This window comes from Streptomyces sp. NPDC014907, assembly GCF_055562975.1.
This window is the reverse complement of record NZ_JBVHEG010000003.1, coordinates 38,264-266,834: the sequence shown is the minus strand read 5'-3', so window position 1 is coordinate 266,834 and position 228,571 is coordinate 38,264. Positions and strand designations below refer to the sequence as shown.

Genomic DNA, 228,571 nt, shown 5'->3' with positions numbered 1-228,571 from the left:
GCCACCCGGAGGAACCCGGGCTCACGGAAAAACCTACTGCACGAGTCCGGACAGCTCGTTCTCCCGCTCGGCGACCTGCGCGAGCAGCTGCTCCGCGATCTCTTCCAGGAGCCGGTCCGGGTCGTCCGGCGCCATCCGCAGCATCGCGCCGATCGCGCTCTCCTCCAGCTCGCGCGCCACCGCCGACAGCATGTCCTTGCGTTCCGCCAGCCACTCCAGGCGGGCGTAGAGCTCCTCGCTCTCGCTGAGCCGCTCCTCGGCCGGCACCGGGCCGGCCTCCCACTCGGCGGACAGTTCCCGCAGCAGCGCCTCGTCCCCCCGGGCGTAGGCGGCGTTCACCCGGGTGATGAACTCCTCGCGCCGCTTCCGCTCGTCCTCCTCGCGGGCCAGGTCCGGATGGGCCTTGCGAGCCAGCTCGCGGTAGAGCCTGCGGGCCTCCTCGCCGGGCCGGACCCGCTTCGGCGGCTGCACCGGCCGGCCGGTGAGCATCGCCGCCGCCTCGGGGGAGAGGCCGTCGGTGTCGGCCCAGTCGTGGAACAGTTCCTCCACCCCGGGCATCGGCAGGACCGCCGCCCGGGCCTCCCTCGCCCGCCGCAGGTCCTCCGCGTCACCGGTGCGGGCCGCCCGGGCCTCGGCGATCAGCGCCTCCAGCTCGTCGAGGCGCGCGTACATCGGGCCGAGCTTCTGGTGGTGCAGCCGGGAGAAGTTCTCCACCTCGACCCGGAAGGTCTCGACGGCGATCTCGAACTCGATCAGCGCCTGCTCGGCCACCCGCACGGCACGTTCGAGACGCGCCTCGGGCCGCTCGTCGGCCCCGGCCTCGGGGGCGGTGCCGGTGCCGGATCCGGTGCCGACGCCCTCGTCCGCCCCGGCCTGCGGGCCTCCCCCGGCGTCCGCGTCCGTGTTCGCGTTCGTGTCCGGCTGCGCCTCCGGCTGTGTGTCGGCCGCGCCGCCGACCGCGTTCTCGACGCTCTCCTGGCCCTGGTCCACGTCGCTGTCCTCGTTCCGGGTCGTCACCCTCCCAGCGTAAGGGGCCGCCGTCCCCCTCCCGGCCGGACGTCAGACGCCGGGTTCGGCCGCCACCCGGCCGGAACGGACGGCGGAGAGCAGGTCGGCGTGGTCGGCGGTGACACGGTCCGCGTACAGGACGGCGAAGGAGGCGACGGCCTCGTCCAGCTCCTCGTTCTTTCCGCAGTAACCGGATATCAGGCGCGGGTCGGCACTGTGGGCGTGGGCACGGGCGAGCAGGGCCCCGGTCATCCTGCCGTAGTCGTCGAGCTGGCCGGCGGTGAGCGCGGCGGGGTCGACGCTGCCCTTGCGGTTGCGGAACTGGCGCACCTGGAACGGGCGCCCGTCGACCGTGGTCCAGCCGAGCAGGTGATCGCTGACGACCTGCATCCGCTTCTGCCCGAGCACCACGCGCCTTCCCTCGTGGCTCGCGTCCTTCACCGTGAAGCCGGCCGCCGGCAGATGGGGCAGCAGGGCCGAGGGGCGGGCCTCCTTGACCTGGAGCACCAGCGGCTCGCCCCGGTGGTCGAGGAGCAGGACCACGTAGGAGCGGGTGCCGACGCTACCGGTTCCGACCACCCGGAAGGCCACGTCGTGGACGGCGTACCGGGCGAGGAGCGGCAGCCGGTCCTCGGACACGGTCTCCAGGTACGGGCCGAGGGACGCGGCGACCCGGGCCGCTTCGGCGTCCGGGACCCGGCGCAGTACCGGGGGAGCGTCGACGAACCTGCGGCCGCCTCCCTCGGAGTCCGGCACGGCCTCGGTCGACCGGGCGGCGAACCGGGCACTGGTGTTGTTGCGCGCCTTGGCGGAGACCCGCTCCAGAATACCGGCGAGGTCGCGGGCGTCGGCGTGGGAGACGAGTTCCTCGTCGGCGATCGCGTTCCAGGCGTCGTGGGCGGGGAGCCGGGCGAGCAGGCGCATGGTGCGCCGGTAGGCGCCGACGGTGTCGAGGGCCGCGGCCCGGCAGACGTCCTCGCTCGCTCCGATCTCCCGGCCGGCGAGGACGAAGGAGGTGGCGAGCCGCTTGAGGTCCCACTCCCAGGGTCCGACGACGGTCTCGTCGAAGTCGTTGAGGTCCATGACGAGCCCGCCGCGGGCGTCCCCGTAGAGGCCGAAGTTGGCCGCGTGCGCGTCACCGCATATCTGGGCCGCGATCCCGGTGACGGGGGTGCCGACGAGGTCCCGCGCCATCAGCCCGGCGGAACCGCGCAGGAAGGCGAAGGGGCTCGCGGCCATCCTGCCCACCCGTATCGGCGTCAGTTCGGGGACCCGGCCGAGGTTCGACTCCTCGACGGCGCGCACGGCGTCCGGCCGGCCGGTCGGAAGGCCCTGCCGGTCGTGCGAGGAACGGGGGACGCGCTCGCGCAGTTTCCTGCCCAGCTCCCTGGGAGAGGTCCCGGCTCCCGCGACCGGCCGGCGGGCGAACCCCGGCACGTACGGGACGCGCCCCTCGTTGGGCATGCCGTCCGGCGACCCGCCCGCCCTCTCGTCCGGTGCTCCGTCCGTACCCCGTTGTTCCGGCACGACGGCCCTGATCACGTCCATGGGACGCCCTCCCCCGATGCGATGTCCACCATCGTTCGGCCCGACGGTACCTCCGTGGCCGGGTCGGCCGCCTCCCCTGTGGACAAGCCCCTGTGGACAAGTCCTCAGACCGCGACGGCCTCCTCCATCTCCTCCTCGGCCGCCTCATTCGAACCGGCCCCGTTCCCGGTCTTTCCGCGTTCGCCGGCCGCCGTGGCGGCCGGCGTCCCGGCGGCCGTCCTCCCCCGGCGGGACTCCGTGAGACCGGCGAGGACGACGAGGGCGACGCCGACGAGGAGCCAGAGGGCGAGGACGAGGACGTTCCCGCCGAGGGCGTGGCCGTCGAAGTACACGTGGGCGCGCACGCCCTCGATGAAGCCGGCGCCGTTCCAGAAGGCGTGCAGCGCACCGAAGAAGCCGGGCTGGAGCTCGGGGCGGTAGATGCCGCCGGAGCTCGTGAAGTTGAGCATGACGAAGAGCACCATCACGCCGAGCGTGGTCCAGCGGCGCAGGAAGGTGTGCAGGCCGACGCCGACCATCAGGATGCCCGCCGCGTACAGCCAGGACATCGCCCACACCCCGCCGAGTCCCCGGTCGACCAGGTGGAAGACCGGCCCGGCGAAGAGGGTGCCGATCAGGCTGACGACGAGGGACATCCCGGCGGCGAGGAGGGCCCTGATCCGCATGGGCAGGGCGGCTCCGGCGCCGCCGATGACGGCGACCGAGGCGTACGCGCCGATGCTGAGGGCGACGAGGAGGAAGAAGACTCCCTGGCCGGTGGGGTCGCCGGAGGCGGTGGGGGCGACGTCGGTGACCTTCAGCGGGGCGTCCTGCGCGGCGGCGACCTTGGTGAACACCTTCTCGACCGCCATGGCGCTGGTGTCGGAGGAGCCGGAGGCGACGAGGAGCTCGGGCTTCTCGCCGGGGAGGTAGGCACCGAAGCTGTGCTGCTCGCGCAGCGCGGTGACGGCGCTCTCCCGGTCGGCGACGGTACGGACGTCGAGGGCGCCCGCGCCCTTGTCCTGGAGCGACTGGGCGAGGACCTGGGTCGCGGGACCGGAGCCGACGACATCGACGCGCAGGTCGTGGGGCGCGGGGGCGTGGAAGGCGCCGAGGTAGGCGAGTCCCATGCCGACACACATCAGCAGGGGGGTGAGCAGATGCCCGAGGACATGCTTCAACGCACCCTTCGTGTTCGGTCCTGAGGACACCGAGACCTCCATGGTTGGCTTTTACAACTAAAGAACCGTTGTACTATACAACTGAAAGGCCGTGGTGGGCGACCAGCGTCCGCACGACGACGAGGGAGCCACCATGACCGGCGGCACGCGACCACCCCGCGAAGCGTCCCTGGACGTCATCCAGCGCGAACTGACGGCCTTCGCCCGCCGGGCCCGCGCGGCCGCGGCTCAGGTCCATCCCGAGCTCCCGCTCGTCTCCTACACCCTCCTCGCCCACATCGAGGAGCGGCGGGGCTGCCGCGCCACCGATCTCGCGGCCCACTACCTGCTGGACAAGTCGACGGTCAGCCGTCAGGTCGCCGGCCTGGAGAAACTGGGCTTCGTCGAGCGACGCCCGGCCCCCGACGACCACCGCGTACAGGTCCTGCACGCCACGGAGGCGGGCACGAGGGTCCTCGCCTCGGCCCGGACGAACCGCCGCGCCGCCTACCAGGAGCGGCTCAAGGACTGGTCGGCCGAGGACCTGGCTCTCTTCGCCACGTACCTGCTCCGCTACAACGGCACTGGTCCCGGCGAGACCGCCGGTCACAGCGATACCGGTCACGAGGGGACCGCCGGCGGCGGCACCGGTCACGAGGGGACCGCCGGTCGCGGTGAGGACTCTCGTGACGGCACCGGCCCCGACGACACCGGCGCGAGCCGCCCCCCGGGCCGCCCCTCGCGCTGACGGGCCCCGCTTCGGACCGGAGCCCCCGACGCCCCCGCCTCCCGGCCCCTACAGACCCGCGTCCCGGGCCAGGAGGGCCGCCTGGACCCGGTTCTCGCAGTCCAGCTTGGCCAGGATGCGGCTCACGTACGTCTTCACCGTGGCCTCGCTCATGTGCAACCGCTTCCCCGCGTCCGCGTTGGAGAGCCCTTCCCCGAGCAGCGCGAGGACGTCCCGTTCCTTCTCGCTCAACGCCGCCACCCGCCCCCGCGCCTCCTCGGCGCGGGCCGCCTCCCGGCCCGTGGCGAGCCGCTCGACCACGTGACGGGTCGCCGCCGGGGACAGATAGGCGTCCCCCGCCGCGGCCGCCCGCACCGCTCCGATCAGTTCCGCGGGCGCCGTGTCCTTGAGGAGGAAGCCGGCGCCTCCGTGTTCGAGCGCCCGCAGCACGTTCTCCCGCTCGCCGAAGGTGGTCAGGACGACGACCCGGGCCGAGGGCGCCGCCCTCCGCAGCTCCGGGAGCGCCGAGAGGCCGTCGAGAACCGGCATCTGGATGTCGAGCAGCACCACGTCGGCGGCGTGCGCCCGCGCCGCCTCGACCGCCGCCCGTCCGTCGGCCGCCTCCCCGACGACCTCGATCTCCGGGTCGGAGGTGAGGATCATCCGGATTCCGGCCCTGATCAACGGCTCGTCGTCGGCGATCACGACTCTGATGCGCTGCCCTGCCACAGCCACTCCCCCACGACTCCGGTACGAGCAGTCGGCACTATCTCTGCTCGACCGTGTACGACTTCTTCTCGATCAGCTTGCCGTCCTTGAAGCAGAACCGGAAAACGGGTTCCTCCTCGAAGTTCTCCCCCAGTTCCGAGGACATCAGCACCAGGCAGTCGGCCCCCTGCGGCCGCGCGGGCCCCGAATTCGCCAGGCCCGCCGTGGCTATCGTCTCGCCCGACGGCAGCCGGTCCCGGACCTCCCGTTCGTCCGCTCCGACCCGCACCGCCTCGTACTCGGCGGGATCGATCATCCCGTCCTTCAGCGAACCCATCAGGAAGTAGAGGGCGAAGCCGCCCGCCACCACGAGCAGGACGAACGCCGCGAACGCGATCCCGCAACCGAGCGCGACCGCCCCGCCCCTGCTCCTGTTCCCGCGCACCGCCATCGCCAGCTCCCGCTCCGTGAACGTCCAGTCGGCCGGTCCGACCGCGACCGGACGACCATCGCCCGCCAGCGGCTTCGTGGTCTGCTGCCGGAAGTCGTCGGCCGCGTCGACCAAAGGCGCGGCCTCCGCGACCGGCGCCGCCCCGTACGGCAGCATCCCGGCCACCCGGAACCCGCCGCCGTCGGCCGGGCCCGCGTGGCACATGCCGCCCACCAGGCGGGCCCGCTCGACGAGCCCGGTCAGTCCCTGCCCGCCGCTCACCACGTCCTCCGCCGGTCCGTCCGCCGGTTCCCCGTTGACGACCTCCACCACGAAGGTGTCCGGCTCGTACCGCAGCTCGACGCCGATCGGGGCCCCCGGCGCGTACTTGTAGGCGTTGGTCAGGGCCTCCTGGACGATCCGGTACGCGGCGTGGTCGGCCGCCGGCGCGAGCGGCCGTTCCTCCCCGGCCCGTCGCAGCCCGACCTCGGTCCCCGCCGCCCGGGCCGCCGCCACGAGCCCTTCGATGCCGGCGATGCCCCGGGCCGCCCGCCCCGTCCCGTCCCCCGCCCGCACGGGCGCGGAAGGCCCGTCCGCCGTCCCGGCGCCGTCGCGGAGTATCCCGACGACCTCCCGCAGCTCGTGCATCGCGGTCACCGACGCGTTCCGCAGGACGCCGACCACTTCGCGCTGGCGGTCGCCCAGCTCCCGGTCCACTTCCAGGGCACCCGTGTGCACGGCGATCAGCGCCAGCTGGTGGCCGAGGCTGTCGTGCATGTCCTGGGCGATCCGCTGCCGCTCCCGCAGCCGTGCCTGCCAGGCCACCATGGCCCGCTCGCGCAGCAGTTGGGCGTTGCGCTCCTGGAGGGCGTGCAGCAGGGTCCGCCGCTGGGTCCAGTAACGGTGGGCGAGTCCGGGGGCCAGGGTGGTCGCCAGGTAGTAGAGCGTCCCCATGAAGGCGACCGTGAGGAGCCGCTGTTGGTCCCAGGTCTCCAGGAGCGTCCCCCCGACGTCGAGGACGTAGGCGGCGATGAACGCCGCCAGTGCCCGGCCGGCTCCCGCGACGTACCGCCCGGCCGACCAGCCGACCACGAGCAGCAGCGGCCCGAACCCGGGGACGAAGGGGGCGAGGGCCGCCGTCAGGACGAGCACGCTCACGGGCAGCCGGCGCCGCAGCAACGACAGGACGGCGGCACCGACGGCGACCCCGGCGAGCCACCACCCCTCGCCGCCCAGCAGTTCCTCGGTCCCCGCCCCCAGCAGCCCCACGACCACGGCGAGCGCCACCTCGCCGGTGGTCCTGCGCCCCGACCACTGCCCGGGCACGGCGAACCAGGCCCACCCCGCGGCGAGTAGGGCACCGATCCCGTACGCGCTCCGGCTCTCCGACTTCGGCATAGCGTCCACGCTCGCACCCTAGGGACGGGCCCCGCCCCCGGCCTTCCCCCTTTCGTCTCGCCCGCCCACGACGAAGGTCGCGCCCCACGGCTCCGCACCCCACGCCCCGAGGGCACGGGACACCAGGACACAGGGACACCGGGACACCGGGGAATCACCGACACCCGCTCGCCGAAGCGCCGCCGGAGAAGGCCCTGTTGCCTGTGGAGTACCTCACACCAGGGCTGGGCAAGGGCAGGCAGGAGCCGCACAAGGCCCGGAAAACCAAGAAGGTCGGCACCGTCTTGACGGTACCGACCTTCTCCTGGTTACTACTGGAGCGATGCTCCTGGTGCGCGAGGGGGGAGTTGAACCCCCACGCCCTTTCGGGCACTGGAACCTGAATCCAGCGCGTCTGCCTATTCCGCCACCCGCGCATTGGGTGTGCTCCGGGCTCTCTCACTTGCGGTGCGAGCGCCTGGCGACATCAGAAGATTAGCACGTCGCGAGCCTTGGATTCACATCCGTTGTTTCGGCACCGCTCGCGGAGTCCAGGGTCAGGGAGTGACAGAAGGACGGTCGGGGGTAGGGCCCAGCGGAGGGGTGGGGAAGAAGCGGAGGGGCGGGACCGGGGGAAGGCCGGGAGCGAGCGGAGAGGGAGAGGGGAAGAAGGACGGAGAAGGGCAGGGGAGGGAGCGGGAGGAACGGGGACGGACCGCCCGGACCCCGGACCGAACCCCCGCTTCCTCGGCCGGGTGCGGGACACTGTCCACAGGCCGCCCTTACGATCCCGGGGGGCAACCTGTGAGGGGTGACACTCGTCCACAGGGCAGAGAAGGGGAACCAGCCGATTTCCCGACGCGTGGATACGATCAGTGAGCAGTACCAGGACGACAAGGACGGAGGAGGTGCCCCATGGGAGTCCTGAAGCGTTTCGAGCAACGTCTCGAAGGTCTGGTCAACGGCACCTTCGCCAAGGTCTTCAAGTCCGAGGTCCAGCCCGTCGAGATCGCCGGCGCGCTCCAGCGCGAGTGCGACAACAACGCGACGATCTGGAACCGCGAGCGGACCGTCGTCCCCAACGACTTCATCGTGGAGCTGAGCACGCCCGACTACGAGCGTCTCAGCCCCTACTCGGGACAGCTCGGCGACGAGCTCGCCGGTCTGGTCAGGGAGTACGCGAAGCAGCAGCGGTACACCTTCATGGGACCGATCAAGGTCCACCTGGAGAAGGCCGAGGACCTCGACACCGGCCTGTACCGCGTCCGCAGCCGCACGCTGGCGTCGAGCACGTCGCAGCCCCAGCCGCCCGCCGGGCAGCACCAGCAGGGCCGCGACGGCTACGGGTACCCCCCGACCGGCGCCCCGCCCATGCCCGCCTCGCCGCCTCCCGGCGCCGCCGGACACCGGCCGCCGCCCGGAGGCCGCCCCGGTGTCTCCGCTCCCGGCCCCGGCACCCACGCCGGCGCGGGTGCGCAGACGCGCCACTGGATCGAGATCAACGGCACGCGCCACCAGATCTCCCGCCCGACCCTGGTCCTCGGCCGCAGCACCGACGCGGACGTGAGGATCGACGATCCCGGCGTGTCCCGCCGGCACTGCGAGATCCGGACCGGAACGCCCTCGACGATCCAGGATCTCGGGTCCACCAACGGCATCGTGGTGGACGGGCAGCACACCACCCGCGCTACGCTCCGCGACGGCTCGCGGATCGTCGTGGGCAGTACCACCATCGTTTACCGGCAAGCCGAAGGGTGAAGCGGGGGCAATGTCAGAGCTGACCCTTACGGTCATGCGGTTGGGTTTCCTGGCCGTTCTGTGGCTGTTCGTCATCGTGGCCGTGCAGGTCATCCGCAGTGACCTCTTCGGCACGCGGGTGACCCAGCGCGGTTCGCGACGCCAGGAAACACGGCCCCAGCAGGCCACGCGCCAGAACGCCGCGCCTCCGCAGCAGCGCGGCCAGCAGCCCGCCCAGGGCGGCCGCCAGCGCCGCGGCGCCCCGACCAAGCTGGTGGTCTCCGAGGGCACCCTCACCGGTACGACCGTGGCCCTCCAGGGACAGACGATCACGCTGGGCCGGGCGCACGATTCGACGATCGTCCTGGACGACGACTACGCCTCCAGCCGTCACGCCCGGATCTATCCCGACCGGGACGGCCAGTGGATCGTCGAGGACCTCGGGTCCACCAACGGGACGTACCTCGACCGGACCCGCCTCACCACCGCCACGCCGGTTCCGCTGGGCGCGCCGATCCGCATCGGCAAGACCGTCATCGAGCTGCGGAAGTAGTGCTACATCATGAATAGGCGCGAGCGGAGCGAGCGGGCCGGGACGGTCCCCGGCGTGGGACGTGCCGCGCTCCCGACCGGAGCGACCGAAGCGACCGGAGGGTGGGCAGTGTGGGTCGAGACCGGCTGTACCCCGATGCAGCGTCGACAGGGCAGGTGCGCATGACACTGTCCCTGCGATTCGCCGCGGGCTCGCACAAGGGCATGATCCGCGAGGGCAACGAGGACTCCGGTTACGCCGGTCCCCGGCTGCTCGCCATCGCCGACGGCATGGGCGGCCAGGCCGCCGGCGAGGTCGCCTCCTCGGAGGTGATCTCGACCCTCGTCACCCTCGACGACGACGTCCCCGGCTCCGACATCCTCACCTCGCTCGGCACGGCGGTGCAGCGCGCCAACGACCAGCTCAGGATGATGGTCGAGGAGGACCCCCAGCTGGAGGGCATGGGCACCACGCTCACCGCCCTGCTGTGGACCGGACGGCGGCTCGGTCTCGTGCACGTCGGCGACTCGCGCGCCTATCTGCTCCGGGACGGCCTGCTGACCCAGATCACCCAGGACCACACCTGGGTCCAGCGGCTCGTGGACGAGGGCCGGATCACCGAGGAAGAGGCCACCACCCACCCGCAGCGTTCGCTCCTCATGCGCGCGCTCGGCAGCGGCGACCACGTCGAACCCGATCTCTCCATCCGCGAGGTCCGGGCCGGCGACCGCTACCTGATCTGCTCCGACGGCCTCTCCGGCGTGGTCTCGCACCAGACGCTCGAAGACACCCTCGCCAGCTACCAGGGGCCGCAGGAGACCGTGCAGGAGCTGATCCAGCTCGCGCTGCGCGGCGGCGGCCCCGACAACATCACGGTGATCGTCGCCGACGTCCTCGACGTCGACGGCGGCGACACCCTCGCCGGTCACCTCCACGACACCCCCGTGATCGTGGGCGCGGTCGCCGAGAACCAGACCCAGCTGAACGACGGCGGGGCCATGCAGACCCCGGCCGGCCGTGCCTCCGGGCTCGGCCGTCCCGCGCCGCACCAGCAGCCCCCGGCCGGCGGCTTCGGCCCGCCCGGCAGCGGTGACGGCGACGGCTACGGCGGCATGCCCCCGCAGGGCTCCTTCGAGTCGTACACGGACGACGACTTCGTCAAGCCGCGCAAGGGCCGCAAGTGGCTCAAGCGCTCCTTCTTCCTGGTCCTGGTCCTCGGCATCGCCGGCGGCGGGCTCTACGGCGGCTGGCGCTGGACGCAGACGCAGTACTTCGTCGGTTCCAAGGACCAGCACGTGGCGCTGTACCAGGGGATCAGCCAGGACCTGGCGTGGGTCTCGCTGTCGAAGCTCGAGAAGGACCACCCCGAGATCGAACTCAAGTACCTCCCCGCCTACCAGCGGAAGCAGGTCGAGGACACGATCGCGGGCGGCAGCCTCGGCAAGGCCAGGACCAAGATCGCCGAACTTTCCGTGCAGGCCTCGGCGTGCAAGAAGACCGAGCAGCGCCGGGCCGCCGCCGAGAAGGCGGCCGACCAGGCGAGCAAGCCGCCGGTCCCGAAGCCCGGTGCCACCGCCACCCCCGACCCCAAGCCCACCACAGCCGCTCCCTCCCCCGGTCCCACCCTCACCGGGGAGGAGCAGAAGCTGGCCTCGAACTGCGGCAAGCAGTAAGCACCCGTAGGGGGCCTTTCACCACCATGAGCGTTGTCACCAACACGACCACCATCGGCGCCATCGAGGCGCCGAGCCGCCGCAACACCGAGCTGGCGCTGCTCGCGTTCGCCGTCGCCATCCCGGTGTTCGCGTACCTCAACGTGGGTCTGGCCATCGACGGCAAGGTCCCGGCCGGCATGCTCGGGTACGGACTCGGCCTCGCCCTCCTCGCGGGCGTCGCGCACCTGGTGGTGCGGAAGTGGGCCCCCTACGCCGACCCGCTGCTGCTGCCCCTCGCCACCCTGCTCAACGGCATGGGCCTGGTGCTGATCTGGCGGCTCGACCAGTCGCCGCGGCTGATTGCCACCTCGATGCGGCTGTACAAGAGCTTCAGCCCGGACGCCCCGAGCCAGATGATGTACTCGGCGATCGGCATCGCCATGTTCGTGGGCGTACTGCTGCTGCTCAAGGACCACCGGGTCCTCCAGCGCTACACGTACATCTCCATGGCAGTCTCCCTCGTCCTGCTGCTGCTGCCGCTCGTGCCGGGCCTCGGCACGGACAGCTTCGGCGCCAAGATCTGGATCAGGGTCGGCGGCTTCTCGATCCAGCCCGGCGAGTTCGCCAAGCTGGTCCTGGCGGTGTTCTTCTCCGGCTACCTGATGGTGAAGCGGGATGCGCTGGCCCTGGCCAGCCGCCGCTTCATGGGGCTCTACCTGCCGCGCGGCCGCGACCTCGGCCCGATCCTGACGATCTGGGCGGTCAGCCTCCTCATCCTGGTCTTCGAGAACGACCTCGGCACCTCGCTGCTCTTCTTCGGCATGTTCGTGATCATGCTGTACGTGGCGACCGAGCGGACGAGCTGGATCGTCATGGGTCTGCTGATGGCGGCCGGCGGAGCGGTCGCCGTGAGCTCCTTCGCCAGCCACGTCCAGTCCCGCGTGGCAGCCTGGCTCGACCCCTTCGAGTGCCTGGAGACGGCGCCCGCGGGATCCAACATGGCGTACGCCTGCGACCAGATGACCCAGGTGCTGATGTCCTTCGGCTCCGGTGGCATCCTCGGCACCGGTCTCGGCCAGGGCAACTCGGACCTCATCAGCTTCGCGGCCAACTCCGACTTCATCTTCGCGACCGTCGGCGAGGAACTCGGCCTCACGGGCGTGATGGTCTTCCTGCTCCTCTACGGGCTGATCGTCGAGCGCGGCATCCGCACCTCCCTCGCCGCCCGCGACCCCTTCGGCAAGCTGCTCGCGATGGGCCTCTCCGGCGCCTTCGCCCTCCAGATCTTCGTCGTCGCCGGCGGTGTCCTGGGACTCATTCCGCTCACCGGCATGACCATGCCGTTCCTCGCGTACGGCGGTTCCTCCGTGATCGCCAACTGGGCCCTGATCGGCATCCTGATCCGGATCAGCGACACCGCGCGCCGTCCCGCGCCCGCGCCCGCCCCGTCCCCCGACGCCGAGATGACCCAGGTGGTCCGCCCGTGAACAAGCCGCTGCGACGGGTCGCGATCTTCTGCGGCCTGCTCATCCTCGCCCTGCTCGTGCGGGACAACTGGGTGCAGTTCGTCCGTGCCGACGAGCTGACCTCGCACCCCAAGAACACCCGCGTCCGGATCGAGCGGTACGCCAACGAGCGCGGCAACATCATCGTCGACGGCAAGCCGGTCACCGGCTCCGTCGACTCCAAGGACGAGTACTACAAGTTCAAGCGGACCTACGTCGACGGCCCCATGTGGGCCCCGGTCACCGGTTACGCCTCGCAGGCCTACGACGCCAGCCAGATCGAGAAGCTCGAGGACGGCATCCTCACCGGCAACGACGACCGGCTGTTCTTCGACCGCACCCTCTCCATGTTCACCGGCGAGAAGAAGAAGGGCGGCGACGTCGTCACCACCCTGAACGGCGCCGCGCAGAAGGCCGCCTTCGAGGGCCTCGGCAACAAGACCGGCGCGGTCGTCGCCATCGAGCCGAAGACCGGCAAGATCCTCGCGATGGCGTCCACGCCCTCCTACGACCCCTCCTCCTTCGCGGGCTACTCCCGCAAGGACGAGAAGGCGTGGGTGGCGCTGAAGGAAGACAAGAACAAGCCCATGCAGAACCGGGCGCTGCGCGAGATCTACCCGCCCGGCTCCGTCTTCAAGGTCGTCACCGCTGCCGCCGCCCTCGAGAACGGCAAGGTCAGCGACATCAACGCGCCGACCGACACCCCCGAGCCGTACATCCTCCCGAACACGAAGACGCCCATGATCAACCATGCGACGGGCTGTGCCAACGCCAGCCTCAAGCATGCTCTCGACATCTCCTGCAACTCGGTCTTCGCGAAGCTCGGCGACGACGTCGGCCGCGACAAGATGGTCGAGATGGCCGAGAAGTTCGGTTTCAACGCCGAGCAGTACACCCCGGTCCGCGCCGTCGCCTCGGTCTACGACAAGAAGGCCGACCGCAGCAGCAACGCGCTCTCCTCCATCGGCCAGTTCAACACCGCGACCACCCCGCTCCAGATGGCGATGGTCACGGCGGCGATCGCCAACGACGGCAAGCTGATGAAGCCGTACATGATCGACGAGCTGCGCGCCCCCAACGTCGACGTGATCAAGAAGACCGAGCCGGAGGAGCTGAGCCGGCCGGTCTCGCAGGAGACCGCGCAGAAGCTCCAGCAGATGATGGAGAGCGTCGTCACCAACGGCACCGGCGGCAACGCCGACGTGAAGATGAACGGCGTGAAGGTCGGCGGCAAGACGGGTACGGCCCAGCACGGTGAGAAGAACGCCAAGCGCCCCTACGCCTGGTTCATCTCGTACGCGAAGACCGCCGAGGGCTCCCCGGTGGCGGTGGCCGTCATCGTCGAGGACTCCCAGGGCACCGACCGCGAGGACATCAGCGGTGGCGGTCTGGCCGCCCCGATCGCGAAGGACGTCATGAAGGCGGTCCTGAAGACCCGGAGCTGATCACCGGACCGGGTACGTGCCACGTACCGGTCGGGTATCGGCTTCCGGCCCCGGGCTGAACGCCTGCCCGGGGCCGGTAGCGTATGCGCGGACAGCACACACCGCCGGACCACCCATGGGTGCGGTCGGGACAGACGGAGAGGGCTGGATTAGCTATGGAAGAGCCGCGTCGCCTCGGCGGCCGGTACGAGCTGGGCTCGGTGCTCGGCCGTGGTGGCATGGCCGAGGTGTACCTCGCCCAGGACACCCGGCTCGGCCGCACCGTCGCCGTGAAGACGCTGCGGGCCGACCTGGCCCGCGACCCGTCCTTCCAGGCCCGGTTCCGCCGTGAGGCACAGTCCGCCGCCTCGCTGAACCACCCGGCGATCGTCGCGGTCTACGACACCGGCGAGGACTACGTCGACGGGGTCTCCATCCCGTACATCGTGATGGAGTACGTCGACGGGTCGACCCTGCGCGAGCTGCTGCACTCCGGGCGCAAGCTGCTGCCCGAGCGCACCCTCGAGATGACGGTCGGCATCCTCCAGGCGCTGGAGTACTCGCACCGCGCCGGCATCGTGCACCGCGACATCAAGCCGGCGAACGTCATGCTGACGCGCACCGGCCAGGTCAAGGTCATGGACTTCGGCATCGCGCGCGCCATGGGCGACGCGGGCATGACCATGACGCAGACCGCCGCGGTGATCGGAACGGCCCAGTACCTCTCCCCGGAGCAGGCCAAGGGCGAGCAGGTCGACGCCCGCTCCGACCTGTACTCCACGGGCTGCCTCCTCTACGAACTGCTCACCGTCCGGCCGCCGTTCATCGGTGACTCCCCGGTCGCGGTCGCGTACCAGCACGTGCGCGAGGAACCGCAGCCGCCGAGCAACTTCGACTCCGAGATCACGCCCGAGATGGACGCCATCGTCCTCAAGGCGCTGGTCAAGGACCCCGACTACCGCTACCAGTCCGCCGACGAGATGCGCGCGGACATCGAGGCCTGCCTCGACGGGCAGCCGGTCGCCGCCGTCGCCGCCATGGGCATGGCGGGCACGCCCGCGTACGGCGGGGGCTACGGCTACCCGCCCGAGGAGCAGCCGACCACCGCCCTGCGCCAGGCCGACCCGGCCGGCCAGACCTCCATGCTGCCGCCGGTCAACCCGAACGACGGCGGCTACGGCTACGACGACCGCCCGGACCGGCGTCGCGGCGGCCAGAAGAAGTCGAACACCTCGACGATCCTGCTGGTCGTCGCGGGCATCCTGGTGCTCATCGGCGCGATCTTCATCGGTGTGTCGCTCACCGACAAGAAGGAGGGCCCGCAGCAGGTCACGGTCCCGCAGCTGGTCGGCCAGACGATGGAGAAGGCCGAGAAGCTCGCGGTCAACGCGAAGGTGAAGGTCCAGCAGGCCGGCACCGAGCGGTGCGACCAGCCGAAGGACACCATCTGCCGCCAGACCCCGGTCGCGGACGACGTCGCACAGATGGAGGCCGGCGGCACGGTCCAGGTGTTCGTCTCCGAGGGCGCCCCGCTCCAGGAGGTCCCGGACGTCCAGGAGCAGTCCCAGGCGCGTGCCGAGGAGAGCCTGAAGAACAAGGGCTTCAAGGTCAAGGTCGAGCAGGAGGAGTCGGACGAGGAGCCGGGCACGGTCCTGCGCCAGAACCCCCAGGGCAACACCAAGGCCGAGAAGAACTCCGAAGTGACCATCGTCGTCGCGAAGAAGAAGCTGAGCACGGTCCCCCGGGTCGTCGGCAACCCGCGCGCGCAGGCCGAGGAGCAGTTGAAGCAGCTCGGCTTCACCGTGGTCACCGAGGAGGTCGACTCCGACAGGCCCAAGGACGAGGTCCTGGAGCAGACCCCGCAGGGCGACACCTCCGTCGCCCAGGGCTCCGAGGTGCGGCTGAAGGTCTCCAAGGGCCCGCAGCAGGTCCAGGTCCAGATCCCCGTCGACATCGGCGGCAAGAAGTTCAAGGACGTCAAGCAGCAGCTCGAGGGAATGGGCCTGTCCGTCTCCCAGCAGGGTTCGGACAAGGAGGACGCCCTCGTGGTCAACTCCAACCCGGCGGCGGGCTCGATGGTCAACACCGGTACCGCCGTCACCCTCTTCACCCTGGGCGGCGGGAACCCCGGTGGTGACAAGCCCGGCGACGGCGGCGACGACGGCCGTGGCAACGGCGGCGGCTGGTTCGGCTGACCGGCCGCGCCCGCACACGGGAGAGCCCCGGCATCCAGGACGGATGCCGGGGCTCTCCCGTGTGCGGGCGCGGGTCTCAGCGCAGTTCCGCCGGGGGCGTGCGGTCGTGGTCGACCCTTTCCGTGCGCTCCAGTTCGCCCCAGACGATGTAGCGGTGGTCCGAGGTGTACATGGGCGTGCAGGTGGTCAGCGTGATGTAGCGGCCCGGGCGGTTCTTGCCGGACTCCTTCGGCACGGGCCGGAGCACGTCCACGTTGTACTTCGTGGTCTCGGGAAGGATCTTGTAGACCTTGTAGACGTACCAGGTGTCCTTGGACTCGAAGACGATCGCGTCCCCGGTCTTCAACTTGTGGATGTTGTGGAACTTGGCGCCGTGCCCGTCCCGGTGCGCGGCCAGCGTGAAGTTGCCCTGCTTCTCCTGCGGGAGGGCGGCCGCGAACGGGTCGGTGTAGTAGCCGGCGACGCCGTTGTTGAGGACGGCCGGGGTCGTGCCGCGCTTCACCAGGACCTCGTCCCCGCCCATCGCCGGGACGTGCAGGAAGCCGATGCCGTCCCGGGTGTCGAGCGCACCGGGCGCGTCGGCCCAGTGTTCGCGGACCTGGGCGCCGTCCTGGTCGGCGACGCGGTCGGCGAGGACGTTGGTCCACCACAGCGAGTAGACGACGAAGAGGCCGAGCACCAGGCCCGCCGTGATGAGGAGTTCGCCGAAGAGGCTGATGAGCCCGGCGATCCGGTTGCGCGCGCGTGCCACTAGGTCGTCCTGTCGTCCCGTCCGGAGGTGTGGGGGCTCAGCCTACGAGCGCTTCCGGCTTCCCCTTGCTGCGCGGACGCTCCTCGACGAGCCGGCCCCACACGATCATGCGGTACGTGCTGGTGAATTCGGGCGTGCACGTGGTCAGCGTGATGTAACGGCCGGGCCCGGTGAAGCCGGAACCCTTCGGGACGGGTTCGATCACGGACACGTTAGAGGGCGGGGTCTGCGGCAGGATGTTCGCCATCTCGTAGGTGTAGTACGTGTTCCGGGTCTCGACGACGATCGGGTCGCCGGGCTTCAGGCGGTTGACGTACCGGAAGGGCTCGCCGTGCGTGTTGCGGTGGCCGGCGACGGCGAAGTTGCCCTGCTTGTCGGAGGGCATGGCCGTCTTGAGGCTGCCCTCGGAATAGTGGCCGACCATCCCCTTGTCGAGGACCTTCGCCTTGTCGATGCCCTCGGCGATGGGGACGACGACGTCCAGCTTGGGGATGTACATGATGGCGAAGCCCTCGCCGGGCTCGAAGGCCTCCGGCTTGTTCTCGTCCTTCGGACCCTTGGACCAGGTGTCCTCGATGCGTTCCTTGACCTGGTCGGTCTCCTGGCCGGCGAGGACGTTCGTCCACCACAGCTGGTAGGTGACGAAGAGCAGCATGACGACGCCGAGGGTGATGAAGAGCTCTCCGACGGCCCGGCTGGCGATGACGCCGACGCCGTCCTTGGCCTCGCGGGCGGCCCGGCGCGCCTCGGTACGGGTGAGGGGAGCGGACGGCCGCGCGGGGGTGGGCGACCCGGCGGACGGCGCGCCCCGGCGGCCCCTGGGCCGGCCGCCCCTGGCGGCGCGGCGGCGCTCGGCCCGGCCGGGCCCGGGGGCCTGTTCGGCGGCCGGCCCGGGGTCCGGTTCCGAGGGGTCCTCGACGGCCTCCAGGACCATCGTCCCGGCCGGATCGCCCTCCGGGGACTCCTCGGCGTCGCGGACCCCGTAGGGAGGCGCGTAGGGGGCTTCCCGGGGGATCGCCTCATGGGTACCGGGCTGCTCGTACGCGTACGGCTCGGCGGGCGCGTGGGAACCGGCCCGGGCGTACGGGCCGGCCGGCGCGTACGAATCGCCCTGCGGGGAGGGAGCACCCTGCGTGTAGGGGACGCCCTGCGCGTAGGGGTCGGCCTGCGCGTAGGGGTCGGCCTGCGCGTAGGGGCCGGCCGGTACAGAGGGGTCGGCGGGCGCGGGCGCGTGGGGGCCGGGTCGCCCGTACGGGTCCGCGGGCGCGTACGCGTTCGCCGAGGCGTACGGGTCGGCCGGAGCGTACGGGTCGGCGGCCCGGTGCGGCCCGGGAGCCGCGTACGGGTCGGCCGGGGCGTACGGGTCGGCCTGAGCCGGTGCGTACGGGTCGGCCGGCGCGTACCCGTCCTCGGGTATCGGCCGCCGCTCCGGCTCGTGCGCTTCCCCGGGCCACGGCGTCCCCGCCGTCATGCGACGGCCTTGCCCACCACCGGCGCGAGCCCCGCCGCCCGGCCGACCGCCTCCTTGTCGCCGCACTGCTCCAGCCAGTTGGCGAGCATGAGGTGACCGTGCTCCGTGAGGACGGACTCGGGGTGGAACTGCACGCCTTCGACGGGGAGTTCGCGATGCCGGAGGCCCATGACGATGCCGTCCCCGGTCCGGGCGGTGACCTCCAGCTCGGCGGGCAGGGCGGTGGGCTCGGCGGCCAGCGAGTGGTAACGGGTCGCGGTGAACGGCGAGGGCAGGCCGGCGAAGACGCCCCGTCCCTCGTGCGTGACGGGCGAGGTCTTGCCGTGCAGCAGCTCGGGCGCGCGGCCGACGACTCCGCCGTACGCCACGGCCATCGACTGCATGCCGAGGCAGACGCCGAAGACGGGCACGCCGGTGTCGGCGCAGTGCCGGACCATGTCGACGCAGATCCCGGCCTGCTCGGGCGCACCGGGTCCGGGCGAGAGGAGGACGCCGTCGAAACCGTCCTGGGCGTGGCTCAGCCCGACCTCGTCGTTGCGGAGGACCTCGCACTCGGCACCGAGCTGGTAGAGGTACTGGACGAGGTTGAAGACGAAGCTGTCGTAGTTGTCGACGACGAGAATGCGCGCGTTCACTGGCCGTCCACCGTCACGTCGTTGAACGGAAGCAGCGGCTCCGCCCAGGGGAACACGTACTGGAAGAGAACGTAGACGATCACGAGGACCAGCATGATCGAGATCAGCGCCCGCACCCACGTGTTGCCCGGCAGATGCCGCCAGATCCAGCCGTACATGACGTCGACCGTCCCTTCCGTTCGTTACGGGGACCAGAGTACGGGGCGGCGGGGGCACGGGGGGCCGCTGTCCGAAGCCTGTGGACGGCCTCCGGCCGGACCGCCGGTCAGTCCACCGGCTTCGCGTGCTGGAGGTCCACGGTGCCCTCGTACCCGGGAAGGGTCACCGACCCGTGCTCGTCCACCTTCCAGCCGAGCCCGTACGCCTTGACGTACAGCCGGTAGTTCTGGACGGCCGGGGAGCCGGCCAGCGCCCTGCCCAGCTTCTTCCGGTCACCCACGGCGGTGATCCGGTACGGCGGCGAGTAGACGCGGCCCTGGAGGATCAGCGTGTTGCCGACGCAGCGCACGGCGCTGGTGGAGATGAGCCGCTGGTCCATGACCCGGATGCCCTCGGCGCCGCCCTGCCAGAGGGCGTTCACGACGGCCTGGAGGTCCTGCTGGTGGATGACGAGGTCGTTGGCCTGCGGTTCCGGATAGCCGGGGGCCGCGTGGGCGTTCGGCGGGGCGTCGTCCAGGGTGACGGTGAGGCCGGAGCCGGAGACCTGACGGGTGCCCGCGGCCGTTTCGAGCGCTTCGAGCTTCTCGTCCTCCGCGCGCGTGGAGCCGTCGTCGCGGGCGGCGAGGGAGTCGACCCGGGAGCGCAGGGCGGCCGTGGTCTCGTCCAGGCCCGCGTTCTTGTGGCTGCGCTCCTCGATGAGGTCGGAGAGCTTGAGCAGGGAGGTGTCCGTGCGGAGGTTGGTGCCCTTGGCGGTGTTGAAGCTGGTGACGAAGATCAGCCCGGCGAGGGCGAAAACGGCAAGGGTGAGCAGCCGGACGGGGCGCCACCTCGCGGTGCGGCCCGGCCCTTCGGGAGAGTCGGCGGAATTGCTCAACGTACCCTGATCCCCTTCGGTGCCGCGGAACCACTACGCTAACGGACGCCCGGGGGACGCAGCCGTCCTCCTTCGTCACATCCCGGCGCCAGCCACAGTTCCCTGCGCGGTCACGCAGCGCATCGACAGGAGAGTCCCTCGTGCCGAAGTCACGTATCCGCAAGAAGGCCGACTTCACGCCTCCGCCCGCCAAGCAGGCCACCAACATCAAGCTGACCAATCGCAGCTGGGTGGCGCCGGTGATGCTGGCGCTGTTCGCCATCGGGCTGGTGTGGATCGTGATCTTCTACGTCACCGACGGTTCCATGCCGATCGAGTCGCTCAGGAACTGGAACATCGTGGTCGGCTTCGGCTTCATCGCCGCCGGTTTCGGCGTCTCCACGCAGTGGAAGTAGCGGCGGCCCAGCACCCTCACGGGTCGCGCGTCAACCTCTCCCCCGAGTTTATCCACAGCGTTGTGCACAGCACTGGATAACTTAAGAAGATCTGTGGATAACTCGCGTAACTTTGACGCCGGTATGACTGCGCGCCTCCTCCACAGAACCGTACGCACCCCTCGCCTCCCTGGGAAAACCCCAGGTCGAAGGCGGGGGGTGCGTGCGTTCTCCACGGAACGGGAACATCCCGGCACACACTGTGGATAACTCTGGGGAAAGCTCTCCCGGAAGCTCGTCCACAGCCCGATGCGCTCAGGTGAGCGCGGCCGAACGGGCCAGCACGATCCCCAGGTCGACCAGGAACAGCAGTCCACAGGCTGTGCACTGCACGAGGGTCCTGCGGGACCGGGGCGCGTGCACCAGCGCGTACGTCACCAGGGCGCCGCCGACCAGGCCGCCGATGTGCGCCTCCCAGGAGATCCCCGGCCGGGTGAAGGTCAGCAGCAGGGACAGCGCCACGAAGAGGATCACCGGCCGCATGTCGTGCCGCCGGCGACGGGCGAGGACGACCCAGGCGCCGATCAGGCCGAAGACGATCCCGGAGGCACCGAGCGAGAACTGGTTCTGCGGCGAGAGCAGGTAGGCGAGCGCCGAACCGGAGAGCCCGGAGAGCAGGACCAGCGCCGCGTACCGGAGCCGGCCCAGTTCGGGCTCGACGATTCCGCCGATCACCCACAGGCCCAGCATGTTGAAGAGGAAGTGCGGGATCTCCTGGTGGAGGAAGGCAGAGGTCAGCAGCCGGTACCACTCGCCGTCCGCGACCCCGGCCAGTTCGCCGGTCGGGAGGTACGCGTACCCGATGAGCGCGAGGTCGTCCACGAGCCGGTCGCCCACCGCCTGGACGGCGAGGAAGAGCGCCAGGTTGACCGCGATGACGATCTTGGTGACGAGGCGTCCGTCCTCCGCCGTCCGGCCGCCCGCGAGCGTCCGCGGCCGGTTGGCGTCCGGGGCGTGCCCCGTCCCCGAACCGCCGCGCACGCAGTCGGGGCACTGGAAGCCGACCGAGGCGGAGACCATGCAGCGCGGGCAGACCGGCGTGTCGCAACGGGCGCAGCGGATGCCGGTCTCGGTCTCCGGGTGACGGGGGCAGCGCGGCAGGCCCGACTGCGGTTCCATGGGCGGTTCCGTCCCTTCCGCCTCAGCGCTTCTCGATCACCACGGACTCGACGACCACGTCCTGGAGCGGGCGGTCGGTGTGCGGGTCGGTCGCGGTCGCGGCGATCGTGTCCACGACCTTCCGGCTCTCCTTGTCCACGACCTCGCCGAAGATGGTGTGCTTGCGGTTGAGCCAGGTCGCGGGGGCGACGGTGACGAAGAACTGCGATCCGTTGGTCCCCGGGCCGGCGTTGGCCATGGCCAGCAGGTAGGGGCGGTCGAAGAAGAGTTCCGGGTGGAGCTCGTCGGCGAAGGCGTACCCGGGGTCGCCGGTGCCGTCCCCCAGCGGGTCGCCGCCCTGGATCATGAAGTCCTTGATGACCCGGTGGAAAACCGTTCCGTCGTAGAGCCGGTCCCTGGAGACCGCGCCGGTCGCGGGATGCGTCCACTCGCGCTCGCCCGTCGCGAGCTCGACGAAGTTCCGGACCGTCTTCGGCGCGTGGAACGGCATCAGCCGCACCTCGATGGCGCCCAGGTTCGTCTTGAGGATCGCGTACAGCTGCTCGGCCACGGTCGTCTTCCGTCCACGTCGGGTCGCGTCATGTCATGACTGTCTCTGGCGCGTCCGATCCTCGCATGCCCCGGATGCCCGCCCCGCATGCCGGAGCCCGATCCCAGGGGCATGATTCCGAAGAGGATGGAAAGGCGAAAACCTGACATCGCCACCGAGGAGGAGGAATCCCGTGACCCGCATGGACAGCGTGCGCGCCGCCACAGGTTCGGCGAAGGAGAGCGTCCTGCACGCCGCCGACGCGGTGGCGCCCTACGCCGAGACGGCCAGGGACCACGCCACGCACTACGCGCACGAGGCGCGGGAACTGCTCGCGCCCAAGCTCTCGAAGGCCGCCAGGCAGGCCAGGTCGCAGTACGCCTCCCACGTCGCGCCGCGGGTACCGCCGCGGGTCGACGCGGCCGCACAGCGTGCGGCGGTCAAGACCCGCCAGGTCGCCCGTCAGGCGGCCGACTACGCCGTCCCGCGCGTCGAGAGCGCGGTCGCCGCGACCGGTCCCGTGCTCGAGGAGGCCGGGGCGCGTTCCACCGCCGCCTGGGCCGCGCTGCGCGGTCAGGTGACGCCGGAGGAGATCCAGAAGCTCGTCAAGAAGCACCGGCGCCGGGCCGGGGCGGGGCGTTTCGCCAAGGGGCTCGTCATCACCGGCCTGCTGGCCGGCGGCGTGTTCGCGGCCTGGAAGTGGTGGGACAAGCAGTCCAACCCGGACTGGCTGATCGAGCCGCCCGCGCCCACCGAGGTGGAGGAGAGCGGCGTGCTGACGTCCGTCGACGGCAGCGTGTCCGTCCTCGACCCCGAGGTGGAGGCCAAGGAGACCGAGGCCGCGGCCGCCGAGGCCGCGGCAGCCGAAGTCGCGGAGGCGGAGGCCGACGAGCGCGACAAGGGCCGCTGACGGAACGGAGTTTCCGTCGAGGGGTCGTGCGGGAGTCCTGCCGGAAGTCCGGTCGGGGCTCCTGCGGCGTTTCCAGGAAGGGTTCCGCGGGATTCCCTCCGGAAGCTCCACCGGCCTTTTCGCCGGGAGCACCGCCGGAAGCGCCGGGCCGCCGGGGACACCGGACCGCCGCGGACACCGGGGATTCTCGTCGGGGAGTTCGTCGGGGAGGCGTCAGGGGAGGTCGTCCGGGAGTTCGTGGAGGTCGTCGGGAAGTGCGTGGGGGAGTTCCACCGGGGAGCCGGTCGGGAGGGTCCGCCGGGTCTTTCCACGGTTTTCTCCACGGGGGACGCCGGCCGGCGCGTTCGCCGGCGGTACCTGGTTCCGTGCGGGGACACGGGGACGACGCGTCCCGGTCGTCCGTCCCCTACGCCCCCGCCGCGAGCGCCAGTTCCGTCAGCGCGGCCGGCTCGCTCTCGGCGTCGGCGGGCACCGAGGAACGCTGCCGGGCGGCGGGAGAGGAACCGTGGGCCTCGGCGGCGATGCGCTGCTTGATGGTGGGCGGCAGGGAGCGGTCACTCGCGAGCGACCGGCCGTACCGCTGTGTCCGCTGGGCCGGTACGGAGGCGTGGGCACGCTCTGCCGCGACCGCGGAGGAGGCCGCGGGGGCGGGGGCGGCGGGCTCCTCGGGCTGCTGGACGACCGGCTGCCCGGCCGCGGCGGCGGTGCCCGCCAGGCCGGCGGAGGCGAGCAGGGCGAAGAGGACGGAGATGAAGGCGGTCCAGAACTGCTTGACCTTGGCGGTGGCCATGATTCCTCGCTTTCGTGACGTTCCCGGATGGTTCATCCCGGGTTGCGTGCTTTCCATACCTTCCTCATGATGTGGCCGCACCTCGCGCCGTCACGGACCGACGCCCCCGCCGCGCAGTTCTTCCGATGAACACCATCCATATGGAGCAGAAGAACAGGCGATCTCCCCGGACGGCGTGTACGGCGGCGGTGCGGGCCGGTCCAGCCCCGGGGCGCCCCGCCCCGCCGGAACGCGGAACAGCCCTCCCGCGCCGCGTTTCCGCGGTGCGAGAGGGCTGTTCGGGAAGTGGAGCCTAGGGGAGTCGAACCCCTGACATCTGCCATGCAAAGACAGCGCTCTACCAACTGAGCTAAGGCCCCGGAACGAGAACAGCGTACCGGGTCTCCCCCCATGTCCGGCAAAAGGATTGGGACTCCCGGTCCACGACCACTCTCCGTAAGATGTCGCCGAGGTTCGCAGTGGTGAACCGCAGGGATGGGGAGAAGTGATGGACGCAGCGCAGCAGGAAGCCACGGCCAGAGCCAGAGAGCTTCAGCGCAGTTGGTACGGGGAGCCGCTGGGGGCGCTCTTCCGCCGGCTGATCGACGACCTCGGCCTCAACCAGGCCAGGCTCGCGGCCGTGCTCGGCCTCTCCGCACCCATGCTGTCCCAGCTGATGAGCGGCCAGCGGGCCAAGATCGGCAACCCGGCCGTCGTCCAGCGCGTCCAGGCCCTCCAGGAGCTCGCCGTACAGGTCGCCGACGGCAGCGTCAGCGCCGCCGAGGCCTCCGACCGGATGGACCAGATCAAGAAGTCGCAGGGCGGCTCCGTCCTCACCGCCTCGGGCCAGGCCGCCACCGGCCCCGGCGCCCCGACCGTGCGCCGGGTCGTCCGCGAGATCCAGTCCCTGCTGCGCTCCGTCGCGGCCGCCGGCGACATCATCGACGCCGCCGACTCCCTCGCCCCGGCCCACCCCGAACTGGCAGAGTTCCTCCGTGTGTACGGTGCCGGGCGCACCGCGGACGCGGTCGCCCACTACGAGTCGCACCAGAACTGACGCGGTCCCGGCGGTCGGCCGGCATCCGGAGAGACGACGCGACGGGGAGCGGGCGCAGCACGATGGGTGAGGTCTTCGCCGGACGGTACGAACTGGTCGACCCGATCGGGCGCGGCGGGGCGGGCGCGGTATGGCGGGCCTGGGACCACCGGCGCCGCCGTTACGTGGCGGCCAAGGTGCTCCTGCAGAGCGACGCCCACACGCTGCTCCGCTTCGTCCGCGAGCAGGCGCTCCGGATAGACCACCCGCACGTCCTGGCCCCGGCCAGCTGGGCCGCCGACGACGACAAGGTCCTCTTCACCATGGACCTGGTGGCCGGCGGCTCGCTGGCCCACGTCCTCGGGGACTACGGCCCGCTGCCGCCCCGTTTCGTCTGCGTCCTGCTCGACCAGCTGCTCTCGGGCCTCGCCGCGGTCCACGCCGAGGGGGTCGTCCACCGGGACATCAAGCCGGCCAACATCCTCCTCGACGTCACCGGCACCGGGCGGCCGCACCTGCGCCTGTCCGACTTCGGCATCTCCATGCGCAAGGGCGAACCCCGGCTCACGGAGACCGACTACGTCGTGGGGACGCCGGGCTACTTCGCTCCCGAACAGCTCCTCGGCGCCGAACCCGACTTCCCCGCCGACCTGTTCGCCGTCGGCCTGGTGGCGCTCTACCTCCTCCAGGGCCGCAAGCCGGACTTCCGGGCCCTGGTCGAGGACTTCCTCGCCCAAGGCACCCCGAGCGCCCCCGAGCGCGTCCCGGAGCCCCTGTGGCAGGTGCTCGCGGGACTGCTCCGTCCCGATCCGCAGGCCCGTTTCCGTACGGCCACGGGGGTGCGCAAGGCGCTGAACGCCGCCGTCGAGCTGCTCCCCGACCCCGATCCCGCCGAGGAGCCGGTCGAGATCTTCGACCAGATCGGCCCCCTCCCGCCCGGCTTCGGCCCCGCCGGACCCGAGAACCCCGCGCGTCCCGGCCCCGCCCAACCCGGCGGAGACGCGGATTCCGCCCGTTCCGCGACTTCCGGGTCCTCCCTGCGCCCCGGGGCGCCCTCGGTCCCCGCCGAAAGCCCCCCCGGTCCCGCGAACTCCACGAGCCCGGCGAATCCACCGAGTTCGGCCCGTCCCACGGGCCCCGGGGCCCCCACCGCTCCCGTTCCGGCCCCCGCTCCCGTCCCGGCTCCGGCTGCCCCGCCGGCCCCCGGTCCCTCCGAGACGGGAAGCTTCCACCTGCCCCCACCGGCCGCCCCGGCCGCGCACGCGACTCCCGCCCCGGCCGCGCATCCCGCTCCGGCTCCCGCCCCGGTCCCGGCCTTCGGCCCGGCCCCCCTCGTCCCCCCCTCGCCGTACGAGCGGACCCCACCGCACGAGGGGGCCTCTCCGTACGAGCGGACCCCCACGCACCCGTACGCCGCGCCTCCCTCCGCCGCAGGCCCGGCCCGGACTCCCGTCCCGCCCCCGCACTTCGGGCCGCCCGTGCCCGTCCCCGGGCACCGGCCGGGACCGCCCCCGAAGGTGGCGGTCCCGGTGATCCTGCTCGCGCTGGTCTGTCTCGCGGTCGGCTTCTGGGCCCTGACCCAGGTGTGAGGGCCGGGCTCCGCGCGGGCCCCTACGCGGCCCGTCTCCGGGCCACCGCCGTCCACACCCCCAGGCCGGCCAGCAGGACCGTCCCGGTACCGATCCCCGCCGCGGCGACCAGGCGCATGGAGTCGCCGCGCGCGGCCTCCTCGGCCACCCGCGCCCCGCTGGCACCGGTCTCCGCGGCCGTCCTGTCCCCCGCGGTCACGGCGAACGGCCCCGGCTCCCCGTCGTACCCGGGGCCGGGCTTCGCCGCGTTCAGCACGTTCACCCGCAGCGTCAGCGGAACCGGTTCGCCGCCGTACTCCTCGGCGACCTCGGGGCTGAGCGTGGCCGCCAGGTAGTACCAGCCGGCGAACCGCATCCCGTTGGTGGCGTCGCTGGACGAACTCCGGTTCTCGTGCGCCACCGGCCGCTGCGGACCGAGCGGCAGCGTCGCGGGCTTCCCGCTGTAGCCGACGGTTTTCTCGGCCACGTGACCGAACGCCGGGTTCACCAGGGAGAGCGTCAGCGCGCCGGAGACGTACCCGCCGTCCTTGACGCTGCTGCCCAGCTCGGCGGTGGTGAAGAGCTGCTGCCCCCAGTCGAGGGGCACCCGGTAGAAGAGGGTCTCGCCGGGCCGGATGTCGGACCGCCATTCGCCCTGCGTCAGCGAGACGGCGCCGTGGAACCCGGAGCCGCCCTGCCGGGGGCGCGGGCCGCCCGTGGGGGGCGCGGGCGTGCCCGAGGGCCAGGTCTCGGGGAGCCGGGTCGGCCCGGCCTCCTTCAGCGGGGGTTCGGTCAGGTACCGCAGCTCCAGCTCCCAGCCGCCCTGCGCGGAGGAACCCGACGGGTCGCGCTCGACCAGCACGTAGAAGGTGCCCGCCCGCCGGCAGGCGGAGTTGCCGCCCGGGCCGGTGACGCGGTGGGCGTACCCGACGAGGGGCCGGGCGTAGTCGTTCGGCCCGAACCCCGCCCGCTGGGAGTCGCAGTCGGTGCCGGAGCCGTCCCGGACGACCACCTTGAATCCGTCGCCGTACTCCACGGCGCTGCCGGGCACGGGCACGGCGACCACGGAGACGTACGCGTTCTGCCGGTCGTCGAGGTCGAGCCGGTAGTAGACCTTGCCGTCCTTCGCGAGGGTGTCGCGGTAGGTCCGCCCGGCCGTCAGCGGCACCGCGTCCGAGCTGGTCGCGGCTCCCCGCACCCGCTGGGCGGCGGGATCGAAGGCGTACGCGGGGGGCGCGTTCCCCCCGTCCGCACGGGCCTGGGCGGGCAGCGCCGCCGTCCCCACCGCCGCGACGGCCGCGATCAGGGCCCCCGCCCGCCGGCCGATGCCGACCCGCTTCCTCACGCGCTCCTCCACTTCGCTGAAGCAATCAAATTATTCGCTCAGGCGAACACGGGGGACGCGGGACCCGCCCCGGACCGTCCCCCGGACAGAGCGAAGCCCCGGCCCGCTCGCGCGCGGCCGGGGCTTCACCCACAGACGGAATTCTCTTCTCAGACACCCGAACCTGCGGGCACGGAGTCGGTCGCCTCCGTCCACAGATCCTGCTCGGCGCGATCCGCCTGGATCTGGCGGTACACGAGGAGCCCGCCGATGGCGGCCAGTGCGACCAGGAGAAGCTTCTTCACCGCGCGACCTCGTCTTTCGTTGACGTAGGAGACTTCTGACGCCCACTCTACACATCGACCGATACCGATCGGTGACCTGTGCGAGGTTCAAACCCACGACGTGACGGGACCGCCCCGGAAAACGAAATCGGCCCGGACGGGAAACCGTCCGGGCCGATCGAAAACGTGGGGCTAACAGGATTTGAACCTGTGGCCTCATCCTTATCAGGGATGCGCTCTAACCAACTGAGCTATAGCCCCGCCGCGCTCTGCGGTGTATGTCCCGCGCGCTGACTCCTGAAGATTAGCGCACGTGGGGGCCAGTCCCAAAATCGGTTCCCCGGGCCGGCCCCGCACGTCCTACTCGTCCTCGGCGAGCGTCAGCTCCACACCGCCCACGAAGCCGGCCGACAGGTTGTAGATGAACGCGCCCAGGGTCGCCAGGGCGGTCATCAGGACCACGTCGATCACGGCGATCACCGAGGTGAACATCAGCACCCGCGGCAGCGACAGGAAGGACTGCAGGTCGAAGCCGTTGGACTCGTTCGAGCCCGTGGCCTCGCTGATCGTCCCGCCGATCGTCGAGAAGACGCCCATGGCGTCCATGACCATCCACAGCACCGCGGCGGCCACGACCGTGCAGATGCCCAGCGCGATGGAGAGCAGGAAGCTCACCTTCATCACCGACCACGGGTCGGCCTTCGCCACCCGCAGCCGCGCCTTGCGCGTCCGGGGCGTCGTGCGCGCCCCCGTGCGCGGCCGGCGCACGGCCCCGTCCCCCTTGCCGCCCGGAGCCGGAGCACCGTACGCCTGCGGCGGATGGTAGGGCCCGCCCGCCGGCTGCTGCGCTCCCGCGCGCTCGCCGGGCAGCGGCCCGTTGTAGGTCTCGTACGGGGGCTGCTGCCCCCGGTTGTCCGTCACCGCAACCCCCTGGGAGTCCGTGGCGGAGCCACGGGCGCCGTCCGCTCCAGCACCTGCAGAAGCTCCGGCGGCCGCCGATCCGGCGCCCGTGGCTCCACTCACGTCTTACTCCTCGTGCTCCCCGGCCGGAGGCTCCGTGCCCCCGGCTGTCCCGACCTCGACCACTCCGGTCTCGGACACCTCGACCATGCCCTCGGCCCCGTCGGCGTCGTCGACCTCGTCGTCCTCGCCGCCGGCCTCGGCGTTCCGCGCGATGCCGACGACGGCATCGCGCTTGCCCAGGTTGATCAGCTGAACGCCCATGGTGTCACGGCCGGTCTCCCTGACTTCATTGACTCGCGTACGAATCACACCACCGGACAGCGTGATGGCGAGGATCTCGTCCGTCTCCTCCACCACCAGCGCGCCCACGAGCGAACCACGGTCCTCCACGATCTTGGCGGCCTTGATGCCGAGGCCGCCGCGGCCCTGGACGCGGTACTCGTCGACGGGGGTGCGCTTGGCGTACCCGCCGTCGGTCGCGGTGAAGACGAACGTACCGGGCCGGACGACATTCATCGAGAGCAGCTCGTCGTCCGCGCGGAAACTCATCCCCTTGACACCCGAAGTGGCGCGTCCCATCGGACGCAGCGCGTCGTCCGTGGCGGTGAAGCGGATCGACTGCGCCTTCTTGCTGATGAGCAGCAGGTCGTCCTCGGCGGAGACCAGCTCGGCGCCGATCAGCTCGTCGTCGTCGCCGTTCTCCCGCTCGCGCAGGTTGATCGCGATGACGCCGCCCGAGCGGGGCGAGTCGTAGTCCTTCAGCGCGGTCTTCTTCACCAGGCCGGCCTTGGTTGCGAGCACCAGGTACGGGGCGGCCTCGTAGTCGCGGATCGCCAGGATCTGGGCGATCTGCTCGTCCGGCTGGAAGGCCAGGAGGTTGGCCACGTGCTGGCCGCGGGCGTCCCGGCCGGCGTCCGGCAGCTCGTACGCCTTGGCCCGGTAGACCCGGCCCTTGTTGGTGAAGAACAGCAGCCAGTGGTGGGTGGTGGAGACGAAGAAGTGGTCGACGATGTCGTCCTGCTTCAGCTTCGTGCCCCGGACGCCCTTGCCGCCGCGCTTCTGCGAGCGGTAGTCCTCGGTCTTCGTCCGCTTCACGTAGCCGCCGCGCGTGATGGTGACGACGATGTCCTCCTCGGCGATCAGGTCCTCGATGGACATGTCGCCGTCGAAGGGCACCAGCTTGGAGCGGCGGTCGTCGCCGAACCGCTCGACCAGTGCGGCCAGCTCCTCGCTGACGATCGCCCGCTGGCGCTCCGGGGAGGCCAGGATGGCGTTGTACTCGTTGATCCTCGCCTGGAGCTCGTCGTGCTCGGCGACGATCTTCTGGCGCTCCAGGGCGGCGAGCCGGCGGAGCTGCATCTCCAGGATCGCGTTGGCCTGGATCTCGTCGATGCTCAGCAGGCCCATCAGGCCGCCGCGGGCGGCCTCGACCGTCTCGCTGCGCCGGATCAGCGCGATGACCTCGTCGATCGAGTCGAGCGCCTTGAGCAGACCGCGCAGGATGTGGGCGCGCTCCTCGGCCTTGCGCAGCCGGAAGCGGGTCCGGCGGACGATGACCTCGATCTGGTGCGTCACCCAGTGGCGGATGAACGCGTCGAGCGAGAGGGTGCGCGGCACGCCGTCGACGAGCGCCAGCATGTTCGCGCCGAAGTTCGTCTGGAGGTCGGTGTGCTTGTACAGGTTGTTGAGGACGACCTTGGCGACGGCGTCGCGCTTGAGCACGATGACCAGGCGCTGGCCGGTCCGGGACGAGGTCTCGTCGCGGACGTCGGCGATGCCGCCGATCTTGCCGTCCTTCACCAGGTCGGCGATCTTCTGCGCGAGGTTGTCCGGGTTGGTCTGGTACGGCAGTTCCGTGACCACCAGGCACTGGCGGTTCTGGATCTCCTCGACCTCGACCACCGCGCGCATCGTGATGGAGCCGCGGCCGGTGCGGTACGCCTCCTCGATGCCCTTGCGGCCGACGACGAGCGCGCCGGACGGGAAGTCGGGGCCCTTGATGCGCTCGATCAGCGCGTCGAGCAGCTCCTCGTGGGACGCGTCGGGGTGCTCCAGGGCCCACTGGGCGCCGGCCGCGACCTCGCGCAGGTTGTGCGGCGGGATGTTCGTCGCCATGCCGACGGCGATGCCGGCGGAGCCGTTGACGAGCAGGTTCGGGAACCGGGCCGGCAGGACCGTCGGCTCCTGGTTGCGGCCGTCGTAGTTGTCCGTGAAGTCGACGGTCTCCTCGTCGATGTCGCGGAGCATCTCCATCGACAGCGGCGCCAGCTTGCACTCGGTGTAGCGCATGGCGGCGGCCGGGTCGTTGCCCGGGGAGCCGAAGTTGCCGTTGGAGTCGACCAGCGGCATCCGCATCGACCAGGGCTGGGCGAGGCGGACGAGCGCGTCGTAGATCGAGGAGTCGCCGTGCGGGTGGTACGTGCCCATGACGTCGCCGACGACGCGGGCGCACTTGTAGAAGCCCTTCTCGGGCCGGTAGCCGCCGTCGTACATCGCGTACAGCACGCGCCGGTGGACGGGCTTGAGGCCGTCCCGCACGTCGGGCAGCGCGCGGGACACGATGACGGACATCGCGTAGTCGAGGTACGAGCGCTGCATCTCGGTCTCGAGCCCGACGGGCTCGATCCTCAGCGCGCGCTCCTCCTCGGTGAGGGCGGAGGCGGCGCGGGAGATGTCGTCGCCGTCGGGGGCAGGAGTGTTCTGGTCGGCCATGGCCGGTCGTCAGTCCTTTCGTACGGTCAGCGGGGACCGACTCAGATGTCGAGGAAGCGGACGTCCTTGGCGTTGCGCTGGATGAAGGAGCGCCGGGCTTCGACGTCCTCACCCATCAGCACCGAGAAGAGGTCGTCCGCCTGGGCGGCGTCGTCCAGCGTGACCTTGCCGAGCACACGGTGGTCCACGTCCATGGTGGTGACGCGCAGCTCCTCGGCGTTCATCTCGCCCAGGCCCTTGAAGCGCTGGATCGAGTCCTCGCGGATCCGCTTGCCGTTCTGCTTGCCCAGTTCGACCAGGGCGTCGCGCTCCCGGTCCGAGTAGGCGTACTCGAAGTCGTCCCGGCCCCACTTGATCTTGTAGAGCGGCGGACGGGAGAGGTAGACGTGTCCGGCCTCGACGAGCGGGCGCATGAAGCGGAAGAGGAACGTCAGCAGCAGGGTGTTGATGTGCTGGCCGTCGACGTCGGCGTCCGCCATCAGGATGATCTTGTGATAGCGGAGCTTCTCGATGTCGAAGTCCTCGTGGACGCCGGTGCCGAAGGCGGAGATCAGCGCCTGGACCTCGGTGTTCTGGAGGATCTTGTCGATCCGGGCCTTCTCGACGTTCAGGATCTTGCCGCGGATCGGCAGGATGGCCTGGTACATCGGGTTGCGGCCGGACTTGGCCGAGCCGCCGGCGGAGTCGCCCTCGACGATGAAGATCTCGCACTTGGTGGGATCGTTCGACTGGCAGTCGCTCAGCTTGCCGGGCAGCGACGCCGACTCCAGCAGGCCCTTGCGGCGGGTCAGGTCGCGCGCCTTGCGGGCGGCGACGCGGGCCGTGGCCGCCTGGATCGACTTGCGGACGATGTCCGCGGCCTCGACCGGGTTGCGGTCGAACCAGTCGGTCAGGTGCTCGTGGACGACCTTCTGCACGAAGGTCTTCGCCTCGGTGTTGCCGAGCTTGGTCTTCGTCTGGCCCTCGAACTGGGGCTCGCCGAGCTTGACCGAGATGATCGCCGTCAGACCCTCGCGGATGTCCTCGCCCGAGAGGTTGTCGTCCTTCTCGCGCAGCAGCTTCTTGTCGCGCGCGTAGCGGTTCACCAGGCCGGTGAGCGCGGCGCGGAAGCCCTCCTCGTGCGTACCGCCCTCGTGGGTGTGGATCGTGTTCGCGAAGGAGTACACCCCCTCGGTGTACTGCGAGTTCCACTGCATCGCGATCTCGACCGAGAGCAGCCGGTCCTTGTCCTCGGCCTCGATGTCGATGACCGTGGGGTGGATCAGCTCGCCCTTGCGCGAGTTGAGGTACTTGACGAAGTCGACGATGCCGCCCTCGTAGTGGTACCGCACCGTACGGGCCTCGGGGCCGGCCGCCTCCGCGTCCGGGTCGTCGGCGCCGACCGTGGCCTTCGCGGACTCGCGCTCGTCCGTCAGCGTCAGGGTGAGGCCCTTGTTGAGGAAGGCCATCTCCTGGAAGCGGCGCGCGAGCGTCTCGAAGGAGTAGTCGGTGGTCTCGAAGATGTCCGGGTCGGCCCAGAACGTCACCGAGGTGCCGTGCTCGTCGGTCGCCTCGTGCTTGGCGAGCGGCTCGACCGGGGCGCCCATCTTGTATTCCTGCGTCCAGCGGTGGCCGTCGGTCTTCACCTCGACGGCGACCTTCGTGGACAGGGCGTTCACGACGGAGACGCCGACGCCGTGCAGACCGCCGGAGACCGCGTAGCCGCCGCCGCCGAACTTGCCGCCCGCGTGCAGGACGGTCAGCACGACCTCGACGGCCGGCTTGCCCTCGGACGGGACGATGCCCACGGGGATGCCGCGGCCGTTGTCGACGACGCGCACGCCGCCGTCGGCGAGGATCGTCACGTCGATGGTGTCCGCGTGCCCGGCCAGGGCTTCGTCGACCGAGTTGTCGACGACCTCCTGCACCATGTGGTGCAGACCGCGCTCACCGGTCGAGCCGATGTACATGCCAGGGCGCTTGCGCACGGCATCCAGGCCCTCGAGAACCTGGATGTTGCTGGCGGTGTACTGGTTGTTCTCGTTGGGATTGCCGGAATCGGCCACGAAGCGCCCTTTCTGGCACAGCACAGGCCGTTCTCCGGGCATACGGGAGCGGCTGCGTCGTTCGACATGTTCCGCAGGGTGGCGGAATTGTCTTCCAGTCTACCGGTAGCTCTGACACTCATGGGGGTTTGCCGGTACCTGAGTACGCATGTGCCGCCCTGGACGGGAGCGAGACGACTCCCCATATCCGGGGAGGGGCTTCAGAGCCCCCTGATGGCCACCCAGCGCTTCGCCCCGTAGCGCGTTGTGGGCATCCGGTCCGGTCCGGTCGCGGGGACCCGGCCCCGTCCTGTCACGGGGTCGCGTTCCGCGTCCGTCGCGGAGGTCCGGACAGGCCTGTGACGGGGGTGTCCGGACCGGGGGTGGGGCGGGAGCGGGGGCAGTCCGGGGGAGGAGAGACCGGTGGTCCGGCGGTGAGAGGGCGGCCCGGCAGGGCGGGCCGGACCGGACCGGACCGGACCAAGGTGGATCGAGGTGGATCGAGGTGGATCGACGGTTCGGGATCAGACGGGGTCGGGCGTCGGTTCAGGGCCGGACGGAGTCGGGCCGACGGTCCGGGCCGGGCCGGCCGTCAGCCGTAGGTGTCTCCGGGGCCCACCGAGCCCGGTGCCCGCAGCGGTCCGTACCCCCGCCTCGGCGCTCCCGGCCCCAGGACCTTGATCACCCGTACCGTTCCGTGCCCCAGGTCCTCGTTGAGCCGCGCCACCAGCCGCGGCGCCAGGAGCCGCAGCTGTGTGGCCCACGCGGTCGAGTCGCACTGCACGGTCAGCACCCGTGCGTCCGGCTCGTCGTCGAACTTCAGCGGCACACAGTGCTTCGCCAGGTCCTCGCCGACGATCTGCGGCCAGCGGCCCATGACCCCGCCGACCGCCGCCGGGGTCTCCCAGCCCCGCTCGGTGATCAGCCGGTTGATCGCGGCACCGAGTGCCATCGGGTCGCGTCCGTCGGCGCGCGCGCCGGAACGCAGCCCGCCGCCGCGCCGGGCCTGCTTCTTCTGCTGGGCGGCCGCGCCCCGCGCCTTCGCCTGCTCCTTGGCGGCGCGCAGCGCGACCCGGGCGAGGTCGACGCCCGAGGGTTCGGGGGCCGCGGGACTGTCCACAGGCTGGGGACGGTTTTCCTCACTCATCCGCGTTCCCCGGTCGTACGCGCTCCACCGTTCCTCCGGCCACCGCGTACCGCGCCCCCGCCAGGACGCCCGGCACGTCGTCGTCGACGGCGGCCGTCACCAGGACCTGCTCGCCGTGCGCCACCAGCTCCGCCAGCCGTTCGCGCCGGCGCACGTCCAGTTCGGCGAAGACGTCGTCGAGGACGAGGACCGGCTCGTTGCCCTCGGCCCGCAGCAGGTCGTACGAGGCGAGCCGCAGCGCGAGGGCGTACGACCAGGACTCGCCGTGGCTCGCGTACCCCTTCGCGGGCAGGTCGCCGAGCTTGAGCAGCAGCTCGTCCCGGTGCGGGCCGACGAGTGTGACGCCCCGTTCGATCTCCTGCTTGCGGACCTCGGCGAGGGCGGCGAGCACCTGCTCGTACAGCTCCTCGCGCGTGCTGCCGGAGCCGGGGGCGGAGGACCGGTACTCCAGCAGGACCGGGCCGCCCCCGGGCGCGAGCCGGTCGTACGCCTTGTCCGCGAGCGGCTGGAGGGCCCCGATGAGGTCGAGGCGCTGGGCGAGCAGTTCGGCACCCGCCCGGGCCAGGTGCTGGTCCCAGACGTCCAGGGTCGACAGGTCCATGGCCCGGCCGCCGTGCCGCCGGGCCATGGCGGTCGACTTCAGGAGGGTGTTGCGCTGCTTCAGCACGCGCTCGTAGTCGGCGCGCACGCCCGCCATGCGCGGCGAGCGCGCGGTGATCAGCTCGTCGAGGAAGCGGCGGCGTTCGCCGGGATCGCCCTTCACCAGGGCGAGGTCCTCGGGCGCGAACAGCACGGTCCGTACGATCCCCAGCACGTCACGCGGCCTGACCTGCGAGGACCTGTTGATGCGGGCACGGTTGGCCCGGCCCGGGTTGAGCTCCAGCTCGATCAGCTGGGAACGCTCGCCCTGGGTGACGGCGGCCCGGACGACCGCGCGCTCCGCCCCCATCCGCACGAGCGGGGCGTCGGAGGCGACGCGGTGGCTGCCGAGGGTCGCGAGGTAGCCGACGGCCTCGACCAGGTTGGTCTTGCCCTGGCCGTTGGCCCCCACGAAAGCGGTGACGCCCGGGTCGAGCGGGACCTCGACCCGGGCGTAGGAACGGAAGTCGGCCAGCGACAGATGCGTGACGTGCATGGTTGGGCGCCGACCTTCCCCGGCTGCTGTGCACCGCCGGATGCACAGCCTGTGGATTACTTCTTCGTCTCGACCGCGTGGCCGCCGAACTGGTTGCGCAGCGCGGCGATCATCTTCATCTGCGGGGAGTCGTCCTGCCGCGAGGCGAACCGCGCGAACAGCGACGCGGTGATCGCCGGCAGCGGCACGGCGTTGTCGATGGCGGCCTCGACGGTCCACCGGCCCTCGCCGGAGTCCTGCGCGTAGCCGCGCAGCTTGTCCAGGTGCTCGTCCTCGTCCAGCGCGTTCACCGCGAGGTCGAGCAGCCAGGAACGGATGACCGTGCCCTCCTGCCAGGAGCGGAAGACCTCGCGCACGTCGGTGACGGAGTCGACCTTCTCCAGGAGCTCCCAGCCCTCGGCGTAGGCCTGCATCATGGCGTACTCGATGCCGTTGTGGACCATCTTCGCGAAGTGGCCGGCACCGACCTTGCCCGCGTGGACCGAGCCGAAGTCGCCCTCGGGCTTGAGCGCGTCGAAGACCGGCTGGACCTTCGCCACGTTCTCGGCGTCGCCGCCGTACATCAGCGCGTAGCCGTTCTCCAGACCCCACACGCCACCCGAGACGCCGCAGTCGACGAAGCCGATGCCCTTGGCGGCCAGCTCCTCGGCGTGCTTCTCGTCGTCCGTCCAGCGCGAGTTGCCGCCGTCGACGACGACGTCGCCGGGGGAGAGCAGTTCGGCCAGCTCGTCGATGGTGGACTGGGTCGCGGCACCGGCCGGGACCATGACCCACACGACGCGGGGACTCTTGAGCTTGTTCACCAGCTCTTCGAGGCTGTGGACATCGGCGAGGTCCGGGTTGCGGTCGTATCCGATGACGGTGTGGCCTGCGCGGCGGATGCGCTCGCGCATGTTGCCGCCCATCTTGCCGAGACCGACGAGACCGAGCTCCATCAGAGATTCCTTAAGCGTCGTGTGCGGTTCGTACCCGCGTCCGAGCCTACGCCCGGACGCGGGTGCACACCTGTGGGGTCGGCCGCTCAGGCGAAGCCCCCGGAGGGGCCCCGGCCACCGCGCCCTCCCGGGAGGCCGTTCCGGCTCCCCCGGGCCCACGGCGTCAGCCGCTGAGGCGCACCGGCATGATCAGGTACTTGTAGGCCTCGTCCGCCTCGGCGTCCACGGCCGGCCTGCCGCTGAGCAGCGCCGGCTTGGTGGAGGTCGTGAAGGAGAGCTGGGCGACCGGGGAGTCGATCGCGCTCAGGCCGTCGAGGAGGAAGGTCGGGTTGAAGGCGATCGAGATGTCGTCGCCCTCCAGCTGCGCGTCCACCCTCTCCACAGCCTGTGCGTCGTCGCTGGAGCCCGCCTCCAGGATGAGCACGCCCTGCTCGAAGCTCAGCCGGACCGGCGTGTTGCGCTCGGCCACCAGGGCGACGCGCTTGACGGCCTCGACGAAGGGCGCGGTCTCGATCACCGCGATCGAGTTGAACTCGGTGGGGAAGAGCGTCCGGTACTTCGGCAGGTCGCCCTCGAGCAGCCGGGTGGTGGTGCGGCGGCCCGCGCCCTCGAAACCGATGAGGCCCTCGCCCTTGCCGGAGCCGGAGAGCGCCAGGGTGACCGTGTCGCCGCTGGTGAGCGCCTTGGCGGTGTCCAGGAGGGTCTTCGCGGGCACCAGGGCGACCGCGGAGGCGTCCGGGGACTCCGGCTTCCACAGGAACTCGCGGACCGCGAAGCGGTAGCGGTCGGTGGAGGCCAGGGTGACCGTGTCGCCCTCGATCTCGATGCGCACACCGGTGAGGACGGGGAGCGTGTCGTCACGGCCGGCGGCGATGGCCACCTGCGCGGCGGCGGAGGCGAAGACCTCGCCGGGGACGGTGCCCGTCGCGGTGGGCATCTCCGGCAGTGCCGGGTACTCCTCCACAGGCAGGGTGTGGAGCGTGAAGCGGGAGGAGCCGCAGACCACGGTCGCCCGCACACCGTCTGTGGAGATCTCCACGGGACGGTTGGGGAGGGCGCGGCAGATGTCGGCGAGCAGGCGTCCGGAGACGAGGACGGTGCCGTCCTCCTCCACCTCGGCCTCGACGGAGACCCGCGCGGAGACCTCGTAGTCGAAGCTCGAGAAGCTCAGGGCGCCGTCCTCGGCCTTCAGCAGAAGGCCCGCGAGTACGGGCGCCGGCGGACGGGCCGGGAGGCTGCGGGCCACCCAGGCCACCGCCTCCGCGAGTACATCGCGCTCCACCCGGATCTTCACCGGAACCGCCTCCTGCTGTTGCTGGCTCTTCGTCGACTGCGGCACCCAGTCTGACGTACGCCGCCGACAGTCGGTGCTGCTCGGGGTCAAGTCGGGTCGAGGGGCGGTCGGGGCTCCGGCGCCGAGTTGTGCACAGGCCCCACTTCGAAGCGGATTCCGGGCTAACTCTAGGTGGGAGTAGTAGTAGGGCCTGTGGAAACCGTGGATAACCCCGTCCACGCAGGTCAGACCCAGTTTTTTGTCCACCGCGCCTGTGGGTGGCACCGGTGGACAACTCGGGGTTTCTGTGGACGCCCGAAAGTTCTGCACACCCCATGCACAGGCCGCGGGGAGTTCTCCCCAGCACCGTCCCCAGCTTTACCCAGGTTGCCCACAGCCCAATCGTCTTCCTTGGTGTGACGGCTTTCACTCTTCGAGGTGAGGACGGGTGTTTCGTTGCCGAACAGTGGACAGGGCTGTGGAGAAGCTGTGGGCAACAGTCCCCTCCTTGTGGGCGGCCAGTGGACAACCTTGAAGGCTCCCTGTGGACGAAAGTTTCATCCACAGGCTGTGGAGAACTTTTTCCAACAATTCCCCAGGGGTCTGAGCTGGCGCGATGCCCTGCGGGCGTCCAGGCCTGTGGACAGATTCCGGATAACTCGGCAGTCCCCACCCTGTGGACGGGTGATCATCCCGCACTCTGTGGAGAACCCGCCAGCGGAACGGCGTAATCGAACAGGCCTGTCCGGTCCACATCCTGTGCACACCCCGTGCGCCGGCCCCCGCAGCCCCGCCGGGGCCCTGTTCCGCCCTCTCGTCGGTCCGGGAACCGGCCTCGGAACCGGCCTTGGCGCCCGCTTCGTGGCAGGTCTCGGGACCGGCTTCGGGTCGGCTTCGAGCCGACTTCGGGACCCCCGGAAACGGTCCGGCGCTGATCCGGGCCGGCTCTCAGAACCGGCCCCGGCCCCGGAAACGCCGAAGGGGCGCTCCGGGAGGTGTCCCGGAGCGCCCCACGCGGCCTTGGCGGCCCGCGTCAGCCGTTCTTGATGCGGTTGGTCAGCTCGGTGACCTGGTTGTAGATGGAGCGCCGCTCCGCCATCAGGGCACGGATCTTCCGGTCCGCGTGCATCACCGTCGTGTGGTCGCGGCCGCCGAACTGCGCGCCGATCTTGGGCAGTGACAGGTCCGTCAGCTCCCTGCACAGGTACATGGCGATCTGCCGGGCCGTCACCAGCACGCGGCTGCGCGAGGAACCGCAGAGGTCCTCCACCGTCAGGCCGAAGTAGTCGGCGGTGGCGGCCATGATCGCGGGAGCGGTGATCTCGGGGGCGCTGTCCTCCCCGCCCGGGATCAGGTCCTTGAGGACGATCTCGGTGAGCCCCAGGTCCACCGGCTGCCGGTTGAGGCTCGCGAAGGCCGTGACCCGGATCAGCGCGCCCTCCAGCTCACGGATGTTCCGCGAGATCCGGGAGGCGATGAACTCCAGTACCTCCGGCGGGGCGTTGAGCTGCTCCTGCACCGCCTTCTTGCGGAGGATCGCGATGCGCGTCTCCAGTTCGGGCGGCTGCACGTCGGTGGTGAGTCCCCACTCGAAGCGGTTGCGGAGCCGGTCCTCCAGGGTCACCAGCTGCTTGGGCGGCCGGTCCGAGGAGAGCACGATCTGCTTGTTCGCGTTGTGCAGGGTGTTGAAGGTGTGGAAGAACTCCTCCTGCGTCGACTCCTTGCTCGCCAGGAACTGGATGTCGTCGACGAGCAGGATGTCCACGTCCCGGTAGCGCTTGCGGAAGGTGTCGCCCTTGCCGTCGCGGATCGAGTTGATGAACTCGTTGGTGAACTCCTCGGAGCTCACGTACCGCACGCGCGTGCCCGGGTAGAGGCTCCGCGCGTAGTGCCCGATCGCGTGCAGCAGATGGGTCTTGCCGAGGCCCGACTCCCCGTAGATGAAGAGGGGGTTGTACGCCTTCGCGGGCGCCTCGGCCACCGCGACGGCGGCCGCGTGCGCGAACCGGTTCGAGGAACCGATGACGAAGGTGTCGAAGAGGTACTTGGGGTTCAGGCGCGCGTGTTGCTCGCCCGGGGCGCCCGAGCCCTGTCCGGAGGACGAGGAGCCGTGCCCGCCGCCCGGGACGCCCGTGGAGCCGGGGACCGGGCCGCCGCCCGGCCGGGGGCCGGGGCGGGCGCCGTGGCCCTGCGGTTCGGGCAGCTCGGCGCGCTCGGGCCGCTGCTGCTCGTAGCCGCGCGAGGGCTCGTCGTAACGGGTCTGCCGGGGCTGCTCGGGACCGGTGTACGGGGCGCGCTCCTGGTAGCCGCCGAGCCGCGGCTGCTGCCAGGAGAGGTCCTCCTGGGCGCGCGGCCAGGCCCCGGGATCGGGCCGCTGCGGGGAGGAGTAGTCCGGGTAGGCCGGGCGCGCGGCCGGCAGCCCGTCGTCGGGCATCGGCCGGTGTCCGTAGCCCTCGTACTTCTCGTACGTCTCGGAGCGGTCGCGCTCGTCGTAGCGGGACCGCTGCGACTGCTGTGCGGGGGGTGCCGGCGGCGCCTGCTCCCCGACCGAGTCGTCGACGGTGATCGCGATCCGGATCGGCCGGCCGCACTCGTGGCTCAGGGTCTCGCTGATCAGCGGGGCGAGCCGGCCCTCCAGGACGCGCTTGCCCCACTCGTTGGGCACGGCGAGCAGAGCCGTGTCGGCGACCAGGGCGAGCGGCTGGCAGCGCTCGATCCACTGCTTGTCCTTGGGCTCGATGCCCTGCTGGCCCTCGGCGAGGAGCTGTTCCAGGACCCGCGGCCACACTGCGGCAAGATCGGCAGGTACGTCAGCCACGCGGCACGCTTTCTCGCAGGTCCCACGATGGTGTGGTTTTCGGGGACGGTGGATCGAAGTCCGGAGGACCGGTCCGTCGGGACAGGTGAGGACAGAACGGAAAAGATTGTGGAGTCCGCCCACGGTAGTCGGGTCGACTGACACGGTTCAAGTTGTTGTCCACAGCCTGTGCACAATGGGGGAAGGCAACAGGCCGGTTTGACCGGATGGCGTAGCCACGCGTACCGTAACCAAGTCGAGTTGTCGATGGCTGCTGCCGCCTGCCTCCGATGGGCAAAGATCACGTTCCGTGGTCGCGAAGCGGTGCACTCGGGCGTATTGCGAGCTTCTCGTGGGCGCACGGTGACAGCCAGGCGATGTCCCGCCACCACCCGAATCATTTCTGGAGCCCCCGAGTGAGCAAGCGCACCTTCCAGCCGAACAACCGTCGTCGTGCGAAGACCCACGGTTTCCGCCTGCGCATGCGTACCCGTGCCGGCCGCGCCATCCTGGCGAACCGCCGTGGCAAGGGTCGCGCGAGCCTGTCCGCCTGATCCACTTAAACAGGTCATGACGTGCTGCCTACCGAGAATCGGCTGAGGCGGCGCGAGGACTTCGCCACCGCGGTACGTCGAGGACGCCGGGCCGGTCGCCCACTCCTCGTCGTCCACCTACGCAGCGGTGCAACGGACCCGCACGCGCCTGGGGAGAGCGCTCCCCCGACGCGTGCGGGTTTCGTCGTGAGCAAGGCCGTGGGCGGCGCGGTCGTCCGCAACCGGGTGAAGCGTCGTCTGCGCCATCTCGTCCGCGACCGTCTCCCCGGGCTTCCCCCCGGTAGCCTGGTGGTCGTACGGGCGTTGCCCGGAGCCGGCGACGCCGATCACGCACAGCTGGCCCGAGACCTGGACGCCGCTCTTCAGCGGCTCCTGGGAGGGGGCACGCGATGAAGTACCCGCTGCTGGCCCTCATCAAGCTGTACCAGTGGACGATCAGCCCCCTCCTGGGGCCCGTCTGCCGGTACTACCCGTCGTGTTCCCGCTACGGATTCACGGCCATCGACCGGCATGGCGCGATCAAGGGCACAGCCCTGACCGCCTGGCGCATCCTGCGGTGCAACCCGTGGTCGCCCGGCGGCGTGGACCATGTTCCCCCGCGCAAGCGCCCCCGCTGGCACGAAATGCTGAGGAACGCGCTGCGCGGCGACAAGGGCGGGTCCACCGCCGAGACGAGCCCGGCCGCAGAGACCTCGCCCAATGCTCAAGGAGCCTGATTAGTGGACACGATTGCCAGTCTGTTCAGCTTCATCACCTGGCCCGTTTCCTGGGTCATCGTCCAGTTCCACAAGATGTACGGGGCGATCTTCGGCCCCGACACGGGCTGGGCCTGGGGTCTCTCCATCGTGTCCCTGGTGGTGCTGATCCGCATCTGCCTGATCCCGCTCTTCGTGAAGCAGATCAAGTCGACGCGGAACATGCAGGCGCTCCAGCCGAAGATGAAGGCGATCCAGGAGCGCTACAAGAGCGACAAGCAGCGTCAGTCCGAAGAGATGATGAAGCTGTACAAGGAGACGGGCACCAACCCGCTCTCCTCGTGCCTTCCCATCCTGGCGCAGTCGCCGTTCTTCTTCGCCCTGTACCACGTGCTCTCCGCGATCGCGTCGGGCAAGGAGATCGGCAAGATCGACGGCCCGCTCCTGGAGAGCGCCCGCCAGGCCCACATCTTCGGTGCTCCGCTGGCCGCCAAGTTCACGGACAGCGCCGAGAAGGTCTCCGCGCTGCAGGCCTCGCTGACCGATGTGCGCGTCGTCACCGCCGTGATGATCATCCTGATGTCGGCCTCGCAGTTCTTCACCCAGCGCCAGCTGATGATGAAGAACGTCGACCTGTCGGTGAAGACCCCGTACATGCAGCAGCAGAAGATGCTCATGTACATCTTCCCGGTGATCTTCGCCGTCATGGGCATCAACTTCCCCGTCGGTGTCCTCGTCTACTGGCTGACCACCAACGTGTGGACCATGGGCCAGCAGATGTACGTGATCAACCAGAACCCGACCCCGGGCAGCAAGGCCCAGGACGCCTACCTCCAGCGCCTCCTGAAGAGCGTCGTCCACCACGGTGAGGTCCGGGGCCGTCGCCGGAAGAACATCGTCAAGGTCATCGTCGCCAAGGGCGGAGACCGGAACGAGAACGAGCGCCGCTTCTTCGCGGGCCTCTCCAAGGCCGGCTTCGCCGCCCAGCCCGACGGCACGGTGGTCAAGAGCGACACGATCGCGGCCGAGGCGGAGGGCGCGGCCGTCGCCAGGCGCCAGCAGCCCAAGCGCCAGACCAAGGCCCAGCGTCAGGCCGCGGCCCAGCAGGCCGTGGCGAAGGACGCGGAGGAAGCCTCCGAGCCGGCCGACGCGAAGCCGTCCACCTCGCTGGAGAAGAAGCCCGAGAACCCGGCCGGGACCGGCACCGCGGGCGGCGCGAAGAGTGAGGACCAGGCCGACAAGCCCGCGCGTCCGAGCCGCGCCAACTCCGGCGGCTCCCGCCAGCAGGGCAAGAGCGGCCAGCGCAAGGGCCAGCAGCGGCCCAAGCACCCGTCCTCCAAGAAGTAAGCCACCCGACGCAAGAAGGAGCCCGTCCGTGACGGAAGGCACCACCTCCGCCGCCGCCAAGGGTGGCGACACCCTGTCCCACCTGGAGCAGGAGGGCGAGATCGCGGCCGACTACCTCGAAGGCCTGCTCGACATCGCCGACCTCGACGGCGACATCGACATGGACGTCGAGGCGGACCGGGCCGCGGTCTCGATCATCAGCGACTCCAGCAGCCGCGACCTCCAGAAGCTCGTGGGCCGTGACGGCGAGGTCCTGGAGGCGCTCCAGGAGCTGACCCGCCTGGCGGTGCACCGGGAGACCGGTGACCGCAGCCGCCTGATGCTCGACATCGCCGGTTTCCGGGCCAAGAAGCGTTCCGAGCTCGCCGAGCTGGGTGCCAAGGCCGCCGCCGACGTGAAGTCCAGCGGCCTGCCGGTCAAGCTCGACCCGATGACGCCGTTCGAACGCAAGGTCGTGCACGACGCGATCGCCGCCGCCGGTCTGCGCAGCGAGTCCGAGGGCGAGGAGCCGCAGCGCTTCGTCGTCGTGCTCCCGGCCTGACCCCTCACGTAGTCTCGGCCCCGTCTGTTCGCAGGCGGGGCCGATCTTTGTCAGCCTGAACACTCAGCCACCACAGTGCGCTCGCACCCACGGGTGCGGTACGGAAGGACGGTTCCCGTGACGGAGGCAGCGGAGCTCCCCGAGGCGCCGGAGCAGGCGCGGACAGTCTTCGGCGAGTACTTCCCGGAGGCCGTGCGGTACGCGGAGCTCCTCGCGGACGCGGGTGTGAAGCGCGGTCTGATCGGACCGCGCGAGGTCCCGCGGCTCTGGGAACGCCACCTGCTGAACTGCGCCGTTCTCTCGGAGGTCGTCCCCGAGGGCGTCACCGTCTGCGACGTCGGCTCCGGCGCCGGACTCCCCGGCATTCCGCTGGCGTTGGTCCGGCCGGACCTGAAGATCACGCTCCTGGAACCGCTCCTGCGCCGTACGAACTTCCTCCAGGAGGTCGTCGAACTGCTCGGGCTCGACCACGTGACCGTGGTCCGGGGACGCGCGGAGGAGATGCTCGGGAAGATCACCCCGGTGCATGTGGTGACCGCTCGCGCGGTGGCGCCGCTGGACCGGCTGGCCGGCTGGGGCGTCCCCCTGCTGCGTCCCTACGGAGAGATGCTGGCGCTCAAGGGCGACACCGCGCAGGAGGAGCTCGACGGAGCGCGCGCCGCGCTCTCCCGGCTCGGTGTGGTGGCGACCTCGGTGCTGCAGGTGGGCGAGGGAATCGTCGACCCCCTGTCCACGGTCGTGCGGGTCGAGGTGGGGGAAAGCCCCGGCGGCGTGCGGTTCGCGGCCAAGCGGGCCAAGGCCGCCCGCACGAGCAAGACCCGCCGCCGCCGCTGAGGCGTCCCCTACGTACCATTTCGGAGTGTCGTCCGGCCCTGGTCGGACGGCAGGGGCATGGTGTTTCACGTGAAACATCGCTCACTGCTGCAGGGGATCATCAACCGCGGCCGCGCGGTCACCGCACCCCGGGAACGCCGATCCCGTGTGAACCCGCCCGCGAGGGTGGCGGAGATGTCCACAGAGGTGGATTCATCCACAGAACCACCTACCTCGCTGGTTCGTGACCCCGAAAGCATGGCAGGCTCTCTTCATCGCGAGCCCGAAGCCGAGGAGAGTGAATCCTTGCGGTCCGACGCCCACATCGCGGGACCGATGACCGACCCGGTCCCCGGTCCCCGCACCGAATCGGCGGGGGAAGACGTTTCACGTGAAACGCCGCCCCCGATGGACGACACATCCACGGGACGCGCTGCCCACCTGGCGGCGGAGGCACTGGGCCGTGCCGGCGAGGGGCTTCCCCGCCCGGCCCGGACTCGCGTGATGGTGGTCGCCAACCAGAAGGGCGGCGTGGGCAAGACGACCACGACGGTCAACCTCGCCGCGTCCCTGGCCCTCCACGGCGCCCGCGTCCTGGTCATCGACCTGGACCCCCAGGGAAACGCCTCCACGGCGCTCGGCATCGACCACCACGCCGATGTCCCCTCGATCTACGACGTCCTCGTGGACAGCAGGCCGCTCTCCGAAGTGGTGCAGCCCGTGGTGGACGTCGAAGGGCTCTTCTGCGCCCCCGCCACCATCGATCTGGCCGGCGCGGAGATCGAACTGGTGTCGCTGGTGGCACGCGAAAGCCGCCTCCAACGGGCGATCCAGGCCTATGAACAGCCACTGGACTACATCCTCATCGACTGCCCGCCGTCGCTCGGACTGCTGTCGGTCAACGCCCTGGTGGCGGGGGCCGAGGTCCTGATCCCGATCCAGTGCGAGTACTACGCCCTCGAAGGCCTGGGCCAGCTCCTGAAGAACGTCGAGCTGGTCCGGGGGCACCTCAACCCCGCCCTCCATGTCTCGACGATCCTGCTCACCATGTACGACGGCCGCACGAGGCTCGCCTCACAGGTCGCCGAAGAGGTGCGCACCCACTTCGGCGAAGAGGTGCTGCGGACCAGCATTCCCCGGTCCGTCCGCATCTCGGAGGCGCCGAGCTACGGGCAGACGGTGATCACTTACGATCCGGGTTCCAGTGGTGCCCTGTCGTACATCGAAGCGGCTCGTGAGATCGCCCTCCGGGGCGTCGCCGTGAACTACGACGCCCAGCACGCACGTGTGGGGTACCAGAACCATCAGCGCAGCATGTCGGAGGGAATTCAGTGAGTGAGCGACGTAGGGGATTGGGGCCGCGGGGGCTCGGTTCGCTGATCCCGCAGAGCGCTCCGTCTCCCGAGTCGGCGGTGGCGTGGGCCGGGGCGGTGAAGACGGCCGAGCCGAAGCCCCCCGCCGGGGCGTACTTCACCGAGGTCCCGATCGACGCCATCGTGCCGAACCGGCACCAGCCGCGTCAGGTTTTCGACGAGGACGCCCTCGCGGAGCTGGTCGCCTCCATCAAGGAGGTCGGTCTGCTCCAGCCCGTGGTCGTGCGCAGGATCGACGACGACCGCTATGAGCTCGTCATGGGCGAGCGCCGTCTGCGGGCCTCCACGACGGCGGGCCTCGAGCGGATTCCGGCGATCGTCCGGGAGACCGACGACGAGAAGATGCTCCTGGACGCCCTCCTGGAGAACCTCCACCGGGCTCAGCTGAACGCGATCGAAGAGGCACACGCCTATGAGCAGCTGCTCAAGGACTTCGGCTGCACCCACGACCAGCTCGCGGACCGCATCGGCCGCTCCCGTCCGCAGATCTCCAACACGCTGCGTCTGCTCCGCCTCTCTCCCCCCGTGCAGAGCCGCGTGGCTTCCGGGGTGCTCTCCGCCGGCCACGCGCGCGCCCTCCTCGGTGTGGAGGACCAGGAGGCCCAGGACAAGCTGGCCGCCCGGATCGTCGCCGAAGGCCTTTCGGTGCGCACGGTCGAGGAGATCGTGAGCCTCATGGATTCCGGGGAGCCCGCCGAGGCGGTCAAGCCGAAGAAGCCGCGTGCCGGAAGCCGGGTCTCGCCCGCCCTCACGGACCTGGCCACCCGGCTTTCCGACCGCTTCGAGACCCGGGTGAAGGTCGACCTGGGGCAGAAGAAGGGGAAGATCGTCGTCGAGTTCGCCTCGATGGACGACCTCGAGCGCATCCTCACCACCCTGGCTCCCGGCGAGGGACGGGTCCTGGAACAGAAGAGCGCCGAGCAGAGCGCGGCGGGCTGACGCCCGCACCTCACCGGTACCGCCGCGGGGCGGGCCGTGTTCCGGTCTCCCGGAGCGCGACCCGCCCTTTGCCCGTATGCGGTGTCTTCCCGATCGCCCGGTCGATACGATTCCAGGAGGAGTATCCGTGCGCGAAGGCGAGGGAAGCGAGGATCGGCCGTGGGGCGACGGCTCGTACCGCTCACGCTGGACAACCTTCCGGACCTCCCCCAGCGGTGTCGCTCCTGTGTCTTCTGGGAGCTCGATCCGGTCAGCGGTGAGGCCGCGGTGGAGTCGGGCCGTCCGGAGGTGGAGAAAGAGTCCTGGATCTCGGCCGTGCTCCTGGAGTGGGGCTCCTGCGGCCGTGTGGTCTATGTGGACGAGGTGCCGGTCGGTTACGTCCTTTACGCCCCGCCGGCCTATGTGCCCCGATCGACCGCCTTCCCGACGAGCCCCGTCGCGGCGGACGCCGTCCAGCTGATGACGGCATGGATCATGCCGGGTTATCAGGGGCAGGGGCTGGGCCGAGTGATGGTGCAGACGGTGGCGAAGGACGTGATGAGACGGGGCTTCAAGGCGATCGAGGCGTTCGGGGACGCCCGCTGGAAGGAACCGGCCTGCGTGCTGCCGGCCGACCACCTGCTGGCCGTGGGCTTCAAGACCGTCAGACCGCACCACGCCTTCCCCCGCCTGAGGCTGGACCTCAGGACGACGCTCTCCTGGAAGGAGGACGTCGAGATGGCCCTGGACCGACTGCTCGGCGCCGTACAGAAGGAGCCCGCCCTGCGGCCCCTCTGATCACCCTCATGAACACGAGAGCGGCCCGCCCCGTCGGGGGCGGGCCGCTTCCGTTTCACGTGAGACATTCATGCGAACGTTTCACGTGAAACAGTGAAGGCATCAGGCCTTGGTGGGCTCGACGAAGCCTTCCAGGTCGCGCAGGATGGCCGCCTTCGGCTTGGCGCCGACGATGGTCTTCACGACCTCGCCGCCCTGGTAGACGTTCAGCGTCGGAATGGACATGACGCCGTACTTCGCGGCCGTGGCCGGGTTCTGGTCGATGTTGAGCTTCACGATCTCGATCTCACCGTGCTCGGCGGCGATGGCCTCCAGCGACGGAGCGATCTGGCGGCACGGGCCGCACCACTCGGCCCAGAAGTCCACCAGGACGGGCTTGTCGCTCTTGAGGACGTCCTCTTCGAAGGAAGCGTCGGTCACAGTCTTGAGGGCCACAGCGGCCTCCTTGATCTCGCGGGGGTGTGGATGGGGAGCGGGCAGGGGTCAGACCACGGGGGTCTCGGCCAGCTTCTCGGGCTCGGCGACCTTCTCGGTGTCGGCCAGGGCGGCCAGGAACCGCTCGGCGTCGAGGGCGGCGGAGCAACCGGTACCGGCGGCCGTGATGGCCTGGCGGTAGGTGTGGTCGACGACATCGCCGGCACCGAAGACGCCCGGGAGGTTCGTACGCGTCGACGGAGCGGCCACCTTCAGGTAGCCCTCGTCGTCCAGGTCGAGCTGGCCCTTGAAGAGCTCGGTCCGGGGGTCGTGGCCCACGGCGATGAAGAGGCCGGTGACGGGAAGCTCCCGGGTCACGCCGGTCTTCGTGTCGCGCAGGGTCAGGCCGCTGAGCTTCTGATCGCCGTGGATCGTGGCGACCTCGCTGTCCCACGCGAACGAGATCTTCGGGTCGGCGAAGGCGCGCTCCTGCATGGCCTTTGAGGCGCGCAGGGTGTCCCGGCGGTGGACGATCGTGACGGACTTGGCGAAGCGCGAGAGGAAGGTGGCCTCCTCGATCGCGGTGTCGCCGCCGCCCACGACGGCGATGTCCTGGTCCTTGAAGAAGAATCCGTCGCAGGTGGCGCACCAGGAGACACCGCGGCCGGAGAGCGTGTCCTCGTTGGGGAGGCCGAGCTTGCGGTGCTGGGAACCGGTGGTGACGATCACGGCCTTGGCGCGGTGCACGGTGCCGGCGGTGTCGGTGACGGTCTTGATCTCACCGGTGAGGTCCACGGCGACGACGTCGTCGGGAACCAGCTCGGCGCCGAAGCGCTCCGCCTGCGCCCGCATGTTGTCCATCAGGTCCGGGCCCATGATGCCGTCACGGAAGCCGGGGAAGTTCTCGACCTCGGTCGTGTTCATCAGGGCGCCACCAGCGGTGACCGCGCCCTCGAAGACCAGGGGCTTCAGCGACGCGCGGGCCGTGTAGAGCGCGGCGGTGTATCCCGCGGGCCCCGAGCCGATGATGATCACATTACGGACGTCGCTCACGGGTTTCTTCCTCGTCTCTGCGGACTTGCCACTGCCAGGGGGACGGTTGTCTCGGTCGCTCACCCCACCCAACGGATACTAAGGGGCGTGCATTCCCGGGAGCGCCGCGCGGCACGTGGACGGGGAGGAAAGCGGGTCAGGAGCGGGGGTACGTCCGGCTGAGGAGGACTTCGGCGGGGGCCCCGCCCGCCGGCCGGTCGGCACAGGAGGCGTCGACCACATAGGCCCGGACCCGTGTGGAGTCGGCGAAGTCCGGGAGGACGAGCAGGTACGCGGGCGTTCCCCGGTACTCCCCCTTCTCCTGACCCAGTACCGCGTCGGTGCGGCCGGTGCCGGCCAGGACACAGTCCGGGACGCCTCCGTCCCTGCTCCGGCGGGGGGTCACCGTCCCGGCGTCCGAGGCCATCGATTCGGGCGCGACGCCCTGAGGGGTCCTCGTGGCCCTCTTCCCGGCGAGGAGGTCATGGACCCGGTCCCCGACCGGTGATCCGGAGAAGGAACCCGGAGCGGCCTCGGCGGACGCCCCGGACTTCTTCGCACCGGTCGCGACCCCTCCGGTCGTCGTGGGGTCCGCCTGGCTCAAGTACAGGCCCGTTCCGAGGACCACGGCTCCGAAGGCGGCACCGACCGCGGTGAGCAGGGCGACCCGGCGTCGGCGGGGCGAGCCGGCGCGGCCCGGTCCGGTGGCGGCCCGGGGGCGCCCGGCGGGACGGTCCGCGCCCGGAGCGGGCGCTCCCTTCTCGGAAGGGCGCGATGTTTCACGTGAAACGGGCGTGCTCTTCTCGTCGCCCGGCGAGGTGGCGTCGAGGAGGGCTTCGGCGGCGAGGGCGGCATCGATCCGGCCGGCGATCTCGGCGGGCATCCGGGGCGGTCCGGGCAGAGTGCCGAGCAGACCCCGGATCTCCTCCAGGGAAGCCTTCACGTCCCCGCAGAGGGAACAGTCCCCCACATGCCGGCGCACGGCCGCCGACCGGCTCGGCGAGAGAAGCCCCTCGGTCAGGTCGGAGATCTCCGAGACGTCCGGGTGCTGTGTGGTGTCAGCCTTGTCGGCCGCGGAAGTCACGTGCGCCCACCTCCGCCCTTCACAGCAGCTGGATCGGTCGATCCGGTGTCCGTCGGACCCGGCGCCGGTGGGACGGATGTCCCCGGCGTCCGGTTCCTTCCCCCTTCGGCGGCCCGGCTACTCGCGGTGTCCGCGCGCAGATGAGTGACCATCGGCAGCAGACGCGCCCGGCCGCGCGCACACCGGCTCTTCACGGTCCCGGAGGGAACGCCGAGGATAAGGGCCGCCTCCGCGACCGGGTATCCCTGCATGTCGACGAGGACGAGGGCGGCCCGCTGGTCGGCGGGGATCGAGGCGAGCGCGGCAAGGACCTCGCGGTGGAGGTCCAAGCGCTCCACGGGCGCCTCCGCGGACTCGTGGGGGTCGAGGAGCTGCTCGAAGCGATCGTCGTCGTCGACGGGCGAGGTCCTGCGGGAGGCGGACTTGCGCGCCCGGTCGAGGCAGGCGTTCACCGTGATGCGGTGGAGCCAGGTCGTGACGGCCGACTGTCCGCGGAAGGTGTGGGCGGCCCGGAACGCCGAGAGGAGGGCGTCCTGAACGGCGTCAGCGGCCTCCTCGCGGTCTCCCAGGGTCCGCAGGGCCACGGCCCACAGGCGGTCGCGGTGTCTCCGTACGAGCTCACCGAAGGCATCGGGGTGCCCGGCGACGTGTCGGGCCAGGAGCTCCCGGTCGTCGGTGGCCTCGTCTGTCGGTTCGTCCAACGGTGAGCCCCCTCCCTGTGCGGTCGTCAGCCCAGGATCTTGATTTCCCTCAGCTTGCCGCGGAAACCGCCGTCGTTGGCGGGCAGCTCGGTGAGCCAGATCAGAACGTAGCGGGTGGTGACGGGCGCGGTGGGCTTCAGCGTCACGTTGTCGCCGGACCCGGACGCCCGGCGGGTGAACCGGTCGGGCAGGGAAGGCGCCGAAGTGGCGTCGGCAGGAGCGGTCCGCAGTTCCACCGCGGTGCTCCCCAGGAACGAGAGGTCGACCGAGCTGACCTTCCTGGCCTTGCCCAGGTCCAGGACGAGCCCCACGCCGCTCTTCAGCTTGCCGAAATCGGCGCTGTAATAGCTGTCGGTGTGCCAGAAGGTGCTGGGGTCGCCGTCGTAGGCGTTCGGTATGGCCTGGGGTTTCTCCGCGCCGTTGCCCAGCGGGTCGAAGTCGTGTGCGGAGGAGATGGAGACCGGCTCGGGCGGGGCCGGCTTCTCGTCGGACATGACCGTCGGTGCCGGGGCCGGGTTCTCCGGGGTCTCCTTCGGGCCCAGGAGCCGGTCGGCGATCTGCCAGCTGCCCAGCCCCAGAGCGGCGATCAGCAGGGCCGAGACGGTCCACTTCAGCGCCCTGCCGGTGCGGCTCTGCAAGGGAGGGGGCGGGACGGCGACGGGCTGGGTGGCCGCCGGAGGCTGCTGGCGGCCGTACGTTCCCTGCTGGTACGTCGTGCGCTGGTATTCGGGCGGGGCGGTGAACTCGGGCTCCGGCGGCTTCACGCGGGGCATCGCGGCCACGGCCCTGGCCAGCTCGTCCGGGGTGGTGCAGGGCGGCTCCTGGCGCGAGGCGGTGGCCCCGTCGTTGACGAGGGCGCGCATGGCGATCTCGGAGAGGCCCCGGTGGACACCCGCGCGGACCTGGTCGGGCGGGAGCAGGCCGACGCCCTTGGGGAGCCCGGAGAGGCCGTAGGCGTCGTTCTCGTACGGCCAGCGCTGGGTGAGCGCCGCGTACAGCAGGGCGCCGATGGCCTCGGTGTCGCTGCGCTGGGGGCGCTCGGCCGTGATGCCGCGCAGAGCGGCGTTCACGGCCAGGCCCCGGATCCGGTACTGGCCGGTGGAGCTGCGCAGCACCGCGCTCGGGGTGAGCCGGAGGTGGGAGAGGCCTTCGCGGTGGGCGGCGGCCATGGCCTGGGACACCTGGCTGACGAGCTGGTAGGCGTCGTGGGCGTCCAGGGGGCCCAGCGCGAGCAGGGCGGTCAGTTCGACGGAGTCGGGCAGCCATTCGTGCACGACGTACACGAGGTCGTTCTCCTCGACGGCGTCGAGGACCTGTACGAACCGGGGGTCGCCGAGGAGGGCCGAGGAGCGGGCCGCGGCCAGGACCGAGCGCGCGCGGGGGTGGTCGGCGGGCAGCAGGTGGACCCCGACGGCACGCCGCAGCTTCTCGTCGACGGCGCGCCAGCTGCTGAAACCGTCCAGCCGGGTGACGCACTCCTCCAGCCGGTAGCGCCTGGCCAGCTTGTGGCCGCTGTGCAACTCCGGAACCACGAGGGAAGGCTGTTCGCCGCTCTGTCGTTCGCCCGCCTCGTTCTCCGTGGCCTCGGCGGTCTTCTCCGCCGTCTTCTGCTTTTCCGCCACCCCGTCGGCCGCGGCCTTGCCCGCCTTCGCGGTCAGCGGGTCGTCACCGCTGTTGTCGGCCACGTCGACGGCAGCCGTGCTACGTTCCGCCACCGTCGTTCCTGCCTCCCCAATCGTTGCGCCACATCCCACAGCCAAGCCAATTGTGCCCACAGTCGGACGCCATGCACGACACGCGGCCCCCGCCGATGGTTGTGCGGAGTCCCGGGGATCAGCGTCCCAGGCGGCCCCGGACCATGCCCACCAGGGTGTTCAGTTCCGCGATCCGCATGCGCCTGGCCGCGACGAAGAAGACTCCGAGGAGGGCGGCCCCGCCGAAGACCAGGGCGACGAGCGAGCCGAGCGCGCTCTCGCCCAGGAGCTTCAGCAGCCCGAAACCGACCACGCCGGCGACGATCGCGGCGGGCACGGAGGCCATGCAGAGCCGGGCGTAGGTCCGCATCACGTGGGTGCCGTCCAGGTCGCCGCCCAGCCGGTTGCGGAGGCGGCGCCACGCGATGCCGACACCGACGGCGTAGGCGAGCCCGTAGGAGGCGGCCATGCCCACCACGGCCCACTGGGCGGGCAGGACGACGTAGCAGACCGCCGAGGCGGCGGCGTTGACGGCGGCGACGATGACCGTGTTGTAGAAGGGCGTCCGGGTGTCCTCGTAGGCGTAGAAGCCGCGGAGCACGACGTACTGGACGGAGTACGGGATCAGGCCGAGACCGAAGGCCATCAGGATGAAGCCCATGCCCTGGGCGGCCTCGACGCCGCTGGAGGCGTACAGCAGGGTGCACATCGGGACGCCGAGCGCGAGGAAGGCGAAGGAGACCGGGACGATCGCGACGGCCGAGTTGCGCAGGCCCTGCGAGATGTCGTCCCGGACGGCGCCCGGGTCGCCGTCGTGGGCGGCGCGGGAGATCCGCGGCAGCAGCGCGGCCATGACGGAGACCGTGATGATGGCCTGCGGCATGCCCCAGATCAGCTGGGCGTTGGAGTAGGCGAGGAAGCCGGCGCCGTTCTTCCCGGACTCCTCGCCGGCGGCGGTGGCGAGCTGCGTGACGACCAGGACGCCCGCCTGGTTGGCGAGGACGAAGAGCACCGTCCACTTGGCGAGCTTGACCGTCTTGCCGAGCCCGTGGCCCTTCCAGTCGAAGCGGGGACGGAAGCGGAAGCCGGTCTCGCGCAGGTACGGGATCATCGCCAGGGCCTGGACGACGAGGCCGAGCAGGGTGCCGACGCCGAGCAGGCGGATGCCCTCGTCCGGGATGGTCCGCACGCCCATGTGGGATTCTGCGGACGTGCCGTAGACCCAGATGAACAGGCCGAAGGTGACGATCATGACGATGTTGTTGAGGACCGGGGTCCACATCATCGCGCCGAACTTGCCGCGGGCGTTGAGGATCTGGCCCATCACCACGTGCACGCCCATGAAGAAGATCGTGGGCAGGCAGTAGCGGGCGAAGGTCACGGCCACGCTGTTGGCCGCCGCGTCGTCGGCGATGGTGTTCGACATCAGCCGGACCAGCAGGGGCGCGGCGAAGACCGCCAGGGCGACGATCAGGCCGAGCGCCACCATGACCAGGGTGAGCAGGCGGTTGGCGTAGGCCTCGCCGCCGTCCTCGTCGTTCTTCATCGAGCGGACGAGCTGGGGGACGAAGACCGAGTTGAGGCCGCCGCCGACGGTGAGGATGTAGATCATCGTCGGCAGGGTGTAGGCGATGGTGAAGGTGTCGCCGAGCAGGGCCGCGCCGAGCGCGCCGGTGATCACCAGGCTGCGGACGAAGCCGGTCAGCCGGGAGACCAGGGTGCCGGCCGCCATCACCGCGCTGGACTTGAGGAGCCCGGAGGCCCGGCCGGTCTTCTTGGGCGCGGGCAGGGGCTCCGGCTCCGGGGCGGGCGGGGGCACCTGGCCGGACAGCTGCTGGTCCCGGTAGAGGTGCGCGAAGGCGTCCGGTGCGGGTGCCTCCTCGCTCGCCCGGGTCACCAGGTCGTCGACGCCGGTGAACTGGACCGTGCGCGCGTCGTCGCCGTACGGCAGGTGGCGCGAGGGGCCGTCGGGTTCCGGCGCCGGCGTCTGTGCCCACACCCGGGGGTCGGGGGCGTACGGGGACGCGGACGGCTGCTGGTAGAGCGCCTGCGGGTCCTGGTAGGTCCCGGGCGGCGGTGGCGGGTGCGCGGCCCGGTCGTAGAGCGCCTCGGCCACCGGGTCCTGGGCGGAGAGGTCCTGGGCCCGGTACGGGTCGTGCGCGAAGGCGTCCTGGACGTAGGGGTCCTGGGCGTAGGGATTCTGCGCGTAGGGGCCCTGCTCCGGCGGGTACTGCGCGGAGGGGTCCTGCGGAGCGGGAGCGCCCTGCTGCGCGGGCGGCACCGGCGGGTGGCCGGAACCGGAAGGCGCCGCGGGCGTCCCATCGGACGGCACGGTGCCGCCCGCGCCCTGGCCGCGGTCACCGTCGTACGGCGCGTTCATGGTTACCCCACCTCATCGTCCCCGGCCGACCGGCCACGACATCGCTCAACGGTCCACTTTCTCACCCGTGGCCGACGGGTCGCCGCTTTCGGGCCCGGTGTCCGGTGTCGGGTCACTCGCCTGCTCGGCTCCGTCCGCTCCGGAATCCTCCGGTGCGGCGCTCGTCCCGGTGGTGGATTCCGCGTCCGGTCCGGCGTCCGGTTCCGTGTCCGGTCCACTCTCCCCGGCCTCGCCGGCGGAGCCGGTTTTTCCCGTTTCCTCGGCCTTCCCGGCCTCTTCGGCCTCGGCGTTCCGGGCGGCCACGCGCTTGCGCTGGCTGTACATCCGTACACCGGCGAGGACGAGGAGGAGGACGCCGCCGGCGATCACGAGCATCACGGTCGGTGTGATCTCGGAGACCTTCACGGTGAACCTCATGGGCTCCCCGTACGGGGTGCCGTCCTCGGTGTAGAGCTGGGCCGTCATCGGCACCTGGCCGTTGACGCTGGCCGTGGCGGTGAACTTCACCGACTGGCTGTGCCCGGCGCCGATCTTCACGGGGAGCCCGGCGACCCTCTCGCCGTCGAGCTTCAGCCGGCTCTTGTTGCTGGAGGAGAGGCGCAGCACGAGGTGGTCCACGCCCTGCAGCAGCTTGTTCTGGACGGTCACCGGGATCGTCGCGCTGCGGCCGGAGAGCGTCAGGTCCGACTTGTCGACCAGCTGGACGCCCTCGCTGAGGCCCTGCAGGTCCTCCAGAACGTCGGTCCGGTAGATCGCGGCCGCCCGGGCCCGACCGCGCCAGGAGATCGACATCTCACGGTTGATCGCGTTGCCGAACGGCGTCACCACCCGGTCCGGCGACGTCAGGATGACCTTGAAGTCGTTCAGCGCGTCCCGGGTGGACTTCATGTCGCGGAAGGCCAGGACGGGCAGCTCCCGGTCGCGCAGCTCCTTCGGGTACCGCGAGCCGGCGGGCACCACGCTGGAGGCGTTCGGGTCCGGCTTGGCCGAGGCCGCCGCGACGAGGTCGGACGGCTGGGTCCAGCGCCGTCCGGAGAGGCCGCGCAGGGCGGTGGCCATGGTCTGCGCCTGGGCGACGGAGGGCATCCGCTGGGGGGCGACGACGATGCTGCGCTGGTTCTCCGGCTGCTCGAGCGTGACCGCGAGGGACTGGGAGAGGAACTTCTGGACCGCGAGCGTGGAGTCCTCCGTGCGGACCATGTCCCCGTCGAAGGCGGTGGACAGGAGCGCGTCGCTCACGACGGCCGTGGTGCTGCCGTCGCCGAGGGGGCGGGCCGCCGTGGGCGTGTAGGGGAGCTCGTCACGGACGCTGTCGCTGCGGGCGATCACCTTGTCGGCGCCGGCCGAGGTCGCGACCGCCACGACGGCGGGGTCGACGGCCCCCTCGACGGGCCAGGAGAAGTCGGTGGAGGGCTGGACGTGCAGGACGGTCTCGACCGTCATCCCGGCGACGGCGGTCGCCGACTGGAGGTGCCCCAGGGAGCCGGGGACGTCCTTGCCGCGGTGGGCGAGGGAGGCGAGGTCGGGGTCGGCGAAGGGGAGGGCGACGACCTTGCGTCCCTGGACCGCCTTCTCCAGCGCGTCCAGCCAGCGTTCGGCGAGGGCCTGGTGGGTCCCGGGGACGTGGAGGGTGCCGTCCTTGACGCGGTAGCCGTTCGCCATGGCGTCGACGGTCGCCAGCAGATCCGGGTCGATCACCCAGGTGACGGGCAGGTCCTTGCCCAGCGAGACCATCTGGTCGAGCCGTCCGCCCGGCTCCAGCTCGGCCGCCAGGGCGTCGTCCTCGAAGACCGGTGTCTGCTGGTCGTCCGTCGCGGTCTCCGCCGAGACGTGGGCCGAGGCGATCAGCGGCCAGAGGTAGGTGAACTGGGTCTTCTTCTCCGCCGCCTCGGGCTGGTACGGCAGGAAGGTCCGCTCGATGCCGAGCACCCGGTCGTAGCGCCGGTCCGGGGTCTGGCCCATGAGGGAGACCCCCAGCTGGTAGACGCCCGCCTCGTGGAGCCCCAGCGCGGCGACCGGGACGGACAGGGAGAAGTCCGTGCCGAGGCCGGCGCCCAGCCGGGGAATCCTGACGGTGGGGGCGTCCTCCAGGGGAGGGGGATCGATCTCGCGCCGGTAGCCGGTGCGCCCCGCCACCTGCTCGATCTCGCTGCGGCTGGTCATCTTCGGTCCGACGCGCAGGTTCACGGTCGCGCCGGTGATGGCCTGCTTGCCGCGGTTGGTCACCGTGCCGGTGATGGTGATGGTGTCCCCCTCGACGGGGGCGACCGGGGACAGGGCGTCGAGCGACACGTCGACGGTCTTCGAGCCGGTGGCGTCGTCGGCGGCGGCCGCCGGGGAGACGGCGGCCGGGGCCTGGAGCAGTACGGCGAGGAGCGGTGCCCCGAGGGCCGCGGTCAGCGTGCGCCGCAGCCATCGGCGGACAGGTGAGGGACCGGTTCCCTGGATGTCTGCCGCCTCGGCCACGCCTTCGCCCGTCCTCGTCGTTGCCCGGGGCGCCGATGGTGCCGGTGGCTCCCGGTTGCTGTGTCCAGGCATGGTAACGAGGCACACCGGGGGCACGTGCCGGGGTCTGCTCCGGGTGGTCCCCCCGCGCCGCCGGTGGCACCGGTTCGCCGGTCCCGCTCCGGGAAACGAGGACGTCGGGGCGGGTCCGGGCACGTACCCTTTTCTGTTGTGCCGAACGCCAACGAAGACACCCCGACTGCACTGAGCCAGGTGCAACGCCGCGCGGTCAGTGAACTGCTGCGCGTGTCCCCCGCCGCCGACGATCTCGCCCGCCGCTTCCAGGAGGCCGGGTTCAGCCTCGCGCTGGTCGGTGGCTCGGTGCGGGACGCGCTGCTGGGCCGGCTCGGCAACGACCTGGACTTCACCACCGACGCCCGCCCCGAGGACGTACTGAAGATCGTCCGTCCCTGGGCCGACGCGGTGTGGGAGGTCGGCATCGCCTTCGGCACGGTCGGCTGCCAGAAGGACGCCCGCGTCGGGGACGCGGTTCAGCGCTTCGAGATCGAGATCACCACGTACCGCTCGGAGGCGTACGACCGGACCTCGCGCAAGCCGGAGGTCTCCTACGGCGACTCGATCGACGAGGACCTGGTCCGGCGCGACTTCACCGTCAACGCCATGGCCGTGGCCCTGCCCGAGAAGGTGTTCGTCGACCCGTACGGCGGCCTGGAGGACCTGGCCGCCCGGGTCCTGCGCACGCCGGGGACACCGGAGGAGTCCTTCTCCGACGATCCGCTGCGCATGATGCGGGCCGCGCGGTTCGCCGCCCAGCTGGACTTCGAGGTCGCTCCCGAGGTCGTCACGGCCATGAGGGAGATGTCCGGCCGGATCGAGATCGTCTCCGCCGAGCGGGTTCGCGAGGAGCTCAACAAGCTGCTGCTCTCGGCACACCCGCGCAAGGGGCTCGGCCTCCTCGTGGACGCCGGCCTCGCCGACCACGTGCTGCCGGAACTGCCGGCCCTGCGGCTGGAGAGCGACGAGCACCACCGGCACAAGGACGTCTACGAGCACTCGCTGACCGTGCTCGACCAGGCCATCGACCTGGAGGAGGACGGCCCCGACCTGGTACTGCGCATCGCGGCCCTGCTCCACGACATCGGGAAGCCCCGGACCCGTCGCTTCGAGAAGGACGGCCGGGTCTCCTTCCACCACCACGAGGTCGTGGGCGCGAAGATGACGAAGAAGCGCATGACCGCGCTCAAGTACTCCAACGAGATGATCAGGGACGTGTCCCGCCTGGTGGAGCTGCACCTGCGCTTCCACGGTTACGGGACCGGCGAGTGGACCGACTCGGCCGTGCGGCGCTACGTCCGGGACGCCGGCCCGCTGCTCTCGCGGCTGCACAAGCTGACCCGCTCGGACTGCACCACCCGTAACAAGCGCAGGGCGACCGCGCTCTCCCGGGCCTACGACGGCCTGGAGGACCGCATCGCGCAGCTCCAGGAACAGGAGGAGCTGGACGCGATCCGCCCCGACCTCGACGGCAACCAGATCCAGGAGATCCTGGGCATCGGCCCCGGCCCGGCCATCGGCCAGGCGTACAAGTTCCTGCTGGAGCTCCGGCTGGAGAACGGGCCCCTGGAGCACGACCGGGCCGTCGCCGCCCTCAAGGAGTGGTGGGAAGCGCGCGACTGAGACCGGCCCGCCCGGTGGGAGTCCGTTTCACGTGAAACGGACTCCCGCCGGGCGCGGTGCGGGGGTGGTGTTTCACGTGAAACACCACCCCCGCGCGCGTTCTCCGCGCAGCATCAGGGCGATCGCCCCGTAGACCAAGGCCACCAGCGCGATCAGGGGAACGGAACGGCCGTCGGGCGGCAGCATCACCGCCGCGACCCCCGCCGCGCCGACGAAGGCGACGTTGAACAGCACGTCGTAGAGCGAGAAGACCCGGCCCCTGTAGGCATCGTCCACGGACGTCTGCACCACCGTGTCCGTGGCGATCTTGGAGCCCTGGGTGATGAGCCCGAGGAGGAAGGCGGCGACGAGGAAGGGCACGGGCGCGAAGGTCAGGCCGAGTGCGGGTTCGAGCACGGCCGCCGCCCCGGTGCACACCGTCATCCAGCCGAAGGGGCCGAACCGCCGGACCGCCCACGGCGAGAGGACCGCGGCGACGAAGAAGCCCGCCCCCGACACGGCGACGGCGAGGCCGAGGAGACCGAGGCCTTCGGACTCCGTGGAACTCCAGGCATGGCGGCAGAGCATGAGCACGGTGACGAACAGGGCGCCGTAGCAGAAGCGCAGGAACCCCATCGCGGTGAGCGCCCGGAGGGTTGGCCGCCGTTCGGCGAGGTGGCGCAGCCCCTCGGTCAGGCCGCGGACCGTCGAGCCCAGGGCCGTGGAGAGGCGGGGGGACACCAGGTCCGGGTCGGGGCCGAGGAGTTCCCGGGACATCCGCAGGGAGGCGAGGGCGGCGCAGAGGTAGAGGGCGGCGCCGAAGGCCACCACGGCCGCGTCGGAACCGTCGGCGAGCAGCCGGACGCCGAGGGCGAGGCCGCCGCCGGCGGTCGCGGCGAGCGTACCGGCCGTGGGGGAGAGGGAGTTGGCCACGACCAGCCGTTCACCGTCGACGACCCGCGGGAGCGCGGCCGAGAGCCCCGCGAGGACGAAGCGGTTGACGGCCGTGACGGAGAGCGCGGAGGCGTAGAAGAGCCAGTCGGGCGCGGCGGTGAGGACGAGCGCCGCGGTCCCGCACGCGAGCAGGGCGCGCAGGAGGTTTCCGTGGAGGAAGACCTGACGGCGCTGCCAGCGGTCGAGGAGCACCCCGGCGAAGGGGCCCACGAGCGAGTACGGAAGCAGCAGCACCGCCATGGCGGTGGCGATGGCGGCGGGAGAGGTCTGTTTCTCGGGGGAGAAGACGACGTACGCGGCCAGGGCCACCTGGTAGACGCCGTCGGCGCACTGGGAGAGGAGGCGGACGGCGAGCAGGCGGCGGAAGCCGGACAGGCGCAGGAGTACGCACAGATCACGTACGACGGACATGGCGACAAGACTCACATACGAGGAGGGCCCCCGGGCAGTGCTCCGGGGACCCTCGATCGTCAGGAGTGCGGCCTGCTCAGCGCTCGACCTCGCCCTTGATGAACTTCTCGACGTTCGCGTACGCCTCGTCGTCGAAGTACTGCACCGGCGGGGACTTCATGAAGTAGCTCGACGCGGAGAGGATGGGGCCACCGATGCCCCGGTCCTTGGCGATCTTCGCGGCGCGCAGGGCGTCGATGATGACACCCGCCGAGTTCGGGGAGTCCCACACCTCGAGCTTGTACTCCAGGTTCAGCGGAACGTCGCCGAAGGCGCGGCCCTCGAGGCGCACGTACGCCCACTTGCGGTCGTCCAGCCAGGCCACGTAGTCGGACGGGCCGATGTGGACGTTCTTCTCGCCCAGCTCGCGGTCGGGGATCTGCGAGGTGACGGCCTGCGTCTTGGAGATCTTCTTGGACTCCAGACGGTCGCGCTCCAGCATGTTCTTGAAGTCCATGTTGCCGCCGACGTTGAGCTGCATGGTGCGCTCGAGACGGACACCGCGGTCCTCGAACAGCTTCGCCATCACACGGTGCGTGATGGTCGCGCCGACCTGCGACTTGATGTCGTCACCGACGATCGGCACGCCCGCCTCGGTGAACTTGTCGGCCCACTCCTTGGTGCCGGCGATGAAGACCGGAAGGGCGTTGACGAAGGCGACCTTGGCGTCGATGGCGCACTGGGCGTAGAACTTCGCCGCTTCCTCGGAACCCACGGGGAGGTAGCAGACGAGGACGTCGACCTGGCGGTCCTTGAGGATCTGGACGACGTCGACGGGCTCCTCGGCGGACTCCTCGATGGTCAGGCGGTAGTACTTGCCGAGACCGTCGAGGGTGTGACCGCGCTGGACCGTGACGCCCTTGTTCGGGACGTCGCAGATCTTGATGGTGTTGTTCTCGCTGGCGCCGATGGCGTCGGAGAGGTCGAGGCCGACCTTCTTCGCGTCGACGTCGAAGGCGGCGACGAACTCGACGTCACCGACGTGGTAGTCGCCGAACTGGACGTGCATCAGGCCGGGCACCTTGGCCGCCGGGTCGGCGTCCTTGTAGTACTCGACGCCCTGGACCAGCGAGGCGGCGCAGTTGCCCACGCCGACGATGGCTACGCGAACCGAACCCATTCCGGTTGCTCCCTGTGTGTTCTGGAAGCCCCGCTGTGCGCGGGGCTTCACTTGGCGGTGTCGTCGGACGGATCCGGCCGGGTACTGCCCCCGTGCCGGGGCAGGCCGCCCGTTTCTGCAGATTCGTTGTCGTGCGGAGCGGCGGCACCGGGGCCGGATCGCCGGTCCCGTCCCGCCCGCTCGCTCTCGATGAGCCCGTTCAGCCAGCGCACTTCGCGCTCCACGGACTCCATGCCGTGGCGCTGAAGCTCAAGCGTGTAGTCGTCGAGGCGCTCACGGGTGCGGGCGAGGGAGGCGCGCATCTTCTCCAGGCGCTCCTCGAGCCGGCTGCGGCGGCCTTCGAGCACCCGCATCCGCACCTCGCGCTCGGTCTGCCCGAAGAAGGCGAAGCGGGCGGCGAAGTGCTCGTCCTCCCAGGAGTCCGGACCGGTGTGGGAGAGGAGCTCCTCGAAGCGCTCCTTACCTTCCGGCGTCAACCGGTAGACGATCTTCGCCCGGCGTCCCGCGAGCGTCGTGGCGAGGGCCTCCTCCGGGGCGCTGCCCGGCTCCTCGATCAACCAGCCGTTTGCGACCAGCGTCTTGAGGCAGGGATACAGCGTTCCGTAGCTGAAGGCCCGGAAGACGCCCAGCGAGGTGTTGAGGCGCTTCCGCAGCTCGTACCCGTGCATGGGGGCCTCGCGCAGCAGGCCGAGGACGGCGAATTCGAGGATGCCGGAGCGTCTGCTCATCCGTCGCCTCCTTCGCTTCCCGTGCCCTTATGCCGTGCTGATGTATCGACTCGATACATCAGCACGATAGAGCGGCCACTCTGCGTCGACAACCCGTGGCGCCGTGACCGGCGTCACATCGGCAATTCGAGCCGATCGACTTGCCCGGTTTGGGGTGAAGTTCATCTGTAGGTGGTTTTTGGCCGTGCGTAGTCTGTGCGGCATGCAGACCACCGGGAACCGAGCGATGCCCTGGGGCGTCAGTTCTCGGGGTGACCGGCTGCGGCACGGTGGGACCCCCGATGGGGCCCCCGCTGTGCGCATTTCGGGGGGACCGGAACTCAACTGCCGCTTCCAGGCGTGCGCGCCTGCCCGAGGAGTAGTCGTTCGATGAGCGAGCATCGTCGCAAAATGCCGCCGCAGCAGCCGCCGACGGGTGGTCGCGCGGCGGCACGGCGCGCTGCCCAGCAGCCGGTGGGCCGCAGGCCGGCCCCGGCCCAGGAATTCGGCACGGGGGCCCCCTCGGCCTCGTACGGACCTCCTTCCTTCCACGGGGAGGAGGAGCGTCCCTACGGCGGGCGCGCGGAGGCGCGCCGTGCCGCCCAGCGCGGCAGCCGGCGCAAGGGAGCGGCCGGCTCCGGCCCCGGCGGGTCCGGGGGCGGCCGGCGCGGGGGCGGCGGCGGGCGCGGCGGCGGTCCGGGGGGCGGCGACGGCGGCCGTCCGCCCGGCAAGAAGCGGTTCATCGACTACCCGCGCCACAACAAGTACGGCTGGCGCCGCTGGCTGCCCTCGTGGAAGCTCGTGACGGGCACCTTCCTGTTCTTCGCGGCGAGCCTGATGGGCGCGGCGGCCTTCGCGTACTCGCAGGTGGAGGTCCCCGACGAGGCCAAGACCTCGAAGTCGCAGAACAACATCTACTACTGGGCCGACAAGAGCCGCATGGTCGCGACGGGCAGCGGTGCCAACCGCCAGATCGTTCCCCTCGCGAAGATCCCCAAGTCCATGCAGGAAGCGGTGGTCTCGGCGGAGAACAAGACCTTCTGGGACGACTCCGGCGTCGACCCGATGGGCATCGGCCGCGCCGTGTGGAACATGGCCAGGGGCGGCGAGACCCAGGGCGGTTCGACGATCACCCAGCAGTACGTGAAGAACAACCTCCTCGACGACCAGTCGCAGACCCTCAGCCGGAAGGTGAAGGAACTCTTCATCGCCATGAAGGTCGGCAACGAGGTCAAGAAGGAGAAGGTCATGGCCGGGTACCTGAACACCGCGTACTACGGGCGCGGTGCCTACGGCATCCAGGCCGCGGCCCGCGCCTACTTCAACAAGGACGCCGCGGATCTCGACCCCAGCCAGTCGGCACTGCTCGCCGCGGTGCTGAAGGGCGCGACGTACTACGACCCGGCGGGCTACCCCGAGATCGACTCCCAGGCCACGCCCGAGAAGAACACCGAACGGGCCACCAAGCGGTGGCGGTGGATCCTCGACGAGATGAGGAACGACGGCCACCTCACGGCCGAGGAACGGGCGAAGTACACCACCTTCCCCAAGCTCCAGAAGCCCGGTCAGAGCGCCAACCTGGGCGGCCAGATCGGTTATCTGGTCAGGACCGCCAAGGCGAACATCAAGACCCAGTTCAACATCAGCGAGCAGGAGCTCGAGCGCGGCGGGTACGAGATCTACACGACCTTCGACAAGAACAAGGTCGCCGCGCTCGAGAAGTCGGTCAAGAAGGTCCTGGACGAGCACATCGACCCCGTGAAGCGGCCCAAGACGGACACCAACGTCCAGTTCGGCGGCGCCTCCGTCGACACGGCCACGGGCAAGATCCTCGCTCTCTACGGCGGTGTCGACGCCACCAAGCACTTCACCAACAACGCCGACGCCACCGGCGCCATGGTCGGATCGACGTTCAAGCCCTTCGTCCTCGCCTCCGCCCTGAAGGACGGCGTGCGGGACAAGGAGCTGGGAGCGGACCAGGACGCGTCCACCCGGAAGATCGTCGACCTGGACAAGAGCCTCTACTCCGGCAAGAACGGGCTGGTGGTCCGGAAGTACAACGGCGAGATCTGGCACAACGAGAAGGGCGAGGAATGGCGTCAGACCAATGACGGCCAGGAGGACTACGGCAACATCTCGCTGCGCAGGGCCATGATCAAGTCCGCCAACTCGCCGTACGTGCAGCTCGGCATGGACGTGGGCATCGACCGGGTCCGCGACGCGGCCAAGCGCGCCGGCCTGCTGGAGAGCTCGCTCGTCAAGGGCGAGGTCCCCTCGTTCTCCCTCGGCATCTCCAGCCCGAGCGCCATCCGCATGGCCGGTGCCTACGCGACCTTCGCCAACCAGGGCAAGCAGAACGACCCCTACTCCGTGCAGAGCGTGGTGAAGAACGGCGTCACCATCGAGCACAAGGCGGAAACCGAGCAGGCCTTCAGCCCGGCCATCGCCGGCAACGTCACCGACGTGCTGCGGGACGTCGTCGAGGACGACGAGGGCACCGGCCGGAAGGCGCGGCTTCCCGGCCGCGCCGTCGCCGGCAAGACCGGTACGACCGACGAGAACCGGTCGGCCTGGTTCGTGGGGTACACCGCGCAGGTGGCGACGGCGATCGACATGTACCGCTACGACGACGACGACACGAAGAAGAACCGCGAGTTCGAGAAGATGTACGGCACGGGCGGACAGGTGACGATCCACGGTTCGTCGTTCCCCTCGCAGATCTGGCGCGACTACATGAGCGAAGCCGTCGCGAAGGACCCGAAGGTGGACTTCCCCAAGCCGGAGAAGCTGGAAGGCGCCGTACCGGTCTTCGGAGGCGGTGCGACGCCGTCGCCCACGGCCACCCCGACGCCGACGGCCACCCCGACGCCCACGGAGACGCCGACCACGAAGGCGCCGACGACGACTCCCCCGGCCACCCCGACGAGGACTCCCCCGACGTCCAGGACGCCGAAGCCGGGCAAGACGACCTGCAGCATCTGGGACCCGGACTGCTACCAGCCGGGCAACCCGGGCGGCAACACCGGAGAGCCCACCGGCACGCCGACCGACACCGGGGAGCCGACGGCGACCGGCACTCCCACGGACGACAGCGGAGGCGGAGGCGGCTGGCCCGGCGGGGGCGGCGGCAAACCCGGCGACGGGGCCTGGTCCCCCTAGGCCGGGGCGTTCTTCCGGGGCCGTCGCGTCCGGCCCGTACCTTCCGTACGGGCCGGACGCGGCGGCCCTCGCCGTTTTCCCGGAAGGCGTACGGCAGGATGTCCCCATGCCGAGCCTCCAGAAGACGAGCGCGCCGGGCCGACCGCGGACGGTCGCGCCCACCCACCGGGACGAGGTGGCCGCCGCGGGCAGCGAACTGATCGGCGGCCCCTACGGCCGCCGGGCGCTGCCCGGCACCGGCCGTCCGGCGCCGGTGCGCGTGGTCGTCCTCGTGGCCATCGGCATGTTCGCCCTGGGCATGGTCCAGAAGCTGCCCTGCTACAACTGGGCCTGGTTCCGGGGCGCGACCTCCCAGTACACCCACGCCTGCTACTCGGACATCCCGCACCTCTTCACCGGGCGCGGCTTCGCGGACGGCCTGGTGCCGTACTTCGACCGGCTGAGCGGCGACATACCGTTCCTGGAGTACCCCGTCCTGACCGGGCTCTTCATGGAGGTCGCGGCCTGGCTGACGCCGGGCGGCGGCGACGTGACGCAGCGGGAGCAGGCGTACTGGCTGGCCAACGCCGGCCTGCTGATGGTCTGCGCGGCCGTCCTCGCGGTCTGCGTGGCGCGGACGCACCGCCACCGCCCCTGGGACGGCCTCCTGGTCGCCCTCTCGCCCGCGGTGGCCCTCAGCGCCACGATCAACTGGGACCTGCTGGCCGTGGCGCTGACCGCCGCCGCCGTCCTGATGTGGTCGCGGAGCCGGCCGGCCGTCTTCGGCGTCCTGCTGGGCCTGGCCACCGCGGCCAAGCTCTACCCGGTCCTGATCCTCTGCCCGCTGCTGCTGCTCTGCTGGCGCGCCGGTAAGTGGCGGGCGTACGGGGCCGCGCTGCTCGGTTTCGCGGGAGCCTGGCTGGTCGTGAACCTGCCGGTGATGCTGCTCGCGCCGGAGGGCTGGAAGCAGTTCTACCTCTTCAGCACGCGCCGGAACGTCGACTTCGGCTCGGTCTGGCTGCTCGTCGGCCGGCGCACGGGCGATCCGATCCCCCCGGACCGGGCCAACCTGTACGCGATGCTGCTGATGGCGGTGGCGGTGGCCGGCCTCGCCCACCTCGCGTTCACGGCCCCCCGCCGACCCCGTCTCGTCCAGCTGGCCTTCCTGGTCGTCGCCGCGTTCGCGCTGACCAACAAGGTCTACTCGCCGCAGTACGTCCTGTGGCTGGTCCCGCTGGCCGTCCTCGCCCGGCCCCGCTGGCGGGACCTGCTGATCTGGCAGGCGTGCGAGGTCATGTACTTCCTCGGCACCTGGATGTACCTGGCGTTCACGGGCAGCGGCAACAAGCAGGGGCTGCCGGAGGACGGCTACCAGTTCGCGATCGTCCTGCACCTGCTCGGCACCCTGTACCTGTGCGCGGTGGTGGTGCGCGACATCCTGGCGCCCGAGAAGGACCCGGTCCGGCGGGACGGCTCGGACGATCCCTCCGGAGGCGTCCTGGACGGTGCGCGGGACGTCTTCGTCGCGGGCGGCGCGGCCCGGGGGACCCGGCACGCCGGCCCGGACCCCGAGGAGGGGACACGGGTGGAGTGGGGCGTTCTCCGGGAGCGGGACTCCCGGGGATGAGCGGTCCCGGCCGGAGCGGCGACGCGTCCGGCCGGCCCGTCCTCAGCGCTCGACGAGGCGGTCGAACTGCGTCGTGGTGTGGCGCAGGTGCGCCACCAGTTCGTCGCCGACCCGGGGCTCCTGGGCGTCGGCGGGCACGAACAGGATCGACACCTGCATGTGCGGCGGCTCGGCGAACCAGCGCTGCTTCCCCGCCCAGACGAACGGCGACAGGTTCCGGTTGACGGTGGCGAGACCGGCGCGGGCGACGCCCTTGGCCCTCGGCATGACGCCGTGCATCGCCTTGGGGGCCTCCAGGCCCACGCCGTGCGAGGTGCCGCCGGCGACGACGACCAGCCAGCCGTCGGACGCGGCCTTCTGCTGGCGGTAGCCGAACCGGTCGCCCTTGGCGACCCGGGTCACGTCGAGGACCGCGCCCCGGTACTCCGTGGCCTCGTGGTCGCCCAGCCAGAGCCGGGTGCCGATCCGGGCGCGGAAGCGGGTCTGCGGGAACTGCTGCTGGAGCCGCGCCTGTTCCTCGGCCCGCAGGTGGCTCACGAACATGGTGTGCAGCGGCAGCCGGGCGTTCCGCAGCCGGTCCATCCAGGAGATGACCTCCTCGACGGCGTCGGTGCCGTCGGGGCGGTCCAGCGGGAGGTGGAGGGCGAAACCCTCCAGTCGCACGTCCTCTATGGCGGCGTGGAGCTGGTGCAGTTCCTCCTCGCGCACGCCGTGCCGCTTCATCGAGCTCATGCACTCGATCACGACCCGGGCGCCCACGAGGGCGTGGACGCCGTCCACCGAGGACACCGAACGCACGACCCGGTCGGGCAGCGGAACCGGTTCCTCACCCCGGCGGAAGGGAGTGAGGACCAGCAGGTCGCCGCTGAACCAGTCCTTGATCTTCGCGGCCTCGTAGGTGGTGCCCACGGCGAGCATGTCGGCACCGAACCGGGCCGCCTCGTCCGCGAGGCGCTCGTGCCCGAAGCCGTAGCCGTTGCCCTTGCAGACCGGGATGATCCCGGGGAACTGGTCGATGACCGACTTCTGGTGCGCCCGCCAGCGCGCGGTGTCGACGTAGAGGGAGAGCGCCATGGCCGGCCCGGAACCTTTCTGACGGCAGCGATGAGTCAAAGGTACGTACGAGAGTACGGAACCGTCCGCGTCACGGCGCGGGCCGTGACGCGGACGGCGGTCAGCGGCGCGACATGTAGATGTCGAGCGCCTTGTGCAGCAGCTTGTTCAGCGGGAAGTCCCACTCGCCGACGTACTCGACGGCCTCGCCGCCCGTGCCCACCTTGAACTGGATGAGCCCGAAGAGGTGGTCGGTCTCGTCCAGGGAGTCCGAGATGCCCCGCAGGTCGTAGACGGTCGCGCCCATCGCGTAGGCGTCGCGCAGCATCCGCCACTGCATCGCGTTCGAGGGCCGGACCTCACGGCCGATGTTGTCGGAGGCGCCGTAGGAGTACCAGACGTGCCCGCCGACGACGAGCATGGTCGCGGCCGACAGGTTCACCCCGTTGTGGCGGGCGAAGTACAGCCGCATGCGGTTGGGGTCCTCGCTGTTGAGGACGGTCCACATGCGCTGGAAGTACGAGAGCGGACGCGGCCGGAAGTGGTCGCGGACGGCCGTGATCTCGTACAGCCGCTGCCACTCGGCCAGGTCCTCGTAACCGCCCTGGACGACCTCGACGCCGGCCTTCTCGGCCTTCTTGATGTTGCGGCGCCACAGCTGGTTGAATCCCTTGAGGACGTCGTCGAGCGAGCGGTTGGCGAGCGGGACCTGGAAGACGTAGCGGGGCTGCACGTCGCCGAAGCCGGCGCCGCCGTCCTCGCCCTGCTGCCAGCCCATCTTGCGCAGCCGGTCCGCGACCTCGAAGGCGCGCGGCTCGATGTGGGTGGCCTCGACGTCCTTGAGGCGCTTGACGTCCGGGTTCTGGATTCCGGCCTTGATGGCGGCCGAGTCCCAGCGGCGGATGACGACCGGCGGACCCATCTTGACCGAGAAGGCGCCCTGCTGCTTGAGGTGCGCCAGCATGGGCTGCAGCCACTCGTCCAGGTTGGGCGCGTACCAGTTGATGACCGGGCCCTCGGGCAGGTAGGCCAGGTAGCGCTTGATCTTCGGGAGCTGGCGGTAGAGCACGAGGCCGGCGCCGACGAGTTCGCCGTTCCTGTCGAACCAGCCGAGGTTCTCCGAACGCCATTCGGTCTTCACATCGGCCCATGCCGGGACCTGGCAGTGGCTCGCGGCGGGCTGGCTCTGGATGTACGCCAGATGCTGCTCACGGCTGATGGTCCTCAGGGTCAGGCTCATGCGGGGCGCTCCTCGGCAGGTGTGTCCCCATCGGTCAGGGGCTCCGGCTCTCGCGCCGAAGCCTACTGTGACCGGGGAGCGCCCCGTATGTCTGTGCGGGCCCGGCCGTGCCGCCGGAGCCCTGGTCCGGCGGACGGGCCACCGCTCCGGACGGCTTCGGCCGGGGGCCTCCCGGGTGGGCCTCCGGGGTTCGGGCGGGGTCCTCCGGACGGGGACGGGCTGGGCCGTCCGGGTCCTCGGGACGGGGTGCGGGAGGCGCGGGTAAGGGGGCCGTGTCCGAGTGCGGGAGGGGATGGTGCGGGGGCCGTGCCGTCCGGCCGGTTCAGTTGATGACGCCGTTGAAGAGGCCGCCGTGGGCCATGCCGAGGAAGAAGCCCACCCCCGCCGCGCCCAGGCCGACGATCAGGAAGAAGCGCTCGCGGGTCGTCACGGAGACGAACTGCCCGTACCCGCCGGTCAGGATGCCGATCAGCCCTGTCCAGGAGCTGAGCAGGTGGAGGCCGTGGAACTGCGCGGTCACGAAGGCCAGGACGCCCAGGACCAGCGTCACGCCGACCAGGGTGTCCTGGAGCGGGTGGGGCCTGCCGTCGGTGGCGAAGAGGGAGTGGCCGGGGTCGCGTCGCATTGCGTGTGCCATGGGGCACCTCCAGGCGTGCTTGCCGGAAGGCGGCGCATCCTAGCGCCGCCGACGTTCATTGTGTCCAGATTGCGGCCTTTCACCAGGGAATTTCAACCGGAAGCGGTTGTACGGGTACGCTGTACGGTCTGCACCGGTGTCTGCCCAGGTCCCTCCGGGATTCCGGCGGTGTTCCCTCCCGACGTGTTCGGCGGGGGGCGCTGTCAGTGGTGGCGGATACCGTTGTTCACGCATCACGACCCTCCTGCCACGGAACGACCGTGGCCGCTGAGTCCAAAGGAGGTGGGTTCCACATGCGTCACTACGAGGTGATGGTCATCCTCGACCCCGATCTCGAGGAGCGCGCTGTCTCCCCGCTGATCGAGAACTTCCTCTCCGTCGTCCGTGAGGGCAACGGAAAGGTCGAGAAGGTCGACACCTGGGGCCGTCGTCGTCTCGCCTACGAGATCAAGAAGAAGCCCGAGGGCATCTACTCGGTCATCGACCTGCAGGCCGAGCCTGCGGTCGTCAAGGAGCTCGACCGACAGCTCAACCTGAACGAGTCGGTCCTCCGGACCAAGGTCCTCCGTCCCGAGACCCACTGAGCTTCTAGCTCAGAGGTCATCGGGTCCGAGTAGCAGCACAGCAGCCAGAAGCAATCCCGCCGAGAGGTTCCCCCATGGCAGGCGAGACCGTCATCACGGTCGTCGGCAATCTTGTCGACGACCCCGAGCTGCGCTTCACCCCGTCCGGTGCGGCGGTCGCGAAGTTCCGTATCGCGTCCACCCCCCGCACCTTCGACCGCCAGACCAACGAGTGGAAGGACGGCGAGAGCCTCTTCCTCACCTGCTCGGTCTGGCGTCAGGCGGCGGAGAACGTCGCCGAGTCGCTTCAGCGAGGCATGCGCGTCGTCGTGCAGGGCCGGCTGAAGCAGCGGTCCTACGAGGACCGTGAGGGCGTCAAGCGCACGGTCTACGAGCTGGACGTCGAGGAAGTCGGCCCCAGCCTCAAGAACGCCACGGCCAAGGTCACCAAGACCACCGGTCGCGGCGGCCAGGGCGGATACGGCGGCGGGCAGCAGGCCGGCGGCGGTGGCGGCTGGGGCGGAAACTCCGGCGGTGGCCAGCAGGGCGGCGGCGGTGCTCCCGCCGACGACCCGTGGGCGACCGGCGCTCCCTCCGGCGGCGGCCAGCAGGCCGCCGGCGGCGGTGGTGGCTGGGGTGGGAACTCCGGCGGCGGCTACTCGGACGAGCCCCCCTTCTAGGGCACGCCCCGGAAGCAGCTCGTACCCAAAACTTCTTGATCACACAGGAGAAACACCATGGCGAAGCCGCCTGTGCGCAAGCCTAAGAAGAAGGTCTGCGCGTTCTGCAAGGACAAGACCGCGTACGTGGACTACAAGGACACGAACATGCTGCGGAAGTTCATTTCCGACCGTGGCAAGATCCGTGCCCGCCGCGTGACCGGCAACTGCACGCAGCACCAGCGTGACGTCGCCACGGCCGTCAAGAACAGCCGTGAGATGGCGCTGCTGCCCTACACGTCCACCGCGCGATAAGGGAAGGGTGACCGAAAAATGAAGATCATCCTCACCCACGAGGTCTCTGGCCTCGGTGCCGCCGGCGATGTCGTCGACGTCAAGGACGGCTACGCTCGCAACTACCTGGTCCCGCGCGGTTTCGCGATCCGCTGGACCAAGGGCGGCGAGAAGGACGTGGCGCAGATCCGCCGCGCCCGCAAGATCCACGAGATCGCGACCATCGAGCAGGCCAACGAGATCAAGGCCCGGCTCGAGGGCACGAAGGTGCGCCTGGCCGTTCGCTCCGGCGACGCCGGCCGTCTCTTCGGCTCCGTGACCCCGGCCGACATCGCCTCGGCGATCAAGACCGCGGGTGGCCCGGACGTCGACAAGCGTCGCGTCGAGCTCGGTTCGCCGATCAAGACCCTGGGCTCGCACCAGGTGTCCGTGCGTCTGCACCCCGAGGTCGCCGCGAAGCTCGGCGTCGAGGTCGTCGCCGCGTAACGCTGCCCCCGGCAGTGCATGTGCAGTGAGGAAGGGCCGCACCCCCCGGGGTGCGGCCCTTCCGGCGTTCCTGCCGTTTCCGTTGCCCCCTGTCGCCCTGTCGCCCTGTTGTCCCCGCGTTGTTTCCGCCGTTTCACGTGAAACGGGCCCCCGCGAAGCTCCGTCGGCTCAGCGGACGGCGCCCGTGACGATCCAGCGGCCCGAGCGGGAGCGGAACCAGAGGGTCAGCATCCGGACCGTCATCATCAGCGCCATCGCCCACCACAGGGCGGTGAGTCCGCCGCCGAGCACCGGCACCAGGAGGGCGGCCGGGGCGAAGACGGCGAGGGTCAGCAGCATGGCCCGGGCCAGGTAGGGGCCGTCCCCCGCGCCCATCAGGACGCCGTCGAGAACGAAGACCACCCCGGCGACCGGCTGGGAGAGCGCGACCACGAGCAGAGCGGGGAGCAGGGTCTCCCGGACCGCGGTGTCGCCGGTGAAGAACGGGACGAACAGGGGCCGGGCGAGGACCAGGAGCGCACCCAGGACCACACCGGAGACCACGCCCCACTGGACCATGCGGCGGCAGACCCGCCGGGCGCCGTCCGGATCGTTCGCGCCCAGGTGACGGCCGATGATGGCCTGGCCCGCGATGGCGATCGCGTCCAGGGCGAAGGCCATCAGGCTCCACAGGGACAGGATGATCTGGTGGGCGGCGACCTCGGTGTCGCCCAGCCGCGCGGCGACGGCCGTGGCGATCATCAGGACCGCGCGGAGCGAGAGGGTGCGGACGAGGAGCGGGACCCCGGCCCGGGCGGACGCCCGGATGCCGGCCGCGTCGGGTCGCAGGGAGGCCCCGTGGCGACGGGCGCCCCGCACGACGACGGTGAGGTACACGGCGGCCATGCCGCACTGGGCGATGACCGTTCCCCAGGCGGAGCCCGCGATGCCGAGTCCGGCGCCGTAGACCAGTCCGAGGTTGAGCGCGCCGTTGGCCGCGAAGCCGCCGATCGCCACGTAGAGCGGCGTACGGGTGTCCTGGAGGCCGCGCAGGACGCCGGTGGCGGCCAGGACCACCAGCATGGCGGGGATGCCGAGGCTGGAGATCCGCAGATAGGTGACGGCGTACGGAGCGGCGGTGTCGGAGGCCCCGAACAGGCCGACGAGCCAGGGAGCGGAGGGAAGGGTCAGCGCGACGACGGCGGCGCCGAGGAGAAGCGCGAGCCAGATGCCGTCCATGCCCTGCCGGATGGCGGCCGGGAGGTCGTCCGCACCCACACGTCTGGCGACGGCCGCCGTGGTCGCGTAGGCGAGGAAGACGAAGACGCTGACGGCGGTGGACAGCAGTGCCGCGGCGATCGCGAGGCCGGCGAGCTGCGGGGTGCCGAGATGGCCGACGATGGCGCTGTCGACCATGAGGAAGAGCGGCTCGGCGACGAGGGCGCCGAAGGCCGGCAGGGCGAGGGAGACGATCTCGCGGTCGTGCCGACGGCGGACGGCCTTGGGGGTCGCGGGAGCCTGACTCATGGGGGTCAATCTAATCTTCCACAGGTAAGCGATGCAAGACGCTAGTGATCCTTACTTGTGGAGAAGGGGAGGCCGGGGGAGTGAGCTGTTTGTTCTGATCTTGGGCGCACGGGGCAACTTTTTCTCCCCCACAGCCCGTGGATGGGGAAAGTGCAGGTCAGGGCGGCAGTGAAGGAACCGCTATGAGTTTGTCCACATGGCTGTCCCCCGTTCCGTGCACAGGAACCGGCGAGTTCTCCACAGCATCTGGTCATTCACCCACAGGGCCTGTGGATAACCAGATTGGCTGGAGCCCTCCACAGGCCTACCGTGGACCGGCGCCCGACGCCCCGGAAGCGGTCGCGAAGCCACTCTCTGACCAAGGCCGTGGCGTGAAAGAGTGGCACGGCGAGGTCCGCGGAGCGGACGGAGGAGGTGGCTTGGTGAGCGTTGTTTCCGAGCCCATGGACGACCCCTGGGCCGACAGCGGACCGAGCGACCGGCTGCCCACCCGTACCCGTGGCGAAGGACGCGGTCGCGGTCGCGGCCGGGACGACCAGCACGAGCGGGGCGGCGACGGCCCGTGGGACGGCGGGCTCTCCGGTTTCGAGCGCGTTCCCCCGCAGGACCTCGACGCCGAGCAGTCCGTCCTCGGCGGCATGCTGCTCTCCAAGGACGCCATCGCGGACGTCGTGGAGATCATCAAGGGCAACGACTTCTACAAGCCCGCGCACGAGACCGTGTACGCCGCGATCCTCGACCTCTACGCCAAGGGCGAGCCGGCCGACCCGATCACGGTGGGCGCCGAACTCACCAAGCGCGGCGAGATCACCCGGGTCGGCGGGGCCTCCTACCTCCACACCCTGGTCCAGTCGGTACCGACCGCGGCCAACGCCTCGTACTACGCCGAGATCGTCCACGAGCGCGCCGTCCTGCGCCGCCTGGTCGAGGCGGGCACCAAGATCACGCAGATGGGGTACGCGGCCGACGGGGACGTCGACGAGATCGTGAACTCGGCCCAGGCCGAGATCTACGCGGTCACCGAGCAGCGCACCACCGAGGACTACCTGCCGCTCGGCGACATCATGGAGGGGGCGCTCGACGAGATCGAGGCGATCGGGTCCCGCAGCGGCGAGATGACCGGTGTGCCGACCGGCTTCACCGACCTCGACTCGCTGACCAACGGACTGCACCCCGGCCAGATGATCATCATCGCGGCCCGTCCCGCCATGGGTAAGTCGACCCTCGCCCTGGACTTCGCCCGCGCGGCCTCCATCAAGCACAACCTGCCCAGCGTCATCTTCTCCCTCGAAATGGGCCGCAACGAGATCGCGATGCGCCTGCTCTCAGCAGAGGCCAGGGTCGCGCTCCACCACATGCGCTCCGGCACGATGACCGACGAGGACTGGACGCGCCTGGCCCGCCGGATGCCGGACGTCTCCCAGGCCCCGCTCTACATCGACGACTCCCCCAACCTGTCGATGATGGAGATCCGGGCGAAGTGCCGGCGGCTCAAGCAGCGCAACGGCCTCAAGCTCGTCATCATCGACTACCTCCAGCTCATGCAGTCGGGCGGCTCGAAGCGCCAGGAGAGTCGCCAGCAGGAGGTCTCCGACATGTCGCGAAACCTCAAGCTCCTCGCCAAGGAGCTGGAACTTCCGGTGATCGCGCTCTCCCAGCTGAACCGTGGCCCCGAACAGCGCACCGACAAGAAGCCGATGGTCTCCGACCTGCGCGAGTCCGGCTCGATCGAGCAGGACGCCGACATGGTGATCCTGCTGCACCGCGAGGACGCCTACGAGAAGGAGTCCCCGCGCGCGGGCGAGGCGGACATCATCGTGGGCAAGCACCGAAACGGCCCGACGGCCACCATCACCGTCGCCTTCCAGGGGCACTACTCCCGTTTCGTGGACATGGCGCAGACCTGACGGCCCGGCTGCTGCGCAGCACGTTCCACGTGTTCGTCGCACCGGAAGCGGCGGGTGGTTTCGCGCGCGAGCGGTCGCCGCAACAGTGCGCGGTACCGGGGAGGAGCCTCCCGAAGGCCTTCCGGGCCCCGCCCCGGACCGGACTCGTCCGCGCCGGTTCTCGGTGCGGACGGCGGCCACGGTCCGGGGCGGGGCCCGGGGCCCGGGCCCCGGGGCCGCAGAGCCGTCCGCGCCCCTCCGTGTGCGGGAAATTCCGGGCTCCCGCCCCAGAGGACGCGCCATTATGGTGGCCCGATGACGACGATCAGGAAGTTCCAGGTCACCTTCGACTGCGCGGAGCCCGAGCGCATGGGCCGTTTCTGGTGCGAGGTGTTGGGATACGTCCCTCCGTCCCCGCCGGAGGGATTCGCCACGTGGGCCGATTACAACGGTTCGCTGCCGGCCGAGGAGCGGGACGCGTGGTTCTCCTGTGCCGACCCCTCGGGTGAGGGCCCGCGGCTGTACTTCCAGCGCGTTCCCGAAGGGAAGGTCGTCAAGAACCGCGTTCACCTCGACGTGCGGGTCGGTACCGGACTCGTGGGTGAAGAGCGCCTCGCCGCGCTCGAGGCCGAATGCGCGCGGTTGGTCGCGCTCGGCGCCGTACGCGGGCAGCTCCTGCTCGCCGACGGGGTCAACGAGTCGTGCCTCTTGATGCAGGACGTCGAGGGCAACGAGTTCTGCCTGGACTGAGGGAGGCGCGCGCCTCCGCGCTCTACGCGGAGGCGGAAGTCCGGCACATCGTGGGGCCGCGGAGGCGGTGCATCGCGTTGGATGGGCTCATGACGACATCTTTCGAAGCCTTGCTGCCCGGTACCGAGCGGGCCCTGTTGCACCGGGTCGCGGTGGCCCAGGCCGAAGGGCGGACGCCCTCGCTCGTGGGGGCGGTCGTCCGTGACGGGGCGATGGTGTGGAGCGGCTCCCGCAGTTGCGTGGACGGCCACGCTCCCGACGCCGACACGCAGTTCAGGATCGGTTCGATCACCAAGGTGTTCACCGCCGTCCTGGTGATGCGGTTGCGGGACGAGGGACTCCTCCGGCTGGACGACCCGCTGGAACGGCACCTCAAGGGGACGCGCGTCGGAGAGGTGACGGTCCGCCAACTGCTCGGTCACGGCGGTGGCCTCGCGGCCGAGACTCCCGGCCCGTGGTGGGAGCGCTCGTCCGCCGAGCTGCGGCCGGAGCTGGCCGACGTTCTCGGGGAACGCCCCTTCCTCCAGGCTCCGGGGCGACGCCACCACTACTCCAACCCCGGTTACACCCTGCTCGGTTCGCTGGTAGAGGAGGTCCGGGGGCGCTCCTGGGAGGAGTCGCTGCGGCGCGAGATCCTGGAGCCGTTGGGTATGGCCCGCACGACGCTGGAGCCCGTGGCCCCTCACGCCGGTGGCTGGGCGGTGCACCCCTGGGCCGATGTGATGCTGCCGGAACCGTCCGAGCACCTCGGTCTGATGGCGCCGGCGGGGCAGCTCTGGTCGACGGCGGCCGATCTCGCGCGCTTCGCCGCGTTCCTCTCGGAGGGGGACGAGCGGGTGCTCGGCGCGGACTCCGTGATGGAGATGCGTGCTCCGGCCTCCGCCCCCGGCGAAGGCGAATGGGAGGGAAGCTATGGACTCGGTCTCCAGCTTCTCCGCGGGGACGGCCGGACCCTAATCGGTCACACCGGCTCCCTCCCCGGCTTCGTCGCCTGCCTGTGGGTGGGCGTGGAGGACGGCCTCGCGGGCATCGTTCTCTCCAATGCCACTTCAGGACCGCTGGTGGGGGCCGTGGCCGCCGATCTCGTACGGATCGTGGCGGAGGCCGAGCCGAGGCTCCCCGAGCCGTGGCGACCCCTTCCCGCGGCCGAGGTCGACGCGGAACTGCTGTCGCTGACCGGGACCTGGTACTGGGGCACGTACGCGTACGGCCTGCGGCTCGGCCCCGGTCGCGGTGTGACCCTCGAACCCCTGAGGGGCGCCGGGAGGCGCGCCCGGTTCCGGGAGCTTCCCGAAGGCGGCTGGGTCGGACTGAACGGCTACTACGAGGGGGAGCGGCTCCAGGTCGTACGGCGGCCTGACGGGAGCGTGAGCCACCTGGACCTCGGCTCCTTCGTCTTCACCCGGGAACCGTACGAACCGGGGGACGCGGTGCCCGGAGGCGTGGACGAGGCGGGTTGGCGCGGCCTCTGAACCGCCCCGGTGTTTCACGTGAAACGGTGCGCCGGACTCGACGTCCGACGCACCGGGCACACCGGGGAACGGGTCAGAGTTCCTTCTTGAAGCCCACGTGGGAGCCCACGAAGCCGAGGCGCTCGTAGAAGCGGTGGGCGTCGGAGCGGGTGGCGTCGGACGTCAGCTGCACGAGCCGGCAGCCTTGGCGGCGGGACTCCTCGACGGCCCACTCGATGAACTGAGTCCCCAGGCCGTTGCCGCGTTCGTCGGCGTGGACGCGAACGGCCTCGATGATCGAACGGGTACTGCCCCGGCGGGAGAGCCCCGGGACGACCGTCAGCTGCAGGGTGCCCACGACCTTGCCGCCGCGGGCGGCCACCATGACGTGCTGGTGGGGATCGTTCGCCAGGCGGTCGAAGGCGGCGAGGTACGGGGTGAGGTCGTCGGGGGACTCGCGCCGCGCGCCCAGGGGGTCGTCGGCGAGCAGGGCGACGATGGCCGGGAGGTCGTCCACGGTGGCCGGACGTATCTCAAGATCACTCATGGAACGCAGCGTACGTTCAGCCGGCTCCCGGCGACGCTCATACGGAAGCGTCCGCGCCTTCCACCACATGGACCAGCGGGGCCAGCTCCGGGTTCTTCGCGGCCTCGTCGAGGGCTTCGCGCAGGGCGCTGTCGTTGGTGGGACGAGCCTCTTCGAGGAGTTTCAGACCCGCCTCGGTCACATCGGTGTAGATGCCGCGCCGGTCGGTGGCACAGAGGTACCGGGTGAGCAGCCCTCGGTCCTCGAGCCGGGTGACGAGCCGGGTGGTGGCGCTCTGGCTGAGCACGACCGCGTCGGCGACCTGCTTCATCTGGAGATGGCCGCCGGGCCCGCTGTGCTGGCGGCTGAGGACGTCGAGGAGCGAGTACTCCCGCACGCTCAGGCCGTGACGGGACTCCAGGGCGCGCTCGATGTGGGACTCGATCCTGCCGTGCAGGAGGGAGAGGGCGCACCAGCGCTGGGAGAGCGCCGTGAGTGCGGGGTCCGTCGCGGTCATGGTCTCTCCTCGGTCTCTCCTCGACGCCGAAGCGGCTTGGACACCCAGGGTAGAGGAAGAGGCGAAATAATGGGCGCCTGCAAGTAAATTTGGTCCCGGGAGGCCTGAGAGGCCCGGGGAACGGAGAACTCCGATGCCGGGCCGGTGGCGGGGGAGCACCCGTCCGTGAGCGCGGAGAAGCTATCCGGCCGCGACCGTCAGAGGAGCGAAGCGGCGGCGCCAGTCTCCCGGCAGATCGGGGAGGGAGCGGACCATCACGGATGTCGTGGCGATCGAGCCGACGCCGTTCTCCTTCAGCCAGCGCAGCAGGTTCGTGTGGCGTGTGTCGACGTCCGTGCGCAGGGGACGGTCGGTGACGGCGGCCAGGGAGGCGATCAGGGCCCCGGCCGTGGCCGTGTCCCGGGCGACCAGCGGCCCGACGACATGGGTGTCCATGTTGGGCCAGGCCGCCGCGAAGCCGGTGATCCCGCCGTCCTGCTCCGCGACCCTGAGGTGGTCCGCGAACGCGGGAAGGCGGGCGATCACATGGGTGCGGTCGAGGCCGAAGACCTCCAGGTCCAGGCGGAGGATCGCCTGCAGGTCCTCCGCCGTCGCCGGACGGACGGGCACGTCCGGGGCCGGTACGGCGAAGGTGAAGCGCCCTCTCACCATCTCCGAACGGGCCGTCTGCGTGAAACCCAGCTGCTCGTAGAGCGGCTGTCCGTTCGCCGTGGCGTACAGGGTGAGCGGCGTGTTACCGGACTGCTCCAGGACGTACCGCATGAGCCGTCGCCCCACCCCTTGGCGCGCGTACCGTTCGGCGACGAGCACCATGCCGATCGCGGCGAGCCCCGGGCCGTACGAGGTGACCACGCAGCAGGCGAGCAGCCCCTCGCCGTCGGGGGCGTCGATGCCGTACCCGGTGCCGGCGGCGAGCAGGAGTCCCCACTTGTGCTCTTCCCGTGGCCAGCCTCTGTCTTCGGCGAGATCGGAGCAGGCGAGCAGGTCCGCAGGGATGAGCGGCCGAATGGGAAGGTGCGAGAGCGCGGAGGGAGGAGTCGGCATGTACGTCAGGCTGTCCGAAGCGACGATCTTCCGTCCACCGCTTTACAGGATCGGACCGTTCCCGGCCCATCCTCACTTCGGTCCGAGGGGCTACGGGTGAGGAGACACGGGCGACGTTTCACGTGAAACCGCACGCATCTCGGTCACGCCCTTCGGTCCGTGCCACCGGTCCGCCCCTTCCACCGCCTCCCCACGGTGCCTCGTCGCATCCGGACGCGTTGCGGACAGCGGGTGGCTGGGAGGGCGGCCGGTACGGCTTCCCGGCCGCACCGGCCCCTGCGGTGTCCGTCAGCCGAGGTCCGGGGCGTGCATCGCGCGAACGCCCTCGATGTTGCCGTCGAGGTAATGACGCAAGGAGAGCGGGACGAGGTGGACGGCGGCGATCCCGACCCGCGTGAAGGGCACCCGGACGATCTCGTACTCGCCGACGGGTTCCTCCATCTCGGGCCCGTGACGCAGCGAGGTGTCCATGGAACCGAGCCGGCACACGAAGAAGTGCTGGACCTTCACCCCGGAGACCCCGCCGTCGACGATGTGCTCGACCGTGTCGACGAAACAGGGCACCACGTCGGTGATCTTGGCTCCCAGCTCTTCGAAGACCTCACGGTGCAGGGCTTCGACGACAGTGGCGTCGGAAGGCTCCACGCCGCCTCCGGGCGTGACCCAGTAGGGGTCCATTCCCGGCTTCGTCCGCTTGATGAGGATGAGGTCGTCTCCGTCGAGCAGGACGGCACGCGCGGTGCGCTTGATCACAGGCCGTTCGGTCATGGGGAGAAAATGGCCTGTTCGGGACTGGATGAAACGCACTGGGCCCCTGTGAAAGGAACGGGCCGCCCTTGGGCGAGCGGTTTCCGCCCCGGGGGACGAGGGCGCTCCGAGCCGCCGGGAGGAGGTCCGAAGCACCCCGCTCCGTGCGGACACCCGCCACCGCGACTCAGCCGGCGGACCCCGCCGCGTCGAGGGCCCGCAGCACGTCGGCGATCAGGTCTTCGGGGTCCTCGGCACCGACCGAGAAACGGATGAAGCCCTCCGCGACCGCGTCCCCGCCCCAGCGCCCGCGCCGTTCCGCCGTGGAACGCACCCCGCCGAAACTGGTGGCGTCGTCCACGAGCCGCAGTTCCTCCAGGAACCTCTCGGCCCGCTTCCGGTTCGCCAGCTCGAAGGAGACCACCGGCCCGAAGCGCCGCATCTGTCGGGAGGCCACCGTGTGCGAGGGGTCGCCGGGCAGTCCCGGGTAGCGCAGACCGGTGACGTCCGGCCGCCCGGCGAGCGTCCGTGCCAGTTCCAGCGCGGTGGAGCACTGCCGGTCGATCCGGAGCTGGAGAGTGGCGAGCGAACGGTGGGCGAGCCAGGCCTCCATGGGCCCGGGAATGGCGCCGACGACCTTGCGCCAGCGCCGCACCTCCGCCGCCCGCCGGGGGTCGCGGCAGCTCACGTGGCCGAGCAGGACGTCGCCGTGCCCGGTCATGCCCTTGGTGTCGCTGGCGACGGAGAAGTCCGCGCCCAGTTCGAGGGGCCGCTGACCGAGCGGGGTGGCGAGGGTGTTGTCGACGGCGACGAGCGCGCCCGCGGCGTGGGCCTCGCGCACCAGACGGCGGATGTCGCAGACGTCGAGCCCCGGATTGGAGGGGGTCTCGATCCAGAGCAGCCGGGCACCTTCGAGCACGGTGAGCTGTTTGTCCCCACCGGTCGATGCGGTGCGAACCTCGATTCCGTACGCCCTCAGCTGCTCATGGAGAAGGGGCAGGGCCTGGTAGCCGTCGGTGGGCACGACCACCGCGTCACCGGATTTCAGCTGGGAGAGCAGGACGGCGGAGATCGCGGCCATGCCGGAAGCGAAGACCAGCGTTTCGACGCCCCCCTCCCCGGGCGCCTCCAGCTCGCCGATCGCCCGTTCCAGATGGGTCCAGGTGGGGTTCTCGTCACGGCCGTAGGTGTACGGGCCGGCTGGTTCGCCCGGCAGGTGGAAGTGCGCGGCGAAGACCGGGCCCGGGAGGGTCGGTTCGTACTTCACGGGGTCGGGGAGTCCGGCGCGCACCGCGCGTGTCCCGTCACCGATGGCGGCGCCCGTGCGGTGCGCGCCGGGACCGCGTTCCTCGTGCGTCATGGCGGTTCAGTCCTTCTCGGGGAGCACGACGTTCAGTGCCCATGAGACGACGGAGATGATCAAGCCGCCCAGGACGGCGGTCCAGAAGCCCTCCACGTGGAAGCTGAGGTCGAACTTGTCGGCCAGCCAGGAGGTGAGGAGCAGCATCAGGGCGTTGACCACGAGGGTGAACAGGCCGAGCGTCAGGATGAAGAGGGGAAGCGTGAACAACTGGACGACAGGCTTCACCAAGAAGTTCACCACGCCGAAGACCAGTGCGACGAGAATGAGCGTCAGGGCTTTCCTGCCGGTGCTCTCACCGGTCAGGGTGATGTCCTGGAGCAGCCAGATGGCGACTCCCAGGGCGCCCGCGTTGGCGAGCGTCTTGACCACGAAATTCATCATGAGCCCGATCGTGGCAGACACGGTCGGGCCGAGGGCAGGGGCGGACGGACGATGAAGGCATTCCGACTGGACGAGCTGGAGGCGGAGCGTGCCGCGAACAAGGGGGCGTACCTCCAGTTCCTGCGGGAGCGGAACATGTCGGTCGGCCTGTACGCGCTCGACGCCGGAGAGCTCGACCCGCAGCAGCCGCACCGCCAGGACGAGGTGTACTTCGTGGTGAGCGGCCGGGCGTCGATCACGGTCGGGACCGAGACGACCCAGGTGGCACGCGGCAGCGTGGTCTACGTGCCGGCCGGGGTGGAGCACAAGTTCCACCACATCAGCGAGGACCTGCGGGTCATGGTGGTCTTCTCGCCCCCGGAGGGCTGAGCCCCCCCCCGGAGACCATGAGGGTTCGGCCCCGAGAACCCGGGGTCCGCGAGGACCGGGCCCCTAGGGGATGGATCAGGGAAGAGCAGGGGCCGCAGGGCCCCCGCGGGCCTCTTCCGCCGCCTAGCCTTGAGGTGTTCGGCGCGGAGTGCGCGGAGCGGATCTGCGGAAGCGAGGCAGGACGATGGCCGTACGGGAGATTCTCGCGGGGACACCCTGGTGGGTGAGGTGGGTGGCCATACCCGCCCTCGCGCTGCTCGTCTTCGGGGGACTGATCACCAGCGTCCTGACCATGGTGATCGGCCTTCTCTTCAAGGTGCTGCTCTTCGTGGCCCTCGTGGCCGGACTCCTCTACGTCGTACGGAAGTTCAGCTCCTCCGAGCGGTCGCGCCAGGACTGGTAGCGACGATCGTCCGCCGGTATGACGGCGCTGGAGAGTGTTAGCCCGGGCGGGGGAACGGGACGGGCTGCACGGGGTGGGGACACAGGGGCTGCCACTACAGTGGAATCTCTCCGCCGCGATGGGGACTACAGGCGTAGGCCTCCTTACTGACCAGCGGTTTCCCAGGCCCGGCGGGCGCGGGGGCGGCCCCCGCGGGCGGGTGCGGTGCATCCGTCGTCACGCCTGGGGGTGACCTTTGGCCACAGCTACGCAGACGACCGCGCCTACTCTGATCGGTTCGGTGCAGAGAGCGCTGAGACTCCTGGAGGCGGTGGCCTCCCACCGGGAGGGCGCCCCGGCCAAACAGCTCGCCCGTGAGACGGGCCTTCCGCTGCCCACCACGTACCACCTGCTCCGCACCCTGACGCACGAGGGCTATCTGCTCCGCGAGAAGGGCGCGTTCTTCCTCGGAGACGCCGCCGTCCGACTGGCCGGCAGCGGAGCTGTGCAGAATCGTCGCATCAAGATCGAGAATTCTCTCGCCCGCTGGCGGGACGAGATCGGGGTCCCGATCTACTTCGCCCTCTACCGCGAGGGGGAGGTGGAGCTCGTCGCCGTCGCCGACACCCCCTCCGCTCCCGCCGTGGAGGAATGGGCCGACTTCCGCGAGACCGCGCACGCCCATGCGATCGGGCAGTGCCTGCTGGGACAACTCGATTCGAAAACTCGTCAAGACCACCTTGACCGGTACCCGGTGGAATCCATCACCCCGTACACGGTGCGTAACCGCCAAGCCCTTATGGAGCGTTTGGGTGGTTTGGGGAGAATGGAGCCCCTGGTGGAGCGTCAGGAATATGCGCTCGGCACGGTCTGTGCCGCGATTCCCATCACCGCGGGCTCCACGGCGGCCGCGATGGCGATTTCCCTGCCTCTTCATCAGGAAGACCGGTTGCTCCCGGCGATCGAGCGACTACGTACAGAGATCGGTGCGCTCTTCAGTTCGGTCGTGTTCTCTATCAGTATCTGAAAAATCACTCCTTGTGATCTGGTAGTGCTTACAGCACGATTGCGTCAAGAGGGCCACGGGGGATCATTCCTGGCCGTTTCGGTCACAGCTTTCAGCAGCTGTGTTTACACAACTGCTCCATCTACTGCGGGGTACATGATGCGAGAGTCGGTTCAGGCCGAGGTCCTGATGAGCTTCCTCGTCTCCGAGGAGCTCTCTTTCAAGATCCCGGTCGAACTGCGGTATGAGGCCCGGGACCCCTACGCGGTGCGCATGACGTTCCACCTCCCTGGGGACGCGCCCGTCACCTGGGCCTTCGGCCGTGAACTGCTGCTCGACGGAATCAACCGGCCGAGCGGCGACGGTGATGTGCACATCGCCCCCACGGAACCCGAGCGGCTCTCGGACGTCACCATCCGGCTCCAGGTCGGCGGCGACCGGGCCCTCTTCCGGGCCAGCGCACCACCGCTCGTCGCCTTTCTCGACCGTACGGACAAGCTGGTTCCGCTCGGTCAGGAACGGACACTGGGTGACTTCGAAGGGAACCTGGAAGCCGCGCTGGGCAGGATTCTGGCCGAGGAGAACGCCGGGCCCGCCTGAGCCGGGCGCCTTCCGTCACCGGGTTCCTCCCGCCACCGGACGACCTGATCCGTACCGACATCCGGCCCCACTGCGTTGCCGTCCCCCCGAGCCGGCGCGCCGTCGCACCCCTGGGCCTTCGTACCGTCGGTCCGCGATCAATGCCGTTCCGTCGCGGTACCGGGCCGTCGTGACGTCAAGCCGCCGTGCCACCGGGGCACGCGGCCCTGCCCCGCCCTGCCGCCGGGCCCTGCCGCCGGGCCCTGTGCCTCACTTGGCGCGACGACGACGCCCGCCCCGTGCCGGAGCGGACTTCCGGCTGCCCGTCCCCGGCGGCCGGGAGCCCTCCGTACGGTCGGCGGAGACCACCAGGGCCGCGAGCGCCGTGGTGACCGGAACGGACGCCACCAGACCGATCGAACCGATCAGCGTCCGGACGATCTCCTCGGCGACCAGCTCGCTGTTGGCCACCGTCCCCATGCTGCTCTGCGCGATGGAGAAGAGGAGCAGCAACGGAAGGGCGGCGCCCGCGTAGGCGAGTACCAGCGTGTTCACCACCGAGGCGATGTGGTCGCGGCCGATCCGGATGCCCGCCCGGTAGAGGCCGCGCGGCCCCATGGTCGGATCGGCCTGGTGGAGCTCCCAGACGGCCGACGTCTGCGTGACCGTCACGTCGTCGAGCACGCCGAGCGATCCGATGATGACCCCGGCCAGCAGGAGGCCGGACATGTCGATCTCCGGGAAGAGCCCGTGGATCAGGCCGGTGTTGTCGTCGGTGTTGCCGCTGAGGGACGCCCAGCCGATGAAGAGGGAGCCGAGCAGGCCGATCACCAGCAGCGAGATCAGGGTGCCGAGCACCGCGACCGAGGTCCGGGCCGAGAGTCCGTGGCACATGTAGAGCGCGATCAGCATGATCGCGCTCGCTCCGACCACCGCCACGATCAGCGGGTTGGACCCCTCCAGGATCGCCGGCAGGATGAAGAACGTCAGGACGAGGAAGCTCACGGCCAGCGCGATCAGGGCCATGAGGCCCCGCAACCGGCCGACCACCACGACCGCGAGGGCGAAGATGCCGGCGAGCAGCGCCATCGGCAGCTTGCGGTTCACGTCCGTCACCGAGTACTGCAGGTCGTGCGGGGCGTCGGGGGCGTACGCCACCACCACGCCCTGACCCTCGTGCAGTTGGCGCGGTGCTCCGGGCTGCACGATCTCGGTGAACCGGCGTCCCTTGTTCGAGCCGGTGGTGACCTCGATCGTCGCCTTCCCGCACTGCCCCTGCTGGCCGTTGACCGCCTCGCGCCCCTCCGGGGTGGAGGTGTCCCCGGTCGGCGGCACCTGGCCGACGTTCACGACCCTGCAGTCGACGGACTCGACGGAGACGACCTTCCCCTGCTCGGTCTGCCGGTCGAAACCGACGCCGGTGCGTTCGTGCGCGGGGGTGCCGCCGGGCCACAGGACCGCGAGCCCGACCACGACGGCGGTGGCGAAGGGGATCAGGACGGCGGCGATGACCTTGCGCAGGTGCCGTGAGACCGGGGCGGCGGGACCGTGACTGTGGGTGTGCCCGTGTCCGGCTCCGTGCCCCGGCCCGTTCCCGGACCCGTGCCCGGGGCCGTGGGAAGGGCCGTGGGAGGGGTCCGGACCGTGGGTGTGGTCGTGCGGCTCGGGAGTCTGCTGGGGGGAAGTCACCGACCGATCATCGCAAGAACGCCGGAGGCCCACTGTTCAGCACGCCCGGGATGACGTTAGCGTGGTGGCACCTTTGCACACGCGGGAGCTCGGAGCACCGGGCTGAGAGGGCGCTGATCACCGTACGCGCGTACCGACGTACGTACGGGAAGAGCTGCGCCGACCGCCGAACCTGTTACCGGGTAATGCCGGCGTAGGGAGATTCGGTCTCATGACCATTCAGGACGCACGCACGCCTGCCTCCGACCAGAACCGGCCCGACGGGCAGCAGCGCACGCCGGGCTGGCACAAGGGGTACGTCCAGGGCTCGCGCCCCGATCTGCGGGTGCCGGTCCGTCAGGTGCACCTCACCAACGGCAAGGACGTCACGCTGTACGACACGTCCGGCCCGTACACCGATCCGTCCGTCGACACCGATGTCCGCCGGGGCCTTCCGCCGCTGCGCGAGAACTGGATCGTCGCGCGCGGCGACACCGAGGAGTACACGGGCCGTCCGGTCCGTCCCGAGGACGACGGCATCAAGCACACCTCGCCGCGCGGCGGTGGCCTCAAGAACCTCGACGCCGTCTTCCCCGGGCGTCCGCGCCTGCCCCGCCGGGGCCGTACGGGCCGGGCGGTGACGCAACTCGCGTACGCCCGCCGTGGCGAGATCACGCCAGAGATGGAGTACGTCGCGATCCGCGAGAACGTCTCCCCCGAGGTCGTGCGGGAGGAGATCGCCGCGGGCCGGGCCGTGCTCCCGGCGAACGTCAACCACCCGGAGATCGAGCCGATGATCATCGGCAAGCGGTTCCTGGTGAAGGTCAACGCCAACATCGGCAACTCCGCCGTCACCTCCTCCATCGAGGAGGAGGTGGAGAAGATGACCTGGGCGACCAAGTGGGGCGCCGACACGGTCATGGACCTGTCCACCGGCCGCAACATCCACACCACCCGCGAGTGGGTGCTGCGCAACTCCCCCGTGCCGATCGGCACCGTGCCGCTCTACCAGGCCCTGGAGAAGGTCGACGGCAGGGCCGAGGAGCTGAGCTGGGAGATCTACAAGGACACGGTGATCGAACAGGCCGAGCAGGGCGTGGACTACATGACCGTGCACGCGGGCGTGCTCCTGCCGTACGTGCCGCTCACCGCGCGCCGCAAGACCGGCATCGTCTCGCGCGGCGGGTCGATCATGGCCGCCTGGTGCCTCGCGCACCACAAGGAGAACTTCCTCTACACGCACTTCGAGGAGCTCTGCGAGATCCTGGCGGCGTACGACGTCACGTACTCGCTCGGCGACGGGCTGCGCCCCGGATCGATCGCGGACGCCAACGACGAGGCGCAGTTCGCGGAGCTGCGCACGCTCGGCGAGCTGAACACCATCGCCAAGCGGCACGAGGTGCAGACGATGATCGAGGGGCCGGGACACGTCCCGATGCACAAGATCAAGGAGAACATCGACCTCCAGCAGGAGATCTGCGAGGAGGCGCCGTTCTACACCCTCGGCCCGCTGACGACGGACGTGGCGCCCGCGTACGACCACATCACCTCCGGCATCGGCGCGGCGATGATCGCCTGGTGGGGCACGGCGATGCTCTGCTACGTGACGCCCAAGGAACACCTGGGCCTGCCCAACCGCGACGACGTCAAGACCGGTGTCATCACCTACAAGATCGCGGCCCACGCGGCGGACCTCGCCAAGGGGCACCCGGGCGCGCAGGAGTGGGACGACGCGCTCTCGGACGCCCGCTTCGAGTTCCGCTGGGAGGACCAGTTCAACCTGGCGCTCGACCCGGACACCGCACGTGAGTTCCACGACGAGACGCTGCCGGCGGAGCCCGCGAAGACCGCGCACTTCTGTTCGATGTGCGGTCCGAAGTTCTGCTCGATGAAGATCTCCCAGGACATCCGCCGTGAGCACGGCGGTACGGAGGCGGAGATCGAGGCCGGCATGGCGGAGAAGTCCAGGGAGTTCGCGGCGGGCGGCGGCCGCGTCTACCTGCCGCTGGCGGACTGACCCGGCCGGGCGGGCCGGCCGGCGGCCTCGGGCGTGCCGGCCGGCCCGTCGTCCCCTCAGGGTTCGGCGGGGCCGGTGGCGGCGAGGGCGTCCCGGAGGAAGGGGACGATGCCGCGTTCGAGCAGGGCGAGGCGCCAGGCCTCGCGGGCGCGGGAGAGTTCGTCGTCCGGTGCGGCGGGCGGGCCGCCCGCGTTCACCGCGACCGGGCTGTTGCGCAGGGCCGTCACGAGGAGCCCGGCGCCGGCGCAGAGCAGGCCGGCGGCGGCGAGGGAGCCGAAGACCAGGCCGGCCGTCAGCAGCGTCGCGCCGAACGCCACGGTGGGGGCGAGGGCCCGCAGAACCGCTCCGACCAGCAGGAAGATGACGGCGGCGGTGCCCGCGAGAACGGGGACCATGACGGTGACGATCGCGACGGCGCCCGCACCGGGCCCGGGGAGGTCGTACGGGGGCGGGACACGGGTCCCGGCGGCCGTGCGGCTCCGCTCGCGGACCTTGACGAAGTGGTCGTACTCGCTCGCGGCGGCGGAGGTGACCAGCGCCGTCGCGCTCAGCGTCATCGCACGCAGTTGCGCGGTCGTGAGCCGGGTGCCGGCCCCGGCGAGTTCCGGACGTGCGTGGGCGGTGCTCAGTGCGTCGTCGAGGACCCGCTCGTACTCGGCACGGTCCTCGGTCAGCAGGTGCGGAGCCACGTTCATGTGCATCCCCCGATGCTCCGTAGGCCCGGTTCAGCCGTGGGAATACGGTGGATCGGGCGGAAACGGAGGAGAGCCTGCTACGGATGGACCCGATGGTATGGCGGGGGTGCCAGGGGCTGACAGGGAGTTTCCGGAAATCGCCCTTCTCGGATGCGCAGGGTGATAGGTCAGTCGTCCAGGGGGAGTTGGACCACCAGGAGTTTTCCGGCCATGGTCACTCCGCCGTCCATCGCGATCGCGAGCCCGTCCGCGTACACGTGCGGTCCGACGACGGCCGGGCGCGCGTTCTCCTCGCCGTCCTCGGCGCCGACCTGGCCGAGGAGGTAGGGGATCGGGCTGTGGCCGTGCACGATCCGGTGACCGCCGTAGGTGGAGAGCAGTTCCTGGACGGCCTGGGGGCCTCCGTCGTCACGGAACGCGAAGCGCTTGGTGAACTTCCGGAAGACGTCCCAGACCTCGTCGGCGTCGTTCCGGTTGAGGATCTCGTGGACGTTCTCGTTGACGTCCTCGATGGTCTCGCCGTATTCGAGGTACGCGGTGGTGTCCGAGTGCACGAGGAGGTGGTCGTCCTCCAGCACCACGGCGTCGAGCCGGGACATCCACTGGAGGTGGACGTCCTGGAGCCGGTCCATGTCCTGCTTCTGGCCGCCGTTGAGCAGCCAGGCGGCCTGGAAGGTGGCGGTGCCCGCTCCGGAGTTGACCGGGGTGTCGCCGAAGCGCTTGGCGCCGAGGAGCAGCAGCTCGTGATTGCCCATGAGGGCCTTGCAGTAGCCGCCGGCGGCGGCGGCCTCGGCGGAAAGCCGCATGACCAGGTCGATGACGCCGATGCCGTCGGGGCCGCGGTCGGTGAAGTCGCCGAGGAACCAGAGACGGGCGTTGCCCGCGGCCCAGCCGCCGTTCTCGTCGACGAGTCCCTGGGCGCGGAGCGCCGCGAGCAGCTCGTCGAGGTAGCCGTGGACGTCACCGACGACGAAGAGGGGGCCGGGCCCCTCCCCGGTCGCGGGCTCACCGGCGGGGACGGGCACCGGGGTGACGTGGACCTGGACGGTGTCGCCCCGGTTGATGACGGGGAGGTCGCGTTCGGTCGGCGTGTATCCCTCGGGGACCTCGCCCTCGGGGAAGGCGTTGCCGGGGTGGCCGGAGTGATCGGGGGGCACGGAGGCGGTGGGGGCGGCCGGGCCGCTCGCGTCGGCGCGCGCGGGCACGGCGCGGTGGCCCAGGTGGAGGGTCGGGTCGGCGGGCAGGGGGGCGGTGGCCCGCGGTGCGGCGGTCCGGGGCGCGACCGGCTGCTGCGCGGGTTCACGTCCCGGGAGCGGCACGGATTCGACGGGGGAGGGCGCGACGGGGGGCGGGTCCCCGGCGGGCTCCTGCCGGATCGCCGTGGCGGGGTGTGCGACGGGCGCGGGGCGCTCGGCGGGTACGGGCGGTGCCGGCGGCGCGCCGTGCGAGGGCTCCGCGTGCGGGCGTTCCACGCGCGCGTGCTCCCCGTACGGCTGCTCGGCCCGTCCGGCCGCCGACGGGGGCTGCGGGGCCGACGGTTCGGCGGCATGGCCCTGTACGGGTACGCGCGCGTACGGCGGTACGCGGAAGTCACGCAGTGTCGCCGTGCGTACCACGGGCTCCTGACCGGCCCCCTGAGTCATCGACCCCTCCACCACCGTCGCGATGCCCTGCACATCGCGGACCGGCCTGGTCGGAGTGGTCCGCGGTGTCGTCCGCCCATCATAGGAATGAGGGTCCTCCTATGGGACGCACCAGGGTGGTGAATCCGGGTCCACTCCGGGTTCACCGGTCGTTTCGTCCGAATTGAGAAGGTGTAATCCCGGGTCGGGGCCGGTGTGGTGTTCGGTTTCGCCGTTCCCGCCCTCGGGCAGGGTCGGGAACGGCGTGTTCGGGGCCGCCGCCCGCGGGAGGGTCAGTCCTTCGCGGGCGAGCGCGGCGGGCTGACCGTCGTGCGGGGCGGACGGCGCTGCGAGGAGGTGCGGACGATGAGTTCGGTGGGTATCACCTGTTCGACCGGGCCGTCGGTCCCGGCCCCTTCGATGGCGTCGATGAGGAGCTGGACGACGGCCGTGCCGATCCGGCGCGGCTGGAGCGAGAGCGTGGTGATGGGCGGTTCGGTGGTCGCGTAACCGGCCGACTCGCTGCAGCAGACCAGCAGGAGGTCGTCCGGGACGCGGAGCCCGTAGCGGCGTGCGGCCGCGAGGAGGTCGGTTCCGTTGGGGTCGAAGAGGCCGTACACGGCGTCGGGCCGGTCCGGGCGGGCGAGCAGCCGGTCGGCCGCGACGGCGCCCGCGCACGGGTCGTGCGCCGGATAGGCCTCGTAGACGGGGTCCTGGCCCACGCGCGCGCACCAGTCGAGGTACGCGGTGGTGGAGAGACGGGTGTACGTGTCGGTGGTGGTGCCGGTGAGGAGGCCGATGCGGCGTGCGCCGGCGGCGGCGAGGTGGTCGAGCAGGTCGAGGACGGCGGCTTCGTGGTCGTTGTCGACCCAGGCGGTGACCGGAAGGGTGCCGGCGGGGCGCCCGTCGGAGACGACGGGGAGGCCCTGGCGGACCAGTTCGGTGACGACCGGGTCGTGGTCGGAGGGGTCGATGACGACGGTGCCGTCGAGGGCGACGTTCGACCAGACGTCGTGGCGGGAGGTGGCGGGGAGGATGACCAGGGCATAGCCCCGGGCGAGCGCGGCCGACGTGGCCGCCCTGGCCATCTCCGCGAAGTACGCGAATTCGGTGAAGGTGAAAGGTTCATCCCCGTACGTGGTCACGGTCAGGCCGATGAGTCCCGACTTCCCGGTACGGAGCGTGCGGGCCGCCGCCGACGGGCGGTAGCCCAGCCGGTCGGCGACCTCGCGGACGTGGCGCCGGGTGGCGTCGGGGAGCCGGCCCTTCCCGTTGAGCGCGTCGGAGACAGTCGTGATGGAGACCCCGGCGGCGGCGGCCACGTCCCGGATGCCCGCCCGGCCCTGCCGGTTTCCCCGGGTCTGTGCCCGGCTCACCTGGTGCTTCCCTGCTGCTGTCATGGCGAGCTGATAGTAGGGCGACGGAGGGCGGTCGGGACGGACGCGCTCATGGACGTTGACAGGCACGTTTCTGCATGATCAAAACGCGCAACTGCCAGAAAAGATAAGGCAATTGGCGGCACGCGCCTGCGTTTCACGGGTGGCGGGCGGCGCGGGCCTGGCGAGGGGGTGGCGTGGGGAGGCGGTCTCAACTCACCTCTACGGGGGACGCGCGCCACGGCGTTCGCCACCGGCGCACGCCACCCGGGCGCGCGCTCCCCCCGTCGGAGGAGCCCCGGGCGCGCCCCCTCGGCGTGTCCTTCCCGTTGTCCACAGCCCATTCGCACCGGGGCCGAATCCTCATAAGGTGAGGAGCATTGGTGGTACGTACGGTCGAGGAGGCCACACTGTGAGCGAGACCAGCGGGACGAGCACCGGCAGCCCCAGGCTGCGCGCCGAGCTGGACGGTATCCCCACCTACAAGCCGGGCAAGCCGGCCGCCCAGGGCGGCCCCGTGGCCTTCAAGCTGTCCTCCAACGAGAACCCCTATCCGCCGCTGCCCGGGGTCCTGGAGAGCGTGGTGGCCGCCGCCGACACCTTCCACCGGTACCCGGACATGGCCTGCACCGGACTGATCGCGGAGCTGGCCGAGCGCTTCGGCGTGCCCGCCTCCCACGTGGCCACGGGCACCGGCTCGGTCGGGATCGCGCAGTCGCTGATCCAGGCCACCTCGGGCCCGGGCGACGAGGTGATCTACGCCTGGCGCTCCTTCGAGGCGTACCCGATCATCACCCAGATCAGCGGGGCCGCCTCGGTGCAGGTGCCGCTGACCGACGGCGAGGTGCACGACCTCGACGCGATGGCGGAGGCGATCACCGACCGGACCCGGCTGATCTTCGTCTGCAATCCGAACAACCCCACGGGCACCGCCGTGCGCCGGGCCGAGCTGGAACGGTTCCTCGACCGGGTGCCCTCCGACGTCCTGGTCGTGCTCGACGAGGCGTACCGGGAGTTCGTGCGCGACACCGAGGTCCCCGACGGCATTGAGCTGTACCGCGACCGTCCCAACGTCGCCGTGCTGCGCACCTTCTCCAAGGCGTACGGCCTGGCCGGGCTGCGGGTCGGCTTCGCGATCGCCCACGAGCCGGTGGCGGCGGCGCTGCGCAAGACGGCGGTGCCGTTCGGCGTGAGCCAGCTGGCGCAGGACGCGGCGGTGGCCTCGCTGCGGGCCGAGGACGAGCTGCTGGGCCGGGTCGGATCGCTGGTGGCCGAGCGCGAACGGGTCCGCGCGGCCCTGGTGGCCCAGGGCTGGACCGTGCCGGACACCCAGGCGAACTTCGTCTGGCTGCGGCTCGGCGAGCGGACGGTCGACTTCGCGGCGGCGTGCGAGCGGCACGGTGTGGTGGTGCGGCCGTTCGCGGGCGAGGGCGTGCGCGTCACCATCGGCGAGGGCGAGGCGAACGACCTCTTCCTCCAGGCGGCCGAGGGCTTCCGCAAGGAACTCTGAGGAACGGTCCCGTCCGGCCGGGCGCCCCGGACGCCCGGCCCGTCGGGTTCCTGATGCCCGGCCCGGGCCCCGGAGGTCCGGATCCGGCCCCCGCGAGCACCCCCGCTCGCGGGGGCCTCTCCATGCCGGCTCCCGTGTGAGGAACGAGACATTCCTGGTGGGGGCCCCGAAGACAAGTACGGATTTCATATGAGCCATAATGCTTGTGAATGTGAACGCGTTCACAAGCGTGTCCTGTTCATGCCGTCATGGTCGGTATGGGAGGGCAAACCGCCGATATGACCACGGCGATGTAAGGAGAGACCGACGTGGACCTCGCTCTTGCGCCAGAGACTCTGGCGCGCTGGCAGTTCGGCATCACCACCGTCTACCACTTCCTCTTCGTCCCCCTGACGATCTCCCTGGCCGCGCTCACCGCCGGGCTCCAGACGGCCTGGGTGCGGACGGAGAACGAGAAGTACCTCAGGGCGACGAAGTTCTGGGGCAAGCTCTTCCTGATCAACATCGCCATGGGCGTGGTCACCGGCATCGTGCAGGAGTTCCAGTTCGGCATGAACTGGTCCGACTACTCGCGCTTCGTCGGTGACATCTTCGGCGCCCCGCTCGCCTTCGAGGCGCTCATCGCCTTCTTCTTCGAGTCGACCTTCATCGGCCTGTGGATCTTCGGCTGGGACAAGCTGCCGAAGAAGATCCACCTCGCCTGCATGTGGATGGTCTCCCTCGGCACGGTCCTCTCCGCGTACTTCATCCTGGCGGCCAACTCCTGGATGCAGCACCCCGTGGGCTACCGCATCAACGAGGAGCGCGGCCGGGCGGAACTCACCGACTTCTGGCACGTGCTCACCCAGAACACGGCCGTCGCCCAGTTCTTCCACACCATCACGGCGGCCTTCCTGGTCGGCGGCGCGTTCATGGTCGGCATATCCGCCTTCCACCTGGCGCGCAAGAAGCACGTCCCGGTGATGCGGACCTCTCTGCGGCTCGGCCTGATCACCCTGATCATCGCCGGCCTCGGCACCGCCGTCAGCGGTGACCTGCTCGGCAAGGTCATGTTCAAGCAGCAGCCGATGAAGATGGCCGCCGCCGAGGCCCTCTGGGACGGGGAGGCACCCGCGCCCTTCTCGGTCTTCGCCTACGGCGACGTCGACAAGGGCCACAACAAGGTCGCCGTCGAGATCCCCGGCCTGCTGTCCTTCCTCGCGAACGACGACTTCAGCTCGTACGTCCCCGGCATCAACGACGTCAACAAGGCCGAGCAGGAGAAGTACGGCCCCGGCGACTACCGGCCCAACATCCCCGTCGCCTACTGGGGCTTCCGCTGGATGATCGGCTTCGGCATGGCCTCCCTGACCCTGGGCATGATCGGCCTCTGGCTGACCCGGAAGAAGTTCATGCTGGCACCGGGACTGAGGACGGGCGAGGACGAGGTGCCGAACCTGGTCCTCTTCAAGGACAAGGCCCTCAGCCCCGGGATCGGCCGGTGGTACTGGATCGTCGCCCTCTGGACGATGCTCTTCCCGCTGATCGCCAACTCCTGGGGATGGATCTTCACCGAGATGGGCCGTCAGCCGTGGGTGGTCTACGGGGTGCTGCGCACCCGTGACGCCGTCTCCCCCGGTGTTTCCCAGGGCGAAGTCCTCACCTCCATGCTCGTCTTCACCCTGCTCTACGCCGTCCTCGCGGTCGTCGAGGTCAGGCTCCTCGTCAAGTACATCAAGGCGGGGCCGCCCGAGCTGACCGACGACGACCTCAACCCGCCCACCAGGATCGGCGGGGACACCCGTGATCCCGACCGGCCCATGGCCTTCTCGTACTGAGGCTCAGGAGATCGAGGCATGGAACTCCACGACGTCTGGTTCGTACTCATCGCCGTCCTCTGGATCGGCTACTTCTTCCTCGAAGGGTTCGACTTCGGGATCGGTGTCCTGACCAGGCTGCTCGCCCGCGACCGGGTCGAGAAGCGGGTCCTCATCAACACCATCGGCCCCGTCTGGGACGGCAACGAGGTGTGGCTGCTCACCGCCGGCGGCGCGACCTTCGCCGCGTTCCCCGAGTGGTACGCGACGCTGTTCTCGGGCTTCTACCTGCCCCTGCTGCTCATCCTGGTCTGCCTGATCGTCCGGGGCGTCGCCTTCGAATACCGGGCGAAGCGCCCCGAGGAGAAGTGGCAGCGCAACTGGGAACAGGCCATCTTCTGGACCTCGCTGCTCCCCGCTTTCCTCTGGGGCGTGGCCTTCGGCAACATCGTCCGGGGCGTGAGGATCGACGCGGACATGGAGTACGTCGGCACCCTCGGAGACCTGCTCAACCCGTACGCCCTCCTCGGCGGTCTGGTCACGCTCACCCTGTTCACCTTCCACGGCGCGGTCTTCGCCTCGCTCAAGACGGTCGGGGACATCCGTGTCCGGGCACGCGCGCTCGCGCTCAAGCTGGGTCCGGTCGCGGCGGTGCTCGCACTCGCCTTCCTGATCTGGACCCAGGCGCACACCGGGAACGGCCGGAGCCTGGCGGCGACGGTGGTCGCGGCGGTGGCGCTCGTCGGCGCGATCGTCGCCATCGGGGCGGGACGCGAGGGCTGGTCGTTCGCGCTCTCGGGCGTCACGATCGCCGCCTCGGTGGCGATGCTCTTCCTCGCGCTCTTCCCGGACGTCATGCCGTCCTCGCTCGACCCGGCGTGGAGCCTCACCGTGACGAACGCCTCGTCGAGTCCGTACACGCTCAGGATCATGACGTGGTGCGCCGCGATCGCGACCCCGCTGGTGCTGCTCTACCAGAGCTGGACCTACTGGGTGTTCCGCAAGCGGATCGGTACGCAGCACATCGCCGACGCCCACTGAGGACCGCTGTGGAAACCAGGCCGACGCTCACCAGAGGGGCATGTTTCACGTGAAACCGATCGATCCGCGTCTGCTCCGGTATGCCAGGGCCACCCGTCTCTTCCTGATCGCGGTGGTCGCGCTGGGCCTCGTCGGAGCGGCGCTGGTCGTCGCCCAGGCGATGCTCATCGCCGAGATCGTGGTGGGGTCCTTCCAGGAGGACCGGACGGTTTCCGCCCTGACCACCCCCCTGCTGCTGCTCGCCGGGGTGGCGGTGGCGCGGGGGGCGGTCTCCTGGCTGACCGAACTCGCCGCCCACCGGGCGAGCGCGGCGGTCAAGTCCGAACTGCGCGGCCGGCTCCTCGGCCGCGCCGTCGCCCTCGGCCCCGGATGGCTCGGCGGCCAGAAGGCCGGCTCGTTGATCACCCTCGCGACGCGGGGCGTGGACGCGCTCGACGACTACTTCGCCCGCTACCTTCCCCAGCTGGGTCTCGCGGTGGTCGTACCGGCGGCGGTCCTGGCCCGGATCGTCACCGAGGACTGGGTGGCGGCGGCGATCATCGTCGTCACGCTGCCGATCATCCCGCTCTTCATGATCCTCATCGGCTGGTACACCCAGTCCCGGACGGACCGGCAGTGGAAGCTGCTCTCGCGGCTCTCCGGCCACTTCCTCGACGTGGTGGCGGGCCTGCCCACCCTCAAGATCTTCGGCAGGGCGAAGGCCCAGGCCGAGTCGATCCGCGTGATCACCTCCGCGTACCGGCAGGCGACGATGCGCACGCTGCGGATCGCCTTCCTCTCCTCCTTCGCCCTCGAACTGCTCGCCACGCTGTCGGTCGCCCTGGTCGCCGTGACCATCGGCATGCGGCTGGTCCACGGAGGCCTCGACCTCCACACCGGTCTCGTCATCCTGATCCTGGCTCCCGAGGCGTACCTCCCGCTGCGGCAGGTGGGGGCGCAGTACCATGCGGCCGCGGAGGGACTCGCGGCCGCGGAGGAGATCTTCGCCGTCCTGGAGCAGCCGGTGCGCGAGGGCGGAACGGCCGCGGTGCCGGACTCCACGCGCCTGGAACTGGACGCCGTGACGGTGCGCCACGCCGGGCGGGCCGAAGCGTCGCTCGACGCGGTGACGCTGACGGTCGAGCCGGGCGAGACGGTGGCCCTGGTCGGACCGAGCGGCGCCGGGAAGTCGACGCTGCTCGACGTGGTCCTCGGATTCACCGCCCCGGAACCGGGCGGCTCCGTGCGGGTCGGCGGCCGGGACCTCGCGGAACTCGACGCGGAGGAGTGGCGGTCGCGGATCGCCTGGGTACCGCAGCACCCGTACCTCTTCGCGGGGACGATCGCCGAGAACGTACGGCTCGCCCGCCCGGACGCCACCGACGAAGCGGTACGGGAAGCGCTGCGCGACGCGGGGGCGGACGGGTTCGTCGCCGGTCTCCCGGACGGGCTCGACACCCCGCTCGGCGAGGACGGCGCCGGACTCTCGGCGGGACAGCGGCAACGGCTCGCGCTCGCCCGCGCCTTCCTGGCCGACAGGCCCCTGCTGCTGCTCGACGAGCCCACGGCCGCACTGGACGGCGAGACGGAGGCGGGCGTGGTCGACGCGGTCCGGCGCCTCGCGGCCGGCCGGACGGTCCTTCTGGTGGTCCACCGCCCGGCGCTCCTCGCGGTGGCGCACCGGGTGGTGAGCCTGGCGGGGCCGGCCACCGGCGTGACAGGCGGACCGGTCACGGCCGGGGAACCGGCCGCCGGTGACGCCGGCCCCGGCGGGGTGCCGACCTCGGCCGACGGCGTCGGTGCGGCCGCCGGGCCCGGCGCGTCCGGTCCGGAAGTCCGGGCGGGGGCGGACGGAACCGCCGACGGCGTCCCGGACGGGCCGGCCGGTGCGACGGCCCCGCGCGGCGTGCTGCGGCGGGTCCGGGACATGGCGGGGGAACTCGGGGGACGCATGGGGCTCGCGCTGGTGCTCGGGAGCCTCGCCCTCGGTTCCGCCGTCGGGCTCATGGCCGTGTCCGGCTGGCTCATCTCCCGGGCCTCCGAACAGCCCCCCGTGCTCTACCTGATGGTGGCGGTCACCGCCACGCGCGCCTTCGGCATCGGCCGGGCCGTCTTCCGGTACACCGAACGGCTCGTCTCGCACGACGCCGTCCTGCAGCTGCTCGCCGACCTCCGGGTCTCCGTCTACCGGAGCCTGGAACGGATCGCTCCCGCCGGTCTGCGGCGCACCCGGCGCGGCGACCTGCTCGCCCGGCTCGTCCAGGACGTCGACGCGCTCCAGGACTACTGGCTGCGGTGGCTGCTCCCGGCGGGCGCCGCGCTCGTCGTGGGCGTCGTGTCCACCGGGTTCACCGCCTGGCTGCTGCCCGAGGCCGGTGCCGTCCTCGCGGTGGGCCTGCTGGTCGCGGGGGTCGCCGTACCCGCGGCCGGCGGGGTCCTCGCCCGCCGGGCCGGACGGCGGCTCGCCCCCGCGCGCGGCGCCCTGGCGTCCGCCGTGGCCGATCTGCTCCGCGGCTGCGCCGAGCTGACGGTGGCCGGTGCCCTGCGGAGCCGTGTCGAACGGACCCGGTCGGCGGACCGGACGCTCACCGGCATCGCCTCCCGGCAGGCAGCGGCCGCCGCGCTCGGCGCCGGGCTCTCCGCCCTGGTCTGCGGCCTCACGGTCGTAGCCGCCGCGATCGCCGGCGTCCAGGCCGTGCGGGACGGCCGGCTCGACGGGGTGTCCCTCGCCGTGGTCGTCCTGACGCCCCTCGCCGCCTTCGAGGCCGTGACCGGGCTGCCGCTCGCCGTCCAGTACCGGCAGCGCGTCAAGCACAGCGCCGAGCGGGTCTTCGACGTGCTCGACGCCCCCGTGCCCGTACACGAGCCGGGGACGCCCGTCGCGCCTCCGGAGGGGCCGTTCCCGCTGGAGCTGGCCGGGGTGTCCGCCCGGTACGCCGGCCAGGACCGTCCGGCGCTCGCCGGTTTCGGGCTCACCCTGGAGGCCGGGCGCCGGGTCGCCGTCGTCGGCGCCTCCGGCTCGGGCAAGACCACGCTCGCCCAGGTGATGCTGCGGTTCCTGGACGCGGAGCAGGGCACGTACCGGATCGGCGGCGTGTCCGCCCGGGAGCTGGACGGGGACGCGGTACGGCGTTTCGTCGGCCTGTGCGCCCAGGACGCGCACCTCTTCGACAGCTCCGTCCGCGAGAACCTGCGGCTGGCCTCGGTCGGCGCCGGTGACGGGGAGCTGCGCGAGGCGCTGCGCCGGGCCCGGCTGCTCGACTGGGTGGAGGGACTGCCGCAGGGGCTGGACACCCTCGTGGGTGAACACGGCGCCCGGCTCTCCGGCGGCCAGCGCCAACGGCTCGCGCTCGCGCGGGCCCTTCTGGCGGACTTCCCGGTCCTCGTCCTGGACGAGCCGGCCGAACACCTCGACCTCGCCACCGCCGACGCGCTCACCGATGACCTGCTCCGGGCCACCGAAGGGCGCACCACGGTCCTCATCACCCACCGGCTGCACGGCCTCGACGCCGTCGACGAGGTCGTCGTCCTGGACGGGGGAAGGACCGTGCAGCGCGGGCCGTACGCCGAGCTGGCGGTGGTGGAGGGCCCGCTGCGCCGGATGCTGGAACGGGAACGGGAGGCCGATCTGCTCGCCACCGCCGCGGCGACCGGGACGGCCGGTGACTGGCACCACGGCGGTGAGCGGGTGCCCGACGCGCCGCAGCCGACTTTTCTCACCAAATAGGGCTTACTAGGCTCAAGCGCATGACCGCCACCGAGTCCGGTGCCCCGGACCCCCCGGAAGCAGCCACCGAGTCCACGGGCCCCCCGGAGGCCGCCGCTCGGGCCGCCCGCAGCCTCCAGGGACTGTCCACGGAGCTCACCGCCCGTGTGCCGCAGCTCCTGGAAGCCATGCGTTCGGTCGGCAGCGGACTCGAACTCCACACCACCCTCGACCGCATCTGCGAGACCGCCGCCGAACTCGCCGACGCCCGGTACGCGGCGATCGGCGTCGTCGACGACGAGGGCGACGGCCTCTCCGACTTCGTCACCTTCGGCGTCGACGAGGAGGTGGCCCGCGGGATCGGGCACCTCCCCGACGGGCACGCGGGACTGCTCGGAGCGCTGATCCGGGACCCGGGGACCATCCGTCTCGCCGACCTCTCGAAGGACCCGCGCGCGGCGGGCTTCCCGCCCGGACACCCGCCGATGCGGAGCTTCCTCGGCGTCCCCATCCGGGTCCAGGGCGAGATCTTCGGCAATCTCTATCTCGCGGAGAAGCGCGACGGGAGCGAGTTCGGCGACTACGACGTGCACATGGTCCGGGTGCTCGCCACCGAGGCCGGCATCGCCATCGGGAACGCCCGCCTGTACGAGGCCGCGCGGCAGCGCGAACGGTGGATCGACGGCTCGGTCGCCGTCACCACCGCCCTCCTCTCCGGCGGTGACGCCGACGACTCCCTCACCGTCGTCGCCGAGCAGGCCCGCCGGCTCGCCGACGCGGATGTCGGCATCGTGCTGCTCCCCGCGGAGGAGGGCGGCCTGGAGATCGTCGCCGTCTCCTCGCCCCGTCCCACGAAGGCGCTGGGCGTGGTGATCCCGCCGGAGAGCGGCGCCGTGCAGCGGCTCCTGGCGGGCGAGGCGGTCTTCCTGACGGACGCCTCGACGGACCCGCGCGTGATCGGCCCGCTGACCTCCGAGTACGGACCGAGCATGATCCTTCCGCTGCAGAGCGGCGGCCGGGTGCTCGGCGCGCTCGCCACTCCCCGGCTGCTGGGCGGCCGGCCGTTCACGGAGATGGAGCGGACGCTCGCCGAGCAGTTCGCCTCGCAGGCGGCGCTCGCCCTGATGATGGCCGAGGCGCAGCGGGACCGGGAACGCCTCGCCGTGTACGAGGACCGCGACCGCATCGCCCGTGACCTGCACGACCTGGTCATCCAGCGGCTCTTCGCCACCGGCATGATGCTGGAGAGCGCCCAGCGCCGGTCGATCGTGCCGGCCGTGCGCGAGGGCGTGGGCAAGGCCGTGGACGAGCTGGACGTCACCATCCAGGAGATCCGTACGGCGATCTTCTCGCTCCAGCAGGGTCCCGCCGAGGCGCCGGCGGGGCTGCGCACCCGCGTCCTGCGGGAGATCAACATGGCGGCCGTGCCGCTCGGCTTCAAACCGGCGCACCGCTTCCTCGGCGCGATCGACTCGACGGTCGGCGAACTCACCGGCAAGAACCTCGTCGCCGCCCTGCGCGAGGCGCTGTCCAACGCCTTCCGGCACGCGGACGCGAACCGGATCGAGGTGGTCGTCGACGCCGGAGCCACCCTGCCCGACGGTTCCGCCGGGGTGCGTCTCTCGGTCGCCGACGACGGCGTCGGCCTCCCGGAGGGCGGACGGCGCAGCGGTCTGCGCAACCTGGCCCGGCGGGCGGAGTCCCTGGGCGGCGCGAGCTGGTGCGGGCCGGGGATCGGTGAGGGCGGCGGCGGTACGACGGTGGTGTGGGAGGCACCGTTGTGAGGAGGACGGCCCGGCTCCCCGGGGCCCCACCCGGGCCGCCACCCCCTACGGCGCGTCCGGAGCCCCGGCCAGGGCTTCGGCGACGAGCCGTTCGATGACGAGGGCCACCCCGTCCTCGTTGTTGCCCGCCGTACGGCCGGTGGCCGCGGTGATCACATCGGGGTGGGCGTTGCCCATCGCGTACGAGCGGCCCGCCCAGCTGAGCATCTCGATGTCGTTCGGCATGTCCCCGAAGGCGACGACCTCCTCGGCCGCGATGCCGCGCTCGGCGCAGCACAGGGCCAGTGTGGAGGCCTTGGAGACCCCGAGGGCGCTGATCTCGACGAGGGCGGTGGGGCTGGAACGGGTGAAGGCGGCCAGGTCGCCCGCCGCCGTCCTGGCCACGGCCAGGAACACGTCGGGGTCGAGGTCCGGGTGCTGGGCGAGCAGCTTGAGCACGGGGGCGGCCGCCCCCGCCTCCTCCTCGAAGAGGAGCTTCTCGGCGGTGGCGACGGTGGCGCCGGGGTCGAGGAAGAAGGGCGGGTAGTGGGGCTCGTAGTGGATGCCGGTGGTGAGCTCGACGGCGAAGGAGGTGCCGGGCGCGGCGGCGCGCAGGGCCTCGACGACGTCGAGGGCGACCGTCCGCTCCAGCGGACGGACCTCCAGGAAGGCGCCTCCCGCGTGGAGGTCGACGACGGCGGCGCCGTTGGCACAGATCGCCATGCCGTGCCCGTGGACGTGGGCGCTGACGACGTCCATCCAGCGGGCCGGGCGGCCGGTGACGAAGAAGACCTCGATCCCGGCGCGCTCGGCCGAGGCGAGGGCGGCCACCGTGCGCTCGGAGACGGTCTTGTCGTCACGGAGCAGCGTGCCGTCGAGATCGGTGGCGATCAGCCGGGGCGCCGGGGCGGAAGAACGCGGGGAACGGGGAGAGGTCACCGCCCCATTCTTCCGTATCGCGCGCACGGGCGTGCGGGGAGTCGCACATATGAGTGGCGAGAGGGTCGGAAAGGGGTGGGGCGGGAAGCCGGGCGGATGTCCCAGCGGGTTCGGCCGGTACCGGGGGGCGAGGTGTGCGGGGCCGTGGGACGAGATGTGCGGGGCCGTGGGACGAGGCGCGCGGAGCCGTGGGTCGAGATGTGCGGGGCCGGGCGGGAGGACCGGTGGGTGGGGTGTTCGTGTGCGGGGCCGGGCGGAAGGGCCGGCGGGTGGGGTGTTCGTGTGCGGGACGCCCGGACGTGGCCGTAAACATCCGTTCGTTTTCCCGGGAACGGGGAAGATTCTCACGGGCTGACGACATCCCTGGGGGCGGACATGGTCGCGGGTCGGCGGAGCGCGGAGTGCGACTTCTGCGGTGCCCCGTGCGGGACGTGGGTCGCGAGCCTGGGGATGGCCCTCTGCACCGAGTGCGAGCGGACCGGGTCGGACCAGCCCGCGCGGGAACCGGTGCTGGTGGGTGACGTCCTGGCCGGCCTGGCCGGCGCCGTGCCGTACGCGACCCCTTCGGGGAACGCCGTACCGGATGCGCGCGGCCCGTCCTCCACGGTCTGCCGCAGGTGCGGAGCACGGGCCGAGTGGCACCGGACGGTGAGCGGACGCTGGATTCCGGTCGAGCCCGGGGAACTGACGGCCCGCGCCATCCCTGTGGAGATGCGCTGGCATGTGGCGGGCGACGGGACCGCCGTCGGCCCGGGGGCCGCGACGCCTTCCGGCACGTGCCGGATCAGCCACTTCGACGTCTGCCCGACGCGGCCGGCCCCGGTCGGCGCGCCCGTCCTGCTCGCCCTGTGGCGCGGCCACGCCCGCAGGGTGGTGTGGCCGGAGGGGTGAGGAAGGGCGACACGGGCGGGACCGTGCCGGACCGGAATCCCGCCGCGTCACGTCCACGCGCGGGGGCCGGGCGTCCGTCCCCCGGAGCCCCGGGCCGGTGCTGCGGCCACGGGCGGGAGCGGGGGACGGTGCCGGGGCCTCCCGCCGCGGCCCGGTGCCTCAGCCCAGCTGGGACGGGGCTTCCGTGGCGATCCGTTCGAAGACGGCCTGGTCGGCGGCGAAGTCGGAGTCCGGGACCGGCCAGTGGAGGACGATCTCGGTGAAGCCCAGTTCGCGGTGGCGGCCGGCGAAGTCGACGAAGGCGTCCACTGATTCCAGCGGGCGGCCCCGGTCCGGGGTGAACCCGGTGAGCAGGATCTTGTCCAGGCCGGAAGCCTCCCGGCCGGACTCGGCGCAGGCCTTGCCGAGCCTTTCGACCTGGCCGCGCAGGGCCGCCACCGACTGCTCCGGAGTCCCCTCCTCGTACAGCTTCGGGTCGCCGGTCGTCACCCACGCCTGCCCGTACCGCGCGGCCAGCCTCATCCCGCGCGGCCCGGTCGCCGCCACCGCGAACGGAAGCCGCGGGCGCTGGACGCAGCCGGGGATGTTGCGGGCCTCGTCCGCCGCGTAGAACGTGCCCCGGTCCGTCACCGCGTCCTCGGTGAGCAGCCGGTCGAGCAGCGCCACGAACTCGGCGAACCGGTCCGCCCGTTCCTTCGGACTCCACGGCTCCTGGCCGAGCGCGGTGGCGTCGAAGCCGTTGCCGCCCGCACCGATGCCGAGGGTGATCCGCCCGCCGGAGACGTCGTCCAGGGTGATCAGGTCCTTGGCGAGCGTCACCGGGTGCCGGAAGTTCGGTGAGGTCACCCCTCGGCACTTGACCAAGCAGGGCGAGAGCGCCACCGAGAACATCGACATCCTGAGCGAGAACGGCTTCCATGCGTACACGCTCACCAATGACTACGACCCGACCACCTATCCCAGGACCATGCGGCACCCGCAGCCGCCCGTTCGATGCACCACGGTTCCCGAGGAGATGACCGACCTGGTGTTCTCGTGCATCGACGCGGACCACCTCGCGTCTGGGCTTGGGCGGACCGACGGCCGCGCGGCACCGTGCCTGATCAGTGAGGACTCGCCTACGTCGAGTCGAGACCAGGAACGCGCTCGACGTAGGCTCACCGGCATGAGCCTGCGCCTGAGCACCGTGATCCTTCCTGTCGACCGCTGGCACGAGGGTGGCCGCGCCAAGTGGCAGCGCGCCGAGGAACTCGGCCTCCACGCCGCGTACACCTATGACCACCTCTCCTGGCGCAGCTTCCGTGACGGCCCGTGGTTCGGCGCGCTGCCCACCCTCACCGCCGCTGCCACGGCTACGGACCGCTTGCGCCTGGGCACCTTGGTTACGTCGCCAAACTTCAGGCACCCAGTGACGCTCGCCAAGGAACTGATCTCGCTCGACGACGTCTCCGGTGGACGCGTCACCCTCGGCATCGGCGCCGGCGGCAACGGTTTCGACGCCACCGCGCTCGGCCAGGAGCCGTGGAGCCCGAAGGAACGGGCGGACCGGTTCGGCGAGTTCGTGGCGCTGCTCGACCGCCTGCTCACCGAGGGCGCGGTCTCACAGAAGGGCGACTTCTACACGGCCGAGGAGGCCCGCAACCTCCCCGGCTGCGTCCAGCGGCCCCGACTGCCGTTCGCCGTGGCGGCGACCGGCCCACGCGGCCTGAAGCTCGCCGCGCGACATGGGCAGGCGTGGGTGACGACGGGTGACCCGAAGCTGTACGAGGAGGGAACCCCGGAGCAGTCGGTCGAGGCACTGCGCGGGCAGATCGAAAGGCTCGGCAAGGCGTGCGCCGAGGCTGACCGAGACGTGGCCGACCTCGGCAAGATCCTGCTCCACGGCTTCACCCCCGACCGGAATAGGCCGCTGGAGTCCGTAGACGCCTTCGTCGACTTCGCCGGCCGCCACCAGGAGCTCGGCTTCACCGAGATCGTGATCCACTGGCCGATTCCCGACTCCGACTTCGCCGCCGATCAGGCCGTCTTCGAGCGAATTGCAACGGATGGGCTGGCTCAACTCGGTTGACCGCGAGCCACGACTAGCTGCAGCAGAGTCATCGGGCGGATGGCGCAATATACGGTCATGCTCGACGGGGTGATTGATGATGTGGGAGACATTTCGACCAAGCCGCCTGCGACGCCCCTTTTCAGCCGCACGTCTTCGTGAGCGTGCTTGTCCACGTAGTGCCAATCCGCCGCCTCGGACACCCCAAGCATCCCAGAGCCCGCCGACTACGCAGGTGACTCGGAGTCATGAGTAGCCCATCCTGCGCCAAGATGCGATGGGAGCCTGTTGGTACACGCACCGGAATCAGGCACCACGCACAACCCACCCCTACGAAACGTCGGGCATGGTCGATCGGGACCAACAAGACCCACCTGACCGCCAGGATTACGAGCAACCAGCTCATGTATGCATAGCGACCCCAGAGGCGCCAGCGAGGATTTCAGCTTCGCCGCGCGAACGGAGCAGATGTCACGATCGGCATGACGCCCTCGCTCGGGTTCCACGCGAAGGATCGCGGTTTCCTGTTTTCGATCCAGGCATTGAAAGCGAGAATATAGGTGGCGATCTGCCCTTTAGCGATATCGCGAGTGGCATGAATCTTTACTCGACCAGCATCACTGGCAGCCTTGGCGGCAATGCTTTCGATCGCCCTCTTTTTCATTGCTTCGCGCAAGTTCAATCGAGGATCATTCCCGGGTAGCATCGCACCCGTAATGAGACCCTCCTCCCAGCTCCCCCATTGCGCATCAGAGAGATCCTTGCGTTCACGCTTAGTGATGTAAGCGCTAGCGGCGGCAGCAGAGGGGGTGATTTGAATCGCCTTCCAGAGGCGAAGGCCGAAGTTCGTGGCCTCCTCAATGCCGGGCATCTCCTTGACCAACGCTAGGTGCTCTTCGTTGGTCATGCTGCTACTGGAGGAAGAGAAACTGTTCGCATCATAGGAGGCAACCAGCTTGATCGTAGCGGCAAGCGTAGCGGTGTTTTTATGGCCGGCGATGCTTAGAGAATTTGCGGCACTTCGATGGTAGTTGATGTCCAAGACCGCGAAGCATTCCGCTGGAACGTCATGGAAAACCGGAAGCCAGATCGGGATATCGCCGGCCGCAATAGCCATGAGGCGGTGCTGCCCATCGATCAAATTATCGTCAGGGTCGAACGCAATTCCCTGATGCGTGAGCTTCCAACGCCCCTCGTCAATCGCTTTTCTCCACTGCTTCACTTTCGCAGTGGAGATGGGGCGATTGTGCTTGACGTTGCGCTTCAACCATTCCCTTGCCAATTGGGGTGTGACAAGGGTAAGTGTCATCTTGATCTCCGCTGGCGGCGTCAAGCCACTGCCCAGTGAGAGCTGTCGACTGGTCATGAGAGGGATAGTACACGGCCAGGCGGGTGATAGACGTCGAGCTGGCACCTAAATGAATAGAAAGCGTTGTCGATTATTTCAATTTTTCGATCAAGTAATCGATTTAATGAGTCGCCGCTGGCGCTGGTCTCATTCACTTGCCTGCCGCAGCACCAATCGAGGTGAGGTCAACGCGATGGCACCCTCTGTGCCGGTTGGCGGTCATGGGCAGTAGTCGATGCACCGCTTCGAACAAGCAAGGAACCTGGTCCGACAGGGGAGGGCGCGGCGCGGACTCGGTGTCAGCGCTCGGGCTTGACGCGCTATGTCGTAACGCCCCGGGAGATTGGGGATGCTTAGCGAGAGGTGCCACAGCATGTCGGCGCGGCAGGCATGACGATACGAATGAGCGGCGCTTACCTCCGAGCCGATCGAGTCCATATCATCCCGTGATGCGCGAACGAGCCTTGACTGACGTGATGAGGGTGCCCAGGCGGATGTCCCGCGTCACCGCCGCGGCGGCCGTGAGGGTGGGAGGATCACGGTGCTCAGACGCATGGCCGCGACGATACGCGAGCTTCTCGCCGCCAGAGAGGTGCCGACGGAGTGGGGACGGGGTGCTTCGGTGCGTCCCCGGGTGCCCCGGTGCGGTGGGAGGGCCGTCACCTTCCGTCCTCGCAGCCCGGGCATCCTCTGTCCTGCTGTTACCCGTCTTCCCGTTCCCCGTCTCTCTGCTCCCCATCTTCCCGTTCCGTTCCGGCGGGCTCCGGGAGACCGAGCAGGCGTCGCATCGACTCCGCGGCGCGCACGGCGGCATCGCCACAGCAGTTGTTGAAGAGGACGTGCACCTCTTGTGCCCGTTCGGCCATGTCGTGGATTCGGGGCACCCACTCGGAGAGTTCCTCGGGCGTGTAGGAGTGACGGAACTTCTCTTCCTTGGTGCCGGTGCCCCACGCGCTGTTCCGGCCGTGGAAGCGCACCAGGGCCAGTTCCGGAGAGGTGACCCGTATGACCGGGGGTACGGACAGGGGAAGCGTCTGCACCATGTCCACGGCCACGGCCGCCGTCTCCAGCTCCGTCAGGAGGGCGGCCGTCGCGTCGGCGTTCCGCCCGCGCCACCAGTCGGGGTGCCGGAACTCCACGGCCATCGGCCATCCCGCGGCGCGCTCACGGCAGCGGCGCAGGAACTCCACCGCCGGCCTCTCCGGCACGAACCGTGCGGGGAACTGGAACAGCAGCGTTCCCAGTCGGCCGGCGTCGCGCAGGGGTTCGAGGGCCGCGCTGTACCGGTTCCACACCTCGTCGAGCAGCCCCGGGTCGGTGTCCGTGTGCTCCCGCCGCTGCCGCGCGAGAGCCGGGCGCAGGTCGGCGGGGAGCGCCTCGGGCCGGGTCGGGTGCCCGGTGAGCAGGGAGAACGCCTTCACGTCGAACCGGAACCCCTCCGGGGTGCGTTCGGCCCACAGGAGACTGTTGCGGGTGCTGGGCAGCCCGTAATAGGTGGAGTCCACCTCCGCCACCGGGAAGCGCGTGGCGTAGTGCCGCAGCCTGCCCTCCGCGTCGCGACGTCCTCTCGGGTACCAGCCGCTGGACACCAGCGCCTTGTCCGTCCACGAGCAGGTTCCGACCCGGATCTCTCCCATGCGGCCAGTCTTCCCCGGAAGCGGTGGGGGATTCGTCCGGCACGCGGTGGCGGATCTGCCCCGGGGGCGGTGACGGGGTCGTCCCGGATACGACGACGGGCGGGGGCCGGTGCCACCGACCCGCTGATGCCGGCTCCCCGGAAGCACCGCGGCCGGACCCCGTCCGGGCCGCCACCGATGTCCTGTCCGGCCCGGCTTCCGCCGCGGTCGGCGCCCGACCGGCCTCTGGCGGCTCCGTCGGTCGTCAGGCGGCTTTTCGGTGAAGGAACTCCGGCGGTACGGCGTCGGTCAGCCAGACGCCGTTGGCGCTGACGCGGAAGACGTACCCGACCCGGTGCATGGCGCCGGCGTCGACGCTCAGCACGACCGGCCGCCCCCGGCGCGCACCGACCCGGGTCGCGGTCTCCCGGTCGGGGGAGAGGTGCACGTGGTGGCGCGCCATGGGGCGCAGCCCCTCCTCCAGGATCGAGGGCAACCGGCCCGCGACCGTACCGTGGTAGAGGTACGCGGGCGGTTTGGCCGCCGGAAGCCCCAGGTCCACCGGGACGGTGTGGCCCTGACTGGCCCGGATGCGGGTGCCCTCGATCGCGAAGCGCTTCTTGTCGTTGGTGGCGACGACGTGCTCGAGTTCGTCGCGGGTGATCGGGAAGCCGTGCTCGGCCGTGGCCCGCAGCAGGGTGCCGATCTCGGTCCAGCCCTGTGCGTCGAGTGCCAGTCCGATGCGTTCCGGCTGGTGCCTCAGGTGCTTGGAGAGGTACTTCGAGACCTTCACCGTGCGCTGTTCGTCCAGGGGACGGCGTCTCCCCGCACGCTGTTCCCCGCTCTTCCGCTCCCCGAGGCGCCGTTCCCCGGGCTGTCGTTCCCCGGGCTGTCGTGAGGTCATGTCCGTCAGGATGCCGAGGACCGGGTCAACTCGGCCAATGATTTCCGGTGAGCAGGTTTGATCCACAGCCGGAGCGAGTTATCCACAGAATGTTCGGCCTCTCTGTGGACAACCGCGCCGCACTTTCGGCGCAATAAGGCAATTTACCCCCCTGTGGATTGTTTTGAGGCAAGTGAGTCCAATGCCCTCTTATGTACTTCTCGTTCCGTGGCGGCCGTGACGAAGGCCGCGACCCCCTCCACCCCTACCAGGCTCTGCACGGCCCGGACCGTCCCGGCGGGCAGGGCCACCGGACGCGGCTCGTCGTCGTTCGAGGGGGACGACGTGTCCCGCGACAGATGGATCTGGAGGTGCCGGGTGGCGAACAGGCGCATCGCCCGTGCCAGTTCGGCGTCGACCGTCTGCTGGGCGAGTGGTCTCAGCCGCCGCACCATCGTCGCGGCCTCGTCCGCGTCGGCGTCCGACGGAGGCCGGTGCTCCAGGTACCGCGCGAAGACGTGCTCGGTCGTGAACTCCAGGAACCGGGCGGCGATGTGCTCCACCTGGCCCCGGAGCTCCTTCAGGTGCCCGGTGATCGCCGGCAGCGGGACACCGGCCGCGTGCAGCTCGGCCGCCACCGCCAGCTCCTGCGGGCTGGGCACGAGGTATTCCTCCGTCTCCCCGCCCGGAATCCGTTCCAGCACGCCCAGCTCCACGGCCTCCCGGACAGCCTCCTCGTCCGGTGCGCCGCCGAAGCGGGCGTCCAGCTCCGCGCGCGATATCCGGGCGGCCTCCTCGTCCGTCCACGGTCCGTGGACCTCGGCGACCAGACCGAGCACCCCGCCGAGTCCCCGGCCGGCGTCCCACGCCTCCAGGAGTTCCTTGATCGAGGCCAGGGTGTAACCCCGGTCGAGGAGGTCGGTGATCTGCCGGAGCCGCGCGAGGTGCGCGTCCCCGTAGACGTTCGACCTGCCCCGCCGTTCGGGCCGGGGCAGCAGGCCTCGGTCCTGATAGGCGCGGATCGTCCGCACCGTGGCCCCGCTGTGATGGGCGAGATCCTCGATCCGGTACTCCGGCTGTGCTGACTGCTCGGACAAACCCGCTCCCACCGACCGCGTCCTTCACCCCACCGTCGCGAGGCCCTTCCTGCGAGGGATCGTACGGCTGGCTCCCCCGGCCCCGACCGCTGCGGCCCCGGCCCCGCTCCCTGCCTGCTCCCGGCCCCACCCGGTGCCGACTTCGCTCCCCGCTTCCCCTTCGCCCCCGTCCCCAGCCCGGCCTGGCTCAGCCCAACCCGGTCCGGCCCTACATAGGCGGCTGCCACCGGGCGAGGGTCCGCAGGACGCCCGGGCTCAGGCGGGACAGGAAACGGATGCCCCGGGCTTCGGGGGACACCGGGACCACGGCCCGGTCGTTCAGGACGGCCTCCAGGATCGCGTCCGCGACCTTCTCCGGCGGGTAGTTCCGCAGGTCGTACAGCCGGGCCGCCTTCCTCTGCCGCCGCTTCTCCTCCGCGCGGTCCGAGACTCCGGCGAACCGCGTGGTCGCCGTGATGTTGGTGTTGACGATGCCGGGGCATATCGCGGAGACCCCGATGCCCTGACCGGCCAGCTCGGCGCGCAGGCACTCGCTGAGCATCAGGACGGCCGCCTTCGACGTGCTGTAGGCGGGCAGGGTCCGGGAGGGCTGGAACGCGGCGACGGAGGAGGTGTTCACGATGTGACCGCCCTGGCCCCGTGCGGTCATCCGCGCACCGAAGAACCGGCATCCGTGGATCACCCCCCACAGGTTGACGTCCAGGACCCGCTTCCACTCCTCGCTCGACGTCTCGAAGAAGGGGCCTGCGAGTCCGATGCCCGCGTTGTTGACCAGGACGTCGACGACTCCGTACTCGTCCGTCACCTTGGCGGCCAGCTTCTCCATCGCCTGCTCGTCGGCGACGTCGACCACCTCGCTCCACGCCTCCGGAGCGCCGATCAGGCGCGCCATCTCCGCCGTACGGACAGCCCCCTCGGCGTCCCGGTCCACGCACACGACCCGGGCGCCGGCCTCCGCGAAGGCGAAGGCGGTGGCCCGTCCGATACCGCTGGCGGCCCCGGTGACCAGGACGAGCCGGCCACCGAACCGCTCCGTGTACTCCGCCCTCACTCCGTTCTTCGCCGCCACCGGAACCGGCTTCGGCGCCCCGGCGGCCGGTTCCTCGTGGGCCCGGACGAAATCGGCGATCCAGGAGGACAGCTGGTCCGGCCGGGTGCGCGGAACCCAGTGCTTGGCGGGCAGGGTGCGCCGGGTCAGCTCCGGGACCCAGGTGCCGAGGTCGTCGTGGAGACGCTCGGAGAGGAAGGCGTCACCGGTCGGAACGATCAGCTGTACGGGCGCGTGCGCGTAGGCGTCGGTGCGCGGCCGGCGCAGCCGTGCGCGGACGTTGTCCCGGTAGAGCCAGGCACCGTGCGCGGCGTCGTCCGGCAGCGAGGACGTCGGGTAGTCGCCGGCCGGGACCTTCTCCACCCGCTCCAGGATTTTCGGCCAGCGTCTGCCGAGCGGTCCGCGCCAGGCCAGCTCCGGCAGCACCGGCGTGTGCAGCATGTACACGTACCAGGATTTGGCGCCCTGGCCGAGGAGCTGTCCGACCCGGCGCGGGGTGGGCCGGGTCAGCCGCTTGTTGATCCAGTGCCCGAAGTGGTCGAGGGAGGGACCCGACATCGAGGTGAAGGAGGCGATCCGGCCCTCGGTGCGGGGCACGGTGACGAACTCCCAGGACTGCACCGACCCCCAGTCGTGGCCGACGAGGTGGACCGGCCGGTCGGGACTGACCGCGTCGGCGACCGCGAGGAAGTCGTCCGTCAGCTTCTCCAGGGTGAAACCGCCGCGCAGCGGGACCGGCGCCGACGACCGGCCGTGCCCCCGGACGTCGTACAGCACCACGTGGAACTCCCCGGCCAGCCGCTCCGCGACCTCCGACCACACCTCCTTGGAGTCCGGGTAGCCGTGCACGAGCAGGACGGTCGGCCGGTCCGGGTCACCGAGTTCGGCGACGCACAGTTCGACCCCACCCGTACGGACCCGGCGCTCCCGCGCCCCGTTGAGCCCCGCCATCAGACCGCTCCCTCGTTCCAGCGCCGCACGTGCGGCAGATCGTCGTCCAGCCAGAACGCGCTCTGTTCCGGGTCCCGGGAGTCGGTGACGACCAGGATCTCCTCGAACTTCGCGCCCGTACCCCGGAACCCGAGGTGCGGCTCGACCGCCCACAGCCCCGGTGCGGGCGGGTGGTCGGAGAACTTGTACGGGGACCAGAGCGGCGACCAGCCGTCCCGGTGCCCGCGTACGGCATCGCTCGCCAGGCCTTTGAGCGCCTGGGTGCCGAAGCCGAAGAGCGTCGGTGTCCAGCGGCGCTCCCGCACCCGGTCGATCTTGTGGGCGATGACGCCGAAGGGGTAGGCGCGGTGCCGGTTCGCGTACCCCTGGCGGATCATGAGCCGGTCCACGTCCTCGTATATCTCGCGCAGCGTGCGGCGCTCGCGGACTTCTTCCAGGATCAGCGTGCGGTGTTCCGCCAGGTCGGCGAGCAGCTTGTCGTGCAGGGGGTTGGGACCCAGGCAGCCGCTGTAGCCGACATCGGCCGTGTAGCCCTTGTGGACCGGCGCCATGTCGAGGACGAAGGGCATCCCGGGCTCCAGCCGCCGGTTCGTCGGGAAGAACTGGAGGGGGACCTTGAAGTCCACGAAGGCGGTGCGGTCCCCGAACCAGGCGAACGGCCGGTGGAACCAGTCCCTGACCCCCCGCTCGTGCAGCCACTCCCGCTGCATCCGTGCGGCCTCGCGCTCGGTCACGCCCGGCTTCAGCCGGGCCGCGACGGCTTCCGCGCATGCGTAGGAGAGCCGCTGTACCTCCTTGAATCCCCGCAGTTCCGCGGAGAGTTCACGTGTTGCCGCCGCTGCCATGCCGCCCGCCGTCCCGTGTGAGCGCCTGACAGCGCCGTGCGTTCCTAACTTGACATCAATGAATGTGACAATGCTCGGCGGCTGCGTCAAGGGGGTGGGCGGCGGCCTGTGGAAAAGTCCGCCGTGAGAGGTGCGGGAGCCCGGCGGAAAAAGACTTTCGTCGTTCCGCCCCTACGGGCTTGTACTCCTCTGGTCGGAGAGAGGTCGAGCCGTTGGTCTGACGACCGGTGTGGCCCACACCACTACCGTCGAAGCGTGACTGTGATCGCGACCGAAAGCCTCAGCAAGCGGTTCCCCCGGGTGACCGCTCTCGACCGGCTCTCCCTGGACATCGGGCCCGGTGTGACCGGACTTGTGGGTGCCAACGGAGCCGGCAAGTCCACGATGATCAAGATCCTGCTCGGACTCTCCCCCGCCACGGAGGGCCGCGCGGAGGTCCTGGGCCTCGACGTCCGGACCTCCGGCGCCCAGATCCGCGAACGCGTGGGATACATGCCCGAGCACGACTGCCTCCCCCCGGACGTCTCGGCCACCGAGTTCGTCGTCCACATGGCGCGCATGTCCGGGCTGCCCGCGACCGCCGCCCGCGAACGGACGGCCGACACCCTGCGCCACGTCGGGCTGTACGAGGAGCGCTACCGCCCCATCGGCGGGTACTCGACCGGCATGAAGCAGCGGGTGAAGCTCGCCCAGGCGCTGGTCCACGACCCGAAGCTGGTCCTCCTCGACGAGCCGACCAACGGCCTCGACCCGGTCGGCCGGGACGAGATGCTCGGACTGATCCGCCGGGTCTGGACCGACTTCGGCATCTCCGTCCTCGTCACCTCCCACCTCCTCGGTGAGCTGGAGCGCACCTGCGACCACGTCGTCGTCATCGACGGCGGGCGGCTCCTCCGCTCCAGCTCCACCAGCGACTTCACCCGGATCACCACGACCCTCGCGGTCGAGGTGACCGACTCCGACACGCATCCGGACGGTACGGCGGCGCTCCGCACGGCACTCGCCGCGGCGGGCGTCACCCTCCACCCGGGCACGGAGGACGGCCTGCCCGGTGCCGGTCACATCCTGCTCCTGGAGGCGGCGGGCGAGGAGACGTACGACCTCGTGCGCGACACCGTCGCCGACCTCGGTCTCGGTCTCGTCCGCATGGAGCAGCGCCGCCACCACATCGCCGAGGTCTTCCGCCCGGAAGCCGCCGCGGCGTCCACACCGCACGAGGAGGTGCCGGCCCGATGAGCACCCAGGCTCCCCAGCCCTCCCAGGCCGCTCCCGACACGACCCGCATCCACAACATCGGCTACCGGTCCTACGACGGCCCTCGCCTGGGCCGGTCGTACGCGCGCCGCTCGCTCTTCTCGCAGTCGCTGCGCGGCGCGTACGGACTGGGCCGCAGTGCCAAGTCCAAGGTGCTGCCGATGCTGCTCGCCGGTGTGATGTGCGCCCCCGCGCTGATCATCGTCGCGGTCGCGGTGGTCACGAAGCAGAGCCGGCTCTCGATCGAGTACACGCAGTACGCGATCTTCCTCCAGGTCGTCATCGGCATCTACCTGGCCTCCCAGGCCCCCCAGTCCGTCTCCCGCGACCTCCGGTTCAGGACCGTGCCGCTGTACTTCTGCCGTCCGATCGAGCGCGCGGACTACGTGCTCGCCAAGTTCGGCGCGATGGCCTCGGCGCTCTTCATCCTGACCGCCGTCCCGCTGCTGATCCTCTGGATCGGCTCCCTGCTGGCCAAGATGGACTTCGCCGAGCAGACCAAAATGTTCGGCCAGGGCCTGACCTCCGTGGCGCTGCTGTCACTGCTCTTCGGCGGCATCGGCCTGGTCATGGCGGCCCTCACCCCGCGCCGGGGCTTCGGGGTCGCCGCCGTCATCGCCACGCTGACGATCTCGTACGGAGCGGTCTCCACCCTCCAGGGCATCGCGTACGGCACGGACAACCCGGGCGCCATCGAGTGGCTGGGCCTCTTCTCACCGATCACGCTCATCGACGGGGTGCAGACCGCCTTCCTCGGAGCTCCCTCCTCCTTCCCCGGCGGCGACGGACCGGACGCCGCCGTCGGAGTGGTCTACCTCCTGGTCGTCCTCGCGCTCGTGGCCGCCTCGTACGGCATCCTGATGCGCCGTTACCGAAAGGTCGGACTGTGACCGCGCTTCCGTCGCCCGCCACCACCCCTCAAAGGAATGGGCAGCGCCCATGAGCACCCTTCACATCGACCACGTCTCCCGCTGGTTCGGAAACGTCGTGGCCGTGAACGACGTCACCATGGCGGTGGGCCCCGGCGTCACCGGCCTCCTCGGACCCAACGGCGCCGGAAAGTCCACCCTGATCAACATGATGGGCGGCTTCCTCGACCCCTCCACCGGCACCGTCACCCTCGACGGGCGGACGATCTGGGGGAACGAGTCGGTCTACCGCGAGATCGGCGTCGTGCCCGAACGGGAGGCGATGTACGACTTCCTCACGGGCCGCGAATTCGTCCTGGCCAACGCGGAACTGCAGGGCCTCGGCGCCGTGGAGGCCCAGCGGGCCCTGGCCACGGTCGAGATGGAGTACGCGCAGGACCGCAAGATCTCCACGTACAGCAAGGGCATGCGGCAGCGCGTGAAGATGGCCTCGGCCCTCGTCCACGACCCGTCCGTGCTCCTGCTCGACGAGCCGTTCAACGGCATGGACCCGCGCCAGCGCATGCAGCTGATGGACCTGCTGCGGCGGATGGGCGCGGACGGCCGCACGGTCCTGTTCTCCTCGCACATCCTGGAGGAGGTGGAGCAGCTCGCCTCCCACATCGAGGTGATCGTGGCCGGCCGGCACGCGGCTTCGGGCGACTTCCGCAAGATCCGCCGCCTGATGACGGACCGGCCGCACCGCTACCTCGTCCGCTCCAGCGACGACCGGGCCCTCGCCGCGGCGCTGATCGCCGACCCGTCCACGGCCGGCATCGAGGTCGACCACGTGGAGGGCGGACTGCGCGTCCAGGCGGTCGACTTCGGGCGGTTCACGGAACTGCTTCCGAAGGTCGCGCGCGAGCGGGGGGTCCGTCTCCTGACGGTCTCGCCCTCGGACGAGTCCCTGGAATCGGTCTTCTCTTACCTCGTCGCGGCCTGAAAGGAGCCTGACCGATGTACAACCCCACAGTCGCCCGGCTCACCTACCGGGCCCTCCTCGGCCGCCGCAGGGCCCTGATCCTCTTCCTGCTGCCCGCACTGCTGCTGGTCATCGCGGTCGCGGTCCGCATGTTCAACGGCGCGGACGACCAAGTGGCGGCCGACGTCCTCGGCGGCTTCGCGCTCGCCACGATGGTCCCGCTGATCGGCGTCATCGCCGGCACGGGCGCCATCGGCCCCGAGATCGACGACGGCTCCATCGTCTACCTGCTCTCCAAGCCGGTGAAGCGGCCCACGATCATCTTCACGAAGCTGATCGTGGCGATCGCGGTGACGATGGTCTTCTCTGCGGTGCCGACCCTGATCGCCGGCCTCGTCCTCAACGGCAACGGCCAGCAGGTGGCGGTGGCGTACACGGTGGCCGCGCTCGTGGCCTCCATCGCGTACAGCGCGCTGTTCCTGCTCCTCGGCACGGTCAGCCGGCACGCCGTGGTGATCGGCCTGGTCTACGCCCTGGTGTGGGAGGCCCTGTTCGGCTCCCTGATCGCGGGCGCCCGCACCCTGAGCGTCCAGCAGTGGGCCCTCGCCCTCGCCGAGAAGGTCACCGGCGACGGCCTGGTCACCTCCGAGGTCGGGCTTCCCACGGCGGCGGTGCTCCTCGCGGTGGTCACGGTCGCGGCGACCTGGTTCGCGGGCCAGAAGCTCCGCAGACTGACCCTGGCGGGCGAGGAGTAGGCCCACCGGGCCACGGGAGCGGTACGGCTCCGAGGGGAGGGGCCCCGGTTCCGGCAGGCCCTTCCCGGAACCGTCCCGCTCCTCCCGCACCGGGGCCCGGCCGTAGCTCCCGGCCCTCAGACCGTACGGTTCCGGGCCGCGAGGAGGCCCACGACGAGGGCCGCGACGCAGACGCCGAGGACTCCGCAGAGCGGCGGGGTCCAGGAGCCGGTGGCCTGGTGGAGGGCACCGGCCGCCGGCGGGCCCGCGGCGGCGAGGAGGTAGCCGACCGTCTGGGCCATTCCGGAGAGCCCGGCGGCGGTCGCCGCGTCCCCGGAGCGCAGCACGATCAGGGTCAGGGCGAGACCGACCGCCCCGCCCTGGCCCACCCCGAGGGCCGCAGACCAGAGCCAGGCCCCTTCCACCGGTGCCGCCATCAGACCGGCGTATCCGCCCGCGACCAGCACGGTGACGAACACGACCAGCGGACGCTGGCTCCGCATCCGGCCCGCGAGCAACGGCACCAGGAAGGCGCCCGCCACCTGGACCAGGTTGTTGAAGGCGAAGACCATGCCCGCCGTGGAGCGGTCCATCCCGTGGTCGGTGAAGATCGTCGGCATCCAGGCGATCAGCACGTACGTCCAGAGCGACTGCAGGCCCATGAAGAGCGTGACCTGCCAGGCGAGGGTCGAGCGCCAGACGCTCACCGGGCGGGAGCCCCCGGCCGGGACGGCCCGTACCTCGTGGCCGGTACGGCCCCGGGCGATCAGCACCTGCGGAAGCCAGGCGACCGCCGCCACCCCGGCGAGCAGCGACCAGAAGCCGAGGGAGGCCTGCCAGCCGCCGCCGAGAGCATTCTCCAGGGGCACGGCCGCCGCCGCGGCCACCGTGGCGCCCGCGATCATCGCGCCCGTGTACACCGAGGTCATCGACGCGGCCCGGTCCGGGAAGTCGCGCTTGATCAGGCCCGGCATGAGCACGTTGAGGAGGGCGATCGCCGTCCCGACGAGGATTCCGCCGCCGTACAGCGCGTACACGGACGGCAGGACGCGCACGAGGATGCCGGCGCCGAGCAGGAGGAGGGCCGCGAACAGCACGGGCTCGGCGCCGAACCGGCGTCCCAGCCTCGGCGCCACCACCGCGCCCGCGCCCAGGAAGAGCACCGGCACCGCCGTCACGAGCGAACTCGCCGTGGCGGAGAGTCCGAAGCCGGCGGATATCTCCCCGGCCAGGGGGGCCACGCTCGCCAGGGCGGCCCGCATGTTGAGCGAGGCCAGCACGATCCCGGTGAGGAGCAGTACCGGGTGCGCGAGCAGGGCGCGCCGTGCCGCCGTCCCCGTCGCCGAGGGCCGTGCCCCGGCCTCGGCGTCGACGAGCACGGGCGGCGGGGAGCCCTCCGCGGCCACCGGTGCCGGGGAGGCCTCCGTGCCCGCGCGTGCCGGGGAGTCTCCCGTACGTGCCGCGGTGCTCATCGGCCCTCTCCCGTCAGCCCCGCCACCGCTTCCAGCGGTGCCCGCAGCAGCTCGCGGGCCCGGTGTTCGGCCGTGTCCGGGTCGCCCTCCTCGATCGCCGCCACGAGGGCCTCGTGGGCGTCGATGTCGACCGGCGGCATCTCCCGGTCGCCCAGGGCCGCCACCAGGACCTCGTGCACCTGGGTGGAGAAGAAGCGGTACACCTCCACGAAGGCCGCGTTGTGGGTGGCGCCGACGACGGCCATGTGGAAGGCGAGGTCCGCGTCCGCGTCCCGGTCGCCCTCCTCCCGCAGGGAGGTCAGGGCCGCCCGCAGCCGCAGCAGGTCATGGGTGTCGCGCCGTGCGGCCGCGAGCCGGGCCGCTTCGGCCTCCAGGGCGACCCGCAGTTCGAGGACGTCGGCCGCGCCCGCGTGGCGGACTCCGCGCAGGACGGCCGCCGGGTCGGCGGTGGACCTGACGAAGGTGCCGTTGCCCTGGCGGGACTCCAGGAGTCCGGCGTGGACGAGGACCCGGACGGCCTCGCGGACCGTGTTGCGGCCCACTCCCAGCTGCTGCGCGAGTTCGTGTTCGGTGGGAACGCGGTCGCCGACCGCCCACTCCCCGTTCGCGAGCTGACCGCGCAGCTGTTCCACCACGGAGTCCACCAGCGAGGTCCGCCCCGCCGCCCTGAGAGCCATGCCGTTCCGACCTTTCCACCTGCCCGATTGCCCGGTCATCCTACAACTGACCCGCCCGGGAACACGGGACTACTGTGGGGCCGTACGCGGACGGAACACCCTCACCACCCTCGGGAGTCAGTCATGTCAGACCGCTTCGACGTCGTCGTACTCGGAGCTGGCCCCGGCGGCTACGTCGCCGCCATCCGCGCGGCCCAGCTGGGCAAGCGGGTCGCGGTCGTCGAGGAGAAGTACTGGGGCGGTGTCTGCCTGAACGTCGGCTGCATCCCCACCAAGGCACTGCTGCGCAACGCCGAACTCGCCCACATCTTCCACCACGAGGCGAAGACCTTCGGGATCAAGGTCGACGGCACCGTCTCCTTCGACTACACGGAGGCGTTCCGCCGCAGCCGCACGGTCGCGGACGGCCGCGTCAAGGGCGTCCACTTCCTGATGAAGAAGAACGGGATCACCGAGTTCAGCGGCCGGGGCACCTTCCTCGACGCGAACACCCTCCAGGTGGCCAAGGCCGACGGCACCTCGGAGACGATCACCTTCGACAACTGCGTCATCGCCACCGGCGCCTCCCCGCGGATGCTCCCCGGCACCTCGCTGAGCGACCGCGTCGTCTCGTACGAGCAGCAGATCCTCGCCGAGGACGCCCCCGAGTCGATCGTCATCGCCGGCGCCGGCGCCATCGGCATCGAGTTCGCGTACGTGCTGAACAACTACGGCACCAAGGTCACGATCGTCGAGTTCCTCGACCGCATCGCGCCGCTGGAGGACGAGGAGGTCTCCAAGGAGCTCGCGAAGCAGTACCGCAAGCTCGGCATCGACGTCCTGACCTCCACCCGCGTCGAGACCATCGACGAGTCGGGCCCGCGGGTCCGCGTCACGGTCACCGGCAAGGACGGCGCCCAGAAGGTCCTGGAGGCCGACAAGGTCCTCCAGGCCATCGGCTTCGCGCCGAACGTCACCGGCTACGGACTGGAGAACACCGGCGTCGCGCTGACCGAGCGCGGTGCGATCGACGTCGACGGCCGCTGCCGCACCTCCGTGCCGCACATCTACGCCATCGGTGACGTCACGGCGAAGCTGATGCTCGCGCACACCGCCGAGGCCATGGGCGTCATCGCGGCCGAGACCATCGGGGACGCCGAGACGATGGAGCTCGACTACCCGATGATCCCGCGCGCGACCTACTGCCAGCCGCAGATCGCCAGCTTCGGCTGGACCGAGGCGCAGGCCCGTGAGAAGGGCTTCGACGTCAAGGTCGCCAAGTTCCCGTTCGTCGCGAACGGCAAGGCGCACGGCCTCGGCGACGCCACCGGCTTCGTCAAGATCGTCGCGGACGGGAAGTACGGCGAGATCATCGGCGCCCACCTGATCGGCCCCGACGTCACCGAGCTGCTGCCCGAGCTGACCCTGGCCCAGCAGTGGGACCTCACCGTCCACGAGGTCGCCCGCAACGTCCACGCGCACCCGACCCTGGGCGAGGCCGTCAAGGAGGCGATCCACGGGATCGCCGGGCACATGATCAACTTCTGAGGTCCTCCCGGCCGGGGAGCTCCTCCGCGGGGCCGGAAGGTTTCTTCCGGCACCCGCAGGTTGCTCCCCGGACCGGACGGGTCCGGGTGATAGGCACGGGGAGGTGCCGACCGAAACCCCTCCGGGTGGCGAACCGTCCCGGCCGATCAGGTCCTGGGTGCGTTCGTCTCCCGGTACACACGTGTGGCTGGCGATCATCGCGCTCACCAGCCTCGTCATCGCGCTCTCCCCGGCGGCCGTGGACACCTACCTCCTCCACCGCAACAGCAGCAATCTCCACCAGCTCGCGCACCACCCCGTACGGGCCCTGCTCGCCAGCGCGTTCTGGATCGAGCACCCGGCGGACGTCCTGCTGTACGCGGTGCTCTTCGAGGTCCTGCACGCACCCGTGGAGCGGTGGCTCGGCACCCTGAAGTGGTTCGTCGTCGTCGCCGTCGGGCACATCGGGGCGACGCTCGTCAGCCAGCAGGTGGTCCTGGCGGCCATCCGCCTCCACGACGTGCCGCGCAGCATGGCGCACGTCGTGGACATCGGGGTGAGCTACGGTCTCGCCGCCTCGGCCGGCGTCCTCACCTACCGGCTCGCCCGCCCCTGGCGGCCGTTCCACCTCGCGGCGGCGGTCACGTTCTTCGCCGTCCCGCTCGTCACCGACCGCACGTACACCGACCTGGGGCACGTGGTCTCGCTTGCCGCCGGCCTCGCCTGCCGTCCGCTGACGCGCGGAAAACCGGTCGCTCCCCACCGCCCGCCCGGCGCACACTAGTCGCACGGGGGGCACGGGGGACCTCCCGAAAGGGAGGGGCGGCCGCTTCGAGCGCGTGGACCGCGGTCCACGCGGGCCGCCCCTCCTTGTCCGTGTTCCGGGCCGCCGGGCCCCGGTCCGTCCGTCCGGAGCTGCCGGTTCCGTTCCGGACCGTCAGTCCGGAGCTGTCAGCCCCGTTCCGGACCGTCCGTTCAGGCGTTCAGCAGTCGCTCCAGGACGACCGCGATGCCGTCCTCCTCGTTCGACGTGGTCACCTCGTCGGCCACCGCGCGCAGCTCCGCGTGCGCGTTGCCCATGGCCACGCCGTGGGCCGCCCAGCCGAACATGGGGATGTCGTTGGGCATGTCGCCGAAGGCGATCGTCTCCGCCGCCTTCACGCCCAGCCGGCGCGCGGCGAGCGAGAGCCCCGTGGCCTTGCTGAGCCCGAGCGGAAGGATCTCCACGATGCCGGGTCCCGCCATGACGATGTCCACGAGGCCGCCGACCGTCGCCCGGGCGGCTCGGGTCAGCTCGTCGTCGGTCAGCGTCGGGTGCTGGATGTACAGCTTGGTCAGCGGCGCCGACCACAGCTCCGCCGGGTCCTCGTACGGCACGTACGGCAGCGGACCCTCGTGGGCCCGGTAGCCGGGGCCCATCAGGACCTCGCCCTCCAGGCCGTCGCGGCTCGCGGCGAGCGCCAGCGGGCCCACCTCGGCCTCGATCTTGGACAGGGCGAGCCCCGCGAGCTGCCGGTCCAGGGTGAGCGAGGTCAGCAGTCGGTGTTCACCGGCGTGGTAGACCTGCGCGCCCTGCCCGCACACCGCGATCCCGTCGTAACCGAGGTCGTCGAGGATGTGCCGGGTCCAGGGCACCGCCCGGCCGGTGACCACGATGTGGGCGGCGCCCGCCGCCGTGACGGCGGCGAGCGCGTTCCGCGTACGGTCCGAGACGGACTCGTCGGCACGCAGCAGCGTGCCGTCGAGGTCCGTCGCGACCAGGCGGTAGGGGAAGGGGCTCACTTGGCGATCGGCTCCAGGACCTCTCGGCCACCGAGATACGGCCGGAGCACCTCGGGCACCCGCACCGAACCGTCCGCCAGCTGGTGGTTCTCCAGGATCGCCACGATCGTGCGCGGTACGGCGCACAGCGTGCCGTTCAGGGTGGCCAGCGGCTGCACCGTCTTCTTGCCGCCCTCCTCGTCACGCATGCGGACGGAGAGGCGGCGGGCCTGGAAGCTGTCGCAGTTCGACGCCGAGGTCAGCTCGCGGTACTTGCCCTGCGTCGGGATCCACGCCTCGCAGTCGAACTTGCGGGAGGCGGAGGCGCCGAGGTCGCCGGTGGCGACGTCGATGACCTGGAACGGAAGCTCCAGTCCGGTCAGCCACTGCTTCTCCCACTCCAGGAGCCGCTTGTGCTCGTTCTCCGCGTCCTCGGGCGCGACGTACGAGAACATCTCGACCTTGTCGAACTGGTGGACGCGGAAGATGCCCCGGGTGTCCTTGCCGTAGGTGCCGGCCTCGCGGCGGAAGCAGGGCGAGAAGCCCGCGTACCGCAGGGGCAGCTTGTCGGCGTCGATGATCTCGTCCATGTGGTACGCGGCGAGAGGGACCTCGGAGGTGCCGACCAGGTAGTAGTCGTCCTTCTCCAGGTGGTACACGTTCTCCGCGGCCTGGCCGAGGAAGCCGGTGCCCTCCATGGCGCGCGGACGGACGAGCGCCGGGGTCAGCATGGGGATGAAGCCGGCCTCGGTCGCCTGGGCGATCGCCGCGTTGACGAGGGCGAGCTCCAGGAGGGCGCCGACGCCGGTCAGGTAGTAGAAGCGCGAGCCGGACACCTTGGCGCCGCGTTCCACGTCGATCGCGCCGAGCGCCTCGCCCAGCTCCAGGTGGTCCTTGGGCTCGAAGCCCTCGGCCGCGAAGTCGCGGATGGTGCCGTGCGTCTCCAGGACGACGAAGTCCTCCTCGCCGCCGACCGGGACGTCCGTGTGGACGATGTTCCCGAGCTGGAGCAGGAGCCGCTTGGCCGTCTCGTCGGCCTCGTTCTGCTCGGCCTCGGCCGCCTTGACGTCGGTCTTGAGCTGTTCGGCCTTCCGCAGGAGTTCGGCGCGCTCCTCCGGGGTGGCCCTGGGGATCAGCTTGCCGAGCGACTTCTGCTCGGATCGGAGCTCGTCGAAGCGGACGCCGGACGACCTGCGCCGCTCATCGGCGGAGAGCAGGGCGTCGACGAGGGAGACGTCCTCTCCACGGGCGCGCTGGGAGGCGCGAACACGGTCGGGGTCCTCACGGAGCAGGCGAAGGTCAATCACCCCACCAGGCTACCGGTGCGCGTTCGCACGGCCCCACCGGATAACGGAGTGCGTGTCACCACGCGACGCGAAGTGGCATTTCTGCTGAATTGCCCTCTTGTTCTTGATCCGGGCAATCCCGGAGTCGACGCTTCCGCATTTAGTTATCCACAGGCTGTGCGGAAAATCTGTGGACCGGCGAAAAGAGGGAGGGGATTCCCGATCGCATGCCGGTGGATCGCGCGGTCAAACCTCGCGGAACCACCCCTTCGGGGGGAATTCCTCCCTCTGGAGGGTGGGCTCTGCGAAACGTGCTGACGGGACGTCCGGTCAGGTGCTGTGGACGGCCCTTGGGGAGAGAGGGGGGGAAGGGGGTGATTTGTCGACCTTTTCGAAACCCGGTGTCGACTTGTCCCCAGGCCGGAGAGTGCGCCTGTGGATAACCTCTGTGGGTAACTGAAAAATATGCAGGTAGGACTAGTGGCCCGCGCCTGTGGACGACCGCGCACGCACGAAGCCGCGGTCCGTCATCCTCCGATCAGGCCCGACCGTCCTGGGCCCTCGCCAACCAGTCGGAGGCCGCCATGAACTCCACGTCCGAGGTGCCCCGCCGCAGCGCCGGCACGTCCTCGGCCACGACGCCCGCCCGCGGGTACGAGCCCAGGAAGCGCACCTTGGGGCAGTTCCGCTTGAGCCCCATCAGCGCCTCGCCCACCCGCCTGTCCGAGATATGGCCCTCGGCGTCCACGGCGAAGCAGTAGTTCCCGATCCCCGCTCCCGTGGGACGGGACTGGATCAGCATCAGGTTCACCCCGCGCACCGCGAACTCCTGGAGCAGTTCGAGAAGGGCACCCGGATGATCGTCACCCAGCCACAGCACCACCGAGGTCTTGTCCGCACCCGTCGGGGCCGCGGGACGGGCCGGCCTGCCCACCAGCACGAACCGGGTCTCGGCGTTCTCCGCGTCGTGGATCTCGGTGACCAGCGCTTCGAGCCCGTACGTCACCGCCGCGAACTCCCCCGCGAAGGCGGCGTCGAAGCGGCCCTCCTGCACCAGCCGGGCCCCGTCCGCGTTGGAGGCGGCCGACTCCCACACCGCTTCGGGCAGGTGCTTCCGCAGCCAGTTCCGGACCTGCGGCTGCGCCACCGGGTGGCCCGTGACCGTCTTGATGTCCGAGAGCTTGGTGCCGGGCCGGACGAGGAGCGCGAAGGCGATCGGGAGGAGCACCTCGCGGTAGATCATCAGCGGCTCGCCGGAGGCCAGCTCGTCCAGGGTCGCGGTCACCCCGCCCTCGACCGAGTTCTCGATCGGGACGAGTGCGGCGGCGGCCTCCCCGTTCCGTACGGCGTCGAGCGCGGCGGGGACCGAGACCATGGGGACGAGTTCCCGGGTCGCGGCCTCGGGCAGCGTGCGCAGCGCCGCCTCCGTGAAGGTGCCTTCGGGGCCGAGATAGGTGTACCGAGTGGCGGACATACCGTCACCCTAATGGTCGCCGGGCGTCCCGGTCCGCCGATCCCGGGCCGCCGGTGGCTGGCTTCCGCCCGGGCGGTCTCATGCCTCCAGGAGCCGCTGCCCCACGTACTCGCCCTCGGCGGGGCCGCCCGGGACCGCGAAGAGACCGCTCGCCTCGTGGCGGATGAACGGGGACAGCGCGTCGCCCCGGTCGAGCTTGCGCTGCACGGGGACGAACCCCCGGAGCGGGTCCGCCTGCCAGCAGATGAAGAGGAGCCCCGCGTCCGGCGTCCCGTCCGGAGCGATGCCGTCGTGGAAGGAGAACGGCCTGCGCAGCATCGCCGCTCCGCCGTTCTGTTCGGGGGCGGAGATCCGGGAGTGGGCGTTGTCGGGAATCACCGTCCTCCCGTCGGGGCCGCGCTTGTCGAGGTCGGGTTCGGTGGTCTCGGTGCCACCGGTGAGCGGGGCCCCGTCGGACTTCCGTCGCCCGATCACCTCCTCCTGCCGGGCGAGCGGCAGCTTCTCCCAGTCGTCCAGGAGCATCCGGATGCGTCGCACCACGGCGTACGAGCCGCCCGCCATCCATGCTTCGGCACCGGTGGTTCCGGCCGGGACGAAGATCCGTCGCTCGAAGTCGGGATCGGTGGGCTTCGGGTTGCCCGTGCCGTCGACCTGGCCCATGAGGTTGCGGGCGGTCATCGGTTTGGCGGTGGCACCGGCCGAGCGGTTGAAACCGTTCATCTGCCAGCGGACCCGGGCCGAGTCACCGGCCTCCTTCTGCACGGCACGCAGCGCGTGGAAGGCGACGAGGGCGTCGTCGGCACCGATCTGCACCCACAGGTCACCCTCCGAGCGCCGGGGGTCCAGGGCGTCCGAGGAGAACGCCGGCAGCGGATCGAGCGCGGCGGGACGACGGGCGGCGAGCCCGGTGCGGTCGAAGAAGGTGCGGCCGAAGCCGAAGGTGACCGTGAGGGAGGAGGGACCCGCGTCGAGCGCCACTCCGGTGTCCTGGGCCGTCGGCCTGCCCGACATCAGCGCCTTCGCCGTGACCGACCAGCGGCGCATCAGGGCGACGGCCTCCTTGCGGCCGGCCCCGGGGGCGAGGTCGAAGGCGACCAGGTGCCCCCGAGCCTGCAGAGGGGTGGTGATGCCGGCCTGATGTTTCCCGTGAAACATCACCTCGGTCGAGCCGACCGTGGTGAGGGCCGCCGGACCGCCGGTCCCGCTCGCGCCGCCGTCACCCGACACGGCCGCGGAGACCCCGGCGCCACCGGCCGCGCCGACGACCAGGCCGGCCGCTCCCGCCGCGCCGACGGTGCCGAGGAGGCGCCGCCGGGAAAACTCGATGTTGTCGCTCTTGCTCACGCGGGTCAGCCGATCTTCACGTTCTTGTCGATGGTGGTCTGGTCGATGTCGGAGGTGCGGACGGTCACCTGGATCCTCCATTCGCCGGGCATGGGAATCCGGACGCCGCTCGCGCTCCAGTGTCCGGCCTGGATGCGGTCGGGGACGACGGGCAGCGGGCCCACGTCCTTCGCCTCCAGGGTGAAGGCGGCCTTGATCTCGGGAACGTCCAGCGGCTTGCCGTCGGGACGTTCGACGAAGAGGTGGAGAGCGTTGGCGCCGGTGCGGCCCGGATCGAGGCTGAGACGGACGACGCCCTTGCCGTCGACGCCCCCGGTGTCGAAGGGCAACCGGATGTCGACGGGCCGGTCGGGTACCGCGGCCGGGCCGGAGGCGGCGGTGGACCGTCCGGACTCCTCCTCGGTGCGGCCGGGCTCGGTCGAGGTGAGGACGGTGGTCACGGCGAGGAGGACGACGGCGACGGCTGCCTCGGTCAGCACCGAGCGGCGCAGCCCGGACCGTTCGGGGTCGGCGTCCCGTTCCCGCTTGCGCCGGGCGGTCGCCACGGCGGCCCGCTGCCGGGCGAGCTGAGCGGCCCGCGTGGGGTCGGTGACGGGGGGATCGGTGACGGAGAGGCCGGTGGTGCGACCGGCTCCGTCGACCTCGTCGGCCCGGCCGCTCGCATCGGTCCCGCCGGACCCACTGGCCCCGCCGGACCCACCGGCCCCGCCAGTCCCACTGGTCTCACTGGGCCCGTCGATCCCGTCGGCCCCGCCGGACCCCTCTGCCTCACTGGCCTCATCGGCCCCACCGGTTCCGTCCGTCACGGGGTCCGCCAGCCGCCGGGTCCAGCGGCGGGAGATCCAGGCGATGCCGATGAGGACGCCCATCAGACCGATCTTGACGAGGAGGAGCTGCCCGTAGCGGGTCCCGGTCAGGGCGGACCAGGAGCCGACCTGGCGCCAGGACTGGTAGAGGCCGGTGGCCGCGAGGACGGCCACGGAGCCGAAGGCGACCTTGGAGAAGCGCTCGACCGCCGCGCGCTCGACGGACGGCACCCGGTGGAGGGCGACGAGCAGCACCGTCAGGCCGCCGAGCCAGGCGGCGACGGCGAGGAGGTGCAGGATGTCGACGGGCATGGCGATGCCCGGCTGGAGGCCGGTCGAGGCGTGCTCGGCGAGGGCCCAGGTGCCGGCGATCCCGGCGGCCACCACGGCGCCGCCGACACCGAGGCCGAAGGTGAGGTCCTTCTTCTCCTTCGGGTCGGTGCGCCGGGTGTAGGCGCCGAAGAGGACGGCCACGAAGAGCGCGGCCGCACCGAGCAGCAGCAGCCGGGAGGTGAGCGCGGCACCGGTCTTGGTCTCCAGGACGCTCTTCAGACCGGCCAGGTCGAAGGCGTCGGAGAGTTCTCCGGAGCCGGTGTACGGGTTGCGGAGGAGCAGCAGCACCAGGGTGGCGCCGGTGAGGGTCAGCCAGGCCCGCACCACCGTCCGCTGCACCGGGCGGGCGCTCGCGCCACGCGGCCAGCAGACCAGGACGAACGCGGCGCCGCCGACGAGGACGGCGAAGGCGGCGTACGAGAGATAGCGCGCGATGCCGTAGAGGGCACCGACGAGGCCGCCGCCGGGTGCCCGGTCGGACAGCGCGACGGAGGTCGAGGAGGGGGCACCGATGGAGAAGGTGAAGGCACCGGCGACGGGGTGGCTGTCGGCCGAGACGGTCTGCCAGGCCACGGTGTACGTGCCGTCGGGCAGGCCGGCGCGGAGCCCCACCCCGTACCGGACGACGGAGCCGCTGCACAGGTCGCGTATCTCGCCGGTGTCGGCCCGCCGTCCCGACGGGTCGAGGACCCGGATGGAGTCGGCGCTCATGGCGACCTGTTCGGAGAAGGTGAGGTTGACCCCTTCCGGAGCGGTGGCGACCACCGCCCCGTCCTTCGGGTCGCTGCCGGTCAGCGCCGCGTGCGCGGAGGCGGGCGCGGCGCCGGCGAGCAGCGTGCCGAGCAGCGCGGCCGCGAGGACGAGCAGCCGGGCCAGGGCGGCACCGAGGCGCGGGGCGGTGGTTGTCATCTCTGGGTCACTCCGTCGGCTCTGGCCGGCCGTGTCGGTGCGGACCGATCCGACCGGATCGGCGCGGACCGATCCGGTCGGTGCGGCACGGTCCGGTCGGGTCGGTGTGGCACGGTCCGGTCGGATCGGTGCGGCACGGTCGCGCCGGCCCGTGCCGACCGGTCGCGCCGGTTCTGTCCGGATGCCGTGGACACGGTCAGTGCTGCTGCGGGTTGTGGTTGGCGGCCTCGACGGGAAGGTCGACCTTGATGGGGCCGGACTTCTCGAAGTGGAGCTCGACGCTGACCTTCTCACCCCGCTTGGGCTTCTTCTTCAGCTCCATGAACATGATGTGGCTGCCGCCGCGTGCCAGGGAGAGCTTCCCGTTGGCGGGGATGTCGAAGAACTTCACCTCCCGCATCTTCTGGTCCTTCGTCTCGTGGATCGTGACGTCGTCCGAGAGGGGGCTGGTGACCGAGGTGAGCCGGTCCGCCGCGGCCCCCTCGTTGGTGATGGTGAGGAAGCCGCCGGCCATGTCCATCACCGGCTGGGGCATGAACGCGTCGCTGACCCTCAGCACGGGCTTCCCGTCCGCGGAGTCGTTCCCGGACGAGCACCCGGCCAGGGCGAGCGCGGCGGCGAGCGCCAGGGCGGACAGGGCGGTGGTGCGGCGGGTCACGGGTTCTCCCCCCTGATGATCTTCGGCAGGTCCTTGGCGTAGTCCTCGACGGTCGTGTCCTCGCCGTACAGGACGTAGCCCTGGTCGGTGGTGGGCGAGAACGCGACCACCTGGGCCCCGTGCATGGAGACGACCTTGCCGTCCTTCTCCTTCTTCGGCGGGTCGATGCCGATGCCGATCTGCCGGGCCCCTGCCTGGATGGCGGAGAAATCGCCGGTGAGACCGGTGAAGGAGGGGTCGCCCGCGGCGGGCAGCCACTTGGCGAGTTCGGCGGAGGTGTCCCGCTCGGGGTCGGTGGTGACGAAGACGACCTGGAGCTTGTCCTGGTCGGCCTTGGGGAGCTGCTTCTTGGCGATGGCGATGTTGCTCATCGTCAGGGGGCAGACGTCGGGGCAGTGGGTGTAGCCGAAGTAGATCAGGGTCGGCCTGCCCTTGGTGCGTTCGCGCAGGTCGTACTTGTCGCCCTTGGTGTCGGTGAGGACGAGCGCGGGCTTGGCGAACGGGCGGTCGAGGAGGGTGGCGGCCTTGGCGGGGTCGGTGCCGCCGGAGACCTCGGCGACGACCCCGGTGCCCGAGCCGGAGGGCTTGCCGACGTCGTCACCGGCTCCGACGGCCACGGTGACGCCGATCGCGGCCACGATCGCGACCGCGGCGACGACCAGCGGGGTGCGCCGTCCCGGCCGGGCCGGACCGCCCGCGTTCGCGGACGCGTCCGCGGGGGTCTTCTCCGGGGACTTCGCCGCGGTCTTCTCTGTGAACTTCTCTGCGGACATGCTGTTTCTTTCCGTGTCCTTGGGGAGGGGGTGGCCGTCAGGCCGAGCGGCGGCGGCCGGCGAGGACGCCGAAGGCCACGCCGGCCGCGCCGACGAGGATGCCGACGACGCCGAGGACCCGGGCGGTGGTGTCGGAGGAGGAAGAGGAGCCCGCCGGGGCGGCGGCCGTCTCCTCGCGGTCGCCCTTCCCGGTGCCGTGGCCGTCCTTCCCGTCCGTGGCGGCGGAGGCGGAGGGCGCGGCACCGCCGTGGTGGTCGTCGGACGCGGCGGAGAGCTTCAGGACGGGGGCCGGGTTCTGCGGCTCCTCAGCGCCCTCCTTCTGCTCCTCGATCCAGCGCACGACCTCCTTGTTGTCGTACGTCTGCACCGCCTTCAGGACGATCTGGTCGGTGTCCTCGGGGAGGCGGCCGAGGGAGAGCGGGAACTGCTGGAACTCCCCGGGGCCGATCTTCGAGCCGTCGGCGCTCCAGGTGACCTTGGAGACGGCCTCGTTGATCTTCTTGCCGTGGAGCTCCAGCGGCTTGTCGAGCCTGCTCCTCGTCACCTCGGTCTTCCAGCCGGGAACGGGCTGCGGCATGACGGAGGCGAGCGGGTGGTCGAGCGGGAAGCTGACCTCCAGCTTCACGGTGGAGGCGTTGTCGCGCTCGTTCGGCACCTTGATGTTGACGGTGGCGTAGCCGCCCTTGGCGGCCTCGCCCTGCGGCTGCACGCCGACGTGCGCGAAGGCGGTGCCGGACAGCAGCGCGACGGAGGAGAGGGCGATGCCCCCGGCGAGGGCGGCGCGGGCGGCGGAGACGCGGAGAACGTTCATGACGGAAGACACTCCAGCTCGGAGAGGGGTCGGAGAGGACCCGTGGAAGGACGGGAGGGTCCGGCGGCCCCGGGCGGAAATCCGCGCGGGCGTACGGACGGGCACGGCCTTCCCCGTCGGACGGATGGACCGTCGGGTGAACGGGCAGGCCGCGTCAGGCTGCGAGGACGCAGTCGGCGGCCGGGGGGCCGCGCCTGATCACCGTGTGCTGGAGTGCCCCGGCCACCGGCGGCGGCGAGGAGTCGAAAGCGGTACGGGGGACCCGCCGCGGGCCCGGTCCCGGCCCCGTGGGCAGCCCGGCGAGCAGGGCCCGTACGAGCCGGAGCGCGGCCCGCAGCACACGGACCGGGCCGCAGGCGGCGAGTTCCGTCGCGCTCTGTCCGGACAGTTCGACGAGCCGGCCGAGGGCGTGGTCGCCGCGCCGCAGCAGCCAGCCCGTGGCCAGGGCGGCGAGCAGGTGCCCGAGGAGCATGGGCAGGCCGGGCAGCAACGGCCCGTTGGCGGAAGCGGTCGGCATCGTGGCGGCCGCGTGCCCCAGGTGGGCGTGGACGGTGGCCGGGTCGATCCCGGCGTCCCTGATGATCCTGGTGGCGTCTGCGGGGGAGAGCGACGCGGGCTCCGCCCCGCAGACCAGATTCGCCGCCGCCCGGACGAGGACGTCGTCGGCCCGGTCGCCCAGGGCGGCCCGGTGCTGTCCGAGGCCGAAGAGGACGTGCAGACCGAGCTGTCCGGCCGTGAGCGCGGCGACGACGGCACCGAGGGAACGCGCGCGCCCGCAGAGGAGGACGGAGACCCCGAAGACGCCGAGGAAGCCGGCGACGAGGGACCACGTCGCGACGCCCGCGCACGCCGCGAGGGAGTGCCCCAGCGCGGACAGCACGACGCAGACCGCGGTGAAGACCGCGGCCCTCAGCAGCCGTGGAGCGAGCGCGGGGGCAGTCATGGCGGCCCCATCATCGCACCACGCCCCTCACCGGCACACGGCAGGTCCGGAAGGTCGCTCTTGGCCCCCTTCGGGGCTTCGGGGCGTCTCTCCGGCCCGCCGCGTGCTTCTTCCCGGGGGACATACACCGGTACGCGCGCCCGCTGTATCCGCCGAACGGGCGCTCCCCGCGCCCCCGGGTGCTTACGGAGCCTCCCGCATGGCAATAGCTATCGGTACGTCGGGTTGCTGAGCCGCCGATCCGCTGCCGGGAGGCCGGAGCATGAGCATCTTGTGGTCACTCCATCTGCGGCGCGAGGCCGCGAGCGTGCCGCTCGCGCGCCGGCTCCTGCTGGGCACCATGGAGACGGCGGGGGTCGATCCCGACGTGTCGTACGAGCTGTCGGTGGCGCTGACGGAGGCGTGTACGAACGCGGTCGAGCACGGCGGCGCGCACCCCGGGCCCGGTGCCGGTCCTGGCGGGGCGCTCGCGGGAGCGTACCGGGTGACGGCGTACCTGGACGGCGAGACCTGCCGCATCGAGGTGGCCGACTCGGGCCCGGGATTCCCCCGAGCGGAGAACCCGGCGTACGCGGGAGACACGATGTACGCGGAGGATACGGCGTACGCGGAGGACACGGCCCGGAGGGAGGGCCCGGCGGGCGCGGGGAACGCCGGGAGCGCGGCCCGTACGGAGCGCGCGCCGTACGGGGGAGCGCCCGTCGCTCCCGCCGCCCCCGCCGACGCCGAGCACGGCCGGGGGTTGCGGCTGATCGAGGAACTGGCCGACCACGTGCACTTCGGCAACCGCTCGGTCCGCGGCGGCGCGGTGGTCAGCTTCGACAAGATCCTGAAGTGGAAGGACACGCCGTCCCTCCTGATGGCCTGACGGCCCGGGGCCCGGGAGCCCCGGGACGGAACGACGGTACGGAGAAGGGCCCCCGCCGGTCGGTCGGCGGAGGCCCTTCGTGTTCCAACGTACGCGGAGGTCAGCCCTTCAGCGAGGCCATCCACGCCTCGACCTCGTCGGAGCGGCGCGGCAGCGCGTCCGAGAGGTTCCGGTTGCCGTCCTCGGTGACGAGGATGTCGTCCTCGATCCGGACGCCGATGCCCCGGTACTCCTCCGGCACGGTCAGGTCGTCGGCCTGGAAGTACAGGCCCGGCTCGACGGTCAGGCACATGCCCGGCGCCAGGGTCGTGTCGACGTACGCCTCGGTGCGCGCGGCGGCGCAGTCGTGGACGTCCATGCCGAGCATGTGACCGGTGCCGTGCAGGGTCCAGCGGCGCTGGAGCCCCAGCTCCAGGACGCGCTCGACCGGGCCCTCGACGAGGCCCCACTCGACGAGCTTCTCGGTGAGGACGCGCTGGGCGGCGTCGTGGAAGTCGCGGTAGGCGGCGCCGGGCTTCACCGCCGCGATGCCGGCCTCCTGCGCCTCGTACACGGCGTCGTACACCTTGCGCTGGATCTCGGTGTACGTGCCGTTGATCGGCAGGGTGCGGGTGATGTCGGCGGTGTACAGCTCGTGGGTCTCCACGCCGGCGTCGAGCAGCAGCAGGTCGCCGGAGCGCACGTCGCCGTCGTTGCGGACCCAGTGCAGGGTGGTGGCGTGCGGGCCGGCGGCGCAGATGGAGCCGTAGCCGATGTCGTTGCCCTCGACGCGGGCGCGCAGGAAGAACGTGCCCTCGATGTAGCGCTCGCTGGTGGCCTCGGCCTTGTCGAGGACCTTGACGACGTCCTCGAAGCCGCGCGCGGTGGCGGCGCAGGCCTTCTCCAGCTCGGAGACCTCGAAGGGGTCCTTGATGAGGCGGGCCTCGGAGAGGTAGACGCGCAGCTCTTCGTCGCGCTCGGCGGTGACCTTGTCGGTCAGCGCGGCCTCGATGCCGGCGTCGTGGCCGCGGACGACGCGGACGGGACCGGTGGCCTCCCTGAGAGCGGCGGCGAGTTCGCGCACGTCCTTGGCCGGGAGGCCGAGGAGCTGCTCGGCCTCGGAGAGGGAGTGGCGGCGGCCGACCCACAGCTCGCCCTGGCCGTCGAGCCAGAACTCGCCGTTCTCGCGGTCGGAGCGCGGCAGCAGGTAGATCGTGGCCTCGTGGCCGTCCTTCGCCGGCTCCAGGACGAGGACGCCGTCCTGCGTCTGGTCGCCGGTGAGGTACGCGTACTCGGTGGAGGCGCGGAAGGCGTACTCGGTGTCGTTCGACCGGGTCTTCAGGTTGCCGGCCGGGACGACCAGGCGCTCGCCCGGGAAGCGGGCGGAGAGCGCGGCGCGGCGCGCGGCGGTCCTGTCGGCCTGGGCGATGGGCTCCAGGTCGCGCAGCTCGGTGTCGGCCCAGCCGGACTTCATGTTCTCGGCCAGCTCGTCGGACACGCCCGGGTAAAGGCCGTTCTTGCGCTGCTTGATCGGCTGGTCCTCGATCTCTTCCGGGGTCTCCGGGGTGAGCTCCTCGGCCACGGGTCTGCCTCCTCTGGTACGACACTGAACCCCCACCATCGTACGGTCGTGCGGAAGGGGGCCCAGGGCCGGAAGACCCATTACCGGAACATCATGGTCCGGTTACGGGTCCCGCAGGGACGGACGGCTCACTCGAAGCGGGCCGCGAGCAGCACCACGTCCTCGCCCTCCGCGGACGGATCGACGCCCCCGGGCAGCAGGGCCCGCAGCACGTGGTCGATGACGGCGCCCGGATCGGCCCGGCCCGCCGCCGGTACGCTCGCGGCCGCGGCGTGGAGGCGGGCGAAGGCCCGGTCCGTGGTGTCACCGGTACGGCGCAGCAGCCCGTCCGTGTAGAGGAGCACCGTTTCCCCGGGCGCGGGGGACAGCTCCACGCTCGGCGCCTCCCAGCACGACAGCATCCCGAGCGGCGCCGAGAGCGAGGTCTCGACGAACTCGGTGCGGCGGTCGCCGATCACCAGCGGCGGCGCGTGCCCGGCCCCGGAGAGCACCATCCGGCGCCGGTCGGGCTCGGCGTACGCGAAGAGCGCGGTCGCGGAGCGGGCGGGCTCGGTGAGCCGCAGCAGGAGCTCCAGGTCGGAGAGGACGGCGACCGGGTCCTCGCCCTCCATCACCGCGTACGCCCGCAGGGAGGCGCGCAGCCGGCCCATGGCGGCGAGCGCGCCCGGCCCGGTACCGGTGACGGAGCCGACGGCGAGCCCGAGCGCGCCGTCGGGCAGCGGCAGCGCGTCGTACCAGTCGCCGCCGCCCCGGGGGCCGGTGTGGTGGCGGGCGGCGAGCCGGACGCCGGGAACGCGGGGGAGACGGCTGGGCAGCAGTTCCTCGGCGACGGCGGCCAGCCGGGAGCGGGCGCGTTCGACCTGGAGGAGGCGGGCGAGGTGCTCGGTGGCGAAGCGGCCGTAGAGCCCGATGAGGTGGCGCCGGCGTTCGTCGGGCTCGGCGGGCTCGTCGTAGAACCAGACGGCGGCGCCGAGCCGGCCGGACTCCTCGGTGGCGAGGGGGAGGGCGTAGCTGGCGGCGTAGCCGAGCCGGGCGGCGACCTCGCGGTGGCGCGGGTCGAGGCCTTCCTCGGTGCGGACGTCACGGATGGCGATCGGGTCGGGTACGCGCGCGGGGCGGGCGGAACCGGGACGGCCGGCCCCGGGCGGTTCGGAGGCGGGACGGCCGGCTCCGGTGCGTGCGGTCCCGGAGCGCTCGGCTTCCGCACGCCCGGGCCCCGGCAGGCCGTCGAGGAGGTGCCCGTAACCCCCCGCGCCGCACGGGACGGTCTCGATGAAGCCGAGGTCGGCATGGGCGAGACCGAGGCCGACGGTGCTGGTGGGGCCGAGGCCGTCGGCGGGTTCGAGGACGGCCATGCCGCGACGGGCGCCGGCGAGGGCGGCCCCGGCGCCGAGCACCTCGCGCAGGGCCTCGTCGAGGGAGGAGGTCCTGATCAGGCGCTCGGTGAGCTCGTGGAGGGTGGTGAGGTCGGAGACCCAGGAGGCCAGCCGGTCCTGGATCAGGACCCCGGGCGGAAGGGGCGCGTCGGCGGGAGCGGCGGCCGGGGGGACCCCGTTGAGGGGGGCCGTAGTGTGCGGTGGCGCGGAAACCGCTGAATCGATTCCAGCCACTTTCGGGATGTGCGGGGCGCTCATGTCGGTCGGCTTTCCGACCGGTGCGTTTGAGGCCATAGCATGGCGAACCCCCATGTCATCCTGCGCCGCTCGATGTACCCACATGTACACGCACAAGAGGAGCGATGTCCAGCATTGTCCCCATGGGACTTGTGGTGTCCGAGAGGCTGCGCAGAAGGGTTGAAGTCCGAGAGAAGTTGGCCGAAAATTATCCCCGGTGTGCACCTTTTGCGGTCGACTGACGTCGTTTGAAGGTGCGTCATTCCAAACGCTCTGGGTACGTAAACGGTGACGGGCAGGGGCAGTTGCAGCGCCCCGGAACGAGATGCGGGACCCCGGCGTCTTCCATGCCGCGGGCCGCCGCCCGCCACCGGACGGCGGGGAACGTGCTCCGAACCGCTCTGGCTCCGACCTGGCTCCACCGCGCTCCACCCCTGGCTCCACCGGGTTCCCCCTCGATCCCCGGTCCGGCCGGCTCCCGCTCCGCGGCGGTCCGGCCCTCACCGACCCGGTACGCGCTGTTCGCACGGTGAAGAGTTCCGCACATGACATGACACGGCGTGACAAGACGCGATGAGAATTCGGCGTTCAACGGAAAGGAACGAGCGCTCATGCGCGAGATCCCCGGAAGGCGACGCAGGCTCCGGTTCCGGCGCAAGGCGAGGTCCGCACGGCTCGACGCGGCGGTCACCTTCGGCGCCGAGTGGAACTGGCCCGTCCTGCCGGGCGCGGGCCTGAGAGAAACGCCCCGGAAGGCCGCGCCCCCCAGGCCCTGGGCGGCCGTGGACCCGGAGGAGCCGCCCCGGACGGTTCCGGGGAGCGCCTGCTCCTGTCCCGACCCCGACTGCGTGGTGCCCGGTGCGCACCCCTACGACCCGGGACTGCTCGCGGCCACCACGGACGAGCGCATGATCCGCTGGTGGTGGACCAGGCGCCCGGACGCCCCCGTGCTCCTCGCCACGGGCGGCCGCGCCCCCTGCGCGGTCAGCCTGCCCGCGATCGCGGGCGCCCGGGCCCTCGCCGCGCTCGACGCGACGGACATGCGGCTCGGCCCGGTGGTCGCGACCCCGACCCGCTGGTCGATCCTGGTCGCCCCGTACGGCCTGGAACGGCTGGGCGAGCTGCTGTACGCGAAGGACGGCGTGCCCAGTTCGCTGCGGTTCCACGGCGAGGGCGGCTACCTGCCGCTGCCGCCCTCGGTCACGGGGACCGGCCAGGTGCGGTGGGAGCGGGCCCCGCTCGCGGGTTCGGCCCGGCCGTGGCTGCCGGACGTCGAGGCGGTGGTCGACGCCCTGGTCGAGGCGAGCACGAGCACCCCGGACGGCGGAAGCCGGCTCGCGTACTGAGAGCGGGTCGCCACGCCGTCGTGGAACAGGGGGGGCGATCCGTCGCCCTCCCGGTCCCGGCGGCGCACCTTTTCACCCGAACGAGCGCGCCCCGGCCCTCCACACGAGCCCGCCTCTCCATACGCGCCCCGGACCTCCGCACACGCGCCCCGGGCCTCCGTACGCGCCATGGTCCGGGCCTCCGTACGCGGAAACCCCACTCCTCCCCCACCCGCACCTTCCCCGGGGTTCGGCATCCCGTGGGCCGGAACTCGCCTTTCCGGAAGGGACGGAGGCGCGTCCGTGTGTCTTGAAAGAAGGCTTGATCGTCCGGCTCCGTACGTACCGCCGGAACGTGGCCGCCCGTGAAATCGACGCGTTCTCGACCCCCACGGTGTCCGGAAGTCCGACCCTCCGCTTGCGGCGCGCGGTGCGCCGCGCGATGAACCGGGGGCGTGAAACATCCCGGGAGTCCGGCGGGAACAGGACGGTGCCCTATACGGAGGTGCGGAATTCGTAGGTGCCGGCGGCGCTCCGGCCGCTGCTGAGAGTGGACGGCAACACGACGGAGGGTGAGGGGAGTTGGGCGTCGGACGCTTCGGCGGACCGGAAGCGGACATGGAAAGGCCCGGTCGCTGGCGACGGGGGATGCACCAGCGACCGGGCTTCCAGAACGGTAACAAGAGATCTGCTGTTCGCAAATTCGATCTCGGTTATTCGGACAGGGATTTACGTGTCCGAAGACCGGGTTGTGGCAGAAGTCACCGACTGGTCGGTCTGCCGGTCACGAATACCGCCCGGAGCGTCAGCTGAGAGTGACCTGACGGTTCGTGAGGCCGCCGCGCGCCCGCCGCTCCTCCGCCGTGAGCGGGACGTCCGAGGCGAGCGCCTCGGACAGCCGCTCGGCGAATTCGGCGGCCGGCTTCTCGCACTCCTCGGCGGTCATGGACGACGGCAGGTCCCACACCGGCACCACCAGGCCGTGGGCGCGGAAGGAGCCGACGAGCCGGGTGTCCGGGCCGAGGGAGGTGGCGCCGGAGGCCTGGAGCCGGGCGAGCGCGTCGAGGAGCTTCTCCTCCGGGTGCGGCATGACCCAGCGCAGGTGGTTCTTGCCCGGGACCTCGCACCAGTACGCGGAGACGACGCCGGCCAGCTTGGCGGTCGGGATCGCGGCGGCGTTGGCCCGCTCCAGGGAGGCGGCGACCTCCGGGTCGGCGCCGTCCGCGGACTGCGGAATCCAGAACTCGAAGCCCGTGTGGACCTCGGGGGCGAACGCGGCGTCCGTGTCCAGCAGGTCCTGGAGGCGCGGGCCCTCGGCCGGGACGCGGCGCGCGGGGACGGGGGTGCCCGGCTCGGCGTCCAGGGCGCGCTGGAGGGTGTCGGCGAGGTCGCGGGCCAGGTCGCCGGAGGTGGAATCGTTCTGCAGGGCGAGCAGGACGGAGCCGTCGTCCCGGCGGATCGCCGGCCACGCCATCGGCAGGACGGTCGCGAGCGTCACGGACGGCACGCCCTCCGGCAGTCCGCCCTTCAGGGTGAGCGGCGCGGTGGCGGCGGGCACCAGCTCGCGCAGCGCGACCCAGTCGCATTCGCCGGGCAGGCCCTCGAAGGGGCGTTGGACGAGTTCGGTCACGGCGTGCGCGGCGGCCCGGCCGTGACACGCCTTGTAGCGGCGGCCCGAGCCGCACGGGCACGGCTCGCGCGCGCCGACGACCGGCACCTCCCCGTTCGTGACCTGTGCCTGGCCGGCCTTGCCGGCCTTCGTCTGGGGGCGCTTCTTGGCCATGGTGTGGCTTTCTCCCGATCGCGGCGGCGCCGTGTCCGTACGGTTCCGCCGTGCTCTTCACGACGGCGCCGTGCCGGTACGGCGGTGCTGTTCCGGGCGGGAGCCTAGCCGTCCCGGCCTCCGCACCCCCTCAGGCGGGCCGCCGCCCGTGGAGAACGAGGACCCCGGAACCGACGGCTCCGGACGCCGGGCCCCGACGCGCGGGAGACCCGTGGAGCCCCGTGGGCCCCGGGCCCCCCGGGAAGCCGGGCTCAGTCCAGGTCGTCGTACGCGTCCAGGAATTCGAACCCCGAACCGCCGCCGACGCGTGCCGCGAAGTCCTCGCGCCGGTGTCCCTCGGTGACCACCACCCAGACGGTGACCTCGCCGGTCGCGCTGTCCCGCACGCCCCAGTCCTGGGCCAGCGCGCCGATGATGTTCAGTCCGCGGCCACCCCGCGCGGTGACCGAGGGCGTCGACGGGACGGGTCGCGTCGGACCACCGCCGTCGGTGACCTCGACCCGCAGCCCGCCGGCCGGGTCGACCCGCCAGGCCGCCCGCACGTCCCCGTCACCGCGCTCCGCCCGGCCCAGTGGCCTGCCGTACCGGCAGGCGTTGCTGAGCAGTTCGGAAAGGATCAGTACCGCGTCGTCGACGACCGATTCGGCCACTCCGCTGCGGTACAGCTCGTCCCGCATCCGGTGCCGCGCCTCACCCACGCCGGCAGGGCCATGAGGCACGGCCATGCTCGACGACGTGGGCACCTCTTGTGCCACCACCAACGCCACCCCCGAGACCTCCTTTGCCCCCACGCCACCGTGTGGATGCCCCGATGACCTGGACCGGAAACCGGCCAATCGACGTTCGATGAGGCACTCGTGACGATCGCGTACGCCTGGAACGCGCCGGTGCACTCTCCGTAACCCCTGTTGTCCCCTTTGTCGCCCGGTGCGCAAGGGGCGGAAGGGGAGGAAAGAGGGGGGTTCAGCCGCGTCCGAGCTGGGCCAGTACCTGCTTGGGGCGGTTGGTGATGATCGCGTCCACGCCAAGTCGCTCGCAGAGTTCGACGTCCTCGGCCCCGTCGACCGTCCAGACGTGGACCTGGTGCCCGGCCTTCTGGAGCCGCAGGATCACGGTGGGATGGTTCCGGACGATCCGGATCGAGGGTCCCGCGATGCACGCGCCCGCGGGAAGCCGCCCGTCCCGCAGCCGGGGCGAGACGAACTGGGCGAGGGAGACGGTGGGCAGCGTCGGCGAGGCGGCGGCGATCCGCTGCAGCGAACGGGCCGAGAAGCTCATGATCCGTACGGGGGAGTCCTCGGGGGACGCGGGCGCGTGAAGGTCGAAGCGCTTCAGGAGCTGGAGCAGCCGCTCCTCGACCTGTCCCGCCCAGCGGGTGGGGTGCTTGGTCTCGATGGCCAGCTCGACCCGGCGCCCGGCGTCGGAGACCAGCTCCAGGAGGCGCTCCAGGGTGAGGACGGAGGTGTCCCCGGGCGACCGCCGGTCGGGGCTCTCCTCCGACTCGCTCCGGCCCTTCCAGGTCCCGAAGTCCAGCTCGGCGAGATCGGCGAGTTCGAGGGCCGAGACGGCGCCGCGGCCGTTGGAGGTGCGGTCGACGCGCCGGTCGTGGACGCAGACGAGGTGCCCGTCGGCGGTGAGCCGGACATCGCACTCCAGGGCGTCGGCGCCGTCCTCGATGGCCTTCACATAGGCGGCCAGGGTGTGTTCCGGTGCGTCCTCGGATGCTCCGCGGTGGGCGACGACCTGGAGGGGGACGCGGTTCGGGTGCTGCCGTGCGTGAGTCACCGCGTCATGGTGCCATTGGCGGGGTGTGGCGAGCACGCCGAGGGCGGTCCGTTCTGTCCGTATATAAAGGAAGGGGTGCGAACGCACAGCTCCGCCTTACCGTGGCCTGACGCGCGGTGGGAAAAGCTGAGGGCGGCATCCTGGGGACCGGAGCGGTCCGCCCCGCGCGGCCGAGGACGTTCCCGCACGGCACGCACGGGCATACGAAGTCGAACGCAGTCAACGAGGAGAGCGAGTTGTGAGCAACGAGAACGAGGGCCAGGCGGTTCCGGGGGACCCGGCTGCTCCGTCCGCCCCTCCGACGCCTCCCGCACCCCCGACGGCCCCGGCCCACGCCCCCGGACCGGACGGGAACCACGCCCCCGCCCCGGCCGTCCCGGACCACACCCCTGGACAGGCTGTTCCGGGCCACACCTCCGGAGCCCCGGCCCACACCCCCGCCCCGGCCCCGGCCCCGGGCGGCCCCGCCCCCGCCTCGGCGGGCGGCTGGCCGCCGCCCCCGCCGGCCGCCCCCGCCTGGGGCGCCGCGCACGCACCCGTACCCCCCGCCGCGCCGCGCGGACGGGCCGGCGGCCTCGTGGCGGCCGTCCTGGCGGCGGCGCTCGTCGCGGGCGGCGTCGGCGGCGGAGTCGGTTACTGGGCGGCCCAGCGGGACGACGACGGCACCGGTTCGACCACCGTCTCCTCGGGCGAGGCCCCGGCCTCCTTCAAGCGCGACCCGGGGACGGTCGCGGCGGTCGCGGCGAAGGCGCTGCCGAGCGTGGTCACCATCCAGGCGAAGTCGGGCGGTGCGCAGGGCGAGGGAGGCACGGGCACGGGCTTCGTCTACGACCAGGAGGGCCACATCGTCACCAACAACCACGTGGTGGCGTCGGCGGCGGAGGGCGGCACGCTCTCCGTCACCTTCTCCGACGGCAAGACGTACGACGCGCAGGTCGTCGGCCGGGCCGAGGGCTACGACGTGGCGGTGCTGAAGCTCACGAACGCCCCGAAGGGCCTGAAGCCGCTGCCGCTGGGTGACTCCGACAAGGTCGCGGTCGGGGACTCGACGATCGCGATCGGGGCGCCGTTCGGCCTGTCCAACACGGTGACGACGGGCATCATCAGCGCCAAGAACCGCCCGGTCGCCTCCGGTGACGGTTCGGGCGGCGGCAACTCGTACATGAGCGCGCTCCAGACGGACGCCTCGATCAACCCGGGCAACTCCGGCGGCCCCCTGCTCGACGCCGGCGGTGCCGTGATCGGGATCAACTCGGCGATCCAGTCCACCGGCAGCGGCTTCGGCCAGTCCCAGGCGGGCTCGATCGGCCTCGGCTTCGCGATTCCGGTCAACCAGGCCAAGAACGTGGCCCAGCAGCTCATCAGGACGGGCAAGCCGGTCTACCCGGTCATCGGCGCGACCGTGAACATGAACGAGAAGGGCGAGGGCGCCACGATCGCCCCCCAGGGCACCGGCGGCACCCCCTCGGTCACCCCGAACGGCCCCGCCGCGAAGGCGGGCCTGAAGCCGGGCGACGTGATCACCGGCTTCGGCAGCCGCCAGATCGACAGCGGCCCCACCCTCATCAGCGAGATCTGGACCCACAAGCCGGGCGACTCGGTGAAGATCACCTACGAGCGCGACGGCAGGACCGCCACGACCACCGTCGTCCTGGGCGAACGCACCGGCGACAGCTGACCGGCTAGGCTGTCTCCCGCGCCGCCCGTGACTCACCGGCGGCGCGGGGTGGGTTGCCCGAGCGGCCTAAGGGAACGGTCTTGAAAACCGTCGGGGCAGCGATGTCTCCGTGGGTTCAAATCCCACACCCACCGCAGCGGACCGGCGTGCGCGCCGGCCGGAAAGGGGCGCCCCCGCACGGGGTGCCCCTTCTTCATGAGGTGACCCGGGGCGGCGCGGGGGCGGCCGTCCGGAGCGGCGTGGACCGGGGCGCACGGAGCGGGTGCGTACGGAGCGGGCGGCTCCGTGTGTGGGGACGCGGGCCCGCCCGGTGCGGGACCTCCCGGTGCGGGACCTCCCGGGGACGGCAGGGCCGGGCACGCCCGGGTGCGATCCGCCGGACGGGCCGGTGCTCAGGAGTGGTTGCGGGCCGGGGGATTGTTCAGGCAGAGCGCGATGTTGCGGACCGCCGCCGTGAGTTCCTCGATGACGCGTGCCGCCTGCTCCGCGTTGTGGAAGGCCGGGCGTTCGGTCAGGGTGCGGCTCAGCTCCTCCGCCGCGCGGATCGCGGGACCCGTGGGTCCCGGGTCCGGCACGGAGGCGGCCGGAGCGGCCGGGTAGCGGTCCGTGTCGCCGGACGGGGCGGTCGGGGGCGCCGGGTAGCGGTCCGGGTCCGGGCGGTACCCCTCGAAGAAGGGGGAGAAGGTGCCGGAACCGGCCACCGGGGTCGTGTGCGTCTCGTCCCCGGGGTGCGGAACCGCCGGGGGCAGCGGCTGGGAGTGCGGGGCGGGGAGCGGGGCCGGGGCGGCCCCCGCCGGGGAGTGCTGGATCCGGGGGGCCGACGACTGCGGGGACGGCGCCGTCTGCGCCTGGACGTGCGCCGGGGCGTGCGCCTGCGCCTGGGCCTGCGTGGGGGAGGCCTGGTGCTGCGGGGCCTGCGGCTGCTGCTGGCGGGCCCGGGGGAGCACGAAGTGGTCGAAGCCCGGGAAGGCCGAAGTGCTGGAGGGGGCGGCCGGCGGCTCGTACTCGTTCTGCCACTGCGCGCGGTAGCACTCCACCTGGTCCTCGCAGGACGACCGGGCGTGGAAGACCGCCGTGTCCTCGCCGAGGTCCGGGTACCAGAGGTTGGGGCCCGGGAACCGTACGGTCCGCATGCGCGGTTTGATCTGCTCGGCGCATCCCATGCAGCAGCCCTGCGGCACGAGGAACGGGATGCCACCGCTCTGCTCCGGCCTGCGGGGGCCTTCCTCGCGGGGGTACTCCCCGTGGTGGCAGGGCGGGAGTTCGCCGCAGGCACGGCAGATCGCGTAGTGCTCGGGGAGGACCTGCCAGTCCTGGCTGGCGGGGGCGCACCAGTGCTTCGGCGCGGACCGGGGCAGGTTGTCGTTGCGCAGGACGAGCACCACCGGGCGCTTGTAGAACTCCTCGCGCTCCGGAGCGGGCTTGACCGCCTGGTTGTTGGCCCGGCGCAGCTCGTTGGCGTGCCACCACAGCTCCACGTGGTCGCGCCACGCCTTCTCGTAGGCTTCCGGCCACTGGTTGCCGGGGTACCCGGTGATCTCCAGGACGCGCCAGGCCTGCCGGTCGAGTACGACGATGGAGCCGGCCCGCAGTCGCAGATGTGTTCCCTCGACGCCCTCGTCCGGCCAGTCATGGCGGCCGATGCTGGTGGGCTGGTCAGGGAGCCACCTGCGAACCTGCATGACACGCTCCTCGGCAACGAAACTTCGTAGTTTCAACTGGGGCAGTAGGTGACATTCTGAACAATTTAGGCGTCGGCTTCGGGTTAGACACGCGCATGCCGTGGATCGATGAGAGCCGGAAACGCCTTTCCCACCGGCTGTTTCGCCTTCCGGACCGGACTCCGCCGGGATCGCCCGGCCCATCCGCCACGGCGGCCCCGTACCCGCTGTGAGGGCCTCCGATACCCACCCATACGTGTGACGCGGCTGCGTCCCATGTCATCCCGTCGTATGCATCGCTCCAGGGAGCGGGCTGTTCCCCGCTCCCCGGAGTGGCGGCCCGGGGGCGGGAAAGTGGTAGGGGCGGTACCGTCCCCGGACCTCCCCGGGCCTCCGGGGACCGGCGGAAGAACAGGAGAGCGGGATGCGTGTCGTGCTCGTACGGGGGGACATCACCGACGAGGCGGTGGACGCGGTGGTCAACGCCGCGAACTCCTCCCTGCTCGGCGGAGGCGGCGTCGACGGCGCCATTCACCGCAAGGGCGGGCCGGACATCCTCGCCGCCTGCCGGGAACTGCGCCGCTCGCACTACGGCAAAGGCCTGGCGACCGGGCGGGCCGTGGCGACCACGGCGGGCCGGCTGCCCGCCCGGCACGTGATCCACACCGTGGGCCCGGTCTGGTCGCGGGACGAGGACCGCTCGGAACTGCTGGCCTCCTGCTACCGGGAATCACTGCGGGTGGCCGACGAGTTGGGCGCCCGCACGGTCGCGTTCCCGGCTGTCTCCACCGGCGTTTACGGCTGGCCGATGGCGGACGGGGCCCGGATTGCGGTCGAGACGGTACGGACGGCCCGCACGGAGGTCGAGGAGGTGCGGTTCGTGCTCTTCGACGCAGCCGCTTACGAGGCTTTCGCGGCGGCCCTGAGGGGCATCCCCCAGGGGCCCGAGAGCTGAAACCCGTTGTTCCGTAAGGGGGTTCCCCCCTCTTCCCCGGAGGTTCGGCCCAAGGGTCTTTCCGCGCCGTGAACTGCGGTTCTTCCGTGCCGATGAGGTTTAACCGCGGTTCCTCACGCTTGCGAGGTAATCGGGAGGGGACGGGGGTTCGCCGGGGATGCCGTGGGCAACTCTGTTCTCGCGACGTCGAACAGAACGACCGGGGCGTCCGGCCGACGGCCCCGGAAACAGCTTTGTCCCAGCGGTACTTCATGTATTCGGCGGAGCCCCCGCCCACACGACAGGCCCGTACAGCGGTAACCGATAGGCGACTTCCGTTGGACAGGCACGGCAGGCACGGCAGGCACGGCAGGCACGGCAGGCACGACAGATGCGACAGGCACAGGAACGACAAGTACAGGAACGAAGGGAACGGACATGACGGGAACGAGCAGGACAGGGACGGATACGACAGGGACGGGCGCGGCACACATCCGTGCCGTCCGCATCTCCGCCACCGTGTTCCCCGGCGGGACGGTCCGGTCCCGTCCGACGGCCAACTTCTCTCCGTGACGGAGAGCGGGGGTGAGGCGGGGCGGGAGAAGGGGGCCGGTTCGACGGGGAGGAAGGAGCGGGAACAGCGGTTCGCCGGGCGGCTCTTCGGCACGGGGAGCGGGACGCCGCGTCGGGGACCGCTGGAGGGCGGGGTACGCCGGGGTGTGGGCCCGGGGTTCGGTGGGGACCGGAGCCCGGGGGCGCGGGGGTGGCGGAGTGGCCCGGAGTCAAACGCGCCGAATGGTCCGGAGCGGTCCGTGCACCGGGTGGTCCGGAATGGTCCGTGCACCAGGTGTTCCGAGCGGTCCGTGTCCCGGGGGCGGAGCATCCCGTGTACCGGGGGCGCGGAGCGGAGCAGGTCCGGATGTGCGGAGGGGCCGGACCGGGGCGCGGTGGGCGCGGGGTTCCCACGTCCGGGTTGATCCTGGGCACGGACGGCTGAGGCGACGGCCCCAGCGGTGGCCGGGTGGGGTGACCGGCCCTTCACTCACGGCATGAGCACGAGTACCCCGCCCACGTCCCGGTCCTCCGTGGGACCCACTTCCGCACCGGTCGCGGTGCCGGCCTCCGTACGACGAGCCGCGCCGTTCTCCCGGGCACGGGCCGTGACCGCCGTCCTGACGGTGGCGGTGGCCGGGACGACCCTCCTCAGCACCCCGACGACACCCGGCCCCCCGGCACCGGTCGCGGCTCCGGTTCCGGTTCCGGCACCCGGCACCCTTCCGGCATCCGGCGCCGCTCCGGCACCCGGCGCGGGTCCCGTGCCGGGTGCCGCTCCCGGGGCCCCCGCGGCCGCTTCCGGGCGCCCCGGGACGGCCCTCTTCCCGGGAGCCCCCGCCGCTCCCACCGCTCCCGAGGCTCCGGGCGCCGCCCCCACCCCTTCGCCCTCCGTCGCCCTGCCTCCCGCCGCCGCGCCCTCCGCCGCTCCGGCCGCCGCCGCCCCACTCCCCGCCGTCCCGGCTTCCGATGTCTCCGCCGCATCCACCGCATCCACCGCATCAGCCGCATCCGCCGTCTCGGCCGTCTCCGGCTCCGCCTCCGAGGTCTCCACCCCCGCCTACTTCACCGGCAAGGCCTTCGACACCTGCGAGGCGCCCTCCCTGGACGTGATGAGGGCCTGGTGGGGTTCGCCGTACGGGGCCGTCGGGATCTACTTCGCCGGACGGGGCCGGGGCTGTCCCGGCCAGCGGGAGCTCGGCCCCGACTGGGTCACCTCGGTGCACGCCATGGGCTGGCGGCTGCTGCCCGTCTTCGTCGGCTCGCAGGCACCGTGCGTCGACGCGCCCGCCAAGAAGCCCTTCGCCATCGGGGCCGACCCCTGGGGGCAGGGGACCAAGGAGGGAGGGGAGGCGGTACGGGCGGCGCGCGCCCTGGGGCTGGGGACGAGCAGTCCGCTCTACCTCGACATCGAGGCCTACCGCCGCGGTGACGCGGCCTGCGCCGCGACCACCCTCACCTTCGTGCGCGGCTGGAACCGGGAGGTGCGGCGCCTCGGTTACCTTCCCGGGTTCTACAGCAGCGCGGACACCGGGGTGCGGGACATCGAGACGCAGCGGAAGGCGGGCACGCCCGACCTGCCGGCCGTGATGTGGTTCGCGCGCTGGACGGGCCGGCCCACACCGGCCACCGAGGCCGTGCTGGACCCGGCGGCCTGGACGCCGCACGCCCGCATTCACCAGTACGCGGGCAACGTCTCGGAGACGTACGGAGGCCGGCGTCTCGTGATCGACCGCAACGCCGTGGACGCGCCCGTCGCCCGTCCCGCCCTCACCCGCACCGCCGTGGTGCGGGACCGGACCGGACCCTGAGCCGGGCGGACGGGAACTCCACCCAGAGGAGGTCCGGCCGTCCCCGCCCCTACAACCTGAGGCGGACGGCGGTTCGGGACCTGGGGCCGATCCGCCGGCCGTCCCTCCCCTCCTAGCGTGGAGTCATGACTCCGCCACCCTCTGGCCCCGTCTGCGCCGGTGCCTCGCAGTACGCGTCGTACCCGACCTTCTCCGCGTACGTGCGGGCGCGTGGGCCCGTACTCCTGCGCACCGCGCGCTCCCTGACGGCCAACCCGTCGGACGCGGAGGACCTCCTCCAGACCGCGCTCGCCAAGACCTTCGTCGCCTGGGAGCGCATCGAGGACCACCGCGCCCTGGACGGCTACGTGCGCCGGGCGCTGCTGAACACCCGTACGTCGCAGTGGCGCAAGCGCAAGGTCGACGAGTTCGTGTGCGAGGAGCTGCCCGAGCCGGCCGGCCTCCCCGTGTCGGACCCGGCGGAGCGGCAGGCGCTGCACGACGCGATGTGGCGGGCGGTGCTCAAGTTGCCGGAGCGGCAGCGGCAGATGGTGGTCCTGCGGTACTACGAGGACCTGAGCGAGGCCCGGACGGCCGAGGTGCTGGGGGTGTCGGTCGGTACGGTCAAGAGCGCGGTGTCCCGTGCCCTGGGCAAGCTCCGGGAGGACCCGGAGCTGTTCCCCGTCCGGTAGGTAGGCCCTGGGAAACCTTCCCGTACGGCCCCCGGTACGGTCCGGAAACGGGGCCGGATTCCTCGCCGGACTCCCCCGCCGGACTCCCCGCCGGGCCCCGGTGCGTGGAGAGGAGTGCGGGAAAACCACGGGAAAAACGCGGGGAAAGACCCGGCTCATCCCCCTCCGGATCTTCCCGTCGCCAGTAATCGCTGGCAATTTCCATACTCCCGGGTAGTGACATACCGCGCGGTACGTGCGCAGAATCTTCCCACCCTTACTGCCACGTAGCGCCCATCGGGAGGACGCCCCGTGTACAGCACCATGCAGGACGTACAGCTGACCGTGAGCCGCATCCTCGAACACGGGATGACGATCCACGGGAAGTCCACCATCACCACCTGGACGGGTGGGTCCGAGCCGCAGCGGCGCACGTTCGCCGAGGCCGGGACCCGCGCGCACCAGCTGGCCAACGCCCTGCGCGACGAACTCGGCGTCACCGGCGACCAGCGGGTCGCCACCCTGATGTGGAACAACGCCGAGCACGTCGAGGCGTACTTCGCGATCCCCTCCATGGGCGCCGTCCTCCACACCCTCAACCTCCGCCTCCCCCCGGAGCAGCTGGTGTGGATCGTCAACCACGCCGTCGACCGGGTCGTGATCGTCAACGGCTCGCTGCTTCCCCTCCTCGCCCCGCTGCTCCCGCACCTGCCGACGGTCGAGCACGTCGTGGTCGCGGGCCCCGGCGACCGTTCCGTCCTGGACGGCGCCGCGCCGCGCGTGCACGACTACGAGGAGCTGATCGCCGGCCGCCCGACCACGTACGACTGGCCGGAACTGGACGAGCGCACGGCCGCGGCCATGTGCTACACCTCCGGCACCACGGGCGACCCCAAGGGCGTCGTCTACTCCCACCGCTCGATCTACCTGCACTCGATGCAGGTGAACATGGCCGAGTCGATGGGCCTCACCGCCAAGGACACGACCCTGATCGTGGTGCCCCAGTTCCACGTGAACGCCTGGGGGCTGCCGCACGCCACCTTCATGACCGGCATCAACATGCTCATGCCGGACCGTTTCCTCCAGCCGGCCCCGCTCGCCGACATGATCGAGCGCGAGAAGCCGACCCACGCGGCCGCCGTCCCCACCATCTGGCAGGGTCTGCTCGCCGAGGTCACCGCCAACCCGCGCGACCTCTCCTCCATGGCCCAGGTCACCATCGGCGGCGCGGCCTGTCCGCCCTCCCTGATGGAGGCGTACGACAAGCTCGGCGTCCGCCTCTGCCACGCCTGGGGCATGACCGAGACCTCCCCGCTGGGCACGATGGCCCACCCGCCGGCGGGCCTCACGGCCGACGAGGAGTGGCCGTACCGCGTGACGCAGGGTCGTTTCCCGGCCGGTGTCGAGGCGCGCCTCGTCGGCCCCTCCGGAGAGCACCTGCCCTGGGACGGCGAGTCGGCCGGCGAGCTGGAGGTGCGCGGCACCTGGATCGCGGGCGCGTACTACAGCGGCGTGGACGGCGAACCGCTCCGCCCCGAGGACAAGTTCAGCGCGGACGGCTGGCTCAAGACCGGCGACGTCGGCGTGATCAGCCCCGACGGCTTCCTCACCCTCACCGACCGGGCCAAGGACGTCATCAAGTCCGGCGGCGAGTGGATCTCCAGCGTCGAGCTGGAGAACGCGCTCATGGCGCACCCGGAGGTCGCCGAGGCGGCCGTCGTCGCCGTCCCGGACGAGAAGTGGGGCGAGCGTCCGCTCGCGACCGTCGTCCTCAAGGAGGGGGCGACGGCGGACTACGAGGCGCTGAAGGACTTCCTCGCGACGGAGGGCGGCATCGCCAGGTGGCAGCTGCCGGAGCGGTGGGCGGTCGTGCCGGCGGTGCCGAAGACGAGCGTCGGCAAGTTCGACAAGAAGGTCATCCGCAAGCAGTACGCGGAGGGCGAGCTGGACGTGACCCGGCTGTAGCCGGGCGGGGGCGGGGCGGGCCGTGTGCCCCGGCCCCGCCCCGCCGTCCTAGTTGGTGCCGATCTTCGCGAGCAGGTCGACGATCCTGGCCTGGTCCTCGGCGCTGTTGGAGCGCTCGGCCAGGAAGAGCACCGTCTCGCCCGAGGACAGCCTCGGCAGCTCGTCCCCGGCGAGGTCGGCCGAGGTGTAGACGACGAGCGGAGTCCGGTTGAGGTGCCCGTTCGCGCGCAGCCAGTCGATGATCCCGGCCCGGCGGCGGCGCACCTGCATCAGGTCCATCACCACGAGGTTCGGCTGCGTCTGCGCGGCGAGGGTGACCGCTTCGGTGTCCGTGGCGGCCCGCGCCACCTGCATCCCGCGTCGCTCCAGGGCGGCCGCGAGCGCCTCCGCGATGTCCTCGTTCTCCTCGATCAGCAGGACCCGGGACGGGTGCTGCTCGCTGTCGCGCGGCGCGAGCGCCTTGAGGAGCACCGCCGGATCGGCGCCGTACGCCGCCTCGCGGGACGCCTGCCCCAGACCGGCCGCGAGCAGCACCGGCACCTCGGCCGCGACGGCGGCCCGGCGCAGGGACTGGAGCGCGGTACGGGTGATGGGGCCGGTCAGCGGGTCCACGAAGAGCGCGGCCGGGAAGGCGGCGATCTGCGCGTCCACCTCCTCGCGGGAGTGCACGATCACCGGCCGGTAGCCGCGGTCGCTCAGCGCCTGCTGCGTGGAGACGTCGGGCGCGGGCCAGACGAGCAGCCGGCGCGGGTTGTCCAGCGGCTCCGGGGGCAGCTCGTCGTCCACGGGGTGCGGGGCGGGCCGGTTGGCGACCTCGACCGCGCCGCCGGGACCGTCGAGCGGTTCGGGACCTTCCGCGGAACCCTCGGCGGGCGCCCCTATGGCGTACGCGCGGCCCTCGGGCGAGGGAAGCCCGGCCTCCGGTTGCGGATACGCCTGGACCGGTGGATGCGGGTGCGGCGCGGCGTCGGACCCGGCCGGCGCGGGGAGCGCCGTCGGGACCGGCGGGTCCACCTCGGGCGGGGCGGCGAGCCTGCGCCGGCGCCCGGAACCGTTGGACGGGGCGGAACCGGGGCCCGGGGCGGCGGGCGCCGCCGGAGCGGGAGGGGCGACGGGGACGGCCCGGGGTGGCTGGGCGCCCTGGGGCGTCTGTGGGCCCGGCGGAACCTGCGGGTTCTGCGGGTGCGGCGCGGCCTGCGGGGCCGGCGGGACGAACGGGACGCCCTGCCCCAGCGTGCGGACGCTGAACGCCCGCCCGTGGGTCCCCCGGGTCGCCTCCCTCGGCATGGGCAGCTCGGGCGGCAGCGGTACGGAACCGGTGCCCGAACCGGTACCGGCACCGGTGTCGTCGCCGTGCGGCGTCTCCGGCGGCGGGGGCGTGACGGCCCGCCGCCGCCCGGTCGGTTCGGCGGGAGCCGGGAACGGCAGGGGGGCCGGCGGCGGGGTCGGGTCCTGGGCCGGTACCGGAGCCGTGGTCGCGGCCGGGACCGGTCCCGGTGGCGGGACCTGCGGCAGGGGCTGCCCGGGCGCGGGCGACGGGGCGGGGAACCGCGGCGACGCGTGAGCGGCGTCCGGGAGCTCCCGTACGGCCTCGTGCCGCTCCTCGTCGGGGACCGGCAGCGGCCCGGCCACGGGAGCGGCGGGGAGCGGTGCCTCGCGGTCGGCGTCGGCGGGCGGCAGCGCGAACGGCGTGCGGGGCCCGGCCTCGGCCGCCGCCGCCCGTTCCTGCGCGGCGGCCAGCGCACGCCGCCGGCGCCCGCTCGGCCGCGCCGGGATCTCCTCGGAGGCGACGGCCGGCAGGGCCCGGGCCAGGGCGGGAGCACCGGCGGGTTCGGCGGGGACGCCCTGCGGCGGTACGGCCGCGCCGAGCGCGGCACGTCCCTGCGCCCCCTCGGCGGCGGTCACGACGGAGCCCTCGGCGGGCCGGCCCCGGCGCCGCCCGGTGGGCTCCACGGGCGAACCGGCGGAAACGGCCGCGTTGTGCTGGGCCGGGATCAGGTCGGCCGCCGTGGCGGGCTCTCCCGCACGGGCCCGGCGGCGGCCGCCGGACCCGGCACCGGCCGGGGTGTCGTCCTCGGGCAGGGCCGGACCCTCCAGGAAGGCGTCCGTGGAACCGCGCCGGGCGCGCCGCCGCCCCCCGCCGGAGGTATCCGCGGCCTGGCCCGCTCCCGCGCCGGGACCGGACGCGGACGGAGGGACGGGCACGGGCGGCGCCGGGGGCGCAGGCGGCGTCAGAGGCGCGGACGGCACGCCGGCGGGAGGAACGACCGGTTCCGACGACGCCTGCGCGGGCAGCGCGAGCGCCTCACGGCCTCCGGAGGCCCCGCCGTTCCGGGCCGGGGGAGGGGGAGCGGGAACCGTGCCGCGCCCCGCGCCGACCGGTACTTCGAGGACGTACGCGCCCCCGCTGGTGCCCGGCACCTCGTGGGTCTGCACGACACCGCCGTGCGCCGCCACGATCCCGCGCACGACGGGTCCGTGGACCGGGTCGCCGCCCGCGTACGGGCCGCGGACCTCGATCCGTACGACGTCACCGCGCTGGGCGGCCGCGACGACGATCGTGGAGTCGGCCGCCGCGGAACCCTGGGCCGCGGCCCGGTCCTTGCCGGTCGCGTCGACGCCGGCGACGTCCGCGACGAGGTGCGCGAGGGCGGTGGCGAGCCGGGCGGGGTCCACCTCGGCCTCGATGGGCGGCGCGTGCACGGCGAACTGCGCGCGGCCGGGCCCGATCAGCTCCACGGCCCCGTCGATGCCGGCCGTCACGACCTCGTCGAGGAGCGCGACGCGCTTGTCGAGCTTCTCCGCGCCCGCGTCGAGGCGCTGGTACTCCAGGACGTTGTCCACGAGCGCCGTCATCCGGGCGTATCCGGCGGCGAGGTGGTGGAGCACCTGGTTGGCCTCGGGCCACAGCTGCCCGGCGTCGTCGGCGGCGAGGGTGCCGAGCTGGGCGCGCAGTTCCTCCAGGGGGCCGCGCAGCGACTCGGCGAGGACGGCCGTCAGCTGTTCGTGGCGGGCGGCGAGCGAGGCGTACCGCTCCTGCTGGACCTCCCGCTCCGCCGCCGCCCGCTCGGCGCGGTCGGCGAGTTCGGCGGCGTGCCGCTCGGCGAGCTGTTCGTACGGCCTGCGGTCGGTGAAGGTCATCACCGCGCCGACGAGCTGGTCCCCGTCCCGCACCGGAGCGGTCGTCAGGTCGACCGGGACCCGCTCGCCCTTCTTCGACCACAGCACCTGTCCCCGCACCCGGTGCTTGCGGCCGGACTTGAGGGTGTCGGCGAGCGGCGACTCCTCGTACGGGAAGGGCTCGCCGTCGGCCCGCTTGGCGAGGATCAGCGGGTGCAGTTCCTGGCCGCCGAGTTCGCCGGCGCGGTACCCCAGGATCTGGGCGGCCGCGGGGTTGACGAGGACGACCCGGCCGTCGGTGTCCGTGCCGACGACGCCCTCGGCGGCGGCGCGCAGGATCATCTCGGTCTGCCGCTGGGAGCGGGCGAGTTCGGCCTCGGTGTCGACGGTCCCGGTGAGGTCGCGCACGACCAGCATGAGCAGTTCGTCGCCGGTGTAGCCGCTGTGGGAGGCGTAGGCCTCGCGGCCGTCCTCCAGGCTGGCGCTGGTCACCTCGACGGGGAACTCGCCGCCGTCCGTGCGACGGGCGACCATCCGGGTCGGCTTGGTGCGGCCCCGCTCGTCGGTGTTCTCGGGGCGGCGCATGGAGCCGGGGATGAGTCGCGAGTCGAACTCGGGCAGCAGGTCGAGCAGACCGCGCCCGACGAGCGCGGTGCCCGGCGTCTCGAACATGCCGAGGGCGATGCTGTTGGCGTTGACGACCGTGCCGTTGCAGTTGACGAGCACCAGGCCGTCGGGGAGGGCGTCGAGTATGGCTGCGAGGCGAGCAGCGCCTCGGGATGGCCTGCTGCTCACGACGACGCTTCCTCCCTGACGCACTGCACGCGCTTGGTCTGTCGACCGGCCGGCCCCATCTTGCCCCTCGGACCGCGGCCTGTCATGAAGGGAGTCTAAGGGAGGCGAGGGCCGGCACTCCCGGACGCCGCCCCCGGCCGTCGTCCCCGCACCGCATCTCCGCACGTCATCCACGGACGAGGGGAAGGACGGGTTCCAGATTCTCCCAGCGGTCGATCTCGCAGCCGTTCGCGCGGGAGAACCGCGCGTCGACCTCCCGGCCCCGCCAGCTTCCGGTCACCCGGGCGACGACGGGTCCGCCGTACACCTGCGTGCAGAGCCGGTCCTCCGGAACCGGCAGGAACGGGTCCTCGTCCGCGGCGGCCAGTTCGGCCAGGCGCGCGCAGGCGCGTTCGGCGGCCGGATGGTCGCCCCCGGCCCGTTCCCCGCACCTCAGCCCGAAGGTTCCGTCGGCTTCGGGGTGGCCGCTCCGGGAGATCGCCACGGTCAGCACGTCGGGCTTCGGCGCAGGCGCCGGGAACAGGGGCAGCGGGGGCAGGGGCCCGAGGCCGGCGGCTCCGGCGGTGGTGGCGAGTGTCGCGAGAACGAGGCGGCGCAGCATGCGGATCTCCAGGGGCGACGGGACGCGCGGGGTCCATGGGGCGTACGGGGACGACGGGCGGAGCGGCGCACGGCGCGCCCCGCTCCGTTCCCTCTAACGCTCCGGCCGCCGCGGCGTTGCGCAAGCGGGGTGCGCCGGGCGGGCGGGAACGTGCGGGAGCGGGAGCGGGAGCGGGAGCGGGAAGGGCGAGGGTGAGGGGGAGCGGAGAGCGGGAGGGGCGAGGGCGAGGGCGAGGGGGAGCGGAGAGCGGGAGGGGCGAGGGGGAGCGGAGGGTGGGGCAGGGCGTCGGGCGGGGTGCGCCGGGGCGCGAGGGGGATCGCCGGGGGGTGACGAGGCTTTGCCCTGACCCCCGGAGGGCTAGTACGGTGAGAATCGATTGGTGACAGCCGGTCCGCCTGTGTCATCATCTGCACGCACCACCCGCGTATGCGTGAGGTGCATGGAGGCGTCGCCTAGTCCGGTCTATGGCGCCGCACTGCTAATGCGGTTTGGGTCTTAAAGCCCATCGAGGGTTCAAATCCCTCCGCCTCCGCCCCACACCGAAGCCCCGGCCCCCAGGCCGGGGCTTCGGCCGTTCCCGGCCTTCGCGCTCCACCCGCCAGGGGTCGTTTCCCCTCCTCGTCCTCCGGTCGTCGCGGGACGTTTCCGCAGGTCACAAGGGGTGGGGGAATCGGATTTCACATGACGGCGGCAGTCATGTAATGTTCTTCCTGTCGCCGCGAGCGGGCCGAAAGGCCGGGGAGCGAAGACAAGAACTGAAAACAAGCACTCGTAGCTTAACGGATAGAGCATCTGACTACGGATCAGAAGGTTGCAGGTTCGAATCCTGCCGAGTGCACACAGATCAGAGGCCCCCTGGACACCGTCCAGGGGGCCTCTGGCGTCAGCGAGTGTCCCCATTCGCCGGAGCTACGGTCGGAAGGCGGCAGGGCGGCGGTGAATCCTCGGGGGTCTCCCCTTTTGGGTGAACCTGCCTGATTTTCATGTCAGTTGAATATGCCTTCGTCCTAGCGTGCGAGACGGAGGTGATGATCGATGGACGCGATCGACATCGATGACGTGGTGTACGCCGCCACCGGGGAGCGCCTGCGGAGACTGACCGCTCCGGACGGGTCCCACTGGTTTCCGGTGGTGGACGTGGCGAAGCGCCTGGGGTACGGGGGGACGCGGGAGGCGCTGCGGACGGTGGCGCTGTCCGGGGAGAGCCTGTCGTCCGCGCGGGAGATCGCGCGGGACGAGGAGTTCCTCCGCCGGAGCGGGATCAGGGCGGCGACGCGGATGGTGAGCCTCCAGGGGCTCGTCCAGCTCGTCGGAGCGTGCCGGAAGCCGGAGGCCGGGCCGTTCCGGGCGTGGGTGGCCGAGGTGGTGGCGGCCGTCCAGCGGTACGGCGGGTACGGCCTCGAACCCTCCCCGGTGCACGCCGGGTTCCTCCTGCCGCCGGAACTCGTCGACGTCCTCGTACGCCTGGAGGGCCGGCTCGACGAGCAGGCCGTCGCGTACGCCGAGCGGGTCGAGTACGCGGAGCTGCTCCGCGAGACCCGGAAGAGCCTCTCCAGGGTCGCCGACTCCCTCGAGCGGCTCGCCGTGCCCCGCCAGCGCACCGGCGGCACCGGCACCCTCAGCCCGCAGGCGCTGGTCGAGTCCTGGGCCATCACCGGGGACGTGCGGACGGTGGCGAGCTGCCTCGCCCCCGGACTCGTCCGGGGCGGGGTGCGCTACCGGGCCCAGGACGTCACCCGCCGCACCGGCCTCTCCGACGAGCGCGTCCACGCCTGCGTACGGCTCCTCGTCGAACGCGGGTGCATGAGGGAGGTCGGGGAACCCGATCCCGACGGGACGCGGATCTACGTCCTGCCCTGAACCGGGTGCCCTGACCCGGGCGCTCTGAACCGGGCCTACGCCCCCGCGCGGTCCGGTGGCCCGACCGCCACCACCTGGTAGGCGTCCGCGTGGACGATCCGGCCCGGGGACGCCGACTCCAGGCGTACGCAGGGCACGCCGTGGTCCCGCAGGATGCGCAGGTACGGGACGACCCGGGCCAGGGCCTCGGTCGCCGTCGGCCGGAACCAGGCGGCGGCGCCCGGGTTCACCACCGGGTCGTAGACCGTGGGATCGGCCTCCGACGGGTTCGGGAAGTGCGCGTCGTACCAGTCGTTCGAGGCGCGCCGGACCGCGTACTCGGCAGGGGAGAGCCGGCCCTCCCGGGCCAGCGCGTTCGCCAGGCCGAAGACGCCGGGGTGATGGCCCCGGGGACTCCGGACCGGGGTCTGGAAGCGGATGTGGCGGAGACTGGACACCCGGGGAGCACAGGGACCGGAGCGGAGGCCGGGGAGGCATGGGCGTGGAGTGGCGGTGCCGGGGGATCACCTGGAGCGGCGGGTCGCCGGGACTGCGGTGGCAGGGCGGGAGGGTCAGCGCGCTCGCGTACGGAGAGCCGCTCGCCTTCCGCGCCGCCGGGGTCCGGCGGTGCCCGGGGGCCCGGGGCAACCCCTGCCCCCTGACGGCCGCCGTGCCCGGCCGGGCCACCGGCGGGCGGTGCGCGGAGTGCGCGCGGCTCGACCGGGCCCACTCGGTCGCGGCCGACACCGTCGCGGACGATCCCCGGCCGTACCGCGTCTACCTGGCCTGGTTCGGGCCCGGCATGACCAAGGTGGGGATCACCGCCGAGGCGCGGGGCGAGGCCCGGCTCCTGGAGCAGGGAGCCGTCGCGTTCAGCTGGCTCGGCCGGGGGCCGCTGATGGCCGCACGGCGCACCGAGGAGGTCCTGCGGCAGGCGCTCGGCGTTCCCGACCGGGTGGCGTACGAGCGGAAGCGGGCCGCCCGGCACGCCCTGCCGCCCGCCGCCGACCGGGCCCGGGAAGTCGGGGAGCTGTACCGGCGCGCCCGGGAGGTCGGCGGATGGACCGAGACCCTGGAACCCCTGGAGTTCGCCCCGCGCGACCACGCCGGGGCCTTCCGTCTCGACGGGCTGCCGCCGCTCTCCGGCACGGTCACCGAGCTGACGGACGGCGGGGCCGTCACCGGGCGGCTGCTCGCCGCCGCCGGACCCGACCTGCACCTCCTCGCCCCGGACGGACGCTGTCTCGTCCTCGACACCCGGCTCATGGGCGGATGGGTCCTCCGTGGGGCCGGGGAGGGGGACGGCTTCTCCGTGCCGGTGGCGCCGGCGGCGTCCTCGGACGATCCGGGCGAGCGGGGCGAGCAGGGGGAACTCTTCTGAAGGGCTCCCCGGGCCGGGGACGTTCCGCAACGTCCGGAGGGCCCGGGCGGGAGGGTTCCGTAACGTCCGGAGGGCCCCGGGCGGGGAGGGTTCCGTAACGTCCGGAGGGCCCGGGGCCGGGAGCGTTCCGTAACGTCTTGGATCTCTTCGGCCGGAGGCGTCGACATCCGGGTCCGGCCCCCGCGAGGGTGAGCGCATGACCCCGAAACCGGGGGCGGACCCCCACCGCCCCCTGCGTCGCTGTCGCCGAGGCCGAGCGGAGTTGCGGATATGAACGGGAACGACGGTACGGACGGGACGGCCGGCGTGGTGGACGTCCCGGAACTCCTCGCGCGACTCGGCGTCCCCGGGCTCGTCGACGTGCACACGCACTTCATGCCGAAGAACGTCCTCGACAAGGTCTGGGCCTACTTCGACGCCGTCGGCCCCCTGACCGGTCTGGAGTGGCCCATCACGTACCGCGAGGAGGAGGACCGCCGGCTCGCCCTCCTGCGCGGGTTCGGGGCGGTCGCCTTCACCGCGATGCTCTACCCGCACAAGCCCGGCATGGGCGCCTGGCTGAACTCCTGGGCCGCCGACTTCGCCGCCCGCACCCCCGACTGCCTGCACACCGCGACCTTCTTCCCCGAGCCGGGTGTCGACCGGTACGTCAGGGAAGCGCTCGACGCCGGGGCCCAGGTCTTCAAGGTGCACCTCCAGGTGGGCGGGTTCGACCCGAACGACACCCGGCTCGACGCGGTGTGGGGGACCCTCGCCGACAGCGGTACCCCCGTCGTCATCCACTGCGGCTCGGGACCCGCTCCGGGGAACTTCACCGGCCCCGGGCCCGTGGGGCGACTGCTCGCCCGGCATCCCCGACTGCGGCTGATCGTCGCGCACATGGGGATGCCCGAGTACGCGGACTTCCTCTCCCTGGCCGAGCGGTACGCGGACGTCCGTCTCGACACCACCATGGCGTTCACCGACTTCAGCGAACGGTTCGCGCCCTTCCCGGAGGCCGAGCGCACGCGGCTCCTCGACCTCGGCGACCGGATCCTCCTCGGATCGGACTTCCCCAACATCCCGTACCCGTACGCCCATCAGCTCCACGCGCTCGAACGTCTCGGACTCGGGGACGACTGGCTCCGGCGGGTCCTGTACGAGAACGGGGCGGCGCTGTTTCACGTGAAACCGGCCCACTGACCCCCGTCCCCTCCCGTTTCACGTGAAACCACGCCGGCCGGGCGCGCGGACGGCCGTTTCTCAGGGAATTCACAGGAAAGGGAAAGAGGCCTTTCAGCGGGGGCCGCCAGCCTGGGGCCATGACCGTCACCCCACACCGCACGAGCGCACGGGCCGGTGCCCGTGCCGACATGCTCCGCGCCGACGGAACCGCCGTCCGGGTCCTCGTCGTCGACGACGAGGCCTCGCTCACCGAACTGCTCTCCATGGCCCTGCGCTACGAGGGCTGGCAGGTCATGAGCGCCGGGGACGGAGTCTCCGCGCTCCGCTCCGCACGGGAGTTCCGGCCCGACGCCGTGATCCTGGACGTGATGCTGCCCGACACCGACGGGCTGAGCCTGCTCGGCCCGATCCGGCGCGAGCTGCCCGATGTGCCGGTGCTCTTCCTGACGGCGAAGGACGCCGTGGAGGACCGGATCGCCGGGCTCACGGCGGGCGGCGACGACTACGTGACCAAACCCTTCAGCCTGGAGGAGGTGGTGGCCCGGCTGCGCGGCCTCATCCGCAGGTCCGGGGCCGCGCAGTCCCGCAGCGAGTCACTGCTCACCGTCGGGGACCTGACCCTCGACGAGGACAGCCACGAGGTCACCCGGGGCGGCGTCTCGATCCACCTCACGGCGACCGAGTTCGAGCTGCTGCGCTACCTCATGCACAATCCGCGCCGGGTGCTCAGCAAGGCGCAGATCCTCGACCGGGTCTGGTCGTACGACTTCGGGGGCCAGGCCAACGTCGTGGAGCTCTACATCTCCTACCTGCGCCGGAAGATCGACGCGGGCCGCTCCCCGATGATCCACACCCGGCGCGGGGCCGGATACCTCATCAAGCCGGGGGAGTAGCGCCCGGTGCTGCGAGGCGTACGGCGGCCCTGGTCGCTGCGGACCCGGCTCGTCGTGTCGGCGGTGGCGCTGATCGCGGTCGTCGCGGCCGTCATCGGCACGGTCACCACGATCGCGTTCCGCTCGTACCTGTACGACCAGGCCGACGAACAGGTCCGGGGGCTCTCCGAGCGGGCCGCCGGGCCACCGGTCGTCATGCCCGTGCCGGACCCCGGCCGGGGCCGGGAACCCCTGGCCTTCCTCGGCGGTCCGGGCTCCCCGATAGGCGCCGTCGGCGCGGTCCTGACCGGCGGGGAGATCACCGCGGCCGGATACTCGACGGAGGTGGCCGGGAACGGCGGTACGGACGGGCCGAGGTTCCCCGTCAGGGCGCTGGACGCGGAACAGCGGGCCGCCCTCGCCGCCGTCCCGCGCGACGGCGGGCCGCACACCGTCGAGCTGCCCGGCGGCCTCGGCTCCTACCGGGTCGCGTACGCGGAGGGCGGCCGCGGCACCTTCCTCGCCGGCATCCCGCTCACCGAGGTGGACGACACCCTCTCCACCCTCGTGCTGGTCGAACTGAGCGTCACGGGCGCCGGGCTCGTCGCGGCGTCGATCGCCGGCACCGTGCTCGTCCGGGTGGCCCTGCGCCCGCTGCGGCGGGTCGCCGCCACCGCGCGCCAGGTCGCCCGCCTCCCGCTGCACAGCGGGGAGGTCGCGCTCCACCAGCGGGTGCCGGAGGCGGAGGCCGACCCGCGCACGGAGGTCGGCCAGGTCGGCGCGGCCCTCAACCGGATGCTCGACCACGTCCACTCGGCGCTGGACGCGCGCCAGCAGAGCGAGACCCGGGTCCGGCAGTTCGTCGCGGACGCCAGCCACGAACTGCGCACCCCGCTGGCCTCGATCCGGGGGTACGCGGAGCTGACCCGGCGCGGCCGGGAGGAGTGCGGGCCCGACACCCGGCACGCCCTCGGCCGCATCGAGTCGGAGGCGACCCGGATGACCGGCCTCGTGGAGGACCTGCTGCTGCTCGCCCGGCTCGACGCCGGACGCCCCCTCTCGTACGGGACCGCGGACCTCGTCCCCCTCGTCGTGGACGCCGTGAGCGACGCCCGCGCCGCCGGCCCCGGACACCTCTGGGGCCTCGGACTCCCCGGGGACGGGACGGAGGTGCCGGTGCGGGCCGACGGCACCCGGCTCCAGCAGGTCCTCGTCAACCTCCTCGCCAACGCCCGCACCCACACCCCGCCCGGCACGAGGGTCACCGCCCGCGTCCGCCGGGAGGGGGCGGACGCGCTGGTGGAGGTCGAGGACGACGGTCCCGGCGTTCCGCCCGCCCTCCTGCCCTCCGTCTTCGAACGGTTCGCGCGCGGCGACGCCTCCCGCTCCCGGAACGCAGGCTCCACCGGCCTCGGTCTCGCGATCGTCCGCGCCGTCGTCCTCGCCCACGGCGGCGGGGTGACGGTGGAGAGCGTCCCCGGCCGGACCGTCTTCACGGTCCGCCTGCCCGTGGACGGGGACCCCCGGAGCCCCGCTCCGGACGACTCACAGGCGGGGCACAGGCTCATCACACGGCCGTGACAGACGCCCCGGCGAGGGTCTGTGCCATGCGAACCCCAACGATCGCGCGGACCGTGCCCGGCGCCCTGCCCGCCCGGGAACACCTGCCCGTGGAGGCCGCCGGGCGGCCCGTCCTGGACGTGGTGATCCCGGTCCACAACGAGGAGAAGGACCTGGAGCCGTGCGTCCGCCGGCTCCACGAGCACCTCTCCCGGACCTTCCCGTACGGCTTCCGCATCACCGTCGCCGACAACGCCTCCACCGACACGACCCCCGACGTCGCCGGGTCCCTCGCCCGCGCACTGACCGGGGTGCGCTCCGTGCGGCTGGAACAGAAGGGGCGCGGACGGGCGCTGCGGACGGTGTGGTCGGACTCGGACGCGCCCGTCCTCGCCTACATGGACGTCGACCTGTCCACCGATCTGAACGCGCTGCTCCCGCTGGTCGCCCCGCTCATCTCCGGCCACTCGGACCTGGCGATCGGCTCCCGGCTCTCCCCCTCCTCGCGGGTGGTGCGCGGCCCGAAGCGGGAGTTCGTCTCCCGCGCGTACAACCTGATCCTGCGCTCCTCTCTCGCGGCCCGGTTCTCCGACGCGCAGTGCGGGTTCAAGGCCATCCGGCGCGAGGTCGCCGAACGGCTGCTCCCGATGGTCGAGGACACCGGCTGGTTCTTCGACACCGAGATGCTGGTCCTCGCCGAGCGGGCCGGGCTGCGCATCCACGAGGTGCCGGTCGACTGGATCGACGACCCCGATTCGAGCGTGCGCATCGTGAGGACGGCGACGGACGACCTGAAGGGCGTCTGGCGGGTGGGACGGGCCCTCGCGACCGGGGCGCTGCCCCTGGACCGGCTCGCCCGGCCGTTCGGGGACGACCCCCGGGACCGCGAGCTGAACGGGGTGCCCGGCGGTCTCGCCCGGCAGCTCATCGGCTTCTGCGCGGTCGGGGCCCTCTCCACGCTCCTCCATCTGGCGCTGTACTCGGCCTTCCGGGCCGGTCTCGGCCCGCAGACGGCCAACGCCGCGGCCCTCCTCGTCTCGGCCGTCGCCAACACGGCGGCGAACCGGCGCCTCACCTTCGGGGTGCGGGGCCGGGACCGGGCCGTCCGCCACCAGGCCCAGGGGCTCGTGGTCTTCGCCATCGGCCTGGCCCTGACCGGCGGTTCGCTCGCCGCCCTCGGCGCGGCGGGCGGCGATCCGGCGCACTCCACCGAACTGGCCGTCCTGGTCGTCGCCAATCTCGCCGCGACCGTGCTCCGCTTCCTCCTCTTCCGGCTCTGGGTGTTCCCCGAGCGGACCACCGCAAGGAACGAACGATGACCCTTCCGACCCCCGCGCCTCCCGCCCTCCGGGGGAGCGGCCGGACCGGCCGGCTGTGGCGCGGGCGTGCCGGGGACGCCCCCTGGGTCCGGCCCGCCCTCCTCGGCCTGCTCGCCGTGACCGCCGCGCTCTACCTGTGGAACCTGAGCGCGTCGGGCTACGCCAACTCCTTCTACTCCGCGGCCGTCCAGGCCGGCGGCGAGAGCTGGAAGGCCTTCTTCTTCGGCTCCCTCGACGCGGCCAACGCCATCACCGTCGACAAGCCGCCGGCCGCGCTCTGGCCGATGGCGCTCTCCGTCCGTCTCTTCGGTCTCGGCTCCTGGCAGATCCTCGTGCCCGAGGTGCTGATGGGCGTGGCCACGGTCGGCGTCCTGTACGCGGCCGTCCGGCGCCGGTTCGGCGCGGGCGCGGGCCTGACGGCGGGCGTGGTGCTGGCGCTGACGCCGGTCGCCGCGCTGATGTTCCGCTTCAACAACCCGGACGCGCTGCTCGCGCTGCTCATGACGGCCGCCGTGTACGGGGTGCTGCGCGCCCTGGAGGACGGGCCGGGCGCGGGGCGGTGGCTGGTGTGGGCGGGTGTGGCCTTCGGGTTCGCGTTCCTCGCGAAGACGCTCCAGGCCTTCCTGATCCTGCCGCCGCTCGCCCTCGTGTACGGGGTGTGCGGGCCGGGCGGGGCCGGGCGCCGGATCGGGCGGCTCGCCCTGGCCGGTCTCGCGACGCTCGTCTCGGCGGGCTGGTGGGTGGCCCTCGTCGAGCTGTGGCCGGCGTCCTCCCGTCCGTACGTCGGAGGCTCGCAGACCAACAGCTTCCTGGAGCTGACCTTCGGCTACAACGGCCTCGGCCGCATCAACGGCGACGAGACCGGCAGCGTGGGCGGCGGAGGGCCCGGCGCGGGCGGCGGCCGGTGGGGCGGGACCGGGATCGGCCGGATGTTCGGCGACTCCGTCGGCGGTCAGGTCTCCTGGCTGCTCCCGGCGGCGCTGCTCCTGCTGGTCGCGGGCCTCGTCGTCACCCGGCGGGCACCCCGGACGGACACGGCACGCTCCGCGTTCCTGGTGTGGGGCGGTTCGCTGCTCATGACGCTGGCGGTGTTCAGCTTCATGGCCGGCATCTTCCACGAGTACTACACGGTCGCCCTCGCCCCCTACGTGGCGGCGCTCGTCGGCATGGGCACGGCCGTGCTGTGGGAGGAGCGCACCCGGTGGGCCGCCTCGGCGGCGCTCGCGGTGACGGTGGCGGTGACGGCCTGGTGGGCCTGGACGCTGCTCGGCCGTACGCCGGACTGGCTGCCGTGGCTGCGCTGGGCGGTTCTGGCGGCGGGCTCGGCGGCGGCGTCCGGTCTGCTGCTCGCGGGCCGGATCGACCGGCGGTTCGGTCTTGCGGCGGCGGGCCTCGGGCTGGCGGCGGGGCTCGCGGGACCGTTCGCGTACACCCTGGAGACGGTGGGCACCGGCCACCAGGGGTCGATCGTGACGGCGGGCCCGGTGGGCGGCCGGGGCCCGGGCGGCTTCGGCGGCCGGGCGCCCGAGGGCGGCATGACGCCGCCGGGCGGCCAGGCGCCGGGCGGCCAGGCGCCGGGCGGCCAGGCGCCCGGCGGTCGGGGCCAGGGCGGCCGGGCGCCGGGAGGGGCCCCGCCCCGGGGGACGCCCCAGGCCCAGGGCGGTTTCCGGGGGATGCCTCCGGGCGGCCCCCAGGGGACGCGCGGCGAACGCGGCGGCTTCGGCGGCGGCATGGGGGGCCTCCTCAACGGCACGCGCGTCGGCGCGGAGGCCAGGACGGCGCTCCTGGAGGACGCCGGCTCCTACACCTGGGTCGCGGCCACGGTCGGTGCCCAGAACGCGGCGGGCTACCAGCTCGCCACGGAGAAGCCGGTCATGGCGATCGGCGGCTTCAACGGCAGCGACCCGTCCCCGACCCTCGCGCGGTTCCAGCGGTACGTCGCCGAGGGGAAGATCCACTACTTCATCGGGAACGACGGCGAGGGCGGCGCCGACGGCGAGGGCGGTGGCATGCGCGGGGGCGCGGGCGGAGGGCCCGGCGGCGGTTCCGGGATCTCCGCCTGGGTCGCGGAGTCCTTCGAGAAGGTCACGATCGGCGGCGCCGCCTTCTACGACCTGACCCGCCCCACCGGCTGACCCGCCCCACCGGTCGGCCCGAACCGGACGGCCGGCCCGAACCGGCCGACCGCCCCGCCCCCACCCGTACGACCGAGCCGACAAGACCGGCCGACCCGGCCGGCCGAATCCCCTCCCTCCCGGCTCGAAATAATTCCTATACGGCGTAAGAGAGAGCCTTGTACGGTGTACGAGACCTAGTCCCGTACACCGTACAAGGAGCCCTGCCCATGACGGCGACGACCGCCGCGAACGAACCGTCCGCCCCCTCCGGCGGCCACCCGCAGCGCTGGCTGATCCTCGGCGTCATCTGCCTGGCCCAGCTCACCGTGCTGCTCGACAACACCGTGCTCAGTGTCGCCATCCCGTCGCTGACCTCGGAACTCCACGCCTCCACCGCCGACATCCAGTGGATGATCAACGCGTACTCGCTCGTCCAGTCCGGCCTCCTCCTGACCGCCGGCAACGCCGCCGACCGCTACGGCCGCAAGAAGCTCCTCGCCGCCGGTCTCGCGCTCTTCGGCCTCGGCTCGCTCGCCGCCGGCCTGGCCGGCTCCACCGCCCAGCTGATCGCCGCCCGCGCGGGCATGGGCGTCGGCGGCGCGCTCCTCATGACCACCACGCTCGCCGTCGTCATGCAGATCTTCGACGCGTCCGAGCGGGTCAAGGCCATCGCGCTGTGGGCCACGGTCGGCTCGCTCGGCTTCGCCGCCGGGCCGCTGATCGGCGGCGCCCTCCTGAACCACTTCTGGTGGGGGATGATCTTCATGATCAACATCCCGGTCGCGTTCGTCGGCCTGATCGCCGTCGTCAAGCTGGTCCCCGAGTCCAAGAACCCCCAGGGCGAACGGCCCGACCTGATCGGCGCGCTGCTCTCCACCGTCGGCATGACCGCCGCCGTGTACGCCATCATCACCGGCCCCGGGCACGGCTGGACCTCCGCCGAGGTGCTGGTACCGGCGGGCCTCGGCGTCGCCGTCCTGGCCGCCTTCGCCGTGTGGGAGCTGCGCGTCCCGCACCCGATGCTCGACATGCACTTCTTCCGCGACCAGAAGTTCGTCGGCGCCGTCGCCGGCGCCATCCTGGTCATGTTCGGCATGGGAGGCTCGCTCTTCCTGCTCACCCAGCACCTGCAGTTCGTCCTCGGCTACGAGCCGCTGGAGGCCGGTCTGCGGATGGCCCCGCTCGCCCTGACCGTGGTCGTGCTCAACCTCACCGGCGTCGGCCCGCGGATCGTGACGAAGCTCGGCACCGCGCCCACCGTGGCCGCCGGCATGACCCTCGTCGCGGCCGGTCTCGCCTCGATCGCCCTCGTCGGCGGCGGCACGAACAGCAGTTACTGGGGAATGCTCCTGGGCCTGGTCCTGATGGGCACCGGCCTCGCGGTCTCCAACCCGGCCATGGCCAACGCCATCATGAGCGCCATCCCGCCGGAGAAGGCCGGGGTGGGCGCGGGCGTCAACGGCACCCTCGCCGAGTTCGGCAACGGCCTGGGCGTCGCCGTCCTCGGGGCCGTCCTCAACGCGCGCTTCGCCGCCCTCGTCACCGTCACCGCGACCTCGCTGCCCGCCGCCCTCGCGGCGGCCGGGAGCGACGCCCAGCGGAAGCAGATCTCCGACGCCTTCGCCTCCGGTCTCCAGACCAGCCAGCTGGTCGGCGCGGCCGCCGTCTTCGCGGGCGGCCTGCTCGCCGCGGCCCTGCTCGGCCGGGCCGAGCGCGCGGAGGGGGCAGGGGCCCCGAAGGGGGCGCCGGCCGTCTGACGCGTGCCACGACGGCATGCCGCGACAGCGTGCCACGGCGGCGCGGTCCCGGCCGTCCGCGGGCCGGACGGGACGTCCGCCCCACGACCTAGCATGGTCACGAACCGCTGACAGACGGAGGAACGCGATGGTCAAGGCAGCCGAACGGGCCAGGAACCCGGCGCGTTCCAGCGTCTGGCTGGAGAACCGGTCCCCCCGTGCCGGAGGCGGCCCGGCCGGGCTCGACCGGGACCGGATCGTCGCCGCCGCGATCCGGATGCTCGACGCGGAGGGCCTGGCCAAGCTGTCGATGCGCAAGCTCGCGACCGAGCTGGGCGTCACGGCCATGTCGCTCTACTGGTACGTGGACACCAAGGACGACATCATCGAGTACGCCGTCGACACCGTCTACGGGGAGATCGACCTCGCCGCCGTCGACGCGGCGGACGGCTGGCGGGACCGGATCAGGGTGCTCGCCCTGGACTACCGGCGGATGCTGGTCCGCCACCCGTGGATGGCGGCGTGCGCCGGCCAGTACCTGAACATCGGTCCGCGGGCGGTCGCCGTCGGCACCAAGATCCACGAGACGGTCCGGGACACCGGCCTGCCGGCGCACCGCTGCCCCAGCGCCATGTCGGCGGTCTTCCAGTTCGTGTACGGCTACGGGACGGTCGAGTCGCAGTTCCAGCGGCGGGCGGCGGAGGCCGGCATGTCGCAGGACGACTTCTACGGGGAGGCGGTCAAGGCCTTCCGCGACGAGCCGGGGTTCGTGAAGGCGCTCGAACCGATGGCGGAACTCCTCGAGGAACGCGCCTCGCACGGTGCCGTCAGCGAGATCTGGGACCGCGACTTCGCCTACGCCCTCGACGTCCTGGTCGCCGGCATCGAGGTGATGGTGGTGAGGGAACGCGCCTGAGGGCGGCGCGGGGCGGACGCGACGGCGGCGCGGGGACGGGAGCGAAGGCGACCCCGTCGCCGTCGGGGCCCGCCTGTACCAGGCCGCGGCGCGGGGACCAGGGCGAAGGGACCCGGGAGACGGGGGAACGACGGAGCGGCGGGCCGTCCCCTGCCCGCCGCTCCGTACCGGCCCGGCCGCGCCTCCGCTCGAAGCGCGGCCGGGAGTCTTGTTCTCGCCCCGCCTACTCGGCGGCGGCGTCCGCCTTCGCGGTCTCGCCGTGGTGGCTCTTGAGGGCGACCTCCTTGATGAAGAGCGTCACCACGAAGGCGAGCAGCGCGAACGGCGCCGAGTAGAGGAAGACGTCCGCGACGCCGTGTCCGTACGCGCTCTCCATGACCGTGCGGATGGGGGCCGGCAGCTTGTCCATGTCGGGGATGCCGCCGCCCGTACCGCCCTTGCCCAGGGCGCCCGCGGCCTTCGGGCCCAGCTCGGTCAGGCCCTCCTTGACGTAGTCGGTGACCCGGTGGGCCATGACCGCGCCGAGCGCCGAGACGCCGATCGCACCGCCCAGGGAGCGGAAGAAGGTGACGACGGAGGAGGCGGCGCCGAGGTCGGCGGGGGCCACCTGGTTCTGGGTGCAGAGCACCAGGTTCTGCATCATCATGCCGAGGCCGAGGCCCAGGACCGCCATGAAGATCGCGATGTGCCAGTACGCCGTGTCGTAACGGATCGTGCCGAGCAGGCCGAGGCCGCCGGTGGCCAGGGCGCCACCGCTGACCAGCCAGGACTTCCACCGGCCGGTCTTGGTGATGATCAGCCCGGAGACGGTGGAGGAGACGAACAGGCCCGCGATCATCGGGATGGTGAGGACGCCGGACATCGTCGGCGACTCGTTCCGCGCGAGCTGGAAGTACTGGCTGAAGAAGACCGTGCCGGCGAACATCGCGACGCCCACGAAGAGCGAGGCGAGCGAGGCGAGGGTGATCGTCCGGTTGCGGAACAGGCGGAGCGGGATGATCGGCTCGCTCGCCTTCGACTCGACGAGGAGGAAGATCCCGCCGAGGACGAGGGCGCCGAGGACCATGGCGGCCGTCTGCCAGGACATCCAGTCGTACTTGTCGCCCGCGAAGGTGACCCAGACCAGCAGCAGGGAGACGGCGGCGCTGACGAAGAAGGCGCCGGCCCAGTCGACCTTGACCTGGCGCTTCACGACGGGGAGCTTCAGGGTCTTCTGCAGGACGATCAGGGCGATGATCGCGAAGGGAACGCCGACGTAGAAGCACCAGCGCCAGCCGAGCCAGTCAGTGTCGGTGATGACGCCGCCGAGCAGCGGGCCGCCGACGGTGGCGACGGCGAAGGTCGCGCCGAGGTAGCCGCTGTACCGGCCGCGCTCGCGCGGGGCGATCATCGCGGCCAGGATGATCTGGGAGAGGGCGGTGAGGCCGCCGACGCCGATGCCCTGGACGACGCGGCAGGCGATGAGCATGCCGGCGCTCTGCGAGAGGCCGGCGACGACCGAGCCCGCGACGTAGATGATCAGGGCTATCTGGACGAGCAGCTTCTTGGAGAAGAGGTCCGCGAGCTTGCCCCAGAGGGGGGTGGTCGCGGTCATCGACAGGAGGGCCGCGGTCACGACCCAGGTGTAGGCGGACTGACCGCCACCCAGGTCGGTGATGATCTGCGGCAGGGCGTTGGAGACGATCGTCGAGGAGAGGATGGCGACGAACATGCCCAGCAGCAGCCCGGACAGCGCCTCCATGATCTGCTTGTGCGTCATCGGGGCGCCGCCGGAGGCGGTGTCCCCCTCCTTGGCGCTTCCGCCGAGCACACCGGTGCCTGGTGTGGTGGTAGCCATCAACTTCCTTCGTTCTCGAGCGTGGTGGACGTTCTCAAGCGTGGTGGGCCCGGCAGTCCCCGAACGAGTCGCGGAGGCGGGCGAGCAGGGTGGTGAGCAGTTCGACGTCTTCGTCGGACCACTCCCCGAGGGTGCGGGCGAGCACGTCCGTCAGCCGTCGGTCGAGGACGGCGAGCATGGACTCGCCCGCCGGGGTCAGGCGGAGGATGCGGGACCGCCGGTCGGCGGGGTCGGGCAGTCGCTCGACCCACCCGCGGTCCACGGTGTGGGCCACGTGGCGGCTGCTGACCGACATGTCGACGGCCATCAGCTCGGACACGCGGCCCATCCGCATGTCGCCGTGGTGGTTCAGCAGCGCGAGGACGATCGCGGAGCCGCTGGGGCACTCGGCCGGAAGGGTCCGCGCGAGCCCGCGCTTCACCGCTCCGATGGCGCTCACCTGGCGGGCGAGGTTCTCGTACCGATTGCGGCTGTCCGTCGCGCACTCCACCGGGAACTCCCCCTATCTTGTTGCTTAGGGCAACCATAGAGATGGATGGTTGCTCCAGGCAAACTAAATCGGTCAAATGGCGCTAAAGAATCGGCAAAGGCGGACCGGGGGCGCCGGGCACGCCGTCCGGGCCGGGCCGGGGGGACCGGGCTTGGGCCCTCACCCCGACTTCGCTAGGGTCCGGCCCATGACACACAACCCCCAAGCACCGTACGGCCAGGGTCAGGGCCAGGGCCCCGAGGGCTCCTTCGACCCCGCCGGCAACACCCAGATGTTCCGCGCCTTCGTCGACGAGGGGACCCCGCAGCGGCAGCAACCGCAGACCGCCGCCGCCTCGGGCCCCCGGGTCGGCCTGATCGCGGGTGTGGTCGCGGCCGTCGTCGTCCTCGCCGTCGTCGCCTGGCTGGCGTTCGGCTGACCGCTCCGCGCGCCCGTCCGTCCCGGCGGGCCGGCTCCGCCCCGCGCGGACCGGCCCGTTTCCTTCCGCCCGGACGGCGCCGGGCGCGCGACGAACGGCCGGCGCCCCCCTCGGGGAGCGCCGGCCGTTCGGGTCCGGGGCGGCCCGGGCCGCCGGGCGGGGCGTCAGTCGGTGATGAGGCCGTCCCGGAGCTGGGCGAGCGTGCGGGTGAGCAGGCGCGAGACGTGCATCTGGGAGATGCCGACCTCCTCGCCGATCTGCGACTGGGTCATGTTGGCGAAGAAGCGCAGCATGATGATCTGCCGCTCGCGGGGCGGCAGCTTGGCGAGCAGCGGCTTGAGCGACTCGCGGTACTCCACGCCTTCGAGCGCCGTGTCCTCGTAGCCGAGCCGGTCCGCGAGGGAGCCCTCGCCGCCGTCCTCCTCGGGCGAGGGGGAGTCGAGCGAGGAGGCGGTGTACGCGTTGCCCACGGCGAGGCCGTCGACCACGTCCTCCTCCGACACGCCCAGAACGGCGGCGAGTTCGGCGACGGTCGGGGAGCGGTCGAGCTTCTGGGCGAGTTCGTCGCCCGCCTTGGTGAGGGCGAGGCGCAGCTCCTGGAGCCGGCGCGGGACCCGTACCGACCAGGAGGTGTCGCGGAAGAAGCGCTTGATCTCGCCGACGACCGTCGGCATCGCGAACGTCGGGAACTCCACGCCCCGTTCGCAGTCGAACCGGTCGATCGCCTTGATCAGGCCGATGGTGCCGACCTGGACGATGTCCTCCATCGGCTCGTTGCGGGAGCGGAAGCGGGCGGCCGCGTACCGGACGAGGGGGAGGTTCAGCTCGATGAGGGTGTCGCGGACGTAGGTCCGCTCCGGGCTGTCGGCGGCGGCGCCCTCGGCGTCCAGGGCGCGCAGCCGCAGGAAGAGGGAGCGGGAGAGGGTGCGGGTGTCGAGGGCGCCGGACGTCACGGCCATCGGCGGCGCGGTCCCCGCGCTTTCGGGCGCGGTCGGCGCGGTCGTCTGCGTGGGCACGGGAACGGGCGTGAGCGTGAGCACCTTGGAGCTGCCCAGTTCTGTGGACATGCCACCCCCTTGAGGTCGCGGACGGTCGCGGTGCCGCGACCGTCTGAGGAACGCAGCCACCACCTGAATACCGGCGGTGGGGCTGCGGCAAACGCGGTTCCAGCAGAATGTCACATGTCGGCAACACGCTGTAGTGACTTGTCGACACATCAGGTGTGCATATCCGCAGGAAACAAGGGGTGTGCGGCATTTGGGGAGCGGAGGGAGCGCTCCGGGGGGGTCTACCCGTTCCAGCTACGCTTCGATCCTGTTTGCGGACCTCAATCGTGCGAAGCTGCGGGCGAGGAGCCTTGACACGTGCATCTGGGAGACGCCGAGCTCCTGGCTGATCTGGGACTGGGTCAGATTGCTGTAGTAGCGCAGCATCAGGATGCGCTGCTCCCGTTCGGGCAGCTGTACGAGCAGGTGCCGGACCAGGTCCCGGTGCTCGACCCCGGCCAGGGCGGGGTCCTCGTAACCGAGCCGGTCGAGGAGTCCGGGCAGCCCGTCGCCCTCCTGCGCCGCCTCCAGGGAGGTCGCGTGGTACGAGCGCCCGGCCTCGATGCAGGCGAGCACCTCGTCCTCCCCGATCCGCAGCCGCTCCGCGATCTCGGCGGTCGTCGGGGAGCGGCCGTGGGCGGTCGTCAGGTCCTCGGTGGCGCCGTTCACCTGCACCCACAGCTCGTGCAGCCGGCGGGGCACGTGCACGGTCCGGACGTTGTCCCGGAAGTACCGCTTGATCTCGCCGACGACCGTCGGCATCGCGAACGTCGGGAACTGCACGCCCCGGTCCGGGTCGAAGCGGTCGATGGCGTTGATCAGTCCGATGGTGCCGACCTGGACGACGTCCTCCATCGGCTCGTTGCGGGAGCGGAAGCGGGCCGCCGCGTACCGCACGAGGGGCAGGTTGGCCTCGATGAGGGCTCCGCGCACCCGGTCGTGCTCGGGGGTGCCCGGCTCCAGGTTCTTGAGCTTGCCGAAGAGCACCTGGGTGAGGGCGCGGGTGTCGGCGCCGCGGGTGCTCTGCGGACGCGAGCGCGGGGACCCGGGGGCCTGGGGACCCGGGGTTCCGGGGGCCTGGGGGTGCGGGGCGGGGGGCTCCGGTCCCCGGTCGTGCGGCCCGGAGGGTTCCGGGTCCCGGGGGCGCGGGGAGTCCGGGCCGCCCGCCTCGTGCTGGGGCGGGACTTGAGGTGCTGTACTGGCCGGCACGTTCACGCCACCCCTTTGGCTGGTCCTGCGGGTCGACTGGGTTCAACTGGGCTCGACCGGGTCAACTACGGTCAACTCATCCGTCAAAAGCGGTCATAGCATCACAAGACATGTCCACTGTGTGCAAGCACCCCATAACTACGTGTTGAGGGGTTCAAACACCCGAAAACGGGACCGAAAGGCCGCGAGGCCCCCCGCCGGAACGGCGGGGGGCCTCGAAGACCGTGCGCGGGGGCCGGGGCTAGAAGGCGTAGTCCGCGATCACCCAGGTGGAGAACTCCCGCCATTGGGCGACGCCCGCCCGGTGGGCGGGGTGCTCCAGATAGCGCTGGAGGGCGTCGGTGTCCTCGACGGCCGAGTTGATGGCGAAGTCGTACGCGATCGGCCGGTCCGTGATGTTCCAGTCGCACTCCCAGAACCGCAGCTCCGGGATCTGCTCCCCGAGCGCCCGGAACGCCTCGACGCCGGCGACGACGCGCGGCTCGTCGCGGGAGACGCCCTCGTCGAGCTTGAAGAGGACCAGATGGCGGATCACGGAGGGCTCCTAGTTGATGAGTTCGGTCATGAACTCGCCGACCCCCTGGGCGGCGCTGGAAATGCCCTCGAACCCTACCTGGACCAGGTCGGCCGCCCGGGCCGGGGACGTGACGATCGTGTACAGCACAAAGACCACGACCGCGTACAGCGCGACCTTCTTCGCCTGCGCCATCTCCAGCCCTCCCCTGTTCCCCCGCCCCACGACCGCGCCACTCTAACCGAGCCCCCCGGGACCGAGGGGCCCGGAGACGGAGGTCTTTCGCCGTCCGCCGGAAGGGTGACGGACGCGCGGTAGGGATGCCGGGCCCGGAGGGGCCCGCGGGAGTCCTGAGGGGCCTGCGGGAGTTCTGAGGACGCCCGGGAACCGGCCCGTGTCCCGGGGCTTTTCCCCTACGGGGCGTCAGGCGCCCCCGGGTACGCCGAAGGGCCCGGCGCGCGTGCGCCGGGCCCTTCGGTCGAAGCGGTAGCGGAGGGATTTGAACCCTCGGTGAGTTTCCCCACACTCGCTTTCGAGGCGAGCTCCTTCGGCCGCTCGGACACGCTACCGAGAGAGAGCTTAGCCGAAACCGCCGCCACGATGAAATCCGCGTCCCGCCGCAGGTGGAACGGGGGTCAGCGGGTGCGGAAGAAGGCCGTCAGCCGGTCCGCGCACTCTTCGCCGAGCACGCCGTGGATCACCTCGGGACGGTGGTTGAGCCGGCGGTCCCGCACGAGGTCCCAGAGCGAGCCGGCCGCACCCGCCTTCTCGTCCGGGGCCCCGAACACCACCCGCTCCACCCGCGACTGGACCAGGGCGCCCGCGCACATCACACAGGGCTCCAGGGTGACCACCAGCGTGCAGCCCGTGAGCCGCCACTCCCCGGTCGCCGCGGCCGCCCGGCGCAGGGCCAGGACCTCGGCGTGCGCGGTGGGGTCGCCGACCGCCTCCCGCTCGTTGTGCGCGCGGGCCAGGACCTTCCCGTCCGGGCCCAGGACGACCGCGCCGACCGGCACGTCGCCGGCCGCCGCGGCCGCGCCGGCCTCGGCGAGGGCGAGCCGCATGGCGTCCCGCCAGGGGTCCCGTACGGGGTCCCCCGCGGGACGCCGTACGGGACCGGCTCCCGGAGGAGGCGACGGGGAGTCCGCCGGGCCGGGCACGGCGCCGGGCGCGGAGTCGGGAACGGGAACCGCCGGAGTCACTAGCGGACGGCCTCCAGGACCTCGGCGGCGCCCAGCGCGTCCGCGATCTCCGAGAGCGCGTCGGTCTCCAGGGCGAGGAGGTCGGCCGGCGCCAGGCCGAGGTCGGCCAGGATCATCCGGTCGCCCACCGGAGCGGCCGGGACGGCCTCGGCGGCCACGGAGGCCGTCTCGTCGTCCTCGTCCCCGGCGGTCCCGGCCGGTTCCCCGTCCTCCGTGCCGTCCAGGTCCAGCGACTCCAGTGCGTCGACCAGGTCGTCCGGATCGTCACCGAGGATCTCCCGGGTGAGCATCTCCCCGTACGAGGAACGAGCGGCGGCCGCTCCGTCCGAGACGTAGATGCGAGGGTCTTCCTCACCCTCGATCCGCACGATCCCGAACCACGCGTCCTCCTGCTCGATGAAGACGATCACCGTGTCGTCGTCCGAAGCCTCCCGGGCCAGCTCGGCCAGATCCGAGAGGCTCTCCACGTCGTCGAGCTCCGTGTCGCTCGCTTCCCACCCGTCTTCGGTGCGCGCGAGCAGTGCGGCGAAGTACACCTGACTCTCTCCCACTGATCAGAGGTGTGACGTTCCGGCGGCGCGGTCCTGAGCCCCGCCCTTCGGCATCGTGACAGAAACGGGGCCCGCAGGAGAGGTCTTCGGCTGTTGCGTCGTGCATCAGTCTGAACGACCCCGCCGACGGGCGGGCGTGCGACCCCGGCGCACTCGGGGGGCGCACGTTCGCCACCGGCCCGTTCCCGCCGGTGGGGGGCGCTCGGGCGGTCTCACCAGCGGAACGTCCGCATCCGCATCGCCTGCCGCATCCGGGCCGCGCGGGCGCGCCGGGGCTGCACGCGTTCGCGCAGCGCCTTGGCCTCGTTCAGCTCGCGCAGGAACTGGGCGCGGCGCCTGCGGCGCTCCGCGTCGGTCTCCGTCGCCGAGCCCGGGGCCGCCCTCTCGGCGAGTCCCTCGGCCGGTTCATGCTGGTCGGGCATCTGCCACACCACCCCATCGCTGGGTCCGTGTGCCCCCACCTTCCCCCAGTGGGGAGGGTCGATGCCAGTGCGGGGCGGGCTACTGTTGAGTCATGCGTCTCCACGTCGTCGACCACCCCCTGGTCGCCCACAAGCTCACCACCCTGCGCGACAAGCGCACGGACTCCGCGACCTTCCGCCGTCTCGCCGACGAACTGGTCACCCTCCTCGCCTACGAGGCCACCCGGGACGTGCGGACCGAGCAGGTCGACATCGAGACCCCCGTCACGGTCACGACCGGCGTGAAGCTGTCGCACCCGCGTCCGCTGGTGGTCCCGATCCTGCGCGCCGGCCTCGGCATGCTCGACGGCATGGTCCGGCTGCTCCCGACCGCCGAGGTCGGCTTCCTCGGCATGATCCGCAACGAGGAGACGCTGGAGGCGTCGACCTACGCCACGCGGATGCCGGAGGACCTCTCGGGCCGCCAGGTCTACGTCCTCGACCCGATGCTGGCGACCGGCGGCACGCTGGTCGCGGCGATCCAGGAGCTGATCGGGCGGGGTGCGGACGACGTGACCGCGGTCGTGCTGCTCGCCGCCCCGGAGGGCGTCGAGGTCATGGAGCGCGAGCTGGCGGGCACGCCCGTCACCGTCGTGACGGCCTCGGTCGACGAGCGCCTCAACGAGAACGGCTACATCGTCCCGGGCCTGGGCGACGCGGGCGACCGGATGTACGGCTCGGCCGAGTAGGACCCCGGCCGGGCCCCCGCCGTACCCCGGGCCGTACGGAGCCGTCCCGGACGGGTCCGTGGCCGGGGCCGTACGGGACGACCGTGACCCGGGGCCGTACGGGACGGTCCGGGGCCTCGGGACCGCGCGGTCGGCCGGGTCCGTGAAACCGCCCGGCGCCCCGCCCTTACGGGACGGGCTCCCCGGGTCGTACGGGCGTCTCAGGCCTCGCGGGTCCGCGGACCGGCCGGGTCCCCGGTGTCAGCACTTCCTGGCCGGAGCGGGCGCGGGTCTGGTCAGGGCGACCAGGGCCGCGTCCGCCGTCGTCTTCGGGGCCAGGTTCTTGAAGGCGGTCCCGATGATCAGGTCCACGTCCGCCGTGCCCCGGGTGTCCGTCTTGGCCGTGGCGCCCGCGAGCTGGGTGCCGAGGACCGGGAAGGTGCCCTTGGTGGCGGTGGGCGCGCCGAGGAGCAGTCCGGCGCCCGCGACCTTCTTGTCGTAGGCGGCGGGCGCGTTCCCCACCTTGCCGATCTTGAAGCCGCGTTTCCTGAGCTCGTCCGCGGTCGTCTTGGCGAGTCCGCTGCGCGGGGTCGCGTTGTACACGTTGACCGTGATCTGCGCGGGCTTCGGCAGGGCTGCCGCGGCCGGTGCGGCGGTCGCCGCGGGGGCGGGCTCGCAGTCGGTCCGTCTGCCGGCCGTCGTCTTCGTGTCCCCCTCGCCGGAGAACACGCCGACGAGCTGGAAGGTGCCCCAGCCGGCCGCGCCGAGCACGACCGCGGCGGCGATGGACGCGAGGACGATCCTGCGCCGGCGGTGGGGGCGGCGCATGCGCGGGTAGACATCCCCCGTGATGCGGTACTTTCCGCCCATGCCGGGGGGAGTGAGCATGCTCATGAGCGCAGCGTAATGCCGCCTGTCGGGGATGCCTACTTGATGATCATGTGATCGCGTCCGGATGGGGACGAAGTGGCCCCGAAAGGGTCAGCGGCCGGTACCCGGAGCGACCTCCGGGACGGGCCGCGGCCGGTCCCGGAACGGCCCTCAGCCCAGTTCGAGGACGCGGGCGTGCAGCACCTGCCGCTGCTGGAGCGCCGCGCGGACGGCACGGTGCAGTCCGTCCTCGAGGTAGAGGTCGCCCTGCCACTTCACGACGTGCGCGAAGAGGTCGCCGTAGAAGGTGGAGTCCTCGGCGAGCAGGGTCTCCAGGTCCAGCTGGCCCTTGGTGGTGACCAGCTGGTCGAGGCGGACCGGGCGCGGGGCGACGTCCGCCCACTGCCGGGTGCTTTCCCGGCCGTGGTCGGGATACGGCTTTCCGTTTCCGATGCGCTTGAAGATCACACGGAAAGCCTACCGGTCGAGCGGCCATCGGCGCAGCCACGCGGAGGGCGGGACGGGGTCCGGCCGGCACGGGAGACCGGCCGGACGCCGTCCGGCACGGCCCGGCACGGCGGCGTCGTCCGCCGCCGGCCGGTCGCCGGATCTACTCGGTGACCTCGTGGTGGTCGTCGTGCAGGCCGCCGCCGCTGCCCGCGTCGCCGGTGGTCGGAACGGAGACGACCGGCTTGCGGAGCGAGGAGATGTCGTGGGCGTAGGTGCCCACGGCGTTGGCGATGACGTCGATGTTGGCGTCGAAGGCCTTCATGTTGATGTTGGTGATGTCGTCGCCCTTGGCGTGGTAGTTCACGTCGTACGCGACGCCCGCCCGGCCGCCGAACCTGGCCGCCTGGGCCGGGGTCTTGATGCCCTCGGCGCCGGTGAAGGTGCCGCCGGAGGGGATGCCGACCTCGATGAACGGGCCGTAGTCGGAGCGGCCGGTGAAGTCGGTGCCCTCGTGCGGGAGGCCGCTCTTGTCCATGAAGTCGGTGATGTCGCGCTCCAGTTGGGCCGAGCCCTCGGGGCCCGCGCCGGCGCCGACGCCGTCCGAATCGTCGCCGTCGTACACGAACAGGCCGTAGTTCGGCGAGGCGATCATGTCGAAGTTGAGGTAGAGCTTGATCTCGTTCTTGTCGAGCGCGGTGAGGTTCTTCACGTAGTGCTCGGAGCCGAGGAGGCCGTTCTCCTCGGCGGACCACCAGGCGAAGCGGACCTTGTTGCGGACCTTGTCCTGCGACTTGGCGAGCTGGAGGGCGGTCTGGAGGAGACCGGCGGAGCCCGAGCCGTTGTCGTTGATGCCGGGGCCGGCGGTGACGGAGTCGAGGTGGGAGCCGAGCATCACGGTGTTGGCGGCGTTGCCGCCCCTGGTCTCCGCGACGACGTTGTCGGTGGAACGTATCTCCTGGAGCTGGCGGATCTCCAGGGAGAGGGTGACCGGGCCCTTGGCGAGGTCGTCGGCGAGCGCCGTGCCCTCGGCCTGGCTGAGACCGCCGGTGGGGATCTTGCCGGAGGCCGCGTCCCCGAGGGTGCCGGAGAGGGCGCCGTCGGTGTTGTTGTAGATGATCGCGGCGGCGGCACCGGCCGCGGCGGCGTTCTGCTGCTTCACGGCGAAGGTGCAGCCGCCGCGCTTGATCAGCGCGATCTTCCCGGTGAAGGCGCCGGCGGCGAAGTCGCCCGGTTCGCAACCGGTGGTGCCGTCGGCGTCGACCGGTACGGCCGCCAGATCGGCCCTGATGCCGCCGACCGGGGTGGACTTGGTGTACGTCATCGCCTTGACGTCGAGCGTGCGGGGCGCGGGGGAGACGACGGAGGCCTTCTCCGCCTGCGTCTCCGTGTACTCGAAGTCGAACTTCTGGTACGTGACGTAGTAGCCGGCCTTCTTGAGCTGCGTGTACACGTACGCGGCCGAGGCGTCGTGGCCGAGCGAACCGGCGGCGCGGTGGCCGCCGGCCGAGTCGGCTATCGCCTGGAACTTCTGCAGGTGCCTGTAGGCGTCCTTGGCGGTGGTGTCTCCGACCAGCTTCTTCGCCAGCTTGGCGGCGTCGCGGGCGGGCGCGGCCGTGGGGTCCTGTCCCGCGGTGGCGGGGGACGCGAGGACCAGCGGGGCGGCGAGGGCGGCGGCGGCGAGGATGGCCGCGGCCCGGCGCTGGGATGCGTTCACGGAAGTCCTTCCCGGTACGGACGAGGTTGAGGGGAAGTTAGCGATCTCGGGGGCGTCCTGTGAACAGATTCGCCACAATTCCTGCCGGGTGGAGCAGGATTGAAATCTGGAATTTTCAATTCCCTTGCAATTGGCGGCCTTTCGCCGGATTTGCGTTCAACGGTTCCGTGCGGAGCGACCGGGGACCGCGAGGACCGGCGGCCCGGCCTCCTCCCGCCCGGCGGCCCGGCCTCCTCCCGCCCGGCGGCCCGGCCTCCTCCCGCCCGGGTGCCCGGCCCGCTCGACGACGCGCGGCCCGGCGTCCTTCCGTGCCCGGACCGGCTCGCGGACGGTGGACGGGGGCCGGGGGCCGGTCGTGGATCGTGGATGACGACTCGAGGCACCGTCGGCGGCCGGAGAGAACCTCCCACCGTGAGCGCCTGCGTTCCCTTCGAGCGGGTAGCGGGCGATCCCCGGCGGAGGCCCGGCCCCTCCGGCGTGCGTCGTGGCCACCGCGCATCGGGGCGATCGGCGCCGCACCGTTCTCGGTCCATGCCGTCTGCGGCGCAATGACCGTGTGCGTGATCCTGTCGGGAGCCGGCCTTGACGCCGCAGGCCGACTCCGCAGCCATCCTCGTCGAGCCTTGGCCGGGTTCGGAACCGAAGCCCCCGCACGATCGGCCCGACCTGTCGTCGGAATCTGCCGCCGCGCAAGTTCCTTCAATTCGTCATGATCGACACGGAATATTGCATGTCGGTCGAGTATTGCGATCGGGGCGATTGGGTGAATTTCGGCAAAGGGTTTAAAAGTGTGGACCGCATGCGCACCGTGACGTATCACGGTTGCTCGATTTTTTTCGAGTGCGGGAGGGAATCGGGAGTGGAAATGAAGATTTTCCGTAAAAGCAGTGCCCTGGTGATCGCCCTGGCGGCCACCGCGGCCACGTTCATTGGTGCGGGTAGCGCTTCGGCCGCTGGGCCCACCTATGAAATCAGGAGCAACGGGAAGTGCTGGACGCCTTACGGCGGCGGCTCCGGAAATGGGCTCGACATCGTTCTCTGGGGCTGCAACGGCAGCACTTCTCAGCAGCTCTGGTGGTTTGACGACCAGAGCCGCCTGAGGCACGGAGGGAAGTGCGTGCTTCCTTACGGCGGAAGCCCGAACAACGGTGCCAACCTTGTTCAGTGGACGTGCACCATCGACGTGCAGCCCGCAGTGCTTGCGGCGGCCTCCGCTTAAGGGCTCTCCTTTTGCGCCGGGCCCATCGGGAGACCGATGGGCCCGTCTGTTCCATGAGTTTTTTACGCCGAATTCTGCAGTGTTCGTGACGCGATCTTTCTGGAAATCCCCGGCCGGCCGTGATCGGTGTGACGGTTCGGCCGTTCGGAATGGTGTGGCTGTCCGGCCGTGGACCGTGGGCGACTGCCAGTGGGTTCGGTCGGGCCGCCGCCGGCCCGGCCTGAGCGGTTGCCGGATACATGACCGGTGCCGGACCGTCCGGCACTCCGGGCAACCCGTACGTGCCGCGCAACGGCATCTCCCGGCAACTGCTGCCCCGGGGCCCCGGATTCGGCTCGGGACAGACGTGCCGGCGGCAGCTGGAGCGGTGACGGATTGTCGGGGACCTCGGCCGACCGCACCGCTCCCTGCTCGCCGAGCCGAACCCGCCCGGCGAGCCGAACCGGCTCCGGGTGTACGTGGACGGCTTCCGCGACCGCGCGGAATAAAGGACGTCGGCACCGCTCCGTCACCGCCACGAACCGCGTAAGTGCCGGGGCTCGCTCGTCATTTCCCGCACGGGTGCCCCGAACGCTCGGGGTCCGGGCGACTTCCGCCCGCGGGCTTCACGTGCCCGGGGATCGGTTCCTCACGGGTGGTGCCGCAGGGTGAGGAGTTCCCGTACGCCCGCCTTGAGGCGTTCGCCGGACAGCTCCTGTTCGACCGACAGGTGGTGCATGACGTCGGGGGAGAAGGGCGCGAGCAGCAGGTGCGCGAGGAGCGCGCCGTCGGCCCCGGGCCGGAGCTGTCCGACGAGCAGGGCGACGTGGGTGTGCATCACCCGGTACGCGCCGCTGCGGTACCGGGTCCGGGGCGCGGCGGAGTGCGCGGCGAGCAGGATCTCGCGCTGCTCGGCGATCCGGTCGACGAGCGCGTCGAGGAAGGCGTCGAGCCGTTCGGCGGGCGGGGCGCCGGGGCCGAGGGGCGGCGGCCCGCTCATGTATGCCTCCTGGAACCGCCGCTCGCGGTCGTCGAGGAGCGCCCACAGGAGCTGGGAGACGTCGCCGAAGCGGCGGTAGACGGTGCCGACGCCGATGCCGCTGGCGTGGGCGACCTGGTTCATGGTGACGGCCCCGGGGCCCTTCTCCGCGACGATCCGGGCGGCCGCGTCGAGGATCCTGCGCCGGTTCCGGGCCGCGTCGGCGCGCTCGGGGGCGGGGGCGCCGAGCGCGGGGAGCAGGGGGAGCGGGCCGGGCGGGGAGGCCGCCGCCCGCCCGGCGGCCCGGGGGTTCTCCGTACTCATCTCCGCGGCTTCCTGCCCTTCGTCCCTGCTGCCCGGGGCGTTCCCGTGTCGAGCATACCGACCCGGCCGACAAAACGGATAAGAATCCATTTGTCTTCGTGCCGGTCGGCCGGAGCGGAAGTACCGGCTCCGCGACGGCCCGGCCGGGAACGGGAAGCGGCCGTGGGCGACGGGCGGCGGACGTCCGCCGGGAGTTTCCCGGCGGCGGGTCGGCCCGTGGGAGAGGGCTCGGGGGCGTGTCAGCTCGCGGGAGAAGGCTCGGAGGCCGCCCGTGCCCGGGAGGTCCGGCGCTGCTCGAACTGGCCCAGGTGCGCGACGACCGATCCGTAGAAGCGGTCGACGGCGTCGTCGACGCTGCGGATGAACCCCGACTGCGTGCCGCCCCGGCTGTTCCCCATGCCCTTGAAGAGCGAGAGCCGGAAGCCGGTGATGGCCGCTCCGTCCCTGGGCAGCAGGTCGCCCGGCTCCGGACGCAGGCGTTCCAGCGTTCCGCGCGGCCCGTTCCGGCCGTCGAGCAGGGTCTCCACGTGCAGGTCGGCGGGCGCCTCCTCCAGTACCCGCAGGAGGCGTTTCGCGACCGAGAGCGGATAGGCGCCGTCCGGAGCGGGCACGTCCATGGACGTGCGGATCTTCCCGGTGCGGAGATCCGCGGTGACGGACAGGATGCTCTGCGCGCCGTCGACCCGCAGTTCCGCGGAGAGCTTCCCCTCCTCGCAGAGCCGGTCGGCGAGCTCCGCGCGACGGGACTTCGGGTCGGTGCCCCGCCTGGCCCGCTGGACGGGCAGCGCCTTCTGCCCCAGCTCGCCCCCCAGGCGCAGGCAGACCTGGCGGATCAGGCGCTCCCAGCTCTCCACGACCTCGACCGCGCGCAGGTCGCCCTGGCACAGGGTCTCGGCGTCGATGCCGTCGCGTACGGGAACCCAGGACGGCCCCATGTTCTGGAAACCGTGACAGCCCGAGTTCTCATGCTGGAGGTAGTGGAGCAGCTCCTGGAGGAGCCAGGCGTGCGCCGCGTTCCCCACGCCCTCGTGCCGGATCAGCATCTGGGCCTGGTGGGCGACCTCGGCCCACGACAGGTGCCACAGGGACACCTTGTGCTTGCGCCGCCCGTCCGTCTTGACCTCGACGAGCGGACTCCCCTCCAGGGCGACGTCGTTGGACAGGGTGATGACGGCCTCGTACCCGCGCTTCGCGGCGATGTCCATGTAGCTCTGGACCTGCTCCGCCTTCAGCGGGTTGCCGTTGGTCTTGGTCTCGACGAGCGCCGTCCAGAGCTTCCCGGCCCGCTCCGTACGGATGACGCCGTCCGGACGCTTCGGGCTGTCCCCGTGGGGGAGCGACACCTCGGTGAACGTCTGCATCCGGCCCGCGGGCGCCCCGAAACCGGCGGTGAGGCGTCGGCCGAACTCCGGGACCTCCGCCATCACGGAGAGCAGGACCGAGGTCGCGCGCGTCTCGCGTTCCCGGTCGCTCTTGTAGGAGGGAACGGGGAAGAGCCGGGCGGGTTTCCAGGAGTCGTTCTCGGCCAGGGACTTCTTGGCGGCCTTCGGGATCGTGATCTTCTTCTTGGCGGTGCGCGTGGCACGCCGCCGGACGGGCTCGCCGGCCCCGCCGGGCGGTACCGGCGCGGAGGCCGGGCCTTCCGCGGCCGCGGTGGCCCGGGCGGGGACCTTCACGGCCCCGGGGGCCGTCGCGGGCGGAGGGGAGGCGGCGGTGTCGGGGGAGGCGGCGGTTCCGGAGGGCACGGCGGTTCCGGAGTGCGCGGCCCTTTCGGGGGAGCCGGTGGATTCGGGGAGACCGGCCGTGGGGGCGGTGGCGGTCGGGCCGTCCGGTCCGTGTTCCGCGCCACCGGTTCCCCCGGCCCTCCTGCCGCCCTCCTCGGACTTCTCCGTTTTCCCTTCGGCTTCTTCGCCCTCGTCCCCCTCGTCCCCTTCGTCGACGACGATGCCGAAGTCGGTGGCGAGCCCGGCGAGACCGGTCTCGTACCCCTGTCCCACGGCACGGAACTTCCACTCGTCGTTCCGCCGGTAGAGCTCGCCGAAGATGAAGGCCGTCTCGACGGTGGCGTCCTCGATGGAGAAGCCGAGCAGCGTCTCCCCCGACCGGTCGCTGACGGTCATGCGCAGATCGTCCACGTCGCCGAAGCGGGCGCCGCCGTACTGGCTGGCCGCCACCACGATCGTGGCGACGTCCTCGGGGATGGCCGTGAGGTCCAGGCCGATCCGGTCCTCGCTGCCGTTCTCGGTCGGCACCTTGCCGAGGAGCTGCACGCTCCCGTCCTCGGCGGCGGGATGGTTGTAGAAGTAGAAGTCGGACTCCCCGCGCACCTTGCCGCTGCCGTCGAGAAGCAGCACCGAGACGTCCGCGTCCCCGTCACCCGTCGCGCTGCTCCAGCTCAGGCCGACGACGACCGCTCCCGTGTCGTCGCTGAGGGCGGCCAGCCCGATGTTGGCCCCTTTGGGCATCTCGTGCACGTGTCCCCCCGGACCTTCGCGAAGTGATCTGCGGCTTGGAGGAACCGTAGCGTCCGCAACGGGGGAATGGGGAGGGACTGTGAAATTCGGGCGAACCGTGGGGGCGGAGGAGAGGCCGCCGGCGTGGACCGGACCCGGGGCCCGACCGGGCTCCCCGTCCCGGTTCCGCGCTCCGAGCCCGTTCCCCGCCCCGCCCCGGTTCCACGCCCCGGCCCCCGCCCCTCCGGGGGTCCGCTGCCGTTCCTTCAGTCCCGCACCGGCCCCACCTCGTCGACCTGGCGGACGACCACCGGGGGCTTCGGGGAGCCGGCCGGGACCGGGCAGCGGGCCACCTGGGCGGCGATCTCGGTCACGCGCTCCAGGGAGTCGCAGTCGAGCAGCCAGTAACCGGCCAGGACCTCCTTGGTCTCCGCGTACGGACCGTCCGTGACGACCGGGTTCCCGGCGTCGTCCACCGTCACGAAGCGGGTCGTGGACGGGGCCGTGAGGCCCTGGGCGTCGATCAGCTCCCCGTTCGCGGCGAGCTCTTCGCTGATCGCGGTCATGTGGGCGGCCATCGCCCGGACCGCCGCCTTGTCCCAGGCGGGGACGCCGGCGGAACCGCGACCCGCCATCGCCTCGTAGCCGGCTTCCGATCCCTGGACCATCACCAGGTACTTCATGGTGTCCTCCTCGTTCGGGATGTCCCGTGCGGTGCGTACCGCCTCTCGCAGCACAGTCGGACCCGGTCCGCCGTTCTCGACACCACGCGGGAGGAAATCCGGAAAACGGGATAAATCACTCAGCCGTCCCATGATGCACGCGTGAACGCACTCACCTTCTCCGCCGCCTTCATCACCTTCTTCTCCGTCGTCGGCCCGCCGAAGGTGCTCCTCTCCTTCGCGGGCCTCGCCCAGGTGCACCCCGCCTCCCAGCTGCGGACCATCGCCCTCATCTCCTCGGCCGCGGCCGTCCTCGTCGGCCTCCTCGCCGGCAGCACGGCCCCCTGGCTCCTCGACCTCTTCCACATCAGCACCCCCGCCCTCCAGATCGCGGGCGGCATCATCTTCTTCGTCTACGCGGTCGGTCTCGTCCTCGGTCTCCACCTCGGCTCCGACGGGATCCACCAGGACGCCCCCGACCTGGTCAGCGGGGTGCGCGAACTGCTCATGCCGTATGTCGTGAGCCCCCTCGCCCTGACCGCCGTACTCATCGAGGCGGCGGCCCGCGACGGCTTCAGCTGGCGTTCGACGGTCGTCGGCGCGTACGTGGCCGTCGTCGCCCTCGACCTGGTCTGCGTCCTGCTCCTCACCCGGGTCCTGCTCCGCACCCACCACGCGACGATCGAACTCCTCAGCCGCCTCCTGGGGCTCCTGCTCGCCGCGGTCGGCGTCGACCTCGTCCTCGACGGCCTCTCCGGCCTGGGCGTCCCGGGCTTGGAAACCCGGCACTGAGCCGTCCGCCGGGGCCCGGACCCGGACCCGGCACCGAGCCGTCCGCCGGGGGCCCGGACCCGGACCTTCCCCGGTTCCTGACCCGGGGCTTTCCCGACTCCTGCCCCGGGTATTTCCCGGCCCCGGCCCCGATCCGGGCTCGGGGCTGACCCTGAGCCCGGCCCGGGGCCTGCTCGGGGTCAGCCTCCGGCCCCGAGCCCGGATCGCCGGGTCAGCCCGCGCCGAGGCCGGTGAGGAACCCGAGAACCGTCCGGTGCAGTTCCGCGGGCCGTTCCAGGTGCAGGTCGTGGCCGGCCCCGGGCAGGCACACCCCCCGCAGTCCGGGCCGGAGCCGGGCCATCTCGGCGTACTCCTCGCCGCCGATGATCCCGCCCCGTTGGCCCTGTCCGAGAACGGCGAGGGTGGGGCAGGTGATCGAGGCCCACTCGTCCCAGAAGGCGCGGGTGGCGTTCTCGTCGAGGGAGCGCACCATGACGTCGGGGTCGAACCGGGGCCACAACCCCCCGTCATGCTCCTCCAGCCCGTCCGCCCACCCTTCCCCCACGGAGCGCGTCCCGCCCCCGAGGTACGCGACGGCCGCCTCCCGGGAGGGGAACGGCACCGGCCACCCCCGCAACCAGTCGCGGACCCCCTCCTGGACGCCCGGGTCCGAACCGCCGGGTCCGGCCTCGACGAGAACGAGGGCGCGCGGCAGCCCGGGGTGGGCGGCGGCGGTGAGGAGCGCGGTGTGCCCGCCGAGCGACTGCCCCATCAACACGGGTTCCCGCAGCCCGAGTTCCCCGGCGACGGCCACGACGTCGGCGACGTGGGCGGCACGGGAGACGTCACCGGGAAGCCGCTCGCTGTCCCCGTGTCCGCGCTGGTCGAGGGCGACGACCCGGTGACCGGCGTCCCGCAGCAGCCGGGCGGTGGTGTCCCACTCCCCCGAGTGCCCGGCGAGACCGTGCAGGAGGAGCACCTCGGGCCCGGAACCGCCCCAGTCACGGCAGAACAGCCGTACGCCGTCCCGCCCCACGACCGAACGCCCGGACCAACAGGTGGATGTCATTTCCTTCCCCTCCCCTACGGGTTCCTCCCTACGGCCGCCGTGCGCCCTCCTCCGGACCCCCTACGGGGCGAGACGCCTACGGGGGAGACGTCGGCGGACAGCGGGGGCCCGGGTGACGGCGCGCGCGGGGGAGGACCCTACTTCTTCCCGGCGAGGGTGTGGGCCACGAGCGCGTTCGCGTGCCCGTGTCCCAGCCCGTGCTCGGTCTTCAGCCAGGAGACCAGCTCCATGTGCCTGGTGAGCGGCGAGGAGCGGATGAGGTCCTGCCACTCGGTGACGGGACGCCCGTACTTCTTCTCGATGGAGGGGAAGTAGCTGGCGGGGCCCTTGACGGCGTTCTCGGCCACGGCGATCTCCTGGGGTGGGACGGTCATGTACGGGTGAGACCCCCGCTCCGCCGGGAACTCATCGGCGCGCACAGGAACGGCCGGAATCAATCACGCCGGATGTGCTCGGGATCGACGTGCCGCCGCACCATGGGCACGGAGGCGAGCGCGGCCACGAGCACCACCCCCGCCGCACAGGCGAACAGGAGGGGCAGTCCCTCCCAGTCCCAGTGCACGGCCCCGCCCCCGGTGATCAGATAACTGGACTCGGCGAGCCACCCGGCGACGATCGCCGCACCCAGCCCCACGGCCAGCGGCAGCACCACCTGCGTCATCTGCACCACCCGCAACGTCCCGGCCCGCGCCCCCAGCAGGGCCAGCGCCGTCACCTGCCCCCGCCGTTCCATGGCCCGGTCGGCCGCGGACACGACGAACGCGGCAACCCCGATGACCAGCCCGAGCACCATCCCGACCACCAGCAGGCTCCGGATCACGGTCAACTGCGCGAGCGACTCGATCACGATGCCGACGGGGTCCACGGAGACGGTGGGAGCGACGGCCCCGATGCCGTCCAGAACGGACCGGACGGTGTCGGGGTCGGCATCGCTCGCGAGAACGAGGCTGCCTTCGGCAAGCACCGCACCCGGAGGGATGAGCGAGGGAGGGATGAGGAGGGTCGGTCCCGCGAACGAGGAAGGCTGGTGCGCGGTCACCGTGATTTCTTCCTCCGGGACGGTCACCTCGAGTTTCTTCCCGCTGCTGAGGAGGAAGGGAAACTTCTTTCCGGGGAGGACCGTGCCGTCCTCGGGAAAGTTCTTGTCCTGAATGCGGAGGATCTTTCCGTTGGTGCATCCGTCCACCCGCCCGACGAATGCGGAAAGCTGTTCGCATGTCGCCGCCACGGCATACGTGCGCGGGGTGTACTCCTCTTGAGGGACGCCCCATGAAGCAGAAGAGAACGCGTGGGATTCCACGCCCGGGACCTTGAGCATCTCCAGGCGCCGGTGAGTGCTCAGCTGTCTGAGCGGAACGGTGTACTCCTGCACGGAGTTGGTGCTCCGGCTCACTTGCTCCAGTTCGATGAGGACGCCCTGGGTGAGGGAGGCTCCGAACACCAGGAGTACGAGTCCGGTCACCACCCGCAGTGAAGATCCTGGATCGACCTCGGTGCGTCGCATGGCCAAGGCCATCGGCAAGGACTGCGTCCTGCCGGCCAGCAGTCGCGCCATCCACGCCGTGATCGGCGCCATTCCCGAGACCAGGCCGGCACCGGCCGCCAGGATGGCGCCGGGCACCAGTACGGAGTTGGCGGGCCCTCCCGACGGGTCCTTTCCCATTGCGCCGAGGGCGCAGTACCCACCGATGATCCCGAGACCGGGAACCAGCAGCAACGCTCCGTACGCACGGGGCTTCTTCCGTTCCCCGGTCCTCCGCACGGCGATCGGTGACAAGGCGGCCCGGCGGCCACCGAGACGCCCGGCGGCCCAAGCGAGGGCCGGGCACCCCGTCAGGCACACGGCTACCGTCCACCAGTCGGGCCGCCCGTCCGCCGGATACCAGCGAAGTCCCGGAAGTCCGACCCGTGCCGTGACCTCGTTGACCCCGAGGTAACCGACGAGCCCGACGACGGCCCCGAAGAAGGAGACCACCACGCTTTCACCGGCATTCACGCGCAGCGTGTCCTTCTTGCTGAGACCGACGAGTCTCAGGGCGGCGAGCCTGCGTGCGCGGGACTCGCCCGAGAGCCGTGAGCAGACGGAGAAAAAGGCGACGAGAGGCAGCAGGACGATGCACCCGAGTGTGAACCGCAGGGTATTCAGCGTCGATGAGTCGACAAGCTCGATCCGCTTGTACTCGTCACCGAAGCGTCCCAGGGGCTTCGCGTCGGGAATTTCGGTGGGAGGAACGCCGATATAGGCGTACAGCTCGTCGGGGCCCCCAAGGCCGGCCGGGGCGATCGTGCCGGTCACGCGCCCGGGAACGAGACCCGCCGCGCGAGGATTGGATTCCAGGATCTCGCTCAGCCTCGGCGAAACGATCGCTTCCCCGGTGCGGGGGAGTTCCTTCGTCCCCGGAGCGACAGGAACGGGGCCGGGACCCGTGCGCCCGATGAAAACCCGGCGCAACGGCTGCGATCCGTACGGGTCCAGGAATTCCTGGTACACGGCGTTTCCGCTGCTCCCCGACTGGGCCGCCCGCTTCATCGTGCGCTCGTCATGGGCGGCGATGAGGGCGGGGATCGTGAGGGTGGCGGCGAGACAAGCCACCCCGAGCGCGGACCCGAACGACATCAGAAGGAAGCGGACGCGTCCTCTGCGCCCGCTGCCCCACAGCAGGCGCATCCCGAGGAGGAACGGGTTCACACCGTCACCCGCTGGGTCAGAACGCCGTCCGACATCATGTACTGCGTATCGGCCTTCGCGGCCACGCCGGCATCGTGCGTCACGATGATCACGGCCGTCTGCTGGTTCCTGGCGAGCTGGAGGAATTCGTCCAGCACGGCATCCGCGTTGGCACTGTCGAGGGCCCCGGTCGGCTCGTCCGCGAACACCACGTCCGGCTGGTGGACCAGGGCCCGTGCGACCGCCACGCGCTGGATCTGTCCCCCTGACAGTTTCGAGGTCCTGCGCCGTGCCAGTTCGCCCATCCCGAGACGCTCCAGCACTTGGGCGGCCATCGCGTAGGCGTGGGACTTGCTGATCCCGGCGAGCCGGAGGGGGAGCGCCGTGTTCTCCTCGACGGTCAGCTCCGGAAGCAACTCGCCGAACTGGAAGACGAACCCCAGCCGCGTGCGCCGCAGTGCGCTGAGTTCTCCGTCCGGCAGGGCGGACAGCAGCTGCCCGTCGAAGGTCACCAGCCCGTTGGTGGGGGGAAGAATCCCGGCGAGGCAGTACAGCAGGGACGACTTGCCCGACCCGCTACTGCCCATGATGGCGGCCACTTCGCCGCACCTGAGGGTGAAGTCGGCGCCGCTCACGGCCCGCTGCGTGCCGTAGAAGAGATCCACGCCTTCGGCGCGGAGGATGACGTCCATCGTTGTATGCATCTCCCCTTCTGGGGAGGAGCCGCCGGCGGACGGCTCCTCGGACCGGAAACCGCTAACGCTTGAAAGCGCGGGTCGGCGAGCAGTTGTCAGGACGCAGCGATCCGCGGTTCCTGCACACCCGCATGTCGGCCGTATTGGTGTGGAGGGTCGCGCCGTCGTACACGGTATTTTCGAGCGGGACGCTGCGCTTCTGCACGCCGTTGAAGCGCTGCCACGGATAGCGGTGCGCCCTCACTTGGAGGTACACGTTGTGCCCGTCGTTTTCGTCGGAGTCGACAAGCGTCCCCCTGAAACGGAAGGCTCCGTGCTTCTCGCCGGAGGGCTCCCACCTGTACTCCACCGCCTGGAACCGGGCTCCCCCGGTCTCCAAGGCCTCCGGGACGGAGTGCCACGAGTCGGCGACCGCCACCCCCACGCCCCCGAAGAACAATCCCGCGGCCACCGCCGCTGTAGCCAACTTCCTCATGGATAACCTCTGTCGAGTTGTGCGTCGGCTGAACACGGCAGAAGGTATCGGCATGACTTCGCGACAGAAGCCGCAGGAACGTCCCTTCCGTGAATTAACCTCCGTTCCGGTGAACGAAGGAATTCATGCCGGATCGCACCCCTTAAGGGTGAGCTTTTTGAGAACGGCTTTCCGGCGTGAGGGCAGCGGGACAGGTTGACGGTTCCGCCCGGAGGACCGGCAAGGCGCAGAGGTCGATGTGAGCGGGGGCGCGGCGGTCGGCTTCGTGAAGCACGTCACACGGTGATGGGTGCGTTTCGTTCCCCGGCGTTCCGGGTCTCCCCGGAGACGGGGGCGTCGGGGGGAAGTCCGGTGGCACCGCTCGGGTGCGGGAGCCCTGCGTGGACGCGCAGGAAATCCGTCGGAGAAGGCCGTGGGTCCGGCCGGCGGATTTTTCGGAGTCCGACCGGAGGGGAAGGGGGCGGACAACGTCGAAGGGCCCCACCGCGAACGGTGGGGCCCTTCGACATCGTGCCCGGTGAGGCACTGGCGGAGGATACGAGATTCGAACTCGTGAGGGGTTGCCCCCAACACGCTTTCCAAGCGTGCGCCCTAGGCCTCTAGGCGAATCCTCCGACGGGAACATTACATGACCGAGGGGGGTGCTCGCGAACTCGATCCGGGGCGGGGCCGGCGGCGGGTTTCGTGGGGGAGGGGGGGGGGTCCGGGGCTGCCGGGATCGGGTAGTCTGGGCGGAGCCCCTCACGCGGCGCTATCTGACTGAACTCCCCCAGGGCCGGAAGGCAGCAAGGGTAGGTCGGCTCTGGCGGGTGCGTGGGGGGCGCTTGCGTTTCCGGACCGAACCGGGCCACCGGGCGGCCTCGGCCTTGTTCCCGTTCCTGTTCCCGGTCGGCCCCCGGCCCCGCTGCCTCTCCCGGTCCTGGTCCCGTTCCCGGTCCGCCCTCGGCCCCGCCGCAGCTCCCAGTCCTGATCCCGCTCCCGTCCCCGCTCCCGTCCCCGGTCCTGCCCCCGCGTCCGCCTCCCGCCGCCGCTCCCTGAGGCTTCCGGAGGTCGCCCGCCGGTCCCCGGCGGAGAGGCCCCGTCCCGGTCGTTTTTCCCGGGATGTCGGCGGGCGCCTATAACCTCGTACACGTGTCGTCTCTCGCGCTCTACCGCCGTTATCGCCCCGAGTCCTTCGCCGAGGTCATCGGGCAGGAGCATGTCACCGACCCGTTGCAGCAGGCCCTGCGGAACAACCGGGTCAATCACGCGTACCTGTTCAGCGGGCCCCGCGGATGCGGCAAGACGACCAGCGCGCGGATTCTGGCGCGGTGCCTGAACTGCGAGCAGGGTCCGACGCCCACGCCCTGCGGGGAGTGCCAGTCCTGCCGGGACCTCGCGCGGAACGGGCCGGGTTCGATCGACGTCATCGAGATCGACGCCGCCTCGCACGGCGGTGTGGACGACGCCCGTGACCTGCGGGAGAAGGCCTTCTTCGGCCCCGCCTCCAGCCGGTACAAGATCTACATCATCGACGAGGCCCACATGGTCACCTCGGCGGGCTTCAACGCCCTCCTGAAGGTGGTCGAGGAGCCGCCGGAGCACCTGAAGTTCATCTTCGCCACGACCGAGCCCGAGAAGGTCATCGGGACCATCCGGTCGCGGACCCACCACTACCCGTTCCGCCTGGTGCCGCCGGGCACGCTGCGGGACTACCTCGGCGAGGTCTGCGGCCGCGAGGGCATTCCCGTCGCCGACGGCGTGCTGCCCCTCGTCGTGCGCGCCGGCGCCGGGTCCGTGCGTGACTCGATGTCCGTCATGGACCAGCTCCTGGCCGGCGCCGCCGACGACGGCGTGACCTACGCCATGGCCACCTCGCTCCTCGGCTACACCGACGGCTCGCTGCTCGACTCCGTGGTCGACGCCTTCGCCGCCGGTGACGGCGCCGCCGCCTTCGAGGTCGTCGACCGGGTCGTCGAGGGCGGCAACGACCCGCGCCGGTTCGTCGCCGACCTCCTGGAGCGGCTGCGCGACCTGGTGATCCTGGCCGCCGTGCCGGACGCCGCCGAGAAGGGGCTCATCGACGCCCCGGTCGACGTGATCGAGCGCATGCAGGCCCAGGCCTCCGTCTTCGGCGCCGCCGAGCTCAGCCGGGCCGCCGACCTCGTGAACACCGGACTCACCGAGATGCGGGGCGCCACCTCGCCCCGGCTCCAGCTGGAGCTGATCTGCGCGCGCGTCCTGCTGCCCGCCGCCTTCGACGACGAGCGGTCCGTCCAGGCCCGGCTCGACCGGCTCGAGCGCGGTGCCGCCGCTGCGCCCGCGCCCGTCTTCACGCCCGGTCCCCCCGCGCCCGCCGCGGGGTACGTCCCCGGGCCCGACGCCCACACCCCGATGGCCCCGCCCCCGCCCGCCCCGCGGGCGCAGGCCGCGCCCGTACAGGCCGCGCCCGTCCCCGTGCAGCCGCAGTCACAGCCCCAGCCGCAGCAGGCGGCGCCGTCGCAGGCGCCCGCCGCGCCCCGGCCCGGTGCCTGGCCCGGTGCGGCCGCGCCCGGCAGCGGCGGCTCCGGCGGCGCCCCGGGCGCCTGGCCCGGCGCGGCGTCCGCCGCCCCCGCTGCTCCCGCCCCCGCGCAGGCGCAGCCCGCTCCGCAGGCCCCCGTGCCCGCCGCCGCCGGCGGTGACACCGCCCAGGTGCGGAACATGTGGCCGCAGATCCTCGAAGCCGTCAAGAACCGGCGCCGCTTCACCTGGATTCTGCTCAGCCAGAACGCTCAGGTCGCCGGGTTCGACGGCACCACCCTCCAGCTCGGTTTCCTCAACGCGGGCGCCCGCGACAACTTCGCCGGCAGCGGCAGCGAGGACGTCCTCAAGCAGGCCCTCGCCGAGCAGTTCAACGTCCAGTGGAAGATCGAGGCGATCATCGATCCCTCGGGCGGCGCCTCGCCCCCGCCCGCCGCCGCCAACTTCGGCGGAGGCGGCAGCGGCGGTTTCGGCGGCGGCGGCGGTGGCGGTTTCGGAGGGGGAGGCGGCGGCCGGCCCGCGTCCGGCCCGCCCGCCGCCCCCGCGCCCCCCTTCCCGCAGGCCCCCGGGCCCGCCCCCGAGCGGCCGCGGTCCGCGTCCGCACCCGAACGGCCCGCCTCCGCACGGCCGGAGCCCGCGCCCGCGTACCCCCCGGCCCCCGCGCCGCGGTCCGTGGCGCCCGAGGACGACGTACCGGAGGAGGACGATCCGGACCTCGTCGACTCGGCCCTCTCCGGGCACGACCTGATCGTGCGCGAGCTCGGAGCCACGGTTGTGGAGGAATACACGAACGAGTAGCGCCGTCTCGCTCGGTGACCCGTACGAAGGGCATCCCGCTCCGCGGGCTACTCTGGCTGGCGTGAAGGTCCTCGTCATCGGCGGCGGCGCCCGCGAACACGCCCTGTGCCGCTCTCTCTCCCTCGATCCCGACGTCACCGCTCTGCACTGCGCGCCCGGCAACGCCGGAATCGCGGAGGTCGCGGAGCTGCACGCCGTCGACCAGCTGGACGGCGACGCGGTCGCGCGCCTCGCCACCGGGCTCGGCGCCGGCCTGGTCGTCGTCGGCCCGGAGGCCCCGCTCGTCGCGGGGGTCGCCGACGCCGTCCGCGCGGCCGGCATCCCCGTCTTCGGCCCCTCGCGGGAGGCGGCGGAGCTGGAGGGTTCCAAGGCCTTCGCCAAGGACGTGATGGCCGCCGCGGGCGTGCCGACCGCCCGCAGCTACGTCTGCGCCACCCCCGAGGAGATCGACAGGGCGCTCGACGCCTTCGGCGCTCCGTACGTGGTGAAGGACGACGGCCTCGCCGCGGGCAAGGGCGTCGTCGTCACCGACGACGTCGAGCAGGCACGCGCCCATGCGCGCGCGTGCGACCGCGTGGTCATCGAGGAGTACCTGGACGGCCCCGAGGTCTCCCTCTTCGCGATCACCGACGGCACCACCGTCCTGCCGCTCCAGCCCGCGCAGGACTTCAAGCGCGCGCTCGACGGCGACGAGGGCCCGAACACCGGCGGCATGGGCGCGTACTCCCCGCTGCCCTGGGCCGACCCGAAGCTGGTCGACGAGGTCCTGGAGACCGTCCTCCAGCCGACGGTGGACGAGCTGCGCCGCCGCGGCACCCCGTTCTCCGGCCTGCTGTACGCGGGACTGGCGATCACCAGCCGCGGCGTCCGGGTCATCGAGTTCAACGCGCGCTTCGGCGACCCCGAGACCCAGGTCGTCCTGGCCCGGCTCGCCACCCCGCTCGCCGGCGTCCTGCTGAACGCCGCCAACGGCACCCTCGCCGACCAGGCGCCGCTCCGCTGGCGGGACGACGCCGCGGTCACCGTGGTCGTCGCCTCCCACAACTACCCGGACACCCCGCGCACCGGCGACCGGATCGTGGGCCTGGAGGAGGTCGCGGAGCTGGACGCCCCGCACGCGTACGTGCTGCACGCCGGTACGAAGCGGGACGGCGACGCCGTGGTGAGCGCGGGCGGCCGCGTCCTCTCGGTCACCGCCACCGGGAGGGACCTGGCGCAGGCCCGCGAACGCGCCTACGCGGCGGTCGGCCGCATCCGGCTCGACGGCTCCCAGCACCGTACGGACATCGCGCGCAAGGCCGCCGGGGCCTGATCGCCGGTCCGCCGGGGCCCGGTTCCTCCGTGTGCGGAGGGGCCGGGCCCCGCGCGTACGGAGCCGGTTCCTTCGCGCGGCCGTGCGGTGGACCGTACGGCCGCGCGAACGGCCATCACCTTTGCCCAAAGCCATTCCATCGAGTGACGGCTGGGCCATCCGGATGACGCCCGCCACCACCCCAACTAGGGTGCGGCGAAGGCGTTCCGGCACTTGGCCCACCGGCATTGCGATGTCAGTGACGGGTGCCACAGTGGGGGAGTGACCAACACCGCCACGGGCAGTCCCGTCGAGGGCAGGAGGGGGTGATGGACGGCGTGACCGGTACCGGTTCCGTCGCCGGCGAGGAGTGGGGTGCGCGCGCCGCGCGCTCCCGGGCCCTCGCCGTCCTCCGCGTCCGCGGCAGGGCACTGGGCCTCGCGGTGCTCCCCGCCGCGGTGGCCGTCGTCCTGTACGCGGGCGGTGTCACCGGCCACTTCACCGGTACGGGCTGGGACACGGCCCGCCGGGTCGTGACCGTCCTCGCGGTCGTCGTCCTGCTCGCCGCCACGGCCGTCGCCCTCGTCGTCGCCCGCGCCCGGCCCGCCGCCACGCCGACCGTGGACCTGGCCGAGGCGGCCGCCCCCGACCTGTACCGGCTCGTCCACGACCTGGCCGACCGGCTCGGCGTCCCGCCGCCCGCCGCGATAGCCCTGACCCCGGACTGCGACAGCTGGCTGGAGGACCGGACCCACCGCGCCCACCGGACCGCCCGGACCCGCCGGGCCCCCGGGGCGGGCGGCCGCGGCACCCGCGGTGCTCCCGTCCTGGTCATAGGCTCGCCCTTCCTCTGGTGGATGCGCGTCGGCGAACTGCGGGCGGTCCTCGCCCCCGTCGTCGCCGGCACGGGTCCGGCAGCCCACCCGGACATAGCCGCCGCCCGTCGCTTCGTCCGGGGCCTCGACGCCGCCGTCGCCGTGCCCCGCGAGCCCGGCCTCGGCCCGGTGCGCAGGCTCGGGGCCCGCGGTGTCGGGCAGGTCGCCCGCGTCCTGCTGCGGGCCTGCCGCGGACACGCCGCCGAGATGGAGCGCGGGGTGGCGGCCGCGGGCTCGGAGCGCGCCCAGGAAGTCGACTACGGCGTACGGATCGTGGCGCAGGAACAGGTCGGCCTGGCCTACGCGGGCTGGGACCGCCTCCTGACCCGGGTCGCGCTGCCCGCCTGGCGCATGGGCCGCTGGCCCACCGGGCTCGACGCGGGCGTGGTCTCCGCGCTGACCGAACTCTCCCGCCGCGACCGGCTCGCGGACGGCTTCTCCTCCCGGCTCGGCGACCGCCCGGCCTGCGACCTCCTGGAGGAGCCCGGTGCGGTCGACGAGGCCACCTCGCTGCTCGCCGCCCGCCTCTTCCACGGCGGTCCGGCCGAACCCGGCCCCGACTGGTCGCCGGTGGAGTGGGGCCAGTACCCGGAGGAGGTCGTGGACCGGAAGTGGCGCACGGACGCGGCCCGTCTCCACCGGGTCCTCGACGGCCTCGGCGCGGCCGCCTCCTCCGCCGCTCCCGGCGCCCTGCCGTCCGCCGAGGGACCGACCCTGTCCCGGGTGATCGACCACCTGGCGACGGAGCCGGACCCCGGGGCCGCGGAGGAGGAACGGGACGCCGCGGTGCCGGGGTCCGGCCCGGTCGCGGACGCCGCTCCCGCCCCCGTTCCCGCTCCCGACGGCGACAAGCCCGACGCCTCGACCGGCCCGGGCATCCCGGCCGGCCTGGCAGACCCCTCAGGCCCGTCAGGCTTCCCGGACCCCTCAGCCCCCTCGAACCCGTCAGACTCCCCGGTCTCCTCGGCCTTCTCGGACCCGTCGGCTCTCTCGAACCCTTCGGACCCGTCAGTCCCGCCGGACCTCCCGGACCTGGACGACGCCCTTCCGGTCAACCCCGCCGCCGACGCGCTCGCCGGGGCTCTCAGTGCCCTGCTCGCGCGCGAGGAGGCCGCGCGGGAGGCGAGGGTCGCCGCCGAGAGCGCGCGGAGCGGGGCGACGGCCGACGGGGCTCCGGGCTCCGCCCCGTACGCGGCGCCGGACCCCGCCCCGTACACGGGCGTCACCGGTCCCGACGGGCCCCTCCCGCTCTTCCCGCTCCAGCCGCCCCGGAGCGGCCGCGACCTGCTCGCCGACCACGTGACCGCGATGGTCTGCTGCGCGGCCGTGGACACCGCGGAGGCCGTTCCCGGACTCGACTGGCTCGACGGCCCCGCCCTCCTCGTCGGCGGGGAGCGGGCGGCGGACCTCGGCCCCCGTGTCCTCGCCCTCGTGGAGGACGGGGACCCCGGGCCGCTGCGGGACTGGATCGCGCGCACCGGCGTACGCCCCGAGAAGCCCGTGCGCCTCGTCTGACGCGCGGCGGAGGCGGCGCGGGACACGGGCCCGGGGCATAGACCAGGAGCACAATCCGGAGTCTTGGCTTCCGTTCTCGTCAATTCACGACGAACGGTGACGGAGTGCGCGCGTTATGTGATGTGCTGGAGGCCATCACTGACAGAAGCCGAACCAGAAGCGCCAACCGGGCGTCCCCCACCACACGACGCACGCCGGTCGGCGCCCACCGGGCGGCGCAAGACGAACAGCACGAACCGAACAGCACGAACCGAGCGGCACCACCAGGCGGCACGACCGAACAGCACGACCCAGCGACACGGACCGGGCGGCACGACCGAGCGGCGCGGACCGGAAGACGCACCACACACTGGCCGGCGGACCGGGGGAGTCGAGGGAGGGGCGCATCATGGGGGCGGATCAGATCAGGCGGTGGGAGTCGGGCGCGCTGGCGCACGCCGTGTCCGACCCGTTCGGCCAGGGGCCGCTGCCCTGGCTGCGCGGTTCGGACAACTACTTCGACGACACCGGCCAGATGGTGCCCTGGTACGCGGACGAGGTCCTGGCCCGGGGCGGCGGCGGTGGCCCCCGCACGGCCGACGACGTCCGGCGCCAGGTCAAGGGATTCGCGGCCCGCGGGGCCGTCGCGCCGGGCGAGTCGATCGACTTCCACGTCACCGTGGACCCCCCGCAGCAGTTCTCGGTCGACATCTACCGGATCGGTCACTACAGCGGCGTCGGCGCCGCGAAGATCACCACCAGCCCGCGCATCTCCGGGATCGTCCAGCCGCCCCCGCTCACCGCCGACCGCACGGTCTCCTGCCACCACTGGTGGCAGTCCTGGCGGCTCCAGGTCCCCGGCTACTGGTCGGTCGGCGCGTACGTCGCCGTCCTCACCACCGCCGACGGGCACCGCTCCCACGTCCCCTTCACGGTCCGCGACGACCAGCCGGCCGATCTGCTGCTCGTCCTCCCGGACGTGACCTGGCAGGCGTACAACCTCTACCCGGAGGACGGCCGCACCGGCGCCAGCCTCTACCACGCCTGGGACGAGGAGGGCCGGCTGCTGGGCGAGGAGGAGGCGGCCGTGACCGTCTCCTTCGACCGCCCCTACGCGGGCGCGGGCCTCCCCCTGCACGTCGGGCACGCCTACGACTTCATCCGCTGGGCCGAGCGCTACGGCTACGACCTGGCGTACGCCGAGACGCGCGACCTGCACGCGGGCCGGATCGACCCGGGCCGCTACCGGGGCCTGGTCTTCCCCGGCCACGACGAGTACTGGTCGGTGCCGATGCGCCGGGCCGCCGAGCGCGCCCGCGACCTGGGGACCTCGCTCGTCTTCCTCTCCGCCAACACCATGTACTGGCAGGTGGAGCTGGGCCCCTCGCCCTCCGGCGTGCCGGACCGGCTCCTCACCTGCCGCAAGCGGCGCGGACCGGGCCGGCCCGCCCTCTGGCGCGAGGCGGGCCGCCCCGAACAGCAGCTCCTCGGCATCCAGTACGCGGGCCGGGTGCCCGAACCGCACCCGCTGGTCGTGCGGAACGCCGGCCACTGGCTCTGGGAGGCCACCGGCGCCGGGGACGGCGACGAGATCCCGGGCCTGGTCGCGGGGGAGGCCGACCGCTACTTCCCGCGCACCGCCCTCCCCGAGCACGAGAGCCGCATCCTGCTCGCGCACTCGCCCTACCGGGACGGCGACGGGGTCCTGCGCCACCAGGAGACGTCCCTCTACCGGGCCCCGTCCGGGGCCTGGGTCTTCGCCTCCGGCACGTTCGCCTGGTCGCCCGCGCTCGACCGGCCGGGGCACGTCGACCCCCGTGTCCAGCGCGCCACCGCGAACCTCCTCGACCGGATCTGCAAAAGGGACTGACCGCGCCCGGAGAGCCCGCCCGCGGGTGGTCCGCGCCCGTGCGAGAGAATCGGGGCGCTCCTGGATCAACCTACGCGGAGGAACCGTGTCCGGATTCGTAGAAAAGCCCGAGCCCGTCCAGGTCCCGGGCCTCACCCATCTCCACACGGGCAAGGTGCGCGACCTGTACCGGAACGAGGCCGGTGACCTCGTGATGGTGGCGAGCGACCGCATGTCCGCGTACGACTGGGTGCTGCCCACCGAGATCCCCGACAAGGGCCGGGTCCTCACCCGGCTCTCCCTGTGGTGGTTCGACCGGCTCGCCGACCTGGTCCCGCACCACGTCCTCTCCACCGACCTGCCCGCCGGTGCCCCCGCCGACTGGGCGGGCCGCACCCTGGTCTGCAGGTCGCTGGACATGGTCCCGGTCGAGTGCGTCGCCCGCGGCTACCTCACCGGCTCCGGCCTGGCCGAGTACGAGGAGTCCCGCACGGTCTGCGGGCTCGCGCTCCCCGAGGGGCTGACCGACGGCTCCGAACTGCCCGGCCCGATCTTCACCCCGGCCACCAAGGCCGCCGTGGGCGACCACGACGAGAACGTGTCGTACGAGGAGGTCGCCCGCCAGGTCGGCGCCGAGACGGCCGCGCTGCTGCGCCAGACGACCCTCGCCGTGTACTCCCGGGCCCGGGACATCGCCCGTGAGCGCGGGATCGTGCTGGCCGACACCAAGTTCGAGTTCGGCTTCGAGAGCACCCCGGACGGCGACCGGCTCGTCATCGCCGACGAGGTCCTCACCCCGGACTCCTCGCGCTTCTGGCCGGCCGACCAGTGGCGGCCGGGCCGCGCCCAGCCCTCGTACGACAAGCAGTTCGTGCGGGACTGGCTGACCTCCCCGGCCTCCGGCTGGGACCGCCGGAGCGAGCAGCCCCCGCCGGCCCTGCCTCAGGAGGTCGTGGACGCGACCCGCGCCAAGTACGTCGAGGCGTACGAGCGCCTCACCGGCAACACCTGGAGCTGAGGTCCGTTCCGCCCCGGGGCGCGTGGACGACACGCGTGCCGGGGCGCCCGGACGGGCGGGCCCTCCGCCGGAGTGTGGCGTCCGCGCCGGGGAAGACCCCGTGCTGCGGGCACGAGAAAGCCCCCGGTCGGACCGACCGGGGGCTTCTTCGTGGAGCGGACGACGAGATTCGAACTCGCGACCCTCACCTTGGCAAGGTGATGCTCTACCAACTGAGCCACGTCCGCATGCGCCGTAGCGCGGAGACCACTATACCCAACCTTTCGCCCGCGCGAGACGCACCGCCGTGTGACGGTTCTCGGCACCGAGCTTCGCGGCGGCCGAGGAGAGGTAGTTCCGGACGGTCCCGGGGGAGAGCCCGGCGCGGCGGGCGATCTCCGCGACGGGGGCGCCGTCGGCGGACAGTTCGAGCACCTCGGCCTCCCGCGCCGTCAGCGGGGAGTCCCCGGCGGCGATGGCGTCGGCCGCCAACTCCGGGTCCACGTAACGGTTTCCGGCATGGACGGTGCGGACGAGTTCGGCGAGCCTCCGGGCGCTGACCGTCTTCGGGACGAAGCCCCGGACCCCGGCCGAGAGGGCCCGCTTGAGGTGTCCGGGCCGGCCGTGACCGGTCACGATCACGGTCCGGCAGTCCGGCAGTTCGTCCCGCAGGGCCGTGGCCACCGTCACACCGTCCATGCCGGGCATCTGGAGGTCGAGCACGGCGACGTCGGGGCGGTGGGCGCGGGCCATGGCGAGCGCTTCGGGGCCGGTGGCGGCCTCGGCGACGACCACGAGGTCGTCCTCCAGGCCGAGCAGCGCGGCGAGCGCGCCGCGGATCAGGTGCTCGTCGTCGGCGAGCAGCACGCGCACGCGTGCGGGGGCGTTCACCGGGAGGCCTCCGTACGGCTCGCGGAGGGCCCGGCCGTTCCCGGACGGGGACCCGCGCCCGCCCCCGTACGGTCCACCGGCCCTTCGGCCGTCTTCGCCCCCGTGCGGTCCGGGGACCCTTCGGCCGCGCCTGCCCCCGTATGGTCCGGGGTCCCCCCGGCGGCCCCCACCCCCGTACGGCCCGCGGGGTCTCCGTCCGCCCGCGCGTCCGTCCCGTTCTCCGTCCCGTTCTCCGTCCGGCCGGAGGGGACCCTGACCGTCACCCGGAACGTGCCGCCGTCGCCGGGGCCCGCCTCCAGGGTTCCGCCGAGCGGGGCGAGCCGTTCGCGCAGGCCGAGGAGACCGGTACCGGAACCGTCCCCCCTCCCGGCGGCCCCCGCGCCGTCGTTCTCCACCGTCAGCAGCACCGTCCCGTCCTCCTCCTCGCGCACGCGGATCGCGCAGTGCCGGGCGTCCCCGTGCCGCAGCACGTTCGTCGTGGCCTCCCGGACCACCCAGCCGAGGGCCGCCCGGACCCCGCCGGACAGGACGGGCCCCGTCGCCCCGCCCGCGTCCACGGCGCAGTCGATCCCGGCCGCGCCGAGCACGCCCCGCGCGCCCTCCAGTTCGACCAGCAGGTCCGCCTCGCGGTAGCCGCGCACGACGTCCCGCACCTCCCGCTGGGACTCCCGGGCGATGCGCTGGACCTCGATCATCTGGTCGACGGCCTCGGGGCGCTCGCGCCGTGCGAGCCGGACGGCGAGTTCGCTCTTGAGGGCGATCACGGACAGGTTCCTGCCGAGGATGTCGTGCAGGTCCCGGCCGAACCGCAGCCGCTCCTCCGCGACCGCGAGCCGGGCCCGCGCGTCACGCGCCTCGTGCAGTTCGAGGAGGACGCCGAGCACCCACAGCGAGAGGCGGACGGTGACGGCGAGCCAGCCGGTGACGAAGAGGACGGCCGCCGCCGTCATCGCCGCCCGGGCCGCGTCCCGCCCGGCGAGCGGGGCGAGGACGAGGAGCGCGGCTCCCCAGGCCGCCTGGTGGAGGACCACGGTCCGCACGCGGACGACCAGGGCGTGCCCGGCGAAGAAGGGGACGGACGCCGTGGTGAGCATCGGGGTCAGGAGGCCGTCCGCGCCGGTGGTGACGGTCACCAGGAGGACGGCGCCGGCGGTCGCGGCCCCGGCCGCCGCCGAGGGCAGCGCCTCGCGCGGCCGGACCGTGGTTCCCGGCCGCAGGTAGGCGTCCATCGCGCGTCGCAGGAAGCGGTGGCCGAGGAGGCCGTTGAGGGGGTTGAGCAGCGAGGCGGCGACGGCCAGGAGGAGCGGGGCCTCGTGCCGGACCGGCCGGGTGGCCAGGAGCAGCCCGAGGCCGAACACGGCGCCCCACACCAGCGTGTACGCGGTGGCGCGGGTGTACAGGTCGACCTTGGCCGTGCTGCTCCGTCCGCTCCAGCTCTTCACGCGCGTCCGCCCCTCGTCGTTCACCGCCGTGGTTCCCAGCGGAACCACCGCCGGACGGCGAACACCGAGAGTACGGCCCAGGCCGCCGTCGTCAGCACGGCGCCCGTGAGTTCCCCGGGGGTCGCGCCGCCGGACCAGCCGGCCCGTACGAGGGTGATCACGCCGGTCAGCGGCAGCAGCGCGCAGACGGAGGCGACGTGCTCGGGCAGGAGGGAGAGGGGGACGAAGAGCCCGGAGCCGACGGAGGAGACCAGGAGCAGCGGCAGGGTGGTGAGCTGGGCGCTCTCGGCGGTGCGGGTGACGGCGGAGGTGGCCGCGGCGACGCCGGTGAGCAGGACGGTGCCGAGGAGGACCCCGGCGAGGAGCAGGCCGGGCCGGGCGGGCGCGGGCAGGCCGAGGACGGCCACGCCGCCCGCGGTCAGGACGGCGCACTGGGCGAGCGCGAGCGCGGCGGCGGGCAGCGCGATCCCGGCCAGGATCTCGGTGTCGGTGGGTTCGCCGGTCCGCAGCCTTTTGAGGACGAGGGCCTCGCGGCGGGCGACGAAGGCGGCGACGAGGTTGCCGTGCACGACCATCAGGAGGGCCATGCCGATGCCTCCGGTGACGGCGGCCCCGGCGATGCCCGTGCCCGCCGGGCCGAGGGCGGCGTTCCGGAGGGAGCCGCGGATCACGCCGACCATGAGCAGGGGGACGAGGACGCCGGCGAAGAGCGCGGTGCGGTTGCGGACGAGCAGGGTCAGTTCGGCCCGGCCGAGTGCCGTGAGCCGCGTCCGGCGGGAGGAGGCCCCGGGGGTCCCCGGGTCCGCCGCGCGTCCCGTGGCGGGGGAGGCCGCCGGGGAGGTCGTGGTCACGGGGTGTCCTCCGTTCCGGAGTGCCGCGAGGCCACGTGCAGGAAGGCCTCTTCGAGGGAGGCGGACCGGGCGTCGAGTCCGCCGAGCCGCACGCCGGCGTCGCGGGCCCAGCCGAGGAGCGCGGCGAGGTCGTCCTGGAGGGAGGCGGTGCGGATCTCCACCCGTCCGCCGTGTTCGGCGGCCCGCAGCCGCAGGGGGAGCCGTCCGGCCGGTACGCCGTCGGGGAGGGCGAAGCGGATGCGGGCGGGCCGGGAGGCGGTGATCTCCGCCGGGGTCCCGGAGAGGACGATCCGGCCGCCGTGCATGATCGCGAGCCGGTCGGCGAGGGCTTCGGCCTCTTCCAGGTAGTGGGTGGTGAGGAGCACGGTGGTGCCGCCGTCGCGCAGGGCGCGGACGAGGTCCCAGGTGTCGCGGCGGCCCTCGGCGTCCAGGCCGGTGGTGGGTTCGTCGAGGAAGAGGACCTCGGGGCGGCCGAGGAGGGCCAGGGCGAGGTCGAGCCGGCGCCGTTCGCCGCCGGACAGCTGCTTGACCCCGACCCGTTCGCGGCCGGTGAGCCCGGTGGCGGCGAGGGCCTCCCCGGGGGGCCGGGCTCCGCTGGTGCACCCGGCCCACATGCGTACGGTCTCGGCCACGGTGAGGTCGGCGGGGAAGCCGCCTTCCTGGAGCATCACGCCGATGCGGGGGCGGACGGCGGCCCTTTCCCGGTACGGGTCGTGGCCGAGGACGCGGGCGGTGCCGCCGCTGGGGGCGGCGAGGCCCTCCAGGAGTTCGACGGTGGAGGTCTTGCCGGCGCCGTTGGTGCCGAGCAGGGCGAAGATCTCGCCGTGGGGGACGGTGAAGGAGACGCCGCGTACGGCTTCGTGGCCGCCGGTGTAGCCGCGGCGCAGGTCCTCCGCCTGGATCGCGTAGGTCATGCGTCCAGCGTTCCGGCGGCGGGGCCGGTCCGGCAGTGCGCGCCGTCACCACTCGCCCCTGACACATGTCATACCGGTGGGGGAGCGGCGGCACACGACGAAGGCCCCGGTTCCTGAGAACCGGGGCCTTCACTCCCTGAGCGGACGACGAGATTCGAACTCGCGACCCTCACCTTGGCAAGGTGATGCTCTACCAACTGAGCCACGTCCGCATTGCTGCCGCTCAGCTTTCACTGGGCGGTGCGAGCACCACTCTACCTGATCCACCGGAGTGGCCGGTAACGCGATGCAGAGCGGGTGACAGGGATCGCACACTGCGCCTTCCCCCTGGAAGGGGGATGTTCTACTACTGAACTACACCCGCACGCTCCTCGGAGTGGGGCCTTCCGGCCTCGCCCCTCGGCGTGATCCAGACTCTAGCGGATCATCGGGGGGGCAATGCAAATCGGCGCCCGGCCCCGGCCCGGGGCCGCCGTTCCGCCCCGGCCCGGGAGGCGCGTGCGCGTCCGTCCGGCCGGTTCCCGGCGGCCGTGGCCGCCGGGACGTCCCGCCCGTCAGCTCGCCTCGCGGAAGGCCTCGTAGACCCGCTTGGGGATGCGGCCCCGCGCGGGCACCTCCAGCTTGTTGGACTGCGCCCAGGCGCGGACCGCCGCGGGGGCGGGGGCGAGGGCGGTGTGCGTGTACGGCCCGGACGCCGGGCCCCGGCCGGCGGCGCCGGCCCGGGCGGGGAGCTTGCGTCCGGCCGTCACGTAGGGCGCGAGGGCCTTGCGGAGTTTCTCTGCATTGGCAGTATTCAGGTCGATCTCGTACATCTTCCCGTCGATCCCGAACACGACCGTTTCAGCCGCTTCTCCACCCTCGATGTCATCGGACAGGGTGACCATCACACGCTGAGCCACGGATATCGGTCCTTTCCTGCGGCCGCCGGGGTCGAGGGGCGCTTGTGGCGCCCTTGACGTGCGGCGATGCCGACCGTTCGGCTGTGCCGGGTCAATACTGCTTTCTTTCGTAAACCTTTGTACAGGGGGAGGTGTCGCAGGGGGAAGACCCGTCAATTGTCTCAGCGTGTCCCGGCGCATTGAGGTCCGCAATATTTAACGGGAATTTTGCTGTGGGGCATCTGGCGAAGAGGCGGGTGGAGGGGGTGTTCCGGCCCGGCCATTTGTAGGAACCTTCAGATCTCTACCCGCGTAGAATTTGGAGGCAGGTACGCTGAGGGAACCGCCCACGCAACACACCACCGGGAGTGCCAGTGGCACGCGTCGTAGTCGACGTCATGCTCAAGCCGGAGATCCTCGACCCCCAGGGGCAGGCGGTGCAGCGTGCACTGCCCCGCCTGGGATTCGCCGGAATCGCCGACGTCCGTCAGGGGAAGCGCTTCGAGCTGGAGGTGGAGGGGCCGGTCGACGACGCCGCCCTCGCCCGCATCCACGAGATGGCCGAAACCTTCCTTGCCAACACCGTGATCGAAGACTTCGTCGTGAAGGTGGAGTCGTGACCGCACGCATCGGCGTCGTCACGTTCCCCGGAACGCTCGACGACCAGGACGCGCTGCGCGCCGCCCGCCTCGCGGGCGCCGAGCCCGTCCCGCTCTGGCACCGCGACAAGGACCTCAAGCAGGTCGACGCCGTGGTCCTGGCCGGCGGCTTCTCCTACGGCGACTACCTGCGGGCCGGCGCCATCTCCCGCTTCTCGCCGGTGATGGAGACGATCATCGAGCAGGCGAAGGCCGGCATGCCGGTCCTCGGCATCTGCAACGGCTTCCAGATCCTCACCGAGGCCCACCTGCTGCCGGGCGCGATGCTGCGCAACAACCACCTCCACTTCATCTGCCGCGACCAGAAGCTGCGGGTGGAGAACGCGGAGACCGCCTGGACCTCGGACTACACCCGGGGCCAGGAGATCGAGGTCCCGCTCAAGAACATGGACGGCCGCTACGTCGCCGACGAGCGGGTGCTCGACGAGCTGGAGGCCGAGGGGCGGGTCGCCTTCCGCTACCTGGACGTGAACCCCAACGGCTCGCTGCGTGACATCGCGGGCGTCACCAACGCCGCGGGCAACGTGGTCGGCCTCATGCCGCACCCGGAGCACGCCGTCGAGCCGCTGGTCGGCACCGGCAAGACGGACGGCCTCGGTTTCTTCACCTCGATCCTCAAGAAGCTGGTCAACGCCTGATGAGCCTCGACACCGTCAAGCACGCGAGCGAGACGCCGGACAGCGAGCAGCCCTGGAAGGAGCTCGGCCTCAAGGAGGACGAGTACGCGCGCATCCGCGAGATCCTCGGCCGCCGTCCCACCGGCGCCGAGCTCGCCATGTACTCCGTCATGTGGTCCGAGCACTGCTCCTACAAGAGCAGCAAGGTCCACCTGAAGCAGTTCGGCGAGAAGACCCCCGAGAACGACGCCATGCTCGTCGGCATCGGCGAGAACGCGGGCGTCGTCGACGTCGGCCAGGGTTACGCGGTCACCTTCAAGGTCGAGTCGCACAACCACCCCTCGTACATCGAGCCCTACCAGGGCGCGGCCACCGGCGTCGGCGGCATCGTCCGCGACATCCTCGCCATGGGCGCCCGCCCGGTCGCGGTCGTGGACCCGCTGCGCTTCGGCGCGGCCGACCACCCCGACACCAAGCGCGTGCTGCCCGGTGTCGTCGCCGGCATCGGCGGCTACGGCAACTGCCTGGGCCTGCCCAACATCGGCGGCGAGGTCGTCTTCGACTCCTGCTACCAGGGCAACCCGCTGGTCAACGCCGGCTGCATCGGCGTGATGAAGCACGAGGACATCCACCTCGCCAAGGCCTCCGGCCCCGGCAACAAGGTCATCCTGTACGGCGCCCGCACGGGCGGCGACGGCATCGGCGGCGTCTCGGTCCTCGCGTCCGAGACCTTCGACGACACCAAGCCCACCAAGCGCCCCGCCGTCCAGGTCGGCGACCCCTTCCAGGAGAAGCTCCTCATCGAGTGCACCCTGGAGATCTTCAAGGAGAAGCTGGTCGCGGGCATCCAGGACCTCGGCGGCGCCGGGCTCTCCTGCGCCACGTCCGAGCTGGCCTCCGCGGGCTCCGGCGGCATGCGGGTCGACCTCGACCGCGTGCACCTGCGCGACGCGACGCTCTCGCCCGAGGAGATCCTCATGAGCGAGTCGCAGGAGCGCATGTGCGCGATCGTCGAGCCCGAGCACGTCGACCGCTTCCTGGAGATCTGCGAGAAGTGGGACGTCATCGCCACCGTCATCGGTGAGGTGACCGAGGGCGAGCGCCTGGAGATCTTCTGGCACGGCGAGCAGATCGTCGACGTGCCGCCGCGCTCCGTCGCCCACGAGGGCCCGACCTACCACCGGCCGTTCGCGCGCCCGGACTGGCAGGACGCGCTCCAGGCCGACGACGCCGGCAAGCTGCCCCGGCCGCGGAACGGCGCCGAGCTGAAGGACCAGGTCCTCAGGCTCGTCTCCTCCCCGAACCAGGCCTCCAAGTCCTGGATCACGGACCAGTACGACCGGTTCGTGCAGGGCAACACGGTCCTGGCGCAGCCCGAGGACGCGGGCATGGTCCGCATCGACGAGGAGACCAACCTCGGCGTGGCCATGGCGACCGACGGCAACGGCCGGTACGCCAAGCTCGACCCGTACACGGGCGCGCAGCTCGCGCTCGCGGAGGCGTACCGCAACGTCGCCGCCTCCGGCGCCAAGCCGCTCGCCATCTCGGACTGCCTGAACTTCGGTTCGCCCGAGGACCCGGCCGTGATGTGGCAGTTCGCCGAGGCCACCCGTGGTCTCGCGGACGGCTGCCTCCAGCTCGGCACCCCGGTGACCGGCGGCAACGTCTCCCTCTACAACCAGACCGGTGACGTGGCGATCCACCCGACGCCCGTCGTGGCCGTCCTGGGCGTGATCGACGACGTCAACCGCCGCACCCCCATCGCCTTCGCGGAAGAGGGCCAGCTCCTCTACCTGCTCGGCGACACCAAGGAGGAGTTCGGCGGTTCGGCCTGGTCCGAGGTGATCCACCAGCACCTCGGCGGCATGCCGCCGGCCGTGGACCTCGACCGGGAGAAGCTGCTCGGCGAGATCCTGATCTCGGCCTCGCGCGACGGCATGATCGACGCGGCGCACGACCTGTCCGACGGCGGTCTCGTGCAGGCGGTCGTCGAGTCCTGCCTGCGCGGCGGCAAGGGCGCCCGTCTGGTCGTCCCCGAGGGCCTCGACGCCTTCACCTTCCTCTTCAGCGAGTCGGCGGGCCGCGCGGTCGTCGCCGTCCCGCGCAGCGAGGAGCTCCGCTTCACCGACATGTGCGGCGCGCGGGGCCTGCCGGCGACCCGGATCGGTGTCGTCGACGGCGACGCGGTGGACGTGCAGGGCGAGTTCGTCCTCTCCCTGGAGGAGCTGCGCACGGCCCACGAGGCGACGATCCCGGGCCTGCTGGCCTGACCCGGCCCCTCGTGGCGGTACGTACGGGAGCCCCCGTCCGGAACTCCGGTTCCGGACGGGGGCCTTCCCGTACCCTCACCGCATGCCACCGGCCAAGAAGCGCACCCGCAGCTACGACCCCGTGAAGACCCGGGCCGCCGTCCTCGCCCAGTTCGGGCACGTACAGGAGGCGGTCGGGGCGTTCACGCCCGCACAGCTCGACGGGCCGACCCGGCTCGGGGAGTGGACGGTGCGGGACCTGGCGGCGCACGTCGCGTGGATGGCCGACTCCGTGCCGCGGCTCCTCGCCGAACCCGCCCCGGCCGTACGGGAGCTGGCCCTGCTCGACTGGCCGGCCAGGACCGCGGAGGCCGCCGGGCGGATCGACGCGCACACGCGCGGGATCGACGCCGCGGACCTGCCCGCCCTCTACGCGCGCGTGCGGGACGACTACGAGAGGGCGGTGGCGGGCGCGTCCGGCGAGCGGCTCCTGCCGCTGAGCTTCGGCGCCATGACCCTCGGGGACTTCCTCGTCACCCGGACCGTCGAACTCGTCGTCCACACCGACGACCTGAACGACGCGACCGGCGCCGGCATCCCGTACGACCGGCAGGCCCTCGCCGCCTGCACCCGTCTCCTCGCGGACGTGCTCGCGGCGCGGGTGCCGGGCGGGGCGGTCGAGGTCCGGGTCCCCCCGTACGCGGTCGTCCAGTGCGTGGAGGGCCCCCGGCACACCCGGGGCACCCCGCCCAACGTGGTCGAGACGGACCCCCTGACCTGGGTCCGGCTCGCCACCGGGCGTACGGAGTGGGCGGCGGAGCGGGACGCGGCCCGGGTGAGCGCGAGCGGCGAACGCGCCGACCTGGCGGGCCTGCTGCCCCTGATGGAGTGACCCGTACGGGCCCACGCCCCCCGCGCAGGGTGACCCGTACGGGCGGACTCGCGTCCCCCGGCAGGGACGGCCCGTACGGGGCCCCGGAAGAAGAGGGGAACCGTCCCGTCCGTCCGCCCGTCCCATCTCCATGTCGAAGCCACGCGCACTCGTCGTCCTGGTCCCGCTGCTCCTGCTCACCGCCTGCGGCACGGAGGGGGGCCGGGGCTCCGGGCCCGGGGCGGGCACCGTCTCCCCGGACCTCCCGGTCACCAGCACGCACTGGACGGTCGACGCGGTCACGGCCGACGGGAAGAGGTCCGGTGCGCCGGCCGGCGCCCGCGTCACGTTCGGGAAGGACGGCCGCGTCACGGGCACCGGCGGCTGCAACACCTTCAACGGGACCGTCGCCGTGAAGGGCGACACCCTCACCGTCTCGCGGGGCCCGTCGACCCAGATCGCCTGCTCCCCCGACCGCATGCGCTTCGAGGAGGAGCTGGGCAAGGCGTTCTCCGGGCCCCTCAAGGGCACGATGAAGGGCGACGCGTTCACCCTGACCTCGCCCGACGGGCGGAACTCCCTCGCGCTCACCGCCGAGCGGCCCGCCCCGCTGCGCGGCACCACGTGGAAGGTCGACGGCCTGCTCTCCGGGAGGACGGCGCCCTCCCTGCCCGCCGGGAGCGGGGGCAAGGCGCGTCTCGTTCTGGGCGCGGACGGCGGGATCACCGGCAACCTGGGCTGCAACAACTTCTCCGCCACCGCCCGGACCGAGGGCACGACCCTCACCGTCGAGGGCCCGGCCGCCACCACCCGGATGATGTGCACGGGCCCGCAGATGAGCCTGGAGACGAAGCTGTACGACCTCCTCGACGGGCCCCTCACGTACCGGATCGACTCCCGGACCCTGACGCTCACCGACGCCTCCGGCGAGGGCCTCACCGCCATCGCGGAACCGGCCGGACGCGCGTAGCGTCCGGCGCCCGGACCCGCCCGGACTGCGAACTCCGTCACATCGGGGACCGCTCCGGGGCCTGGTACGAGCGTCCGCTCTGTCCGGCCCCGGAGCCCGGATTCCTTCCCCCGCCTGGTTTGTAGCCCCCTCCAAGCGAGAGATGATCATTTCGTGCGAACGCACGAGAGCGGCCGACCCCGATTTCCCCAATTCGGACCAGTGGTCGAGCCCGTCTACACTCGGAAACGTGCCACGTGGTGACGGTCGACTCAATCACGATCTGCTTCCCGGCGAGAAGGGCCCTCAGGACGCTTGCGGCGTCTTCGGGGTCTGGGCTCCGGGTGAAGAGGTCGCAAAGCTCACGTACTTCGGGCTCTACGCCCTCCAGCATCGGGGCCAGGAATCCGCGGGAATCGCGGTCAGCAACGGCTCCCAGATCCTCGTCTTCAAGGACATGGGCCTCGTGTCCCAGGTCTTCGACGAGACCTCTCTCGGTTCCCTCCAGGGTCACATCGCGGTCGGTCACGCCCGCTACTCGACCACCGGGGCCTCCGTGTGGGAGAACGCGCAGCCGACGTTCCGGGCGACCGCCCGCGGCTCGATCGCGCTCGGCCACAACGGCAACCTGGTGAACACGGCGCAGCTCGCCGAGATGGTCGCCGACCTCCCCAAGCGGGAGGGGCGCGCGACCCAGGTCGCCGCCACCAACGACACCGACCTGGTCACCGCGCTCCTCGCGGGCCAGGTCGACGAGGACGGCGAGCCGCTCACCGTCGAGCAGGCCGCCGCGAAGGTCCTCCCCGACGTCCGGGGCGCCTTCTCCCTCGTCTTCATGGACGAGCACACGCTCTACGCGGCCCGCGACCCGCAGGGCATCCGCCCGCTGGTCCTCGGCCGGCTGGAGCGCGGCTGGGTGGTCGCCTCGGAGTCCGCCGCCCTCGACATCTGCGGCGCCAGCTACGTCCGCGAGGTCGAGCCGGGCGAGATGATCGCGATCGACGAGAACGGCATCCGCACCTCGCGATTCGCGGAAGCGAAGCCCAAGGGCTGTGTCTTCGAGTACGTGTACCTGGCCCGCCCGGACACCGACATCGCCGGCCGGAACGTGTACCTCTCCCGCGTGGAGATGGGCCGCCGCCTCGCGAAGGAGGCGCCCGTCGAGGCCGACCTGGTGATAGCGACCCCGGAGTCCGGCACCCCGGCCGCCATCGGCTACGCCGAGGCCTCGGGCATCCCCTTCGGCGCCGGCCTGGTGAAGAACGCCTACGTCGGGCGCACCTTCATCCAGCCCTCCCAGACCATCCGCCAGCTGGGCATCCGGCTGAAGCTGAACCCCCTCAAGGAAGTCATCAAGGGGAAGAAGCTCGTGGTCGTGGACGACTCGATCGTCCGCGGCAACACCCAGCGCGCCCTGGTCCGGATGCTCCGCGAGGCCGGTGCCGCCGAGGTCCACATCCGGATCTCCTCCCCGCCGGTCAAGTGGCCCTGCTTCTTCGGCATCGACTTCGCGACCCGCGCCGAGCTGATCGCCAACGGCATGTCGGTCGACGAGATCGGCAAGTCGCTGGGCGCGGACTCGCTCTCGTACATCTCCCTGGAGGGGATGATCGAGGCGACCACGATCCAGAAGCCGAACCTCTGCCGCGCCTGCTTCGACGGCGAGTACCCGATGGAGCTGCCGGACCCCGAGCTGCTGGGCAAGCAGCTCCTGGAGACCGAGCTGGCGGCCGGACCGGCGGCCACCGCGGCCGCCGACGCGCTCCGTCGCCCGTAAGACCCCGCTGCGCACCCGCAGTAACGACACGAAAGATCTCAACCCATGTCTGAGACCCCCAGTGCCGAAGGCGGCGCCAGCTACGCGTCCGCGGGCGTGGACATCGAGGCGGGCGACCGCGCCGTCGAGCTGATGAAGGAGTGGGTGAAGAAGACGCGCCGCCCCGAGGTCCTCGGCGGCCTCGGCGGGTTCGCCGGCCTCTTCGACGCCTCCGCCCTCAAGCGCTACGAGCGCCCCCTGCTGGCCTCCGCGACCGACGGCGTCGGCACCAAGGTCGACATCGCCCGCCAGATGGGCGTGTACGACACGATCGGCCACGACCTGGTCGCGATGGTCATGGACGACATCGTCGTCTGCGGCGCCGAACCGCTCTTCATGACCGACTACATCTGCGTGGGCAAGGTCCACCCGGAGCGGGTCGCCGCCATCGTCAAGGGCATCGCCGAGGGCTGTGTCCTGGCCGGCTGCGCCCTGGTCGGCGGCGAGACCGCGGAGCACCCGGGCCTCCTCGGCCCGGACGACTTCGACGTGGCCGGCGCGGGCACGGGCGTCGTGGAGCACGACCGCCTCCTCGGTCCCGACCGCATCCGTACGGGGGACGCGGTCATCGCCATGGCCTCCTCCGGCCTTCACTCCAACGGGTACTCGCTCGTGCGGCACGTGCTCTTCGACCGCGCCGGGATGACCCTCGACCAGCGGGTCGAGGAGCTGGGCCGGACGCTCGGCGAGGAGCTGCTGGAGCCCACGAAGATCTACTCGCTCGACTGCCTGGCCCTCACCCGGACCACGGACGTCCACGCCTTCAGCCACATCACGGGCGGCGGCCTCGCGGCCAACCTGGCCCGGGTGATCCCGGACGGCCTGCACGCCACCGTCGACCGGTCGACCTGGACCCCGGGCGCGGTCTTCGACCTCGTCGGCCGGGCCGGCCGGGTGGAGCGCCTGGAGCTGGAGAAGACGCTGAACATGGGCGTCGGCATGATGGCCGTCGTCCCGGCCGATTCGGTGGACGCGGCCCTGACGACGCTGGCGGACCGGGGCGTGGAGTCCTGGGTCGCGGGCGAGATCACCGAGCGCGGCGACCGCGCCACCGGCGCCGAGCTGGTCGGGGACCACGCGCGCTGAGACCGGAAGGCCGTCGGGAATCGGGGGTGCCCTCAGGGGCGCCCCCGACCGGTCTCTCCGGGCCCGGGCGCCGGCGCGCACGCGGACAGCACGGAAACCCGGCCGGGGCGTACCGGGCCGGGTTTCGGTGATTCAGAAGGTCAAGCGCGACGCGGGGACGAAGAAGGACCGGACCGGTCGTCCTCGTCCTCGTCGTCCGTGTTGTAGAGATCCGCGTACTGGGCGTACGGGTCGTCTTCGTCGTCGTCGTCCTCGAACGGCTCGCCATTCGGCGGCTGGCTCGAAGTCGAAGCGCCCAGCTCATTGGCCAGACGCGTCAGGTCCGTCCCGCCGCTGCTGTACTTCAGCTGGCGGGCGACCTTGGTCTGCTTGGCCTTTGCCCGGCCGCGCCCCATGGCTCGACCCCCTCGGTGACGGGGCTCGATGGCCCCAGAGTCTTGACACGCGTTCATGGTTCGGAACGGACTCTCGACGGAGAGACCGGCCCGTAGGGCTTCAACGGTACCTGTTTCCGCGGGCCTACGGTACGCCGTGCGCATCACATACCCCGGTACAGAACCTTCGAGGAGCCCTTTCCTCGCTGGTCAGTCGCGATTTTAACCTCTTCCGGGGGGCCGACCCGCCGAGGGGGGTGAGGGAAGTCTCCCCGCGTCCCCCCGGCGGCGGGCCGGGACCGGATGCCCCCGGGGCGCGGCTCAGCCGCGCCGGGCCTCCGCCATCCGCTGCTCCGCGATCCGGTCGGCCGCCGCGGCCGGCGGAATCCCGTCCTCCTTCGCACGTGCGAAGATCGAGAGGGTGGTGTCGAAGATCTTCGCCGCCTTCGCCCTGCACCGGTCGAAGTCGAAGCCGTGCAGCTCGTCCGCGACCTGGATCACGCCGCCGGCGTTGACCACGTAGTCGGGCGCGTAGAGGATGCCGCGCTCCTCCAGGTCCTTCTCGACGCCGAGGTGGGCGAGCTGGTTGTTGGCCGCGCCGCAGACGATCTTCGCGGTGAGGGCCGGCACGGTGTCGTCGTTCAGGGCGCCGCCGAGCGCGCAGGGCGCGTAGACGTCCAGGCCCTCGACGCGGATCAGCGCGTCGGTGTCGGCGACCACCTTCACCCGGGGGTGCCGGTCGGTGATCCGGCGGACCGACTCCTCGCGCACGTCGGTGACGTAGACCTCGGCGCCGTCCTCCAGGAGGTGTCCGACGAGGTGGTGGCCGACCTTGCCGACGCCCGCGACGCCGACCCTGCGGCCGCGCAGGGTCGGGTCGCCCCACAGGAACTGCGCGGAGGCGCGCATGCCCTGGAAGACGCCGAAGGCGGTGAGGACGGAGGAGTCGCCGGCGCCGCCGTTCTCGGGGGAGCGGCCGGTGGTCCACCGGTTCTCGCGGGCGACGACGTCCATGTCGGCGACGTAGGTGCCGACGTCGCAGGCCGTGACGTACCGGCCGCCGAGGGAGGCGACGAACCGCCCGTAGGCGAGGAGGAGCTCCTCCGTCTTGATCTGTTCCGGGTCGCCGATGATGACGGCCTTGCCGCCCCCGTGGTCGAGACCGGCCAGGGCGTTCTTGTACGACATGCCGCGTGCCAGGTTGAGCGCGTCGGCGACCGCCTCCGCCTCGGTGGCGTAGGGGTGGAAGCGGGTGCCGCCGAGGGCGGGGCCCAGGGCGGTGGAGTGGAGGGCGATGACGGCCTTGAGGCCGGTGGAGCGGTCCTGGCACAGCACGACCTGCTCGTGGCCGCCCCGTTCCGAACGGAACAGGGTCTGCAGCACGTCTGCGGGGTCGACAGGAACGCCGGTCACATCGGTCACGGTGGTGACTCCCAGGTAAGAAGCGGCGGTTGTGGCCCTCCCTGCGGGTGGGGGAGGGACCGGTTCGGCAAGAGGGTAAGCGCTACCAGGGCGTAGATCAGCCGTAGTGCGCGGGATCACCCCCTCGGGGGGTACCGCCGTGGAAGGATTCGCGGCATGTCGGTCCCCTCCCCGGTCCCCGTTCCCTACGCGTCCTATCTGCGGGTGTACGAGCCGCTGGCCGCGTTCCCCGAGCCGGAGCGGACCCACTGGTCCCGGTACGCGCGGCGGCCCCGCACCCCGGGGGCGCAGGAGGAGCTGCGCCGGTCGCTCGCGGACCTGCTGCCGGTGCCCCCGGTGCCGGTTCCGGTGCACGAGAGCGGGGAGGCCTTCGTCGCGCACCTGGACGGGGCGGTGGTGATCTGCCCGTGGCGGACCCGGCTGCGCGGCTGGCTGGCCCTGGAGGAGCTGGAGGCGGAGGGGTACCCGGAGCCGGTGCTCGACGCGATGCTCCCGCCGGTGGTGCGCGCGCAGGTGGCGGCGGACCACGAGCGCTGGCGGGCGCGGAACCCGGACGCGCGGCCGTGGATCCGCACGGCGGTCTGGCAGGTGCCGCTGCGCTGGTTCGCGCTCTTCGGGGACGAGGACCGGCGGTACGAGCCGGGGGAGCCGGCGGACGGCGGGCCGGGCCGGCCGCCGGTGCTGCGGTACCGGACGACGATGGCGCAGGCGCGGCGCCGGCTCGCGCGGGCGCTGCGGACGCTGCGGGAGTCGATCGACGAGGGGCCCATGACGGAGGGTCTGGTCGAGGTGGGGCGCTGGCTGGAGGAGTTCCACCCCCGGTCCCTGGTGGAGCTGGACTTCGGGGGGCTCGTGCACGCGGTCACGGCCGAGTGGCTGGCGGAGGAGCGGTCGGCGGCCCAGCTGGCCGAGGGGATCGCGGCGCTGCGGGCGGGGGACGGCGAGGCGGCGGGCGGGGTGTACGGGCGCCTCGCCGAGCGCTGGCGGGCGGTCGGGGACCTGCGCTTCGCGAACTGACCCCGGGCCGGGCGGGTTTCGGCGCGGGGGCACGGTCGCGCCCAGGTGCCGTGGTCAGGGGCTCGCGGGGCGCGAAGTGACACCAGTCGGGCATCTTCGTCAGGTCGGTATCGACAAGACATGTCCGGCCGGTGTAAATGATCTTCGAGGTCTCCGGAGCCGACGGCTCCGGGGTCTCCGCGTCCGCTTCCTCCGGCCGGGTCCTTCGGCTCCCGTCCGGTGGGGACGTTGGTCCCGATCCGGGCCTTTGGCTCAAGCGTGACGGACAGCACTAAACGCACCCTTGCGCCCATCCCCCATCCTCGTGCCAAAATAGGACAAGGAGTCCGGGGAGGGTTCCTTCCGCCCAAGTGTGGGCGGAACGCTCAGCATTGCACTCTATGGGGGGTCTGAGGACTCCTGATCGCGCCTGTGACTGATCGTCACAGGCGCGTGACTGTCCGTTATGGCATGGTCCATCGACTTCCGCCGCTGATGAACACCTGCGAGGGCAATTCCATCGGTTTGGCCGACGTGGCTGGACGGATGGTGTAGTTGTAGTGCCGAGGACAAGCCGTTCGTCCTATAACCGACTCGGCCCGCTTCTGCCATTTCGGGCAACGCGGGTCAAGGTGCAGAATTTAGAGGAAAGAACCGAGATGGTTCGGTTCTCCCGAGGAGGCCGCTCATGACCGCTCGCACCCCTGATGCCGAGCCGCTGCTGACCCCTGCCGAGGTTGCCACGATGTTCCGTGTCGACCCGAAGACGGTGACCCGTTGGGCCAAGGCCGGCAAGCTCACGTCCATCCGCACCCTGGGTGGGCACCGCCGGTACCGCGAGGCCGAGGTCCGCGCACTGCTGGCGGGCATTCCGCAGCAGCGCAGCGAGGCCTGAGGTCGCGTGACACCCCGCAGCACCCCGTAGTACCGGGCCTGTCCGGACCCCCCAATCCGGTCGCCCACCCCCCGCTCTGCCGGTGAGCGCCTGCCCCAACAGGCCTTCGCCGTACGATCGCGCTGGACTCCGCCGGGTCCAGCGCGATCTTTTTGTGTCCGCTGTTACCCGTGGTTTCGCCGTGCAATTGCACATATTAAATCGGACGGGTGTAGGGCGGGTGTAAGTGAAGCGGTTTCTGAAAGACTTTCAGTGACACCCGTCACACCGGCGGGACCTTGCCAACGGCCGGTCCGCTCCTTCCGGGACGGAACCCAACGGCCCGGCGGTCACGGGCCGGTGGGGCTCCCGCCCTCCTCCGCCGGCGGTCGTTCCCCCGCGCCGGACGGACCCGGGACACCGGGGGTCACCCGTCCGGCCCAGGACGCGCCGGCGGATTCGGCGGCTTCCTCTTCGACGACTTCCGCTTCGGTGCCTTCCACGGGGCCGACGGCCTCCGCCTCCGCGGGGACGGCGCTCTCCTCCGGTCCGGTGTCCTCGCCTGTCCGGGCGAACGTGGCGGGCACGGCGGAACCGACCGGCACGGAGAAATCGGCGGGATCGACCGGATCGGCCGGCTCCGCGGTCTCCATGGCGAGCCTCAGGAGGCGGTGGCAGACCGTGCAGCGCCGCGTGAGGTGCCCGTACCGCGACGCGGCCGCCAGGTGGGCGCGCAGGAGCGCTCGTGTGTCGTGCCGTGCTGCGGACGCCGCGGCCATGCGCGACCACCTCCCGTGGGCCCCCGGTTCCCTGAAAGACCGGAGTACCGGCGGGCGCGGGACGCCGTCAAGACACGGGGACACAACGAAGGCCCGCATCTCACGATGCGGGCCTTCGGGGAGGCGATCCTGACGGGACTTGAACCCGCGACCTCCACCTTGACAGGGTGGCGAGCTAACCAACTGCTCCACAGGACCTTGCTCGCAGCCTTTTCAAGCGGCTGCGAAAGAAACTGTACAGCAGGCCGGCGGGTCAGGTCGAACTCACCGACGGCGAGGGTCCGGCTACCGGCCCGTGCGGCTCCGTCGGTGGGTCTCCGGCCGGTCCGCGCGGGTCCGGCTACGGGACCGACGCGTCGATCGCCTTCACGATCCGCTTGTCCGACACCGGGTAGGCCGTCCCCAGGGCGTGCGCGAAGTAGCTCACCCGCAGCTCCTCGATCATCCAGCGGATGTCGGTGACCGAGGACGGCACCGGCCGGCCCTCCGGGAACTGTTCGAGCAGCCAGGCGTACTCGTCCTGCATCTCCCGGACCTTCTCCATCCGGGTGGTGTCCCGCTGGACCCCGGTCGGCATCTGCTGGAGGCGCCGGTCCACCGCCACCAGGTAGCGCATCAGGTCCGGGAGGCGCTTCAGCCCCGTACGGGTGACGAAGCCGGCCGGCACCAGCCGGTCGAGCTGTTCCCGGACGTCCCGCAGGTTCGGCAGCAGCGCCGGACTGCTCGTGGCCTTCAGGCGCCGCTCGCAGGCCTGCCAGGCCGCCAGGACCTGCTGGACCTGGCCCACCGTCCGCACCGTCGTGTCCACGAGGTCCGCGCGGACCCTGTCGTACAGCTTCCGGAAGGACTCCTCGTCCCACACCGGGCCGCCGTGGTCCGCGATCAGCTTGTCGGCGGCGGCGGTCGCGCAGTCCTCGAAGAGGGCCTGGATCGAGCCGTGCGGGTTCGAGGACAGGGCCAGCTTCTGCTGGTTGGTCAGCTTGTCCGAGGCGAACTTCGCCGGGTTCACCGGGATGTTCAGCATGATCAGCTTCCGGGTGCCCTCCCACATCGCCCGGTCCCGCTCGGCCTCCGTGTCGAAGAGCCGCACGGCCACGCCGGCGCCCTCGTCCACGAGCGCCGGGTACGCCTTGACCGGCTGCCCGGCCCGCCTGGTCTCGAAGACCTTGGTGAGCGTGCCGATCGTCCAGTCCGTGAGCCCGGCGCGCTCCAGGGAGGGCCCGGAGCCGTCCGGGCCGCCCGTGGCCGCCGCGGCGGCCTTGGAGAGGGCCTGGCGGGCCTTGGGGCGCAGTTTCAGGCGCAGCGCCTCCAGGTCCTTGTCCTCGGCCACCTTGCGGCGCCGCTCGTCCACGATCCGGAACGTCACCTTGAGGTGGTCGGGGACCTTCGCCCAGTCGAAGTCGTCCGGCGTGAGCGGGACGCCGGCCATCCGCCGGAGCTCGCGCGCCAGCGCCGTCGTCAGCGGCTCCTGCACGGGCACCACGGAGTCCAGGAAGCGGGCCGCGAAGTCCGGAGCCGGGACGCAGTGGCGGCGGACCGGCTTCGGCAGGGAGCGGATCAGCTCCGTGACGACCTCCGTCCGCAGGCCCGGGATCTGCCACTCGAAGCCCTCGCCCGTCACCTGGTTGAGCACCTGGAGCGGGATGTGGACGGTCACGCCGTCCGCGTCCGCGCCCGGCTCGAACTGGTACGTCACCCGGAACGTGAGCGCGCCCTGCCGCCACGCGTCCGGGTAGTCGTCCTTGGTGACCGCCCCCGCCCGCTCGTTGATGAGCATCTCGCGCTCGAAGTCGAGGAAGTCCGGCTCCTCGCGGTGCTTGCGCTTCCACCAGGAGTCGAAGTGGGCGCCGGAGACGACGTGTTCGGGGACGCGCTTGTCGTAGAAGTCGAAGAGCGTCTCGTCGTCCACCAGGATGTCCCGGCGGCGGGCCCGGTGCTCCAGCTCCTCGACCTCCGTGAGGAGCCTGCGGTTGTCCGCGAAGAACTTGTGGTGGGTGCGCCAGTCGCCCTCGACCAGCGCGTTCCTGATGAACAGGTCCCGGGAGACCTCCGGGTCGATCCGCCCGTAGTTCACCTTGCGGTCGGTGACGATCGGGACGCCGTACAGCGTCACCTTCTCGAACGCCATCACGGCCGCCTGGTCCTTCTCCCAGTGCGGCTCGCTGTACGTCTTCTTCACCAGGTGCTGGGCGAGCGGTTCGATCCACTCGGGCTCGATCCGGGCGTTGACCCGGGCCCACAGGCGCGACGTCTCCACCAGTTCGGCGGACATGACGAAGCGCGGGGGCTTCTTGAAGAGCGCCGAGCCGGGGAAGATCGCGAACTTGGCGTTCCGCGCGCCCAGGTACTCGCTGCGGCCCCCCTCCCGGCGGCCGCCCTCCTTCGCCCCGTCCTTGGACTCCTTCACGTCCTTCAGGCCGATGTGCGAGAGGAGGCCGGCGAGGAGGGAGACGTGCACGGACTGCTCCGGCGCATCCTCCTCGTTGAGGTGGATGCCCATCTGCCGGGCGACCGTCCGCAGCTGGGTGTAGATGTCCTGCCACTCGCGGATGCGGAGGAAGTTCAGGTACTCCTGCTTGCACATCCGGCGGAAGGAGCTGGAACCGCGCTCCTTCTGCTGCTCGCGGACGTACCGCCACAGGTTCAGGTAGGCGAGGAAGTCGCTCGTCTCGTCCTTGAACCGGGCGTGCTGCTGATCGGCCTGCGCCTGCTTCTCCGCGGGCCGTTCGCGCGGGTCCTGGATGGAGAGCGCCGCCGCGATGACCATGACCTCGCGGGCGCAGCCGTTCCGCTCGGCCTCCAGGACCATGCGGGCGAGCCGCGGGTCCACGGGCAGCTGGGAGAGCTTGCGGCCCTGCTCCGTCAGCCGCTTCTTCGGGTCCTTCTCGGCCGGGTCGATCGCGCCCAGCTCCTGGAGGAGCTGCACGCCGTCCCGGATGTTGCGGTGGTCCGGCGGGTCGATGAAGGGGAACTTCTCGATGTCGCCGAGGCCGGCGGCGGTCATCTGGAGGATGACGGAGGCCAGGTTCGTGCGGAGGATCTCGGCGTCCGTGAACTCCGGCCGCGAGAGGAAGTCGTCCTCCGAGTACAGCCGGATGCAGATGCCGTCGGACGTACGGCCGCAGCGGCCCTTGCGCTGGTTGGCGCTGGCCTGGCTGACCGGCTCGATGGGCAGCCGCTGCACCTTGGTCCGGTGCGAGTAGCGGGAGACGCGGGCGGTGCCCGGGTCGATCACGTACTTGATGCCGGGGACGGTCAGGGAGGTCTCGGCGACGTTCGTCGCGAGGACGATCCGGCGCCCGGAGTGCGCCTGGAACACCCGGTGCTGCTCGGCGTGCGAGAGGCGCGCGTAGAGGGGGAGGACCTCGGTGTTCCGCAGGTTCCGTTTCAGCAGCGCGTCCGCCGTGTCGCGGATCTCGCGCTCGCCGGAGAGGAAGACCAGGATGTCGCCCGGCCCCTCGGACTGGAGCTCGTCGACGGCGTCGCAGATCGCGGTGATCTGGTCCCGGTCGGACTCCTCCGAGTCCTCTTCGAGGAGGGGGCGGTAGCGGACCTCGACGGGGTACGTGCGTCCGCTGACCTCGACGATCGGGGCGTCCCCGAAGTGGCGGGAGAAGCGCTCCGGGTCGATGGTCGCGGAGGTGATCACGACCTTGAGGTCGGGGCGCTTCGGAAGGAGCTGGGCCAGGTAGCCGAGCAGGAAGTCGATGTTGAGGGACCGCTCGTGGGCCTCGTCGATGATGATCGTGTCGTAGGCGCGCAGCTCGCGGTCCGTCTGGATCTCCGCGAGCAGGATGCCGTCGGTCATCAGCTTCACGAAGGTCGCCTCGGGGTTCACCTGGTCGGTGAAGCGGACCTTCCAGCCGACGGCCTCGCCCAGCGGGGTCCCCAGCTCCTCGGCGACGCGCTCGGCGACGGTGCGGGCGGCGATCCGGCGGGGCTGGGTGTGCCCGATCATGCCCCGGACGCCCCGGCCCAGCTCCAGACAGATCTTGGGGATCTGGGTGGTCTTCCCGGAGCCCGTCTCACCGGCGACGATCACGACCTGGTGGTCGCGTATCGCCTCCAGGATCTCGTCCTTCTTCTGCGAGACGGGGAGCTGTTCGGGGTAGGTGACGGCGGGCACGCGGGCGGCGCGCGCGTCGACGCGCTCCTTGGCCTTGGCCGCCTCGGCGGCGATCTCGTCCAGGACGGCCGCGCGGGCCTCGGGCTTGCGGATGCGGCGGGCGCCTTCGAGACGGCGGCCGAGCCGGTGGGAGTCCCGCAGCGAGACCCCGGCCAGGACGGACTGGAGGGCGGCGAAGGAAGTAGACATACGGAATCCAGGATCGCACCTGCGGCCGAGAAGCGGCGAACCGATTTACGAGCGGTCCGTCCCGGGGTCCGGCGGGGCGCGCCGTCCGGACCGGGAAGAACGGGCGGGGAACGGACCGGGGTGCGCCGTCCGGGGCGGGAACGGGCCGGGAACGGGCCAGGAACGGGCCGGGGCGCGCCGTCCGGGGCGGCCGGGCGGAGTGCGTACTATTTCGGGCACGTCGACCGGACCGGAGAGTTCTGCATGTTCCGCACCACCCGCGCGCCGGCGGCGTTCGCCGCGCTCCTGGGACTGGTGCTGGGGCTGCTCGCGTGCGGGGCGTTCGCCCGGGCGGAGCCCGCCGGGGCCCCGCACGCCGCGGACGCCGTCGCCGTCTCCGCCCCGGGAGGTTCCGTGCCCGGCTGCGATCCGGGCCGTTCCGCCGGGGGGACGGGGAAGCCCGCCGCGCCGCCGCGCGCGCACGGCTTCGCGGAGCTGCTGCCCGCCCTCGCCGCCGACCGGGTGCCGTGCGGTGCCCGGCCCGTGGACGCGGCGGCCGGTGTCCGGCCGGTGCCGGGGCGGGAGCCGCCCGTACGCGTCCCGCCGTCGCCCGTGGAGCTGTCGGTCCTGAGGGTGTAGACGGACGGCCGTTCCCCGCCGTCCCGTCCTTTCCCTTCCCCTCTTCCCGGGAGCGCTTCCGCATGCCCACCTCCTCCTCGTCCTCCTCCGCCGCCAGGTACAGGCCGGTCGCGATCGTCGCCGGGGTGGCGACCGCCGCCGTGCTGCTCGGCGTCGTCTCGTACACCGCGACCAAGCCCCCGGCCCCCGGCGCCTCCGGTCCGTCCGCCGTCGCGGAGGCCGGCGCCGGCCCGTCCGCCGGCGTGTACGCGCGGCTGGAGGCGTACGCCCGCCGCGACGCCTCCGACAAGCTCGCCCTGGGCCGGGCCGACGCGCCCGTGGTGCTCATCGAGTACGCCGACTTCAAGTGCGGCTACTGCGGGAAGTTCGCCCGGGACACCGAGCCGGCCCTGGTGGAGAAGTACGTCGGCGACGGCACCCTGCGCATCGAGTGGCGGAACTTCCCGATCTTCGGCGAGGAGTCGGAGGCCGTCGCCCGCGCCTCCTGGGCGGCCGGACAGCAGGGCCGTTTCTGGGAGTTCCACAAGGCCGCCTACGCGGAGGGCGCCAAGGAGAAGGGCTTCGGCCGGGACCGGCTCGCGGCCCTCGCGAAGGAGGCGGGCGTCCCCGACGCGGCCCGGTTCGCGCGCGACAGCGAGGGGGAGGCGGCCCGCGCGGCCGTGCGGAAGGACCAGGAGGAGGGGTACGCGCTCGGCGCCACCTCCACCCCGTCCTTCCTGGTCAACGGCCGTCCGATCGCGGGCGCGCAGCCGCTGGGGACCTTCACGGAGGCGATCGAGGCGGCGGCGAGGGCGAAGGGCGCGGAGAAGTCGGCGCGGCCCTCCGGGAGCGGGCGGTGACCTCCGGGATCGGGTACTTCGCCGCCTTCCTCGGCGGGCTGCTCGCCCTCCTCAGCCCGTGCAGCGCCCTGCTGCTGCCCGCCTTCTTCGCGTACTCGATCGACACGCGCGCGAAGCTGGTCGCCCGGACCGGCGTCCTCTACGCGGGGCTGGCGACCACCCTCGTCCCGCTCGGGGCGGCCGGTTCGCTGGCGGGCCGGTTCTTCTACGGCCACCGGGACCTGCTCGTCACGGCCGGGGGCCTGCTGATCGTCGGGCTCGGCGTCCTCCAGATCCTCGGCCTGGGCTTCGCCTCCCGCCGGATCGCGGAGGCGAGCGGCCGCATCCGGCCCGTGTCGGCGTTCTCCGTCTACGCCCTGGGCCTGGTCTACGGACTCGCGGGCTTCTGCGCGGGCCCGATCCTCGGCAGCGTCCTGACGGTGGCGGCGCTGAGCGGCAGCCCGGCGTACGGGGGGCTGCTCCTCGCGGTGTACGCGCTGGGGATGGCGGTGCCGCTGTTCGTCCTGGCGCTGCTCTGGGAGCGGTACGACCTGGGCCGGCGGCGCCTGCTGCGCGGGCGGGCGTTCCGGGCGGGCCCGCTGACGCTCCACTCGACCTCGGTGCTCTCGGGCCTCTTCTTCGTCGTCCTGGGCACGCTGTTCCTGGTCTTCGACGGGACGACCGCGCTGCCGGGCCCGCTGTCGGTGGACGACTCGTTCGCCGTGGAGGAGCGGGTGGCCTCGCTGGGCCGGGCGGTCCCGGACTGGGCGCTGCTCGTCGCGGTGGTGGCCGTGGTGGCACTGGTCCTCGCGCTGCGGGCGAGGCGGGGGAGCCGTTCGGGGGAACGCGAGGAGGTCTGACGGTACGGGGAGGGGGCGCCGCCCCCTCCCCGTGCGGACGCCTCCGGCCCTGGCGCTCCGTTCCGGGAACGGCGAAGGCCCCGTTCTTTCGAACGGGGCCTTCTGTTTGTGGCTGGGGCCGGGGTCGAACCGGCGACCTATCGCTTTTCAGGCGATCGCTCGTACCAACTGAGCTACCCAGCCACGAAGCCGTCTCCAGCTTCAGCGACTCTGACGGGACTTGAACCCGCGACCTCCACCTTGACAGGGTGGCGAGCTAACCAACTGCTCCACAGAGCCAAGCTTGTGCGCGATCACTAGTCTCGCACACGGTCATGCGTGCCCCCAACGGGATTCGAACCCGTGCTACCGCCTTGAAAGGGCGACGTCCTGGGCCACTAGACGATGAGGGCTAGAGGCTCACCTGCGCACTTCCCAGTGCGTCGGGGACGTGAGAAGCATATGGGATGCCGGCCGCTATCGCCAAAACGGTTTCCCGCCGGGGGAGAATGGGCGCGTGCTGGAGATGACGCGCGAGGAGTTCGAGGAGCTTGTCGCCGAGGCCCTGGACCGCATTCCGCCCGAGCTGACGCGGCTGATGGACAACGTCGCCGTGTTCGTGGAGGACGAGCCCCCTTCCGACGACCCCGAGCTGCTCGGGCTGTACGAGGGGACGCCGCTGACCGAACGGGGCGAGTGGTACGCCGGCGTCCTGCCGGACCGGATCACGGTCTACCGGGGGCCGACGCTGCGCATGTGCGCGTCGCGCGAGGACGTGGTCGCGGAGACCGAGATCACCGTGGTGCACGAGATCGCCCACCACTTCGGCATCGACGACGAGCGGCTGCACGCGCTGGGGTACGGCTGACGGGCGCGGGATGTGAACGGGCGCGGGATGTGAACGGGGGAGGGGTGTGATCGCGGACGGGACGTGATCGGCCGGAGCGCGGGACGGGCTCGTCCGGGGCGGGGGCCGTGTCCCGTGCGCGGCGGCCCGTGTCCCCCGTGGCGTCCGGGGAGTTGGGCAGGGTGACGCGTTCCGTTCCCGCCCGCTGTGTCCTGGAGGTGCCCCCGTGCGCCATTTGCCCACCCCGGTGAGATGGGCCGCCACCGCGCTGGCCGTCGCCGCCTGTGCCGGTCTGAGCGGCTGCATGAGCGTGAGCGACGAGGGGGCGGAGCCGGGTCCCGGCGCGTCCGGGGGGAAGCGGGGCGTGGCGGCCGAGACCGGCGGCGGTGGCGCCGGACAGCCGGACGGGGGCGGCGGGCCCCGGCACGGCCGGCCGGACGCGGGCGGGCCGGAACCGGCCGCCGCGGGCAGGGGGACCCCGGTGCCGGGCGGCCCGTCCGCCTCCGGCACGGCGGCCCCCGCGCCGAGCGCGCCGCCGGGAGCCCCTCCTTCCGGCGGCCCGGCGGCGTCGAGGCCGGCCGGCGGCCACACGGGCGGCGGTCCGGGCGGCGGCGGGCCCGGGAACGGTGGAACCGGCGGGGGCGGAGGCGGCGCCGTGCCCGGCGGTGGCGGTGGCGCGGGAGGGGCGGGCGACGGCGGGGGCACCCCGGCTCCGGAGCCGACCGCGCCGCCCGTCGAGCCCACGCAGGAGCCGCCGGTCCCGACCCCGGAGCCGACGCCCGAACCGACCTCGGACCCGACCGATCCGCCCAGCCCCGGCCCGGACACCCAGATGGGTGCCCTGCGGCCGGCGGAAGGGGCGGGCATGGTCCCGGCACGACCGGTGTATCCGCAGGTGGGGCGGGTGTGAAGTAGACCGATTTGCCATAGGTGGGGGAGGGTGCGTATGGTGGTAGATCGTTTGATCCCATTGCCCGGCGCCGACACAGAAGAGCGCCGTGTGGCGCGTACTCTCCCTAGCCGTGGCTGGACCGCATCGAGGCGGTCGATTTGCGAAAACACGGAGTTGACGGGCGCGTGCCGAGACTCCGGAAGGTTTCGCATTTCGCATGTCCATTTTCAGTTCTGACCACGCCGTCATGCCCGAGAACGACGAGATCACCGAGGCCGCCGCGGCCGCCGGGATCGCCGAAGCCGTAGAGGCCGTCGAGACCGACATGATCGAGGCCTCCTTCGAGGACGGCGCCCCGGGCGACGACTCCGCCGAGGAGCCCGCCGAGCCCACGATCACCTTCGCGGACCTCGGTCTGCCGGAGGGCGTCGTCCGCAAGCTCGCGCAGAACGGCGTCACCACCCCCTTCCCGATCCAGGCGGCGACCATCCCGGACGCCCTGGCCGGCAAGGACATCCTCGGCCGCGGCCGCACCGGCTCCGGCAAGACCCTCTCCTTCGGTCTGCCGCTGCTCGCCGGTCTGGCCGGCGGCCACACCGACAAGAAGAAGCCCCGCGGCATCATCCTCACGCCGACCCGTGAGCTCGCGATGCAGGTCGCGGACGCCCTCCAGCCGTACGGCGACGTGCTCGGCCTCAAGATGAAGGTCGTCTGCGGCGGTACGTCCATGGGCAACCAGATCTACGCCCTGGAGCGCGGTGTCGACGTCCTCGTCGCCACCCCGGGCCGTCTGCGCGACATCATCAACCGCGGCGCCTGCTCCCTGGAGCAGGTCAAGATCGCCGTCCTCGACGAGGCCGACCAGATGGCCGACCTGGGCTTCCTGCCCGAGGTCACCGAGCTGCTCGACCAGATCCCCGGCGGCGGCCAGCGCATGCTCTTCTCCGCCACCATGGAGAACGAGATCGGCACCCTGGTCAAGCGCTACCTGACCGACCCCGTCACGCACGAGGTCGACAGCGCGCAGGGCAACGTCACGACCATGACCCACCACGTCCTCGTCGTGAAGCCGAAGGACAAGGCCCCGGTCACGGCCGCGATCGCCGCCCGCAAGGGCCGCACGATCATCTTCGTCCGCACCCAGCTCGGTGCCGACCGCATCGCCGAGCAGCTGTGCGACGCCGGTGTGAAGGCCGACGCGCTGCACGGCGGCATGACGCAGGGCGCCCGCACCCGCGTCCTCGAGGACTTCAAGAAGGGCTACGTCAACGCGCTCGTCGCGACCGACGTGGCCGCGCGCGGCATCCACGTGGACGGCATCGACCTCGTCCTGAACGTGGACCCGGCCGGCGACCACAAGGACTATCTGCACCGCTCGGGCCGTACCGCCCGCGCCGGCAAGTCCGGCGTCGTCGTCTCCCTCTCCCTGCCGCACCAGCGCCGCCAGATCTTCCGCCTGATGGAGGACGCGGGCGTCGACGCCACGCGCCACATCGTCGGCGGCGCCGGCGCGTTCGACCCGGAGGTCGCCGAGATCACCGGCGCCCGTTCGCTGACCGAGGTCCAGGCCGACTCGGCGAACAACTCCGCCAAGCAGGCCGAGCGCGAGGTCGTCGAGCTCACCAAGCAGCTGGAGCGCCTCCAGCGCCGGGCCGTCGAACTCCGCGAGGAGGCCGACCGCCTGGTGGCCCGCGCCGCCCGTGAGCGCGGCGAGGACCCGGAGGCGGCGGTGGCCGAGGTGGCCGAGGCCGCCGAGGCCGAGGTCGCCGCGGCGGCCGCCGAGGCCGAGCGCGCCGCGCGCGCCGAGGAGCAGCGCCGCGAGGAGCGCCCGTCCTTCCGGGACGAGCGGGGCAACTTCGAGCGCCGCGACCGGGGCGACCGGGGCGGTTTCCGCGGGAACGACCGCGGTGGGGACCGCGGCGGCTTCCGTCGTGACAACGACCGTCCGTCCGGTGGCTTCCGTCGTGACGACCGTCCCTCGGGTGGTTTCAACCGTGACGGTGACCGTGGTGGCCGTTCCTTCGAGCGTCGTGACAACGACCGTCCGTCCGGTGGCTTCCGTCGGGACGACCGTCCCTCGGGCGGTTTCAACCGCGACGGTGACCGTGGTGGCCGTTCCTTCGAGCGTCGTGACAACGACCGTCCGTCCGGCGGCTTCCGTCGTGACGACCGCCCCTCGGGCGGGTTCAACCGCGACGGCGACCGCGGCGGCTTCCGTCGTGACAACGACCGTCCGTCCGGTGGCTTCCGTCGTGACGACCGTCCCTCGGGTGGTTTCAACCGTGACGGTGACCGTG

188 protein-coding genes, 15 tRNA genes, 1 other RNA gene and 3 pseudogenes are annotated in these 228,571 nt (G+C 71.7%); 91 read left to right on the top strand and 116 right to left on the bottom strand.

The genetic code is table 11. The annotated features are described in order from the left end of the window. Window positions 1-33 precede the first annotated feature (33 nt). The 3 genes from ACZ3IL_RS10390 to ACZ3IL_RS10380 form a co-directional block, all read right to left on the bottom strand. A complete protein-coding gene (locus ACZ3IL_RS10390) occupies window positions 34-777 on the bottom strand; it encodes a hypothetical protein (RefSeq protein ID WP_467389278.1) in 744 nt (247 codons plus the stop codon). Between the two features lie 282 nt (window positions 778-1,059). Continuing rightward, on the bottom strand, window positions 1,060-2,556 hold the full coding sequence (locus tag ACZ3IL_RS10385; protein ID WP_467388603.1) for a DUF2252 domain-containing protein: 1,497 nt from the start codon (window positions 2,554-2,556) through the stop codon (window positions 1,060-1,062). Between the two features lie 104 nt (window positions 2,557-2,660). Beyond that, complete coding sequence (locus ACZ3IL_RS10380) at window positions 2,661-3,758, bottom strand: ABC-2 transporter permease (protein ID WP_467388600.1); 1,098 nt, start codon at window positions 3,756-3,758, stop codon at window positions 2,661-2,663. A 91-nt stretch (window positions 3,759-3,849) separates the two neighbouring features. Between ACZ3IL_RS10380 and ACZ3IL_RS10375 the strand changes: the two are divergent. Continuing rightward, window positions 3,850-4,284 (top strand): annotated as a pseudogene (locus ACZ3IL_RS10375) (MarR family winged helix-turn-helix transcriptional regulator); the annotation flags it as partial. Window positions 4,285-4,491: 207 nt separating this feature from the next. Here the strand turns inward: ACZ3IL_RS10375 and ACZ3IL_RS10370 are convergent. The 3 genes from ACZ3IL_RS10370 to ACZ3IL_RS10360 all read right to left on the bottom strand — a co-directional run bounded on the left by ACZ3IL_RS10370 (window position 4,492) and on the right by ACZ3IL_RS10360 (window position 7,374). Continuing rightward, window positions 4,492-5,151 carry a response regulator transcription factor gene (locus tag ACZ3IL_RS10370; protein ID WP_467388598.1) on the bottom strand — a complete coding sequence of 220 codons (660 nt, stop codon included), beginning with the start codon at window positions 5,149-5,151 and terminating at the stop codon, window positions 4,492-4,494. Between the two features lie 37 nt (window positions 5,152-5,188). Then, the gene (locus ACZ3IL_RS10365; protein ID WP_467389277.1) at window positions 5,189-6,958 is read right to left on the bottom strand and encodes a sensor histidine kinase; all 1,770 of its coding nucleotides are present in this window, start codon (window positions 6,956-6,958) and stop codon (window positions 5,189-5,191) included. Between the two features lie 329 nt (window positions 6,959-7,287). Next, a tRNA-Leu gene (locus ACZ3IL_RS10360) sits at window positions 7,288-7,374 on the bottom strand. 478 nt (window positions 7,375-7,852) lie between these two features. Here ACZ3IL_RS10360 and ACZ3IL_RS10355 point away from each other — a divergent pair. The 6 genes from ACZ3IL_RS10355 to pknB all read left to right on the top strand — a co-directional run bounded on the left by ACZ3IL_RS10355 (window position 7,853) and on the right by pknB (window position 15,985). After that, entirely contained in the window at window positions 7,853-8,695 is an 843-nt protein-coding gene (locus tag ACZ3IL_RS10355) for an FhaA domain-containing protein (protein ID WP_467388596.1), read from the top strand. Window positions 8,696-8,705: 10 nt separating this feature from the next. Then, on the top strand, window positions 8,706-9,227 hold the full coding sequence (locus ACZ3IL_RS10350) for an FHA domain-containing protein FhaB/FipA (protein ID WP_467388594.1): 522 nt from the start codon (window positions 8,706-8,708) through the stop codon (window positions 9,225-9,227). 161 nt (window positions 9,228-9,388) lie between these two features. Then, entirely contained in the window at window positions 9,389-10,879 is a 1,491-nt protein-coding gene (locus ACZ3IL_RS10345; protein WP_467388592.1) for a Stp1/IreP family PP2C-type Ser/Thr phosphatase, read from the top strand. Window positions 10,880-10,905: 26 nt separating this feature from the next. After that, a complete protein-coding gene (locus ACZ3IL_RS10340) occupies window positions 10,906-12,348 on the top strand; it encodes an FtsW/RodA/SpoVE family cell cycle protein (protein WP_467388590.1) in 1,443 nt (480 codons plus the stop codon). Then, the gene (locus ACZ3IL_RS10335; RefSeq protein WP_467388588.1) at window positions 12,345-13,811 is read left to right on the top strand and encodes a peptidoglycan D,D-transpeptidase FtsI family protein; all 1,467 of its coding nucleotides are present in this window, start codon (window positions 12,345-12,347) and stop codon (window positions 13,809-13,811) included. Before ACZ3IL_RS10340 ends, ACZ3IL_RS10335 begins: the two co-directional genes overlap by 4 nt. 155 nt (window positions 13,812-13,966) lie before the next feature. After that, entirely contained in the window at window positions 13,967-15,985 is a 2,019-nt protein-coding gene (gene pknB / locus ACZ3IL_RS10330) for a Stk1 family PASTA domain-containing Ser/Thr kinase (RefSeq protein ID WP_467388586.1), read from the top strand. Window positions 15,986-16,061: 76 nt separating this feature from the next. On the opposite strand, the gene ACZ3IL_RS10325 is transcribed toward pknB, so the two are convergent. The 5 genes from ACZ3IL_RS10325 to ACZ3IL_RS10305 all read right to left on the bottom strand — a co-directional run bounded on the left by ACZ3IL_RS10325 (window position 16,062) and on the right by ACZ3IL_RS10305 (window position 19,875). Continuing rightward, complete coding sequence (locus ACZ3IL_RS10325; RefSeq protein ID WP_467388584.1) at window positions 16,062-16,736, bottom strand: class E sortase; 675 nt, start codon at window positions 16,734-16,736, stop codon at window positions 16,062-16,064. 37 nt (window positions 16,737-16,773) lie between these two features. Then, a complete protein-coding gene (locus ACZ3IL_RS10320; protein WP_467388582.1) occupies window positions 16,774-18,207 on the bottom strand; it encodes a class E sortase in 1,434 nt (477 codons plus the stop codon). Further along, a complete protein-coding gene (locus ACZ3IL_RS10315; RefSeq protein ID WP_467388580.1) occupies window positions 18,204-18,842 on the bottom strand; it encodes an aminodeoxychorismate/anthranilate synthase component II in 639 nt (212 codons plus the stop codon). Before ACZ3IL_RS10315 ends, ACZ3IL_RS10320 begins: the two co-directional genes overlap by 4 nt. Further along, a complete protein-coding gene (locus ACZ3IL_RS10310) occupies window positions 18,839-19,000 on the bottom strand; it encodes a hypothetical protein (protein WP_467388578.1) in 162 nt (53 codons plus the stop codon). Before ACZ3IL_RS10310 ends, ACZ3IL_RS10315 begins: the two co-directional genes overlap by 4 nt. Window positions 19,001-19,107: 107 nt before the next feature. Beyond that, a complete protein-coding gene (locus tag ACZ3IL_RS10305; RefSeq protein ID WP_467388576.1) occupies window positions 19,108-19,875 on the bottom strand; it encodes a DUF881 domain-containing protein in 768 nt (255 codons plus the stop codon). 140 nt (window positions 19,876-20,015) lie between these two features. Here ACZ3IL_RS10305 and crgA point away from each other — a divergent pair, with 140 nt between their 5' ends. Further along, window positions 20,016-20,270 (top strand): cell division protein CrgA, encoded by a 255-nt coding sequence (gene crgA, locus ACZ3IL_RS10300; protein WP_467388575.1) that lies wholly within the window; start codon window positions 20,016-20,018, stop codon window positions 20,268-20,270. A gap of 294 nt (window positions 20,271-20,564) precedes the next feature. Here the strand turns inward: crgA and ACZ3IL_RS10295 are convergent, their stop codons facing one another. After that, window positions 20,565-21,428, bottom strand: a complete 864-nt coding sequence (locus tag ACZ3IL_RS10295) for a rhomboid family intramembrane serine protease (RefSeq protein WP_467388573.1) — start codon at window positions 21,426-21,428, stop codon at window positions 20,565-20,567. A gap of 22 nt (window positions 21,429-21,450) precedes the next feature. After that, on the bottom strand, window positions 21,451-21,978 hold the full coding sequence (locus ACZ3IL_RS10290) for a peptidylprolyl isomerase (RefSeq protein WP_467388571.1): 528 nt from the start codon (window positions 21,976-21,978) through the stop codon (window positions 21,451-21,453). A 172-nt stretch (window positions 21,979-22,150) separates the two neighbouring features. Here ACZ3IL_RS10290 and ACZ3IL_RS10285 point away from each other — a divergent pair, with 172 nt between their 5' ends. Beyond that, on the top strand, window positions 22,151-22,867 hold the full coding sequence (locus tag ACZ3IL_RS10285) for a DUF5324 family protein (protein WP_467388569.1): 717 nt from the start codon (window positions 22,151-22,153) through the stop codon (window positions 22,865-22,867). A gap of 406 nt (window positions 22,868-23,273) precedes the next feature. On the opposite strand, the gene ACZ3IL_RS10280 is transcribed toward ACZ3IL_RS10285, so the two are convergent. Together ACZ3IL_RS10280 and ACZ3IL_RS10275 are read right to left on the bottom strand one after the other, a co-directional pair. Then, the gene (locus ACZ3IL_RS10280; RefSeq protein ID WP_467388567.1) at window positions 23,274-23,657 is read right to left on the bottom strand and encodes a DUF6344 domain-containing protein; all 384 of its coding nucleotides are present in this window, start codon (window positions 23,655-23,657) and stop codon (window positions 23,274-23,276) included. A 286-nt stretch (window positions 23,658-23,943) separates the two neighbouring features. Beyond that, window positions 23,944-24,016, bottom strand: a tRNA-Ala gene (locus tag ACZ3IL_RS10275). A 128-nt stretch (window positions 24,017-24,144) separates the two neighbouring features. On the opposite strand from ACZ3IL_RS10275, the gene ACZ3IL_RS10270 reads away from it, so the two are divergent. Then, window positions 24,145-24,693: a helix-turn-helix domain-containing protein gene (locus ACZ3IL_RS10270; RefSeq protein ID WP_467388565.1), complete on the top strand. Its 549-nt coding sequence runs from the start codon at window positions 24,145-24,147 to the stop codon at window positions 24,691-24,693. 62 nt (window positions 24,694-24,755) lie between these two features. Beyond that, window positions 24,756-26,261, top strand: coding sequence for a serine/threonine-protein kinase (locus ACZ3IL_RS10265; protein ID WP_467388563.1), 1,506 nt, complete (start codon window positions 24,756-24,758; stop codon window positions 26,259-26,261). 22 nt (window positions 26,262-26,283) lie between these two features. On the opposite strand, the gene ACZ3IL_RS10260 is transcribed toward ACZ3IL_RS10265, so the two are convergent. The 11 genes from ACZ3IL_RS10260 to dnaA all read right to left on the bottom strand — a co-directional run bounded on the left by ACZ3IL_RS10260 (window position 26,284) and on the right by dnaA (window position 40,855). Then, window positions 26,284-27,585, bottom strand: coding sequence for a hypothetical protein (locus ACZ3IL_RS10260; protein WP_467388561.1), 1,302 nt, complete (start codon window positions 27,583-27,585; stop codon window positions 26,284-26,286). Between the two features lie 149 nt (window positions 27,586-27,734). Further along, the gene (locus ACZ3IL_RS10255) at window positions 27,735-27,869 is read right to left on the bottom strand and encodes a DLW-39 family protein (RefSeq protein ID WP_003958712.1); all 135 of its coding nucleotides are present in this window, start codon (window positions 27,867-27,869) and stop codon (window positions 27,735-27,737) included. A gap of 166 nt (window positions 27,870-28,035) precedes the next feature. Then, window positions 28,036-28,109, bottom strand: a tRNA-Ile gene (locus tag ACZ3IL_RS10250). Between the two features lie 99 nt (window positions 28,110-28,208). Further along, on the bottom strand, window positions 28,209-28,871 hold the full coding sequence (locus tag ACZ3IL_RS10245) for a DUF3566 domain-containing protein (RefSeq protein WP_467388559.1): 663 nt from the start codon (window positions 28,869-28,871) through the stop codon (window positions 28,209-28,211). Window positions 28,872-28,874: 3 nt separating this feature from the next. Continuing rightward, window positions 28,875-31,523 carry a DNA gyrase subunit A gene (gyrA, locus tag ACZ3IL_RS10240; protein WP_467388557.1) on the bottom strand — a complete coding sequence of 883 codons (2,649 nt, stop codon included), beginning with the start codon at window positions 31,521-31,523 and terminating at the stop codon, window positions 28,875-28,877. Window positions 31,524-31,564: 41 nt separating this feature from the next. After that, window positions 31,565-33,592 (bottom strand): DNA topoisomerase (ATP-hydrolyzing) subunit B, encoded by a 2,028-nt coding sequence (gene gyrB / locus ACZ3IL_RS10235; RefSeq protein WP_467388555.1) that lies wholly within the window; start codon window positions 33,590-33,592, stop codon window positions 31,565-31,567. A gap of 547 nt (window positions 33,593-34,139) precedes the next feature. Further along, window positions 34,140-34,694, bottom strand: a complete 555-nt coding sequence (locus tag ACZ3IL_RS10230) for a DciA family protein (RefSeq protein WP_467388553.1) — start codon at window positions 34,692-34,694, stop codon at window positions 34,140-34,142. Continuing rightward, complete coding sequence (recF, locus tag ACZ3IL_RS10225; protein ID WP_467388551.1) at window positions 34,687-35,829, bottom strand: DNA replication/repair protein RecF; 1,143 nt, start codon at window positions 35,827-35,829, stop codon at window positions 34,687-34,689. Before recF ends, ACZ3IL_RS10230 begins: the two co-directional genes overlap by 8 nt. 56 nt (window positions 35,830-35,885) lie before the next feature. Beyond that, the gene (gnd, locus tag ACZ3IL_RS10220) at window positions 35,886-36,764 is read right to left on the bottom strand and encodes a phosphogluconate dehydrogenase (NAD(+)-dependent, decarboxylating) (RefSeq protein ID WP_467388549.1); all 879 of its coding nucleotides are present in this window, start codon (window positions 36,762-36,764) and stop codon (window positions 35,886-35,888) included. Window positions 36,765-36,927: 163 nt separating this feature from the next. Then, window positions 36,928-38,058 carry a DNA polymerase III subunit beta gene (gene dnaN, locus ACZ3IL_RS10215; protein WP_365713270.1) on the bottom strand — a complete coding sequence of 377 codons (1,131 nt, stop codon included), beginning with the start codon at window positions 38,056-38,058 and terminating at the stop codon, window positions 36,928-36,930. Window positions 38,059-39,070: 1,012 nt separating this feature from the next. Further along, a complete protein-coding gene (dnaA, locus tag ACZ3IL_RS10210) occupies window positions 39,071-40,855 on the bottom strand; it encodes a chromosomal replication initiator protein DnaA (RefSeq protein ID WP_467388547.1) in 1,785 nt (594 codons plus the stop codon). 395 nt (window positions 40,856-41,250) lie between these two features. Here dnaA and rpmH point away from each other — a divergent pair, with 395 nt between their 5' ends. The 9 genes from rpmH to ACZ3IL_RS10165 all read left to right on the top strand — a co-directional run bounded on the left by rpmH (window position 41,251) and on the right by ACZ3IL_RS10165 (window position 47,873). Further along, window positions 41,251-41,388 (top strand): 50S ribosomal protein L34, encoded by a 138-nt coding sequence (gene rpmH, locus ACZ3IL_RS10205; RefSeq protein WP_006381191.1) that lies wholly within the window; start codon window positions 41,251-41,253, stop codon window positions 41,386-41,388. Between the two features lie 21 nt (window positions 41,389-41,409). Next, on the top strand, window positions 41,410-41,781 hold the full coding sequence (gene rnpA / locus ACZ3IL_RS10200; protein WP_467388545.1) for a ribonuclease P protein component: 372 nt from the start codon (window positions 41,410-41,412) through the stop codon (window positions 41,779-41,781). Further along, window positions 41,778-42,104 carry a membrane protein insertion efficiency factor YidD gene (gene yidD, locus ACZ3IL_RS10195; protein ID WP_053640024.1) on the top strand — a complete coding sequence of 109 codons (327 nt, stop codon included), beginning with the start codon at window positions 41,778-41,780 and terminating at the stop codon, window positions 42,102-42,104. The genes rnpA and yidD overlap by 4 nt, the downstream gene beginning before the upstream one ends. 3 nt (window positions 42,105-42,107) lie before the next feature. Next, window positions 42,108-43,430, top strand: a complete 1,323-nt coding sequence (gene yidC / locus ACZ3IL_RS10190) for a membrane protein insertase YidC (protein WP_467388543.1) — start codon at window positions 42,108-42,110, stop codon at window positions 43,428-43,430. 28 nt (window positions 43,431-43,458) lie between these two features. Then, window positions 43,459-43,971, top strand: coding sequence for a Jag family protein (locus ACZ3IL_RS10185; protein ID WP_467388541.1), 513 nt, complete (start codon window positions 43,459-43,461; stop codon window positions 43,969-43,971). A 117-nt stretch (window positions 43,972-44,088) separates the two neighbouring features. Further along, complete coding sequence (gene rsmG, locus ACZ3IL_RS10180) at window positions 44,089-44,805, top strand: 16S rRNA (guanine(527)-N(7))-methyltransferase RsmG (protein ID WP_467388539.1); 717 nt, start codon at window positions 44,089-44,091, stop codon at window positions 44,803-44,805. 237 nt (window positions 44,806-45,042) lie between these two features. Next, the gene (locus ACZ3IL_RS10175; RefSeq protein WP_467388537.1) at window positions 45,043-46,119 is read left to right on the top strand and encodes a ParA family protein; all 1,077 of its coding nucleotides are present in this window, start codon (window positions 45,043-45,045) and stop codon (window positions 46,117-46,119) included. Continuing rightward, on the top strand, window positions 46,116-47,096 hold the full coding sequence (locus ACZ3IL_RS10170; RefSeq protein WP_467388535.1) for a ParB/RepB/Spo0J family partition protein: 981 nt from the start codon (window positions 46,116-46,118) through the stop codon (window positions 47,094-47,096). Before ACZ3IL_RS10175 ends, ACZ3IL_RS10170 begins: the two co-directional genes overlap by 4 nt. Window positions 47,097-47,255: 159 nt before the next feature. Further along, the gene (locus tag ACZ3IL_RS10165; RefSeq protein ID WP_467388533.1) at window positions 47,256-47,873 is read left to right on the top strand and encodes a GNAT family N-acetyltransferase; all 618 of its coding nucleotides are present in this window, start codon (window positions 47,256-47,258) and stop codon (window positions 47,871-47,873) included. 102 nt (window positions 47,874-47,975) lie between these two features. Here ACZ3IL_RS10165 and trxA read toward each other — a convergent pair whose 3' ends face one another. From trxA to ACZ3IL_RS10130, 7 genes are all read right to left on the bottom strand, one after another. Then, window positions 47,976-48,308 (bottom strand): thioredoxin, encoded by a 333-nt coding sequence (gene trxA, locus ACZ3IL_RS10160; protein WP_030321223.1) that lies wholly within the window; start codon window positions 48,306-48,308, stop codon window positions 47,976-47,978. Between the two features lie 48 nt (window positions 48,309-48,356). Beyond that, window positions 48,357-49,340, bottom strand: coding sequence for a thioredoxin-disulfide reductase (trxB, locus tag ACZ3IL_RS10155; protein WP_467388531.1), 984 nt, complete (start codon window positions 49,338-49,340; stop codon window positions 48,357-48,359). Window positions 49,341-49,476: 136 nt separating this feature from the next. Further along, window positions 49,477-50,403, bottom strand: a complete 927-nt coding sequence (locus ACZ3IL_RS10150; RefSeq protein WP_467388529.1) for a hypothetical protein — start codon at window positions 50,401-50,403, stop codon at window positions 49,477-49,479. Further along, the gene (gene sigM, locus ACZ3IL_RS10145) at window positions 50,400-51,104 is read right to left on the bottom strand and encodes an RNA polymerase sigma factor SigM (protein ID WP_467388527.1); all 705 of its coding nucleotides are present in this window, start codon (window positions 51,102-51,104) and stop codon (window positions 50,400-50,402) included. The genes ACZ3IL_RS10150 and sigM overlap by 4 nt, the downstream gene beginning before the upstream one ends. A gap of 26 nt (window positions 51,105-51,130) precedes the next feature. Then, window positions 51,131-52,819: a protein kinase family protein gene (locus ACZ3IL_RS10140; RefSeq protein ID WP_467388525.1), complete on the bottom strand. Its 1,689-nt coding sequence runs from the start codon at window positions 52,817-52,819 to the stop codon at window positions 51,131-51,133. Window positions 52,820-52,937: 118 nt separating this feature from the next. Then, window positions 52,938-55,178, bottom strand: a complete 2,241-nt coding sequence (gene murJ, locus ACZ3IL_RS10135) for a murein biosynthesis integral membrane protein MurJ (RefSeq protein WP_467388523.1) — start codon at window positions 55,176-55,178, stop codon at window positions 52,938-52,940. A 45-nt stretch (window positions 55,179-55,223) separates the two neighbouring features. Next, complete coding sequence (locus tag ACZ3IL_RS10130; protein ID WP_467388521.1) at window positions 55,224-57,644, bottom strand: DUF6049 family protein; 2,421 nt, start codon at window positions 57,642-57,644, stop codon at window positions 55,224-55,226. A 210-nt stretch (window positions 57,645-57,854) separates the two neighbouring features. Here ACZ3IL_RS10130 and ACZ3IL_RS10125 point away from each other — a divergent pair, with 210 nt between their 5' ends. Next, window positions 57,855-59,321: a CCA tRNA nucleotidyltransferase gene (locus ACZ3IL_RS10125; RefSeq protein WP_467388519.1), complete on the top strand. Its 1,467-nt coding sequence runs from the start codon at window positions 57,855-57,857 to the stop codon at window positions 59,319-59,321. Between the two features lie 72 nt (window positions 59,322-59,393). On the opposite strand, the gene ACZ3IL_RS10120 is transcribed toward ACZ3IL_RS10125, so the two are convergent. The 3 genes from ACZ3IL_RS10120 to ACZ3IL_RS10110 form a co-directional block, all read right to left on the bottom strand. Next, window positions 59,394-60,665, bottom strand: a complete 1,272-nt coding sequence (locus ACZ3IL_RS10120) for an MFS transporter (protein ID WP_467388517.1) — start codon at window positions 60,663-60,665, stop codon at window positions 59,394-59,396. Between the two features lie 76 nt (window positions 60,666-60,741). Continuing rightward, entirely contained in the window at window positions 60,742-61,824 is a 1,083-nt protein-coding gene (locus ACZ3IL_RS10115; RefSeq protein WP_467388515.1) for an inositol-3-phosphate synthase, read from the bottom strand. Between the two features lie 47 nt (window positions 61,825-61,871). Further along, entirely contained in the window at window positions 61,872-62,552 is a 681-nt protein-coding gene (locus ACZ3IL_RS10110; RefSeq protein WP_467388513.1) for a PadR family transcriptional regulator, read from the bottom strand. Between the two features lie 369 nt (window positions 62,553-62,921). On the opposite strand from ACZ3IL_RS10110, the gene ACZ3IL_RS10105 reads away from it, so the two are divergent. Continuing rightward, the gene (locus ACZ3IL_RS10105) at window positions 62,922-65,690 is read left to right on the top strand and encodes a transglycosylase domain-containing protein (RefSeq protein ID WP_467388511.1); all 2,769 of its coding nucleotides are present in this window, start codon (window positions 62,922-62,924) and stop codon (window positions 65,688-65,690) included. A 106-nt stretch (window positions 65,691-65,796) separates the two neighbouring features. Next, window positions 65,797-67,296, top strand: coding sequence for a glycosyltransferase family 87 protein (locus tag ACZ3IL_RS10100; protein ID WP_467388509.1), 1,500 nt, complete (start codon window positions 65,797-65,799; stop codon window positions 67,294-67,296). Window positions 67,297-67,338: 42 nt separating this feature from the next. Here ACZ3IL_RS10100 and ACZ3IL_RS10095 read toward each other — a convergent pair whose 3' ends face one another. The 3 genes from ACZ3IL_RS10095 to ACZ3IL_RS10085 all read right to left on the bottom strand — a co-directional run bounded on the left by ACZ3IL_RS10095 (window position 67,339) and on the right by ACZ3IL_RS10085 (window position 70,226). Then, complete coding sequence (locus ACZ3IL_RS10095) at window positions 67,339-68,370, bottom strand: alanine racemase (protein WP_467388507.1); 1,032 nt, start codon at window positions 68,368-68,370, stop codon at window positions 67,339-67,341. Between the two features lie 100 nt (window positions 68,371-68,470). After that, entirely contained in the window at window positions 68,471-69,589 is a 1,119-nt protein-coding gene (locus ACZ3IL_RS10090; RefSeq protein ID WP_467388505.1) for a lipid II:glycine glycyltransferase FemX, read from the bottom strand. A 322-nt stretch (window positions 69,590-69,911) separates the two neighbouring features. Continuing rightward, window positions 69,912-70,226, bottom strand: a complete 315-nt coding sequence (locus tag ACZ3IL_RS10085) for a hypothetical protein (protein ID WP_467388503.1) — start codon at window positions 70,224-70,226, stop codon at window positions 69,912-69,914. Between the two features lie 293 nt (window positions 70,227-70,519). Here ACZ3IL_RS10085 and rpsF point away from each other — a divergent pair, with 293 nt between their 5' ends. The 4 genes from rpsF (at window position 70,520) to rplI (ending at window position 72,228) form a co-directional block, all read left to right on the top strand. Next, window positions 70,520-70,810, top strand: a complete 291-nt coding sequence (gene rpsF, locus ACZ3IL_RS10080; protein WP_015034882.1) for a 30S ribosomal protein S6 — start codon at window positions 70,520-70,522, stop codon at window positions 70,808-70,810. 74 nt (window positions 70,811-70,884) lie between these two features. After that, window positions 70,885-71,469: a single-stranded DNA-binding protein gene (locus ACZ3IL_RS10075; protein ID WP_467388501.1), complete on the top strand. Its 585-nt coding sequence runs from the start codon at window positions 70,885-70,887 to the stop codon at window positions 71,467-71,469. Window positions 71,470-71,526: 57 nt separating this feature from the next. Next, window positions 71,527-71,763 carry a 30S ribosomal protein S18 gene (rpsR, locus tag ACZ3IL_RS10070; protein ID WP_005315025.1) on the top strand — a complete coding sequence of 79 codons (237 nt, stop codon included), beginning with the start codon at window positions 71,527-71,529 and terminating at the stop codon, window positions 71,761-71,763. An 18-nt stretch (window positions 71,764-71,781) separates the two neighbouring features. Further along, window positions 71,782-72,228, top strand: a complete 447-nt coding sequence (rplI, locus tag ACZ3IL_RS10065; protein WP_121830685.1) for a 50S ribosomal protein L9 — start codon at window positions 71,782-71,784, stop codon at window positions 72,226-72,228. A 168-nt stretch (window positions 72,229-72,396) separates the two neighbouring features. Here the strand turns inward: rplI and ACZ3IL_RS10060 are convergent, their stop codons facing one another. After that, window positions 72,397-73,734 (bottom strand): MATE family efflux transporter, encoded by a 1,338-nt coding sequence (locus ACZ3IL_RS10060; protein ID WP_467388498.1) that lies wholly within the window; start codon window positions 73,732-73,734, stop codon window positions 72,397-72,399. A 443-nt stretch (window positions 73,735-74,177) separates the two neighbouring features. On the opposite strand from ACZ3IL_RS10060, the gene dnaB reads away from it, so the two are divergent. The 3 genes from dnaB to ACZ3IL_RS10045 all read left to right on the top strand — a co-directional run bounded on the left by dnaB (window position 74,178) and on the right by ACZ3IL_RS10045 (window position 77,842). Continuing rightward, the gene (gene dnaB / locus ACZ3IL_RS10055; RefSeq protein ID WP_467389274.1) at window positions 74,178-75,641 is read left to right on the top strand and encodes a replicative DNA helicase; all 1,464 of its coding nucleotides are present in this window, start codon (window positions 74,178-74,180) and stop codon (window positions 75,639-75,641) included. Between the two features lie 294 nt (window positions 75,642-75,935). Beyond that, window positions 75,936-76,370, top strand: a complete 435-nt coding sequence (locus ACZ3IL_RS10050; protein ID WP_467388496.1) for a VOC family protein — start codon at window positions 75,936-75,938, stop codon at window positions 76,368-76,370. An 89-nt stretch (window positions 76,371-76,459) separates the two neighbouring features. Further along, window positions 76,460-77,842 (top strand): serine hydrolase domain-containing protein, encoded by a 1,383-nt coding sequence (locus tag ACZ3IL_RS10045; protein WP_467388495.1) that lies wholly within the window; start codon window positions 76,460-76,462, stop codon window positions 77,840-77,842. Window positions 77,843-77,915: 73 nt separating this feature from the next. Here the strand turns inward: ACZ3IL_RS10045 and ACZ3IL_RS10040 are convergent, their stop codons facing one another. From ACZ3IL_RS10040 to ACZ3IL_RS10015, 6 genes are all read right to left on the bottom strand, one after another. Next, complete coding sequence (locus tag ACZ3IL_RS10040; RefSeq protein ID WP_467388494.1) at window positions 77,916-78,368, bottom strand: GNAT family N-acetyltransferase; 453 nt, start codon at window positions 78,366-78,368, stop codon at window positions 77,916-77,918. A gap of 37 nt (window positions 78,369-78,405) precedes the next feature. Beyond that, window positions 78,406-78,864 (bottom strand): MarR family winged helix-turn-helix transcriptional regulator, encoded by a 459-nt coding sequence (locus tag ACZ3IL_RS10035; protein ID WP_467388493.1) that lies wholly within the window; start codon window positions 78,862-78,864, stop codon window positions 78,406-78,408. A gap of 180 nt (window positions 78,865-79,044) precedes the next feature. Beyond that, the gene (locus ACZ3IL_RS10030; RefSeq protein ID WP_467388492.1) at window positions 79,045-79,908 is read right to left on the bottom strand and encodes a GNAT family N-acetyltransferase; all 864 of its coding nucleotides are present in this window, start codon (window positions 79,906-79,908) and stop codon (window positions 79,045-79,047) included. A 288-nt stretch (window positions 79,909-80,196) separates the two neighbouring features. After that, window positions 80,197-80,676 carry an NUDIX domain-containing protein gene (locus ACZ3IL_RS10025; RefSeq protein WP_467388491.1) on the bottom strand — a complete coding sequence of 160 codons (480 nt, stop codon included), beginning with the start codon at window positions 80,674-80,676 and terminating at the stop codon, window positions 80,197-80,199. 166 nt (window positions 80,677-80,842) lie between these two features. Next, on the bottom strand, window positions 80,843-82,015 hold the full coding sequence (locus ACZ3IL_RS10020; protein WP_467388489.1) for a cystathionine gamma-lyase: 1,173 nt from the start codon (window positions 82,013-82,015) through the stop codon (window positions 80,843-80,845). 6 nt (window positions 82,016-82,021) lie between these two features. Beyond that, the gene (locus ACZ3IL_RS10015) at window positions 82,022-82,399 is read right to left on the bottom strand and encodes a phage holin family protein (RefSeq protein WP_467388488.1); all 378 of its coding nucleotides are present in this window, start codon (window positions 82,397-82,399) and stop codon (window positions 82,022-82,024) included. A 51-nt stretch (window positions 82,400-82,450) separates the two neighbouring features. Between ACZ3IL_RS10015 and ACZ3IL_RS10010 the strand changes: the two genes are divergently transcribed. The 4 genes from ACZ3IL_RS10010 (at window position 82,451) to ACZ3IL_RS09995 (ending at window position 84,756) form a co-directional block, all read left to right on the top strand. After that, complete coding sequence (locus ACZ3IL_RS10010) at window positions 82,451-82,768, top strand: cupin domain-containing protein (RefSeq protein WP_392158733.1); 318 nt, start codon at window positions 82,451-82,453, stop codon at window positions 82,766-82,768. 184 nt (window positions 82,769-82,952) lie between these two features. Beyond that, on the top strand, window positions 82,953-83,171 hold the full coding sequence (locus ACZ3IL_RS10005) for a DUF5326 family protein (RefSeq protein ID WP_467388486.1): 219 nt from the start codon (window positions 82,953-82,955) through the stop codon (window positions 83,169-83,171). Window positions 83,172-83,406: 235 nt separating this feature from the next. After that, a complete protein-coding gene (locus tag ACZ3IL_RS10000; protein WP_467388485.1) occupies window positions 83,407-84,177 on the top strand; it encodes an IclR family transcriptional regulator in 771 nt (256 codons plus the stop codon). A gap of 138 nt (window positions 84,178-84,315) precedes the next feature. Beyond that, window positions 84,316-84,756, top strand: coding sequence for an SsgA family sporulation/cell division regulator (locus ACZ3IL_RS09995; RefSeq protein WP_467389272.1), 441 nt, complete (start codon window positions 84,316-84,318; stop codon window positions 84,754-84,756). A gap of 249 nt (window positions 84,757-85,005) precedes the next feature. On the opposite strand, the gene ACZ3IL_RS09990 is transcribed toward ACZ3IL_RS09995, so the two are convergent. After that, a complete protein-coding gene (locus ACZ3IL_RS09990) occupies window positions 85,006-86,424 on the bottom strand; it encodes a YibE/F family protein (RefSeq protein ID WP_467388484.1) in 1,419 nt (472 codons plus the stop codon). 211 nt (window positions 86,425-86,635) lie between these two features. Here ACZ3IL_RS09990 and thiC point away from each other — a divergent pair, with 211 nt between their 5' ends. Further along, complete coding sequence (gene thiC, locus ACZ3IL_RS09985; RefSeq protein ID WP_467388482.1) at window positions 86,636-88,420, top strand: phosphomethylpyrimidine synthase ThiC; 1,785 nt, start codon at window positions 86,636-86,638, stop codon at window positions 88,418-88,420. 56 nt (window positions 88,421-88,476) lie between these two features. Here the strand turns inward: thiC and ACZ3IL_RS09980 are convergent, their stop codons facing one another. The 3 genes from ACZ3IL_RS09980 to ACZ3IL_RS09970 all read right to left on the bottom strand — a co-directional run bounded on the left by ACZ3IL_RS09980 (window position 88,477) and on the right by ACZ3IL_RS09970 (window position 92,137). Further along, entirely contained in the window at window positions 88,477-89,121 is a 645-nt protein-coding gene (locus ACZ3IL_RS09980; RefSeq protein WP_467388480.1) for a hypothetical protein, read from the bottom strand. A gap of 161 nt (window positions 89,122-89,282) precedes the next feature. Beyond that, the gene (locus ACZ3IL_RS09975) at window positions 89,283-90,758 is read right to left on the bottom strand and encodes a metallophosphoesterase (RefSeq protein WP_467388479.1); all 1,476 of its coding nucleotides are present in this window, start codon (window positions 90,756-90,758) and stop codon (window positions 89,283-89,285) included. 272 nt (window positions 90,759-91,030) lie between these two features. Next, window positions 91,031-92,137, bottom strand: a complete 1,107-nt coding sequence (locus ACZ3IL_RS09970) for a LacI family DNA-binding transcriptional regulator (protein WP_467388478.1) — start codon at window positions 92,135-92,137, stop codon at window positions 91,031-91,033. A 388-nt stretch (window positions 92,138-92,525) separates the two neighbouring features. Between ACZ3IL_RS09970 and hisC the strand changes: the two genes are divergently transcribed. From hisC to ACZ3IL_RS09945, 5 genes are all read left to right on the top strand, one after another. Beyond that, the gene (hisC, locus tag ACZ3IL_RS09965) at window positions 92,526-93,623 is read left to right on the top strand and encodes a histidinol-phosphate transaminase (protein ID WP_467388477.1); all 1,098 of its coding nucleotides are present in this window, start codon (window positions 92,526-92,528) and stop codon (window positions 93,621-93,623) included. Between the two features lie 308 nt (window positions 93,624-93,931). After that, a complete protein-coding gene (locus ACZ3IL_RS09960) occupies window positions 93,932-95,440 on the top strand; it encodes a cytochrome ubiquinol oxidase subunit I (protein WP_467388475.1) in 1,509 nt (502 codons plus the stop codon). Between the two features lie 18 nt (window positions 95,441-95,458). Further along, window positions 95,459-96,460 (top strand): cytochrome d ubiquinol oxidase subunit II, encoded by a 1,002-nt coding sequence (gene cydB, locus ACZ3IL_RS09955; protein ID WP_467388473.1) that lies wholly within the window; start codon window positions 95,459-95,461, stop codon window positions 96,458-96,460. A 40-nt stretch (window positions 96,461-96,500) separates the two neighbouring features. After that, window positions 96,501-100,166: a thiol reductant ABC exporter subunit CydD gene (cydD, locus tag ACZ3IL_RS09950; protein WP_467388472.1), complete on the top strand. Its 3,666-nt coding sequence runs from the start codon at window positions 96,501-96,503 to the stop codon at window positions 100,164-100,166. Between the two features lie 20 nt (window positions 100,167-100,186). Then, complete coding sequence (locus ACZ3IL_RS09945) at window positions 100,187-101,929, top strand: GAF domain-containing sensor histidine kinase (RefSeq protein WP_467388471.1); 1,743 nt, start codon at window positions 100,187-100,189, stop codon at window positions 101,927-101,929. Between the two features lie 45 nt (window positions 101,930-101,974). Here ACZ3IL_RS09945 and ACZ3IL_RS09940 read toward each other — a convergent pair whose 3' ends face one another. Then, entirely contained in the window at window positions 101,975-102,847 is an 873-nt protein-coding gene (locus tag ACZ3IL_RS09940; protein WP_467388470.1) for a Cof-type HAD-IIB family hydrolase, read from the bottom strand. A 450-nt stretch (window positions 102,848-103,297) separates the two neighbouring features. On the opposite strand from ACZ3IL_RS09940, the gene ACZ3IL_RS09935 reads away from it, so the two are divergent. After that, window positions 103,298-103,738, top strand: coding sequence for a DUF6083 domain-containing protein (locus ACZ3IL_RS09935; RefSeq protein ID WP_467388468.1), 441 nt, complete (start codon window positions 103,298-103,300; stop codon window positions 103,736-103,738). A 159-nt stretch (window positions 103,739-103,897) separates the two neighbouring features. Here the strand turns inward: ACZ3IL_RS09935 and ACZ3IL_RS09930 are convergent. After that, window positions 103,898-104,584: pseudogene (locus ACZ3IL_RS09930) on the bottom strand (LLM class flavin-dependent oxidoreductase); the annotation flags it as partial. Between the two features lie 319 nt (window positions 104,585-104,903). Between ACZ3IL_RS09930 and ACZ3IL_RS09925 the strand changes: the two are divergent. Beyond that, entirely contained in the window at window positions 104,904-105,806 is a 903-nt protein-coding gene (locus ACZ3IL_RS09925; RefSeq protein WP_467389270.1) for an LLM class flavin-dependent oxidoreductase, read from the top strand. A gap of 421 nt (window positions 105,807-106,227) precedes the next feature. Here ACZ3IL_RS09925 and ACZ3IL_RS09920 read toward each other — a convergent pair whose 3' ends face one another. The 6 genes from ACZ3IL_RS09920 to ACZ3IL_RS09895 all read right to left on the bottom strand — a co-directional run bounded on the left by ACZ3IL_RS09920 (window position 106,228) and on the right by ACZ3IL_RS09895 (window position 113,573). Further along, window positions 106,228-107,151 carry a hypothetical protein gene (locus ACZ3IL_RS09920; protein ID WP_467388466.1) on the bottom strand — a complete coding sequence of 308 codons (924 nt, stop codon included), beginning with the start codon at window positions 107,149-107,151 and terminating at the stop codon, window positions 106,228-106,230. A 683-nt stretch (window positions 107,152-107,834) separates the two neighbouring features. Then, window positions 107,835-108,770 (bottom strand): DUF72 domain-containing protein, encoded by a 936-nt coding sequence (locus tag ACZ3IL_RS09915; protein ID WP_467388464.1) that lies wholly within the window; start codon window positions 108,768-108,770, stop codon window positions 107,835-107,837. Window positions 108,771-109,014: 244 nt separating this feature from the next. Then, window positions 109,015-109,560: an RNA 2'-phosphotransferase gene (locus ACZ3IL_RS09910; RefSeq protein ID WP_467389268.1), complete on the bottom strand. Its 546-nt coding sequence runs from the start codon at window positions 109,558-109,560 to the stop codon at window positions 109,015-109,017. A 236-nt stretch (window positions 109,561-109,796) separates the two neighbouring features. Continuing rightward, window positions 109,797-110,729: a MerR family transcriptional regulator gene (locus ACZ3IL_RS09905; protein WP_467388462.1), complete on the bottom strand. Its 933-nt coding sequence runs from the start codon at window positions 110,727-110,729 to the stop codon at window positions 109,797-109,799. 208 nt (window positions 110,730-110,937) lie between these two features. Next, window positions 110,938-112,728, bottom strand: a complete 1,791-nt coding sequence (locus ACZ3IL_RS09900; protein WP_467388460.1) for an SDR family oxidoreductase — start codon at window positions 112,726-112,728, stop codon at window positions 110,938-110,940. Next, complete coding sequence (locus ACZ3IL_RS09895; RefSeq protein ID WP_467388458.1) at window positions 112,728-113,573, bottom strand: M24 family metallopeptidase; 846 nt, start codon at window positions 113,571-113,573, stop codon at window positions 112,728-112,730. The genes ACZ3IL_RS09900 and ACZ3IL_RS09895 overlap by 1 nt, the downstream gene beginning before the upstream one ends. A 261-nt stretch (window positions 113,574-113,834) precedes the next feature. Between ACZ3IL_RS09895 and ACZ3IL_RS09890 the strand changes: the two genes are divergently transcribed. Genes ACZ3IL_RS09890 through ACZ3IL_RS09875 form a run of 4 tightly spaced genes read left to right on the top strand, consistent with a single transcriptional unit; the run spans window position 113,835 to window position 117,412 of the window. Next, window positions 113,835-114,809 carry an ABC transporter ATP-binding protein gene (locus ACZ3IL_RS09890; RefSeq protein WP_467389266.1) on the top strand — a complete coding sequence of 325 codons (975 nt, stop codon included), beginning with the start codon at window positions 113,835-113,837 and terminating at the stop codon, window positions 114,807-114,809. Continuing rightward, window positions 114,806-115,717: an ABC transporter permease gene (locus ACZ3IL_RS09885; protein WP_467388456.1), complete on the top strand. Its 912-nt coding sequence runs from the start codon at window positions 114,806-114,808 to the stop codon at window positions 115,715-115,717. Before ACZ3IL_RS09890 ends, ACZ3IL_RS09885 begins: the two co-directional genes overlap by 4 nt. A 49-nt stretch (window positions 115,718-115,766) precedes the next feature. After that, window positions 115,767-116,678 carry an ABC transporter ATP-binding protein gene (locus ACZ3IL_RS09880; protein ID WP_467388454.1) on the top strand — a complete coding sequence of 304 codons (912 nt, stop codon included), beginning with the start codon at window positions 115,767-115,769 and terminating at the stop codon, window positions 116,676-116,678. A gap of 14 nt (window positions 116,679-116,692) precedes the next feature. Further along, window positions 116,693-117,412 carry an ABC transporter permease gene (locus ACZ3IL_RS09875; protein WP_467388452.1) on the top strand — a complete coding sequence of 240 codons (720 nt, stop codon included), beginning with the start codon at window positions 116,693-116,695 and terminating at the stop codon, window positions 117,410-117,412. Between the two features lie 116 nt (window positions 117,413-117,528). On the opposite strand, the gene ACZ3IL_RS09870 is transcribed toward ACZ3IL_RS09875, so the two are convergent. Continuing rightward, window positions 117,529-118,863: a CynX/NimT family MFS transporter gene (locus ACZ3IL_RS09870; RefSeq protein ID WP_467388450.1), complete on the bottom strand. Its 1,335-nt coding sequence runs from the start codon at window positions 118,861-118,863 to the stop codon at window positions 117,529-117,531. Beyond that, entirely contained in the window at window positions 118,860-119,540 is a 681-nt protein-coding gene (locus tag ACZ3IL_RS09865; protein ID WP_467388448.1) for a FadR/GntR family transcriptional regulator, read from the bottom strand. Before ACZ3IL_RS09865 ends, ACZ3IL_RS09870 begins: the two co-directional genes overlap by 4 nt. A gap of 123 nt (window positions 119,541-119,663) precedes the next feature. Here ACZ3IL_RS09865 and lpdA point away from each other — a divergent pair, with 123 nt between their 5' ends. Continuing rightward, complete coding sequence (gene lpdA / locus ACZ3IL_RS09860) at window positions 119,664-121,067, top strand: dihydrolipoyl dehydrogenase (RefSeq protein ID WP_467388446.1); 1,404 nt, start codon at window positions 119,664-119,666, stop codon at window positions 121,065-121,067. A gap of 103 nt (window positions 121,068-121,170) precedes the next feature. Continuing rightward, window positions 121,171-121,830: a rhomboid-like protein gene (locus ACZ3IL_RS09855; RefSeq protein WP_467388444.1), complete on the top strand. Its 660-nt coding sequence runs from the start codon at window positions 121,171-121,173 to the stop codon at window positions 121,828-121,830. A 191-nt stretch (window positions 121,831-122,021) separates the two neighbouring features. Here the strand turns inward: ACZ3IL_RS09855 and ACZ3IL_RS09850 are convergent, their stop codons facing one another. The 9 genes from ACZ3IL_RS09850 to ACZ3IL_RS09810 all read right to left on the bottom strand — a co-directional run bounded on the left by ACZ3IL_RS09850 (window position 122,022) and on the right by ACZ3IL_RS09810 (window position 132,144). Further along, window positions 122,022-122,828, bottom strand: a complete 807-nt coding sequence (locus ACZ3IL_RS09850) for an HAD family hydrolase (protein ID WP_467388442.1) — start codon at window positions 122,826-122,828, stop codon at window positions 122,022-122,024. Next, window positions 122,825-124,114, bottom strand: a complete 1,290-nt coding sequence (gene serS / locus ACZ3IL_RS09845; RefSeq protein WP_467388440.1) for a serine--tRNA ligase — start codon at window positions 124,112-124,114, stop codon at window positions 122,825-122,827. The genes ACZ3IL_RS09850 and serS overlap by 4 nt, the downstream gene beginning before the upstream one ends. A 517-nt stretch (window positions 124,115-124,631) precedes the next feature. Further along, window positions 124,632-125,567 carry a prephenate dehydratase gene (gene pheA, locus ACZ3IL_RS09840; RefSeq protein ID WP_467388438.1) on the bottom strand — a complete coding sequence of 312 codons (936 nt, stop codon included), beginning with the start codon at window positions 125,565-125,567 and terminating at the stop codon, window positions 124,632-124,634. A gap of 78 nt (window positions 125,568-125,645) precedes the next feature. Next, a complete protein-coding gene (gene efeB, locus ACZ3IL_RS09835; RefSeq protein ID WP_467388436.1) occupies window positions 125,646-126,911 on the bottom strand; it encodes an iron uptake transporter deferrochelatase/peroxidase subunit in 1,266 nt (421 codons plus the stop codon). Between the two features lie 5 nt (window positions 126,912-126,916). Beyond that, window positions 126,917-128,959, bottom strand: a complete 2,043-nt coding sequence (locus tag ACZ3IL_RS09830; protein WP_467388434.1) for a copper resistance protein CopC — start codon at window positions 128,957-128,959, stop codon at window positions 126,917-126,919. Window positions 128,960-129,155: 196 nt separating this feature from the next. Continuing rightward, window positions 129,156-129,617, bottom strand: a complete 462-nt coding sequence (locus ACZ3IL_RS09825; RefSeq protein WP_467388432.1) for a copper chaperone PCu(A)C — start codon at window positions 129,615-129,617, stop codon at window positions 129,156-129,158. Continuing rightward, entirely contained in the window at window positions 129,614-130,390 is a 777-nt protein-coding gene (locus tag ACZ3IL_RS09820) for an SCO family protein (RefSeq protein ID WP_467388430.1), read from the bottom strand. Before ACZ3IL_RS09820 ends, ACZ3IL_RS09825 begins: the two co-directional genes overlap by 4 nt. Before the next feature lie 37 nt (window positions 130,391-130,427). Then, window positions 130,428-131,201: a YcnI family copper-binding membrane protein gene (locus ACZ3IL_RS09815; protein WP_467388428.1), complete on the bottom strand. Its 774-nt coding sequence runs from the start codon at window positions 131,199-131,201 to the stop codon at window positions 130,428-130,430. A 154-nt stretch (window positions 131,202-131,355) separates the two neighbouring features. Further along, the gene (locus ACZ3IL_RS09810; RefSeq protein WP_467388426.1) at window positions 131,356-132,144 is read right to left on the bottom strand and encodes a hypothetical protein; all 789 of its coding nucleotides are present in this window, start codon (window positions 132,142-132,144) and stop codon (window positions 131,356-131,358) included. A 262-nt stretch (window positions 132,145-132,406) separates the two neighbouring features. Here ACZ3IL_RS09810 and ACZ3IL_RS09805 point away from each other — a divergent pair, with 262 nt between their 5' ends. After that, entirely contained in the window at window positions 132,407-133,012 is a 606-nt protein-coding gene (locus ACZ3IL_RS09805; protein ID WP_467388424.1) for an ATP-binding protein, read from the top strand. Between the two features lie 100 nt (window positions 133,013-133,112). On the opposite strand, the gene ACZ3IL_RS09800 is transcribed toward ACZ3IL_RS09805, so the two are convergent. Then, complete coding sequence (locus tag ACZ3IL_RS09800) at window positions 133,113-134,573, bottom strand: aminopeptidase P family protein (protein WP_467388422.1); 1,461 nt, start codon at window positions 134,571-134,573, stop codon at window positions 133,113-133,115. Window positions 134,574-134,701: 128 nt separating this feature from the next. Further along, window positions 134,702-136,243, bottom strand: coding sequence for a PP2C family protein-serine/threonine phosphatase (locus tag ACZ3IL_RS09795; protein WP_467388420.1), 1,542 nt, complete (start codon window positions 136,241-136,243; stop codon window positions 134,702-134,704). A 554-nt stretch (window positions 136,244-136,797) separates the two neighbouring features. On the opposite strand from ACZ3IL_RS09795, the gene ACZ3IL_RS09790 reads away from it, so the two are divergent. Continuing rightward, the gene (locus ACZ3IL_RS09790; protein ID WP_467388418.1) at window positions 136,798-137,532 is read left to right on the top strand and encodes a bifunctional DNA primase/polymerase; all 735 of its coding nucleotides are present in this window, start codon (window positions 136,798-136,800) and stop codon (window positions 137,530-137,532) included. A 784-nt stretch (window positions 137,533-138,316) separates the two neighbouring features. On the opposite strand, the gene ACZ3IL_RS09785 is transcribed toward ACZ3IL_RS09790, so the two are convergent. The 3 genes and pseudogenes from ACZ3IL_RS09785 to ACZ3IL_RS09775 all read right to left on the bottom strand — a co-directional run bounded on the left by ACZ3IL_RS09785 (window position 138,317) and on the right by ACZ3IL_RS09775 (window position 141,079). Beyond that, a complete protein-coding gene (locus ACZ3IL_RS09785; protein WP_467388417.1) occupies window positions 138,317-139,294 on the bottom strand; it encodes a DUF5926 family protein in 978 nt (325 codons plus the stop codon). Window positions 139,295-139,545: 251 nt separating this feature from the next. After that, a pseudogene (locus tag ACZ3IL_RS09780) lies at window positions 139,546-140,149 on the bottom strand (ATP-binding protein). A gap of 108 nt (window positions 140,150-140,257) precedes the next feature. Further along, window positions 140,258-141,079 (bottom strand): glycerophosphodiester phosphodiesterase, encoded by an 822-nt coding sequence (locus ACZ3IL_RS09775; protein WP_467388415.1) that lies wholly within the window; start codon window positions 141,077-141,079, stop codon window positions 140,258-140,260. A gap of 238 nt (window positions 141,080-141,317) precedes the next feature. Here ACZ3IL_RS09775 and ACZ3IL_RS09770 point away from each other — a divergent pair, with 238 nt between their 5' ends. Further along, window positions 141,318-142,757 carry a S1C family serine protease gene (locus ACZ3IL_RS09770; protein ID WP_467388413.1) on the top strand — a complete coding sequence of 480 codons (1,440 nt, stop codon included), beginning with the start codon at window positions 141,318-141,320 and terminating at the stop codon, window positions 142,755-142,757. Between the two features lie 47 nt (window positions 142,758-142,804). Further along, window positions 142,805-142,891, top strand: a tRNA-Ser gene (locus tag ACZ3IL_RS09765). Window positions 142,892-143,149: 258 nt separating this feature from the next. On the opposite strand, the gene ACZ3IL_RS09760 is transcribed toward ACZ3IL_RS09765, so the two are convergent. Continuing rightward, complete coding sequence (locus ACZ3IL_RS09760; protein WP_467388411.1) at window positions 143,150-144,439, bottom strand: hypothetical protein; 1,290 nt, start codon at window positions 144,437-144,439, stop codon at window positions 143,150-143,152. 403 nt (window positions 144,440-144,842) lie between these two features. Between ACZ3IL_RS09760 and ACZ3IL_RS09755 the strand changes: the two genes are divergently transcribed. The 4 genes from ACZ3IL_RS09755 (at window position 144,843) to ACZ3IL_RS09740 (ending at window position 150,330) form a co-directional block, all read left to right on the top strand. Then, on the top strand, window positions 144,843-145,373 hold the full coding sequence (locus tag ACZ3IL_RS09755; RefSeq protein ID WP_467388409.1) for an O-acetyl-ADP-ribose deacetylase: 531 nt from the start codon (window positions 144,843-144,845) through the stop codon (window positions 145,371-145,373). Between the two features lie 1,028 nt (window positions 145,374-146,401). Further along, entirely contained in the window at window positions 146,402-147,715 is a 1,314-nt protein-coding gene (locus tag ACZ3IL_RS09750) for a DUF1906 domain-containing protein (protein ID WP_467388407.1), read from the top strand. Window positions 147,716-147,840: 125 nt separating this feature from the next. Then, window positions 147,841-148,386: a SigE family RNA polymerase sigma factor gene (locus ACZ3IL_RS09745; RefSeq protein WP_467388405.1), complete on the top strand. Its 546-nt coding sequence runs from the start codon at window positions 147,841-147,843 to the stop codon at window positions 148,384-148,386. A 291-nt stretch (window positions 148,387-148,677) separates the two neighbouring features. Further along, the gene (locus ACZ3IL_RS09740; protein WP_467388403.1) at window positions 148,678-150,330 is read left to right on the top strand and encodes a long-chain fatty acid--CoA ligase; all 1,653 of its coding nucleotides are present in this window, start codon (window positions 148,678-148,680) and stop codon (window positions 150,328-150,330) included. 48 nt (window positions 150,331-150,378) lie between these two features. Here the strand turns inward: ACZ3IL_RS09740 and ACZ3IL_RS09735 are convergent, their stop codons facing one another. Then, window positions 150,379-154,245, bottom strand: coding sequence for a response regulator (locus ACZ3IL_RS09735; protein WP_467388401.1), 3,867 nt, complete (start codon window positions 154,243-154,245; stop codon window positions 150,379-150,381). A gap of 166 nt (window positions 154,246-154,411) precedes the next feature. Then, window positions 154,412-154,846, bottom strand: coding sequence for an SSI family serine proteinase inhibitor (locus tag ACZ3IL_RS09730; protein WP_467388399.1), 435 nt, complete (start codon window positions 154,844-154,846; stop codon window positions 154,412-154,414). Window positions 154,847-155,287: 441 nt separating this feature from the next. On the opposite strand from ACZ3IL_RS09730, the gene ACZ3IL_RS09725 reads away from it, so the two are divergent. The 3 genes from ACZ3IL_RS09725 (at window position 155,288) to ACZ3IL_RS09715 (ending at window position 156,706) form a co-directional block, all read left to right on the top strand. Further along, window positions 155,288-155,378: transfer RNA gene (locus ACZ3IL_RS09725), tRNA-Ser, on the top strand. Window positions 155,379-155,611: 233 nt separating this feature from the next. Continuing rightward, window positions 155,612-155,684, top strand: a tRNA-Arg gene (locus ACZ3IL_RS09720). Between the two features lie 197 nt (window positions 155,685-155,881). After that, entirely contained in the window at window positions 155,882-156,706 is an 825-nt protein-coding gene (locus ACZ3IL_RS09715) for a BRO family protein (protein ID WP_467388397.1), read from the top strand. A 35-nt stretch (window positions 156,707-156,741) separates the two neighbouring features. On the opposite strand, the gene ACZ3IL_RS09710 is transcribed toward ACZ3IL_RS09715, so the two are convergent. Beyond that, window positions 156,742-157,143, bottom strand: a complete 402-nt coding sequence (locus ACZ3IL_RS09710) for a hypothetical protein (RefSeq protein WP_467388395.1) — start codon at window positions 157,141-157,143, stop codon at window positions 156,742-156,744. A 38-nt stretch (window positions 157,144-157,181) separates the two neighbouring features. Here ACZ3IL_RS09710 and ACZ3IL_RS09705 point away from each other — a divergent pair, with 38 nt between their 5' ends. From ACZ3IL_RS09705 to ACZ3IL_RS09670, 8 genes are all read left to right on the top strand, one after another. Continuing rightward, window positions 157,182-158,066: a DUF2797 domain-containing protein gene (locus tag ACZ3IL_RS09705; RefSeq protein ID WP_467388393.1), complete on the top strand. Its 885-nt coding sequence runs from the start codon at window positions 157,182-157,184 to the stop codon at window positions 158,064-158,066. A 270-nt stretch (window positions 158,067-158,336) separates the two neighbouring features. Then, the gene (locus ACZ3IL_RS09700) at window positions 158,337-159,248 is read left to right on the top strand and encodes an amidohydrolase family protein (protein WP_467388391.1); all 912 of its coding nucleotides are present in this window, start codon (window positions 158,337-158,339) and stop codon (window positions 159,246-159,248) included. A gap of 119 nt (window positions 159,249-159,367) precedes the next feature. Further along, complete coding sequence (locus ACZ3IL_RS09695; RefSeq protein ID WP_467388389.1) at window positions 159,368-160,123, top strand: response regulator transcription factor; 756 nt, start codon at window positions 159,368-159,370, stop codon at window positions 160,121-160,123. 6 nt (window positions 160,124-160,129) lie between these two features. Beyond that, window positions 160,130-161,683 (top strand): sensor histidine kinase, encoded by a 1,554-nt coding sequence (locus ACZ3IL_RS09690; RefSeq protein ID WP_467388387.1) that lies wholly within the window; start codon window positions 160,130-160,132, stop codon window positions 161,681-161,683. A gap of 26 nt (window positions 161,684-161,709) precedes the next feature. Continuing rightward, window positions 161,710-162,981 carry a bifunctional glycosyltransferase family 2/GtrA family protein gene (locus ACZ3IL_RS09685; RefSeq protein WP_467388386.1) on the top strand — a complete coding sequence of 424 codons (1,272 nt, stop codon included), beginning with the start codon at window positions 161,710-161,712 and terminating at the stop codon, window positions 162,979-162,981. Continuing rightward, entirely contained in the window at window positions 162,978-165,116 is a 2,139-nt protein-coding gene (locus ACZ3IL_RS09680) for a mannosyltransferase YkcB-related protein (protein ID WP_467388384.1), read from the top strand. The genes ACZ3IL_RS09685 and ACZ3IL_RS09680 overlap by 4 nt, the downstream gene beginning before the upstream one ends. 209 nt (window positions 165,117-165,325) lie before the next feature. Then, window positions 165,326-166,855 carry an MFS transporter gene (locus tag ACZ3IL_RS09675; RefSeq protein ID WP_467388382.1) on the top strand — a complete coding sequence of 510 codons (1,530 nt, stop codon included), beginning with the start codon at window positions 165,326-165,328 and terminating at the stop codon, window positions 166,853-166,855. Between the two features lie 127 nt (window positions 166,856-166,982). Then, window positions 166,983-167,750 carry a TetR/AcrR family transcriptional regulator gene (locus ACZ3IL_RS09670; protein WP_467388380.1) on the top strand — a complete coding sequence of 256 codons (768 nt, stop codon included), beginning with the start codon at window positions 166,983-166,985 and terminating at the stop codon, window positions 167,748-167,750. A gap of 223 nt (window positions 167,751-167,973) precedes the next feature. On the opposite strand, the gene ACZ3IL_RS09665 is transcribed toward ACZ3IL_RS09670, so the two are convergent. After that, the gene (locus tag ACZ3IL_RS09665; protein WP_467389264.1) at window positions 167,974-169,509 is read right to left on the bottom strand and encodes an MDR family MFS transporter; all 1,536 of its coding nucleotides are present in this window, start codon (window positions 169,507-169,509) and stop codon (window positions 167,974-167,976) included. Between the two features lie 112 nt (window positions 169,510-169,621). After that, window positions 169,622-170,077 (bottom strand): MarR family winged helix-turn-helix transcriptional regulator, encoded by a 456-nt coding sequence (locus ACZ3IL_RS09660; protein ID WP_467388378.1) that lies wholly within the window; start codon window positions 170,075-170,077, stop codon window positions 169,622-169,624. Between the two features lie 187 nt (window positions 170,078-170,264). Here ACZ3IL_RS09660 and ACZ3IL_RS09655 point away from each other — a divergent pair, with 187 nt between their 5' ends. Then, on the top strand, window positions 170,265-170,495 hold the full coding sequence (locus ACZ3IL_RS09655) for a hypothetical protein (RefSeq protein ID WP_467388376.1): 231 nt from the start codon (window positions 170,265-170,267) through the stop codon (window positions 170,493-170,495). 164 nt (window positions 170,496-170,659) lie between these two features. Here the strand turns inward: ACZ3IL_RS09655 and ACZ3IL_RS09650 are convergent, their stop codons facing one another. The 8 genes from ACZ3IL_RS09650 to ACZ3IL_RS09615 all read right to left on the bottom strand — a co-directional run bounded on the left by ACZ3IL_RS09650 (window position 170,660) and on the right by ACZ3IL_RS09615 (window position 175,439). Further along, on the bottom strand, window positions 170,660-171,562 hold the full coding sequence (locus tag ACZ3IL_RS09650) for an RNA polymerase sigma factor SigF (protein WP_467388374.1): 903 nt from the start codon (window positions 171,560-171,562) through the stop codon (window positions 170,660-170,662). A gap of 234 nt (window positions 171,563-171,796) precedes the next feature. After that, window positions 171,797-172,756 (bottom strand): RNA polymerase sigma factor SigF, encoded by a 960-nt coding sequence (locus tag ACZ3IL_RS09645; protein WP_467388372.1) that lies wholly within the window; start codon window positions 172,754-172,756, stop codon window positions 171,797-171,799. 235 nt (window positions 172,757-172,991) lie between these two features. Beyond that, window positions 172,992-173,285, bottom strand: coding sequence for a Dabb family protein (locus ACZ3IL_RS09640; RefSeq protein WP_467388370.1), 294 nt, complete (start codon window positions 173,283-173,285; stop codon window positions 172,992-172,994). 9 nt (window positions 173,286-173,294) lie between these two features. Then, the gene (locus tag ACZ3IL_RS09635) at window positions 173,295-173,489 is read right to left on the bottom strand and encodes a hypothetical protein (RefSeq protein ID WP_467389314.1); all 195 of its coding nucleotides are present in this window, start codon (window positions 173,487-173,489) and stop codon (window positions 173,295-173,297) included. Between the two features lie 259 nt (window positions 173,490-173,748). Next, window positions 173,749-173,833: transfer RNA gene (locus tag ACZ3IL_RS09630), tRNA-Ser, on the bottom strand. Window positions 173,834-173,899: 66 nt separating this feature from the next. Beyond that, window positions 173,900-174,328 (bottom strand): tRNA adenosine(34) deaminase TadA, encoded by a 429-nt coding sequence (gene tadA / locus ACZ3IL_RS09625; protein ID WP_467388368.1) that lies wholly within the window; start codon window positions 174,326-174,328, stop codon window positions 173,900-173,902. Between the two features lie 137 nt (window positions 174,329-174,465). Beyond that, a complete protein-coding gene (locus ACZ3IL_RS09620; RefSeq protein WP_467388366.1) occupies window positions 174,466-175,002 on the bottom strand; it encodes a tRNA adenosine deaminase-associated protein in 537 nt (178 codons plus the stop codon). Between the two features lie 227 nt (window positions 175,003-175,229). Then, window positions 175,230-175,439 carry a hypothetical protein gene (locus ACZ3IL_RS09615; protein ID WP_467388364.1) on the bottom strand — a complete coding sequence of 70 codons (210 nt, stop codon included), beginning with the start codon at window positions 175,437-175,439 and terminating at the stop codon, window positions 175,230-175,232. Between the two features lie 92 nt (window positions 175,440-175,531). Here ACZ3IL_RS09615 and upp point away from each other — a divergent pair, with 92 nt between their 5' ends. Beyond that, on the top strand, window positions 175,532-176,167 hold the full coding sequence (gene upp / locus ACZ3IL_RS09610) for a uracil phosphoribosyltransferase (RefSeq protein WP_467388362.1): 636 nt from the start codon (window positions 175,532-175,534) through the stop codon (window positions 176,165-176,167). Between the two features lie 240 nt (window positions 176,168-176,407). Here upp and ACZ3IL_RS09605 read toward each other — a convergent pair whose 3' ends face one another. From ACZ3IL_RS09605 to ACZ3IL_RS09595, 3 genes are all read right to left on the bottom strand, one after another. Continuing rightward, complete coding sequence (locus ACZ3IL_RS09605; protein ID WP_467388360.1) at window positions 176,408-177,040, bottom strand: LytR C-terminal domain-containing protein; 633 nt, start codon at window positions 177,038-177,040, stop codon at window positions 176,408-176,410. A 147-nt stretch (window positions 177,041-177,187) separates the two neighbouring features. Then, a complete protein-coding gene (locus tag ACZ3IL_RS09600) occupies window positions 177,188-177,484 on the bottom strand; it encodes a type II toxin-antitoxin system VapB family antitoxin (protein ID WP_018101777.1) in 297 nt (98 codons plus the stop codon). Window positions 177,485-177,626: 142 nt separating this feature from the next. Beyond that, complete coding sequence (locus ACZ3IL_RS09595) at window positions 177,627-179,180, bottom strand: M28 family metallopeptidase (RefSeq protein ID WP_467388358.1); 1,554 nt, start codon at window positions 179,178-179,180, stop codon at window positions 177,627-177,629. A gap of 709 nt (window positions 179,181-179,889) precedes the next feature. On the opposite strand from ACZ3IL_RS09595, the gene ACZ3IL_RS09590 reads away from it, so the two are divergent. Next, a complete protein-coding gene (locus ACZ3IL_RS09590; protein ID WP_467388356.1) occupies window positions 179,890-180,399 on the top strand; it encodes an RICIN domain-containing protein in 510 nt (169 codons plus the stop codon). Between the two features lie 628 nt (window positions 180,400-181,027). Here the strand turns inward: ACZ3IL_RS09590 and ACZ3IL_RS09585 are convergent. The 3 genes from ACZ3IL_RS09585 to ACZ3IL_RS09575 all read right to left on the bottom strand — a co-directional run bounded on the left by ACZ3IL_RS09585 (window position 181,028) and on the right by ACZ3IL_RS09575 (window position 184,817). Next, complete coding sequence (locus tag ACZ3IL_RS09585) at window positions 181,028-181,681, bottom strand: TetR/AcrR family transcriptional regulator (protein WP_467388354.1); 654 nt, start codon at window positions 181,679-181,681, stop codon at window positions 181,028-181,030. 239 nt (window positions 181,682-181,920) lie between these two features. Further along, on the bottom strand, window positions 181,921-184,146 hold the full coding sequence (locus tag ACZ3IL_RS09580) for a TerD family protein (protein ID WP_467389262.1): 2,226 nt from the start codon (window positions 184,144-184,146) through the stop codon (window positions 181,921-181,923). Between the two features lie 254 nt (window positions 184,147-184,400). After that, window positions 184,401-184,817, bottom strand: coding sequence for a YciI family protein (locus ACZ3IL_RS09575; protein WP_467388352.1), 417 nt, complete (start codon window positions 184,815-184,817; stop codon window positions 184,401-184,403). Window positions 184,818-184,958: 141 nt separating this feature from the next. On the opposite strand from ACZ3IL_RS09575, the gene ACZ3IL_RS09570 reads away from it, so the two are divergent. After that, the gene (locus ACZ3IL_RS09570) at window positions 184,959-185,588 is read left to right on the top strand and encodes a MarC family protein (RefSeq protein ID WP_467388350.1); all 630 of its coding nucleotides are present in this window, start codon (window positions 184,959-184,961) and stop codon (window positions 185,586-185,588) included. A gap of 211 nt (window positions 185,589-185,799) precedes the next feature. Here the strand turns inward: ACZ3IL_RS09570 and ACZ3IL_RS09565 are convergent, their stop codons facing one another. The 6 genes from ACZ3IL_RS09565 to ACZ3IL_RS09540 all read right to left on the bottom strand — a co-directional run bounded on the left by ACZ3IL_RS09565 (window position 185,800) and on the right by ACZ3IL_RS09540 (window position 191,088). Further along, a complete protein-coding gene (locus ACZ3IL_RS09565) occupies window positions 185,800-186,636 on the bottom strand; it encodes an alpha/beta fold hydrolase (protein ID WP_467388348.1) in 837 nt (278 codons plus the stop codon). Between the two features lie 137 nt (window positions 186,637-186,773). Further along, on the bottom strand, window positions 186,774-186,983 hold the full coding sequence (locus ACZ3IL_RS09560) for a DUF4287 domain-containing protein (RefSeq protein WP_467389260.1): 210 nt from the start codon (window positions 186,981-186,983) through the stop codon (window positions 186,774-186,776). Between the two features lie 86 nt (window positions 186,984-187,069). Then, window positions 187,070-189,325, bottom strand: coding sequence for an FtsX-like permease family protein (locus ACZ3IL_RS09555; protein ID WP_467388346.1), 2,256 nt, complete (start codon window positions 189,323-189,325; stop codon window positions 187,070-187,072). Beyond that, window positions 189,322-190,008 carry an ABC transporter ATP-binding protein gene (locus tag ACZ3IL_RS09550; RefSeq protein WP_467388344.1) on the bottom strand — a complete coding sequence of 229 codons (687 nt, stop codon included), beginning with the start codon at window positions 190,006-190,008 and terminating at the stop codon, window positions 189,322-189,324. The genes ACZ3IL_RS09555 and ACZ3IL_RS09550 overlap by 4 nt, the downstream gene beginning before the upstream one ends. A 52-nt stretch (window positions 190,009-190,060) precedes the next feature. Then, the gene (locus ACZ3IL_RS09545; protein WP_467388342.1) at window positions 190,061-190,474 is read right to left on the bottom strand and encodes a hypothetical protein; all 414 of its coding nucleotides are present in this window, start codon (window positions 190,472-190,474) and stop codon (window positions 190,061-190,063) included. Window positions 190,475-191,000: 526 nt separating this feature from the next. After that, window positions 191,001-191,088 (bottom strand) — tRNA-Ser (locus tag ACZ3IL_RS09540). 118 nt (window positions 191,089-191,206) lie between these two features. Here ACZ3IL_RS09540 and ffs point away from each other — a divergent pair. The 6 genes from ffs to ACZ3IL_RS09510 all read left to right on the top strand — a co-directional run bounded on the left by ffs (window position 191,207) and on the right by ACZ3IL_RS09510 (window position 200,298). Beyond that, window positions 191,207-191,305: signal recognition particle sRNA small type (gene ffs, locus ACZ3IL_RS09535), an RNA gene on the top strand. A gap of 300 nt (window positions 191,306-191,605) precedes the next feature. Next, window positions 191,606-193,771 carry a DNA polymerase III subunit gamma and tau gene (locus ACZ3IL_RS09530; protein ID WP_467388340.1) on the top strand — a complete coding sequence of 722 codons (2,166 nt, stop codon included), beginning with the start codon at window positions 191,606-191,608 and terminating at the stop codon, window positions 193,769-193,771. 61 nt (window positions 193,772-193,832) lie between these two features. After that, window positions 193,833-195,083 (top strand): phosphoribosylamine--glycine ligase, encoded by a 1,251-nt coding sequence (gene purD / locus ACZ3IL_RS09525; RefSeq protein WP_467388338.1) that lies wholly within the window; start codon window positions 193,833-193,835, stop codon window positions 195,081-195,083. Window positions 195,084-195,391: 308 nt separating this feature from the next. After that, window positions 195,392-197,452 (top strand): M48 family metalloprotease, encoded by a 2,061-nt coding sequence (locus ACZ3IL_RS09520; RefSeq protein WP_467388336.1) that lies wholly within the window; start codon window positions 195,392-195,394, stop codon window positions 197,450-197,452. Window positions 197,453-197,840: 388 nt separating this feature from the next. Beyond that, entirely contained in the window at window positions 197,841-199,301 is a 1,461-nt protein-coding gene (locus ACZ3IL_RS09515; RefSeq protein WP_467388334.1) for a N,N-dimethylformamidase beta subunit family domain-containing protein, read from the top strand. A gap of 85 nt (window positions 199,302-199,386) precedes the next feature. Continuing rightward, window positions 199,387-200,298 carry a phosphoribosylaminoimidazolesuccinocarboxamide synthase gene (locus tag ACZ3IL_RS09510; protein ID WP_467388332.1) on the top strand — a complete coding sequence of 304 codons (912 nt, stop codon included), beginning with the start codon at window positions 199,387-199,389 and terminating at the stop codon, window positions 200,296-200,298. A 151-nt stretch (window positions 200,299-200,449) separates the two neighbouring features. Here the strand turns inward: ACZ3IL_RS09510 and ACZ3IL_RS09505 are convergent. The 8 genes from ACZ3IL_RS09505 to ACZ3IL_RS09470 all read right to left on the bottom strand — a co-directional run bounded on the left by ACZ3IL_RS09505 (window position 200,450) and on the right by ACZ3IL_RS09470 (window position 205,274). Continuing rightward, a tRNA-Gly gene (locus tag ACZ3IL_RS09505) sits at window positions 200,450-200,525 on the bottom strand. Between the two features lie 22 nt (window positions 200,526-200,547). Further along, complete coding sequence (locus ACZ3IL_RS09500) at window positions 200,548-201,168, bottom strand: response regulator (protein ID WP_467388330.1); 621 nt, start codon at window positions 201,166-201,168, stop codon at window positions 200,548-200,550. Then, the gene (locus tag ACZ3IL_RS09495; protein ID WP_467388328.1) at window positions 201,165-202,634 is read right to left on the bottom strand and encodes a sensor histidine kinase; all 1,470 of its coding nucleotides are present in this window, start codon (window positions 202,632-202,634) and stop codon (window positions 201,165-201,167) included. The genes ACZ3IL_RS09500 and ACZ3IL_RS09495 overlap by 4 nt, the downstream gene beginning before the upstream one ends. Continuing rightward, a complete protein-coding gene (locus tag ACZ3IL_RS09490) occupies window positions 202,631-203,461 on the bottom strand; it encodes an ABC transporter permease (protein ID WP_467388326.1) in 831 nt (276 codons plus the stop codon). Before ACZ3IL_RS09490 ends, ACZ3IL_RS09495 begins: the two co-directional genes overlap by 4 nt. Continuing rightward, on the bottom strand, window positions 203,458-204,375 hold the full coding sequence (locus ACZ3IL_RS09485; protein WP_467388324.1) for an ABC transporter ATP-binding protein: 918 nt from the start codon (window positions 204,373-204,375) through the stop codon (window positions 203,458-203,460). Before ACZ3IL_RS09485 ends, ACZ3IL_RS09490 begins: the two co-directional genes overlap by 4 nt. A 139-nt stretch (window positions 204,376-204,514) precedes the next feature. After that, window positions 204,515-204,587, bottom strand: a tRNA-Gly gene (locus ACZ3IL_RS09480). Window positions 204,588-204,667: 80 nt separating this feature from the next. Then, a tRNA-Gly gene (locus ACZ3IL_RS09475) sits at window positions 204,668-204,739 on the bottom strand. 190 nt (window positions 204,740-204,929) lie between these two features. After that, window positions 204,930-205,274, bottom strand: coding sequence for a histone-like nucleoid-structuring protein Lsr2 (locus ACZ3IL_RS09470; protein WP_467388322.1), 345 nt, complete (start codon window positions 205,272-205,274; stop codon window positions 204,930-204,932). A gap of 353 nt (window positions 205,275-205,627) precedes the next feature. On the opposite strand from ACZ3IL_RS09470, the gene purS reads away from it, so the two are divergent. The 7 genes from purS (at window position 205,628) to purM (ending at window position 213,500) form a co-directional block, all read left to right on the top strand. Then, window positions 205,628-205,873: a phosphoribosylformylglycinamidine synthase subunit PurS gene (gene purS, locus ACZ3IL_RS09465; RefSeq protein ID WP_015035032.1), complete on the top strand. Its 246-nt coding sequence runs from the start codon at window positions 205,628-205,630 to the stop codon at window positions 205,871-205,873. Continuing rightward, window positions 205,870-206,550 (top strand): phosphoribosylformylglycinamidine synthase subunit PurQ, encoded by a 681-nt coding sequence (gene purQ / locus ACZ3IL_RS09460; RefSeq protein WP_467388320.1) that lies wholly within the window; start codon window positions 205,870-205,872, stop codon window positions 206,548-206,550. Before purS ends, purQ begins: the two co-directional genes overlap by 4 nt. Further along, window positions 206,550-208,799: a phosphoribosylformylglycinamidine synthase subunit PurL gene (gene purL / locus ACZ3IL_RS09455; RefSeq protein WP_467388318.1), complete on the top strand. Its 2,250-nt coding sequence runs from the start codon at window positions 206,550-206,552 to the stop codon at window positions 208,797-208,799. Before purQ ends, purL begins: the two co-directional genes overlap by 1 nt. 82 nt (window positions 208,800-208,881) lie before the next feature. Next, window positions 208,882-209,670 carry a maleylpyruvate isomerase family mycothiol-dependent enzyme gene (locus tag ACZ3IL_RS09450; protein WP_467388316.1) on the top strand — a complete coding sequence of 263 codons (789 nt, stop codon included), beginning with the start codon at window positions 208,882-208,884 and terminating at the stop codon, window positions 209,668-209,670. Window positions 209,671-209,800: 130 nt separating this feature from the next. Then, complete coding sequence (locus ACZ3IL_RS09445; protein WP_467388314.1) at window positions 209,801-210,619, top strand: META domain-containing protein; 819 nt, start codon at window positions 209,801-209,803, stop codon at window positions 210,617-210,619. A gap of 229 nt (window positions 210,620-210,848) precedes the next feature. Then, entirely contained in the window at window positions 210,849-212,375 is a 1,527-nt protein-coding gene (gene purF / locus ACZ3IL_RS09440) for an amidophosphoribosyltransferase (protein ID WP_467388312.1), read from the top strand. Between the two features lie 45 nt (window positions 212,376-212,420). Then, window positions 212,421-213,500 carry a phosphoribosylformylglycinamidine cyclo-ligase gene (purM, locus tag ACZ3IL_RS09435; protein WP_467388310.1) on the top strand — a complete coding sequence of 360 codons (1,080 nt, stop codon included), beginning with the start codon at window positions 212,421-212,423 and terminating at the stop codon, window positions 213,498-213,500. Between the two features lie 140 nt (window positions 213,501-213,640). Here purM and ACZ3IL_RS09430 read toward each other — a convergent pair whose 3' ends face one another. Together ACZ3IL_RS09430 and ACZ3IL_RS09425 are read right to left on the bottom strand one after the other, a co-directional pair. After that, window positions 213,641-213,895, bottom strand: a complete 255-nt coding sequence (locus ACZ3IL_RS09430) for a DUF3073 domain-containing protein (protein WP_467388308.1) — start codon at window positions 213,893-213,895, stop codon at window positions 213,641-213,643. A 300-nt stretch (window positions 213,896-214,195) separates the two neighbouring features. Beyond that, a complete protein-coding gene (locus ACZ3IL_RS09425) occupies window positions 214,196-215,296 on the bottom strand; it encodes a Leu/Phe/Val dehydrogenase (RefSeq protein ID WP_467388306.1) in 1,101 nt (366 codons plus the stop codon). Window positions 215,297-215,452: 156 nt separating this feature from the next. Between ACZ3IL_RS09425 and ACZ3IL_RS09420 the strand changes: the two genes are divergently transcribed. Next, window positions 215,453-216,313, top strand: coding sequence for a DUF8083 family protein (locus ACZ3IL_RS09420; RefSeq protein ID WP_467388304.1), 861 nt, complete (start codon window positions 215,453-215,455; stop codon window positions 216,311-216,313). Between the two features lie 667 nt (window positions 216,314-216,980). Continuing rightward, entirely contained in the window at window positions 216,981-217,187 is a 207-nt protein-coding gene (gene bldC / locus ACZ3IL_RS09415) for a developmental transcriptional regulator BldC (protein ID WP_003949541.1), read from the top strand. Between the two features lie 329 nt (window positions 217,188-217,516). Here the strand turns inward: bldC and ACZ3IL_RS09410 are convergent, their stop codons facing one another. The 3 genes from ACZ3IL_RS09410 to hrpA all read right to left on the bottom strand — a co-directional run bounded on the left by ACZ3IL_RS09410 (window position 217,517) and on the right by hrpA (window position 222,260). Further along, window positions 217,517-217,945, bottom strand: a complete 429-nt coding sequence (locus ACZ3IL_RS09410) for a DUF6274 family protein (protein ID WP_467388302.1) — start codon at window positions 217,943-217,945, stop codon at window positions 217,517-217,519. 124 nt (window positions 217,946-218,069) lie between these two features. Next, window positions 218,070-218,143 (bottom strand) — tRNA-Asp (locus ACZ3IL_RS09405). A gap of 142 nt (window positions 218,144-218,285) precedes the next feature. Beyond that, window positions 218,286-222,260, bottom strand: a complete 3,975-nt coding sequence (hrpA, locus tag ACZ3IL_RS09400) for an ATP-dependent RNA helicase HrpA (protein WP_467388300.1) — start codon at window positions 222,258-222,260, stop codon at window positions 218,286-218,288. Window positions 222,261-222,503: 243 nt separating this feature from the next. Between hrpA and ACZ3IL_RS09395 the strand changes: the two genes are divergently transcribed. From ACZ3IL_RS09395 to ACZ3IL_RS09385, 3 genes are all read left to right on the top strand, one after another. Then, on the top strand, window positions 222,504-222,878 hold the full coding sequence (locus ACZ3IL_RS09395; RefSeq protein WP_467388298.1) for a hypothetical protein: 375 nt from the start codon (window positions 222,504-222,506) through the stop codon (window positions 222,876-222,878). A gap of 62 nt (window positions 222,879-222,940) precedes the next feature. After that, window positions 222,941-223,717, top strand: a complete 777-nt coding sequence (locus ACZ3IL_RS09390) for a DsbA family protein (RefSeq protein WP_467388296.1) — start codon at window positions 222,941-222,943, stop codon at window positions 223,715-223,717. Next, window positions 223,714-224,556, top strand: coding sequence for a cytochrome c biogenesis CcdA family protein (locus ACZ3IL_RS09385; RefSeq protein WP_467388294.1), 843 nt, complete (start codon window positions 223,714-223,716; stop codon window positions 224,554-224,556). The genes ACZ3IL_RS09390 and ACZ3IL_RS09385 overlap by 4 nt, the downstream gene beginning before the upstream one ends. 109 nt (window positions 224,557-224,665) lie before the next feature. On the opposite strand, the gene ACZ3IL_RS09380 is transcribed toward ACZ3IL_RS09385, so the two are convergent. From ACZ3IL_RS09380 to ACZ3IL_RS09370, 3 genes are all read right to left on the bottom strand, one after another. Then, window positions 224,666-224,739, bottom strand: a tRNA-Phe gene (locus ACZ3IL_RS09380). 22 nt (window positions 224,740-224,761) lie between these two features. Then, a tRNA-Asp gene (locus ACZ3IL_RS09375) sits at window positions 224,762-224,835 on the bottom strand. 40 nt (window positions 224,836-224,875) lie between these two features. Continuing rightward, a tRNA-Glu gene (locus ACZ3IL_RS09370) sits at window positions 224,876-224,948 on the bottom strand. 104 nt (window positions 224,949-225,052) lie between these two features. On the opposite strand from ACZ3IL_RS09370, the gene ACZ3IL_RS09365 reads away from it, so the two are divergent. Then, complete coding sequence (locus ACZ3IL_RS09365; RefSeq protein WP_467388292.1) at window positions 225,053-225,403, top strand: metallopeptidase family protein; 351 nt, start codon at window positions 225,053-225,055, stop codon at window positions 225,401-225,403. A 1,088-nt stretch (window positions 225,404-226,491) separates the two neighbouring features. Beyond that, on the top strand, window positions 226,492-228,571 hold a 2,080-nt coding region (locus ACZ3IL_RS09360), incomplete at its 3' end, for a DEAD/DEAH box helicase (RefSeq protein WP_467388290.1).

Coding starts and splice junctions, on each gene's coding strand:
- ACZ3IL_RS10385 (WP_467388603.1), bottom strand. CDS start 2,556: ATGGACGTGATCAGGGCCGTCGTGCCGGAACAACGGGGTACGGACGGA.
- ACZ3IL_RS10380 (WP_467388600.1), bottom strand. CDS start 3,758: ATGGAGGTCTCGGTGTCCTCAGGACCGAACACGAAGGGTGCGTTGAAG.
- ACZ3IL_RS10365 (WP_467389277.1), bottom strand. CDS start 6,958: ATGCCGAAGTCGGAGAGCCGGAGCGCGTACGGGATCGGTGCCCTACTC.
- ACZ3IL_RS10355 (WP_467388596.1), top strand. CDS start 7,853: ATGGGAGTCCTGAAGCGTTTCGAGCAACGTCTCGAAGGTCTGGTCAAC.
- ACZ3IL_RS10350 (WP_467388594.1), top strand. CDS start 8,706: ATGTCAGAGCTGACCCTTACGGTCATGCGGTTGGGTTTCCTGGCCGTT.
- ACZ3IL_RS10345 (WP_467388592.1), top strand. CDS start 9,389: ATGACACTGTCCCTGCGATTCGCCGCGGGCTCGCACAAGGGCATGATC.
- ACZ3IL_RS10340 (WP_467388590.1), top strand. CDS start 10,906: ATGAGCGTTGTCACCAACACGACCACCATCGGCGCCATCGAGGCGCCG.
- pknB (WP_467388586.1), top strand. CDS start 13,967: ATGGAAGAGCCGCGTCGCCTCGGCGGCCGGTACGAGCTGGGCTCGGTG.
- ACZ3IL_RS10320 (WP_467388582.1), bottom strand. CDS start 18,207: ATGACGGCGGGGACGCCGTGGCCCGGGGAAGCGCACGAGCCGGAGCGG.
- ACZ3IL_RS10310 (WP_467388578.1), bottom strand. CDS start 19,000: ATGTACGGCTGGATCTGGCGGCATCTGCCGGGCAACACGTGGGTGCGG.
- ACZ3IL_RS10295 (WP_467388573.1), bottom strand. CDS start 21,428: ATGGAACCGCAGTCGGGCCTGCCGCGCTGCCCCCGTCACCCGGAGACC.
- ACZ3IL_RS10280 (WP_467388567.1), bottom strand. CDS start 23,657: ATGGCCACCGCCAAGGTCAAGCAGTTCTGGACCGCCTTCATCTCCGTC.
- ACZ3IL_RS10270 (WP_467388565.1), top strand. CDS start 24,145: ATGGACGCAGCGCAGCAGGAAGCCACGGCCAGAGCCAGAGAGCTTCAG.
- ACZ3IL_RS10265 (WP_467388563.1), top strand. CDS start 24,756: ATGGGTGAGGTCTTCGCCGGACGGTACGAACTGGTCGACCCGATCGGG.
- gyrA (WP_467388557.1), bottom strand. CDS start 31,523: ATGGCCGACCAGAACACTCCTGCCCCCGACGGCGACGACATCTCCCGC.
- ACZ3IL_RS10230 (WP_467388553.1), bottom strand. CDS start 34,694: ATGAGTGAGGAAAACCGTCCCCAGCCTGTGGACAGTCCCGCGGCCCCC.
- recF (WP_467388551.1), bottom strand. CDS start 35,829: ATGCACGTCACGCATCTGTCGCTGGCCGACTTCCGTTCCTACGCCCGG.
- gnd (WP_467388549.1), bottom strand. CDS start 36,764: ATGGAGCTCGGTCTCGTCGGTCTCGGCAAGATGGGCGGCAACATGCGC.
- yidD (WP_053640024.1), top strand. CDS start 41,778: ATGAAGTACCCGCTGCTGGCCCTCATCAAGCTGTACCAGTGGACGATC.
- ACZ3IL_RS10175 (WP_467388537.1), top strand. CDS start 45,043: ATGGCAGGCTCTCTTCATCGCGAGCCCGAAGCCGAGGAGAGTGAATCC.
- murJ (WP_467388523.1), bottom strand. CDS start 55,178: ATGAACGCGCCGTACGACGGTGACCGCGGCCAGGGCGCGGGCGGCACC.
- ACZ3IL_RS10120 (WP_467388517.1), bottom strand. CDS start 60,665: ATGTCCGTCGTACGTGATCTGTGCGTACTCCTGCGCCTGTCCGGCTTC.
- ACZ3IL_RS10115 (WP_467388515.1), bottom strand. CDS start 61,824: ATGGGTTCGGTTCGCGTAGCCATCGTCGGCGTGGGCAACTGCGCCGCC.
- ACZ3IL_RS10110 (WP_467388513.1), bottom strand. CDS start 62,552: ATGAGCAGACGCTCCGGCATCCTCGAATTCGCCGTCCTCGGCCTGCTG.
- ACZ3IL_RS10105 (WP_467388511.1), top strand. CDS start 62,922: ATGAGCGAGCATCGTCGCAAAATGCCGCCGCAGCAGCCGCCGACGGGT.
- ACZ3IL_RS10100 (WP_467388509.1), top strand. CDS start 65,797: ATGCCGAGCCTCCAGAAGACGAGCGCGCCGGGCCGACCGCGGACGGTC.
- ACZ3IL_RS10095 (WP_467388507.1), bottom strand. CDS start 68,370: ATGGCGCTCTCCCTCTACGTCGACACCGCGCGCTGGCGGGCGCACCAG.
- ACZ3IL_RS10090 (WP_467388505.1), bottom strand. CDS start 69,589: ATGAGCCTGACCCTGAGGACCATCAGCCGTGAGCAGCATCTGGCGTAC.
- ACZ3IL_RS10085 (WP_467388503.1), bottom strand. CDS start 70,226: ATGGCACACGCAATGCGACGCGACCCCGGCCACTCCCTCTTCGCCACC.
- rpsF (WP_015034882.1), top strand. CDS start 70,520: ATGCGTCACTACGAGGTGATGGTCATCCTCGACCCCGATCTCGAGGAG.
- ACZ3IL_RS10075 (WP_467388501.1), top strand. CDS start 70,885: ATGGCAGGCGAGACCGTCATCACGGTCGTCGGCAATCTTGTCGACGAC.
- rpsR (WP_005315025.1), top strand. CDS start 71,527: ATGGCGAAGCCGCCTGTGCGCAAGCCTAAGAAGAAGGTCTGCGCGTTC.
- rplI (WP_121830685.1), top strand. CDS start 71,782: ATGAAGATCATCCTCACCCACGAGGTCTCTGGCCTCGGTGCCGCCGGC.
- ACZ3IL_RS10060 (WP_467388498.1), bottom strand. CDS start 73,734: ATGAGTCAGGCTCCCGCGACCCCCAAGGCCGTCCGCCGTCGGCACGAC.
- dnaB (WP_467389274.1), top strand. CDS start 74,178: ATGGACGACCCCTGGGCCGACAGCGGACCGAGCGACCGGCTGCCCACC.
- ACZ3IL_RS10050 (WP_467388496.1), top strand. CDS start 75,936: ATGACGACGATCAGGAAGTTCCAGGTCACCTTCGACTGCGCGGAGCCC.
- ACZ3IL_RS10045 (WP_467388495.1), top strand. CDS start 76,460: ATGACGACATCTTTCGAAGCCTTGCTGCCCGGTACCGAGCGGGCCCTG.
- ACZ3IL_RS10040 (WP_467388494.1), bottom strand. CDS start 78,368: ATGAGTGATCTTGAGATACGTCCGGCCACCGTGGACGACCTCCCGGCC.
- ACZ3IL_RS10035 (WP_467388493.1), bottom strand. CDS start 78,864: ATGACCGCGACGGACCCCGCACTCACGGCGCTCTCCCAGCGCTGGTGC.
- ACZ3IL_RS10030 (WP_467388492.1), bottom strand. CDS start 79,908: ATGCCGACTCCTCCCTCCGCGCTCTCGCACCTTCCCATTCGGCCGCTC.
- ACZ3IL_RS10025 (WP_467388491.1), bottom strand. CDS start 80,676: ATGACCGAACGGCCTGTGATCAAGCGCACCGCGCGTGCCGTCCTGCTC.
- ACZ3IL_RS10020 (WP_467388489.1), bottom strand. CDS start 82,015: ATGACGCACGAGGAACGCGGTCCCGGCGCGCACCGCACGGGCGCCGCC.
- ACZ3IL_RS10015 (WP_467388488.1), bottom strand. CDS start 82,399: ATGATGAATTTCGTGGTCAAGACGCTCGCCAACGCGGGCGCCCTGGGA.
- ACZ3IL_RS10010 (WP_392158733.1), top strand. CDS start 82,451: ATGAAGGCATTCCGACTGGACGAGCTGGAGGCGGAGCGTGCCGCGAAC.
- ACZ3IL_RS10005 (WP_467388486.1), top strand. CDS start 82,953: ATGGCCGTACGGGAGATTCTCGCGGGGACACCCTGGTGGGTGAGGTGG.
- ACZ3IL_RS09995 (WP_467389272.1), top strand. CDS start 84,316: ATGCGAGAGTCGGTTCAGGCCGAGGTCCTGATGAGCTTCCTCGTCTCC.
- thiC (WP_467388482.1), top strand. CDS start 86,636: ATGACCATTCAGGACGCACGCACGCCTGCCTCCGACCAGAACCGGCCC.
- ACZ3IL_RS09980 (WP_467388480.1), bottom strand. CDS start 89,121: ATGCACATGAACGTGGCTCCGCACCTGCTGACCGAGGACCGTGCCGAG.
- ACZ3IL_RS09975 (WP_467388479.1), bottom strand. CDS start 90,758: ATGACTCAGGGGGCCGGTCAGGAGCCCGTGGTACGCACGGCGACACTG.
- ACZ3IL_RS09970 (WP_467388478.1), bottom strand. CDS start 92,137: ATGACAGCAGCAGGGAAGCACCAGGTGAGCCGGGCACAGACCCGGGGA.
- cydB (WP_467388473.1), top strand. CDS start 95,459: ATGGAACTCCACGACGTCTGGTTCGTACTCATCGCCGTCCTCTGGATC.
- cydD (WP_467388472.1), top strand. CDS start 96,501: ATGTTTCACGTGAAACCGATCGATCCGCGTCTGCTCCGGTATGCCAGG.
- ACZ3IL_RS09945 (WP_467388471.1), top strand. CDS start 100,187: ATGACCGCCACCGAGTCCGGTGCCCCGGACCCCCCGGAAGCAGCCACC.
- ACZ3IL_RS09935 (WP_467388468.1), top strand. CDS start 103,298: ATGGCCCTCTGCACCGAGTGCGAGCGGACCGGGTCGGACCAGCCCGCG.
- ACZ3IL_RS09925 (WP_467389270.1), top strand. CDS start 104,904: ATGAGCCTGCGCCTGAGCACCGTGATCCTTCCTGTCGACCGCTGGCAC.
- ACZ3IL_RS09920 (WP_467388466.1), bottom strand. CDS start 107,151: ATGACCAGTCGACAGCTCTCACTGGGCAGTGGCTTGACGCCGCCAGCG.
- ACZ3IL_RS09915 (WP_467388464.1), bottom strand. CDS start 108,770: ATGGGAGAGATCCGGGTCGGAACCTGCTCGTGGACGGACAAGGCGCTG.
- ACZ3IL_RS09900 (WP_467388460.1), bottom strand. CDS start 112,728: ATGGCGGGGCTCAACGGGGCGCGGGAGCGCCGGGTCCGTACGGGTGGG.
- ACZ3IL_RS09895 (WP_467388458.1), bottom strand. CDS start 113,573: ATGGCAGCGGCGGCAACACGTGAACTCTCCGCGGAACTGCGGGGATTC.
- ACZ3IL_RS09885 (WP_467388456.1), top strand. CDS start 114,806: ATGAGCACCCAGGCTCCCCAGCCCTCCCAGGCCGCTCCCGACACGACC.
- ACZ3IL_RS09880 (WP_467388454.1), top strand. CDS start 115,767: ATGAGCACCCTTCACATCGACCACGTCTCCCGCTGGTTCGGAAACGTC.
- ACZ3IL_RS09875 (WP_467388452.1), top strand. CDS start 116,693: ATGTACAACCCCACAGTCGCCCGGCTCACCTACCGGGCCCTCCTCGGC.
- ACZ3IL_RS09870 (WP_467388450.1), bottom strand. CDS start 118,863: ATGAGCACCGCGGCACGTACGGGAGACTCCCCGGCACGCGCGGGCACG.
- ACZ3IL_RS09865 (WP_467388448.1), bottom strand. CDS start 119,540: ATGGCTCTCAGGGCGGCGGGGCGGACCTCGCTGGTGGACTCCGTGGTG.
- lpdA (WP_467388446.1), top strand. CDS start 119,664: ATGTCAGACCGCTTCGACGTCGTCGTACTCGGAGCTGGCCCCGGCGGC.
- pheA (WP_467388438.1), bottom strand. CDS start 125,567: ATGTCCGCCACTCGGTACACCTATCTCGGCCCCGAAGGCACCTTCACG.
- ACZ3IL_RS09830 (WP_467388434.1), bottom strand. CDS start 128,959: ATGACAACCACCGCCCCGCGCCTCGGTGCCGCCCTGGCCCGGCTGCTC.
- ACZ3IL_RS09820 (WP_467388430.1), bottom strand. CDS start 130,390: ATGTCCGCAGAGAAGTTCACAGAGAAGACCGCGGCGAAGTCCCCGGAG.
- ACZ3IL_RS09815 (WP_467388428.1), bottom strand. CDS start 131,201: ATGAACGTTCTCCGCGTCTCCGCCGCCCGCGCCGCCCTCGCCGGGGGC.
- ACZ3IL_RS09810 (WP_467388426.1), bottom strand. CDS start 132,144: ATGACTGCCCCCGCGCTCGCTCCACGGCTGCTGAGGGCCGCGGTCTTC.
- ACZ3IL_RS09805 (WP_467388424.1), top strand. CDS start 132,407: ATGAGCATCTTGTGGTCACTCCATCTGCGGCGCGAGGCCGCGAGCGTG.
- ACZ3IL_RS09795 (WP_467388420.1), bottom strand. CDS start 136,243: ATGGCCTCAAACGCACCGGTCGGAAAGCCGACCGACATGAGCGCCCCG.
- ACZ3IL_RS09790 (WP_467388418.1), top strand. CDS start 136,798: ATGCGCGAGATCCCCGGAAGGCGACGCAGGCTCCGGTTCCGGCGCAAG.
- ACZ3IL_RS09785 (WP_467388417.1), bottom strand. CDS start 139,294: ATGGCCAAGAAGCGCCCCCAGACGAAGGCCGGCAAGGCCGGCCAGGCA.
- ACZ3IL_RS09760 (WP_467388411.1), bottom strand. CDS start 144,439: ATGCAGGTTCGCAGGTGGCTCCCTGACCAGCCCACCAGCATCGGCCGC.
- ACZ3IL_RS09755 (WP_467388409.1), top strand. CDS start 144,843: ATGCGTGTCGTGCTCGTACGGGGGGACATCACCGACGAGGCGGTGGAC.
- ACZ3IL_RS09750 (WP_467388407.1), top strand. CDS start 146,402: ATGAGCACGAGTACCCCGCCCACGTCCCGGTCCTCCGTGGGACCCACT.
- ACZ3IL_RS09745 (WP_467388405.1), top strand. CDS start 147,841: ATGACTCCGCCACCCTCTGGCCCCGTCTGCGCCGGTGCCTCGCAGTAC.
- ACZ3IL_RS09730 (WP_467388399.1), bottom strand. CDS start 154,846: ATGCTGCGCCGCCTCGTTCTCGCGACACTCGCCACCACCGCCGGAGCC.
- ACZ3IL_RS09715 (WP_467388397.1), top strand. CDS start 155,882: ATGGACGCGATCGACATCGATGACGTGGTGTACGCCGCCACCGGGGAG.
- ACZ3IL_RS09705 (WP_467388393.1), top strand. CDS start 157,182: ATGGGCGTGGAGTGGCGGTGCCGGGGGATCACCTGGAGCGGCGGGTCG.
- ACZ3IL_RS09700 (WP_467388391.1), top strand. CDS start 158,337: ATGAACGGGAACGACGGTACGGACGGGACGGCCGGCGTGGTGGACGTC.
- ACZ3IL_RS09695 (WP_467388389.1), top strand. CDS start 159,368: ATGACCGTCACCCCACACCGCACGAGCGCACGGGCCGGTGCCCGTGCC.
- ACZ3IL_RS09685 (WP_467388386.1), top strand. CDS start 161,710: ATGCGAACCCCAACGATCGCGCGGACCGTGCCCGGCGCCCTGCCCGCC.
- ACZ3IL_RS09680 (WP_467388384.1), top strand. CDS start 162,978: ATGACCCTTCCGACCCCCGCGCCTCCCGCCCTCCGGGGGAGCGGCCGG.
- ACZ3IL_RS09675 (WP_467388382.1), top strand. CDS start 165,326: ATGACGGCGACGACCGCCGCGAACGAACCGTCCGCCCCCTCCGGCGGC.
- ACZ3IL_RS09670 (WP_467388380.1), top strand. CDS start 166,983: ATGGTCAAGGCAGCCGAACGGGCCAGGAACCCGGCGCGTTCCAGCGTC.
- ACZ3IL_RS09665 (WP_467389264.1), bottom strand. CDS start 169,509: ATGACGCACAAGCAGATCATGGAGGCGCTGTCCGGGCTGCTGCTGGGC.
- ACZ3IL_RS09655 (WP_467388376.1), top strand. CDS start 170,265: ATGACACACAACCCCCAAGCACCGTACGGCCAGGGTCAGGGCCAGGGC.
- ACZ3IL_RS09650 (WP_467388374.1), bottom strand. CDS start 171,562: ATGTCCACAGAACTGGGCAGCTCCAAGGTGCTCACGCTCACGCCCGTT.
- tadA (WP_467388368.1), bottom strand. CDS start 174,328: ATGCGGCTCGCCCTCGCCGAGGCCGGCGCGGCCGCGGCGGCCGGCGAC.
- ACZ3IL_RS09615 (WP_467388364.1), bottom strand. CDS start 175,439: ATGCCCGACCAGCATGAACCGGCCGAGGGACTCGCCGAGAGGGCGGCC.
- upp (WP_467388362.1), top strand. CDS start 175,532: ATGCGTCTCCACGTCGTCGACCACCCCCTGGTCGCCCACAAGCTCACC.
- ACZ3IL_RS09605 (WP_467388360.1), bottom strand. CDS start 177,040: ATGAGCATGCTCACTCCCCCCGGCATGGGCGGAAAGTACCGCATCACG.
- ACZ3IL_RS09590 (WP_467388356.1), top strand. CDS start 179,890: ATGATCGACACGGAATATTGCATGTCGGTCGAGTATTGCGATCGGGGC.
- ACZ3IL_RS09585 (WP_467388354.1), bottom strand. CDS start 181,681: ATGAGTACGGAGAACCCCCGGGCCGCCGGGCGGGCGGCGGCCTCCCCG.
- ACZ3IL_RS09580 (WP_467389262.1), bottom strand. CDS start 184,146: ATGCCCAAAGGGGCCAACATCGGGCTGGCCGCCCTCAGCGACGACACG.
- ACZ3IL_RS09575 (WP_467388352.1), bottom strand. CDS start 184,817: ATGAAGTACCTGGTGATGGTCCAGGGATCGGAAGCCGGCTACGAGGCG.
- ACZ3IL_RS09565 (WP_467388348.1), bottom strand. CDS start 186,636: ATGACATCCACCTGTTGGTCCGGGCGTTCGGTCGTGGGGCGGGACGGC.
- ACZ3IL_RS09550 (WP_467388344.1), bottom strand. CDS start 190,008: ATGCATACAACGATGGACGTCATCCTCCGCGCCGAAGGCGTGGATCTC.
- ACZ3IL_RS09545 (WP_467388342.1), bottom strand. CDS start 190,474: ATGAGGAAGTTGGCTACAGCGGCGGTGGCCGCGGGATTGTTCTTCGGG.
- ACZ3IL_RS09520 (WP_467388336.1), top strand. CDS start 195,392: ATGGACGGCGTGACCGGTACCGGTTCCGTCGCCGGCGAGGAGTGGGGT.
- ACZ3IL_RS09515 (WP_467388334.1), top strand. CDS start 197,841: ATGGGGGCGGATCAGATCAGGCGGTGGGAGTCGGGCGCGCTGGCGCAC.
- ACZ3IL_RS09485 (WP_467388324.1), bottom strand. CDS start 204,375: ATGACCTACGCGATCCAGGCGGAGGACCTGCGCCGCGGCTACACCGGC.
- purL (WP_467388318.1), top strand. CDS start 206,550: ATGAGCCTCGACACCGTCAAGCACGCGAGCGAGACGCCGGACAGCGAG.
- ACZ3IL_RS09450 (WP_467388316.1), top strand. CDS start 208,882: ATGCCACCGGCCAAGAAGCGCACCCGCAGCTACGACCCCGTGAAGACC.
- ACZ3IL_RS09445 (WP_467388314.1), top strand. CDS start 209,801: ATGTCGAAGCCACGCGCACTCGTCGTCCTGGTCCCGCTGCTCCTGCTC.
- purM (WP_467388310.1), top strand. CDS start 212,421: ATGTCTGAGACCCCCAGTGCCGAAGGCGGCGCCAGCTACGCGTCCGCG.
- ACZ3IL_RS09430 (WP_467388308.1), bottom strand. CDS start 213,895: ATGGGGCGCGGCCGGGCAAAGGCCAAGCAGACCAAGGTCGCCCGCCAG.
- ACZ3IL_RS09420 (WP_467388304.1), top strand. CDS start 215,453: ATGTCGGTCCCCTCCCCGGTCCCCGTTCCCTACGCGTCCTATCTGCGG.
- bldC (WP_003949541.1), top strand. CDS start 216,981: ATGACCGCTCGCACCCCTGATGCCGAGCCGCTGCTGACCCCTGCCGAG.
- ACZ3IL_RS09410 (WP_467388302.1), bottom strand. CDS start 217,945: ATGGCCGCGGCGTCCGCAGCACGGCACGACACACGAGCGCTCCTGCGC.
- hrpA (WP_467388300.1), bottom strand. CDS start 222,260: ATGTCTACTTCCTTCGCCGCCCTCCAGTCCGTCCTGGCCGGGGTCTCG.
- ACZ3IL_RS09395 (WP_467388298.1), top strand. CDS start 222,504: ATGTTCCGCACCACCCGCGCGCCGGCGGCGTTCGCCGCGCTCCTGGGA.
- ACZ3IL_RS09390 (WP_467388296.1), top strand. CDS start 222,941: ATGCCCACCTCCTCCTCGTCCTCCTCCGCCGCCAGGTACAGGCCGGTC.